The organism is Paenibacillus sp. 1_12 (genome assembly GCF_900114475.1).
GTDB lineage: Bacteria > Bacillota > Bacilli > Paenibacillales > NBRC-103111 > Paenibacillus_S.
Map to the genome: position 1 here is coordinate 291937 of NZ_FOTE01000004.1, position 185912 is coordinate 477848.

At 44.7% G+C, this 185912-nt stretch carries 169 protein-coding genes, 1 tRNA gene, 1 other RNA gene and 1 riboswitch (1 of these 172 running past the window's edge); of the genes, 108 read left to right on the forward strand and 63 right to left on the reverse strand.

Annotated elements, in window-relative coordinates; translation table 11 throughout:
• On the reverse strand, nucleotides 1-538 hold the 5' portion of the coding sequence (locus tag BM210_RS11715) for a hypothetical protein (protein ID WP_091168063.1). 110 nt of this gene lie to the left of the window's left edge; 538 of the gene's 648 nt are visible here — the first part of the coding sequence; the start codon lies at nucleotides 536-538; the stop codon falls past the left edge of the window.
• 5 nt (nucleotides 539-543) lie between these two features.
• Nucleotides 544-1212 carry a helix-turn-helix domain-containing protein gene (locus BM210_RS11720; RefSeq protein WP_091168064.1) on the reverse strand — a complete coding sequence of 223 codons (669 nt, stop codon included), beginning with the start codon at nucleotides 1210-1212 and terminating at the stop codon, nucleotides 544-546.
• Nucleotides 1213-1403: 191 nt separating this feature from the next.
• Here BM210_RS11720 and BM210_RS11725 point away from each other — a divergent pair, with 191 nt between their 5' ends.
• Entirely contained in the window at nucleotides 1404-1841 is a 438-nt protein-coding gene (locus BM210_RS11725; RefSeq protein ID WP_091168067.1) for a hypothetical protein, read from the forward strand.
• Nucleotides 1842-1877: 36 nt separating this feature from the next.
• Here the strand turns inward: BM210_RS11725 and BM210_RS11730 are convergent, their stop codons facing one another.
• Nucleotides 1878-2738: an AraC family transcriptional regulator gene (locus tag BM210_RS11730; RefSeq protein WP_091168068.1), complete on the reverse strand. Its 861-nt coding sequence runs from the start codon at nucleotides 2736-2738 to the stop codon at nucleotides 1878-1880.
• Between the two features lie 76 nt (nucleotides 2739-2814).
• On the opposite strand from BM210_RS11730, the gene BM210_RS11735 reads away from it, so the two are divergent.
• The 7 genes from BM210_RS11735 to BM210_RS11770 all read left to right on the forward strand — a co-directional run bounded on the left by BM210_RS11735 (nucleotide 2815) and on the right by BM210_RS11770 (nucleotide 9651).
• Nucleotides 2815-3246: a disulfide oxidoreductase gene (locus BM210_RS11735; protein WP_091168071.1), complete on the forward strand. Its 432-nt coding sequence runs from the start codon at nucleotides 2815-2817 to the stop codon at nucleotides 3244-3246.
• Between the two features lie 121 nt (nucleotides 3247-3367).
• Nucleotides 3368-4666, forward strand: a complete 1299-nt coding sequence (locus tag BM210_RS11740; protein WP_091168075.1) for an alpha-glucosidase/alpha-galactosidase — start codon at nucleotides 3368-3370, stop codon at nucleotides 4664-4666.
• Nucleotides 4667-5465: 799 nt separating this feature from the next.
• On the forward strand, nucleotides 5466-6542 hold the full coding sequence (locus BM210_RS11750) for a delta-lactam-biosynthetic de-N-acetylase (RefSeq protein WP_256223516.1): 1077 nt from the start codon (nucleotides 5466-5468) through the stop codon (nucleotides 6540-6542).
• 103 nt (nucleotides 6543-6645) lie between these two features.
• Nucleotides 6646-7455, forward strand: coding sequence for a glutamate racemase (gene racE / locus BM210_RS11755; protein ID WP_091168081.1), 810 nt, complete (start codon nucleotides 6646-6648; stop codon nucleotides 7453-7455).
• 59 nt (nucleotides 7456-7514) lie between these two features.
• The gene (locus BM210_RS11760) at nucleotides 7515-8396 is read left to right on the forward strand and encodes a M14 family metallopeptidase (protein ID WP_256223517.1); all 882 of its coding nucleotides are present in this window, start codon (nucleotides 7515-7517) and stop codon (nucleotides 8394-8396) included.
• A 105-nt stretch (nucleotides 8397-8501) separates the two neighbouring features.
• Nucleotides 8502-8738, forward strand: coding sequence for a hypothetical protein (locus BM210_RS11765; RefSeq protein ID WP_091168085.1), 237 nt, complete (start codon nucleotides 8502-8504; stop codon nucleotides 8736-8738).
• 73 nt (nucleotides 8739-8811) lie between these two features.
• The gene (locus tag BM210_RS11770) at nucleotides 8812-9651 is read left to right on the forward strand and encodes an MBL fold metallo-hydrolase (protein ID WP_091168087.1); all 840 of its coding nucleotides are present in this window, start codon (nucleotides 8812-8814) and stop codon (nucleotides 9649-9651) included.
• Between the two features lie 52 nt (nucleotides 9652-9703).
• On the opposite strand, the gene ytvI is transcribed toward BM210_RS11770, so the two are convergent.
• Nucleotides 9704-10783 carry a sporulation integral membrane protein YtvI gene (gene ytvI / locus BM210_RS11775; RefSeq protein WP_091168090.1) on the reverse strand — a complete coding sequence of 360 codons (1080 nt, stop codon included), beginning with the start codon at nucleotides 10781-10783 and terminating at the stop codon, nucleotides 9704-9706.
• A gap of 33 nt (nucleotides 10784-10816) precedes the next feature.
• Nucleotides 10817-11188, reverse strand: coding sequence for a winged helix-turn-helix transcriptional regulator (locus BM210_RS11780; RefSeq protein WP_091168091.1), 372 nt, complete (start codon nucleotides 11186-11188; stop codon nucleotides 10817-10819).
• A gap of 174 nt (nucleotides 11189-11362) precedes the next feature.
• Between BM210_RS11780 and BM210_RS11785 the strand changes: the two genes are divergently transcribed.
• The 24 genes from BM210_RS11785 to BM210_RS11900 all read left to right on the forward strand — a co-directional run bounded on the left by BM210_RS11785 (nucleotide 11363) and on the right by BM210_RS11900 (nucleotide 46698).
• The gene (locus BM210_RS11785) at nucleotides 11363-12235 is read left to right on the forward strand and encodes an NAD-dependent epimerase/dehydratase family protein (protein ID WP_091168094.1); all 873 of its coding nucleotides are present in this window, start codon (nucleotides 11363-11365) and stop codon (nucleotides 12233-12235) included.
• A 182-nt stretch (nucleotides 12236-12417) separates the two neighbouring features.
• Nucleotides 12418-13344: an MsnO8 family LLM class oxidoreductase gene (locus tag BM210_RS11790; RefSeq protein WP_256223554.1), complete on the forward strand. Its 927-nt coding sequence runs from the start codon at nucleotides 12418-12420 to the stop codon at nucleotides 13342-13344.
• A gap of 132 nt (nucleotides 13345-13476) precedes the next feature.
• Nucleotides 13477-15294, forward strand: a complete 1818-nt coding sequence (locus BM210_RS11795) for a sensor histidine kinase (protein WP_091168100.1) — start codon at nucleotides 13477-13479, stop codon at nucleotides 15292-15294.
• Nucleotides 15287-16873, forward strand: a complete 1587-nt coding sequence (locus BM210_RS11800) for a response regulator transcription factor (RefSeq protein ID WP_091168103.1) — start codon at nucleotides 15287-15289, stop codon at nucleotides 16871-16873. The genes BM210_RS11795 and BM210_RS11800 overlap by 8 nt, the downstream gene beginning before the upstream one ends.
• Nucleotides 16874-16955: 82 nt before the next feature.
• Nucleotides 16956-18167: an ABC transporter substrate-binding protein gene (locus BM210_RS11805; protein WP_218184920.1), complete on the forward strand. Its 1212-nt coding sequence runs from the start codon at nucleotides 16956-16958 to the stop codon at nucleotides 18165-18167.
• Nucleotides 18168-18242: 75 nt separating this feature from the next.
• Nucleotides 18243-19343, forward strand: a complete 1101-nt coding sequence (locus tag BM210_RS11810; RefSeq protein ID WP_091168106.1) for an ABC transporter ATP-binding protein — start codon at nucleotides 18243-18245, stop codon at nucleotides 19341-19343.
• Nucleotides 19330-20997, forward strand: coding sequence for an ABC transporter permease (locus BM210_RS11815; RefSeq protein WP_177237773.1), 1668 nt, complete (start codon nucleotides 19330-19332; stop codon nucleotides 20995-20997). Before BM210_RS11810 ends, BM210_RS11815 begins: the two co-directional genes overlap by 14 nt.
• Nucleotides 20998-21122: 125 nt before the next feature.
• A complete protein-coding gene (locus BM210_RS11820; RefSeq protein ID WP_091168110.1) occupies nucleotides 21123-22364 on the forward strand; it encodes an extracellular solute-binding protein in 1242 nt (413 codons plus the stop codon).
• Between the two features lie 64 nt (nucleotides 22365-22428).
• Complete coding sequence (locus BM210_RS11825; RefSeq protein WP_177237774.1) at nucleotides 22429-23286, forward strand: protein phosphatase 2C domain-containing protein; 858 nt, start codon at nucleotides 22429-22431, stop codon at nucleotides 23284-23286.
• A gap of 285 nt (nucleotides 23287-23571) precedes the next feature.
• Nucleotides 23572-24567, forward strand: coding sequence for a glycoside hydrolase family 130 protein (locus BM210_RS11830; protein ID WP_091168114.1), 996 nt, complete (start codon nucleotides 23572-23574; stop codon nucleotides 24565-24567).
• A gap of 130 nt (nucleotides 24568-24697) precedes the next feature.
• On the forward strand, nucleotides 24698-26536 hold the full coding sequence (locus BM210_RS11835; RefSeq protein ID WP_091168115.1) for a cache domain-containing sensor histidine kinase: 1839 nt from the start codon (nucleotides 24698-24700) through the stop codon (nucleotides 26534-26536).
• Nucleotides 26514-28049 (forward strand): response regulator transcription factor, encoded by a 1536-nt coding sequence (locus tag BM210_RS11840; RefSeq protein ID WP_091168118.1) that lies wholly within the window; start codon nucleotides 26514-26516, stop codon nucleotides 28047-28049. Before BM210_RS11835 ends, BM210_RS11840 begins: the two co-directional genes overlap by 23 nt.
• A 241-nt stretch (nucleotides 28050-28290) precedes the next feature.
• On the forward strand, nucleotides 28291-29958 hold the full coding sequence (locus BM210_RS11845; protein WP_091168121.1) for an extracellular solute-binding protein: 1668 nt from the start codon (nucleotides 28291-28293) through the stop codon (nucleotides 29956-29958).
• Between the two features lie 36 nt (nucleotides 29959-29994).
• Nucleotides 29995-30924 carry an ABC transporter permease gene (locus tag BM210_RS11850; RefSeq protein ID WP_091168122.1) on the forward strand — a complete coding sequence of 310 codons (930 nt, stop codon included), beginning with the start codon at nucleotides 29995-29997 and terminating at the stop codon, nucleotides 30922-30924.
• Nucleotides 30925-30939: 15 nt separating this feature from the next.
• Complete coding sequence (locus tag BM210_RS11855; protein WP_218184921.1) at nucleotides 30940-31812, forward strand: carbohydrate ABC transporter permease; 873 nt, start codon at nucleotides 30940-30942, stop codon at nucleotides 31810-31812.
• Between the two features lie 79 nt (nucleotides 31813-31891).
• A complete protein-coding gene (locus BM210_RS11860; RefSeq protein WP_218184922.1) occupies nucleotides 31892-33496 on the forward strand; it encodes an extracellular solute-binding protein in 1605 nt (534 codons plus the stop codon).
• A gap of 101 nt (nucleotides 33497-33597) precedes the next feature.
• Complete coding sequence (locus BM210_RS11865; protein ID WP_091168127.1) at nucleotides 33598-37143, forward strand: carbohydrate-binding domain-containing protein; 3546 nt, start codon at nucleotides 33598-33600, stop codon at nucleotides 37141-37143.
• Between the two features lie 201 nt (nucleotides 37144-37344).
• Entirely contained in the window at nucleotides 37345-38670 is a 1326-nt protein-coding gene (locus tag BM210_RS11870) for an ABC transporter substrate-binding protein (RefSeq protein WP_091168130.1), read from the forward strand.
• 174 nt (nucleotides 38671-38844) lie between these two features.
• Complete coding sequence (locus BM210_RS11875; protein WP_091168132.1) at nucleotides 38845-39783, forward strand: carbohydrate ABC transporter permease; 939 nt, start codon at nucleotides 38845-38847, stop codon at nucleotides 39781-39783.
• Nucleotides 39783-40625: a carbohydrate ABC transporter permease gene (locus BM210_RS11880; protein WP_091168134.1), complete on the forward strand. Its 843-nt coding sequence runs from the start codon at nucleotides 39783-39785 to the stop codon at nucleotides 40623-40625. The genes BM210_RS11875 and BM210_RS11880 overlap by 1 nt, the downstream gene beginning before the upstream one ends.
• 85 nt (nucleotides 40626-40710) lie before the next feature.
• Nucleotides 40711-42480 (forward strand): cache domain-containing sensor histidine kinase, encoded by a 1770-nt coding sequence (locus tag BM210_RS11885; protein WP_091168136.1) that lies wholly within the window; start codon nucleotides 40711-40713, stop codon nucleotides 42478-42480.
• Nucleotides 42477-43970: an ABC transporter substrate-binding protein gene (locus BM210_RS11890; protein ID WP_091168139.1), complete on the forward strand. Its 1494-nt coding sequence runs from the start codon at nucleotides 42477-42479 to the stop codon at nucleotides 43968-43970. Before BM210_RS11885 ends, BM210_RS11890 begins: the two co-directional genes overlap by 4 nt.
• Before the next feature lie 73 nt (nucleotides 43971-44043).
• On the forward strand, nucleotides 44044-45690 hold the full coding sequence (locus BM210_RS11895; RefSeq protein WP_091168140.1) for a response regulator: 1647 nt from the start codon (nucleotides 44044-44046) through the stop codon (nucleotides 45688-45690).
• Between the two features lie 45 nt (nucleotides 45691-45735).
• Nucleotides 45736-46698 carry a helix-turn-helix transcriptional regulator gene (locus BM210_RS11900; RefSeq protein ID WP_091168143.1) on the forward strand — a complete coding sequence of 321 codons (963 nt, stop codon included), beginning with the start codon at nucleotides 45736-45738 and terminating at the stop codon, nucleotides 46696-46698.
• Between the two features lie 9 nt (nucleotides 46699-46707).
• Here BM210_RS11900 and BM210_RS11905 read toward each other — a convergent pair whose 3' ends face one another.
• On the reverse strand, nucleotides 46708-47208 hold the full coding sequence (locus tag BM210_RS11905) for a GNAT family N-acetyltransferase (RefSeq protein WP_091168145.1): 501 nt from the start codon (nucleotides 47206-47208) through the stop codon (nucleotides 46708-46710).
• A 219-nt stretch (nucleotides 47209-47427) separates the two neighbouring features.
• Between BM210_RS11905 and BM210_RS11910 the strand changes: the two genes are divergently transcribed.
• A complete protein-coding gene (locus tag BM210_RS11910; RefSeq protein WP_091168147.1) occupies nucleotides 47428-47943 on the forward strand; it encodes a DinB family protein in 516 nt (171 codons plus the stop codon).
• 34 nt (nucleotides 47944-47977) lie between these two features.
• Here the strand turns inward: BM210_RS11910 and BM210_RS11915 are convergent, their stop codons facing one another.
• The gene (locus BM210_RS11915; protein WP_091168150.1) at nucleotides 47978-48529 is read right to left on the reverse strand and encodes a GNAT family N-acetyltransferase; all 552 of its coding nucleotides are present in this window, start codon (nucleotides 48527-48529) and stop codon (nucleotides 47978-47980) included.
• Nucleotides 48530-48729: 200 nt separating this feature from the next.
• A complete protein-coding gene (cysK, locus tag BM210_RS11920) occupies nucleotides 48730-49659 on the reverse strand; it encodes a cysteine synthase A (protein ID WP_091168152.1) in 930 nt (309 codons plus the stop codon).
• Between the two features lie 259 nt (nucleotides 49660-49918).
• Between cysK and BM210_RS11925 the strand changes: the two genes are divergently transcribed.
• From BM210_RS11925 to BM210_RS11955, 7 genes are all read left to right on the forward strand, one after another.
• Nucleotides 49919-50857, forward strand: coding sequence for an alpha/beta hydrolase (locus tag BM210_RS11925; RefSeq protein ID WP_091168154.1), 939 nt, complete (start codon nucleotides 49919-49921; stop codon nucleotides 50855-50857).
• A gap of 272 nt (nucleotides 50858-51129) precedes the next feature.
• Entirely contained in the window at nucleotides 51130-52458 is a 1329-nt protein-coding gene (locus BM210_RS11930; RefSeq protein WP_091168157.1) for an extracellular solute-binding protein, read from the forward strand.
• 98 nt (nucleotides 52459-52556) lie between these two features.
• On the forward strand, nucleotides 52557-53435 hold the full coding sequence (locus BM210_RS11935; RefSeq protein ID WP_091168159.1) for a carbohydrate ABC transporter permease: 879 nt from the start codon (nucleotides 52557-52559) through the stop codon (nucleotides 53433-53435).
• A 16-nt stretch (nucleotides 53436-53451) separates the two neighbouring features.
• A complete protein-coding gene (locus tag BM210_RS11940) occupies nucleotides 53452-54330 on the forward strand; it encodes a carbohydrate ABC transporter permease (RefSeq protein WP_091168162.1) in 879 nt (292 codons plus the stop codon).
• 61 nt (nucleotides 54331-54391) lie between these two features.
• Nucleotides 54392-56170 (forward strand): sensor histidine kinase, encoded by a 1779-nt coding sequence (locus tag BM210_RS11945; RefSeq protein ID WP_371263459.1) that lies wholly within the window; start codon nucleotides 54392-54394, stop codon nucleotides 56168-56170.
• Nucleotides 56148-57713: a helix-turn-helix domain-containing protein gene (locus tag BM210_RS11950; protein ID WP_091168164.1), complete on the forward strand. Its 1566-nt coding sequence runs from the start codon at nucleotides 56148-56150 to the stop codon at nucleotides 57711-57713. The genes BM210_RS11945 and BM210_RS11950 overlap by 23 nt, the downstream gene beginning before the upstream one ends.
• Before the next feature lie 104 nt (nucleotides 57714-57817).
• Nucleotides 57818-60325, forward strand: a complete 2508-nt coding sequence (locus tag BM210_RS11955) for a beta-mannosidase (RefSeq protein WP_091168167.1) — start codon at nucleotides 57818-57820, stop codon at nucleotides 60323-60325.
• A gap of 212 nt (nucleotides 60326-60537) precedes the next feature.
• On the opposite strand, the gene BM210_RS11960 is transcribed toward BM210_RS11955, so the two are convergent.
• Nucleotides 60538-61699, reverse strand: a protein-coding gene (locus BM210_RS11960) for an IS3 family transposase (RefSeq protein WP_218184923.1) whose coding sequence is annotated in 2 segments (ribosomal slippage) — nucleotides 60538-61417 and nucleotides 61416-61699 — 1164 coding nt in all. Because the reading frame shifts where the segments join, the coding sequence is not laid out codon by codon here.
• Nucleotides 61700-61777: 78 nt separating this feature from the next.
• Nucleotides 61778-62539 (reverse strand): class I SAM-dependent methyltransferase, encoded by a 762-nt coding sequence (locus BM210_RS11965; RefSeq protein ID WP_091168169.1) that lies wholly within the window; start codon nucleotides 62537-62539, stop codon nucleotides 61778-61780.
• Between the two features lie 554 nt (nucleotides 62540-63093).
• On the opposite strand from BM210_RS11965, the gene BM210_RS11970 reads away from it, so the two are divergent.
• Complete coding sequence (locus BM210_RS11970) at nucleotides 63094-63759, forward strand: PIG-L deacetylase family protein (protein ID WP_091168171.1); 666 nt, start codon at nucleotides 63094-63096, stop codon at nucleotides 63757-63759.
• 92 nt (nucleotides 63760-63851) lie between these two features.
• Here the strand turns inward: BM210_RS11970 and murF are convergent, their stop codons facing one another.
• Nucleotides 63852-65189, reverse strand: coding sequence for a UDP-N-acetylmuramoyl-tripeptide--D-alanyl-D-alanine ligase (gene murF, locus BM210_RS11975; RefSeq protein ID WP_256223555.1), 1338 nt, complete (start codon nucleotides 65187-65189; stop codon nucleotides 63852-63854).
• Between the two features lie 228 nt (nucleotides 65190-65417).
• Between murF and BM210_RS11980 the strand changes: the two genes are divergently transcribed.
• The 5 genes from BM210_RS11980 (at nucleotide 65418) to BM210_RS12000 (ending at nucleotide 72244) form a co-directional block, all read left to right on the forward strand.
• A complete protein-coding gene (locus BM210_RS11980) occupies nucleotides 65418-65834 on the forward strand; it encodes a hypothetical protein (RefSeq protein WP_091168174.1) in 417 nt (138 codons plus the stop codon).
• 402 nt (nucleotides 65835-66236) lie between these two features.
• Nucleotides 66237-67196: an ABC transporter permease gene (locus tag BM210_RS11985; RefSeq protein ID WP_371263460.1), complete on the forward strand. Its 960-nt coding sequence runs from the start codon at nucleotides 66237-66239 to the stop codon at nucleotides 67194-67196.
• 12 nt (nucleotides 67197-67208) lie between these two features.
• The gene (locus tag BM210_RS11990; RefSeq protein WP_091168175.1) at nucleotides 67209-68084 is read left to right on the forward strand and encodes a carbohydrate ABC transporter permease; all 876 of its coding nucleotides are present in this window, start codon (nucleotides 67209-67211) and stop codon (nucleotides 68082-68084) included.
• Nucleotides 68085-68120: 36 nt separating this feature from the next.
• Nucleotides 68121-69761, forward strand: coding sequence for an extracellular solute-binding protein (locus BM210_RS11995; RefSeq protein WP_177237775.1), 1641 nt, complete (start codon nucleotides 68121-68123; stop codon nucleotides 69759-69761).
• Nucleotides 69762-70024: 263 nt separating this feature from the next.
• Entirely contained in the window at nucleotides 70025-72244 is a 2220-nt protein-coding gene (locus BM210_RS12000; protein WP_091168179.1) for a helix-turn-helix domain-containing protein, read from the forward strand.
• 156 nt (nucleotides 72245-72400) lie between these two features.
• Here the strand turns inward: BM210_RS12000 and BM210_RS12005 are convergent, their stop codons facing one another.
• Nucleotides 72401-73303, reverse strand: a complete 903-nt coding sequence (locus BM210_RS12005; RefSeq protein ID WP_091168182.1) for a LysR family transcriptional regulator — start codon at nucleotides 73301-73303, stop codon at nucleotides 72401-72403.
• A gap of 152 nt (nucleotides 73304-73455) precedes the next feature.
• Between BM210_RS12005 and thrC the strand changes: the two genes are divergently transcribed.
• From thrC to BM210_RS34765, 6 genes are all read left to right on the forward strand, one after another.
• Nucleotides 73456-74742 (forward strand): threonine synthase, encoded by a 1287-nt coding sequence (gene thrC / locus BM210_RS12010; protein WP_091168185.1) that lies wholly within the window; start codon nucleotides 73456-73458, stop codon nucleotides 74740-74742.
• An 86-nt stretch (nucleotides 74743-74828) separates the two neighbouring features.
• A complete protein-coding gene (locus BM210_RS12015) occupies nucleotides 74829-75131 on the forward strand; it encodes a heme biosynthesis protein HemY (RefSeq protein ID WP_091168187.1) in 303 nt (100 codons plus the stop codon).
• 37 nt (nucleotides 75132-75168) lie between these two features.
• Nucleotides 75169-75390 carry a YuzB family protein gene (locus BM210_RS12020; protein WP_091168189.1) on the forward strand — a complete coding sequence of 74 codons (222 nt, stop codon included), beginning with the start codon at nucleotides 75169-75171 and terminating at the stop codon, nucleotides 75388-75390.
• Between the two features lie 238 nt (nucleotides 75391-75628).
• A complete protein-coding gene (locus BM210_RS12025; protein ID WP_091168191.1) occupies nucleotides 75629-76225 on the forward strand; it encodes a GNAT family N-acetyltransferase in 597 nt (198 codons plus the stop codon).
• 200 nt (nucleotides 76226-76425) lie between these two features.
• Nucleotides 76426-76518, forward strand: a riboswitch (cyclic di-GMP riboswitch).
• A gap of 91 nt (nucleotides 76519-76609) precedes the next feature.
• On the forward strand, nucleotides 76610-76906 hold the full coding sequence (locus tag BM210_RS12030; RefSeq protein WP_091168193.1) for a hypothetical protein: 297 nt from the start codon (nucleotides 76610-76612) through the stop codon (nucleotides 76904-76906).
• Between the two features lie 209 nt (nucleotides 76907-77115).
• On the forward strand, nucleotides 77116-78030 hold the full coding sequence (locus BM210_RS34765; protein ID WP_091168195.1) for an exopolyphosphatase: 915 nt from the start codon (nucleotides 77116-77118) through the stop codon (nucleotides 78028-78030).
• A gap of 109 nt (nucleotides 78031-78139) precedes the next feature.
• Here BM210_RS34765 and BM210_RS12040 read toward each other — a convergent pair whose 3' ends face one another.
• On the reverse strand, nucleotides 78140-79492 hold the full coding sequence (locus BM210_RS12040) for a TrkH family potassium uptake protein (protein WP_371263461.1): 1353 nt from the start codon (nucleotides 79490-79492) through the stop codon (nucleotides 78140-78142).
• Nucleotides 79493-79536: 44 nt separating this feature from the next.
• The gene (locus BM210_RS12045) at nucleotides 79537-80688 is read right to left on the reverse strand and encodes a THUMP domain-containing class I SAM-dependent RNA methyltransferase (protein WP_091168197.1); all 1152 of its coding nucleotides are present in this window, start codon (nucleotides 80686-80688) and stop codon (nucleotides 79537-79539) included.
• 209 nt (nucleotides 80689-80897) lie between these two features.
• Between BM210_RS12045 and BM210_RS12050 the strand changes: the two genes are divergently transcribed.
• Nucleotides 80898-81533, forward strand: coding sequence for an O-methyltransferase (locus BM210_RS12050; protein ID WP_091168199.1), 636 nt, complete (start codon nucleotides 80898-80900; stop codon nucleotides 81531-81533).
• Nucleotides 81534-81772: 239 nt separating this feature from the next.
• Here the strand turns inward: BM210_RS12050 and BM210_RS12055 are convergent, their stop codons facing one another.
• The 6 genes from BM210_RS12055 to BM210_RS12080 all read right to left on the reverse strand — a co-directional run bounded on the left by BM210_RS12055 (nucleotide 81773) and on the right by BM210_RS12080 (nucleotide 88001).
• Nucleotides 81773-83257 carry a stalk domain-containing protein gene (locus tag BM210_RS12055; RefSeq protein ID WP_091168201.1) on the reverse strand — a complete coding sequence of 495 codons (1485 nt, stop codon included), beginning with the start codon at nucleotides 83255-83257 and terminating at the stop codon, nucleotides 81773-81775.
• Between the two features lie 400 nt (nucleotides 83258-83657).
• On the reverse strand, nucleotides 83658-83843 hold the full coding sequence (locus tag BM210_RS12060; protein WP_091168202.1) for a hypothetical protein: 186 nt from the start codon (nucleotides 83841-83843) through the stop codon (nucleotides 83658-83660).
• A gap of 190 nt (nucleotides 83844-84033) precedes the next feature.
• A complete protein-coding gene (locus BM210_RS12065; RefSeq protein ID WP_091168205.1) occupies nucleotides 84034-85257 on the reverse strand; it encodes an MFS transporter in 1224 nt (407 codons plus the stop codon).
• Nucleotides 85258-85381: 124 nt separating this feature from the next.
• Complete coding sequence (locus BM210_RS12070) at nucleotides 85382-86350, reverse strand: ABC transporter ATP-binding protein (RefSeq protein ID WP_091168208.1); 969 nt, start codon at nucleotides 86348-86350, stop codon at nucleotides 85382-85384.
• A gap of 86 nt (nucleotides 86351-86436) precedes the next feature.
• A complete protein-coding gene (locus BM210_RS12075; RefSeq protein WP_091168211.1) occupies nucleotides 86437-87228 on the reverse strand; it encodes an ABC transporter permease in 792 nt (263 codons plus the stop codon).
• Complete coding sequence (locus tag BM210_RS12080) at nucleotides 87225-88001, reverse strand: ABC transporter permease (RefSeq protein WP_091168213.1); 777 nt, start codon at nucleotides 87999-88001, stop codon at nucleotides 87225-87227. The genes BM210_RS12075 and BM210_RS12080 overlap by 4 nt, the downstream gene beginning before the upstream one ends.
• A gap of 282 nt (nucleotides 88002-88283) precedes the next feature.
• Here BM210_RS12080 and BM210_RS12085 point away from each other — a divergent pair, with 282 nt between their 5' ends.
• A complete protein-coding gene (locus BM210_RS12085) occupies nucleotides 88284-89807 on the forward strand; it encodes a CapA family protein (protein ID WP_091168215.1) in 1524 nt (507 codons plus the stop codon).
• Nucleotides 89808-89839: 32 nt separating this feature from the next.
• On the opposite strand, the gene BM210_RS12090 is transcribed toward BM210_RS12085, so the two are convergent.
• Together BM210_RS12090 and BM210_RS12095 are read right to left on the reverse strand one after the other, a co-directional pair.
• Nucleotides 89840-90847, reverse strand: coding sequence for an LLM class flavin-dependent oxidoreductase (locus BM210_RS12090; protein ID WP_091168217.1), 1008 nt, complete (start codon nucleotides 90845-90847; stop codon nucleotides 89840-89842).
• 54 nt (nucleotides 90848-90901) lie between these two features.
• Nucleotides 90902-93085: a family 78 glycoside hydrolase catalytic domain gene (locus BM210_RS12095; RefSeq protein ID WP_091168220.1), complete on the reverse strand. Its 2184-nt coding sequence runs from the start codon at nucleotides 93083-93085 to the stop codon at nucleotides 90902-90904.
• Between the two features lie 326 nt (nucleotides 93086-93411).
• On the opposite strand from BM210_RS12095, the gene BM210_RS12100 reads away from it, so the two are divergent.
• Nucleotides 93412-94308: an AraC family transcriptional regulator gene (locus BM210_RS12100; RefSeq protein WP_177237776.1), complete on the forward strand. Its 897-nt coding sequence runs from the start codon at nucleotides 93412-93414 to the stop codon at nucleotides 94306-94308.
• A 3-nt stretch (nucleotides 94309-94311) separates the two neighbouring features.
• Here the strand turns inward: BM210_RS12100 and BM210_RS12105 are convergent, their stop codons facing one another.
• On the reverse strand, nucleotides 94312-95235 hold the full coding sequence (locus tag BM210_RS12105) for an AEC family transporter (protein WP_091168225.1): 924 nt from the start codon (nucleotides 95233-95235) through the stop codon (nucleotides 94312-94314).
• Between the two features lie 428 nt (nucleotides 95236-95663).
• Between BM210_RS12105 and BM210_RS12110 the strand changes: the two genes are divergently transcribed.
• Complete coding sequence (locus BM210_RS12110) at nucleotides 95664-96293, forward strand: fumarylacetoacetate hydrolase family protein (RefSeq protein WP_091168227.1); 630 nt, start codon at nucleotides 95664-95666, stop codon at nucleotides 96291-96293.
• Between the two features lie 29 nt (nucleotides 96294-96322).
• Here BM210_RS12110 and BM210_RS12115 read toward each other — a convergent pair whose 3' ends face one another.
• Nucleotides 96323-97519: an HD domain-containing phosphohydrolase gene (locus BM210_RS12115; RefSeq protein WP_256223534.1), complete on the reverse strand. Its 1197-nt coding sequence runs from the start codon at nucleotides 97517-97519 to the stop codon at nucleotides 96323-96325.
• Nucleotides 97520-97634: 115 nt separating this feature from the next.
• Here BM210_RS12115 and BM210_RS12120 point away from each other — a divergent pair, with 115 nt between their 5' ends.
• Nucleotides 97635-98489, forward strand: coding sequence for a DUF92 domain-containing protein (locus BM210_RS12120; RefSeq protein WP_091168231.1), 855 nt, complete (start codon nucleotides 97635-97637; stop codon nucleotides 98487-98489).
• A 134-nt stretch (nucleotides 98490-98623) separates the two neighbouring features.
• On the opposite strand, the gene BM210_RS12125 is transcribed toward BM210_RS12120, so the two are convergent.
• The 6 genes from BM210_RS12125 to BM210_RS12150 all read right to left on the reverse strand — a co-directional run bounded on the left by BM210_RS12125 (nucleotide 98624) and on the right by BM210_RS12150 (nucleotide 105471).
• The gene (locus BM210_RS12125) at nucleotides 98624-101179 is read right to left on the reverse strand and encodes a beta-propeller domain-containing protein (protein ID WP_091168234.1); all 2556 of its coding nucleotides are present in this window, start codon (nucleotides 101177-101179) and stop codon (nucleotides 98624-98626) included.
• Between the two features lie 178 nt (nucleotides 101180-101357).
• Nucleotides 101358-101705 (reverse strand): LapA family protein, encoded by a 348-nt coding sequence (locus BM210_RS12130; protein WP_091168236.1) that lies wholly within the window; start codon nucleotides 101703-101705, stop codon nucleotides 101358-101360.
• Nucleotides 101706-101783: 78 nt separating this feature from the next.
• A complete protein-coding gene (pepF, locus tag BM210_RS12135; protein WP_256223536.1) occupies nucleotides 101784-103574 on the reverse strand; it encodes an oligoendopeptidase F in 1791 nt (596 codons plus the stop codon).
• Between the two features lie 368 nt (nucleotides 103575-103942).
• Entirely contained in the window at nucleotides 103943-104122 is a 180-nt protein-coding gene (locus BM210_RS35355; protein ID WP_091168242.1) for a hypothetical protein, read from the reverse strand.
• A gap of 101 nt (nucleotides 104123-104223) precedes the next feature.
• Entirely contained in the window at nucleotides 104224-105021 is a 798-nt protein-coding gene (locus BM210_RS12145; protein ID WP_091168492.1) for a TerC family protein, read from the reverse strand.
• Nucleotides 105022-105279: 258 nt separating this feature from the next.
• Nucleotides 105280-105471, reverse strand: coding sequence for a hypothetical protein (locus tag BM210_RS12150; RefSeq protein ID WP_091168494.1), 192 nt, complete (start codon nucleotides 105469-105471; stop codon nucleotides 105280-105282).
• A gap of 319 nt (nucleotides 105472-105790) precedes the next feature.
• Here BM210_RS12150 and BM210_RS12155 point away from each other — a divergent pair, with 319 nt between their 5' ends.
• The 3 genes from BM210_RS12155 to BM210_RS12165 all read left to right on the forward strand — a co-directional run bounded on the left by BM210_RS12155 (nucleotide 105791) and on the right by BM210_RS12165 (nucleotide 107687).
• A complete protein-coding gene (locus BM210_RS12155) occupies nucleotides 105791-106492 on the forward strand; it encodes a class I SAM-dependent methyltransferase (protein WP_091168244.1) in 702 nt (233 codons plus the stop codon).
• A gap of 109 nt (nucleotides 106493-106601) precedes the next feature.
• The gene (locus tag BM210_RS12160) at nucleotides 106602-106799 is read left to right on the forward strand and encodes a cold shock domain-containing protein (protein ID WP_076229182.1); all 198 of its coding nucleotides are present in this window, start codon (nucleotides 106602-106604) and stop codon (nucleotides 106797-106799) included.
• 147 nt (nucleotides 106800-106946) lie between these two features.
• Nucleotides 106947-107687, forward strand: coding sequence for a YebC/PmpR family DNA-binding transcriptional regulator (locus BM210_RS12165; RefSeq protein WP_256223537.1), 741 nt, complete (start codon nucleotides 106947-106949; stop codon nucleotides 107685-107687).
• Nucleotides 107688-107804: 117 nt separating this feature from the next.
• On the opposite strand, the gene BM210_RS12170 is transcribed toward BM210_RS12165, so the two are convergent.
• The 6 genes from BM210_RS12170 to BM210_RS12195 all read right to left on the reverse strand — a co-directional run bounded on the left by BM210_RS12170 (nucleotide 107805) and on the right by BM210_RS12195 (nucleotide 114579).
• On the reverse strand, nucleotides 107805-108452 hold the full coding sequence (locus BM210_RS12170; RefSeq protein ID WP_091168246.1) for a nitroreductase family protein: 648 nt from the start codon (nucleotides 108450-108452) through the stop codon (nucleotides 107805-107807).
• 140 nt (nucleotides 108453-108592) lie between these two features.
• Entirely contained in the window at nucleotides 108593-109684 is a 1092-nt protein-coding gene (locus BM210_RS12175) for an efflux RND transporter periplasmic adaptor subunit (protein WP_091168249.1), read from the reverse strand.
• A gap of 12 nt (nucleotides 109685-109696) precedes the next feature.
• Nucleotides 109697-111100, reverse strand: coding sequence for an ABC transporter permease (locus BM210_RS12180; protein WP_091168250.1), 1404 nt, complete (start codon nucleotides 111098-111100; stop codon nucleotides 109697-109699).
• Nucleotides 111097-111789: an ABC transporter ATP-binding protein gene (locus BM210_RS12185; RefSeq protein ID WP_091168253.1), complete on the reverse strand. Its 693-nt coding sequence runs from the start codon at nucleotides 111787-111789 to the stop codon at nucleotides 111097-111099. Before BM210_RS12185 ends, BM210_RS12180 begins: the two co-directional genes overlap by 4 nt.
• Before the next feature lie 270 nt (nucleotides 111790-112059).
• Nucleotides 112060-113229 carry an MFS transporter gene (locus tag BM210_RS12190; protein ID WP_256223538.1) on the reverse strand — a complete coding sequence of 390 codons (1170 nt, stop codon included), beginning with the start codon at nucleotides 113227-113229 and terminating at the stop codon, nucleotides 112060-112062.
• A 21-nt stretch (nucleotides 113230-113250) separates the two neighbouring features.
• Complete coding sequence (locus BM210_RS12195; RefSeq protein ID WP_091168258.1) at nucleotides 113251-114579, reverse strand: multi antimicrobial extrusion protein MatE; 1329 nt, start codon at nucleotides 114577-114579, stop codon at nucleotides 113251-113253.
• Between the two features lie 170 nt (nucleotides 114580-114749).
• On the opposite strand from BM210_RS12195, the gene BM210_RS12200 reads away from it, so the two are divergent.
• The 4 genes from BM210_RS12200 to pfkA all read left to right on the forward strand — a co-directional run bounded on the left by BM210_RS12200 (nucleotide 114750) and on the right by pfkA (nucleotide 117855).
• Nucleotides 114750-115067 carry a hypothetical protein gene (locus BM210_RS12200; protein WP_091168260.1) on the forward strand — a complete coding sequence of 106 codons (318 nt, stop codon included), beginning with the start codon at nucleotides 114750-114752 and terminating at the stop codon, nucleotides 115065-115067.
• Nucleotides 115068-115190: 123 nt separating this feature from the next.
• Nucleotides 115191-115787, forward strand: coding sequence for a hypothetical protein (locus BM210_RS12205; protein WP_091168501.1), 597 nt, complete (start codon nucleotides 115191-115193; stop codon nucleotides 115785-115787).
• A gap of 43 nt (nucleotides 115788-115830) precedes the next feature.
• Complete coding sequence (locus tag BM210_RS12210) at nucleotides 115831-116856, forward strand: tetraprenyl-beta-curcumene synthase family protein (protein ID WP_091168498.1); 1026 nt, start codon at nucleotides 115831-115833, stop codon at nucleotides 116854-116856.
• 30 nt (nucleotides 116857-116886) lie between these two features.
• Nucleotides 116887-117855, forward strand: a complete 969-nt coding sequence (pfkA, locus tag BM210_RS12215; protein WP_091168263.1) for a 6-phosphofructokinase — start codon at nucleotides 116887-116889, stop codon at nucleotides 117853-117855.
• Between the two features lie 79 nt (nucleotides 117856-117934).
• Here pfkA and BM210_RS12220 read toward each other — a convergent pair whose 3' ends face one another.
• Nucleotides 117935-118378 carry a peroxiredoxin gene (locus BM210_RS12220; RefSeq protein WP_091168266.1) on the reverse strand — a complete coding sequence of 148 codons (444 nt, stop codon included), beginning with the start codon at nucleotides 118376-118378 and terminating at the stop codon, nucleotides 117935-117937.
• Between the two features lie 202 nt (nucleotides 118379-118580).
• Here BM210_RS12220 and BM210_RS12225 point away from each other — a divergent pair, with 202 nt between their 5' ends.
• Both BM210_RS12225 and BM210_RS12230 read left to right on the forward strand, forming a co-directional pair.
• On the forward strand, nucleotides 118581-119123 hold the full coding sequence (locus tag BM210_RS12225) for an NADPH-dependent FMN reductase (protein WP_091168502.1): 543 nt from the start codon (nucleotides 118581-118583) through the stop codon (nucleotides 119121-119123).
• A 25-nt stretch (nucleotides 119124-119148) separates the two neighbouring features.
• A complete protein-coding gene (locus tag BM210_RS12230; RefSeq protein ID WP_091168268.1) occupies nucleotides 119149-119823 on the forward strand; it encodes a uracil-DNA glycosylase in 675 nt (224 codons plus the stop codon).
• Between the two features lie 290 nt (nucleotides 119824-120113).
• Here BM210_RS12230 and BM210_RS12235 read toward each other — a convergent pair whose 3' ends face one another.
• Both BM210_RS12235 and BM210_RS12240 read right to left on the reverse strand, forming a co-directional pair.
• Nucleotides 120114-120485 (reverse strand): hypothetical protein, encoded by a 372-nt coding sequence (locus tag BM210_RS12235; RefSeq protein ID WP_143101041.1) that lies wholly within the window; start codon nucleotides 120483-120485, stop codon nucleotides 120114-120116.
• A gap of 76 nt (nucleotides 120486-120561) precedes the next feature.
• A complete protein-coding gene (locus BM210_RS12240; RefSeq protein ID WP_091168273.1) occupies nucleotides 120562-121749 on the reverse strand; it encodes a putative glycoside hydrolase in 1188 nt (395 codons plus the stop codon).
• 131 nt (nucleotides 121750-121880) lie between these two features.
• Here BM210_RS12240 and BM210_RS12245 point away from each other — a divergent pair, with 131 nt between their 5' ends.
• Complete coding sequence (locus BM210_RS12245) at nucleotides 121881-123038, forward strand: MFS transporter (RefSeq protein ID WP_091168278.1); 1158 nt, start codon at nucleotides 121881-121883, stop codon at nucleotides 123036-123038.
• A 74-nt stretch (nucleotides 123039-123112) separates the two neighbouring features.
• On the opposite strand, the gene tatA is transcribed toward BM210_RS12245, so the two are convergent.
• The 4 genes from tatA to BM210_RS12265 all read right to left on the reverse strand — a co-directional run bounded on the left by tatA (nucleotide 123113) and on the right by BM210_RS12265 (nucleotide 125299).
• Nucleotides 123113-123337, reverse strand: a complete 225-nt coding sequence (gene tatA, locus BM210_RS12250) for a twin-arginine translocase TatA/TatE family subunit (protein ID WP_091168281.1) — start codon at nucleotides 123335-123337, stop codon at nucleotides 123113-123115.
• Nucleotides 123338-123529: 192 nt separating this feature from the next.
• Nucleotides 123530-123724, reverse strand: coding sequence for a hypothetical protein (locus BM210_RS12255; protein WP_076229199.1), 195 nt, complete (start codon nucleotides 123722-123724; stop codon nucleotides 123530-123532).
• 126 nt (nucleotides 123725-123850) lie between these two features.
• A complete protein-coding gene (locus tag BM210_RS12260) occupies nucleotides 123851-124720 on the reverse strand; it encodes a DUF4247 domain-containing protein (protein WP_091168284.1) in 870 nt (289 codons plus the stop codon).
• Nucleotides 124721-124765: 45 nt separating this feature from the next.
• The gene (locus BM210_RS12265; RefSeq protein WP_091168286.1) at nucleotides 124766-125299 is read right to left on the reverse strand and encodes a DUF4178 domain-containing protein; all 534 of its coding nucleotides are present in this window, start codon (nucleotides 125297-125299) and stop codon (nucleotides 124766-124768) included.
• A 292-nt stretch (nucleotides 125300-125591) separates the two neighbouring features.
• Between BM210_RS12265 and BM210_RS12270 the strand changes: the two genes are divergently transcribed.
• The 4 genes from BM210_RS12270 (at nucleotide 125592) to fsa (ending at nucleotide 129191) form a co-directional block, all read left to right on the forward strand.
• Nucleotides 125592-127214, forward strand: a complete 1623-nt coding sequence (locus BM210_RS12270; protein WP_091168289.1) for a degradosome RNA helicase CshA — start codon at nucleotides 125592-125594, stop codon at nucleotides 127212-127214.
• A 127-nt stretch (nucleotides 127215-127341) separates the two neighbouring features.
• On the forward strand, nucleotides 127342-128202 hold the full coding sequence (locus BM210_RS12275; RefSeq protein ID WP_091168291.1) for a YesL family protein: 861 nt from the start codon (nucleotides 127342-127344) through the stop codon (nucleotides 128200-128202).
• An 85-nt stretch (nucleotides 128203-128287) separates the two neighbouring features.
• A non-coding RNA gene (gene ssrS, locus BM210_RS12280) (6S RNA) lies at nucleotides 128288-128468 on the forward strand.
• A gap of 66 nt (nucleotides 128469-128534) precedes the next feature.
• Nucleotides 128535-129191, forward strand: coding sequence for a fructose-6-phosphate aldolase (gene fsa / locus BM210_RS12285; RefSeq protein ID WP_091168294.1), 657 nt, complete (start codon nucleotides 128535-128537; stop codon nucleotides 129189-129191).
• Nucleotides 129192-129295: 104 nt separating this feature from the next.
• On the opposite strand, the gene xylB is transcribed toward fsa, so the two are convergent.
• Nucleotides 129296-130828 carry a xylulokinase gene (xylB, locus tag BM210_RS12290; protein WP_091168297.1) on the reverse strand — a complete coding sequence of 511 codons (1533 nt, stop codon included), beginning with the start codon at nucleotides 130826-130828 and terminating at the stop codon, nucleotides 129296-129298.
• Nucleotides 130829-131094: 266 nt separating this feature from the next.
• On the opposite strand from xylB, the gene BM210_RS12295 reads away from it, so the two are divergent.
• Nucleotides 131095-131481, forward strand: a complete 387-nt coding sequence (locus BM210_RS12295) for a DUF1499 domain-containing protein (RefSeq protein ID WP_076229203.1) — start codon at nucleotides 131095-131097, stop codon at nucleotides 131479-131481.
• A gap of 126 nt (nucleotides 131482-131607) precedes the next feature.
• Here the strand turns inward: BM210_RS12295 and tpx are convergent, their stop codons facing one another.
• Nucleotides 131608-132126, reverse strand: coding sequence for a thiol peroxidase (gene tpx, locus BM210_RS12300; protein ID WP_091168302.1), 519 nt, complete (start codon nucleotides 132124-132126; stop codon nucleotides 131608-131610).
• A 105-nt stretch (nucleotides 132127-132231) separates the two neighbouring features.
• Between tpx and BM210_RS12305 the strand changes: the two genes are divergently transcribed.
• A complete protein-coding gene (locus BM210_RS12305; RefSeq protein ID WP_091168304.1) occupies nucleotides 132232-133122 on the forward strand; it encodes a glutamate biosynthesis transcriptional regulator GltC in 891 nt (296 codons plus the stop codon).
• A 79-nt stretch (nucleotides 133123-133201) separates the two neighbouring features.
• Here the strand turns inward: BM210_RS12305 and BM210_RS12310 are convergent, their stop codons facing one another.
• Together BM210_RS12310 and BM210_RS12315 are read right to left on the reverse strand one after the other, a co-directional pair.
• Nucleotides 133202-133885 (reverse strand): zinc metallopeptidase, encoded by a 684-nt coding sequence (locus BM210_RS12310; protein ID WP_091168306.1) that lies wholly within the window; start codon nucleotides 133883-133885, stop codon nucleotides 133202-133204.
• Nucleotides 133886-133906: 21 nt separating this feature from the next.
• Nucleotides 133907-134338 (reverse strand): MerR family transcriptional regulator, encoded by a 432-nt coding sequence (locus BM210_RS12315; RefSeq protein WP_091168505.1) that lies wholly within the window; start codon nucleotides 134336-134338, stop codon nucleotides 133907-133909.
• A 438-nt stretch (nucleotides 134339-134776) separates the two neighbouring features.
• Between BM210_RS12315 and BM210_RS12320 the strand changes: the two genes are divergently transcribed.
• The 3 genes from BM210_RS12320 to BM210_RS12330 are packed head-to-tail and all read left to right on the forward strand — an operon-like array spanning nucleotide 134777 to nucleotide 138044.
• Complete coding sequence (locus tag BM210_RS12320; protein ID WP_091168311.1) at nucleotides 134777-136165, forward strand: ammonium transporter; 1389 nt, start codon at nucleotides 134777-134779, stop codon at nucleotides 136163-136165.
• Nucleotides 136166-136220: 55 nt separating this feature from the next.
• The gene (locus BM210_RS12325) at nucleotides 136221-137297 is read left to right on the forward strand and encodes a DUF294 nucleotidyltransferase-like domain-containing protein (RefSeq protein ID WP_091168314.1); all 1077 of its coding nucleotides are present in this window, start codon (nucleotides 136221-136223) and stop codon (nucleotides 137295-137297) included.
• 12 nt (nucleotides 137298-137309) lie between these two features.
• A complete protein-coding gene (locus BM210_RS12330) occupies nucleotides 137310-138044 on the forward strand; it encodes an exonuclease domain-containing protein (RefSeq protein WP_091168317.1) in 735 nt (244 codons plus the stop codon).
• A 61-nt stretch (nucleotides 138045-138105) separates the two neighbouring features.
• On the opposite strand, the gene BM210_RS12335 is transcribed toward BM210_RS12330, so the two are convergent.
• Complete coding sequence (locus tag BM210_RS12335; RefSeq protein ID WP_091168319.1) at nucleotides 138106-138588, reverse strand: M67 family metallopeptidase; 483 nt, start codon at nucleotides 138586-138588, stop codon at nucleotides 138106-138108.
• Nucleotides 138589-138657: 69 nt separating this feature from the next.
• Complete coding sequence (locus BM210_RS12340) at nucleotides 138658-139923, reverse strand: MFS transporter (protein ID WP_091168321.1); 1266 nt, start codon at nucleotides 139921-139923, stop codon at nucleotides 138658-138660.
• Nucleotides 139924-140042: 119 nt separating this feature from the next.
• Here BM210_RS12340 and BM210_RS12345 point away from each other — a divergent pair, with 119 nt between their 5' ends.
• Nucleotides 140043-140600: a TlpA family protein disulfide reductase gene (locus tag BM210_RS12345; protein WP_256223541.1), complete on the forward strand. Its 558-nt coding sequence runs from the start codon at nucleotides 140043-140045 to the stop codon at nucleotides 140598-140600.
• A 42-nt stretch (nucleotides 140601-140642) separates the two neighbouring features.
• Here the strand turns inward: BM210_RS12345 and cimA are convergent, their stop codons facing one another.
• On the reverse strand, nucleotides 140643-142262 hold the full coding sequence (gene cimA / locus BM210_RS12350) for a citramalate synthase (protein ID WP_091168323.1): 1620 nt from the start codon (nucleotides 142260-142262) through the stop codon (nucleotides 140643-140645).
• Between the two features lie 377 nt (nucleotides 142263-142639).
• On the opposite strand from cimA, the gene BM210_RS12360 reads away from it, so the two are divergent.
• From BM210_RS12360 to BM210_RS12395, 8 genes are all read left to right on the forward strand, one after another.
• The gene (locus BM210_RS12360) at nucleotides 142640-143935 is read left to right on the forward strand and encodes a DNA polymerase IV (RefSeq protein WP_091168325.1); all 1296 of its coding nucleotides are present in this window, start codon (nucleotides 142640-142642) and stop codon (nucleotides 143933-143935) included.
• Between the two features lie 2 nt (nucleotides 143936-143937).
• Nucleotides 143938-144432 carry a molybdopterin-guanine dinucleotide biosynthesis protein B gene (mobB, locus tag BM210_RS12365; protein WP_091168328.1) on the forward strand — a complete coding sequence of 165 codons (495 nt, stop codon included), beginning with the start codon at nucleotides 143938-143940 and terminating at the stop codon, nucleotides 144430-144432.
• Between the two features lie 83 nt (nucleotides 144433-144515).
• Entirely contained in the window at nucleotides 144516-144749 is a 234-nt protein-coding gene (locus BM210_RS12370; protein ID WP_076229215.1) for a ferredoxin, read from the forward strand.
• Nucleotides 144750-144898: 149 nt separating this feature from the next.
• Nucleotides 144899-146731 carry a CHASE2 domain-containing protein gene (locus BM210_RS12375; protein WP_091168331.1) on the forward strand — a complete coding sequence of 611 codons (1833 nt, stop codon included), beginning with the start codon at nucleotides 144899-144901 and terminating at the stop codon, nucleotides 146729-146731.
• 117 nt (nucleotides 146732-146848) lie between these two features.
• Entirely contained in the window at nucleotides 146849-149008 is a 2160-nt protein-coding gene (locus BM210_RS12380) for a FecR family protein (RefSeq protein ID WP_091168332.1), read from the forward strand.
• Nucleotides 149009-149033: 25 nt separating this feature from the next.
• Nucleotides 149034-150653 (forward strand): stalk domain-containing protein, encoded by a 1620-nt coding sequence (locus BM210_RS12385; protein ID WP_091168335.1) that lies wholly within the window; start codon nucleotides 149034-149036, stop codon nucleotides 150651-150653.
• Nucleotides 150654-150762: 109 nt separating this feature from the next.
• The gene (locus tag BM210_RS12390; RefSeq protein WP_177237780.1) at nucleotides 150763-151494 is read left to right on the forward strand and encodes an HD-GYP domain-containing protein; all 732 of its coding nucleotides are present in this window, start codon (nucleotides 150763-150765) and stop codon (nucleotides 151492-151494) included.
• Nucleotides 151495-151602: 108 nt separating this feature from the next.
• On the forward strand, nucleotides 151603-153060 hold the full coding sequence (locus tag BM210_RS12395; RefSeq protein ID WP_091168339.1) for a L,D-transpeptidase: 1458 nt from the start codon (nucleotides 151603-151605) through the stop codon (nucleotides 153058-153060).
• A 19-nt stretch (nucleotides 153061-153079) separates the two neighbouring features.
• On the opposite strand, the gene BM210_RS35650 is transcribed toward BM210_RS12395, so the two are convergent.
• Nucleotides 153080-153214: a hypothetical protein gene (locus BM210_RS35650; RefSeq protein WP_256223544.1), complete on the reverse strand. Its 135-nt coding sequence runs from the start codon at nucleotides 153212-153214 to the stop codon at nucleotides 153080-153082.
• 162 nt (nucleotides 153215-153376) lie between these two features.
• On the opposite strand from BM210_RS35650, the gene BM210_RS12400 reads away from it, so the two are divergent.
• Genes BM210_RS12400 through BM210_RS12410 form a run of 3 tightly spaced genes read left to right on the forward strand, consistent with a single transcriptional unit; the run spans nucleotide 153377 to nucleotide 155760 of the window.
• The gene (locus BM210_RS12400) at nucleotides 153377-154480 is read left to right on the forward strand and encodes a quinone-dependent dihydroorotate dehydrogenase (RefSeq protein WP_091168341.1); all 1104 of its coding nucleotides are present in this window, start codon (nucleotides 153377-153379) and stop codon (nucleotides 154478-154480) included.
• 15 nt (nucleotides 154481-154495) lie between these two features.
• Nucleotides 154496-155290 carry a GTP diphosphokinase gene (locus BM210_RS12405; protein WP_091168343.1) on the forward strand — a complete coding sequence of 265 codons (795 nt, stop codon included), beginning with the start codon at nucleotides 154496-154498 and terminating at the stop codon, nucleotides 155288-155290.
• Nucleotides 155291-155319: 29 nt separating this feature from the next.
• Nucleotides 155320-155760: a DUF309 domain-containing protein gene (locus tag BM210_RS12410; protein WP_256223546.1), complete on the forward strand. Its 441-nt coding sequence runs from the start codon at nucleotides 155320-155322 to the stop codon at nucleotides 155758-155760.
• 43 nt (nucleotides 155761-155803) lie between these two features.
• Here BM210_RS12410 and BM210_RS12415 read toward each other — a convergent pair whose 3' ends face one another.
• Entirely contained in the window at nucleotides 155804-156313 is a 510-nt protein-coding gene (locus BM210_RS12415; protein ID WP_091168346.1) for a thioredoxin family protein, read from the reverse strand.
• A gap of 194 nt (nucleotides 156314-156507) precedes the next feature.
• Here BM210_RS12415 and BM210_RS12420 point away from each other — a divergent pair, with 194 nt between their 5' ends.
• The 3 genes from BM210_RS12420 to BM210_RS12430 all read left to right on the forward strand — a co-directional run bounded on the left by BM210_RS12420 (nucleotide 156508) and on the right by BM210_RS12430 (nucleotide 159899).
• Complete coding sequence (locus BM210_RS12420) at nucleotides 156508-158070, forward strand: RsmF rRNA methyltransferase first C-terminal domain-containing protein (RefSeq protein WP_091168347.1); 1563 nt, start codon at nucleotides 156508-156510, stop codon at nucleotides 158068-158070.
• The gene (locus BM210_RS12425) at nucleotides 158071-158814 is read left to right on the forward strand and encodes a pseudouridine synthase (RefSeq protein WP_091168349.1); all 744 of its coding nucleotides are present in this window, start codon (nucleotides 158071-158073) and stop codon (nucleotides 158812-158814) included. It abuts the gene before it with no gap.
• Nucleotides 158815-159128: 314 nt separating this feature from the next.
• A complete protein-coding gene (locus BM210_RS12430; protein ID WP_091168352.1) occupies nucleotides 159129-159899 on the forward strand; it encodes a hypothetical protein in 771 nt (256 codons plus the stop codon).
• Nucleotides 159900-159998: 99 nt separating this feature from the next.
• Here BM210_RS12430 and BM210_RS12435 read toward each other — a convergent pair whose 3' ends face one another.
• Complete coding sequence (locus tag BM210_RS12435) at nucleotides 159999-160391, reverse strand: helix-turn-helix domain-containing protein (RefSeq protein WP_091168354.1); 393 nt, start codon at nucleotides 160389-160391, stop codon at nucleotides 159999-160001.
• Nucleotides 160392-160568: 177 nt separating this feature from the next.
• Here BM210_RS12435 and BM210_RS12440 point away from each other — a divergent pair, with 177 nt between their 5' ends.
• Both BM210_RS12440 and BM210_RS12445 read left to right on the forward strand, forming a co-directional pair.
• Nucleotides 160569-160781, forward strand: coding sequence for a helix-turn-helix domain-containing protein (locus BM210_RS12440; RefSeq protein WP_091168356.1), 213 nt, complete (start codon nucleotides 160569-160571; stop codon nucleotides 160779-160781).
• Between the two features lie 127 nt (nucleotides 160782-160908).
• Nucleotides 160909-161376 (forward strand): hypothetical protein, encoded by a 468-nt coding sequence (locus BM210_RS12445; RefSeq protein WP_091168360.1) that lies wholly within the window; start codon nucleotides 160909-160911, stop codon nucleotides 161374-161376.
• A 66-nt stretch (nucleotides 161377-161442) separates the two neighbouring features.
• On the opposite strand, the gene BM210_RS12450 is transcribed toward BM210_RS12445, so the two are convergent.
• Entirely contained in the window at nucleotides 161443-162612 is a 1170-nt protein-coding gene (locus BM210_RS12450) for a GGDEF domain-containing protein (protein WP_256223547.1), read from the reverse strand.
• A gap of 152 nt (nucleotides 162613-162764) precedes the next feature.
• Here BM210_RS12450 and BM210_RS12455 point away from each other — a divergent pair, with 152 nt between their 5' ends.
• Nucleotides 162765-163895 carry a glycosyltransferase family 4 protein gene (locus BM210_RS12455; RefSeq protein WP_091168362.1) on the forward strand — a complete coding sequence of 377 codons (1131 nt, stop codon included), beginning with the start codon at nucleotides 162765-162767 and terminating at the stop codon, nucleotides 163893-163895.
• Nucleotides 163896-163968: 73 nt separating this feature from the next.
• Here the strand turns inward: BM210_RS12455 and BM210_RS12460 are convergent, their stop codons facing one another.
• The gene (locus BM210_RS12460) at nucleotides 163969-164937 is read right to left on the reverse strand and encodes an EamA family transporter (RefSeq protein ID WP_091168363.1); all 969 of its coding nucleotides are present in this window, start codon (nucleotides 164935-164937) and stop codon (nucleotides 163969-163971) included.
• 106 nt (nucleotides 164938-165043) lie between these two features.
• Between BM210_RS12460 and BM210_RS12465 the strand changes: the two genes are divergently transcribed.
• Nucleotides 165044-165304, forward strand: a complete 261-nt coding sequence (locus BM210_RS12465) for a hypothetical protein (RefSeq protein WP_091168366.1) — start codon at nucleotides 165044-165046, stop codon at nucleotides 165302-165304.
• 381 nt (nucleotides 165305-165685) lie between these two features.
• Here the strand turns inward: BM210_RS12465 and BM210_RS12470 are convergent, their stop codons facing one another.
• On the reverse strand, nucleotides 165686-166732 hold the full coding sequence (locus BM210_RS12470; RefSeq protein WP_091168368.1) for a YkvI family membrane protein: 1047 nt from the start codon (nucleotides 166730-166732) through the stop codon (nucleotides 165686-165688).
• A 182-nt stretch (nucleotides 166733-166914) separates the two neighbouring features.
• Between BM210_RS12470 and BM210_RS12475 the strand changes: the two genes are divergently transcribed.
• Nucleotides 166915-167526 (forward strand): DedA family protein, encoded by a 612-nt coding sequence (locus BM210_RS12475; RefSeq protein ID WP_371263462.1) that lies wholly within the window; start codon nucleotides 166915-166917, stop codon nucleotides 167524-167526.
• Nucleotides 167527-167588: 62 nt separating this feature from the next.
• Here BM210_RS12475 and BM210_RS12480 read toward each other — a convergent pair whose 3' ends face one another.
• Nucleotides 167589-168320 (reverse strand): hypothetical protein, encoded by a 732-nt coding sequence (locus tag BM210_RS12480; protein ID WP_091168515.1) that lies wholly within the window; start codon nucleotides 168318-168320, stop codon nucleotides 167589-167591.
• Between the two features lie 276 nt (nucleotides 168321-168596).
• On the opposite strand from BM210_RS12480, the gene BM210_RS12485 reads away from it, so the two are divergent.
• Together BM210_RS12485 and BM210_RS12490 are read left to right on the forward strand one after the other, a co-directional pair.
• Nucleotides 168597-169169, forward strand: a complete 573-nt coding sequence (locus BM210_RS12485) for a xanthine phosphoribosyltransferase (protein ID WP_091168370.1) — start codon at nucleotides 168597-168599, stop codon at nucleotides 169167-169169.
• Between the two features lie 100 nt (nucleotides 169170-169269).
• Nucleotides 169270-169593, forward strand: coding sequence for a hypothetical protein (locus BM210_RS12490; RefSeq protein ID WP_091168372.1), 324 nt, complete (start codon nucleotides 169270-169272; stop codon nucleotides 169591-169593).
• Nucleotides 169594-169674: 81 nt separating this feature from the next.
• Here the strand turns inward: BM210_RS12490 and BM210_RS12495 are convergent, their stop codons facing one another.
• Nucleotides 169675-169992, reverse strand: coding sequence for a hypothetical protein (locus BM210_RS12495; RefSeq protein ID WP_091168375.1), 318 nt, complete (start codon nucleotides 169990-169992; stop codon nucleotides 169675-169677).
• A gap of 114 nt (nucleotides 169993-170106) precedes the next feature.
• Here BM210_RS12495 and BM210_RS12500 point away from each other — a divergent pair, with 114 nt between their 5' ends.
• On the forward strand, nucleotides 170107-170340 hold the full coding sequence (locus BM210_RS12500; RefSeq protein ID WP_091168378.1) for a hypothetical protein: 234 nt from the start codon (nucleotides 170107-170109) through the stop codon (nucleotides 170338-170340).
• 19 nt (nucleotides 170341-170359) lie between these two features.
• Here BM210_RS12500 and BM210_RS12505 read toward each other — a convergent pair whose 3' ends face one another.
• Nucleotides 170360-170581, reverse strand: a complete 222-nt coding sequence (locus BM210_RS12505) for a hypothetical protein (protein WP_091168380.1) — start codon at nucleotides 170579-170581, stop codon at nucleotides 170360-170362.
• 326 nt (nucleotides 170582-170907) lie between these two features.
• On the opposite strand from BM210_RS12505, the gene BM210_RS12510 reads away from it, so the two are divergent.
• From BM210_RS12510 to BM210_RS12530, 5 genes are all read left to right on the forward strand, one after another.
• A tRNA-Leu gene (locus tag BM210_RS12510) sits at nucleotides 170908-170992 on the forward strand.
• Nucleotides 170993-171293: 301 nt separating this feature from the next.
• On the forward strand, nucleotides 171294-171476 hold the full coding sequence (gene yhfH / locus BM210_RS12515) for a protein YhfH (protein ID WP_091168383.1): 183 nt from the start codon (nucleotides 171294-171296) through the stop codon (nucleotides 171474-171476).
• A 129-nt stretch (nucleotides 171477-171605) separates the two neighbouring features.
• A complete protein-coding gene (locus BM210_RS12520; protein WP_091168385.1) occupies nucleotides 171606-172937 on the forward strand; it encodes a DRTGG domain-containing protein in 1332 nt (443 codons plus the stop codon).
• 207 nt (nucleotides 172938-173144) lie between these two features.
• Entirely contained in the window at nucleotides 173145-174866 is a 1722-nt protein-coding gene (gene argS, locus BM210_RS12525; RefSeq protein ID WP_091168387.1) for an arginine--tRNA ligase, read from the forward strand.
• Nucleotides 174867-174989: 123 nt separating this feature from the next.
• Nucleotides 174990-175187, forward strand: coding sequence for a YqzE family protein (locus BM210_RS12530; protein WP_091168390.1), 198 nt, complete (start codon nucleotides 174990-174992; stop codon nucleotides 175185-175187).
• A 192-nt stretch (nucleotides 175188-175379) separates the two neighbouring features.
• Here BM210_RS12530 and BM210_RS12535 read toward each other — a convergent pair whose 3' ends face one another.
• From BM210_RS12535 to BM210_RS12550, 3 genes are all read right to left on the reverse strand, one after another.
• Nucleotides 175380-176312 (reverse strand): hypothetical protein, encoded by a 933-nt coding sequence (locus BM210_RS12535; RefSeq protein ID WP_143101042.1) that lies wholly within the window; start codon nucleotides 176310-176312, stop codon nucleotides 175380-175382.
• A 160-nt stretch (nucleotides 176313-176472) separates the two neighbouring features.
• A complete protein-coding gene (locus BM210_RS12545; protein ID WP_091168400.1) occupies nucleotides 176473-177615 on the reverse strand; it encodes a YqhG family protein in 1143 nt (380 codons plus the stop codon).
• A complete protein-coding gene (locus BM210_RS12550) occupies nucleotides 177612-179408 on the reverse strand; it encodes a DEAD/DEAH box helicase (RefSeq protein ID WP_091168402.1) in 1797 nt (598 codons plus the stop codon). Before BM210_RS12550 ends, BM210_RS12545 begins: the two co-directional genes overlap by 4 nt.
• Before the next feature lie 166 nt (nucleotides 179409-179574).
• Here BM210_RS12550 and BM210_RS12555 point away from each other — a divergent pair, with 166 nt between their 5' ends.
• Nucleotides 179575-180420: a lipoate--protein ligase family protein gene (locus BM210_RS12555; RefSeq protein ID WP_091168404.1), complete on the forward strand. Its 846-nt coding sequence runs from the start codon at nucleotides 179575-179577 to the stop codon at nucleotides 180418-180420.
• Between the two features lie 114 nt (nucleotides 180421-180534).
• Here the strand turns inward: BM210_RS12555 and dat are convergent, their stop codons facing one another.
• Nucleotides 180535-181368 (reverse strand): D-amino-acid transaminase, encoded by an 834-nt coding sequence (gene dat / locus BM210_RS12560; RefSeq protein WP_091168406.1) that lies wholly within the window; start codon nucleotides 181366-181368, stop codon nucleotides 180535-180537.
• Between the two features lie 314 nt (nucleotides 181369-181682).
• Between dat and BM210_RS12565 the strand changes: the two genes are divergently transcribed.
• From BM210_RS12565 to BM210_RS12575, 3 genes are all read left to right on the forward strand, one after another.
• Complete coding sequence (locus BM210_RS12565) at nucleotides 181683-184364, forward strand: adenosylcobalamin-dependent ribonucleoside-diphosphate reductase (protein WP_091168408.1); 2682 nt, start codon at nucleotides 181683-181685, stop codon at nucleotides 184362-184364.
• A 265-nt stretch (nucleotides 184365-184629) separates the two neighbouring features.
• On the forward strand, nucleotides 184630-185658 hold the full coding sequence (locus BM210_RS12570; RefSeq protein ID WP_091168410.1) for a TniQ family protein: 1029 nt from the start codon (nucleotides 184630-184632) through the stop codon (nucleotides 185656-185658).
• Between the two features lie 15 nt (nucleotides 185659-185673).
• On the forward strand, nucleotides 185674-185912 hold a 239-nt coding region (locus tag BM210_RS12575; protein ID WP_091168414.1), incomplete at its 3' end, for a hypothetical protein.

Here is a 185912-nt window from a genome sequence, read left to right on the forward strand (position 1 = left end):
AGCTAGACAGCATCAGAATGATGAGGGTAAAGAAAAAGGTCAACATCATTCGTTTGTTCTTTTGCAAAAAAGCCGTCGGTCTGATCGTGTGGTTCGGAATAAACGTAAAGCCCAACCGGTATTTGATGACTATGGCACAGATGAACAGGTCAATGAAGATGATCAGAACGGCTATTGCAATATCGCTGCTTTGTAAAGCGACTAAAAAATCGTTCATTTGAAACTTGGCAGACGCAAAATTAAATACAGCTTCAAGGCTGAAATTGATTAAATAAGAGCTTACAGTAATGATAATGGCATAGAACCAATGAATTCTGAATATTAGCCAGTAACACAATATAGCGCTAATAGGCTGTATCGTTGTAATCAAAAATATTTTGTGGTGAATTTGCAGCAGGACTGAAATGTAATCCAGCAGTATGGAAGCAAGGATGATTTGAACCCAATAAGCTCGCAGCTTAAAACGAAACAATACCAAGCCAAGTGCCAGCAAGGATGCCCAACCAAAAAAGAAAAAAACGGCAAAATTTACAATCATCGAAACTAACCTTTGTCACGGACAGGTAAGCTCGACGCCTCTTTGCCGGTTGTTTTGCCAAAAGTGAATTCCAAGCTGGTTTGGTTGTTGTTGGCTATATGCCGTACAATAAGCTCGTGGTATTTGCGCTGGCGGGTTGCGGATATGGTAACTCCAGTTCCTTCGCCTAAAGCATCAAAATATAAGCAGCCATTACGTTCATCGTATTTGCGGATACAGTGAAAATTGACATACATATCGGAATCAATCTTTTTGAAGCCATGCTCCTCCAAGGTATCCAGGAAATCACTGAAATCTCTTAATGAATCAATGCTTTTTTTCAATCTGGTTTGCAGATCTCCATATATAATATCTCTCATTCCGATTTCGATATAGAATACTTGGCTCAGATCAACCTCAATATCAGGACTAGACGTATCAGGCAATAGATCATGTTCTTCGAGATGTCCAGCTTTAATCATCAGCTCCTTGTAAGGAAAGCCGTAAGCGTTGGATAGCTTTTGCAAAGTATCGGGGGATGGCGTTATTTTTTCATTGGTGGAACGGTTTTTTTCTAATTCCAGATCACGTATATACGCATGCGAAAGTCCGCTTTTTTTTGCTGCCTCTCTAAGGGAGATGGAACCTCGCAGACTTTCAAGAAACTTGCCAAAATTAGGGATAGCTTGTCCCATTAAAATCACCTCTTAATCGCTATTGTAAGGGAGCTTGTATAGAAATGAAATAGGTTTGCAAAAAAATCTGGAATGTTGTTTCTAATCTCTGGAAATAGCCAGTAAATTAAAGTAAACCTTGACGTTCTGTAGTATAAATACTACATTTATTACTGGGAAAGCATTACATATAAATGGGGAGGGGACAGCTATTGAGAGACAAGAGCATGAAACGTTGGAGTACATACGAGCCCTTTTTTATTGAATTTAACGGATACAAAATTGCTGATATTGTCGTTACCAGTCACGCCTTGTCCCGATGGTCAGAGCGAGTTAATAGAGATCAAGGTAATTTCGATTACATATGCAACTTTATGTGGGATGTATTGAAAAACAATCGCATACTGCCTTATTACGAAAATGAAAAAGAAGTGTATTTGATTGATGATGATTTGGCTGTAGTATCTGAGTTTATGATCATCCAGGGTCAAACCGATATCATAGGCAATCCTTTGCATAAAATGATTATTGTTACCTTTTTGGGACGTTTGTCGGAAGATATTCAACTTCGGGATTTGAAAGCGTATTATTCATGGCTGCGGCATTCGCGGCGGATGACTTTGGTGAAGAATGGCAGAAAGCGAAAGTGACCGAAAAGGGTTGTCTCTTAGGGGAATGTCTGTTGATTACTCATTGCAATCATAAGGGTTGGTGGTTTGGTCCTGCCGGTATTCAGACGGTGAGCGTCCAAACCATTTTTTAAATTGCTTTGAGAAATACAAGGCATCCCCGAAACCTACAGAAGAAGCGACCTGCTCTACAGTCAACGTGTCCTGCAGCAGCAGTCGTGCGCGTTCCATACGTATTTTTAACAGGAAATTCATGGGGGACATTCCCGTATGCTGCTTGAACATTTTTGATAGATGGGTGCGGTGATACCCAAGGCTTGAAGCCATTTGTTCAATGGAAATCGGCTGATTATGCTGCAGGGTCAGCCAACGGATGGCTTGTTCAATCTGCTGCTGAATTCCTGGTGCCTCCTCCTTCGGAACATTGGTCTCATGATGGGATTGTGCGTATTCGGCAAGGATCAGCCGTAGATAGCCCTGGGATTGCAAATCGCTATTGGGCTGACGCGCTTGAAGCTTGTGATCCAATTGATGAAATAATGCGTTGAGCTTCCGATGCTGCTTGGTGATATTCACAGGACGATGCTGTGAAAGACCGAGCATATGCAAGTATTCGTCAGCCCGATTGCCCTTGAAGCCAATCCAACGATAGCTCCACGGATTGCATTCATCCGATACATAGCTGACCAATTCCCCAGGAAATATAAAAAAGCTGCCGCCACGCTCCAGATGATAGTCCTGCCCCATACACCGAAAGGTTCCTTCACCCGATTCCACATAATGCACCAAATAGTAGTCGAGCACCTGCGGACCGACCTTGTGCAGTGGATTAGTCTGGGCATGCCCGCTAAACAGCACGGATAATTCCCCTTTACTGGGATGCGGATTAAATGAGACATGATGATGGTATGAGCTCAAGTGGAACACCTCGATTGATTTTGATATGATGTAGCGTGTATACCTATATTTCAATGAGAACAAGGAGCGCTGAGTCATGGGCTGGAATCGGTTTATTAAAGAAAATGGACTACATATGTCTTGGATTGTTGCCGTAGTGGCTATGTTGGGAAGCTTGTTTTTTTCAGAGATTCTGAACTACCTGCCCTGCAAGCTGTGCTGGTATCAACGAATATTAATGTACCCATTGGCGATTATACTTGGGATCGCTGCTGTTCGCAAGGACACGAAACAGTTCATCTATGTGCTTCCGTTAAGTATATGGGGAATGGGGATTTCTTTATATCACATCTTGATGCAAAAGACTTCCTGGTTCAAAGAAGCAGCGACTACTTGTGGCCCGGTTCCATGTGATGTTGATTATATCAACTGGCTTGGCTTTATTACAATTCCTGTACTGGCTTTTATGGCTTTTACATTAATTACAATTATCCAACTTGCCCTTTGGTCTGCTGTTCGTAAAGGCTAATAACAAATGCACTACATTTATCCATGTAGAAGTGGTTTGTCTCCATATGCATACCCAGTTTCTTGACGTATAGTTCTAGTTAAGGTTATGAACTTATTCAATGAACTGGGAGGCTGCTACGATGTCAAAGATTACATTTTTAGGTGCAGGCAGTACCGTATTTGCCAAAAACGTGTTGGGTGATTGTATGATGACACCTGCGTTGCAAGGCTTCGAGTTAGCTTTATTCGATATTGATGCACAACGTCTGAAGGACTCCGAGAATATGCTGAACAATCTGAAGCAATCAATTGGAAGCACTTGTCAGGTGAAAGCATATTCGGACCGTAAGGAAGCACTACGCGGAGCCAAGTATGTGGTGAACGCGATTCAGGTTGGCGGTTACGATCCTTGCACGATTACCGACTTTGAAATTCCGAAGAAATATGGTTTGCGTCAAACGATTGCCGATACGCTCGGAATAGGCGGGATATTCCGTAATCTGCGGACACTTCCTGTGATGCTGGACTTTGCCAAGGATATTCAAGAGGTTTGTCCAGATGCCTGGTTCTTGAACTATACGAACCCGATGGCTGTATTGACGAACGGGATGAATACGTATGGCGGCGTGAAAACCGTAGGTTTGTGCCACAGCGTTCAGGCGTGTATGCCGCATTTGTTCAAATCGCTTGAGATCGAAACCGAAGGCGTGCAAACTAAAATCGCCGGAATCAATCATATGGCCTGGCTTTTGGAAGTCACGAAGGACGGCAAGGATCTGTATCCGGAAATTAAACGCCGTGCCAAAGAAAAGCAAAAAGAGCAGCATACGGATATGGTTCGTTATGAGCTGATGTTCCGTTTTGGTTATTATGTAACCGAATCCTCTGAGCATAATGCTGAGTACCATCCTTATTTTATTAAGAAAAATTATCCTGAGCTGATCGAACGCTTTAATATCCCACTCGATGAGTATCCTCGCCGTTGTATCCGTCAAATTGAAAGATGGAAAACGATGCGCGAAGAGCTCGTTAACAACAAAAATCTGGAGCATAATCGTTCCAAAGAGTACGCTTCCTTCATGCTTGAGGCCATGGAAACGAACAATCCTTTTAAAATCGGCGGCAATGTGATGAACACGGGACTTATCACGAATTTACCTCGGGAAGCCTGCGTAGAGGTGCCTTGTATTGTTGATTCAAGCGGTGTAACACCGACTTATGTAGGCGATCTGCCTCCACAGCTGGCTGCCTTGAACCGTACGAACATCAACACCCAGCTGCTGACTTTGGAAGCAGCCATTACTGGCAAAAAAGAGCATATTTATCATGCGGCGATGCTGGACCCGCATACGGCTGCTGAGCTGTCGATAGATGATATCGTAGCGATGTGTGATGATCTGATCGAAGCGCATGGCGATTGGCTGCCGAAATTTGTATAAAAGAGTGAGGTAAAGAAGAACGTGTTCAAAAAGGCAGTCGGCTGCAGAGAAAGGGGATGCCTCCGGTCGCTGTTGAAATCGTGAATTGTGAATTTAGGGTAATGGTATATTCACGATTTCAAAGGCGAACGCTCCGCTCCTACAGCATACCCCTTTCTCTTCCGCTATCCTTTTTGAACACGGATTTAGAGGTGATACGGCCGCTCCGCTGTTATTCACCGCACTTCGGGTGAGGGAAGTAGGAAGAGAAAAGATTAAAAACGAAAAGGACCTTTCGAGTGTAATGAACTCAGAAGGTCCTTTTGGTGTACTAAAGAACAAAAACTTGTTGGAGGAGCAGCTAGTCTGCGACCCAACATCAGCTAACGCAGAAAAATAAAAGCAGCAATCACGACAACAACCAAGCACAAGATCAAAATAATAAGCTTACTCTTTTGTGGCTGGGCTGTACTATCCTTGGCTAAAGCATTTCCTGCGGCATGACTTTCAAAGCTTCCGCAATACTTGCAAGGAAGATGTTCTTCAACGATCTTTTCATTACATTTTGAACAAAATAGCGCCTCCATTTGCATCACTCGCAATCTGATGGGATTTTGTTAAATGACATAGTCTTCTATATGTATGGAACCTCTTTGGATTTAATGAATACTAAGAAATGAATAGTTAAGCATTAACGTATACCTAATTTCGATAGAACTGGGTGTTAATGGGCTGTTTTTAATAACATTTTCTTTATGCCTTACTCTTGGAATGTTATGATGAATGCAAGCGAATAACCTACGAAATGGAGCGAACCTACATGATGACGATAAGAAGCCGGGCAGGATTTGCAGCATTGACGGTAATCCTTTGCGGCACATTGCTTGCAGCTTGCTCAGGGACAAGCGGTTCGAAGGAGGCAGCACAGCAGCAGGCTGAGGCTGTCAAGTCCACACCTTCCGGGACTGAAACAATCAAAGAGAAGCCAGTACCAACCCCGGAATTGTTATCAGCTCCAGTGGAGCTATCACCCATACAGCCGCCAGCTGATCCTGTAGAACCACCTGTACAGCCGCCGTTGAAGCAGCCCAGCAATCCAGTGGCAGCTATTGTGGGCAATGGGGGAGATAGCGGTTACGGAGGAGCCTCTGCCAGTACAACCGTAGCTTCGAATACATATAAACCAAGGCAGCCGATCACGAATGATCGTAAGGATTATTCCTGGTATTATATGAAGCAGCCGAAGGGCAAGGTCCCGAATTTCCCTAATGAAACGAATCAGTACACGGATAACATGAAAGCCCTATGGGTAGGGACCGGGAAAAAGGTATACTTAACGATTGATACGGGCGGTCCGATGGGCGATACAGAGCTGTTAATCAAGTCGCTAAAAGATAATAACGCCAAAGCCAACTTTTTCATTGCTGGATATAATGTGAAAAAAGATCCTGATTTTGTCCGCAGACTGGTTGAGGATGGGCATTTGGTTGCCAACCATACGATGACGCATACGGATATGAATTTACAGACGGACGAGCAGGTCAAGAAGGAAATCCACGATTATGAAAAGCTTTATAAAGAAGTGACAGGCAAGGAAATCCAGCCTTACTTCCGTTTTCCTTACGGTCGCTATAATATGCATTTGTTGAGCATGGTGTCCGATATGGGCTATACCTCAGTATTCTGGTCTACGGCGATGAAAGACTGGGTCCCTCGTGCTAACGGGGCTGAAGATCCATATAATGATATTATGGGAAATCTGCATGATGGCAATATTGTGCTGATTCATCAAGGCTCCCCCGAAAATATTGAAGCATTAGATCGAATTATTAAAGGGATTCGTAAAGCTGGCTATGAGCTTGCCTTATTAACCGATATCCAGCCTCCGAGCAGATAATAGGAGCGGATAGGGTCATCCTTGCGGTACGTTTTGGCTTCCTGCAACATACTTTATTTAGAGGTATGCGGTATATATTCATATACAAAGGAAGCGAATATTTGTGCAGCAAGCGATAGCCATACTGGATTCAGGAGTGGGTGGGCTTACCGTAGCCAGAGAAGTGATGCGACAGCTCCCCAAAGAGCGAATCTGCTATTTTGGTGATACCGCTCGCACACCTTATGGACCCAGATCTTCAGCGGAAGTGATTCAGTTTACACATCAGATTGTCGATTACCTTATGCACTTTAATCCGAAAATGGTCGTAATCGCATGTAATACAGCCACAGCGGTAGCATTGGACGAAATCCGTTCTCGCTTATCGATTCCCGTAGTGGGCGTTATTCATCCCGGTGCCCGTGCTGCTATCAAAAACACGAAAAGCGGTAAGATCGGCGTTATTGGAACCGAAGGCACTATAAAAAGCAAAGCCTACGAGTTGGCGCTGCGGCAAATCTCACCGCATATTCAGGTATCAAGCCAAGCCTGTCCCTTGTTCGTACCTTTAGTGGAAAAGGGATTGTTCGAGGCTGAGCAGACGGCAGTTATTGTAAAAAGCTCACTACAGGAGCTGAGTGCTGTACCGATGGATTGTCTCATTTTGGGCTGCACACACTACCCTTTTTTGATCAAGCCTATCTCGGAAGCAATGGGACCACATGTTGCACTAATCAGCTCCGCAGACGAAACGGCGAGAGAAATCAGCGCGATTTTATATCATAAAGGGATGCTGGCGGCCACAGAGGAAATGCCGATACATCAATTTTTTTGCAGTGGAGATCCATGGATGTTCAAAAAAATAGCACAAATTTGGTTAAATGATCAAATTGGAGTCATCCCCGTCATTTGGCGATCTCCAACTATTCTATGAGACAGCGATTCGGAGGCTATAAGCTTTCGGATCGTTTCTTAATGAGAGGGTGCATAAAGATGAACGAATTTGGTAAGGGTCTTGATTACGCTGGAATGATTATGGACATTCTACTGCTGAAAGATCGCTATCCTTTTCTTGAGGTCGGATCGATTGGACGCAGTGTCGAAGACAGGGACATTCCGGTAATAAGAATCGGTGTCGGTGCCAAGCATATCCATTTTAACGGAGCATTTCATGCGAATGAATGGATTACAACATCGCTTCTCATACGGTTTATTCATGATTATGCACAAGCTTATGCTCATGGAAATTCTGTTCATGGAGTTGATGCCAAGCAACTGTTCGATCGAATCTCATTATGGATCGTGCCGATGGTCAATCCAGATGGAGTGGAGCTTGTCTTAAGCAAGCAGCAGGAGCCGCATCTACAACAGCTATTGGAATGGAATGGTGGTTCTACGGATTTCTCAGGCTGGAAGGCCAATGTACGCGGTGTTGATCTGAACGATCAGTTTCCCGCTAATTGGGAGCTGGAGCGAGCACGCCGACAAGTAGCCAATCCAGCATCCCGGGACTACAGTGGAACCTCTCCCTTATCTGAACCGGAAGCGAGAGCTATGGAGGCATTTACACGAGAGCGGGACTTTTCTTTGGTGATAGCCTTTCATACGCAGGGCGAGGAAATTTACTGGAATTACAATGATTACGAGCCAGTTGAATCAGAATCAATTGCTGAGCGCTTCGCACAAGTAAGTGGTTATCGGGCAGTGAAACTGACAGGCAGTGACGCCGGATACAAAGATTGGTTCATTCAGGAATTTCGTAGGCCGGGCTTTACGGTTGAGGTGGGTGTTGGGAGCAATCCGCTGCCGTACTCACAATTGGGCGATATGTACGGAAAAGCTTCAAAAATTATGGTAGAGGCACTTAATCTGTAGTTGCTGCAACCCCGATTAGGCTGCTGCGTATATGATGTATAGAGGCTGGCAAGCCTACGGTAGTAGAAGCCAGCAGCCTGGATCAAGTCAAAGGGGGACAATACCATGTGGAGACGTTTGCTTTCTTTTCGAAATTGGGGTCATGTATTCCAGAGAATCATTCCACTTCTATTATCCAGTAAAGTACCGCTAGGAGAAAAGCTGCTTTTTGTCATACCCGCTGTCGTATACTGGGTTGCCCCTGATTTGCTGCCTTTCATGCCGGTTGATGATATCGCGGTTTCTTTGCTTCTGATGAATTTCTTCACAAATCGTGTTGAGCGCAAGTACGCTGTGAAGTAGCTTGTGGTGTATAATGAAACAAGCTAGTGTCAGGAGCTAAGCCATTCACAGTCGATTGGGAGGATGCCAAACCATGAATGACAAGATCGTAATTCGTAAAACAGGCAAGCAATTATTAGAGCAAATGGATACAACCGAGGTACCACAGGACGGGATCGCAATATGGCAGCTGGGGCAGGAGAGTCTGGTCGTTAAAAAGTCGGGAGTCATCATCTACTTTGATCCCTACCTGTCTGCTTCGCCCGCGAGATCCTTCGAGCCGCCAATCAAGCCCGAGGAGATTTACAACGCTGATTATGTCATTATTACGCATCATCATTCCGATCACTTGGATCCGTTTACATTAAAAGATCTTGCGGTTCGTTCTCCTCAGGCCAAGTTTATTTGTCCTGCACCTCATATAGTGCGAATGATGGATGCGGGTATTGCCCGTGAACGAATTGTACCCGCTCAAGCGGGCATCAAGTTTGAACTGAATCCAGGCATCAACATTACACCTATTGCTTGTAAGCACGAGAATTACATAACCGATGCTGACGGCAATCATTTCTTTTTGGGGTATGTGATTGATTTTAATGGCCTTGTATTTTACCATGCAGGGGATGCGATTGCAGATCAGGAACTGGAGGATGCGCTCAAGCCGCATCGAATCGAACTCGCATGCATGCCAATCAATGGACATGACTGGCGGCGCCTGCGCAATCATATCTACGGGAATATGACGTTTCGTGAGGCTGCAGATATGGCAGCTGAGATTGGGGCAGAGATGATCGTTCCTATGCATTACGATATGTTCGCCAGTAACACGGAAAACCCGGCTTATTTTGTCGATTACTTGCTGCGTTATTATCCTATGTTAAAATTCAAGATGTTGACTCCGGGTGAGCGGATGCTGTATTTGACAGAGCGCTAAAGAAGCCGAATAAATCAAAAGCCCAGCGATTCATGCTCACTGGGCTTTTGATCTATTCACCCTCAGGCCAACGAATCCACCTTTGCAGATGACCTTGCTCGTACAATGCTTTGATGGTGATAATAAGGATAGGAGAAAGAATCAGACCGGATATACCAAACAATGATAAAGAAATGATCATGAAGGACAGCATCGTAAATGCAGATACGCCAAGCGAGTCTCCAGTGATCTTGGGCTCCATAATTTGTCTTACCATGATGACGACACCAAGCAGAATACACAACCAGATCGCAAGCGTCGTCTGTCCGACAATGAACAAGTATATAATCCAAGGAATGAACAAAGTGGATACGCCAAGCAGTGGCAGCATATCAAATACCGCTGACAGTAAAGCAATAGAAAATGCATTTTCTACGCCAAGCAGCAGAAGTGAAATAAAAATAACGATAAAGGTTAAGCTGATGAGCTTGCACTGAGCCTTCAGGTAACCGATGATTCCGAGCAACACGTTTTCCCGCAAAAAGGTAAATGCGGCTTTAAATGTTTTAGGTGTTTTATCACGAGCCATTCTTTTCCAGGTTTCAATCTCGATGCTTAAAAAATAAGCCAATATGATCGCTATGACGAAATTAACGACAAATGTGGAAAAGCTGGTCAGCATCGAAAACGTGCTGGTGAGTAATTGCCCTGCAAGCTGAGTAGCTTTATCCGTAATCTCGGCAGAGTACTGCGTTATTTTATGTATGATATCATCGGGCAGAGCGTCCAGCCTGTTGCGCAGGAAATCTGTTTTTAGGATCAACTGCTTCTGCATGATAGCTGAGTATTCAGGCAGGCTGGCTTTGAGATTTAGAATTTGACTCGTAAAAATGACGCCGACACCGGCAATGACCCCAAGAATGATGAGAATAAACAATCCAGTTGAAATCGCGGAGGCAATACTTTTACTTAAACCACGTCTATGTAAAAAGCGAGCGAAAGGCTCAATAATCAGGTAAATGACAAAAGCAAGAAAAATCGGAGTGGCTATCTGGTACAAATAGCTGAACAGCAGCATGAACAGATATATCGTTATGAGCAGCAAAGCAATATCAAAAACGGTTTTCCAATATTTTTGGTAAAACGCTATCATCCGGTCACCTCGTCATAAAGGGGAATAGGGGGTCTAAGTCCATTTGGCGGACCAAAGCTTCATTTCTTTCAAGATCTGGTGAAGATCATGGCCTTTGGGTGTGAGTGTGTATTCAACGGTGACAGGCACTGTGGGATAAGCTGTTCTTTCCAGTACGCCTTGCTCCTCAAGATGACGCAGAGTTTCGGTGAGCGATTTAGGACTGACGCCATTAATTTTCTTCTGCAGCACGCCGAAGCGCTTGGTACCGCCGAACAATTCACGCAGAACAAGAAAGGACCATTTGCCACCGATGGCGTCCAGGGTTCTTTCGATTGAGCATTCAATGTACACGGGCTGCTTAGGGATATAGTTGCTTCCAGTTTCTGTGAGTTTATTATTGGTTTCGTTTTCTAAAAGAGACATGTGTACCATCCTTCCTGTTATTAAGGGATTACCTTGAGGTAACTAGGTATATTTCCTGTAATAATATGAATAAAAATTCACTACTTCCCATATTAAAGAACTATGGATAAAATAGCAATAGCAGCCTGGCTTCTATGAAGCTGAATCTGTAAACTATCAAAGGAGTGTCATATAGTGAGTAAAAAAACGATTATTATTACCGGTGGCAGCGGTAAAGCTGGTGTTTGGCTGGTAAAGCATTTTATAGAACAGGGCTATGAGGTCATCAATTTGGACTGGAAACTACCTGAAGAACCTTTATGCCGTACGATTATCATAGATTTGAATGATTTAGGTCAGGTTCATAATGCACTCGCGCCGTTCAGTGGCACAAACCGCAGCCAAGTCGAAGGCATTGTACATTTTGCTGCGATTCCACAGGCTTACACGCATACGAATGATGTATGTTTCCGCAACAACGTGATGAATACGTACAATGTGCTGGAAGCAGCGGCGAACCTGGGCATACAAAAGGTTGTCCTTGCCTCTAGTGAGTCCTCTTATGGTATGGTATTTGCCAGTGAATATTTTGCACCGCAGTATTTGCCTGTGGATGAAGCGCATCCACAGCTTCCTGAGGATAGCTATGGCTTGTCCAAGGTCATCAATGAGGTAACCGCCGAAGCTTTTCATCGCCGTACAGGTATGCAGGTGATTTCGTTCCGCTTGGGCAATATCCTTATCCCTGAAAGTTACGCTACGATTCAAGCACAATTTGCTAATACGGAGAGCAGAAAACGGATTTTGTGGTCATACATTGATGCCCGCGATGTAGCCAGTGCTTGTCGTCTTGCCATAGAAAAGGACGGGCTTGGGGTACAAGCCCTTATATTGGCCGCTGACGATACCTCTTCGGATCGAGATACACAGGAACTGGTAGCTGAACATTTGGCGCAGGTCACGGATATTCGTGTTCCTTTGGAGGGTCGTGTCGGCTTGCTTTCCAATGCCAAAATCAAGCAGGTGCTTGGCTGGGAGCAGCAAATTTATTTTATGGATCAATTGTAATGCGAGAGAATAAGAAATCGGTTTGAAACGCACGGCTGGAAACGAGTTGAATGGGTGATACTGTGAAGGTCATTGCTTCGCATGTAGGAACCGAATGTCAATATGAATATCGCAAAGGGTCTTCCCAATAGGGCGGCCCTTTTGTTTTGATATAATTCGTCATGATAGGAGATGTGGGTAAGATCAAGCTAAGTGTGTTGGATCTTGTTCCTCTAATTGGAGAAGTGAGTGCACAGTTTGCTCTGCAGCAGGCGCTGCTGCTGGCTCAAACCGCTGAACGCTTGGGCTATCATCGGTATTGGGTGGCAGAGCATCACGATATGCCGGGCTTGGCCTGTACGGCACCTGAGGTGCTGCTTGCGCATATTGGTGCCTTGACGAAGCGAATTCGGATTGGATCGGGTGCGCTGCTGCTGCCTCACTATAAGCCGATTAAGGTGGCGGAGAGCTTTCATCTACTGGCAGCCTTGTATCCCGATCGGATAGATTTGGGGATCGGACGGGCACCTGGAGGCTCTGCACATGTGAGCATGGCTTTAAGTAGCAATTTTCTGGAAAATCTTAGATTGATGCCAGATTCGTTAAAAGCATTAATGGAACTCTTAACCCACACCTATCGGATAGAAGGAGAGCCTGTTCTGGCAAGGCCAATTCCCGTACAGGCACCCGAAGTGTGGATGCTCGGTACGAACCATAAAAGTGCCTCCTATGCAGCACAATATGGTACAGGATATGTATTCGGGCAGTTCATGAGCGATAATGATGCGAGTGAGATGCTTTCAGCCTATCGTCAGCAATATGTGCCCTCAGCTCTTTCTAATGGATCGCGTACCCTTGTTGCAGTAGGCGTCATCTGTGCCGAAACCGAGGAAACCGCTAGGCAGCTCGCGCTTCAAGCGGCTAAATCGTTCAAGCTCGCGGATCATCAGGAGGAAGAGCGTGCTGTATCCAAGCGCAAGCTGTTGATGGGTACGCCACAGCACATCAAGTCCGAGCTGGACCAGCTTGGACAATTTTACGGTGTGGATGAGTTTATCATTGTTACCCCTATACTCGACTACGAACAGCGGCTTCGTTCTTTTGAGTTGTTGGCCGAGGCGATGCTTTAAATGAAAAATCATTTTATGAATTGACGCTGTCAAACTCTCCGCATTACAATAGTTACAATTCATGCTCGGGCAGATGTTAACCGGACATTGCTTCGGGCATGATGTGTAATGAGAAATGAGAGAGGGTGCGATATGGCGCAAGTGCTGAACCGGATACAGAATTACCTGCTCGGAACAAGTCTCCAACAGAAGCTGATTCTTCTGATTCTTCCGCTTTCCATTATCCCTTTATCTATCCTGGGAACCTTCTCCTATTATAAATCCTCACAGGTCGTTCAGAAACAAGTGTGCCAAACGATATTGGAAAGCTTGTCCCAAGTCAATTATAGCTTGAACTATTTTGTCAAAGATATCGAGCAGCTCACGATGTACATTTACAGTAACCGAGAAATTCAGGATGTGCTTTCCAAAGACGGTGGGCGAACCTTGGTGGAAAAGCATCAGGACGAGAAACGGATCAACGATATTTTGGACACGTTCCTTGGTTTTAAAAGCTGGAATATTGCGATTTATTTACTTGGCTCCAATGGAGATCGCTATTTTACTGGCAAGCTGTTGCCCAATCAATATGATGATTACAACGTAAATTGGGGCTTGTTTCGCAAGATGCGGCTGGCTGGCGGTAATATCATTTGGGATACGCACTATAGTATGAAAAAGCTGGAGGACTTCGGAATTGTGCTCAGCAGCGGCAGGCTGCTGAAGAAGATCGAGACGAGCCAGCCGCTTGGCTACATGGTTGTCGATATTATGGAGGACGCCCTCGCTGACAAATATAATAAAGCTAAGCTCCAGCCCGGCGGTCAGATGCTGCTGTTGGATCGCAACGGATACGTCATCTCCAGCAGTCCTTCCAAGCATATTGTCGGTACGAAACTGAACGAGCCTTATTTGGAAAATGTGCTTGCGGGAAACAAAGGTTTTTTTGAGCTGGATAGCAAGAAAGTTCCTGCAGCGATGGTCATCTATGACACCTCCGAAATCACCGGATTTAAGCTGGTTAGCGTCGTGCCGGTAGCCGTTCTGACGAAGGAGAGCAGCAGTATCCGCGATCTGACCTATTTTATCGTGATCATGCTCGGAGTTGTCTCGTGCTGGCTCGCATATGTGTTGTCTGTGACGATTACCCATCCGCTTCGAAAGCTGAGGTCCCTGATGTTTATGGTGGAGAACGGCAATATGGAGGTCGCTTTCCCTTCCAGGTACAGAGATGAAGTCGGACAGCTCGGGATCAGCTTCAACAAAATGCTGCAGCGGATCAAGCAGTTGATTGATGAGGTGTATAAAAAGCAGTTGATGGTGCAGGAAGCCGAAATCAAGGCAATTCAAGCCCAGTTTAATCCGCATTTTTTGTATAACGCGCTGGATTCGATTAATTGGATGGCCCGTATTCACAAAATCAATGATATCAGTCAAACGGTAGTCTCGCTTGGCGAACTGCTGCGGTTCAGTATCCGCAAAGGGCAACCCTTTATTCAGGTAAAGGAGGATATGCAGCAAATACGTAATTATTTAGTTATTCAAAAAATGCGTTATGGTGGGAAACTGGAAGCGGAATTAATTATCGATGAAGAAATTGAATCGTTGTTTACGCTAAAGCTGCTTATTCAGCCGCTGGTGGAGAATGCGATTACCCACGGGCTTGAGCTCAGGCCAGGCAAGGGGCATCTTCTGGTTCGGGGCTCGCGAATCGGAGAGCGGGTTCGTCTTGAGGTGAGCGACGATGGAGTAGGCATGTCGCCGGAAACGGTGGAGCTCATCCTGAATGGCAAGTTTGAATCCAATGATGAGCATAATACGGGAATTGGACTCAATAATCTGAAACGTCGTTTGGAGCTTTATTTTCATTCCAACTTTCGTTTTGACATAGAGAGTAAGGCCATGCAGGGAACGAAGGTCATTATTGAAATCCCTGTAATGCGTTCAGCAGGGGAGGATCGTCATGTATAAGGTTGTCATTGTCGAGGATGAGTGGCTGGTTCTGCAAGGATTAAAGCTGACGATTCCATGGGAGGAAATGGGATGCTCGATCATTGGAGAAGCGAGTGATGGAGTCACGGGTCTGGAAGTTTTACAGCAGGATACACCCGATATATTATTAACGGACATTCGGATGCCGGCGATGGACGGGATTCAATTAGCTGAAAAAGCAGCCTTACTGTGGCCAAACATGAAAATAATATTTCTCACAGGATTTGATGATTTTAGCTATGCCCAAAAAGCAGTAAAGCTGGGAGCCGCCGATTTTGTGCTTAAACCAACGAATGTGGATGAATTGATCCGTGTCATCGGGCGCATCACTTCCAAGCTGGATGAGGAGAAGAAGCTGCAATCCTTGCAGGAACGTATGGAACAACGCTACAGCTGGGAGCATCCACTGATTTTGGAGAAAATGCTTTATGATCTGCTGCTGGATTATGCAGGTACGATGGAGAAAGAGTGGCTGTTGGAGTATAGCGATTCATCAGTGATGGAATTCCCGCCCTTTCGAGTATTGCTGCTGCAGCTGGACGGTCTGCTTGTGAGCGGAACGGACAGAGAACTGTTGACTCAGAGAGTTAAAGAGCAAACGGCTATGCTGTCAACGTTGCCTCTGGTGAGAATTCACGAGAACCGTTATGCACTCGTTGCTAACCGCATCATAGCGCGCGCTTCGTTAACTGAAATGCTGGAGCCGTTGACTATACTTCTACCCCATATTGCAGAAAACCATGTGCTGGGTATCAGTTTACCCTGTAACGGTATCGATCTGCTTCCGACGGCTTATCAGCAGGCGATGAGCTCTTTATATCAAACGGTATTTTTCGGTCAGGAGAGGATGATCTGGTTTGAAGATATGGATCGGCAGCAGGACCTGATTCGTGCCAACTCTGCCAGACTGGAGGAACTGATCGATCTCGTCAAATGGGGCAGCCCGTTATCCATCAAGGAAACGACGGAAGCTTGGTACAACCAACTTCTATGTCTGCACACGGATGGATTGGAAGCTAGAAGGCGTTTCTTTGAATACACAGTGACACTGTATTCACTGCTGCTGAGGGATGTGGAGCTTCGCGGCATTGTGCTGGATAGCAGCTTTATGCTTGCTTCGGCAGAACAGGTAGAGGAGTCGCTGGAATTGTCACTGAATCGCCTGAATGCGTCGCTGCTTGATTGGAACCGCAAGTACACCGAGCACTCGGACCCTCATAAGAAAAGCGGTTTTGAGGAAATTGAAGCTTTCATTCAAGCTCATTATGGCGAGGATATCACGTTGCAGAGCATCGCAGAACGTCACCATATGAGTGAGAGCTATTTCAGCCGATTGTTCAAAAAACAGGTAGGCACCAGCTTTCTTGAATATGTAACACATATTCGTATCCGACATGCCAAGGAGCTGCTGACGAATCCAAGATTAAAAATATATGAGGTTTCCGTTCAAGTTGGCTACCAGGATTCCCGTTATTTCAGCCAAATCTTCCGCAAATATACGGGCGATACACCGACTGAGTTCCGCAAGCGGCTCGGAATTGAAAGTTTGCCTTTGTAAAATGCTGAGGGGAAAAAGCAGACTAATATATGCGATTACCGGCGCTTTGGGCCGGTTTTTTTATGTTGGCTGAGGGTATGTTATGGCGGAAGTAAGTATGTTCTATATGGGAACTGGGCAAAAATTTAAACAACTGCGCAATTTCATCACATTGAAAGCACTTACATCTGTGGCTATAGTAAAACTAGAAGTTGAACGCTTTCAATCTAATGGGGGGTCATACAAAACGAGAAAAATGGTAACCAGTATTCTTGCATCATTGCTTTTAGTCGGTACGTTAGCAGGCTGTGGCACGACGGAAACACCAAGCGCCAAACCGGCTGAAGGCGCAGCGCCTCAACCGGCCGCACAGCAGCCAGCTGGCAAAACAGGCGGTAAGCTGACGCTGTATTCACCCAATGCAGCCGAGGTGAACAACCCGATCGTGAAGGAATTTCAGGATCGTACGGGAATTGAAGTGCAGCTGATTGCCGGAGGTACGGGGGATTTGCTGAAACGTGTACAGGCAGAAGCGGCTAATCCACTCGGTGACGTATTTTGGGCAGGTGGCGCCGATTCGCTGGAGGCTTACAAGAAATATTTTGAACCGTACAAAACAAAGGAGTTCGATAATTTATCGCCGCAGTATGTAGATAAAACCAATGTATGGACACCATTTGCAGCATTGCCGATGATCATTATGTACAACAAGGAATTGGTCAAGGCCGGCGAGGAACCTAAAGGCTGGACGGATCTGACTGATCCCAAATGGAAGGGCAAAATTGCATTCGCCGATCCTGCGAAATCCGGTTCATCCTACACGCAGCTCATTACTATGCTTACAGCTAACGGTAAAGACAACGGGTGGGGTTTTATCAAGAAGTTTGTGACTAATCTGGATGGTAAAGTGCTGTCCGGCTCCGGTCTTGTGTACAAAGGTGTAGCGGATAAAGAGTTTGCGCTCGGCGTGACTCTGGAGGAGGCAGCACTGCGGTATGTAGAAGGCGGAGCAAAGGTCGGCATTATTTATCCGGTTGAAGGTACCTCATCCGTACCTGATGGAGCCGCGGTTATCAAAGGCGCCAAAAATATGGAGCAGGCGAAGCAATTTATTGACTTTCTGGTAGGCAAGGATGTACAGGCGCTGATTCAAAAGGAATTCAAACGCCGCTCTGTGCGTAAAGATGCTGAACCAGTGAAGGGAATTGCTGAAGCAAAAGACATCAAGCTTGTCGATTATGATTTCGACTGGGCTGCTACCAAGAAAGATGATAATATTAAGCGTTTTGGAAAAATTGTGACCGGACAGGAATAATGCAATTCAAACAAACAACGGTGCCTTACTTGAATAAGGAGGGCACCTTTTTCTTAATAATGGAGGGTTATGGCTATGCAAAAAATCGTATTCGATCATGTGACCAAATATTTTGGGGATTCTAAGGCGGTCAATGACGCTCATCTGACCATCCAGGAAGGTGAATTTTTTACCCTGCTCGGTCCGAGCGGATGCGGAAAAACGACTCTGCTGCGCACGATTGCCGGTTTTTATCGTCAGGAAGAAGGGGATATTTATTTCGGAGAACGCAAAATCAATGATATTCCTACACATGAGCGAAACATTGGTATGGTATTTCAAAACTACGCTATTTTCCCGCATATGACGGTTTTCGAGAACGTTGCTTATGGGCTGAAGGCGCGTAAAGTAAATAAGAAAGAAACGGAACAGCGTGTTATGGAAGCTTTGGAGATGGTGCAGCTCCAGCATTTGCGTGATCGTGTTCCTTCCGATATGAGCGGCGGTCAGCAGCAGCGGATCGCATTGGCTCGGGCTATTGTTATTCGTCCCGGTTTACTGCTGATGGATGAGCCATTGTCCAATCTGGATGCTAAGTTGCGAATCAAGATGCGATCGGATATCCGTATGCTGCAAAAGGAATTAAATATTACTACGATTTACGTAACCCATGATCAGGAGGAGGCGCTGGCCGTATCTGATCGGATTGCAGTAATGAGTGAAGGCAACATCCAGCAGATCGCCCCGCCTGAAGATATTTACGCTTATCCTGCCAATCAGTTTGTAGCCAATTTTATCGGCACTTCCAATTTTATCGAGGCACATTGTCATGGAGGCATGGATAGCTCAGGGCTAGCGAAGATCGATCTACTCGGCGCCTCGTATCAGCTGCCCTTGTCCAAATCGTATGAAGGTAAGGTAGTCATGTCGCTGCGTCCGGAACGAATCCGATTGGAAACAGAGGGTAATGGAATATCTCTCATTCCAGGAACGATTGAAAATGTCACGTATTTGGGAGAAAAGGTAAGCTATCTTGTTCGCCTTCAGAATGGGCCCGTGATCGACGTACAGGAGCATGCGGTAGAGCCGCACCATTTACGCAAGGTAAAGCAAACCGTTCACGTGAATTTACAGTTGGAAAAGTCCACCATGTTCGACAAAGGCGGCAAGGAGGTAGTTTATCGTGCAACCTACTAAGAGAGGCCGGATATTTTCCTTTAAAAAGTGGGACTTCTGGTCTTGGGTCACCTTGATTGTCTATGTGTTCCTGTTTGCCTTTATTGTATATCCGTTATTTACTTTGCTGTTCAACAGCTTCTACAACGATGAGGGAAGCCTCACACTGGACAATTATGCTAACTTCATCAAGCTAAAATATTTTTATGGAGCATTATGGAACAGTTTGAAGGTGTCTGCCTTTGCCACGTTGTTTTCGATTCTGCTCGGTGTTCCGCTTGCTTATGTGACAGCACGCTATAATGTGAAATGCAAAGGACTTATTCAGATTTTGGTTATTATGTCTCTGCTTTCCCCTCCTTTTATTGGTGCGTACTCTTGGATTCTGATGTTGGGAAACAACGGATTTTTGACCCGTTTTCTGCATGACATCGGCATTCCGTTCTCTTCTGTATATGGGTGGAAGGGAATTGTCTTCGTCTTTACGCTTCAGTTCTATCCGCACATTTATCTGTATGTATCCGGTGCGCTCAAAACGATTGATACTTCACTGGAGGAGGCTGCGGAAAGTCTGGGGCGCTCCAGCTTTCATCGGCTTCGCACGGTTACACTGCCGTTGATTTTTCCAACCTTGTCTGCCGGAGCTTTGATGGTTTTCATGGCATCCTTCGCGGACTTCGGTACTCCGATGCTGCTTGGGCAAGGCTTTAAAGTACTACCTATCCTTGCTTACGAGCAATTTATTAGTGAAATGGGCGGCAATCCAGCAATGGCCAGCACGCTTAGCGTTATCCTGATACTATGCTCAACGAGTATTTTGTTTCTGCAGCGTTTCTTTGTTGCCCGTAAAAACTATACGATGACCGGGATGCGCACGCCGAAGATTCAGACGCTGCGGCCGCTTGCTAAATGGCTGCTAACTGCGGGAGCCTTGCTGGTGGCTTGTGTATCGATCATTCCGCAAGCAACAGTTATTGTGACATCCTTTATTAAAACCAAGGGTCCTGTATTTCATCCAGGGTTCAGCTTAAACAGCTATAAAGAAATATTGTTCCGCGTGCCCAAGGCTATTTTGAATACGTACAGCTTTTCATTGATCTCGATTGTGATTATGGTTGTCATGGGTATGCTGATCGCTTATGTACTCGTTCGTAGAAAATCCAAGCTGACCGCGATGCTGGACGGGTTGATTATGATTCCTTATGTAATGCCGGGTACGGTGCTCGGTATCAGTATGATCATTGCCTTCAATAAGCCACCGGTAGTGCTTACAGGCACGTGGGTTATTCTGGTCATTGCTTATGTGGTGCGCAAGCTGCCCTATACGATTCGTTCGAGCACAGCGATTTTATATCAATTGGATCGCAGTGTGGAGGAGGCTTCCATCAGTCTGGGAGTTCCACCAATGAAAACCTTTTTCAAAACTACAGGCCGTCTGATGGGTCCAGGTGTTTTGTCGGGTGCGATACTAAGCTGGATCACAACTATTAACGAGTTAAGCTCCACCATTGTCCTATACTATGGCTCCACTGCGACGATCTCGGTCACGATATACAGCGAAGTCTTTACAGCTAATTACGGTACGGGTGCTGCGCTTGCTTCCATTCTGTCGATCACCACGTTGATCTCTTTGATCTTGGCGAACAAGCTTAGTAAAAAAGGACTGCAGCTGTAAAAATTACTGCACGCCAACGATTGAAAAAGTCACTCCTGCCAGCTGCCGCGCCATATGGGAAAAGCCATGCTGTAATGTTAATATAGGAAGATCAATATGGCGATGCAGACGGGCTGGGAGGACACATGAAACTAAAGCAATGGACATTATGGGGTATAGCAGCTCTGCTAATATTTACAGTCGGTGCTTTTTACAGCATGAATATGAACCAAAGCAGCGGCGTGAACAGTGAGTCCGATCGCGCTACAGCAATCTCGATCTGGCTGTACAGTGAAGGCTTGGAAGCATATGTGAATGAATTCAAGCAGCTTCATCCCAATATTGATGTAGATGTACGCTACTTTCGTTCAAGCGAGCAGTTATTTACAGAGCTGATGGCTTCGATTTCTGCTAACGCGGCACCGCAATTGGCCGAGCTGCACAGCTATTATGGCATTCCCCAGCTCGTCGATACCAAAGCGGTTATTCCCACCGAACATACTAGGATAGAAGGTGGGAGCCAACTGCATCCGACATTCACCGCTCCCTTTCATTATGAAGGGGTGGATTGGGCTGTTCCGTTCGGCAGCGGATTGCCGTTGATTTATTACCGTCAGGAGCTGCTGAAGCATCCTCAGGAAAGAAGCTTTACGAGCTGGGAACAGATCGTTCAAGCAGCACAGCAGCCTCAATCCGAAAGCTCCGACACTGTCGGCAACGCACACTGGGGTTTGGCGATGGACAATGAACTCCCGTGGTTTATGGATAATCTCTCCTTTACATCTGAATATAATGGTGACAAGAATCCGCTATTTAAACGCAGCCGCTTAGAATCAGCACTGACTTCGTGGAGTGACTGGGTTCATCTTTCGGGGATTCTGAAACCGCTCGTTCATCGCAGAGCCGCTAGTGATTTCATTAATGGAAAAGTAGGCATATTCCTCAGCTCCTCCGAAATGCTGCCTACGGTAGAAAGATATATAGGAGGCAAGTTTCAGTTTGATGCAGGACGTATGCCCATACTTGCTCAGCAGGGAATAGTTCCCGAAATTCACGGTATGGTTCTGTTGCATGCAGCAGCGCCCAAAGTGCAGGCTGCTCAAAGCTTTATGGCGTATCTGCTTCTTGAGCAGACGCAAGCTTCTCTATGGCGCAATAAAGGATTGATTCCATCTCGTTCCGATGTGCTGGTCAAGCTGCAGGAAGAAGAGGCTTGGAGCCAACGGCAAAAGATGATTTTGGATTCAGCCCGGATGCTTGCTGTGAAATCACCTTCAGTAAATGATTATGATCAATGGATGAGCATTCAGGCACTTATAGAACAATTGGAGCAAAATAAGGACGTTAATCTAAATAAGAAGCTAGAGGAGATTTATGGAAGCCATTAAAGAAAATAAAGCCGGATACGTGCCATATATAGATGCAGATGAAATGACAAGGAGGAAGGGAATCATGAAGTTGGAGACGTTATCGCTGCAAGGTACAACGGAATGGAATGAGGATGCACTGATTATTAATGAGCATTTACAGCTATTCGGAGTTTTGGACGGAGCTACCTCCTTGCATCCTTACCGCGGTCCCAATAATGAAACAGGCGGGTATTTGGCCTCGCAGATTATTAAACAATATTTTGAATCCTTGGCAGAGGAGGATGTCAGAGACACCAATTTGAAGCAGCTCGTGATTCAGGCGAATATTCGACTGCGGGATAAAATGGTTGAAGCAGGAATCCAGCTATCCGACAAAGCGGCATTATGGACCAGTGCATTGGCGCTAATTCGGATTACGGACCATTATGTGGATTACGCACAGGTAGGCGACTGTATGATTGCAGCGGCATACAAGGATGATAGGATTCGTACCGTATCTCGTGATCAGGTCGCTCACATTGACCAGCAGTCCAAGTTAATCTGGACAGAGGCAATTGGCCGAGGGGTCTCTAAACGAGAAGAGTTGTGGGAGCTTGTTAAGCCTGTGATTTTGCAAAATAAATCGAAGATGAACACAATGGAGGGCTACTCCATTCTAAGCGGTGAACCGGAGTTAGCTGATTTTATAGAGTATGGCAGGATCAACAGAATCCAATTAAAATCGCTGCTGCTTGTTACGGACGGGTTGTTCCCTCATTCGGAGAGCGGCATAGAGCCTGAGGATATGATTCAGCAGCTGACAACAAGGATTGAAAGTGATACATTGGCTGCTTATGCAGAATGGCTGTTTAATCTGGAGTTCGAAGATAAGGATTGCCAACGTTATCCCCGTTTTAAAATATCCGATGATAAGACGGGAATTTCAATTCGTTTTGAATAAACGTTCAACTGATTATATAGTGACATTGTATTTGCCGCTGCTGCGGGGCACGAAGCTGTGAAGCTTCATATCCCGCAGCAGCTTTTTGCGTATTCGCTTTTAGTCGTTTTTAGTCGTTTTGTCAGGCCACCTAAAAATTGTATCCATTTTTCAAACATTTATAGATGTTGGATAGAAACAGATGTATTACACTGACCATGTGAGGGTTTGAGCCGACAGAAGCTGAATGATGAAAAAAATGAGCGAAAAACGTGAAAATATTGTATATTATGGAGGAAATCGTCTATGTCTATGAGTGGAGTTCTGAAATCCAGTGCATGTATCACGCGTCATCCTGATAATCCAATTTTGACTGCAAGTGATGTGCCTTATAAGCCCGCTCTTGTTTTTAACGCAGGCGTCACTAAGTACGAAGGTCAGTATGTCATGATGTTCCGCAATGATTATGGCGATATCAATAATGAAACTTTGCTTCCTATTAACACTACAAATTTGGGGCTTGCGTACAGCCAAGACGGTATCCATTGGAACGTGCAGGATCAACCCTGCTTTGGAATGGAGAACGAGGAGATTATTAGAACTTACGACCCGCGTCTGACCGTTATTGACGGTCGCTGCTATGTCTGTTTTGCTGTAGATACGAAGCACGGCGTACGTGGGGGTGTAGCCGTTACGGACGATTTCGCGAGCTTCGAGATTCTGAGCTTATCCGCGCCGGATAATCGCAATATGGTGTTATTCCCTGAGCGGATCGACGGTAAATACATACGGCTAGAGCGTCCTTTTCCCGTCTATGGTAAAGGCGGCAAAGACGGCTTTGATATTTGGATTTCCGATTCTCCTGATTTGAAATATTGGGGGAATACGGAATTACTGCTGGGCTTGGAGCGGGTGCCTTTTGCCAATGATAAGCTTGGACCGGCAGCACCTCCGATAAAAACACCCAAAGGCTGGCTGACTATGTTTCATGCTGTAGATATAGATCCTTCTCGTGGCAAAAACGGCTGGGAGTCGTTCTGGAGGAAGCGTTATACAGCGGGTATCATGCTGTTGGATTTGGACAATCCATACAAGATCATCGGTATGAGTCAAAAGCCTTTACTGGCACCAGAGGTAAGCTATGAGACAGAGGGCGGCTTCCGCAACGATGTCATTTTCCCTGGGGGAATGATTTTGGAGGACAATGGTGAGGTCAAAATCTATTATGGAGCGGCAGATACGGTAGAATGTTTGGCAACTGCCCATGTAGACGATTTAATCCAGCTGTGTGTAACCAAGTAACCTAACTTGTATACTTGGATTCATATTCGCATTCCTGCAGGGAGGCTGTGTAGGACAGCAGCTTCTCTGCTTTATTTGTATTTACGTTGGAAAAGCACTTTAGGGCTGCTTGCAGAGGGAGTACATCATAATGAAGCATAGATATGTTCTCCAATACATCAATCAACATTTTAAAGTGAAATTAATACTCGTTCTATCTGTAATTATCATTGTTTGTTCAATGGTTACGGGTTATGTGTCCTATAGGATTTATTTGAATTTGTTTGAGAGCGAAATCAGCAAGCAGTATCTGAATACAAGCAAGCAAACGATTGAGCAGATTGGCTTCAAAATTCAAGATATGTACAGGATTACGGACTTTATTTTTTTCCATCCGCTAGTTGAGCAAATTGTTCAAGGCATGCATGCCGAACCTGCGGAAGGAGAAAGCGTGGAGTATCGCGCGTTCATACTGGAGAGAGAGTTGGCCGACATTTTACTTCCTGTAAAAAATGAAACGCCGCAAATCCGCGCCTTGTATATCGTTGATTTGCAGGGGAGCAACAGCTACTTCAGTCATATGAATCCATCCATGCAGATCGAATTTCCGGAATTTTATAATAGGGTCAAAAGCGGCTTGAAGAGTCAATCCGCCGAGATCGTATGGCAGCGAATGGCCATTCAGGACTCTTCCGCCCCGTCCGGCGAGAAAAGCCATCTGGTAGCCGCTAGACTGCTCAAATCGACCAAACAGCAAATGGTATACGGCATGATTATTATGATTATTGACGAATCGTTTCTATCCAGCCCCCTCGACTCCTTAATGGCAGGCAGGACTACAGGGGCCTATATCTATGATCAATATAACAGGCTTGTGTACAGTAGGGAACCGGAAGGAGGAGCCGGGTTCGTGCCGGATTGGGAGAAGAGAGCGGGAACATTTACCCAACGCACCGACGGCAATGACTATTTATTTGTTAAAAGTGTTTATGAGCCTCGATCCTTCACCCTGGTGAGTGGCATTTCATTGGCTGATATTGAGGCTAAAGGACGAAGCGTTTATCAGGTAGCCTTAATTTCGGGTCTTGTCAGTGTCATACTCATGGCGGTTTGTGTTTCCTTCTTTAGCGGCAGACTGCTTCAGCCGCTGCAAGGATTGGTAGCGGCTATGCAGCAGCTGCGCAAAGGGAATTTACAAGTGAAGCTTGCCAAAACGTCGAATGATGAGTTTGCTTTTCTGGCGGAGAGCTTTAATGCGATGGCAGCCGATATTCAATCCTTGATTCAGGAAGTATATGTAAGCAAGCTGAGCGAGAAGGAGGCTGAATTGAAAGCGCTCCAGGCTCAGCTGAATCCGCACTTTTTATATAATGCGCTGAACTCCATTTATTGGAAAATCATGCTGCTGTATGAGGATGAGGAAACAGCTTCGCTGGTCACTAGCTTGTCGGAGCTGCTCAGATACTCACTTGCACCCGTATCTACACCAAGCACCTTACAGGAGGAGCTGGCGCAAATCCGTAATTATATTACGATTCAGGAAGCAAGGCATGGTGAAAATCTACATGTTAGTATGGAAGCCGAGGACGGGTTAAGCGGCTGCGGAATGCAGAGACTGCTGCTGCAGCCTCTGGTAGAGAATGTGTTTGTTCATGCCTTTCGTGATCAGACGGCTGACAAACGATTATCCATTCGAGCTTTCCGTCAGCATACTGACATGCATATTGAAATTGAAGACAATGGGTGTGGGATGGATGAAGATACGATCCGTCATATTATGGAGGATCGTTCCATCTTTGATCAGCATGGTGAACGGGAGAGCCTGGGCGTCCGCAATGTTACCCGGCGTATTTATCTTGTCCACGGCGAGCCGTACAGGTTGGATATCCGACGGCTTCAGCGAGGAACACTGATGCGGTTAATTTTACCTTGTGAAGCTTATCGGCTCATTAAAGGAGGTGCGGACGATGAATCAACTGCTTTTGGTTGAGGATGAACCTTTATTTAGAAAAGGTCTGGCAAAAATGATTGCCGGTTCCGGAACCAACTGGAACGTCTGCGGCGAAGCGGAGAATGGGCAGGAAGCAGAGAAGATGATAGCTGAACTTGTGCCTGATCTGGTAATCACGGATATTCGGATGCCGTTAATGAACGGCCTTGAGCTGCTAAAGCGTGTGAAAAGCAAATTCCCGGATATTGAGTTTATTATCATAACGGGCTTTCAGGATTTCGAATATGCTCAAACCGCACTTCGTTACGGCGCGCTCGACTTGTTGGTTAAGCCCTGCAGCAAAGTGGATGTTTATGAGGCGCTGGATAAAGTGTATGACCTTGTATTGGAGAAGCAGGCAAGGCTTAGAAAAGAGGAAACGGAGCATCAGCTGCTGCTGGAAAATACGTTAAGGGCGATCTTTCTGAGATCTCCTTATCAGTCGGAAGCGGTGGCTGAGCTGGAGCGGGGTTTGAATGAATGTAAGCTCATTGTGTTTCGAATTATCGACTACTATCCTTCCCATAAGCAATATACGAGGAGAGATGTGCCGTTACTGCAGTTTGCCGTCTTGAATATTATCAGTGAGCTGCTGGACACGTACGGGCTTGCCGGTAAGCTGCTGCTTATCGAATACGGCCGGTATGCCTTGCTGCTGTCTAATACGGCCGAGGAACAGGCTTTTTGTGATGCGGTATGCGAAACAGTCCCAAGGCTGCTCGGCTTATCCGTCTCAACGTATCATGCCGGCTTGGCTCGGAGCCTGACGCAGCTTGCCGATCTCTATGAAGCTGGTATGAAAGGAACGAGTATGTCCGTGCGTACGGACAATGGAATGGAATCGGAAAGCGTATTGCCGATGAATCGGGCGCGTCAGCAGCTGATCAGCGCGCAGATGGTCGCTTTTATCGGTTCCGGTCAAATGGATGCCTTAAAGCAGTATCTGGATCAGTTTATACAAGACGCTCATGGCATGTCTCTGGAAAATGGAAAAATGGAGGCATTATCGCTAAGCTTTGCGCTTCAGGACACGGCCCGTAAACAATTTGAACAGCTGTATGAGCCTCAAATCTTGACGGAACGAATCAGTAAACTGCATAAGTGCGGCAGCACTAACGAGGTAAATGGTTGGATGCAGACGGAGACAGAGCGTTTTTTCAATAACTTTACAACATGGCAGCAAAAATACAGCGAGAATGCCGTATTCAAGGCTGAGCGGTATATGGAGGAGCATTATTCTGAATCCCTTCCCTTACAGCAGGTAGCTTCGCATGTGCATTTGAATGCGTCCTATTTCAGCCATTTGTTCAAGAAAGAAACCGGCCGCAGCTTTATTGATTATTTAATCGAGCTGCGCATGGAGAAAGCAAAGCAACTGCTCTCCAATACGGATATGAAAATTACGGAAATATCGGGCAGGATCGGCTACGATTTACCTAATTATTTCGCCAAGCTGTTCAAACAGGCCACGGGTCTGTCCCCGAAAGATTATCGCAAGCTTTATCAGAGTTGAGTCGACGGTTGGTTCTTGTGAAAAAAACGTTTCATTTGTTTGTTTTCAGACAAATGAAGCGTTTTTTTTGTTGTCAGGATAAAAAGATGATCTAAAAATCGTATCTTTTTCCCCATAAATCGTAGATGTGGCTTCCTAACTATTTCCTTACAATTAGGGTTATGAAACAAACAACAAGTTAAGGAAGGTACGGTGAAATGAAGATGGTATGATAGACATTGTAAAGAATAGGGGGTAAACAATGTCTAATCCAATGAAAAGAATGGTCGTCCCGGTGCTGATTTCAGCAGCGTTGGTCGCTTCCGCAGTTGGCTGTACCGGCCGAACCGACAAGAAAGCTGAGAGTGAGACACCCAAGTCTAATAAGCGGGCCATGATTACGGCAACGATCTATGATCGTGGCAATATTCCTTCCAGTGAGGGCACGATTGAAAACAATAAAATCACGAAATGGATCAACGAATCGGGACCTGTAGATGTCAAGTTCATTGCTGTACCCCGGGCACAGTCAGAGCAAAAGCTGAGCACGTTATTCGCGGGCGGGGGAGCACCCGATCTGATTTTGGAATATGCGCCGCAGATTAAAAATCCATTGATCGACCAAAAGCAGCTGCGTCCGATTAGCGACATGATCGATAAGTACAGCACCGTATACAAAGCGCTTTTGCAAAAATATCCTTCACTGAAGAAAGCGGGAACAGGGGCAGATGGCCAGCTGTACCAGTTTGGACGAATTAATGAAACGATTCCGCAAAGGGGGTTGTTTATCCGTACGGATTGGTTGAAAAAGCTGAACCTGAAAATCCCAAAAACGACAGAGGAGCTTTACCAGACAGCAAAAGCCTTCGCAGAGCAAGATCCCGACGGAAACGGCAAGAAGGATACATACGGTATAGCCATGTCCTACAATTCGGGGAATATTCTGGATGAAATGTTTGGTGTCACTTACCCGGGCTTCATCGTGCAAAATAACGAGCTTATCCATGGCTGGGACCATATTAAAGCGGCAACGGAGTTCAAGAAAAAGCTTTACAGTGAAGGTTTGGTCGATAAGGACTACTTGAACGACAAGAATGGTTCAAAGGCGAAGCAGGATTTTCTGAAAGGTAAAACCGGGATCTACATGGAGCAATTTAATGTTCCGATTGTCTTTTATAACGACTATTATGTGAATTTGAAAAAAAATGTTCCGAATGCTGAAATTACGGTCATTCCGTATCCGGAAACTCCGGTAGGGCAGTTTAATCCTATATTTGTAAATCCGATCCAAATGACAGCTGTTGTCAACGCTCAAGTCAAAGACACGGAAGCGGTGATGAAATATGTTGATTTTGCCGCATCCGAAAAATTCATGAAAACCATGTATTACGGCTTTGAGGGCGTACACAGCAAATCGGAGCCAGGCAAATGTCCGCAGGTGATCAACCTGGATAAATGGAAAACCGAATTTAATTTCGGATCAGGAGATTTTGCTATGCTGGCTTCCCCGACATTAGCAGGCAAATGCTATTTTGGTACGGAAAAGCTTGATGCCCAGAATGAGCTTCAGAATCAGGTGAAAAAGATGTTTGAGGCGAATTCGTCCTTTATTCGTTTTGATCTACCGGTGGCGGGTCCGACGCACGCTGAACAAATGCCTCAGCTGCCGAAGGAGCTTCAGCAGATTTTGACCAATACGACGAAGCATGTCGGTGTCGGCGAAGGCGATATTTGGGTGAAGTCGATTTTGACGCCTGGCTATAGCCCCGAGCAAGCCAAACAGGATGCCATTGCAGCCTGGAACAAAGCCGGGGGCAAGCAGGTCGACGATTGGTACAAAAGCTTTTACGCCAACGATAAGGACAAAATGATTTTAACCCGGGATATCTACGATATTTTCAAAGAACAGCGTGCGCTTCAAAAGAAATAATATCAACGAATTAGATAAACAGGCGGTGGAAAATGAATGGGGACCGTACAGGCCAAAAACACTAAACAAGCTTTACGTTATTTAAACAAGAAAAAATATTTGTATCTACTTTTAGTCCCATGTGTGGTCTATTTTCTAATATTTAATTATTTTCCGATGTATGGTGTCATCATCGCTTTTAAAGATTTTAATTTTGCCAAAGGTATTGTTGGGAGTCCGTGGATCGGGTTAGAAAATTTCAGGTACATGTTCGGGCTGAGTGACTTTTACACGGTTTTTTGGAACTCGCTCTACCTTAGCATGCTGAGGCTGGTATTCGGTTTCCCGTTTCCGATCCTGTTAGCCATACTTTTAAATGAAATGCGAAATCGAACGTACCAGAGGGTTACACAAACGATTATCTACCTGCCCCACTTTATATCCTGGGTTGTCATTGGAGGTATCCTCGTCAATTTCTTGTCCCCTTCCTGGGGTATTGTAAATATTTTCCTCAAGCAAATTGGGATGGAGCCTGTGTTTTTTCTAGCGAATAATGATTATTTCCGACCTTTGGTCATTATTAGCAGTATTTGGAAGGAATCGGGTTGGGAAAGTATTCTTTATCTGGCTGCCATGATGAGTATCAATACGGAGTTATATGAGGCTGCCAGTATCGATGGTGCGAACCGATTGCAGAAAATGCAGTACGTCACGTTGCCCGGTATCAAATCAACAATCGTCATTTTGCTTATTTTGAGACTTGGACAGATCATGGGCAATGGCTTCGAGCAAATCTTTGTGCTCCAAAACCCTTTGAATCTGGGTGTATCCGAGGTATTTGAAACTTATGTGTATCGGGTGGGGTTACTTGGAGGCCGGTTTTCCTTTGGAACCACGGTGGGGTTGTTTACCTCAGTTATCGGGTTAATTTTCCTGCTGGCAAGCAACCAAATTGCAAAATGGCTTAAAGAAGACGGGATATGGTAAAGGGGGACAGATGTAGTGAGTATCCGATCATTGGGAGATAAACTGTTTGACGTTTTTAATTATGCTGTCGTTACTTTGTTCGCTTTGGCTTGTTTATTCCCGTTTTTTTATGTTGCCTCCTTTTCGGTGACACCTTACTCGGAATATTTGCAAAATCCATTAAAGCTCATCCCGAGCCAGATCGAGCTGTCCGCGTATAAACAGATCCTTCAGATGCCGCTAATGTGGACCGGATACAAGAATACGATCATCATCACGGTTGCCGGAGTGGCAATCAACATATTTTTGCTGATCATTTCAGCCTATCCGCTTTCCAAGAAGGATTTAAAGGGCAGGAATGTGATCATGGTATTAATCACATTTACGATGTTTTTCAATGGAGGCTTAATTCCGAATTTTTATCTGATTAAAACATTGGATATTTATAACACGCTCTGGGCGATGATTTTACCTGGTGCACTTGGAGCCTATAACCTCATTTTGATGAAAAACTTTGTCAGCTCTATCCCCGAAAGTCTGGAAGAATCAGCTTTTATTGACGGTGCTAATGAAATCAAGGTGCTGTTTCGGATCATCGTACCCTTGTCCAAGCCGGCAATAGCTACCTTTGTCATTTTTCATGCGGTAACTCAATGGAATACGTTTTTTTCCGCTATTATCTATACGTCGAAAAGAAGCCTTTGGCCGCTTATGCTGATCTTACGTGAAATGGTTGTTGATGATGGAGGCATTACCAAGGATGCAATGGATATGAACAATTCGGGGGTTACCGTCTTTACTATTAAAATGGCGATCATCATTTTTGCAACACTTCCGATTCTGCTCGTCTATCCCTTTTTGCAAAAGTATTTTATGAAGGGCGTACTGGTAGGCTCGATCAAGGGATAATGGCTTCATCCTCCAATCGATTAAGATCTGCAGCATGCTGCAGTTTTAATAAATGTACAATAAAAAGGAGATGTTTGTATTGAAAGGGTCCGTCAAAACGGTAGTAAGTTCCTCTGTGAGCATTGTGCTGCTTTCCTCCATCGTGGTGGCCTGCAGTCCAAATACGGATAAAAAAATGACTGATGCAGCAAGTCCAGCAGCAAGCACAACACCAAGCACAAGCACTGGGACACCAGCCCCAGCCAAGGCAGCACCTGCATCAATCAAAATGTTTAATAGGGTGAATGCAACTGTTGTAATTGAAAAAAATCCGGTCATAGCTGAAGTTGAAAAACTGGCGAATGTAAAATTGGATGTTGAAGCACCTCCTATCAATAACTATGTGGATAAGCTGCAAGTGCTTATGGCCTCAGGAGACTTGCCGGACCTCATATACAACTGGGGTGGCGCAGATGCCAATATGGAAAAATGGGCTCAAAATGGTCTTCTTGCATCTTTGGACGATAAAATTAAAAATTATCCGAATCTAACGAAAAATATTACCAAAGAAATGTGGGATGGGGTCAAATCCGTTAATGATGGAAAAACCTATATCATTCCAAGAACCAATGTAGTCAACCACTGGGGCTATATGATCAACCAGCAATGGCTGAACAAGCTTAATCTCAAAGCTCCAACGACGCTCGATGAATTCACTAATGTGTGCAAAGCCTTTACGAATAACGATCCTGACGGAAACGGAAAGCCGGATACGTATTGCCTAAGCTTTTCTAATCCTACACTTGGCGCCAATTCGATCTGGAATGCTTCTAATTTCCTTGCCTCCGCATTTGATCTTCCCATCGTGAATGGAGCCAAGGATACGGACGGAACGTATAAAATAAGGGAAAAAATGTCGGGCTATATTCCTTTTCTGACCTATCTGAAGCAGCTAAATGATGAGAAGCTGATTGATCCCGAGTTCCTGATTAACAAGATCTATGTGGATCAGGAAAAAATGAATCAGAACCGGGTCGGTATTATCTACGCACATCAATATGCGGTTATGGCCAACCTGGCAAAGGATAAGGAATCAGATGTAAAATACACTTATCAACCTGTATTAAAGGACAGTAAGGGCGTTGCCAACGATTGGGTCACACCTGCCACATGGGGCGGCTGGATGATAGCCAAAAATTCGAAAAATATCGACAGCGTGCTGAAGTTCCTGGATTGGGGCAATACAACAGAAGCCAATACCTTGTTCCAGCTTGGGATCAAAGGTGTGACTTACGACAATTATGATCCAGCTACCAAGAATATAACGCGGACTGCCGATCAGGCTGCGAAGCTTGCTGCAGTGACAAGCACTTACATGACAGTTGCTAACGCCATCGATGGAAACGCTGCCATTATCGAAGGTGCAGATACATTAGACAGACTTAATGCTTACAAGTCGCAGTTGGATGGTGCATTAAAGCAGATGACCGTTATCAATGTTCCTGCCGTAAGGTCTCCCAAAATTCTCAATCTGAACAGCACGATTCCAGATATGGTCAAGAAAAAAGACGATCAGGAGCTGAAGTATATCATGGGCGCGATTACGCTGCAGCAGTTCAAGGACTTCCTTGAGAAGGAATGGAATCCAGCAACAGCCGAAGCTGAAAAAGAATACGTAGACTATATGAATAAGGCAGGTAAATAAACACAGGTAAATACACCAGGAAGTAAAAAGTGTAGAGGTGATATAGGGGATATTCCGTGTATCACCTTTTTACATAAATTGATTAAGGATGGTGATAAATAATGGTAAAAGGTAAGGCTCGCAGTATGGCTCGTGGTATTTTGTGTTTTCTGATTGTACTCAGTATGTTTTTTTCAAGCATTCCGTTTGTCAAAACCGGTGGCATTCAGACAGCGTATGCGGCTAATTCGAGTGTAACCCAGAGCGGAAATGTATGGACGCTTGAAAATGATGTGATGAAGTCGGTCGTATCCTTTGCAAGCGGAAGTATTCAAATGACAAGCTATTACAACAAGGAGGCCAGCAAAGAGTATCTCACTGGAAGTGGAAGCCAATATTTGTTTTATTATAACTACGGCGGAAGCGACCTTTATGCCAATGACGGTGGTTGGACGTTAGGCACCGCAACGATTACGGACATCAGCAAATTCGGCACCAACTGGGGCAAGCTGCTTACGATTCCGGTAACCAGAACCTCTCCGCAAAATGTGACTATTAACCTGAAATTCGAAATTTATAATGGCAAATCCGGTTTGAAGTACAGCAATTCCATTAAAAATAATGCCACTTCCGAGAAGACAATTACGAACTCGGATATCATCTCGCTGAACCTGCCTAATGACGCGCACACGCTTTATTATGTACCGAATATGGCCTGGTACAGCACGTCGGGTTCACTTGCTCCGAATACGGGAAGAAATGCAATAACGGTATATAATTCGGGTGATGGATGGGGCCTTCAGCCGGAAATGAACTGGAAAACGGAAGGAGCTCCGAATCGGCTGCCCTTTGCCAGCATCAACGCGTGGAGCGGTATCACCAATGTCAAAATATCTACGAATACCGAAGCCGTACAACTAGTGTTGTTCCCAAATGAAGAATTTGAGTACATTTCTGTCAACATGACCGTTTTCAAGGGTGATGTTATTGATGGGAAAATGGCTGTAGAAGAGCACTTAAGAAAAAGGTTTAAATATCATGATGTCACCTCCTTATTCACAACGAATGACTGGGACTACATAGGCCAGCGTACGGATGCATTTTTTAGAAATACGGTAGTGCCAAAAGCTGCCCAGGCAGGTTTGGATATGGTAATGATCGACGATTCATGGAATACGACCAGAGATACCACGACAGCGAAGACCAGCTTTACCAGCAATTTGGCAGCACTGACCGATACTATTGTAGGTCAAGGTCTGCGATTCGGATTGTGGTTCAGTATGACTGGTGATGACCACAATAAGGGAAGGGATTTGGCTGATCCTGCCAATATCGAATTCAAGAGAAGCCAAGTTGAGGATATCATGATCCCTCAGTATCATCTATCCCATCAAATGATTGATTTGACCGAATTTTGGCCCAATACGGCGGCGACCTCAACCTCGCATCCAAGCGACAGCATTTATCGTAAAAATGTATTGGTGAGAAACTTTATGAATGATCTGGTTTCACGGCATCCCGACTTTATTGGCAAGCTAACCAGCGAAGTGGATATTTATCCTACGCAAGGTGACCGAAACAACGGGCTGCTGCATATCTCGGATAACGGATTTTTGTCAGCCAATGGCGGGGTCGGCTCAAGTATGAAAATCGGTATGGACAGCTTCGGCTATTTACCGATGAATTCCGTTTATTACGGAGGCAATCCGTCAGGTAAAGTGGAGGACTACTATTCCTATATGATGGCAAGGGTGATCAAGTTCAATACGGACCCTTCAAGCTGGACCAATGCAGGCATGGATTCATTGAAAAAGTTCAACAATTGGAGGAAAAGTCCGAGAATCAAGGCATTGACTGAACAAACGACCAGACCGCTGTATGCGGGTCCGGATTTCGATACTTCGGGCTCCTACGCATGGATGTATGCGACTGAGGATAAAAGCAAAGCGCTGGTCATTGCTACAGCAGCGAATGTAACGGCTGTTCCAGACGATCTGACCCTTAATCTTAGATGGCTCGACAGTAATAAGACTTACCTGGTTGAGGATATCACGATGAACGATAGCGGTGTCAGCTCATACAGTTATAAAGGGAAATTTACAGGCAGCCAGTTAAAATCGCCTGGGCTTCCCGTGAACCTGGCTGACAACACATCCAAGGGCAAGGCGTTCTGGATACAGGAGGATAATTCAACTGCCATGCAGGTGTTGTATGCAGATGAAAAGATTGCATCCTTCACGCAAACTGCAGGTACTTCGAGCCTGACGGTTAATGTTACCGGAACGGCAGGTACAATCGGCAAGGTGGTTGTATTTGACCGGACAGCTAATAAAACCATTACCAGCGACGTTACCATTGGTACAGGTGGAACCGGCAGCGTTACCATCGGTTCCGGCATTTTGCTTGAAGCGGAAAGTTTGACGGCGGCGGTATCGCCAGGATCGAACGTTGCGAATGGAGCTGACACGGCTGCCAGCAATGGTTCACTGAGCTATGGGAATCTGAATGGAGTCGGCGACTGGGTTCAATACACAGCAACCGTGCCAAGCCCAGGGACTTATAATGTAAAGGTTCAGGTTAAGAAGCATCCCAGCCGAGGTACGGCACAGCTGTATATTGACGGTGTAGCACAGGGATCTCCTATAGATGAATATCAGAGCGCTCAAGGATATGTAGAGGTTGATCTTGGCAATATCGCATTTACAACAGCCGGTAGTAAACTATTCAAATTCCAGATCACAGGGAAAAATGCCAGCAGCAGCTCTTACATTTTGGCTACGGATACGATAAGGCTTACCTATAAATCGCCTGATGTGATTTTGCCGCCAGCGGTCCCGGAAGCAGTCAAGTTTGAAGCGGAAAGTCTTACGACAACGGCATCATCAGGAGCAACGCAAACCTATGGAGCGGATTCAGCTGCCAGCAATGGCGGGTTGAACTATGCTAATGCTAACGCCGTAGGAGGCTGGGTACAATATACAGTGAATGTGCCTGCATCGGGTACTTACCGGGTGAGAGTACAGGTCAAAAAACATCCTGACAGGGGGACGGCACAGCTGTATATTGACGGCACTGCTCAAGGATCGCCGATTGATGAATATCAAAGCGCGCAGGGCTATGTTACCGTAGATCTCGGCAATGTGACGTTCGGTTCAGCAGGAAACAAGCAGTTCAAATTTCAGGTGACAGGCAAGAATGCCAGCAGCAGCTCCTATACGCTCGCCACTGATTATATTTCACTTACTAAGGAGCCGCTTAATTATGAGTTTGAGAGTTTAACCACAACCGTTTCTGCAGGAGATACTACGGCAAATGGCAGCGATACCGCAGCCAGCGGTGGTGCATTAAGCTACGGTAACTTTAACGCGGTGGGCGACTGGATGGAGTACACGGTCAATGTTCCAATTGCCGGAACCTACACGTTAAGCGCACGAGTTAAAAAGCATCCCGACCGCGGTACGGCACAATTGTATATTGACGGTATTGTGCAGGGGAATCCAGTTGACCAGTATCAAAGCACACCGGGCTATACGGTAGTTGGGCTTGGCAATGTTACCTTTAGTTCGGCAGGAAACAAGCAATTTAAATTTCAAATCACAGGAAAAGATCCAAGCAGCGGGAATTTTACTTTGGCAAATGATAAATTAATACTTACCAGAGTGAATTGAACGTTTACTTGCTGTAGTAAGAAGTCAAGAACCTTTGTTCCACTTCATGAGGTGGAGCATGGGTTCTTTTTTCTGTGCAATCCGATTCACATCATCCTAATTTCAACCTAAGATCGAAGGATTGCCACCTCGGCAAAATTCCGCATATCCCTTACGATTAAGTGGTCAAGATGATCACCAGATTGAAAGGGGAATATTCGAATGAAATTTACTAAAAAAATGTCTAAAGCAGGGGTAGCGTTACTGCTTGCTGCTTCCATGGCTGCTTGCAGCAGCGGAGCTACTCCGGCTGCGGAACCAGCAAAGGCAGCGGGTGCCGATACGAAGAGCGATGCCAAGACGGACAAACCCGTTGAGCTTACCTTTTGGTCCCTAGGGACGAACGGCTATGAGAAGCTGGCAGAGGAATATAAAACGGTGAAGCCTAACGTCACGATCAAAATTCAAAACACAGCCGATCAAACGGCTCATCACAATAATATGCTGACTGCGCTGTCCGCGAACAAGGGAGCACCGGATATTTTCATGGTCGAGATTGCTTTCCTGGAAAAATTCATGGAGGCGAAGGATAAATTTAATAATCTGAATGATCTGGGAGCCGGCAGCTTGAAAGGAAATTATCTCGACTGGAAATGGAAGCAAGCTTCCTCCACAGACGGTAAATTCCAGCTTGGTTTGCCGACAGACGTAGGCCCGACTGTCGTTTATTATCGTACGGATTTGCTGGAGCAAGCGGGTATCGCAAGCAAGCCGGAGGAGTTTTATAAGGAAATTGCGACTTGGGACAAATTTGCCGAAACGGCAAACAAGTTCAAACAAAAAACAGGCAAAACGTTTGTAGATATGCCGGGATTGCTGTTTAACGGCGTACGCGATCAAGGCAATGAAATCTTCTATAACAATAATGATGAATTCATTGGCGATAAAAACCCGCAAGTCAAAAAAGCTTATGACTTTACGGTAAAAGGAATTAAAGAAGGTTGGGTAGGCAAGAACGTACTCTGGACACCGGAATGGGCAAAAGATACGAATGATGGAGGATTTGCTGTCATGCTTGCACCCGCTTGGATGAGCGGCGTTATTAAAGGAAATGCCAAGGATGCAACGGGCAAATGGATGATTACGCAGATGCCAGAAGGTGCAGGCAACTGGGGCGGTTCATTCCTGAGCATTCCGAAGGAATCGAAAAATGCGAAGGAAGCTTACGAATTTATATCGTGGATGGACAGCAAGGATGGACAGCTCAAATCGTATATCTCGAATGGTTTGATGCCTTCGATTCCAGCAGTTTATGAAGAAGCCAAGTTTAAAGAGCTTAAAGATCCTTTCTACAACAACCAAGCCATTTCTGTTGAGTTTGCCAAAGCTACGAAAAGTGTCAAGCCCATCCGCTACGGCAAGCTGCATGACGCAACAGACAGCATTATCAAAGAAAGCTTAAGCAATGTCCAGCAAAAAGGCGGAGATCCGCAGGCAGAGTGGGATAGCGCGATCAAAAAGATCAAAGAGCTGAATAAACGCAGTTAGTCAACGGAGCGATGAAACGAATATCTGAATGGCGCAGGTTCACCGTTTAGGGTAAACCTGCCGCCCATACAGATAGATCAATATTTATATCAAAATACTAGGGAACAACAGCGATCGGAGCAACACTCTGACCGCATAGCGGTATGTATTCACCGCCCCTTTAGGAGTGATCAAATGAGTATTAATGCAGCCGCATCCACCGCTGCAGTGCCTTCACGTCCTTGGCTCACTGAGCGACGAAGAAGCCGATTGGCGGCTTACCTGTTTATATCACCGTTCTTTTTACTATTTGCCGTATTTGGGATTTATCCGATATTTTTCACTTTTTATTTGTCCATGTACAAATGGAACGGCATGGGGGAAATGAAGTTCGTTGGGCTGAAAAATTTTGAGCTTGTTTTGACGGACCCAACCTTTTGGACCTCAGTGGGCAATACGTTTATTATGGCTGGGCTGGGTACGATTCCACAGCTCATTCTTGCACTCATCTTGGCTGTGGCATTGAATTCAGCCTTTATTAAAGGAACAAAGCTGCTGAGAGCTATTTATTTTTTACCAAATGTGACTTCGATCGTTGCGGTTACGATGATTTTTAGCGCAGCGTTTGCTAATAAAGGCATGGCCAACTATCTGATTTCCTTAATCGATATGGGACCTTACGCTTGGAATATTCAGAACTGGCCGCTCAAGACGGCAATTGCGACGATGGTGATTTGGCGCTGGACCGGCTATAACGCGATTATTTTTCTGGCGGGCCTTCAAAGCATACCCGGAGATTTATATGAAGCTGCACGAATTGATGGGGCCAACCGGCGTCAATTGTTCACACACATTACGATTCCGCTGTTAAAACCGTTTATTTTATTCACCGTTCTGATTTCAACGATAGGCAGCATTCAGCTGTTTACCGAGCCTTATGTATTTTTAAGTCAGGGAGGATCAGGATCGACCCGCTCAGAAGGCATTACGATGGTCATCTATTTGTATACGGAAGCTTTCCGTAATTCGTTCTTTGGCACTGCGGCTGCAACGGCTGTCATATTATTCATGTTCACTGTTATATTTTCACTGTTGAATACATGGCTGTCCAAACGGATGGGAGGGGAAGCATAATGCCGGTAGGGGAAAAACAAAACATCATTTCACGGATTATTATTTATATCCTGCTCGCAGCAGGCGCGTTCGTATCGGCATATCCCTTTTATTGGATGCTGGTTATTTCCACCCGAACGAGAGATGCGGTATATCAAATTCCTCCTGCTATATGGCCAGGACCTGAGCTGGTCGCCAATTTCTCGCATGCACTGGAACGAATTATTTTCTTCCGAGCGCTGTGGAATTCGTTTATTGTATCAGGTGCGACAACGGTTTCCGTGTTGTTCTTTTGTTCGCTGGCCGGCTTTGCTTTTGCCAAATTCGAATTCCCTGGTAAAAAGCTGCTGTTCGTGCTTGTGCTCGGAACGCTGCTTGTTCCCCAACAGCTGAGCGTATTGCCCAATTATATTCTAATGGCAAAGCTGTCGTGGATAGATTCATATAAGGCGATTATTGTGCCCAGCATGGTTTCGGCCTTTGGTATTTTTTGGATGCGTCAATATATTACAGCCAGTGTTCATACAGAGCTTCTGGAAGCGAGCCGGATCGATGGCAGCGGTTATTTCAATACGTATTGGCGGATCGTCCTGCCAATCATCGTGCCTGCTTTGGCGACACTCGGAATTTTCACTTTTTTAAATACGTGGAACGACTTTTTCTGGCCGTTGGTTGTGTTGAAGAATAATGAAAATTTCACGATTCAGATTGCTCTTCAGCAGTTGTTCAGTCGGAATGATTCGATTGATTACGGCATGATCATGTCGGCTACTTTCTTCGCAACACTTCCTTTATTAATCGTATTTGCGTTATTTAGCCGCTGGTTTATTTCGGGTTTAACCTCAGGTGCTGTAAAAAGCTGAATTATTTACAAGCGGCGCAGCAGGATAATCCACCTTCCAGTGAGAATGTGTAAGTACTGTATGCAACAAATCTGGAGGCTTGGTTATGTCGCTGCGCCATAAAATTATGCTGGGCGTTATCTTGCTTGTGTTTATTCCGATTATTCTGATGGGCAGCGTTACCTATAAACTGTTTTCTGGCGCTATTGAAAAGCAAACGGAGGATTTTTACGCTAACAGCCTGCTGGAGACGGACCGCAAAATCCAATATGCGCTGAATGAAATGAATGTAATCTCCGACCTGAGTATTACCCAGCAGGTTATACAGCAATTTTTGAAACGCAAGTATACTGGAGAGCTTCGGGATAGTGAAGGAGCCGACAGTCGTGAATTACTTAGCAAGCTGAATAATCTGCTATTATCCCATCCGAGAATAACGTCTTTGACTTTATATAATCAAAATGAGCTCGTTCACAGCTCTAAAGCGGCCGCGGCCGCTAGCTATGAAATGCTGAAGCAGCAGCCCTGGTATGGGCAGATGAGAGCTTTAAAGGGACGGCCTTTATGGCTCGGTCCTTATGAAAATGCAGCAGCTACCGACCAGCAGCTTACCCATGTACGTACGATTAAGGATTATTATTCGCTGGAGGATATTGGAACCCTCGTGCTAACCGTAAAGACCGATGCGGTCGATCATGTGTTCTGGGAAGCAGGTACGATCAAGGAAGGCGAAATGATGGTTGTGAACCGTCAGGGACTGGTGCTGTTCAGTAAGTCAGGCCAGCATCTGGGGAAGCAAATCTCCTTTCCCTTTTTGCAGTCCAAGGAGGAGCGTCACGCTTATGTGGACACTTATGAAGGGGAACAAACCTTTATCACCTATTATCCTTCACAAATTACGGGCTGGTATTTAGTCGCTCTGACACCACTTAATCAAATGTATGCGGAAACTTCAGGAATCCGTAATCTGGCGCTGGGTTTGCTTGTTTTTGCTCTGTTGAGTGTGATTTTATTTGATGTCCTGTTCATCCGCAAGCTGGTTCATTCGATCATTTCGGTTGTGAAAGCGCTGCGATTGGCAGAGTCAGGCAAATTTACGGTGGTCAAGCTGGGCAGTGAAGTGTACCGGGATGAATCAGGATTACTGGTTCGGGGCTTTAACCGGATGAGCGGTCAAATTCAGGAGTTGATTCGGAGGGTCGAGGTGGAGCAGCAGAGGAAGAAAGAAGCGGAGATGCAGGCACTTGTGGCGCAGATCAATCCGCATTTTATTTACAACTCTCTGGAAACGATCAATTCGATGGCTGTGCTTCAAGGGAATAAGGAAATCAGCAGATTGGTGATTTCGCTCGGAAAGCTGCTGCGGATCAGTATCAGCGAAACCCAGGAACTCGTTCCGATTGCTACCGAGCTTGAGCATGTTAAGCATTACTTGTTTATACAGACGTGCCGCTTTGGCGATAAGCTTAACTATGAAATGGAACTGCCGGAAGCATGGAAAAGGCACTTGACGTTAAAGCTTATCGTCCAGCCTATTGTGGAAAATGCACTGTATCACGGAATAGAGCCGATGCAGGAAAAAGGCATAATTCGAATCCGTGTCATGGAGGTAGGGAACGATCTCGTCGTGGAGGTTGCGGATAACGGACACGGTATTGAACCAAGTAGGTTGGAGGAGCTTTTTGCGGGACGGCAGCAGAGTGCAGACAAGGCCAGGCACCGCGGCGTAGGCATGAAAAATGTGCATGATCGTCTGCGGATTCGTTTTGGTGGCAGCTACGGCATTATGGTCTGCTCGACCAGCGGCGAAGGCACGATTGTACGGATTCGGATGCCGCGAACATTAGCTGACAGCCAGGGAGGTGGGAGCCTATGAACAAGCGGATTTGCAAGTTGTCGGGCAGCTTGCTGACGTTTAGACGGTCTGTCGGTGAATGGTGCAAGGGGCTTAATGTCACGAGGGCTAACAGGCAGTTGGGCATTCCATTTCAGAAGGATACACCTGTTGATAAAGAACGTTTTGGACAGTGGAACCTCTCTCCTGCGACTGGGAGGCTGCGCATTGTCCTCACTGGCTTGTTGGTAAGCATTTTGGTCGTCATAGGCGTGGGGTGTGCCTTGGAATCACAGCCTAAGGCGACAGAAAAGATCAAGCTGAGCTTTCGCCATGTCTGGATACAGGAGCACAACGCGCAGATGTTAAAAATCGTATCTGAGGTGATTAAGCAATTCGAGCTGGATCATCCGAACGTGCGGATTGATTTTGAAGGCTTGGATCAAACGGTTCACCGCGAGCAGCGTTTGAAGAGTGAGATGGTGACCGGCAATATTCCGGATATTTTCGTACTATTCAGCGGCGCCGAAATAGAGCCATACGCACGGGCAGGTCGGCTAATGGATTTGACTGATTTTCTGAAAGAGAATCGTATGGATAACGGCTTTTACGATCTAAGCCTTTGGAGGTTCGGCAGTGGAGTCTACGGTCTTCCCATCGAAGGTTTTGCCGAGCCGGTTTATTATAACAAGCAGTTGTTTGCCGAGTTGGGTCTATCTGTTCCGACAAACTGGGAGCAGCTCGTGCAGGTGATCAACAAGCTGAAGTCAGCGGGGTTGGTTCCCTTTTCACTTGGGAATCAGGAACGTTGGCCGGGGGCGATGCATTATCATTATTTCCTGCAGCGTTTTGCTGGTTCCGCACCGATAGACCAGATTGTGAAAGGGAAAGGGAGTTTCATTAATGCTGATTATGAGCAGGCGACGCAGCGATTTATTGAATTCGCCAAGCTGAATCCGTTCCCGACGTTGTCAGAAACGCGCAGTATTGCTTATGCGGAGAAGCTGTTTTTGGAAGGCAAGGCCGGGATGTTCCTAAACGGCAGTTGGGAGCTTAATTTATTTCAGGGAGAGCAGTCTACGCCGGGGTTCGCTGACAAGGTGGGTGTGTTCAATTTCCCTGTACTATCGGGAACTAAGGAGGCGTCCGTTGGTCTTGCTAGCGGATATACCTTTGGTCTTGGACTATCTGCTAATCTGGAGGGCGAACACCGTAAGGCAGCGCTTGATTTGATTAAAGCGATTTATGCCCCGGATGTGCAGCGGCGAATTGTATATGAGAGCTTCCGGCTGCCTGCCATGAAAATAGCGGTAGATTATGGTCGGACCGGACCGGTATTCAAACAAATTATCGATTTGCTGGAGACTTCGCCTTCTGCCTTTGTTCCGTATGATAATGCGCTGCCACCTGCTTTGCAAGAGCCTTTCTTTCAGGTTGCCGAGCAGCTGATTGCTGGTAATGTGTCGGCGCAGGAAGCGCTGCAAAGGCTGGAAATCCAGCTGCAGCAGTATTATGAGCTTGTTGGCCAATAGCCATTATGAGCATATAGGGTAATCGTCGATATAGAAACAGTAACCTACGTTTGTTAAGAGGAGGTGTTTTCCATTGTCCAGAATCTATAAGGTTATTCTTGTTGACGACGAGCCCATAATCCTCCGCAGCTTGAAAGTGGCTTTGCCTTGGGAGGACATGCAGATGCAAATCGTGGGAGAAGCGTCGAACGGTGAGCAGGGTCTGAAGCTGATTCAAGCCCACAAGCCAGATATTGTGATCAGTGACATTCGTATGCCGGTTATGGATGGGATTTCGATGATGAAGGAGGCCTTGCATCAGCAGTCCTCATTAGTTTTCGTCCTACTAAGTGGATATGGGGAATTTGAATACGCCAGAGAAGCGCTCCGTTATGGCGCCTCGGATTACTTGCTTAAGCCTGTCGATCATGAAGAGCTTGAGGCTGTCATGCGAGAGGCAAGGAAAAGATTGGAGCAGGAGGCTGAGCTCCAATCTGAAAAGGATTATTTGACACGTTCAGCGCAGGCTTTGTCCAGCTTGCTCAGGGAACGGCTGATCAGCAGTATGCTTGAGGGGAATAACAAGCCGTATAATCCGACCTATTGGCTGCAGGGCTGGGATTTGGAGCATCCTTATGTGATGCTTATTGTTGGATTTGATGATACGCTGGAAGTGAATCGCTGGAGCCAGGAGGACCGCAAATTGTGGTTTTTTGCGGTCGGCAACGTGTTGGGCGAATATGGGGGCAAGCGCGGCGCTTTAACGGTATTTCCTTTTCGAAGCGGGGAGTGGGTTTTGCTGCTGCAAAACGGCAATATGGAGGAAGCGGAGCAAACCGCACGCGAAATCATCACGCTAGTGAAAATATGTACGAAGCTTTCGTGCTCGGTCGGGATCAGTAGGCAGCATTCGGGATTGGATGCGTTGTTTGCATGTTATCGCAGCGCACAGCAGGCGCTGTTAGCCCGATTTACCGGAGGACGGGAGCGAGTGTACGCCGATACTGGCGACACCACCACAGCCTCAGCATGGTTGCAGGAAGCGGGAGCAGGTAGTGCTTCTGCTGATCGGTCAGCTTCGGCTGCGCTGCTGTACTGGGAGCAGCGTTTGACGGAAGCTATTGCTGGCTTTGATCGGAGCAGAGTTTCACTGCTGCTGGAAGAGCTGATTAATGAGCTTCGCAATATGGGAAAAGGGCAGGCGGACGCAGCAGCGATGATGATAGAACTCGTTGTTGGGGTCTCTCGGAGGTTGAGCGATTTGAGCGAGGAGCCCTTGACGGCCGTCAAGGAATTAATTTCCCATATTCCACTCTGCGGTACACTGGATGAGTTGGAGCTGCTGCTAAGACATGCTTTGCTGGAATACACAGGACGAACCCTACGGGCGTCCGCTCGTGAGGATGAAGTTCGTACGATCCAGAAAGCCATTGATTATATATCTGGGCGGTTTCATCATGATTTGAGTATAGATGAAGTTTCCGAGTTTATCGGATTGAGCTGCAGTCACTTCTGCGTTCTGTTCAAGAAGGAGAGCGGGGTTACATTTCTCGAATATGTGACCAAGTTGCGGATTGAGCGAGCCTGCTCGATCCTGCGCAATACCGACGTCAAGGTGTACCAGATCGCGCCTTTGGTAGGCTATCAGGATGCCAAATATTTTACACAGGTGTTTCGTAAAATGATTGGCATGACGCCATCCGAATATCGAGCAACGGTTCAGGTGGAAATAGAACATTAAATAAAGCAATGAAGTCTGCTGTCCAGACGAAAGGAATATTGATTCATGTCCAAATCCGATCATATGCTGTCCATATTGTGGATGCTAAAAGCAGGTGAACGAATAACCGCCAGACAACTGGCGGATACATTAGAGATTCATATCCGGACGGTATACCGTTATATCGATGCCTTGTGCGCGAGCGGTGTACCGATTATTGCTGATTCCGGGCATAATGGTGGTTACAGCCTGCTCCACGAATTTAATGAAGCTCCGCTGGTGTTTGATACCCATGAACAAAAAGCCCTGACACAGGCGGCAATGTTCGCGCAGCAGGCAGGGTATCCGTTCGATGATGTTTTAAATCGGGCCATTGCCAAACTCAAGCTGTACACCAATGAGGACCAATTACGAACACTTAGTCGTCACGAAGTGGGTTTTGATGTCATTGGATCGATCTCAGATCCGGCCTTGAAGCCAGTTCTGCAAGAGCTTGAGATGTCGGTTGCCCATGAATATCGACTTCTTATGGACTATCGGACAGGTAACGATACCTCCTCCAAACATCGTCAACTTGACCCCTATGGTCTTGTGAACTGGTTAGGTAAGTGGTATATCATCGGGTATTGCCATCTGCGGTCAGATATTCGCAGCTTTCGAGTAGACCGGATCCTGAATTTATCACGTACAGCAGAAGTATTCAAAAGGCCACCACAGTTCTCGGCAAGCCAATTTTTTCTGAAAAACCTGCTGCCTGACCCCGAACAGAAGGACAAGCTCATTTCCGTGAAAATCCATGGAAAGCCGCAGGCCATTAATGACCTATGTGCACATTGGCTGCTTGGGCATATGCTGGTTGAGCGTACCGACGACCAGGCTCATTTTAAGCTTCATGAACAGGCGATAGTAACACATGCGGCCCACTTTTTAATTCCCTACGGGAAATCGATTCAGGTACTGGAACCCCCGATCCTCAAGGAGAAATTAATGGCGATCGCAGCGGATTTACTGAATTATTATCAAAGCTAGCAAGCTGGATTACGAATTCAACATTTTTTGGAGCACAGCAATATCTAGTTTTCTGTCAAATTTAATGCCAACTTCCTTGAAATAAGCAGCCTGGGTGTACCCATGCTTGTTAAATAGTCCCATGCTGCTGTCATTCTCGATGCAGATCGTTGCTACCAAGCTGTGGAATCCTTCGGAGCGGGCAATGTCTTCAATAAAATGCAGCGCTTTACTGCCGATACCTTGACCTACAAATGCCGGATTCAAATAAATCGTAACCTCACCAGTAATATCATAGGCTTGCTTGTTTTTATGCTGGGTGATGAGCACATAGCCTTTGACAAGCTGATCCTCCAAAATAGCAAAGGAGCGAAAACGGGGGTTGGGGTGTATGACCATAGCTCTCATTTGGTCTAGTGTAAGCAGCTCGGTATTAAAGGAAACGGTCGTATTAGCGACGAAATAATTGTAAATTTCCATAATCTCTCTCAAATGTTCTTCTGCGATAGGAGTGAATAATAATTGCCGCATAATGGGATTCCCTCCGAAATCTAAAATTCACCCCAGGAATTCGAACTTGGAGTGTTATTATTTGGAATCATGATAACTTCACTGACCATAAATGTCAGTCAAGATCGGTTATACTTGTGACAAGAAAGCATTGAAATGGACAGTAGCTGATATGAGGTTACTGCAATTTCAAGTAAGGGACAATGCCTTATTCAAATGATGAGAGAGGGTGCAGGATGAATGAAACATCATGCTATACAATTATACGACTATCATGTTTGGGCGAATGCGAAGCTGATTAATCATTTACAAGAGCTGCCAGGAGAGCTGTATGACAAGGAGGTACAAAGTGTCTTTCCTTCTGTGTCTGTGGTGATGGGTCATATTTATTTGATGGATACGACATGGCTGGGTGTTATGCGAAATGACAGCTTTGAGGAAATCGTTGCCGTCCTTACTCCGCTTAGGGAATCAATCAAGAACAAAAGCCTCTTGGATATGAAAGAGATGTATCTCAATATGACTGAACAATACCGAGCTTTTTTTGCCCGGCAGGAGGATTTGGACAAGCTGATGACCTGTGAGCATCCAACGTACGGCAAGCTGAATGTCCCGATGGTACAATTGGTCCAGCATGTCGTCAATCATGGAACGTATCATCGGGGAAATATAACAGCGATGCTGCGGCAGTTAGGCTTTGAGGGCGTTCCCACGGATTATATTTTTTACTTGTATGCAGCTCAAGCCAATCTATAATGGTCATCATGCAGCTCAGTTTGTGTTGAATTTATCATGTACGCGCATAGGCTCTATTATGAAAATATGAAATATGGTCAAAAAGTGATTCGCCGTCTTTGGGAATCTTACTGTCAGGCTCCGAAATTAGATACAAGGCTTGGTATTTCTCTGGAACCCATATATAGGTGTGAACATAGCTGGTCACAGTAAAGCCGTACTGCTGCCAAAAGTGAAGACGTTGTAAATTGGTTGGATTATCTTCGGACTCAATTTCAATAACGACACCTGTGCTATGCAGCTCGATTTGAGACCACTTGATAATGTAATCCAAAAACAATTTTCCTGTACCTTGACAGCGACTTTTCTCGCGAACTGCCAAATAATCGATGAGCAACCCATCGATCCCTTCCAGCTTCCCAGTTAATGCCATGGCGATGACTTGATTCTGATCGCTGGCGATATGCAGCTGGCATAGCTTTCTCTCGATGGAGCGGCGAATTATCATTTTGGTTTTACTCTTGCTGGGCTCAAAGGCTTGTCTGTAAATAGGGGCTGCCTGCTTCCAAATCTGTTCATCCCAATAATCGATTGTTTGATATTCCATTCGTATTCGACCTCCGACATCTATCATAGCAGAATATACGTATGGAACCAAAATGCACATCGTAGGGAGTAACGAATGAAATCCACATTGGTTTCAGCATTTTGATGGGCTGTCTTGTAGTCTAATCGAAACTAGAAGGCAGCCCATTTCATTGTGACAGCTGAAGACGAATTATGACCCTATCAACCTTCGCACTATGATTACTGAAATAAACTCGTGGATAAATAGCGTTCACCGGAATCGGGAAGTAAGGTTACAATGGTTTTGCCTATATGGTCAGGACGTCTGGCGATCTGGGTAGCGGCATAAACCGCGGCTCCGGAAGAAATTCCAACCACCAGACCTTCCGTTTTTGCCAATAAGCGTGCGGTTTCAAACGCATCGTCACTCTCCACCTTAACGATCTCATCAATAACCGATGGATTATAAATAGAGGGGACGAACCCGGCGCCAAGGCCTTGGAGCTTATGCATACCCCTAGTCCCGCCTGATAGAACAGGGGAATCAAAAGGCTCGACTGCGATGATTTGCACGGATGGTTTTCTTGACTTGAGCACTTCGCCAACACCTGTAATCGTCCCTCCTGTCCCCACTCCACAGACAAAAATATCCACCGAACCCTCTGTATCTCTCCATATTTCCTCTGCAGTTGTAGCACGATGAATTTGTGGATTTGCCGGATTGTCAAATTGCTGAGGCATGAAGGAATCCGGTATTGCAGCTGCCAACTCTGTCGCTTTTCGCATCGCTCCGGGCATACCCTCAGATCCTGGTGTCAACACCAATTCTGCGCCCAGAGCCGTCAAAAGCTTTCTCCGCTCCAGACTGAACGTCTCCGGCAAAGCAATAATCAGCTTGTAGCCTTTGGCGGCCGCTACGAAGGCAAGTGCAATTCCTGCATTGCCACTGGTTGCTTCGATGATTACTGAATTTTTGTTAAGGAGCCCTTGCTCCTCTGCAGTCTGGATCATCGCGTAGCCGATCCGGTCTTTGACACTGCCGGCTGGATTGAGATACTCCAATTTGGAGACAATTCGCGCCTCAAGGTGTTGATGTTTATTGTAATTAGTCAGCTCAAGCAAAGGCGTATTACCGATTAAGTCGGTCAAGCTTTTAGCGATTCGAGCCATAGGTAGATGTCCTTTCTGGAATTAATCCATTTTTTCCACTATGCATAATTGGTTATTATAACATATCATTCGACTTGCCTGTCTGACAAATCAGTTATTTTGATGTAAATCGCGATTTCTTTTTATACGCGAAGCAGGCTTTGTATCTGCCAATAAACTCTTGTTAAAAATGAAAACGCATTGGGCAAATAGAACAATTATCCCTTATAATGAACATAACGGAACAGTATCAACTGAGGCAAGAGCGGAGGCATGTCTTGTGCACACGGAATCATTCACTTTTAAGGATATCGATCAGTTGGATATATTCGTCTATCACTGGAGCTCTGAGGAGCAGCAAGAGCCCCGTGCCATAATTCAAATTGCTCATGGAATGGGGGAGACTGCAGCCCGTTATGAGAGATTCGCGCAATCCTTAGTAGAAGCCGGTTACGAAGTGTATGCCAACGATCATCGGGGACATGGCCTCACAGCAGGACATCCGGATCAGGTTGGAATGACGGGCAGTGAGGGATTCTTAAAAATGACGGACGCCATGGCGCAGCTTACCGATCACATTACAACGAAACATCCGGGTGTGCCTGTTTATTTGTTTGGTCATAGTATGGGCTCGTTTTTGTCACAGCAATATATGTATAGATTCGGTCATCAGGTACAGGGCGTTATCCTTTCAGGTACAAATGGCAAACATTCGCCCGCGCTTCGAGTCGGAATTGTGATTGCTCATATGATGGCTTCACTCAAAGGAAGCGACCACCGCAGTCCGCTGCTTATGCAGCTGTCGCTTGGCAGCTATAACAAGGAATTTAGGCCCAATCGAACAGGCGGCGACTGGCTGAGCCGTGATGAGGCAGAGGTGGACCGATATTTGGCCGACCCGTTTTGCGGGGGGGTATTTACAGCAGGGTTTTTCAGAGATTTCTTCAGAGGACTGGTTGATATTCATCTTCAGAGCAATATGGAGCGCATCCCCAAGCAGCTGCCCATTTTCGTATTTGGCGGTGACCGGGATCCAGTAGGTGGTATGGGCAAGGGAATTCATCAATTGATTGGGATGTATGACAGACTTGGAATCAAACAGGTTACTTGGAAGCTGTATGCTGAAGGCAGGCATGAAATGCTGAATGAAATTAATCGTGAAGAGGTCACAAGCGATGTACTCATGTGGCTTGCGCAGCAATCTTCGATACATGAATAAGATGTAGCGGGCGGTCAACGATAGCACTTATATATGCGATACCGATCATTTGGAAGTGGTTCCTAGTCGCTGTCGAGGGAATGAATTCCAACCTGGCAGGTAATTCTATTCCAATAAAGGGTGAGGCTAATGAGCTTCATCCTTTTTTTCTGATTATTGCGACTGTTGACCAATCTGATATTATTCTACCCCTTTGCTTATGATATTCCCCTTACCGAAAGAGAACGAAGCTTGTAGAATGATCAATAGAACGAGAGGGGAGAATCATACAAATGAAAAAAATAACTAAGATTGCTCTAACAACAATGGTTTCTGCGTCCATGCTTGCCGGATGTGCAGGTGGACAAACAGCTGAAGATAAAGGTGCGGCGGCCGGTGGGGCTAATAAAGAAAAGGTAAAGCTGTCAATTTGGCATAACTGGACAGGCCAGGATGCCAAGGGTATTGCTATGCGTAAAATCCTTGATGATTTCAAAACCCAGCATCCTGAGATCGAGCTTGAAGCAGAAGGTTTGCCGACAGACGGCTTGAAAACTCGTCTACGTACAGTAGCGGCTGCGGATGAAATGCCAGATTTGTTCGTCATGTGGCCAGATGCAATGACCAAGGAATTCGTGAATGGCAAGCTGCTTCAGCCAATCGATGAATTTTTGAACAGCAAGCCGGAATGGAAAAACAATTTCATCCCGAACGCTCTAGATGGTTACACGATTGACAATAAAGTCTACTCTGTCCCGATGAACCTGGCTCTGAGCTCATTTATTTTCTACAATCAAGCTATCTTCGATAAATACAACGTGAAGGTACCGAAAACTTGGGATGAATTGAAAACAGCAATTGACACGTTCAACAAAAACAATGTGATTCCTATGGCATTGGGCAACAAAGCGAACTGGGTCGCTCAATCAACTATTTTCAGTACAATCGGTGATCGTGTAACAGGTACGGAATGGTTCTTGAAGGCTTCCGCTCAAAATGGAGCTAAATTTACCGATCCTGAATTTGTGAAAGCTTTGAGCGTTCTTCAGGATTTGGGCAAATCCAAAGCGTTCCAAGATGGCTTTAATGGTATTGACGAGAACCAAATGATGCAATTGTTCTTCCAAGGTAAAGCTGCCATGTTCATGGATGGCGGTTGGGCAACGGCGAATCTGGTGAACAACGCACCGAAAGAAGTTTTGGATACAACACATATTACGATCCTTCCTGCCATTGATGGCGGAAAAGGCGAAGCGCAATCCACAGCAGGTGTGGTTGGAACTGGTTTAGGTGTAAGCAAGAAGCTTTCTGGAGCTAGAAAAGATGCAGCGATGGAATTATTCTACGCTTTGTCAGGACCAGAAGGACAAAAAGCGACTTTGGGCAGCAGCACATTGGTCAGCTACAAAATTGATGTAGACAAAAGCAAAGCTCATCCATTATTCGTTGAGTTGAGTGAGTTTTCAAAAAATGTAAAAATAAGTCCGGTTTACGATTCCAAATTAAGCTCTGCTGCAGTTGAAGTTATCAATAACGGACTGCAAGAATTATTGATGGGAGCAAGCCCGGAAGCTGTTGCCAAAAAAGTACAGGATGCGCAAGCAGGCGCGCTTGGTAAATAAGTACGTTGTATATGTAAGATATTGGAGCAAATGAACATCGGTACGAATCAGCCCTCCCTTGCGGAGGGCTGATTATTTGGAAAAAGGAAGTGAGAGAGATGAAAACACTGAACATGCGCCGTTTTATCGTAATGGGCTTGCTGCCATCGATATTGATTTATACGTTATTCGTATTTGTGCCTGTGATCTGGTCTGCATATTACGGTTTCTTTGAATGGAAAGGCATTGGCGAAGCCAAATTCATCGGTTTGAAAAACTACGTGGAAGTTATTCACGATACTATATTTTGGCGTGCTTTGAAAAATAATATTATATTTGTGCTTGCCTCTGTTTTTGGTCAGCTGCCGCTCGCATTGATTCTAGCTATTGTGCTGTTCAAAAATAATTTTTTACAGCGGTTTTTACGTTCCGCCGTATTTATGCCGATGGTTATGTCTTCAGTCGTAATCGGGATGATCTGGCAATATATTTATCACCCACAAATCGGTATTCTTAATTTCCTGCTAGACTATTTAGGATTAGGCAGCTTGAAAATGCAGTGGCTTTCTGACAGCAACATAGCCATCTACTCGCTAATTCCTCCGCTTACTTGGAGTTTCGTCGGATTATACTTAATTATATTCATATCGGCTTTGCAAAATATACCGGGAGAAATCCATGACGCAGCACTCATTGACGGAGCAACAGGCCCCCGGAAAATGATTTCCGTTACGCTGCCCATGATTTGGACTACCATTCAGGTCGCCATCGTCCTTTGTATCTCAGGGAGCTTGAAGTCCTTTGACCTCGTCTATGTTATGACCAAAGGTGGACCTGCTCATGCGACAGAGCTGCTGGCAACTTATATGTATAACTCCACCTTTTCTTCCTATCGTTATGGATACGGAAGTGCAATTTCAACCTCGATCATTATTCTGAGTCTGCTCTTTATCGGTACCAGCCAATGGCTGACGAGCAGAAAGTCAAAGAACGCATAGAAAGGAGGGCATTCACATGAATAAAACCATTTCGCCATATTCACAAGCAGCTCCAACCAAGTCCAGATTATCAACGAAAAAATGGAGACAAACCATTTTTTGGACTCTCATGACGGTATATGGTATTTTAACGTTATACCCTTTATTTTGGCTCTTTATCAGCGCCTTCAAAACGAACGCCGAGTTTCTGAACCGTCCTTTCAGCTTGCCTTTATCGTGGCAGTTTGATAACTTTGTCAAAGCTTGGACTACATCCAAAATGGGAACGGCTTTTGTCAATTCGGTAATTGTTTCAGTAGTTTCCTTGGTAATTACGTTATTCATATCTGCCTTAGCTTCTTTTGTATTAGCAAGATTGCAGTTCAGATTTAAAGGTTGGATATTGGCTTTCTTCGTTGTGGGTATGCTGATTCCGATTCACAGCACCTTGGTACCGTTATTTATTTTGATGAAGCAGATATCCTTGTTAAATACTTACTGGGCACTCATTTTGCCTTATACAGCATTTGCCTTGCCTACTGCCATATTTGTACTGGTTGCATATTTGTCTTCAGTCCCAAAGGAAATTGAGGAAGCGGCCTTTATTGATGGAACAGGGCTATGGGGCGTATTTTTGAAAATTATGCTGCCGATTTCAACACCGGCACTTTCGACCGTTACGATACTGAGCTTCCTGCACTCATGGAATGACTTTTCCTTTGCTCTCGTGTTTATTAGCAAATCAGCACTCAAAACTTTGCCTCTGAGTATCGCTACCTTTGCGGACGGGTTCCAAACGGACTATAGTCTGACTCTGGCTGCTATGACGATAGCTGTAGTTCCGACGATTCTAGTATATTTGGTGTTTCAGGAGCAGGTTATGAAAGGTATGACGGCCGGAGCGGTCAAAGGCTAAGGTAGGCTTTATCGGTCTTTGCTCATAGTTAGGATTTTGCAGCAGCAGGAGGGTATGATCAATGCCAGTGTGGCGATGGATGGGAAATTCCTTGGGTCGCAAGCTAACCTTTATTATGCTCGTAACCACACTGATTCCTCTTATGTTACTAGGGGGATTTGCCTATGTCATTTCGTCAAAAATTACGGAGGAAAAAACCGAACAGGCCGGCATTGATACCCTACGTCAAATGGATGGGAATTTGCGTTTTATTATTAAGGACGTGGAGAACATGTCCATTTTTTTGATTGGCCAAAGTAATGTTCAGCAATATATCAACAGCGTGGATGATGATGTAGGGTCCCAGACGCGTATTCGCAGCTTTATGACCAATTTAATCAGCTCGAAGGAATACATCTCCAACGTAGAGATTATTCCTGCTAATTCCAATCCGCCGTTGTCTACAACCAACCTGTATCAATCTGATCTGGACAGTCTTGTCAATGTTCGTGAGGTAACGGGCAAGATGTGGACAACACTTTATCAGGTACAGAACTATGCCGGTAATCAGAGAGTGATCTCGTTTATCCGTCCATTGCGCAGCATTGATGATTATCGGAATCTGGGCTGGCTGACCATTTCACTTGATGAAAAAGTCATTTCTAGATATTGGTCAGAGCCCAAGCTTGGGGATGGCCAAGGGACCGTCGCGCTTCTCAATGAACAAGGGATTGTTCTCTCTGCTACGGATAAAAGCTGGCTTTCTCAATCCTTAAATGAGCTGATGCCCGGCGTGTTGTCCGGGTTAAAGCCGATTTCGTTTGGTGTTTTGAATCATGGTGAAGGCCGTGCCAAGAAGACAATTCTGTATTTCCGAGAACCGTTAGTAGGATGGGTTCTGGTCGGAGTGATTCCGTTTGACCTGTACAGTGCTCAGAACCGATATATTTTGCAGCTTACCGGTGTCGCGGTCGCGCTCTCCATCGTGGCTACAACAGGTCTGATTCTGTTCCTCATTCAACGGATCACCAATCCACTTCGCGTACTGACCCGATTGATAGCTAAGGTCAATCCGGAAGAGCCGCTGCCGCTGTACTCGGTCGCCTCATCCGATGAGATTGGCAAGCTGGCGGAGAGCTACAACATGCTGGGCAAACATATCGAGAAATTGAAGAAGCAAGTGATACGCAACGAAGCGCATAAGAAAGAAGCGGATATGAGGGCGCTTCAGGCCCAGATTAATCCGCATTTTCTGTATAATACCTTATCCTCGATTCATTGGATCGCACTGATGAATGACGAGAAGCGGATAGCGGATATGGTCGGGGCTTTGAGCGATTTCTTACGATTTAGTCTGAATAAAGGCAAGGAATTTTGCCCGGTTCATCAGGAGCTTGCCCATATTAAAAATTATGCGCAGGTCCAATCCATCCGCTATCCGGATAAATTTGATATGGATATCGTGGTTGATCCTGAGCTGCGGGACCGTTATATGCTCAAGCTGCTGCTGCAGCCGCTGGTCGAGAACGCGATGCTTCACGGAATCCAAAAAAAAGAGGGAAAGGGGATGATTTCTGTGTACGTAGAGCAAAAGGCCAATCGAATGAGCTTTCTCGTTCTGGATGACGGAGTGGGGATGACCGAGGAGCAATTGGAGTTAATCCAAAACAACCTGAATCCACCAGATGGGGAGTTATATCCAGATGTAAGCTACGGATTAAGAAACGTCAATGAACGACTGCAGCTTCATTACGGAATGGATGCAGGTCTTGTTATCGAAAGCCGACTGCACGTCGGTACACGTATTTCATTCTCGATCCCGGTTTTGGAGGGGCTGCATGAAAATCATGATCGTCGATGACGAGGTCATCATCAGAACAGGATTAGCTAAAGTCATTAAATGGGATGAGATTGGTATGGAGCTGCTCGAGCCTGCATCTTCTGCTGAGGAAGCACTTGAGCGAATCCCCCTTGAGCGTCCCAATGTGCTGTTGACCGATATTAGGATGACAGGCAAGACAGGGCTTCAGCTTGCGGAAGAGGCGATTCAGATGATCCCGGATCTGGAAGTCATTGTTCTTTCGGGGTATGACGATTTTGCCTATACCCAACAGGCCATCCGTCAAGGTGTGAGCGACTATTTGTTGAAAACGAGCAGACCTGAGGAAATTGTCAAAACGGTTTTGAAAGCGAGACAACGAATTGAAGAAAAATGGGCTGCGCATAGTCAGGATCATTACAAGAACAAGGAAGCGCGTAATCGTACCTTTGAGCGTTGGATCATGAGTGGGGAAGCGGGACCGATCGATCGTCATTTGCTAACCACCTACTTACCTGGGCTGTTCGGTGATAGGGACACACTTGGAAGTGAGCTGCAGGTGTTTATTGTAACGGCGGAAGGCTGGGAGGACTCACCTTCGTCAGCCTCTCTACTTTTATTTGCAGTGGAGAATATGCTGCAGGATTTGTTGAACTGCGAGACACTGCTGGAGAAAAAAAGGGTTATTGCTGCGATACGGTTGGGGGGCGGCAGTGATAACGGGATGCAGCACCTCCGTTTTATTTTTCAAAAAATAGAGAGGCTGCTGAAATGCAAAATGTATGCGGCTTTTGGCACCGCTGTCCAGCAGCCTGAGCATATGCATGAATCGTATACAACGGCTAGTGATGCCTTTAGCTACAAAACTTTAATCAATGAAAGCATTTGGCTGTACGAGGATATTGTCAAACGCAAAGGCGGAAAAACGGTCTGCACACACGATGAGGAGCTGGAGCTGTCTTCTATTTTGCTTGAAGATGATTCGGTTGCCCTGAAGGGCTGGGTACAGCGGTTTATTCAGGTGCAGCTGGAGGATCCGCAGGTGACGCTTCAATCGTTGGAGGCTCTAATTCATTCAGTTGCGATCTCAGCTCACCGTTGGCTGGAGCGAGTTATTGCAGCAACCGGACGCGAGAGTACACTGGACGAGAGCCCGAAGCATTTTCAGCTGAAGCTTAGTGTGACGCCGAAGGATACACTATTTCAATATTTAAATGCTGTGATGAAGCTGTACCACAATCGTCTGGGTGAAGGGCAAGCAACTCATGCGCAGAAGGCAATGGCTTATATTGAAGAGCATTTGGGCAGTGACGTGGGACTGCAGCAGGTTGCCCGGCATGTGCATTTGCATCCGAACCACTTGAGTGAGGTTTTTAAAAAGGAGACAGGGATTACCTTCGGAGATTACGTGACCAAGCAAAAAATACAACGGGCGATGGAAATATTAACGATTTCACCCGCCAAAATTACCGAGGTCGCAGCAGGAGTCGGCTACGAGGACGTCAAATATTTTAGCCAAATCTTCAAAAGATATACAGGCAAAACACCAAGCGAATTTCGTGAGGCATCCCTCCGTAATGATTAGCATCCTAGATGTCCGATGAATAAGTCCCGATGCGCTCGTTCTTCACCGGACTTCTAGATTGGCTCTATAAAAAAATATTAATCGCTGGAAAAGAGGAACTTATCATGGAAATTAAAGGCGTATGGAGAATTCAACATTTTGACGTTGGACAGAAGAGGCCAATGGAGCTGGCTTCGCCTAATCTGGACGATCGTTTTTGGATCACGGCTCAGGTGCCTGGTGACGTGCATTCGGCGTTGATTGAAAGAAATATTATCGATAACCCTTACTTCGGACATAACGATGCCAAGAGCTTATGGATTGAGCAAAAGGAATGGTGGTACCGAACACAGTTCGATTATGTGAAGCAAGAGAACAGCGATGAACGGCATCAATTGGTATTTGAAGGTCTGGATACCTTTGCAACGGTTTATGTGAATGGACATGAGCTCGGTACAACGGAAAATATGCTGATGGCACACACGTTTGATGTCACGAAAATATTGCGTGATGGCAGAAACAGCATTGCGGTCAAGTTCGATCCACTTTATTTGCATAATCGCGACAAGGAACAGTTTGACTGGTCATCCTATACGAAGGAGCGCCCATGGCTTCGTAAAGCGGCAATGAACTTTGGCTGGGATTGGGGTCCAAGGATGGTGACAGTCGGGATCTGGGGCAAGGTACGGCTGGAAAGCCATCGCATGGCGAAGCTGGAAAGCGTTTATGCGCGTACGATATCTGTTGATGAGGGAGAAGCGATCCTTCGTATTGATGCGGAAGTAACGCCTTATGCCAAAGATCAGGATTTGATGTGTGAAGTGAGACTGTTGACCAAGGACGGTCATACGTCAGTATCCGAGCAGTTTGAAATTAATCAAAATAAAGGTTCGGTTGAGCTCGTTGTCCTATCCCCAGAGCTATGGTGGACCCATGATCTGGGCGATCCTTATTTGTATGAGCTTGAGGTTGTATTGATTGCCAATGATGAGCGGGTAGACCGATATCGCAAACCTTTCGGTATACGTACGATTGAGCTGCAGCTCAAGGACGAAGCTGGTCAGCATGCTTTTGCTTTTGTCATCAATGGGGTTAAGCTTTTCGCCAAAGGCTCCAACTGGATCCCTGCGGATAATTTCATCGGTGCCATTCCGGATCAACGTTACCATGATTTGATAGCTTTATCTGTGGATTCGAATATGAACATGCTGCGTGTCTGGGCCGGCGGTATTTATGAAAAAGATGTTTTTTATGAGGAATGTGATCGCCGCGGCGTGCTGGTATGGCAGGATTTTGCTTTTGCTAATGCATTATTTCCCGAATTTAATAAGAACTTTATGGATAATGTACGTCAGGAAATCATGGATAATGTCATAAGGCTTCGTAATCACGCCTCGCTTGCCATCTGGTGCGGTAACAATGAAATCGACTGGCTGTACGATATGAAGTCTGCGGCAGGAGACATTACGAGTCCTTTCTATGGCGAAAAGATTTATCATGAGCTCATTCCTGAGGTGCTGGAGGCGTTGGATGACAACCGTCCTTATTGGCCTTCATCGCCTTATGGCGGGAATGATGCCAATGATCCTGATGTTGGTGATCGGCATAACTGGCAAGTATGGCATGGCTCCGTATATCCGCGTAAATTCGGAGATGTACCGCTGCTTGATTACAGCATCGAAGGTGTTACGTTCAAGAACTACAAGAAGGATTACACGTTATTCAGCAGTGAATTCGGTATGCATGCTTCAGCCAACCGCTACACACTGGAGAAAAATATCCCATCGGGTCAGTTTTATTGGGGCAGCGTTGAAATGGCTTATCGCAACAAAGATACAAATCATCAAAAGGGAATCCTGCTGATGGAAGGTTACACCGGCATTCCACAAAATATCGAGGAATATATGAATTTCTCGATGCTTACACAGGCTGAGGGATTGAAATACGGGATCGAGCATTATCGCCGCAACAAGAAGCGGATTAGCGGCTCGCTCGTTTGGCAGCACAACGACAGCTGGCCGGGTACAAGCTGGTCACTGATCGATTATGAGTTACTGCCTAAGGCATCCTTCTATTATGCAAAGAAATTTTACCATCCGCTGCTGCTATCGGTTGATCATGAGCCTGGACAATCGCTGAATATATGGGTCGTTAATGACCGTGTAGAAACCTATAAGGGACAGGTTCAGGTAACTGTCTACGATTTTAGCGGTAATGTAGTATACAGCACCTTATTGAAAGCCGAAGTACCAAGCAATGGAGCAGTTCAATTGGGAAGTCTCACTGAGGCCGACGTATTGAACGGCAGAGCCGCAGAAGACGTTGTTGTCAAGCTTGCAGCAGTAGGCTTCGAAGCTCCTGACAATTTGCATTATCTGCGTGATCAAAAGGATTTGAACCTACCTGCCACAGCACTCCAGGTTGTAGTTAACGAGGTGGAGCAGACGGTGAAGATTACAGCAGAAGGCTCGCTGGCCCGGATGGTGAAGCTCGATCTGCCGCAGGGCAACGTCCGCTTCAGCGACAATTTCTTCGATCTGCTGCCTGGGGAGCAGGCTACGGTTCACATTAGTGATCCGAGAGGCGACAAGATGATGTTCGATGGGTTGAAAGTATCGGCGATCAACGTTTAAATCGTGGTGTATAGGGATTGCTGCGGGTCGAAATATTTTTGAAAATAGAATAAGTTATGGAAAAAGCCTTACGGAACTTTATTTTCCGTAAGGCCTTTTAACGTCAGAAGCGTTATTATTTTTTACATAGAACTGTAGAAATTGTAATGTACCCCCTTGTCAAGACACCAGAACCGAAAAGTTAAGATAAATTCTCCCTTCCTCCAAATGGGTTATATTACTTTCTTTTGATGGTCGTTTTTAGCCAAGTAAATACTGGCTGGTGTTTGATCGTCGAGGGATTGATGCCCTCGAATCCAGTTATAACGGTGGATATAGGTCTTGGTCATTCTCTTAAGCTCCACGACGCTTTCAGGGCATTCCAAATAGAGCCTCTCCCATTTGTAGCTACGGAAGAAACGTTCCGTTCTGGCATTATCCGTTGCACGCCCTTTGCCATCCATACTGATTTTGATGGTCTCATAGCTCTTGATACAGTCGATATAGTCCTTCGACGTAAACTGGCTTCCTTGATCGCTGTTCATGATCTCCGGTGTTCCGTGTATCTGTACAGCGTCTCTAACCGCTCTGATTACGAAGTCTGACTGCATCGTATTACTGATGGCGTAGCCGACTATGAATCTAGAATACCAATCTATGATGGCTACCAAATAAATGAAGCCTGAGGGAGTTCCACAGTAGGTGATGTCAATCCCCCATACCTGGTTCACATGCGTGATCGGTACACCTCTGAGAAGATAGGGATAGGTTCGTGCCTTTAGATCTCGTTTGCTTAGATTAGGTCCAGGATAGAAAGCAACGATGCCCATTTCTTGCATGTACCGACGAGTACGTTTTCTTCCCATATTAAAACCCAATTTGCCCAATTCGTAGCAAATTCTTCTGCAACCATAGGAAGGCTCAACATAGTGGATACGGTCGATTGCGTTCTTCATATCGATCTCTACTTGATCAGGTCCTGCAGGGGCCTTGCTCTTGTAATAAGCTGTTGATCTAGAAAGCCCCAGCAGGTCACACTGATGCTTGACGGATAGCTTTGAATGGCCGTAATCGATTAAGGTTTTCTTTTCCTCAGTTCCAAGGTCTGCTGTTGTTTTTTTTGAGCCAATTCACATCTACTGTCAGCTGCCCGATTTGATTAATCAGCTCCTCCTTTTCAGCGGCGTGCTCTTGTTTTAATTTCTCGGTTTCCGTGTTCTTCTTATTGAACACTGCGGGCATATTCTCAATAAACTCTGCTTTCCAACGACTGATCAATTGTGGACTCACTTCATACTTCTGAGCAATCTCATTCAAAGTGCTTTCCTCACGAAGCACTTCTAAAACAATCATTGCCTTCTCTTCTGGGTTATAGGACTTTCGCTTATTTTTCATAGTAGTCTTAGTTTATCTTATTTTTCATATTTTGTGTCCAACACTATGGGGCCATTATAAATTCCCAATGCCTTAAAATCAATTTGCCTTATTATTGCTCGCAATGATCATAAAACGTTTCGAATTGGTCATTATTCCTTTTTCGGTTTGATTGTCTTCTGCAAATTTTCGAAGTATATCAAAATCATTATCATATTCCCCGAATTCAGGAATTATCGGAGTATGTTTCAAAAGAAACACCAGATCTTCATACGATTTGTAATATTCTACTACATTAAATTCAGAGGATTGAATATCGATAAAACCAGCTTCTGCTAGCTCTGAGAGGTACTTATCTCTTAAAATTCCTTCAACAACTCCCCATTGCTGTCCTCTTCCAAATGCTCGTTTCAAGTTCAACTTATCGTTATCGCTTACCTGCTGGGTGAAGAATAGGCCATCGTTCACTAATACCTTTGCAACTTCCATCGCATTAAATTCAGAGTGCCTGCATGATACAACATTGAAAAAGCTCTCAGGGAAATCAAGTTGTTCAGCATCCATTTGCAAGAATCGCACATTGGTTCTCTTTGATTTTTGCAAATTTGTTTTGGCCGTCTCAATCATATCAGTTGAATGGTCAATTCCGACTAAAAGTAAAGCATGATCAGCAATGGATAATAAAGCTTCTCCGCCGCCAGTACCAATATCCAGCAAAATATCGGACTTCGTGCATCGTTGAATGACTTCTTTGTAAAAGTCCCACTTTACTCCATCGGATATCGTTTGTATTTGACTGAAATCCCAACCGTTTAATTTTCCAACTTTATCGTAAAAGTTCTTATATTCTGATCTGTTCATGCGTTGGTCTCCACCTTTTATAATGAGGTTATTAAAGCCAAGGATTTAGGTTAAGCTTTGTGCTTTAATATTTTGAATACAGTCCGAAGCCCTTCAAAGCTTAGTTATATGAGACCAAAAGGGCAAATTACCCCCTTGATAGCTGGTACGCGTTTTTTCCAGCCCGGAAACTAATTACTTCGAACGATTCGGAATGACATCCATTTCACCTCATTTGGAAGGATATATCAATTGTAAAATTGATTTTGTCGACAATCAAGCTTTAAATAGATTAATCGTATTTATTTTTGGACAACCCTTGTTTATTTCTTTCCATTAAGAATTTCCCTTGCCTCCAATATCGTTAACTTTTCCAGATTGAGTGCAATCATCTTTGCACTAAAAAATACTCCATGATGTGCGAATGGATTTCTTTTAAATGCTTCGTTTTTCCCAAAACGTCTGTTAATATTGAGGTGTACGCACATAGAAAAGCATGAACCATTTCATACGGAATGATCAAAGGAACCAGGCAAACCAAGCTAATCCAGTGATTAGAGAAGGGATAGATCTAGATGGAATCGTTGCAAAAGGTCGGTTTTATATATGCGCATCCGGATGATGAAACATTTTTGAGTGCTTGTCTGATCCGAGAGCTAGCAGATCGTGGAGAGAAGCCTGTGCTGCTGCTGGCAACCAAAGGAGATGCAGGGAAGAAGAACGGGGCTGTCGGACATCTAACGAATGAGGAGCTTGCGGAGGTAAGAACTCAGGAAATGGAACGTGCCGCGGAAATTCTTGGTCTGGCCGTTGTCGAGCATTTGGGTTATCCGGATGGGAAGCTAAAAGAGATGGAAACCGCACCATTCGTTGATGCGGTGGTTGATTTTATTAATAAGCATGAGCTTAAGGTCGTTGTCAGCTTCCCCGAGGATGGCGGTAACTACCATCCGGATCATGTCGCAATTTCTCAAATTACGACCGCTGCCGTGTTAAGCGGAAGATGTCCCTCTGTGGAGCAGCTTTATTATTATTTTACGGCAAAATTGGCCGAGGATGGATATGAGCCAGCGTTTACGATCGATACTATGCCTCGTTGGGCGATGAAGTCTGAGGCGCTGCGGGCGCATCAATCGCAAATTCTTGCTATTCATCGGCATTTTGGCGATTTGACCGTTTGTCCTGAGCCGCGGAGATACGAATCATTTGTGTTAGCCTATGATCAAGGTGTTCTTTTGTAGCTGTATAATCAGTATCTGTAGATCGTGAAAATATCAAATATCCTGCCATACACAAAAGCTGGTTACGGGTACGGTAGGATATTTGTGATCCGTTAAATAAGCCTCTGTACAATTTCCTCTAGTTTCATGCCTCTTGAACCTTTTACCAATACGATATCGTCCTTCATAAGAACATGTTGAATACAATCAATTAATGGTTCTTTGTTTTCATAATGCTGGACATGACTCGGGGGAAATCGGTTAAACAACTCTTGAGTAATCACTTCACTTAAGGGTCCAATGGTAAACACATAATCGATCTCGTCATAGCGAATACTTTCAGAAATTTTAATGTGGTATTTGATTTCATCAGGTCCCAATTCCAGCATATCTCCTAGTACAAGAATCTTATGCTTATACCCTGATAAGGAAATCAAGGTTTGTATTGCGGCTTCCATGGAAGAAGGACTTGCATTCCAGGCATCATTAATAATGGTATACCCGAATTTTGTCTGAATTCTTTGCATCCTCATTTCGGTCACGACTACTTGAAGTAACCCAGCAGCAATTTTATCAGCAGGTATATGTAATTCAGAAGAGGATGCAATCGCGGCAAGCGCATTAAGCACATTATGATTGCCCAGCATGGGGAGCACGTACTCGTGCTGTGTATTTGTTCGAAAATGCAGCGTAGTATCAGTTACTTTTTGTTCCAAAAGATACAGTTCGTTACCCGCTGCCCCACCGAAGCGAAGCGTGCGTATGGATGTTGGCAAATCCAACTCAGAAAGCGCCTTCGCTAATACAGGATCATCGCCGTTAATTAGCAGTAAACCTTTTTGATGGAGTCCAGCTACAATTTCTAATTTAGCATGCGCAATGGCCTCTTTGGAGCCAAGATTCGCAATATGTGAGACGCCGATCATCGTAATAATCGCAATATCAGGTCGTGCAAGCTCGGATAAAAGCCGAATCTCGCCAGCATGACTCATTCCCATTTCGACGATGGCAACCTCTGTATCCTCTTCCAATTCAAGCAGTGTTAGGGGTAGACCATACTCTCCATTGTAGTTGCCTATCGTTTTTTGTGTTTTATATATGGTTGATGCAATGGCATGGAGCATGTCTTTGGTTGTTGTTTTACCATTGCTTCCGGTAACTCCAATGACCTTGACATCTAATTGATCCCGATACGCCTTTGAAAGATTTTGCAGTGCCTTTAACGTATTTGGAACTTTAATAAGGGGGATCCCCTCTGGAGGATTAGGCTGATCAGCTTGCCATAATGAGGCGACAGCACCTTTATCCATTGCTTCCTGCACATATTGATGACCATTATCCAATCGAATTATCGGTATAAATAGATTACCGGCCCTAATCGTTCTAGTATCGATGGAAACACCAGATATGGATAGCGCATGATGGGCGGAATCAGATTCCAAACCTCCCACCATATTTTCTATTTCATGAAATGTACGTTTTATAATAGTAAATTCCCCTCTCAATAAATTCGCTTCTAAACCTTCATTCGTTGAATATCACAAGACGCGATAATCCCACAAGCAAACTCTCATCGCTTATTCAGTGCACATTCAGAAGGCTTTCAGTTAAGGAAGCTATAATTATACTTATGAAATAGATCGTTTACTTTCACTGAAATGTATAAAGGAGTGCGGAAGATGAGCAATAACAAAATCCATAAGCTCAAGGCAACCCTGTCTGCACAATCACTACTGTTAATCGGGCTGAGTTTATGTGCCATATGGAGTTATTATAACAATAATCTATGGGATGAGACAGGACGGTACTTATCCTCAACATATTCGATACCCATAGCTGTGATGGCTGTTTTATTGTATGGCTTGGGTTCTGCAGCCTATTACAGATTTGTTCGTAAGCCCGCTGAGATTACCGAGGTCAATAAGGTTCTGTTGGTCTGGCTCCTATTAGGTACAGGATTGCTTTTGCAGATCGTAGCAGCTCCATGGTTCGTAGGCCACCCCTTTGACAACCATTTGTTCCACAGCTGGGCAGGTGTTGCCGTGAATAGAGTATCAGGGTTTTACGTGAGCAGCTCGAATGATTATCCATCATAAAAAGTGAATATTTATCGTTGATATAGGATGAATTAACATCATGACCGGAGGGAGGCGCTGCTAAAGCAGACCCTCCTTCCAATCGCTGTTCCAGGGGTTAGAATTCGTTTGCAAAGGCGAACACTTTGTTGTTCCAGAAGGATCCGCTTTCTTCGCTCGGCTGTGTATTGCTTTTGTTCATCTTCTAGCTCTCAGAGGGTACATAAAATGGTACTCTCTTTTTGTTGTGCGCTCCAAAGCAAAAAATGTGTGGTGTGCTAAATAGGTGATTATACGCTCAACGGGGCTTCAGTAAAGATATGTGTGGCATATCGAAAATGGTGAATTGAATAAATAAACCTATTCGGCTAACTTAAAAGCATAGGCTGCAGCCGATTCAACACGATACCCACAGGAAGGAGAGTGGACGTCATCCCAGCACAAGTACAATCAGAACCCATCAGTGTGCGTAACAGCTCAAGGAAATGGGATAAAAAGAGATTCCGTCAAAATGTTCCGATCCTGCTCATGTTTGCGCCGGTTGTCCTTTATTTTCTTATCTTTCGTTATGCACCGATGGCAGGGCTTGTCATAGCCTTCAAAAATTATAACTTTCATGACGGCATCTGGGGAAGCCCTTGGGTAGGACTGGATAACTTCCGACTGCTATTTACTCAACCGAAGATGATTGAGATCATTCGAAATACGTTTGTATTAAGCTTTCTACAGGTTGTTGTCGGATTTCCATTTCCGATTATGCTCGCTATTCTTCTGAATGAAGCCAGAAAGATGTGGTTCAAGCGTATCATTCAAACGGTTGTATATTTACCTCATTTTTTGCATTGGGTGATTATTGGGGGCTTGATTATTCTTATTTTTTCACAGGAAAAAGGGATTGTGAATCATTGGCTTGCACCGATGCTCGGTAGCTCATTCCCATTTCTGTATAATCCTACTTCGTGGATCACGATTTTTGTCGGATCAGGTATTTGGAAAAGCGCTGGTTGGAACGCGATCATTTATTTAGCTGCTTTAGTCTCTATTGATCCTGCTCTTTACGAATCGGCGTCGATGGATGGTGCGGGAAAAATGCGAAAGATATGGCATATTACGCTTCCGTCAATCCGGCCAACCATCATCATTATGTTTATTCTATCTGTTGGTCACGTGATGGAGGTTGGTTTTGACCAAGTGTACGTGCTGCAAAATTCGGTTGTTTCCAACGTGTCCGAGGTCATATCCACATGGAATTTCAAGGTCGGCATCAATGGTGGACGTTTCAGCTTAGCTGCGGCGATGGGCTTTTTTGAATCCTTCGTAGGCTTGTTCCTTGTGATCATGGCCAACCGTGTGGCAAGACGATTCGATCAAGGATTGTGGTAAAGGGGTAATATCGTGAAAGATACTATGGGTGAAAAATGGTTTTACGCGTTTAACTATCTCATTTTGTTTATAATTGGATTAAGCTGTCTGCTGCCATTGGTGCATTTGTTCGCGTTATCACTTAGCGACAATGCGGCTATCGTGTCTGGTATCGTGACACTTTGGCCTATCGGCTGGAATGTGGAATCGTACAATAAGCTTTTCTTCGGTACACGCATCATGAGCGGCTTTCAGAACAGCTTTCTTATCACAATCGTGGGTACAATTTTGAACATGATTTTTACAATTTGTTGTGCCTATCCGTTGTCCAGAAAATTTATGTATGGCCGTAAATTTTTCACGCTGGGGATTATCTTCACGATGCTTTTTAGCGGAGGCTTGATTCCTTCTTATCTGGTCGTCAAATCGCTCGGGTTAATTGATACCTATGGTGCGCTCTGGCTTCCTGCTTTGGTCAGTGTGTACAATATGCTCGTTATGCGTTCATTCTTCATGGGCTTGCCTGAGGAAATAGAGGAGGCGGCGCGGATGGATGGCTGCAGCGAGATGGGACTGCTGATGCGGATTATATTGCCTTTATCCATGCCGGTCATGGCAGCGTTAGTCTTATTTTATGCGGTATCGCATTGGAATTCGTTCTTTAACGTGATGATTTATATTAATTCGACTGCCAAATACAATGTTGCCGTATTGGTTCAGCAAATGATACAAAGCCAAACAGTGCTGCAGGATGTAGCGAATCAATCGCCTGAGGATTTGAATTCGGTTACAGAGGAATCCATTAAAGCGGCCGGTGTATTCGTTATGACAGTACCGATGTTGATTGTGTACCCGTTCTTGCAGAAATATTTTGTAAAAGGGGTATTGATCGGTTCGGTGAAAGGGTAGGCCACAGGTATCAAAAAAATGAGGAGGCAACTATTTATGAACAAAAAATCCATTTATGTCGCTTCGATGATCAGTTTATCGCTTACTACAGCGCTGGCTGGTTGTTCCGAGAGCAAACCATCTGCGGGTACTGCAGCAAACGGGGACGCTTCAAAAGCAAAAAAAACCGTTAGCCTATCCATGTATGATCGTGGTAATATTCCTCCTGAAGTGGGAACGATTGAAAATAACCTGTGGACCAAATGGATACAAGAAAAAACGAACATGAATATTACGTTCTCACCCGTGCCGCGGGGAGAATCCGTGCAAAAATTCAATACGCTGTTTGCATCGGGATCTGCTCCCAACCTGATTCAGGAATATGATGGTGTGTTCCGAAATCAACTGTATAATCAAAAGCAAATAATTCCAATTGATGATATGATCAATAAATACAGCACGGTATATAAGGAGCAATTAACGAAGTTCCCGCTGCTCAAAAAATTGGGTGTGAAGGATGACGGAAAGCTGTATGAGTTCGGCCGAGTGCTCGGTTATGTGCCCTATCATTACGTGCTTGTTCGTGAGGATTGGCTGAAAAAGCTGAATTTGAAGGCACCTGAAACGACTGAGGATTTATTTCAAATCGCCAAAGCATTTGCTAATCAGGACCCGGACGGCAACGGAAAGAAAGATACATATGGCTTGAACTTAAGTACAACGCTGCCCGGAAATGATCTGTGGGTTGATTATATGTTTCAGAACACAACCTGGGTCCTGCAGGATGGGAAGTGGGTTAAGGATTGGGACCGCGTCAAAGCGGCAACCGAATTCAAGAAGAAGCTGTTTGATGAGGGGATCATTGATAAAGACTATTTAACTGATAAAAACGGCAAAAAGGCACAGCAGGATTTTGTTCAAGGTAAAACGGGCATCTATGGCACTGGCGGAGGTATCCGTGGTTTTTACAGCAGTGCTTACGAAACGTTGAAAAAAAATGTGCCTGATGCGAAGCTGATCGCGATTCCGCTGCCGAAAAGTTCATTTGGCCAATTTACACCTCCATTTAATCCACCTGTTCAAATGACTTCGGTCGTCAATACCAGCACGAAGGATCAAGAGGCTGTGATGAAGCTGGTTGATTTCCTGAGCTCACCGGATATGATTAAAGCTTCATATTTTGGCCAGGAGGGTGTACATTATAAGCTTGAGAACGGTAAAGAAACGATCATCAATGCCGATAAAAATAAAAAAGAAGTCGATTGGCTCAGCGATTTGCGGATGATTGGCGGACAATATTTGTATAACGAGTTTGATACGCAAATTAAATCCTTTGATACGAGTAAGCCTGTGGAAAAAGAATTTGTGGATCTGATGAACGAAGTATACAAAATTTATATTAACAAAGAACGGCCACTATCCAACATCACCTTGGGAGGTTATATGCCGCAGCTGCCTTCGGATATGGACTTCATTAATAAAACGTTGAACGACGCGACGAATCCGATTAAAGACTTATACAATAAAGCAATTGTCAGCGGCAGTGGTTATAGCGTTGAACAGGCTGATCAGGAAGCCAAATCGCTGTGGAAAAAATCGGATGGCGATAAGCTGGAGAAATGGTATCAGGATTGGTATGGAAAAAATAAAGATCAATTGGTTACGCAAAAAGATTTGTTTGATATGAATTTCAAATAATCCCCTTAAGAGCCTAATTCAAAAAGTGAGGCCGCTGTACGCTCCTTAGTCTATAGTGGGATTGCCGAGTCACAAGGCTGTCGACAGAATATCTGTTGGCAGCTTCTGTTCGCTTCTTTCTGTTTTCTCCGAAAACGAAGTCTATGCTTACGAAGTAAGTTTTCTCCGAAAACAAAGCTTATGCTTACGTAGTAAGTTTTCTACGAAAACAAAGCTTATGCTCACGAAGTAAGTTTTCTCCGAAAACTTTTAGGAGGCACGCCATGAGGACAAAAAATCCTTGGTTTTTTAAGTTGATCACGACCTACCTGCCAATCCTTTACGTGGTTGTGCTTGCGCTTAGCTTCCTGTTTTTCATGACACTTAGCGATTTGTCCAACAAACAAACCGTGAAGTCGAACGAGGCCTTCACGAAATATGTAACCCAGCGGCTGGACTCCTTACTTGAAAATATAGACCAAATCACCATCACAGAGATCAATACCAATAATGAGCTGCAAAAATATATGTTTCAAAAATATGACGGCGAAAGCCCTTATTTATTGAATAGCACGATCTCCAATCGTTTTAGTAAAATAAAAATGAGTTTTCCTATGATTCATTCGATTTATTTTTACCGGATCTCCGACCAAAGCATATTGAGTCTCGAATCGATGCATACTTTGGATCGTTTTCCTGACCGTGATTTTATTGTTACAGAAATTGAAAAGCCTTTTTCAAGCTACTGGACGAATAAAAGACAATATAAGGAGTTTGAAACTCAAGTCTCGTCGGTTCCCGTACTTTCACTGGTCAAAAAGCTTCCGATGTTCACCAGTCCTTATGGTATTTTAGTAATTAATATCGATATTAATGCGTTTCAAGCCCTTTTGCAGGATATGTCCAAGCAAACTGTCAGCTATGTGAAGCTGTTCGATAAGCAAGAAAATTTGTTGGCTGCCAGTATTGGAGCAGGGGAACGGGACCTGTATTCGCTTCGCTCTAGCGTCTCCGGTCTGGAGGTTCGCAGTGGATTGAAGGATGGTTATGAATACGGACTTTTGTCCGAGTTATATTCGAATTGGATCATTGCTGGGATGATTCTGGTTCTACTGGCGACAATTGGTACCATTTATTTGTCCAAAAGATATGCCAGACCTATTGATGCCAGCGTCAATCGAATTTCGGATTTTTTCAGTAAGCAAAAATTAGATAACACGAGCCGGGAGCTCCTGCATTTTGTTGATTCAGCCGTGGATCAAATCATTGACTATGCAAATCGATATCAGAGTCAAAGCGATACGAATATGTTATACAGAAAAAAACATTTTTTCCATGAGCTATTGGATGGGGATCGGGATATTGATAAGGTTGAATATCGTGAGGAAATGAAGAGCTTCGGTTTGCAGCCGGATGGTGTAGAATTCGCCGTGTTCCTGGTGGAAATCGACCGAATGAGCGATTTTTCACAAAACTATACATACAGAGACCAATATTTATTAAAGTTCGTCATTACGAATGTATGGGATGAGCTGGCTGCCGAGCAGGATTTGAAGGTTTGGAGCGAATGGATGTCTGCGGAAACGTTGGGAGTCATGTTCAGCTCGGAGAGCCGTTACGAAGAGGTTCAGTCGGCGCAAATGATTGAGATTGGAGAGAAGCTGAGGGAGTGGGTGGAGACCAATCTGAAATTCACGGTAACGATCGGCATCGGTACCACGCTTGAGCAGCTGTCAGGCATTCGTAAATCGTATCAGCAGGCAAAAGAAGCACTCCAGCTTAAAACTTCCATTGGGAACAACCGGGTCATCGCCTACAAAGAAACGGTACGCCAAACGGAAGCTGAGCTGTTTGATCTATTAGAGCTTATCAGGTCCATCACACAATTATATAAAAGTGGAAATGAGGATTGGCGGAAGCAATTCGAGTACTTTTTTGCGGTGCTTGGAAAAGGTGGTCATACCTCTAAGGAAATCATCAATTTAATCAATTATATGTGTTTTACCTTCACCAAGGAGCTTTCCGATTTTCCGGCAGAGTATGTGGAGATGTGGAAGCAAACAGCGCTTGGCCCTATGACTGAAGCTCTCCAAATATTTGAAACGGCAGAAGAAATCAAGCAAATCTATTTGTCTGTATTAATTCAGGTGGAGGAGAACTGGAAAGGGATTCGTGAGAGCCGCAACAACCGTCATCTCATTTATCAGGTGAGGCAGTATATTGAGGAGCATTATGCCAATTCAGATATGTCGCTGCAATTATTAAGCGAACAATTTGGGATGAATAAAAGCTATGTAAGCCGCATTTTCAAGGACGAATTTGGTGAGAACTTCGTAGATTATTTGGCTGGAATCCGCATACAACATGCCAAGCAGCTGCTTGACAATACACAGCTCCCGATCCAGGATATTGCTGTCCAAATTGGCTATGTGCATTATTTTACCTTTATTCGTGCCTTTAAAAAATCGATCGGGATATCCCCAAGCGATTATCGAAAAAAATAAGCAAGAATTGTCAATGGAAGAAATTGAAGTAGTTATTGCAAGCCCTGCAGCATGGCACTTCGGAAGGCGCACACAATCAGCTTTTTGCGGAAGCTCGTGATCTACACAGATGGGAGCAAATAAGAAGTTTGGCTTACTGCGCCGATGAAAGTGTGGTTAAGATCCATATTGAATTTCAGTTAATGCATATACATGTTTAAGAAACTGCTCAGACGCAGGGGACAGATCTTCATCAGACCTACGGTAAACGGCGATTGGATTAGGCGCGTAGATATCTTCCACGTAAACTCTGGCTAATGCTTGCTGATGGATATATTCAGCTGCCTCCAGAGCCGATATGAAGGTGGCCCCATAGCCTGAAATAACTGCACGCATTGTTTCGTGCTGGCCATTAAACTGTAAGCCAATCTGTGGGAGTTGAACTTGATGCTGTCGGCAAAGGGCGAATAAGGTTTCACGTGAAGAGCTGCCTTCCTCACGAAGCACGAACGGCTGCTGCAGCATCAAAGCCAGAGATACCGTCATCCCAGCAAGCGGATGTTTGGCCGGAACGACAAACCATAGCTCATCATTCAGAAGCTCCTCGCGAAGCAAGCCTTCCGGGGCTTCTTTGCTGCCTCCAACGAACGCCAAATCTGCCTCATAATGCAGCAGCTCGTTGAACGACGCGCGTGAGTTGGATGTGGTTAATGACATTTCGATTCGCTCGTGCTTGGTCTTGAAAGCTGCCATCCAGGCAGGCAATAAGTGATTGGCAGGGAGATATGTAGCAGCTAATCGCAGCTTACCAAGTGAACCTTCGCGATACGCAGTAATCTGCCTTGTCATTTCAAGCTCTAAAGCAAACAGTCTTGCTGCCTGCGTATAAACGAGCCCTCCAGCTTCAGTTAAAATAACTCCACGCCCATGTGGAGATAACAAAGTGAGGGCAAGCTCCTTCTCCAGATTGCGGATTTGTGCAGTTACGGCTGGCTGACTGATGTGCAGGACCGCGGCAGCTTTAGTCACACTACCGAGAGAAGCAACCTCATAAAAAAGCCTTAATGCATGCAGATTCATTCTTAGGGTAACCTCCGTTTTAATGTATCAATTAAATTGATGTTTTCATCAAAAATAAATATTATATTTATGATTCGTTTTTTTCTATTGTAAGAGATAAGCAGCAGTGCTGCAATGGCTGCCTTTTATCATAGAAGGAGACGGTGAATGCGATGAAATTTGTTTGTTTTGATTGTGAGAGGGCTTATATGCTGCAGGAAAGAAGCAATCCGTTTTTATGTGATTGCGGAGGCTTGCTGGAGGTCAAACATGATTTTCAAAAAGTAGATGTAGTGCGGTTAAAGCTGGAGTTCGATAAAAGATTGACGGAACGCATGTCTTCATGGGCAAGTGGTGTGTGGCGGTATAAAGAATTGATTTATCCGGAAATGCCGGAAGCTTATATAACGAGTAGATATGAAGGGAATACGGGACTGTATCCATCTGAAACCTTGGCCCAATTTGCCGGTGTACGCAAGCTCATGCTGAAGGCGCAGAGCGAGAATCCGAGCGGATCTTTTAAGGATAACGGAATGTCGGTGGCAGTTTCTCATGGCCGGTCGTTGGGTTATACACGATTTACTTGTACATCAACGGGAAATACATCGTCATCACTTGCTATGTATGCTGCATGGGCAGGGTGCTCATCGTATGTATTTCTTCCCAGACATCATATATCCATGAATAAAGTGCTGCAAACTCTCGCTTATGGCGCACAGGTGATATCGTTTGAGGGTACTTACGATGATGGGATCCGTTTTAGTGAGCTCCATAGTGAACAACTTGGCTTATACGTGTGCAATTCGATCAATCCTTTTCGAATCGAAGGCCAGAAGAGTATCGTATTTGAAATTGCCCAACAGCTTCGCTGGCAGATGCCGGATTGGATCGTAGTTCCGGGAGGCGCATTAAGCAATGCAACAGCGTTAGGCAAAGGCTTGCACGAGTTAAAGGAGCTGGGGTTTATTGACAAGCTGCCCCGAGTTGCCGTCGTTCAGGCGGAGGGGGCTAGTCCGTTTCATCAGTTGGTTGCCCAGGGGGATGTCCAGTTGAAGCCTGCATTAAATCCTTATACACGAGCAACGGCAATGAATATCGGGAATCCGCCCAGCTGGAAGAAAGCACTGCACTATGCCATCCTGCATACTGAAGGAGTGACGGTTTCCGTGACTGACGAGGAGATCATGCTGGCCAAAGGTATGATCAACCGAAGCGGTATTGGCTGTGAGCCTGCATCTGCGGCTTCAGTTGCAGGACTGAGAAAGCTTGCTGGCGCAGGTATTATTGACAAGGAATGTACAGTAGTATGCTTGCTTACCGGACATATTTTGAAGGATACGGAGGCGATACAGGAGGTTTACAATGGAGATAGGACCTCTGCTGCACCAACGAATCCAATGTTGCAGACATCGAACCTGACTGTGGAAGAGGTGCGACCCTATATTGCGGATCGGCAATAACTATTAAATAGCTGTACAATGGGTTGATTTCCATGGACGGTTTCTTTACAATAGGGAGAAAAGCATACAGGGAGTGGACAGAGGAAATGAATGTTAAAATTTCACGTAATGCAGCTAAGATCTTACTGGCTGAGCTGGAAAAAGAAGAAGACAAGGATTTGAAGGTTCGTATTTACATTACGCACAGCCATGGTGACCATGCGCATTACGGTATGGGTATGGACAAGCCGACTGACGATGATGTAGTGGTAAGCACCGATAAAGGAATTGATGTGGTTTTGAAGAAGGACGAGCCTTTACTGGATGGAATCCGTATCGATTATTTCTACACGCCGGAGGAAGGCTTCGCAGTCACCAATCCGGGTAAAGGAAATCACGGCGACCACTAAGCTTTGCTTTCATGGGAAACGAGAGGATTTGTAAGTTATGGCGAACGATATTCGCGTCTGTGATAAGTGCAAACATATGAAGATGAAGACGGCCGTATCGAAGCTGCAAAAGCTGGCCCCGGACGCCGACATCAAGATAGCTTGCAAATCTTATTGCGGTCCTTGCTCACGATTTGCTTTTATTTATATAAATGGGCGTTATGTGACTGGGGCTACTGAGGACGAAGCGATTGAAAAAGTTAAGAAATATGTGAAATAGATTAATGCAGCCCTTGCTGTATGATAATTGAAAATTCCGAAAATGGAGTGTCCCAAAAGTCTTTTGCCATCGGCAAAAGACTTTTTTATATTGGACTCCACTCCAATTTTATGGAACAATAATGTTATGTGAAAATTACAAAATCATTTTTGTAGGAATTGGTTCATATTCATAAAATCTGACCGAAAAAAATGGAAAATATTTACAAGATAGAATGTTTATAAGGATGATGATACGCATGAACGATTTTTATCAAAGCCATATTATATTAGAAAATGATATTATCAAGCTAATACCATTTAACGAAAAATACGAAAACGACCTGCGGCAGATCATATTTGATAAGGAAATTACAAAATTTACTGGAAATCATATTGTTAGTGATCAGGATTTAAAGAACTATATAAATAGTACACTAAAAAGCCGAAACGAGAAAATATCTTATCCTTTTATTGTTATTGACAAGGCATCAGGCCAAGTCGCTGGATCAACACGTTTTGGAAACATATTGTTTCATAGTAAGAGACTTGAAATAGGGTGGACTTGGTACGGAGATGCATTTAGAGGTAAGGGTATTAACAAGGCTTCGAAATTTGAGTTATTGAGATACGCTTTTGAAGAAATGGACTTTAACCGTGTTCAATTTAGTGTGGATATAGAAAATATAAGATCACAAAAGGCTGTTCTCCGTATTGGAGCCAAACAAGAAGGAGTCTTTAGAAATAACTACATAAATGCAAAAGGAGATCCGAGAGATGATGTTTATTTTAGCATCATAAAGTCCGAATGGCCTGATATTAAAAGTACAGTATTTAGCGAATTTACTTTTGATTGATTTCTATATCAAATCGTTTTGATTCTTCTAACGAGGAACCTCAATTCAACAATTTCTGTCTAAAAATTTATTTTCTTCGAACATTAAAAATATATTTAGGTAATTTGACCTGTATAATATGACGAATTGGGACCCCAGATTCATTTATTATGACCTTCTTATCTTATATGCTAAAGTTGTCGAATAATAGTAGATCTTACTCTCGATAATAGCAAAGCAAGTGGAAGCTTGTGACGCAAAACTATAGGGGCTTATGGTGCAAGAAGGACGCACACAGCCAGCCAGCTGCCGAAGGACTGTGACGCGCATATTAACTGCGACTCCTGACCGGTTATTGATCAGGAGTCTTTTTGTGTAAAAGATAAGAGAGGTGGATTATCATATATGAAGGTGAATCGGAGTCTGATGACAAGAACCGGATTTTATACCAAGGTTGGCACCGACATGATCGGGATTTATTTGTCGAGTGAAGGCCCCAAGATGTTTATTAACCGTGAGACATTTGATTTGCAGAATCCGTGCTGGGATGTGGAAATGGTCATGGGAAAAACGAATCATCTCATTTCATTCTACTGGTGCGGAGAGGTTAAGCTCTCGGTTCGTTGTGAATTGGAGAATGAATTGTTTGTCAGCTTATATCACTATTTAGGCTGTCGTACAAACGAGCAGCGTCTTGCTTAAGCAGCCTTTTGGTATTAAAGTTGACATCGGTGTGTAGATTTCAAGTGAGAATAGATGGGATATAGAATCATACAAGCATATCTGGGAGCTGAAAAGGCCAAAGGTATGCTTTTTCTGCTTCTAGCTATTGTCTCTATTAGGTCAAATGTTTATAATAATAATATACATAGATTACCATAGTTCAATGGGACTACATAGGAGGAAAGACCATGCGTTTAATTACACGATCCGACTTTGATGGCTTGGTATGTGCAATGCTTTTTAAAAAGCTGGGAATGATCGACGAAATGAAATTCGTTCATCCGAAGGATATGCAGGATGGGCTGGTTGAAGTCAATGAGAATGACATTTTGGCGAACGTCCCTTATGTACCCGGCTGTGGTTTATGGTTTGACCATCATTCCAGTGAGTTGGAGCGTACAGGCCCTGAAATCATATATAAAGGTGAGACCCGTGTGGCGCCAAGCGCTGCCCGTGTTGTATATGATTACTATGGTGGCAAAGAACGTTTTGGTGATATCGATAACATTATGCAAGGTGTGGATAAGGCCGATTCCGCGCAATTTTCGGCAGATGATATTTTGAATCCCTCAGGCTGGGATTTGTTGTCCTTCATCATGGATGCCCGCACCGGATTGGGACGCTACCGAGATTACAGAATCAGTAATTATCAGCTGATGGAGGATTTGGTTGATCACTGTGCAACAATGACGGTAGATGAAATTATGCAGCTGCCGGATGTTGTAGAGCGGACGAAACGTTATTTTGAATTGGACGTTGACTACAAAGCGATGTTAAAGCAGCATACATATGCAGACGGTAACGTGATTGTAACTGATCTGCGCAATGTGGAAACAATTTATCCAGGCAATCGATTTATGGTCTATGCTTTATATCCAGAACAAAATATTTCGATTTGGATTGTCGATGGAAGAAACAAGCAAAACTGTGTGTTTGCCTGCGGTCACAGCATTATCAATCGCACCTCGACAACCGATGTAGGCGCCTTGATGCTTGCGAATGGCGGCGGTGGGCATAAGGCAGCAGGAACGTGCCAAGTCCCTTATGATGATGCAGGCAAGGTGCTTCATGAACTGGTTGAAACGATGAAGCATAACGGATAACGGATGAAGGATAACGGAATTAGGCTTAGCGGTAATCGCAAAAAGAATCAGGTACTGGAGCTGCGCTGTTTTTGCGTTGTTCCATGGGCCTGATTCTTTTTTTGTGTGTCTATCCGATCGTGATTTTGCCTTCGGGGTAATGGAACAGTTCCTTTTTGTTTTTGGGCTGCAGCGCATAGGACAGCGTGACAGGACCTAATCTTCCGGCAAACATCATCAGAATAATAACTATTTTTCCAGTGAAGGTTAAATGCGGGGTCAGCCCCATACTCAGTCCGACGGTTCCGAAAGCAGAGGTAGTTTCAAACAAAATCGTTAAAAAAGGAAAGTCGTGTGTAGCAAGAAGCAGCATGGTCACGATAAAGATGAGCAACAAGGAGAGGAAGGTTACTGTGAGTGCCCGGTGTGTGTACTCTTGAGCCAAACGGTGTCGAAACAGCACGATATCTTCTTTTCGTCGGATCATCGTAAGCATGGCCCCGATCAATATGGCAAAGGTAGTTACCTTAATGCCGCCGCCTGTTGATCCTGGAGCTGCACCGATAAACATCAGGAGCACCATGAAAAACTGGGTGGCTTGCCTCAAGTTCGTAATGTCTACTGTATTCGTTCCTGATGATCTTGTACTGACCGATTGAAAGAAGGAAGCGAGGATTTTATCGAATATAGGTAAAGGACCCAATGTATGTATGTTGGAATATTCAAAAATAAAAATCACAAGAGCACCAAACACGACTAGAAACCCAGAAAAGGACAGTACAATTTTACTATGCAGGGAAAGCTGCCGGGTCTTGGAGTAATCAATTAGCTCAGACATCACGATGAAGCCAATCCCACCCAAAATGACCAAGATCATCGAAACGGTATTGATCACAAAATCGTCGACATAAGGAGTCAGGTTCCTAAATCCGCCAACAAGCTCAAATCCAGCGTTATTAAACAACGACACGGAATGAAACACACCATAGTAAATCGCTTGGCTCCAAGGCATTTCAAAGGACCAACGGATCGCAAAAATGAAAGCAGCTATACCTTCAACAACTAGCGAGTAGACTATGACATTTTTGATGAGCCGGACGATACCTTCTATCGATATTTGATTCAACGATTCTTTCAGGACAAGCCGTTCACGCAAGGAGATTCGTTTTCTGACAACGATAGCGAACCAAGTGGTCATGGTCATGAATCCCAATCCGCCCAGCTGCACCATGACTAGCAGGACGATTTGTCCGAAATGAGTGAAATGGGTTGCCGTATCGACCAGAATCAATCCAGTTACACAGGTGGCCGATGTAGCCATGAATAAAGCGTCAATATAACTGAGCGAACGTCCTTCAATTGACGCAGCAGGCAGCCATAACAAGAACGAGCCCAGGACGATAATGATCGCAAACCCTAAGGCAAGGGTTTGCTGAGGACTTAGCTTGACAGGCTTCCAATGAATACGATTCAGAGCAATCACCTCACGCCAAAGCCCTGATGCTGGACATCAGGGCGATTCTATTCCTAAGATTCCCGACGTGGTCCATACAATCCGCCCGGAGCAAAATATTGAAACAAATGACATTCAATTCGTCCATTATACAGCTTGCGCTTTTTATCAGCAGGTCTGCTCATGAAGTGTTCAACCTGCTTGTTCGGATTTAAAATAAAGCTGGACCACGTAGGCAGATGCAAAGCCATCAAGCCGAAATCGCGAAGAACCTTGTCCACTTCTTTCAGATCTCCTAAGCGTTCCCCATAAGGAGGGTTGGTTATTAAACAGCCATATTCGCCTTGCGGCTTGGCTTTGGCGACCGGAAGTACCTGAAATCTCAGCTCACGTGCGAGTCCTGCTGACTTGGCAGCGGCCAATGCGATCTCAATAGCATCCTTATCGATGTCCGAGCCGATGATCTCGAGGGGGACATCATCTTTAACCAGATCATAAGCTTCATCTCGTGCTTGATCCCATAATGCCGTGGGAATAATGGGCCATGCTTCTGCCGCAAATGAGCGCCGCTGACCCGGTGCAATATTCCAGCCGATCATTGCGGCCTCGATCGGGATGGTTCCAGAGCCGCAGAACGGATCGTACAGCGGCCGATCCACCCGCCAACGGCTGAGCAGTACGATAGCTGCTGCCATCGTTTCTTTTAACGGCGCTTCGGTCGCGATTTTGCGATAGCCGCGCTTATGTAAGCTCGGGCCCGTTGTGTCAAGCGTCAACGTAGCTATATCGTTCAGCAGTGAGACTTCCATCACGAAGCGAGCTCCCGTCTCGGGAAACCATTCAGTATGATAGCGCTGCTTCAGGCTTTCGACAACAGCTTTTTTTACAATACCTTGACAAGCAGGGACGCTGGACAGCTGGGATTTATGAGAGCGTCCTTGCGCTGGGAACTCGGCATCTTCAGGAATCCAGTCTGCCCAAGGCAGCGCTTTGGTGCCCTCGAAAAGCTCATCGAAGGTACGAGCTTCGAACTGGCCCATTTTAACAAGCACGCGATCCGCTGTGCGCAGCCATAAATTGGTGCGGCATATAGCCAGTTCGTCGCCTGTGAAGTTAACCCGGCCATTTTCGACCGTTGTATTTACATAGCCCAGATCGTGAATCTCACGAGCCAGAATAGCCTCCAGCCCCATAGGACAGGTGGCGATTAATTGAATTTCAGACATCTTACACACTCCAGTTGAACTCTTATTGGAAAAGCCATACAATAGTTGATACAGACACCATAGTTACAAGCATATTCAAGGATGAGTGACCGCAATATGAAGGTATGTTTTCTTTGAAATATCAGTCAACTTAACATCCGGTTAAAACATATGCTTCTGATATTATAGGTGATACCGTTGGTTTATACAATATTAGGGGGAATTATAGGATGACACAGCTATCCGATGAGGAATACGTAGAGTCATTATTGACTCGCGACGAGCAATTGGAACATGTAAAGGAAGGGATACGGAGCCGCAGCATGCCGGAAATTTCCATAGCTCCAGGTTATGGCAAGTTATTGACTTTGCTGGTCAAAATGACAGGAGCACAGCGCATTTTGGAGATAGGTGCCTTGGGCGGCTATAGTGGGATTTGTTTGACTCGTGGCTTGGGTGATCAAGGTAAGCTGATTTCGTTGGAGCTTATGCAGGAATATGCTGATGTTGCACAGCAGCATCTGAATGAGGCGGGACTTGGGGATAAGGTAGAGTATCGAGTCGGGGAGGCCCTGCATCATTTACAGCAGCTTGAAGAGGAAGGGCAAAAATTCGACGCTTTTTTCATCGATGCTGATAAAGGGAATTATCCGAATTACCTGGAATGGGCGATCAAGCTGGCTAACACGGGGGCCATTATTATGGGCGACAATGCACTGATGCATGGTCGAGTCATGGATCCGAAGCAGAATGGGAACTCAGTAACCAAGATGCGCCAGTTTAATGAAAGCATGGCGAGTGACCCGCGGCTAGAGGGCGTTGTTTTACCGGCTTATGATGGATTAGCAATTGCTCGTGTACGCTAACCTGACTGCAATATTAGAAAAAGACCATGCAATCGCAGGCCATCATTATTGGCTTATGAGAGCATGATCTTTTTATTTTCACACCAGCTGATCAGAACCAGTCATGGTTTGTTGTAACGATCCAAACCAAGATATTCAGTTTATTATGTAGGGATGCCCCTTACAATTTTCAGTTGTAAAAGGTGCCCCTACATTCTTGAACTGAAATTTGAATATGGACTTCTTAGTAGATAATCGTACTATTTATAAAATAAGCCGTCTTTGAAGTAAAGAAAGCGGGAATACTGGACTCCTCCAATACCCTTGTAATACCATTGTTCAAGATCCCCAATTGTAGTTCTTTTATCAGGGTACCCTGACGATAAAATAACTTGTTCGGCTGTCATACCTTTAGTTACTCTTCCTACACGAAGAGAGTCTTTTATCGATTCAGACCAGTCGTATTCCGCCAACGGATCAATTAAGGAAAAAGTAGCATTGATATTGTTCATGGAATATGAGACCTCAGTAGTTTCATAATGTCCATTGGACACGGTTACCGATCCCCCGTTATATCCAACAATGGATACTTGCTGAAAATTGTGGTAGTAGCCTTGTGATTCTCTCATTTCCTGAGATATATTTTTTATCCATAAGACTGGATTGTTTTTCCAAAATTGTTCGGCATCTGTTTCGAACTTCAGCTTTTTTATACCTTCATCGACGATAGCTTGCTTACCCCAAGAAGCATTTCTTCTGAATTCCCCGGCTGTAATATCAATCCGCTGCTGTTCCCCCCAAACCACTTTCATGTCCATATAATCAGTCAAAAAGACGAGTGGAACATAAATAAATCCATTTACAAGTATGGGTGGATATTCCAATCGGGCAGAGTTAGGTTTCATTGTTGTGTCGAAATAAGTCATCAAGTCGCTATTCGTCCGCAGTAAAATGATTCGAGATGGAGTATTAATTCGAATGATACCGTTAACCACTACAGCAGGTATAGTTAATTTATCGGTTATAGCCCCGAGAGGTAAATAAATAGCATCATTATGAGTAATCGGGGTATTTTCCGACTTCAGATAATTTGAATTTATGAAAATCTTATAGCCTTCTACATCAGCAGGAGCTTCTTCCATCACAGGCAGCTTCGTTACAGGTATACCTTTGCTCCATTGGCCTGAATACCATATTTCACCGCTCATCGAGGTGCCTTTTACAGCTTTGCCATTGCCTTGAGGTAGCCCATTATCTAGCTCACCATCATAGACGAAATATTCTCCATCCAATTCTAAGTAAGGGTAGGAAATGATATGCAGGATCGTATCATTATTCTCTATCGTTATCTGTTTTGTTTGTTGGTTAATTTCGAATTTATAACCAAATGCTTCACTTATTAATCGTATGGGAGCAAATTGTTGTTTATTGATGAGTTTTGTAGGACCCTCCGAGTTTTGGGCGTTGCGATACTGTATAATAGGTGAGTCTGTTTGCATGGATACCTGGTTATCATTTTTAAAAATGTTGACGTTGTCCGTACTTTTAAATGTTTCTACTCTTGCATTAATCTTCTCGGCAAAATCGGTAAGAGGGACTAGCACATTTCCATTGATTTGGATACCGTTATCCATAGTAATAAAAGTTTTTTGTGTATCTGCTGCTAATGCTGGAGCGGCAGAAAGGAGCATTGCACACATTAATATCGCGATCATAATCGGAGACAGCCAATGTTTCTGTTTCATTTAATTTCCCTTCGTAATACGAATTTTTTCGAAAAGTAAAGCCTTGAAAACCGTCTTTATTACGGTTTGATCTCCTTTCATTAGGTAAATATTAGCATAACATACAGTATAACGAAATTATATTAATCCCCCATACATTAGACCAATAGAACATTAATGGAAGCCTTTTCTAATATTCGTCCGTCTATAATTTCCTAAACATGCACCCCCAATACCATCTCCCTAGGGATCTCTGCTGAAAGTGGCCAGTACGATAGACAATATACTAAAAAATATAACCCTCCAATTATTTCCTTTAGGAGGGTTATACCAATAATATTCTTTTTGAATACGTATTAATTGTAACGGTAATCTTGATGTGCATCGTGCTTTTTTGAACAACCTCTACCAGATGATTTATTTATGATGCTTGTTTTAACGGTACGGCCGAATTGCTTGCAGGTTGGGGTGTTTTCCATGGATGGGTTTCATTATTATGGTACACCATTTCATAATTTGTGTTCCTTATCTCGATCACCGAACGATACCAGAGCAACAGCTCAGCACAAACGATTATAAACAGGATTTTTTTAATGTCCAGCTTCATGCAGGGAGAACCTCCTAGTCGCTTGCTTGGGCAAGCGGTTGTTGTAGGTATTGCATAAGGATGAGATGGGCGATTCCGCATCACAGTATACAGTCTGTTTGTAAGTGCACTAAATCTGTTTTATTTAGTAAGGATATGTAGGTGTGAACGGAGTCATGTTAGGTGTTTAATATACCACTCCAGTGCGGCGCTAGCCTTCGCCCTTTTTGTTTGGAAGCACTGGCAGCTGTTGATCACCCAAAGTGCGGCGAACCCACAGCGCGTTGCCGAGCAGCATAATACAGGACATGATGAAAATCCCACGAATGCTAACCCAGCCGGACAAAGCTCCACCAATAATGGGTCCCATCATGTTACCAAGACTGAGCGCGCTGGAATTGAAACCATACGATCGACTTTCCATACCATTAGGTGTGTAGCTGCGAATTAACGTTTGGACCGAGGGCAGCATACCGCCCATAAACACACCAAGCATGAACCTCGCAGCAAATAGCTGCCAAATGTTCGTGACGAATGCTTGTGGAATATAGCAAAGCCCTGCTCCAATCAAGCAAACTGCCAAAATTTTAACGGATCCGATTCGATCACTCCATTTACCAAGCAGTGGAGATGCTATCATATTGGAGAAACCAGTTACCGATCCGACAAGCCCTGCGTAAAAAGCGAGCAGCTCGCCTTTTCCATGCAGATCCTGAACGAAGAGAGGAATTAGCGGCATGGCGGCAAGCATGGAGAACTGAATCACAAAAGTCACTCCATACAGCGCAGGCAGCTGTTTCACCTTCATTAATACGCGGAAGCCTTCGACAATCGTAATATTCGTTTTTTTCTTGGCCTCGGCTAAATCGAATTTTTCTTTGACGAGAAACAGTGCGACCATCGAGGCAGCGAATAACAAAGTACCTGTCACATAAAAAATAGAGCGAAATCCAAGCCATTCCGCCATCAATCCACCGATGAATGGACCGAGAATTGAGCCTGCGACCCCACCGGATTGCAGCATGCCCATAGCGAAGCCGCTTTTTTCGCGGGGTGTATTGGTTGAGATTAAGGCAACCGCTGCAGGCATGAATCCAGAAATGACGCCATTCAGAATGCGAAGCAGCAGCAGCTGTGTCGGATCGTGAGCAAAGCCCATTAATGTCATCACCACGGCCATTCCGAAAGAAGAACGAAGCAGCATGACTTTGCGTCCATACCGATCCGACAAACGCCCCCAGAGCGGCTGGAAAAAAAATGAGGTAACAAAATTCCCCGCAAAAATAAATCCCGACCAAAGTGCAATATGATGAGGATCTGTAACACCCATTTCCTGTATGTATAAGGGTAAAAAGGGGGTAATCATTGTCATTCCGCTCATAACCAAAAACTGCCCAATACAGAGTACAGCTAAATTAATCTTCCAACGTGCCACGGCCGTTCTCCTCTTTTCCTGCTATGTACGTTGAAGTATAACATAATCCGACGCGATTGCTCCAACCCTATGAGCAGCTTAAAGAGATACTCAGACTCGAGTATCTCCTGTATCAAGATGAACATTAATATATTCGGTGAATCACTTCCTCGAAGTCAGGTTCTTCCATATGGACGTCAGCAATGGTGCCCCACTGCTCAATTTGTCGTAATACATCCATGGCTTGTGTACTCCTTCGGTTGCACTGTATAGTGATTTCATTTTCAGTTTGGCCGATAACTAGAAAAGCACCGCTCCATTCCAACGGAACATGTACCCGTTCTGCAAAGCTGATTCTCATTATCGTTGGCAATCCGATTTTCTCTCTCAAACGGTCAATGGTTCCATCATAAGCAAGCTGTCCGTGATTAATGACCATCACCCGCTCACATAGCTGTTCGATATCGTCCATATCATGAGTGGTCAGCAGTACGGTTTTTCCAAAATCCTGATTCATGGCTTTGAGCAGCTTGCGAATCGATTTTTTGGCTACGATATCGAGGCCAATGGTCGGCTCGTCAAGAAACAAAATATCCGGGTTATGCAGCATGGATGCAGCCAGATCAGCACGCATCCGCTGTCCGAGCGATAGCTTACGAACAGGCGTATCGATAAATTCCTTCAGTTGCAGCAGCTCACTTAGTTCAGCCAGCGTACGCTCCTTTTGTATTCGTTCGATGCCATACATCGCAGCCAAAATATCGTAGGAGTCCTTCACAGGCAGATCCCACCATAGCTGGCTGCGCTGTCCGAATACGACACCAAGCTTGCGTACGACCTGTCGTCTTGATTTGTGAGGGCTTTGCCCATTGATTAACACCTCCCCGGAGGAAGGGTGTAGAATACCTGTTAACATTTTGATCGTAGTCGATTTGCCTGCCCCGTTCGGGCCGATATAACCGACAAATTCGCCTCGCTCAATGCTGAAGCTGATGTCGTTGACCGCGATTTTTTCTCGATGGGCACCGCTAATATAAGAACGAAGCCGCTGCCAACGTCCTTCGCCAATCAAAGGGACCCGAAATGATTTGCTTAAACCTAAAACTTCAATCATAGAACAGCTCCTTTACTGGATCGTTTCGAATGTATCTTCACCTTTTAGGCTGCGATTCTCTTGTCTTTCTTATCTTGCATATATGTTTAGCTTCCCGTACTTTGATATTTAGACATACCCAGCTTCCAGAATTGCAGCATAGCGAACAGGAATAGAGCGGCGAACAAACCGATAACCGGAATCAGCCAGAACCCGAATTCGTGGCGAAGCACATATAAGGCAGGCAAATAATTGGCAGCTCCTACAGGAATCACGGTCAATAAAATACCTTGAAGCCATTTTGGATATAAATTCATCGGATACTGAACAGCCGTACGTGCCGCATCCTCGGTTACATTTTGCAAATCGCTGACCCGTGTAATCCAAAAACCGAAGGTGGCAGTGCCAAGCCCGATAGCGAACAAAATGACGGACCCGATCACAATCACAGCTGCTGTTTGTGGAATTGCCCATAGCTCGACCTGACCAGATTGCAGCATCTCGTGAACACAAACACTTAGGATGATAGCGCCTTGAATATATTCGGCCATCATAATTCGAAAGTTTTGAGTCATAAGTGCCAGCAGCAGCGGGATAGGACGGATAAGCAGCTGATCGAGATCGCCGGACACCAAATATTTTTCCAAATGGTGCACATCATTGGCCAATGTTCGGTAAATGGCTTTGGATAACAGGATAGTCCCATACAAGTAACCAACTTCATATAAGCTCCAGCCCTTGATACTGCCGAACTTCCATAAGATGATCGAGATTAGTAAAAACTCCATCGTGTTGATTACAAAAGCAAGCACTGTCGAAAACCAAAAATTAAATTTGTACTGCATTTTGCTTACGATGCTGGCACGAATCAACAGGGTGTACATCCGAAATGTATTCATCCTCCCTGCACCTCCACCTTATGGCGAACGATCGCTGTAGCGGCAAAACAGAGCAAGGTCAAAAATAAAGACCAGATCAAGCTTCCCAGTAGAATCGGCGCACCCTCCATTCCTAAATAAAGCTTGGTTGGCACATACTGCAGATAAGGATAAGGAGTCATTCTCGCTATACTTTGCAGCCATAAGGGCAGCCAATCATTTGGGATCAGAAAGCCGGATAGAACAGAGGAGAGCGAAATATGAACCCAAAACAGCCATTGCGATTCGGTTGTCCATAAGGCAGCTACCCCAATCATATAATTGATGCATATGCTCATATAGGCAGCCAGAACGAGTGCCAGTATCGTCAAAGCCCATGTAGAAGCACTGAGCGGAACCGGCAAGTCGAGTGTCCACACATAGAGTAAATAGATAGGTAACGATTTATAGAGAAGCTGATAGACGATTTGTCCCCATTCTCGGCACATCAGATGATAGAAAAGGTGAACTGGCCGCATGAGATCGAGCGCGATTTGACCTGTACGTACGGATTGATCAATACCAAGCCCTTTGGTCATAAAAACAGTAATCCATAAACAAACCTGATTGAATGCAACATAGTGAATGACCGTATCCAGCGTATAACCGCTTGCTCCGCCTGTAGTCCCTACGCCTTTCCATATGGAGACGTAAATAAGCCCGAAGATCGCACTGGCAACCGTATTGATTGCATGCGAGGCTCGGTACTGCAGGTTGCGGTCATACGCTTTTTTCATTAAAACGACAAAAAGCATACACACCTCCGGTGGTTAAATTGTCGCACCTGCTGGTAACGGCAGCAAGCACATAAAGGATTTCTTGTGATTAAATGGGATCATGCTGAGACACGTGCGTAATGGGTGAGTATAGCTAGTGAAGAAACGTACAGAGGGTTGTTATGTAAGGGCGCCAAGAGGACGGAAAACTATAATAGCAAATTATGGTTAGCTTTGGCAACTGTTTTTTTGTGAGTTTTGATTCATGCTCTATGAATTAAAATTTGGTATACTAGCAAGGTGTTTCTGTTTGCAAACTCAATGAACCCGTTACAGAAGGAGAAGATCGTCATAGAAACTCGAGCTGTCAAACATCGCGATGTCAATAAAATCAAGAGAAATACATGGATAACTCTGGGAATTATAGGATTAATTACGATAGCAGCTTTCAGTTATTTGCTAGTTTGGTTATTTGGCAAAGAGTCCAATAAGGCGCTTCCAGCTGCACCGACAGTAACGGCACCATCTACGGTGCCTCAGGGGAACACACCCAAGAACGAACCTGTAGTGAAGACAGTGCCCAATGCTGCCGGTGAGAACAGTGCCAAAGGCACGGGTACAACGGATAAACCAAGCGATAGCAATGTTATAAACGGGCAGGCACCTGACAGTAAGCCAGCAGCGAATCCAAAAGGCAATGCGGGTCAATCCAGTGTCAAGCTAACGTTTATCGGAGATGTTATGTTTTCTGGAAATGTAGAGCAATTATTAATAAAGAATGGTTGGGATTATCCATATCGGTACATGAAAGAGTATTTGGAAAAAGCAGATATTACGATAGCTAATCTGGAAACACCCATTTCAACTCGGGGAACGGCACAAATCAAGGATTACACCTATCGTTCATCTCCTGAAGCACTTCCAGCACTTAAAGCTTCCGGTGTTGACCTTGTTAATACAGCCAACAATCATATTCTCGATTATGGCTCTGATGCCCTGCTGGATACGATGGATGCATTGGACCAAGTGGATATCAAACGGGTAGGGACGGGACGTAATATTGAGGAAGCCTATAAGCCAGTCATTATGGAACGTAATGGCATCAAGATAGCTTTTCTCGGTTTCAGCCGCAATGCACCGGATGCCGGATGGTACGCAGGCAAGCAGAAACCAGGTGTGGCCGAAACTTATTCCACCAAGCTCCCCTTGGAAGCGATCGCGAATGCTCGTGAGGTAGCTGATCTGGTCGTAGTCATTGCGCATTGGGGTATTGAGCGACAGGATGTTGCAGCGAAGGAGCAGACCGATCTGGCGCATAAATATATTGATGAGGGTGCGGATTTGGTTGTAGCGAGTCATCCTCATGTGCTTCAGGGCTTCGAACAGTATAATGGAAAATGGATTGCGTACAGCTTGGGCAACTTCATCTTCACGACTAATGCGGAGCCGATGACCTGGGAAACGATGGTGCTTGATGCGGAATGTACGAAAGATCGCAAATGCGAATTGCAAATGCTGCCGGTATTAACTAAAGGTGCTCAGCCCGTCCGTATGCCAGAGGCAGAGGGGTTAAAGCTTTTTGAACGGATGTCAAGGATTTCATTTAATGCAGCAGTAAATAAGGATGGTAAAATCAGTGTCGTTCCAGCTAAGAAGCCTGTATCGGATATAGTGGCTCCAGCGAAACCGCCCGCAGTCGATAAACCGGCAGATAAAAAGACAGGAGAGGTAAAGCCTGTGCAGCCTGCTAAGTCATCGACACAGCAGCAGCCTACCCAGAATTCTAAGCCAAATACCACTCCAAGCACGAGTAAACCATCGCAACCTGGAGCGGCTAACCCGTAACCTACATACTTGCTTTGTAATTTACTTATAATCTAACGAAGCATTCCAAATTCTGCCGCAAGAAGCCTATAGGACTTTAAGCGGGCATCGAAATCATGAGTTGGAGTGACAACGAGTAATTCATCGGTTTTATACAGCTCGCTGATTTCCAGCAGCTTGCTCTTGACCTGTTTAGGAGTGCCTACGATGCGCCGCTGGCGGCGTATCCGTATGCGCTCTAAATCTGCTTCTGTGTAAGGATAGTCCATAGCGCTTTCAACGGAAGGAAACGTGTTCAGCTCAAGTCCCAACTCCAATCGCAGGAAAAATAAATCCGTACTGGTTGCCAGAATATTGGCTTCTTCTTCGCTATCTGCACAAATGGCTAGAACAGCGGCAAGGGTCCTCGGACGATCGTTTAAGACGGACGGCTGAAAATGCTCATGATAATATTGCATCGCAGATTCACCTCCGGTGACACCGAAAAACTGGGCAAATGCGTAAGCAGCACCTTGCCGAGCAGCAATCTTGGCGCTCTCATCACTTGAACCCAACAGCCACAGCTCAGGTGCGGTAGGAATGGATGGGGACGCGTGCAGTCTGGCAAACGGATGCTCAGCAGGCATCGTTTGATGCAAATAGCCCGTCAAGTCCCTGACCTGCTGCGGATATTGGTTAATATCGACAAATTTATTTTCCTGAAGTGCTCTTGTAGCGAGCGGCATTCCGCCAGGCGCACGTCCCAGACCGAGATCGATCCGTCCAGGATGAAGAGCTTCAAGCAATCTGAAATTTTCCGCGACCTTATAGGCGCTGTAATGCGGAAGCATAATGCCCCCTGAGCCCAACCGAATTCTTGCAGTTGCAGCAGCAAGGTGTGCGATCAGAATCTCGGGGCTTGAATGAGCGAGTGCTTTAGATGCGTGATGCTCTGATACCCAATAGCGAGAGTAGCCAAGCTTGTCGGCCTCCTGGGCCAGCAGCGTCGTTTCTCTCAATGCATCTGCTGCGGTTTTACCTTCACCGATATGGGATTGATCCAAAATTCCAAGCTTGATCATATTGTTCACCTCTGAGTTAAACTGTAACAGAAAATGTTCAGTTGGTCAAAGTGTCTAATCCCGTCTTATGCTGACACCCTCAGGTAGGGAAAGCTTCGATTGACCATGCTTATGCTCAAAATGAATCGTCCCGGAAGGCACTTCAAACGAAATCTTCAGCCATTCCAGCGTTTCAGGCATGTGAGGATGGAAGCTTACCTCTGTCCACCCCGGTGCAGCAGGTTTAAGTCCAATGATTTCTTCAATTAGGAGTGGAATAGGAGCGCTTGCCCATGGATGACACAAGCTGGTATTCCATTTCAAATCCTTCGACCAAGCTTCGAAGCAGGTGGTTGCACCTTCCTTAACCATATTGCCCCACGAATGCAGATCTTCTGAGCGGATCAAGTCATACACAAGTGCATACTCTCCGGCAGCAGCTAAGGCTTTTAATAAAAAATAGGCCATGTATACGCCGCAGCTCAAACGCTTGCTCTGCAGCAATTCGACTACAGCCTCACGATCCTTTGTCCCGACCAGACCGAATAATAAAGGCAGCGCATTGGCATGCAGGGAAGAATGCTTGGATCCCTCTGCATCAACGAACAGTTTCGTCTGCTCACTCCAGAACACCTGCCGGAACGCCTGCTTGAAGCTTTCCAAATCGTCATGCTCTTCAATCTGAAGAATTTTGCGAATCTGCGCGACGGCCACTCGTGCACTATAATAAAACGCATTGACGACATTATGGCAGCCCTCACTGACGGGTCTTGTCAGAGGAAAGTCATAATCGTCGCGCATGCCTTCTGGCCAATCAACCAAATTCCACTTATCGGCTACATGGGTGAGCAATCCATCCTCCCGCTGAAAAGAGTTAAAATGCCGCAGCATTTCTTCGGCCACCGGATACATTTCACGCAGAAAAGCTTCATCTCCGCTCTGTTTATAATATTCAAGCAGTTGGATCGGCCATTGGAATGAAAAATCAGCAATCTCCTGCATAAAGTGACCCGGAGCTACAGCCATAATACCCGGACATACATGAGAAGACAGTAAGGCAAAATCAACCAGTGATTTCCGGAACAGCCGCAAATCGCCGGAGACATAAGCGTGGGCGTGTGTAATTATTGTATTGTCACCTAGATATTGTCCCTTTTCGCGGGAAGGGCAGTCTACGTAATTTTCCTGAGAGCCGAATTTCAAACCATTTGTACAAATGGTCCAAATCGCGTTAAGCATGGAATCGGACGATTCAAATTGACAAGCTTCCTCATCCAGCGGATAGTGTCTGACAACAGCCGCAAAGCTATCTATATCGATGTGAATACTGGAATCGGCAAGTACTTCCACATATCGAAAAGCTTTGTAGTCATACTGATCAAGCTCATCATGATCGCCTGAAAGCGTCCACAGCTCCTGATAGGTACAGTTGCATCTCATCTCGTAACGAACACGCTCATTGTCGAACAGCTCCTCACCGCAGCGAAGCTCAATTATTTGTCCTTGTCTTCCGTGAGCGCGCATCTTAAACTGACCCGTAAGTTCCCCGCCAAAATCCAGTATATATCCGCCTTCTGCCAGTGGTTTGACTTTCGCAGGTTTGACCGTATAAACAGCAAGCGGAGGAGTAGGCTGCAGCTGCAGCTGGTGATCATCATCCGCATGCACAGAAGCAGGAGTCCAATCCGTTTCCTGATAGGCAAGTTCCTGCCATCCTACAGGCTGAAGGCGATTATCGATATGCTCCAGGTATTGGGTGTTATAGCCGATAATACCGCCGCTAGCGTAAGCTTTGTTTCTCGTTACCATCCAGGTCTCATCGGTTTTAGCTACAAGCCTTCCATCGACGGATACCTCGGCTATTAAGCCTTGACGATAATCCCCACTGTTATAGGAACGACAAATCAAGCCCTGATAGTATACATGAACGGCAATGACATTATTGCCTTTTTGCAAATACGGGGTAATATCGAAACGATTATAATAATAATGGAAATAGTTACCTTGAGCAGGGCCTTGTCCTACAAATTGTCCGTTGATATATACCTTATAATAATCGTCAGCTGTAAGCTCAAGTGCAGCATCTGTGAAATCATCGTCCAGCACCCAAGTTGTTCTCGCCAGCATATGCAGGTTTTTGAGGTCCTCTCGATGATCGGGCAGTTCCTTCGGCTCCATTTCTTTATGAAACAAATCGATCGGCTGCAGACCGATAAAAGCAGCGTCCGTGATCCATTGGGCTTCCCATTGCTTGTTCATAGATAGACTCCTTTGTGCATTCGATTTGTAGAAACTATCCTTCAGTCTCAATCCTATAAGTATAAGGAGATTTGATGAGTATTTCTTGGAATATCGGCCACAAAACCCGGAATATTGACCGCTTGCGGCTCTATTTGGCAAGAGGGGACTTGTTATGCATAAGCGGCTCGTCTACAATAATGAGCGATGCGACTAAATAATCGTGGAGAAGCGTTCGCGTTCGCCTTACAGCTGATAGTCTGCTTAAGCTAACTGGCTTTGTAAGCATGGACACGAAAGGATATTTCGCGGCGCAGCGGAACTTAATCACTGGAGGAGGATCAAACATGCTCTATCCGAAGGAAAAATACTTGGAGAGCGAAGAGTTTCCTTTTGCAGCATTCCCTTATCCAACCTTGCCAGAGAGAGTTATGAATCCGCATACCCATGATTTTATTGAGCTTGTCTATGTGGCGGACGGCTTTGGCGAGCATTTGTATAAGGGGCACTCTTATCCAATTTCCAAAGGGGATATTTTCGTCATACCACCGGATGTGGAGCATGATTATCGAGTCATCGGTAGAGCTCCGCTCAAGGTTTATAATATTTTGTTTATTTCATCGTTCCTTGATGCCGAGCTGCAGGCTTTGTCGAAGGTTTCCTCGTTCATGAATTTTTTTTATGTGGAGCCCTTCCTTAGGCAAAAGGCCGATTTCGAGTCCCATCTCAAATTGTCACTTCCCGAAGCCCAAGAGGTTCAGCTTCGCCTGGAAAGGATCATTGAGGAATTTGACCGAAAGGCGCTGGGCTATCGGATCTCGATTAAAGCACTGCTGATTGAGTTGTTGGTGTGGCTGAGTCGTTGCTACGAAGAGCGGCTGGTACAGCTCTTGTTTCGCCCTGAGCATTCAGCGATTCGTGAGCTTTGTGCGTTTCTGGAGCTGCATTATGCGGAGCCGTTTCAGCTGGAAGAGATTTGTCAGATGTGTGGAATGAGCAAGACCAGCTTTACACATAAATTCAAGCAGGCGATTGGCAAAACATTTACCGAATACCGCAATGAAGTTCGCATTCATGCTTCTTTAAAATGGTTGAGAGAGACGGATGAACCTGTGATTCGTGTAGCGGAGCGGGTAGGTGTTGGTGATGTGAGTTATTATAACAAATTGTTCAAGCAGCAGATCGGAATGCCGCCGAGGGAATTTCGCCAAAAATATCGCAGCGGAAAATCCTCAAGCGGCTAATAATTATTGAATCAAAGCGATCACAAAAGGCAATACGAGGAATGAAGCTAATGTTGTCCACAGGATGCAGCGTGCAACGAACTGAGGGGAAGCGTCAAACTGCTCGGCGAGCATAAAGGCATTAACGGCAGCAGGCATCGAAGCCAAAATGAAAAGCACAGAAAATAAAGTACCGTCAATACCTAGAACGACTAATACGAGCAGCGCCAAAAGCGGAGACAGCAGAAGGCGAATGGAGATACCGGCCCACAGTGCCTTCTGCAGGCCTGGCTTCCATGCTGCAGAACGGGCGTTAATCATCTGGGCGCCTAGGACGGTCAGCACAACAGGGGCGTACGCGGCCGAAAGCATCATGATTCCTTTATCCAATCCTTCAGGAACACCGATGTGAACTGTACGAACGATTACGGCCAATGCTGCTGCATAAATAGAGGGAAGTGTAAGAATGGATTTCATAGCCTGCCTAACAGAAAAGTGGGACCGAGCAGCGAAATAAACACCAATCGTATTCACGATAAAAATTTGTCCAATGACATAAACAGAAGCTTTTTCCAAGCCAAGCTGACCAAACGCCAGCAGCACTAGCGGCAAACCATAGTTGACACTGTTCGTAAACGTGGAGACCATTGTTAAACCGGCACGCTCTGCCGGCGGGAGCTTAAGCACACGTCCGAGTATACTTGCAATTCCCCAGAGCATAAGCAAATTGAGGATACTAAAGGCGACTGTTTTGTAAACATCATCAAACGACAGCTGAGCCTTTGTCAGCGTATCGAAGATCAATGCCGGGCTGAGCACATACAGCGATAGCGCGGATATGGCTTTCGTGTCCAGTCCTCGGTAGCGTCTAAGCAGCATCCCACCGATTACAGGTAATGAAATTGGAAGAAATACTTGATAAATCGTAGAAAAAAACGTTTGCAACATGATGACGGCCCCTTCACATACAGACTGTGCTTCCTACTTTACGCTACAAATAAACAGCTGTCCAAGATATAAAGCCTATAATTGCGATAGGTATTTGTACTTAAGAAACGTATTCTTAATCAAGATTAGGTTGTAGTTCATATATCCATTTGAGTATTGGGGACGTCTGTTCTATAATTTGAGTCATAGGCTATATAAGATGAACCAATTAAACACACAGCCCGAGCGGAGAAAGCAGACCCTTCTGGAGAAACGAAGTGTTCGTCTTTGCAGACGGATTCTTACCCCTATGGGACTAAGAATACAAAGAATCTGGCTGCAACAGCGATTGGAAGAGGGGTCTGCTTTCGCAGCGCCTTTTTGCTGTCATGATGTTTAGTTCATCTTAAATAGTAGATTTTATTAGATAGAAGCAAAGGAAGTGTTGGATCATGGATTTGATTCGCAATATTTATTGTGTTGGACGCAATTATGGCTTGCATGCTGCGGAGCTTGGGAATGACATTCCTGAGGAACCGATGATTTTCATGAAACCGACTCATGCCCTAACTCCAATCCATGGGCAGACGATTGCGCTTCCCGGGGACAGAGGAGAGGTCCATTTCGAAACGGAACTGGTTTTGCATGTCGGACAAGATTATCAAGCTGGTATGACCGTCGACAGTTTGATTGATACGATGGCGCTTGGGATTGATTTTACACTGCGTGACGTCCAATCCGTCATTAAAAAAAAGGGCCAGCCATGGATGCCAGCCAAAGGTTTTTTGAATTCGGCAGCGTTAACGGAACTTCGTCCGTTCATAGGCTTTGAGGGAATAAGACAAACGGAGTTTTCATTGCGGATCAATGACACTGAAGCTCAGCGCGGAAATATCAATGATATGATCTTTAATCTTCAGGTTATCGTCGATTATATCGCCAAACATTATGGTTTGGGTAAAGGGGATATCATCTACACGGGTACACCTGCTGGTGTCGGTGCTGTTCACCCAGGTGACAAGTTCCAGCTGTTGTGGGGCTCAGAGACTTTGGGCGAGTTTACAATTGGATTAACGTAATGGGAGACCAAATAAGGAGGATCGCTCAATTAAGCGATTCCTCCTTTGTCCTTTTCAGCCAAAGCTATATCCGAATACGACTCACGTACCTTTAGTATCTCTGGCAGCTGTGCTATAAACGCATCAACCACCACGGGATCGAAATGTTCGCCACGTTCCTCCTTGAACAAATTGAGAATACGATCCAGCTCCCAGGCTTGCTTGTAAACGCGCTCACTGCCAAGGGCATCGAATACGTCAGCAATAGCTGTGATGCGTCCGTAGATATGAATCTCTTCACCTTGTAAGCCTAATGGATAACCGCGTCCATTCCATTTTTCGTGATGCTGATGTGCGACAATAGCAGCTGTTTTTAATATCCGACGCGTCGAATTTTTCAACAGCCCATACCCGATTTGGGTGTGCGTTTTCATTATGTCGAATTCCTCATTCGTTAGCTTGCCTGGCTTCTTTAATATAGAGTCAGGAATGGCAACCTTGCCGATGTCGTGCATTGGCGAAGCGATTTTTAATAATTCGGCTTCCTCGTGACTAATACCTAATTGTTTAGCTATGATATAAGAATATTCGGCTACCCGCTTGACATGATTGCCGGTTTCCTTTGAACGGCTTTCACCGATCACGCCCATTGTGAAAATAATTTCTTTTTGGGTTTCTTCAATTTCATTGGAGAGCAGGGCGGATTCGAGTGATTTTCCTGCATAGGAGGCAGCCAATGTGAGATGCTCCAAATCCTTTTTGGAAAATTTTTCCTCCACGGTCAGCTTATTAACAGCCTGATAAGCACCCATGATTTCGCCCTCATTATTACGAAACGGAATGACCATCAGCGCTTTGGTACGATAGCCAGTTTTGAGATCCATAGCAATTGCGCCACTTCCCAATACATCCTTGAACTCGGGATTTTCATAGGCATCTTCTATAAAAATGGGTTGTCCCGTTGTAATCGAGTGCCCGACCAGTCCTGCATCTCTGGGAAGTCTGAGCTGGGGAACGCCATGGGCAACGGTGGAATACAATTGATTGTTTTGTTTATCAATAAGCCATACCGTACATCGGTCAGAAACGACCATCTCACGGCCCATGTCGGCCATCAGCATGATCAAGTGATCTAGTCTTCGTTCGTTTGCTATTTTTGCTGCATAATCAAAAATAATCAGAAGCATTTCTTCGGGCTCGAGGTCTTTCTTCATTTTGCGTGTCCCAAATGGATTAGCTTCATTCACTTGAATACCCTCCTTGGGGATATTACGTTTTTCAACTAAGAAAATCATATTATAATGCTATAGTTCTGTAAATATATTTTGTAGAATTTTATCGAATAATGGGGGAAAATAATTAATGATAGACTGGTTGATCGGCTTGATCTGCAGCTCGTTAATAGCAGGCATCGCCTGGCGCAAACAATCTTTATCTGTCTCCGGAGCTGTCGCTGCAGTGATCGTAGGTACTTTGTTGTATGCGCTTGGAGGCTTGCCGTGGTATGGGACGCTGATGGTCTTTTTCCTTACGTCCACCTTGCTTACGAAGTGGAAGCATAAGCGTAAAGCAGCGGTTGAAAGTAATTATGCAAAATCCGGTAGGAGGGATGCTGGACAGGTCGCAGCTAACGGAGGCTTAGGAACACTGCTTTGTTTGGGTAACAGTATATGGCCGCACTCTCTTTGGTGGGCTGCTTTTATAGGTGTTATGGCCGCAGTTAATGCAGATACATGGGCGACAGAAATCGGCGGTTTAAGCCGCTCATTGCCACGCTCCATTGTGAGCGGGCGAAGAGTGCCAGCAGGTACCTCTGGTGGAATAACTGTTGCTGGGCTTGCCGCCTCCTTTTGCGGTGGTTTATTGATTGGTGCTGCGGGCTGGGCTTTTACAAGTACGGGTTGGGGACAGCCTATTGGCGGGTCCTCTGCTGCTTCAATCGCTGTCACCACAACGATGGGCTTTATCGGGCTGCTGTTATTGGGTGCTCTGGGTGGCATGGCAGGTTCCTTGTCGGATTCATGGCTCGGAGCCGTACTGCAGGTAATGTATCGCTGCCCGGTATGCGGTAAGGAAATAGAAATAAACCGTCATTGCAACGATACACAGGCAGTTCGTATTCGTGGGGCTGTCTGGATGACGAATGACGCTGTCAATGTTATAAGCTCCGCAATTGGCGGGGCTGTGAGCATGGGATTCATTTACTTATATCTATGATAGCAGATTTGGAAATAAAGAGATAACTTTCATAAGTCAATGGCAGATGACCCTGAAACCTCAAAAAAAAACCGATCTTCCACCAGCCTATGTATACATTCGGCAGGTGGGAAGATCGGTTTTTTTTTCATTGATCAAGGCAAGGTAATGGACTTTAAGTCATTCATGGAAGTGATGTCGGTTGCTTTTAATATTTGCTCTGAAGATGTATAAAGCGCATCTCCTATATATAGAATCCGCTGGATATTGCGTTGGCCATTGTAAGAGAACTGTCCGGATTTCAAGTAATCATCATTGGTCAAATGGGTTATTTTTCCTTTTAGCTGAAAACCGTTTGCCACATCAATTTGATATACATAAGCACCTTGAAACGTAAAATCGCCGTAGCGTGGTATATTATTCACAGATGCTGTTGGGTTTGTGGTCGATGGTGCATTATTTTTGGTCTCCATTAAAGTGACTGGGAAGGCCAGCAGGTTTTTCTCTTTGGAGAACAGCAGCGCCTTGTGGTTACGCAGCAGTTCAGAATCCGTGCCGCGGTCACCGATGCTCTCCGAGAATAGTTCCTTCGGATTAGCGACATCACTTACATCAAACATCGCCATCTTCATTCCCTGATAATAAGCATTTGTTTGTGTAGATCCATTAGATCCATTATTGGTTGAAACCTCGACCGCATCCTTACCGAAGCCGATCAGATGAGTATCATCATAAGGATGCAGGTAATTGCTGTAGCCCGGTATTTTGAGCTTACCGAGTATTTTCGGTGCCTGCGGCTCCTGCAGATCGATAACAAACAACGGATCGACGGTCTTGAATGTGACCATATAAGCACGATTGCCTGCATAGCGGACAGAATAAATCTGCTCGCCGGGTGCAATATCATTAATTTGTCCTACCACATTCATCGACTCATTCAGGACATACATGTGATTTTTGGAAGTCATTTCATCATCGAGTCCAGCAAATCCGGTCGTCGTGGCAATTCGGAAGCTGCCATTCATTTCATCCATCGCAAACTGGTTGATGACGCGTCCTGGAACCTTGCCGCGGCCCGTATATCGAATGGAGCCTTGATCCATTGCAAATTTGTAAATAACGCTGCTTGTTTCCCCTGCCGTTATCCGTCGTTTTGCTAGAGGCTCGTCATCTGTATTAGTCTGCTCGACCGCAGGTGTATACTCATTAGTCGTAACGAACAGGTTGGATTGTGATGCATACACTTGCTGACCGGAGCCGAGGTAACTGGAAACGTTCAGCTTCTGCTCAGGCTGATCCAGATTGAATCCGCCAATTAACAAATAATTAGGCTGCACTGACTTGGGAAAATAACGAATATCCTCATAGCCAATGCTGATAAAGGCATCCCCAGCAGCAGAATCTCTATACGCAGGTGCTGAGCTTTTTAATGCTTCTGCTTTATTCGTCGATGATATATCACCGCGCAGCAGTGGATAAATATTGAAACCTTTATTAGAGACAAGATACAGCGAGGAGCCAACCTTGCGAGAAGATACATAATTACCATCAAGCTCAACCTCGCGCAGCTTCTTCACCTGTGTGCGGTCACCAAGCTCGTACACAATAGCTTTAGTAGTGCTTCGTGAAAGATTAACACCCGGTAGAGATATGATCTTTATGTTTTCAGTAGGTACAAGTATAGGTACTGGTGAAACGGATAACGGTGGAGCTGCAGCGGAAGATGAAGAAACTGTCGACTGCTGGACAGGTGTGGATACGGACGCTGTTGGGGCAACTTGTTTGTCCACAGGTACAACAGGATCGATATTACGATAAAATGTCGTACCGATGACTACCATATGCTTATCATCGATGTACAGCTCCTTGGCTCTAAAGTTTTTATCTTCAAATGTCAAGGTTTGTGTGACCTTCATTTGGTCAGCAGGGTAAGCGTTAGCAATGATGACACGGTTGCGATTAACCTGATAAATATAAGTACCGTCTGTTTTAATAATATCCGCTTCGTCGACGCCTTCAATCTGAACGTTAGTAGCGGAATAATCTGCTTTTGATTCTGCCGCTGCTGCTTGAGGAGCGGGAGCTGATACAGAAGCACTGCTTGAAGACCGCTCTATAGTATTCGATTGTTCCTGTACCCCAGTAAATACAGGCATAACTGACTTCGTCATCATCGTGTCTGTGGTGCCGTATATGCCGCCGCCACCGGCTGCATAATCTTTAAACAACTCCTGCATTTGGTCAGCGGAGCCGATCGTAGGCAAGCTTTTATCCGCATCTACAATCGCGACAGATTTGTTCAGCCCATCCCAATACACATTAAAATCGAATGATTCACTAAAGAAACGTAAAGGAACGAACAACTTGCCATTTTGCAGGCGCGGCGCTGCTTCCAGATTTACAGGTGTTTCCCCGCGAAAGGCTTGTTTGCTATCTATCGTCAGTTTGATGCTGTGAGTTCCTTTAATGGCTGCGGCAGTTTGTGAGCTCCCGTCCCAATCGATCTGTACACCCAGTGATTCCGATAAATCACGCAAAGGGACCATCAGTGTATTGTCAATTAAAAGAGGCATAGAGCTGAAGGAAACATGACTCCCGTTTACATTTAAGCCGATAGCTGTACCACTTTCTGAAGCTGCAGGTGGTGCGGAGACCCCGAACGAGATAACCGTAGTTGCCAGAAGACACGCCAACACTATTGCTTTTTTCATTTTTTACCTCCTTGTTAATGGTTTCGTTCATGTACTTCCTACAAGCTCTAACGTAACAAAGAGGTAATATGTTCCAGAGATCATCCATTAAATTTTGTGCAAACCAAAAAGCCGTCCCATCGGATGGGAACGGCTTTAACGACCAACATTTAAAATGGCTTTTTAATATGACTCTTGCTTATATTTCCGAAGAAGGTAATTTCCCTAATGATGTATTGGTTGAAGGGAAAGGGGCCGTATCAGTAGGAACTGCTGACGATGATGGAACAGCATGTGCCATTTGTGCCTCATTGAGCTGTTTCTCGAGCTGTTTGATCGTCCGTTTTAATTTGTACTGCTTGCTCATGCCCATCAATCCAAGGATCAAACCGCCGAGCAGAGTAGAGCCGAGAATGATAATAATGAGGGGCAGCTGCATATCTGCAAATATGAGATGTACATTAACCGGTTCCGTATTGATCGCAGCAAAAATGGCCGTCAGTAATCCAAAAAATAAAATACTGATAAATATCCATTGGGTCTTCATGCCAAGCCTTCCTCCTTTAGCGCCAAATAACCGACAAGACTGCGAACATGATGAACGTTAGCAGTCTTGTTGAGTGTACTACTTTGTTAATTGTTCCATTTGCTCCAGGAGCCCTTTGAATACATCCATAGCTTGCTTGATAGGTTCAGGTGTTGACATATCCACACCTGCGCGCTGCAAAATATTGATTGAATAATCGCTGCCGCCGCTTTTCAGGAAACCGAGATAGCGATCGACGGCAGGCTGACCTTCTTCAAGAATTTGTTTGGCAAAGCTGGTTGCCGCGGAGAATCCAGTTGCATACTTATATACATAGAAGCTGTTATAAAAATGTGGAATGCGTGCCCATTCGATTTCGATATCCTGATCCACAACCATATCCTTGCCGTAGTACTTCAGGTTCAGATCGTAATAAATTTTGCTGAGCTCCTGAGGGGTGAGCGCCTCGCCTTGCTCAGCTTGTTCATGGGTGATTTTTTCGAATTCAGCGAACATGGTTTGACGGAATACCGTCGTACGGAATTGATCCATGTAGTAGGTCAACAAATACATTTTTTCTTTGGGATCTGTTGATTTCTTGAGCATGTAATCCATGAGCAGCGCTTCATTCAACGTGGAGGCTACTTCCGCAAGGAAAATTGTATATTGAGCATAGCGATACTCTTGATTTTCATCCGACAAATAGGAATGAATAGCGTGGCCCATCTCGTGAGTAAGGGTAAACATGCTGTTCAAATTATCCTTGTGGTTCAGCAGCACGTAGGGATGTGTACCGTAAGCTCCCCAGCTGTAGGCGCCGTTCCGTTTGCCTTCATTTTCATAAATATCGATCCAGTGCTTGTCAAAACCCTCTTGCAAAATGTTTAAATAATCTTGACCGAGAGGTTTTAGGCTTTCCTTAACCATTCCCTGAGCTTGCTCATAAGTAATATCCATCTTGTATTCATCCACGAGCGGAGCGAACAGATCATACATATGAAGCTCATCGACCTTCAGCAGCTTTTTGCGGAGCTCCATATAACGATGCATTAATGGCAATGATTCATGGATCGTATCGATTAGATTGGTGTACACTTCTTTATTAATGTTGTCTCCATACAAGGAAGCTTCCAGGGCTGAAGGGTATTTACGAACCTTGGAATAAAAAATATCCTTCGAAATATTAGCTGACAGCGTAGCGCCGATCGTATTTTTGTTTTTGGAATACGTCTCGTACATGGTCTTAAATGCATTTTTACGAACTTCCCGGTTCCGGCTTTCAAGGAATTGAATATAGCGTCCTTGCGTCAGCTCGATTTCTTCACCGTGCTCGTTTTTTACTTTGGGGAACTTCAAGTCAGCATTGTTCAGCATACTGAAAATGGTACTCGGTGCTTGTGAGAGGTTGCCTACTTGTGCGAGCAGTGCTTCCTCGGATTTGGAAAGAATATGCTGTTTTTCGCGAATCATTTCGGTCAAGGTACGCTTATAAAAGCTTAGCTCCGGATGACTTACCAGCTTTTGCAGCTCGTCGTCAGATAGACTTAAGATTTCTGGAGAAACAAAGGATAAGGCTTCTCCCGATTCCACGCTGAGCTTCTTGGCTTTATCAGACAATGCTTGATAAGTCGGTTCGGCTGTATCTTCATGATGTTTCATATTCGCGTATACGTAAAGGCGTTCCATATGTACAGAAATGTTGTCTTCCAATTCAAAACACTGCTTGATCGCAGCAGGCTGGTTCAGCTTTCCTTGAAATTGGCTGATTTTTTGTAAAGCTTCTTTAACTTCTTTGTATTCCTTATCCCATGCTTGCTGATTAGGAAAGAGATCTTCCAGCTTCCAACGCTGTTCTACAGGAACATCCGTGCGTTTAACAACTTGACTCATGGGAGCCCTCCTCGATAATTTGGATGGTTTGGTGTTGCCGTCCGCCGTTACGGGGGATGAAATAATCGTACCTGTAAGCAGAATACCTGTCATGACTATGGGGAAAAAACGCATTATGCTCACGCTCCCTGCAATTTTCCCCCTAGTATGACCCGATTGTAAGTTAATTATAAGAGAAACTTGTATCGAAGTAAAACAAGGATGAACGACCGCGCCTTATAAGGTAGTTTCTCTTGCTGATGAACGGAGCCATTTCTAGAAGTAAGTAATGCTCTCATCATAAAGAGAAACTTGTATCGAAGTAAAACAAGGATGAACGGCCGCGCCTTAAAGGTAGTTTCTCTTGCTGATGAACGGTTCACATCACATTACTGTAAAGAGAAGAAACTATACACGATCAAAGTGAAAGCAAAGGCAACCATTACGAGAGCCATGATGGCAAGTGGACGCTTGACGCCGCTCGGTAACGAATCCCTTTTTAATATCAGGATCAAGGCAAAGCAAAATGCAACAATAATAAAAGTAAGGATGGAAGCGGAATTGCTCACCTAAAAAAACACCTCTTCATACGTTGGAATCGCATGCTCCGCTTGTGATAGCGGCTGCTGCTCTCATAAATGGTTCGCCGTGCCAACCCAAATTCCTTGTTTTAGCTGTTCAATTTGATGAGCACCAGCTTGCCGTTTTCGTCACGACTAGCTTTGAAGCTGTCATCCTGAGAAATTCCAGCCTCCATAACTAGTTCCTTTGGTATGGACAGATGGCCGTTCGCATTGATGGAAACCAAAGCTCTCTGCATTTTTTTGAACATTCCTGCTAACAGTACACCACCGGTAATCATAACAAGAACGGTCCATTTCATGACTGGATTGTCGGCAAACCACACGCTTACCAAGGGATCGCCAGTCAACATTTTACCTGCTGTAAAAGCGAGCACGCCTGACCCGATATACATGATCCAAGGGAATTTGTCCATCGAACGGATGAATAAAGTGCTTCCCCAGACTACAATCGGGATGGAGATTAAGAGTCCCAGGACGACCAACAGAAAGTTGCCATGGGAGGCACCAGCTACGGCGATCACATTATCGAATCCCATGACCGCATCAGCAATGACGATGGTTTGAATCGCTGGCCACAGTTTATTTTTCGCTTGGATATCGTGATCTTTTTTATCTGTTAACAGCTTATATGCGATCCACACGAGAACAAGACCACCTATTAATAATAGAGCAGGAAGCTCCAGAAGCCAAACGACAACTAAGGTGGCGACGATACGAATCCCGATTGCTCCAACTGTACCCCAAATAATAGCTTTTTTCTGATGTTCTTTCGGTAAATTCCTCGCGGCCATTCCGATCACAATCGCATTGTCACCTGCAAGCACCAAATCAATAAGAATAATACTAAGTAATGCTGTGAAAAAAGCTGCGTCTAACCATTCCATTCGAATCATCTCCTTATTAGGTTTGGTTACATAAAAAATGACCTCTACCGTAATGGTAAAGGTCATTTCAAACATAAAGACCTTTACCTAATAGGCAAAGGTCTTGCTAACAACGTAATGTTGCCAATAAAGCCGGGGCTCACACCCGTAATGACGACTTTATTGTGACAGCTACTCCCCTTTGGAGGAATTCTTATGTAATTAACTTTATTGTAATAGAAGGACAAGCATGAAGTCAAGCCCTGCTTATTGCTCAGCTTAGATTTCCTTGAAGGCTGTCAGTATGGCTTCCCGTTCTTCCGGTCGATCTGCATATTTTTCTTCGGTGAAACGACTTTCAGCCCAATGCATCATCTCAGGTCTGCTCACAAAGGTATGGCTTTCCTCGCCCCATTGATCAGATATTTCGCGTAAAATTAATGTTTTCCCTTGAACCTCGACAGTCATCATGTTCCATTTATCCGTTTTGTATATGGTGTGCTTCTTAAATCCGTGGTTAGACAAGTCATTTCCCTCACTTCAAATCTTTTTTGTTGCTTTAGTGTATATCATTGCTCACATAATTTCAATTATTCCTTCAATTTTATATGATATGCAAAAATAGATCGATGGTAAGAAGGCAGATATCGTTAAACTCACAAGTTAAATATAATGGTTAAAATGGTATTGTTTGCATCATTGTTCTGTGTTAAAATCTCCTTTAAGCTCACATAGGTGGGCTGTGGCTGTATAGCCAAGCCAAGTTGAGTATAGCTGAGGAGAGATGAGAATGAGTAATCAGAAGTATGAACAAATGGGTGTAGCCATGACGTGCAGGTCGTACGCGGAGTACGAGAGTATGTTTGTGCTTAGGCAGTTATCCTTGCAGGATGGTCCTGTTCTGGATGTTGCTGGAGGCGCGTCGTCTTTCGTCGCAGAAGCAAACGCAAGAGGCATACAGGCACAGGCTGTAGACCCGCTGTACGATATGAACCCCGAATCGATTTATGCCCACGGCTTGCAAGAAATTGCAGTTTCGACTGAGAAGCTGTCACGCCTGGAAAGTAACTTTGACTGGACGTATTACGGTAGTCTGGACAATCATAAGAAACTAAGAGAGCAATCCCTTCAGAAATTTATAGATGATTACCGCTTGCAGGAAGGGAAAGGGCAATATCAATCTGCCCGACTTCCGCAGCTGCCTTTTGATGATGGAGCATTTTCATTAGTGTTGTGCAGCCATTTTTTATTTCTCTATCACGATCAATTCGATTATGATTTTCATCGGAGTGCTGTTGAAGAGCTGCTGCGTGTATGCCGTGTCGGTGGACAGGTACGCATTTACCCGCTTCGTTCGCTGCAATGGGTCGTATATCCTCACTTGGATTTGTTGATAGTAACGCTTGAAAAACAAGGTTTCAATACTAAGCTTGTACTCACTGAGCTTCCATTTATTCCAGGCTCTTCAGAGCTGTTATGCATATCCAAATAAGCTGTAAAGAGGCGCTGGAAACTACTTTACAGATTGATTTCTAACATTTACGATGCTATAATTATCCTATTCGCTCTCGAATGGCGATATTTCTAGGAGGTAGTTTTTGATGACAGGTACAGTTAAATGGTTTAACGCAGAAAAGGGTTACGGATTCCTTCAGGTTGATGGCGGCGAAGACGTATTTGTTCATTTTTCCGCAATTCAAGGCGAAGGCTTTAAAACACTTGATGAAGGCCAATCCGTTGAGTTCGAAATCACTCAAGGCAACCGTGGTCCTCAAGCAGCTAACGTCGTTAAATTATAAGATCCAGGCTTTTCTCAATAGCTAGCAAACCTCAAACAGTTGATGAAAACTTCGGTTTTCTTCAGCTGTTTTTATCATTTTCTTTGACCCATACCCCTGCAAAATGGTAAGATACCTTTGATACTTTTCCATAGGGAGCGCTATATTATGAAATTTAAGTTATTTAAAGACCGCAAAGGTAAAGCAGACCAAGCGAAAAATAATCAGTTTGTACGATTAGGACGGGAAATCTTCGTGGCAGCCCGTGCAGGTGGGCCCAGTCCTGATAGCAATTTTGCCTTGAAGGTAGCCATCGAGAGTGCTCGACGGATTGATATGCCCAAGGACAATATCGAACGTGCCATCAAGAAGGCGACTGGTGATGGTGACAATGTGGAATACGAAGTGATCATGTATGAAGGTTACGGGCCTGGTGGCGTGGCCATCATGGTTAAATGTCTGACTGACAATCGCAACCGCACCGCAGCTGATGTTCGTGCTGTATTTAACAAACGCGGAGGCAACATGGGAGAGTCCGGTTGCGTCTCGTATATGTTTGACGAGAAGGGACTGCTTACGATTGACCGCGAGACGCATCCTTTGGATGAGGACGAGCTGTTGATGCAAGCTTTGGAAGCTGGAGCTGAAGACGTGAAGACAGAGGAAGAAAGCTTCGAGATCATAACGCATCCGCATGAATTTGAAAAGGTGAAAACCGAGCTTGAAAAGCAAGGGCTGACGTTCACCGAGGCATCGGTCAGCTGGACACCGCAAAATACGATCAAGGTGGAAGGCGAGAACGCTGAGAAGCTGATCAAAATGATGGATTCCTTCGATGATCTGGATGATGTACAGGATGTATATTCCAACTACGAAATCGACGAACACGAAATGTCCCGCATCGGTTAACCTTAAGAATAAACAAAAAGGATGTACGGACAAGCTCAACTTGTGAGCTGCTCCGAACATCCTTTTTTAAGGCTCAATAACTTTGTATTCACTGGCTTTGCTTCGTTGGACAGACTCTTAGTCAACAATTCTTAAAATTTCATCAACTTCCTTACGAGGCATCAAGCCTGGTCGATCCATTGGATAGCCCAAGGAAATGACCATATTGATCTGACACTGCGCAGGAATGTCGAGATACGAACGCATCTGCTCGGCAGCAAGCAGGACTGGACCTGTCATCGGACAGGTTGCTAAACCGCGAGCATGAGCAGCAAGCATCAAATTTTGTGCTGCTAGACAGCTGCTCTTAATGCCTTCTTCATCCCACACGGAGTCGTGAACAAGCTCGATTGGATCAAAGATTTTATCGCGAAATTTAGAAGCGTATGGTGTTGCCAAACAGATGATCAATACGGGAGCATCGGCGAACGCGGTAGCGTAAGGGCCAAATGACTTCACCAGCATACGGGCTTCACGGCTCAATCCACGAGTCTCTGCTTCTGCCGCTTTTTTATGCAGCTGATCCCAGGTCATTTGTTCGATTTCTTTAATTTTTGTGCGATTGACAACGGCTATGAATTGCCAAGTTTGCGAATTCGTGTCGCTTGGTGCATAACGCGCACAATCGATCAATTCCTTGATATCCTCAATAGAGACATCCTGCTCCGTGAAACGGCGAATGCTTCTTCGTTCCAATAGTATCGTTTTGAAATCTTCATATTGCATGTACTATTCATCCCCTTAAGCTTACCTGCATTGATTATGACTTGGTACTAAGATCTACCGATGATTATAACGGTTTTCATGCTGGATGACAACCAGGAAGAGAAGTAGGAAGGGGAGTAAGGAGTACTGGATCTATCATTTTATTCCAATATGACGGTATCTCCTTCATTCAGCCCACTCAAAATTTCTGTCTTCTCCGGTGTTTCCAAACCGATTGTGATGTCTTGCCGAACAGGTGCGCCTTGTCCATTATCTTTCATCACATAATATTTATCCTTGTCGCGTTGTATGGCCAGCGTATGGACTAACAAGGTGTTAGGTTTTTTATCTGCATGTATGGTTGCTGTCAGACTGAGATCGGCTATTAGTTGATCATTCGGCTCCAAGGAGATGACAACCTCGAACTGTGCGGCTGCTGTGCTGTTAGAACTGGTGCTGCTCTTGGCAAATTTAGAAAGCTTTTCGACCTTACCCTGCAGTACGGTATTTCTTAAAGCGTCGACCTTGATTTCTGCTGGCATTCCTACTTTTATACGGAATAGATCGTATTCGCCTACGAGGCAGATTAATTGCAGCTTGGTGAGATCGACGATTTTGCCGACACGTTCATTTTCTTTTAGCGACTGCGGCTCCTTAGTGCTTTCGAACAAAAAGATGCCATTCTCTGGTGCAGTAAACAGTGCGGATTTACGCTTTTCCTGTTTTTGTACTAATTGCGTTTGCATATGTTCCAGATTTAGCCGATGGATATCCTCCTGCATTGTTCTGCTCTGGTTTTGTGCATATCTTTGCTTTGCTTCCGTTTCCGATATACCGGCTGTTTGAAGATCCGCTCCATTCAGTGCTTCCTGCTGAAATTGGCTTAAGCGGATATCCATCTCGGTTTTCTTTTGATTGGATTGAATTTGCGCGATTTCATCACTTAGTACGGAATCGTCCAGCTGAAACAAAGGGTCTCCTTTGGAAACTTGCATGCCCTCGTTTACTTTCCAGACCTTAACATCGGCTGAAAATGGCGCGTTGACATAGGTTTCCTTTTGATATGAGGATTTCCCTTTGACTTCTACAGAGCTGACCAAATCCTCGCGGGTTACTTTAAAGGTCAGGCTGGACATGCTTTTTGATGCGTTCTGCTGATTCTGCTTGGGAGTGTGACTCAGAACATACAAGGAAACGGTTATTCCTATAATGAATAATCCGGCTGCTGCGAGCAGCCAAGTTTTCTTTTTCATTCTCAGATTCTCCTAGTCTCGTTTGATTGCGGTTAAGGCATCGGTACGGGATGCTTTGATAGCTGGATAAATACCTGAAAGAACTCCGGTCATGACAGCAAAAAATAAACCGACTGGCAATATCCACGGGCTAATAAATAATATTTCCAGATCGCTCCCGGATTGGGAAGGGGAGAATTGAATAACAGCCAGATTGATGCCCCAAATAACCCAATACGATAATAAAATGCCGCAGGCCCCTCCCAAAAGCCCCAGCATAGCGGATTCTGCAATAAACATATTGCGAATCTGATTGAGGTTAGCTCCCAGCACCTTCATAATACCGATCTGTCTGCGTCGCTGGTGGGTGGACATGGTCATGGCAACAATAATAGATATTGAGGCTACGAACAGGATAAATAAACCGACTCCGCCAAAAATAAATCGCAAAATAACTAACTGTCCCTGCATTTGCTCTTCATAATGAAGGTTGGTTTGGGAAGAAAGCTTCAGTTTTTTGATGCCTTCCTCGATTTCTTTCACATGGGTGCTGTTCGTTACTTTAATTTTGACTTCGTTGAACTCCGGGCTTGGCTGCTGCTCTTGATTGCTTCCATTCGTATTGGAATTACCCGAGCTTGCATTATTGATCGCTTCCTGCAATTTTTTTCCGAGAGATGGGGAGACGAATGCTGTTTTCATATTGCTCGCAGCCTGGTCTGACATGCCTTCCGGCTTCTTCAATATTCCGATCACACGAAGCGGGAATTGAATGTTGGAGGATGTCATACCTCCTGGAACAAAGAGATTAGGTTTCAAAATAACCTGCTTTTGATACAGAGGGTAAGCGATCAAACGCATTTGGCCATTTCTTTCGTAACTTCCTCCATCGCTGTCCGAGTTATTGCGCATGGCTTGCTGATTGGAGCGTGAGAGCTGTTCATCGAAAAGGCCCATCGTTGCTCCATAGCTTAAAATAATCGCGTTTTCTTGATCGGCAGGGCCGCCTTGTTGAAATTCAAAACCAAAGGCGCTCAAAGTATCCAGTTCCGTCGCAAATAGGTTATTGATGTAGCCTGACTTGTGATCAACCTCAAATTGCAGCGAATTCAGTGTTTGATAAGTAGCAATGGCTTTGACATTAGGGAAGGTTCGCATGATATCAATTTTGGACTTGGTTAACTCATAAGCCTTGGTTTCATTAGGATCTCCGCTGCTTGTACCCGATGTAGGGTTTCCTCTATGTATCGTAATTTCATCAGTTTTCATAAATTGGCTCATCTGCACACGGCTGTAATGATTAATGGATTCTCCGAACGAAAGCGCAACGACAATTGAAGCGGAACCGATTGCAATTCCCATCGTACAAAGCGCCGTAACCACGACTCGCCGTTTCAACTGATCCCAAGCTAGCCGCAAATAATCAAATATATTCATTCGTCTTCACCGACCCATGGCTCTCCCTCAACTAAAAATCCGTCGCGCAGCTGGATGACTCTTTGTGTTCGTTTGGCCACTTCCAGCTCGTGAGTTACGATGACAAAGGTGATGGATAAGGTTTCATTTAACTCGATAAGCAAATCGATAATTTCCTTCTCGGTTTTAGTATCCAGATTACCGGTCGGTTCATCTGCAAAAACGATAGCGGGTGAGGTGATTAGTGAACGTGCGATGCTGACTCGCTGCTGCTGTCCGCCAGATAGCTGGGATGGGAACATATCGCCTTTTTCTTCCAACCCTACCTTTGTTAATAAGGCGATTGCTTTCTCCTTGCGGATTTTGGCTTTGATACCTTGAAATATTAAAGGCAGCTCCACATTTTCGCGAACGGTAAGATGGGGGATAAGCTCGTAGGATTGAAAAATAAAGCCGATCTGCGTTCTCCGGAACTCGGCGAGCTTATTTTCCGACATTTTTTCGATAGGATGACCATTAATCAGGATGCTTCCTTGTGTGGGCTTCATTAGACCTGCCATCAGATTGAGCAAGGTGGACTTACCGGAGCCGGAACTTCCAAGCAAAGCGACAATTTCCCCTTTGGTGATTGTAAAATGAATATCGTGAAGAACTGGCGTTTCCTCAGCACCATTATGGAAACGATGTGATAAATTTTCTACTGCAAGCACGTGATTCCTCCTTAAAGCTTCCGTAGGAAGCTAACTTCGTAAGCCTAAGCGTAGAGTTTTGCGCAGCAAAACTGGCTACGTAAGCATCGTCTAAGCTTCCGCAGGAAGCTTACTTCGTAAGCCTAAGCTCAGAGTTTTGCGCAGCAAAACTGGCTACGAAAGCATCGTCTAGGCTTCCGTAGGAAGCTAACTTCGTATGTAGGTACGATAGTAAGACGAACAAATCAGCAATTGTGTTGCAAAAATTGTTGTTTTTTTGAAAAAGCAGCGTTATTCGACATCCCGGGAACGCAGATGCAGCATAAAAAAGCTAGCCATCGCAACTGCAGAAAGACAAGCACCTACACCATACATCACATGAGGGCCCCAATCGCGGAATAACCAACCGCCCAAGGCTCCGCTGAGTAATCCAGCAAGTCCCGACCAAGTTACTGCAAATAGGGCTTGTCCTGTTGCCCGATATTCATCAGGAATAATACGCTGGATATATCGGATAACCGTGAACAAGAAAATGCCGAAGGAAATACTGTGCATGGCTTGAATCGCAATGACCCACAATGGGTTTTCCACCTGACTCATCAAAATGAACCGAATCATATAAACAAAAGAGCTGATGACGAGCAGCGGAAGCTCCTTGTAGCGATGACCATACTTGCTGAGCAGAAAAAATATAGGGACCTCGCTTAACGCGGACACCATCCAAGACCACCCGATAATGGTCTGATCCGCACCCAATTGCTGCAGATACAAAGCTAGAAAACCATCATTAAAGCGGTGGGCTACTGAAGCAATCATTACGATAAGCATGAAGACAAGAAATCGATTGGAGCGAATGACCTTGACCAAATCGGCAAATACGAGCTTTTTATGTGAGGTTCTTCGACCATCGGTCAGACCTGTGGAAATAATTAGTGATAGGCCAATGGTCCCCAAGCATAGATAGATCGTCAAATCGGCACCATATTGCTTCAACACCATGCCGAACACTAGAGAGGCTGCAGCAAAACCGATTGAGCCCCATACCCGTATAGAAGCGTAGCTTTTATTTGAGCCTTGTATCGTCAGCAGCGTCAAGCTATCGCTAAGTGAATTGATCGGGGATTGGAAAAAGAAAAAAACGGCCATGAGCAGCAGTAGCATGCCGAATTGAGTACTTTGAAATACACAGAACGCCATAATCCACTGCCCGATCAGAACCACGATTAATATTTTTTTAACTGTACGATATTTATCACTGATCAAGCCCCAGAACAAATTGGAAAAAATACCGATCATCGGCCCAATCGAATAGAGTAAACCGATCTGTATCGTGGAGTAGCCCAATGATTTGAAGTACAAAGGAAAATAAGAGACGATGACCGCCATGGTCATGTATGTAGAAAAGCTAAAGCTTCGCAGAATGGCGTACCTCGGCTGTTGGTGCGGTAAAGCGTTGTTCAAACCCATCACTCGTTTCTCGACTTAAGTTTTCATATGAAAAGGAGAACGGTCTCCCGATTTTTTAATATTTCGCAGTACAAATCCTATAACGATAGCCTCGGATACCATCCCAAGTGATTGAGCAAAAGCTCCGATCATCCCGTTCATTCCTGGACTTATGGCAATACACAAGGTCAATGCGAGCAGTGTGATGAACACATTTGCCGATTGAGACCAAACCATGACCTTCGTTTCACCACGCAGCATGATCATCCCGTTACCATAATCAAGCCATGGAAAGACCAGCACCATAATCATAAACACTTTCAGTGTATTTAAGCTTGCATGCATCAATCTCTCGTTCACACCCATGACATGCTCCATAAACCACATGCCAAGGGGGGTATAACATAGTATTGTCAATAACAAACAAGGTATAACAGACAAAATCATCGTAAAACGAAAGACAGCCTTGGCATCCTTGTTATAGAAGTTTAGTACAATTTGGTGAATATAAGAAAAGAAGCTCTGCACGAGCTGTGTCAGACCTGCAGCGATCGTAAATGATGCGACAGATAGCTGGAAATCCGATGTTTTACCCATAAAGGAATTGATCGCCGGGCCAATAATGACTGCAATAATGGATGAATACAGCAAGGGCTTATAAAATTGAAAAATTTGCCCTGGGCGCTCAATCGTATGCTCAGCGGCCTTTTGGGGAATTTTTTTCAGCAGCACGCGTCCTTCCAGGATACTCATCAGCGCTTCAACCATCATGCCTGACAAGAAAATAATCGCACCAACCTGCCCGCTGGTTACGCCGTTTGTCTTAATAAAATATAGAGAAACCAAATACATCACGAGCAGCCGCACGACCATGCCTATGGTCAGCCATTTGGTACGCATATTAGTTATAATGACGCCTTGAAATAAGCAGCGCAGACCGGAAAAAATGCTCACAAACATCAACACGCGGTAGACATCAATCATCGGTCCAAGCATATCGTCACCGACGCCGAACAAATAGAAAAAAACCCATTTGCCAATAGGCGTATAGGAGATTAAACCGCCCATGAGGAGGATACTGGAGAATATATATATACTCACGATGGTGACGGCTCTGAATGAGACACGGTCTCTTACGAGAGCAGAGCAGGTTTGTCTTAGTAAGACTGCAGGCCGTTCGGTAATTGCCAAAATACTGAAGGGCAGCGCATAGCTGGCAATAATAATTTCAGGGTGGGCGGATCTTGCAAGCGTACTGTTAATGATCAGATGAGAGATCGTAATCAAACTGGCCGAAATACCAAGCGGGATAAAAAAAGATAATAGCTGTCTAAATGACACATTCGTTTTTAGATCGTCACTCATATAAAATTCTCCTACTTGAAACCATTCTCAAAATCATTCTTCCCAGTATAGCACACTTTACGATAACTCAATGCGAAATTTTGTTTGCAACCTCTGGCAGAAGGAGGGAGGTTCATGGTACATTAGTGTACATAGAAAAATCTATATTGCATGGAAAGGTGTTGTGCCGCATGGCTTGGAGCTTTGTGACCGATGCTCGTCTCGGAATCCCGCTGCCACACTTCGACAAAGATTGGGAAGACTATTCAGAAGAAGAACGTTCGCTTATTTTGCTGCGCTGGGAAGAAATTCGCGGTACAATACCTGATCATATAAAAAGGCTGGAGCAAATCATCATTAAGAAGCAAAATCATCTGAATGTAGAGGATAATTTCAAGCTGTCTTGTCAGCTAAACTCGGAAATAGCCGAATTGGCGGGTACGATTAATGAGTTGAATCTTTGGTTTAGAGTCAATCAGGACGTCGCTCCCTCTGCAGCGCATCATTAAAAAGCGATGAATGGGGTTCATTTTGCAAAATCGGTTTATTTATGGTGGGCATTGCCGATTCTTTATATTATAATGTAGGGTATGGGTTTCGACTGGAATCAAGTTATGGAAGGTGGAACTGATTTGTCGTGGACAGAAGGAATAAGTAGATTGTGGCTTGTGTTAAAAGAACATCGGCCTTCGCTCTATCCTGCGGAGGAATGGGATGATCTGCTGGATATCAGGATTGCGAAGCTGTCGAAGCAAGACACGAACACGGATCAATTAGCTTACGTACATGCCGTTCAGTCGGGTTTGCATTTGTTGAATGAAAGCTTGGACAAGTCACATACGCTCTCGCAGGATATTCACAATACCACAGGGAGCTATTGGCATGGGATCATGCATCGGATGGAGGGAGACTACAGCAACTCCAAATATTGGTTTCATCAGGTAGGAGACCACCCTGTATTCATTCCATTGCATCAACAAATAAAAGAGATTTATCTACAATCCAATGCCGAATCCATTAGCAACGATAACTTGAAAGGGAGGCTGGACAGACTCACTTCGAGTTCGTCATGGGATCCTTATGGTTTTGTTGATCTGGTTCAGCAGCAGGTAACGATTGCAAGAGATGGCAGCGCTGAGCAGCTTCTGCAGCAAATTCAATGGATTGAGATCAAACTTCTGCTGCAATATTCCTATGATAAGAGCGGAGGAACAGCTTTTGAGTTTTGAAGCTGGCCTCTCAATGCCGGTCCCGCGCCATCCCTTGCAGTTGATGCTGCGAATGTATCGTTATGTGCTACCTGAAGTTCAGGAGCAGCTGCGGTATTGGAGGAACAAGGCGGAAGATATGCCAGACCTTGAGTTAAAGAAGCAGGCGCTTGACAGCTTGACAAGCAAACAGTTTCATTGTCAAGGCGGTGCTGTATATGCGACTGCTAATTTACCTATGCGTCATGTATTAATTCCACTGATTGTTGCATTTCAGACGATTAGTGACTATCTGGATAATTTGTGTGATCGCAGCACCTCACTGGACCCTGAGGATTTCCGAATGCTCCATCAATCCATGCTTGATGCGGTTAATCCGGCTCAGCCCCTCCATGATTATTATGCGTTTCGAACGGAGCAGGATGATGGCGGTTATTTAAATGAGCTTGTCAAAACATGCCAGGCAAGTATTCGCATGCTTCCCTCTTATACGATGGTGACTGATGCTGTGCTGGAATGGGTTGGATTATATAGTGATTTACAGGTGTACAAGCATATCCGGCATGATCTTAGGGAGCAGGCACTGGTGGAATGGTGGGAGCAGTATGAGAGCATGCATAAGGACATTAGCTGGAATGAGTTTGCTGCGGCAACAGGTTCCACTTTAGGTGTGTTTATGATGTTTTTGGCTGCCTCAGAATCGTCCTTAACGGTCAGGTTCGTTGACATGATCAAGGAAGTCTATTTTCCTTATATTTGCGGTTTACACATTTTACTTGATTATTTGATTGACCAGCAGGAGGATCAGCTTGGAGGCGATCTCAATTTTTGCAGCTATTATGCGGATATGGAGCAAACCGTAGAACGTATAGCCGCTATTGTTGTTGAGGCAAGGATTAGAACCAAACAGCTGACTAACCCGGCTTTTCATCAAATGATTATAGAAGGACTGCTCGCGCTCTATTTGTCGGATCCGAAGGTAAGTAAACAGAGACAGGTGAAGCATATATCGCGAAAATTAATGAAGAGAAGCCCCTTGACGCGGCTCTTCTTCTTTGCAAACAGTATACTGGTTCGTCGAAGATATTAATTGCACATTTCCTAGGGAGGAAACCATACTATGACAGTAAAAAAAATAGCAGTGCTTACAAGCGGTGGAGATTCACAGGGTATGAATGCGGCGGTTCGTGCGGTCGTGCGCAGCGGACTTTATCATGGATTGGAGGTATATGCAGTCCAACGGGGTTATGCCGGTTTGATCAATGATGATATTCGCCAAATGGATCTTAGAAGCGTGGGAGATATTATTCAACGCGGTGGAACCATACTACAAACGGCTCGATGTAAAGAGTTTATAACACCCGAAGGGCAGCAAATGGGTGCCGATAATCTGAGAAAAAGAGGGATTGACGGTCTTGTTGTCATTGGCGGAGATGGTTCTTATCAAGGTGCAAATAAGCTGAGCAAGCTTGGAATTAAAACGATGGGGCTTCCTGGTACGATTGATAACGATATTCCTTTTACCGATTTCACAATCGGATTTGATACAGCTGTGAGCATCGTCGTGGATGCCATTAATAAACTGCGTGATACGATGAGCTCTCATGAACGTTCTTCAATCGTTGAGGTCATGGGACGTTATTGTGGAGATATTGCTTTGTATGCCGGTCTGGCAAGCGGTGCTGAAACGATACTAGTACCGGAAGTTCCATTTGATATGGATGAAATCGCCGATCGGATGGAAACTAACTTCAAATTGGGCAAGCGGCACAGCATCATTATCGTTGCCGAAGGCGTATGTAAAGGCGAAGATATCGCAAATGAAATTACGAAACGCAAGGATTCGATTGAACCACGTGTAACCGTTCTGGGCCATATTCAACGGGGTGGAGCACCAACGCATAACGACCGTATACTGGCAAGCAATCTTGGAGATTATGCGGTACGGATGCTGATCGAAGGTGAGTCCGGTAAAGGCGTTGGAATCATTAAGGGTGAGCTTACGATTACCGATATCGAAAAAGTGGTTAACACCAAAAAACAGTTCAACATGGAGCTGTACGAGTTGGCCAAGCGCTTGTCTCAATAACCTAAATATTTAACAGGCAGTCCCCTTCTAAGAAGAGGACTGCCTGTTTGTATGATGACGATAAGCCCACAGTAGCTAACTATTGGGCTTGCTGCTGTTCCAGTGCTTCCAATATTTCCTTTGTCGGTCGATTTCCTTTTTTTGCGTATACGATGGTTCCATTCTTGTCGATAACGAACACACAGCGCTGCTGGCCCAGGAGAAATACTTTGCCAACATCATACAAATGCCGAATCAGGTCTCCCTGATCGCTAATTAACGGAAAATCATATAGAAACTTTTGGGAAAATTGCTTGTGATCAGCAAGTGAACCAGGGTTTACTCCCAGCACCAGCGCGTTATACTTGGCATATTCGGCTTTGGAATCACGCACGGCACATAATTGCTTGGTGCAAATCGGTGTCTCATCTTTGGGGTAGAAGATCAGCACGACAGGCTGTTTGCCAAAATAATCGCTCAGATGCATCGGACCTTGTGTGCTCTCAGCATTAAATGACGGTGCTTTTTGTCCAATTGCCAGCATGAAGCTTCATCTCCTTTAAGTAGATCTTCTGTTATTGTAACGACAAATAGAAACGGCATGCAAGTTTTGAGCCATCTTGTAACATTAATTGAATATTAGAAAAAGCGGATGGTAACAAATAAACTCTCTAAAGATTGACTCACTGAGATAACTTAGTATACTAGAATGTATGAAAAAGAATGAGTAAGGGAGTAATCATATGATAAAAATTGCCATCGTTTCTGGAAGTAATCGTCAACATGCAACAACGTTACAATTATGCCGTCATATGGAACAAGTGTTAGAGAATAAAGGTTGTCAGGTTATTTTTCTGGATTTGTACAGCTTACCGTTACCACTGTATTCACCCGATGTAGATTGCCAAGATGCGAACCTTGCCATATTTAGAAACGGTCTGAATGAAGCGAATGGGATCATTTTGGCAACACCTGAATATCACGGGGCCCCCTCAGGTGTGTTGAAAAATGCATTGGATTATACAGGTTTCGCTCAATTTGACGGTAAAGTAGTGCTTTCCGCCAGTTCGACTGGAGGACCTGTTGGGGTAAGCTCCTTGCAGCAGCTGCAGACGATCGTTCGCAATGTGCATGGTATTAACTGCCCAGAATGGGTCTCCATTGGCGGAGAGAACCGGACGTTTACGCCTGAAGGCGAACCGGCTAATCAAAAAACGCGTGAACGTGTTTTACATACACTGCAATACTTTGTGAAAATGGTTGAGACGTTTAGTCCCGTTAAGCAATAGTTCAAGCTAGAGGTGAAAATAGCACATGACGATATTAAGCAATGACTGGGCTCAACAGCTTGCTTTTGAATTCGAGCAGCCCTATTATTTGGAGCTGCGCCAATTCTTAAAGCAGGAATACAGCACACGAACAATTTATCCCCATATGCATGATATTTTTAATGCACTGCACTACACGCCTTATGCAGAGGCCAAAGTCGTAATTCTCGGTCAGGACCCTTATCATGGACCTGGCCAGGCGCACGGACTGAGCTTCTCGGTTAAACCTGGTGTGAGACAGCCGCCCTCCTTGCAAAATATGTTCAAAGAGCTACGAGACGATCTCGGCTGCACGATTCCGAACAACGGATATTTGGTACCATGGGCCGAGCAGGGGGTATTGCTGCTGAATACGGTACTGACCGTACGGGAAGGCGAAGCCAATTCACATAAGGGCAAAGGCTGGGAGCGCTTCACGGATCAAATTATTCGTAAGCTGAACGATCGTGAGCAGCCACTTGTCTTCATCCTTTGGGGCAGTAACGCACAGCAAAAGACTCAGCTCATTACCAATGAGCGTCACCATATACTTCGTTCTGTGCACCCAAGCCCTTTATCTGTACACAGAGGTTTTTATGGAAGCAAGCCTTATTCGCAAGCTAATGCTTTTCTGAAAAGTATGGGTCAGACAGAAATCAATTGGCAGCTGCCGAATTTATAATCTTATTTATGATCCTATCACATAGGGGTTGCCTCGTATCAATGTGGGTGGGATAATTCAAGCAGCCCTCAGATTCTAAAAGGTAGCAACCCCGGAATCCAGACCGTAGTGATAGTTGAAACAGGATAAGTAGGAAGCTGCCCAATAGGATGATTCCGTTCTCAAGGTGATGGAAAAAAATGCAAAACGGCGACCGCCCTCGTTATCAATCCGAGAGTCGATCGCCGTTTTATCTTCTTAATGTTATCTGTCAAAGTCTCGCACATCAACCATAACTATCGCACCCACAGTCAAGCTTGTCCCGAAGGGGCCAAAGCGCCCCGAGAACCCCCAAGCCCAGCATGCCGCTCCAGCCAATCGCACCAATAGTCAAGTGTGTCCCATAGGGACGGAAGCGCCCCGAGAACACCAAAGCCCAGCATCTCACTCCAGCCCATCGCACCAATTGTCAAGCGTGTCCCGTAGGGACGATAAGCGCCCCAAGAACCCCCAAGCCCAGCAACACGTCCCAAGCCCAACGCAACAATAGTCAAGCGTGTCCCGCAGGGACGATAAGCGCCCCGAAAACCCCCAAGCCCAGCAACACACCCCAAGCCCATCGCACCGATAGTCAAGCGTGTCCCGCAGGGACGAAAGCGCCCCGAGAACACAACAGTCCGCATCCCACCAATGGGAGTCCAGAGGGCAGCGCCCTTTGGGGCCCTCCCTATAGGGAGGGTTTGGGAGGGTAATCCCACCTTAGTAGTTCACATTCCCTGTGTACGTATTGACAGCATTCCATAATAAGTATTCTTCCACTCCGTTGTCCTTTAACGCCCTAATCTGCTCATCCAGCTCATGCTTGCCGTATTTCACATACCCCTTCACCCAGGAAGCAGTGAAGTCCTGAATCCATGGTCGGACTATAGGTTTTAAATTCAATGTATCAATCGGTTCCAATTTCTTGATCGTATCCTTCATAGCTCCATTAATCGTTTGGTAAGGCGCAGCATCCGGCACATTGGAGCCATACCATCCAGTACTATAATGACTTGGATAAATCATTGGACTAATGACATCTACATTTTCCGAGATTTTCACAAAATCTTGACCGATGCCTTCTGCAGCAGGAACAGCCGCTGCGTAACCGAAAATATCAACGGACACTCTCACGCCGAGAGGGCTTAACTGTTCCCTGGCATATTTAACGAATTCGGATACCGCATCGATTCTTGAACGATCATCCTTGTCATACTTTAAGATGTCGGCACGTTTTTCAAAACCTTCGGGGAAGCGTACGTAATCAAATTGAATTTCTTTGAAACCTGATTTAGCCGCTTCTTTGGCAATACTAATATTATAATCCCAGACTTCTTTGCTATAAGGGTTAACAAAGCTTTCTTTACCGTTGCTCCAAAGGGTACCATCCGGGTTAACAAATGAAAGCTCGGGCCGTTTCTTGGCTAGTACGGTGTCCTTGAACACTACGATTCTAGCAATTGGATATATTTGATGCTCTTGCAGAGTGCTCATGAGCTTCGGCATATCGGCAATGATTTTTTGTGTGGATTCCAAGGCTTCAAGCTCTGGATTTCCTGTAGGATAAGTAATATAGCCCCAATCGTCTTTGATATCAATGACCATTGAGTTCAGTTCGGTGTCATCCATCAGCTTCAGGAGTGAGTTCATCCGCGCACCTGCAGCACTATGGGCTGTAACATATACGCCTTTTACTTTAGGAGCGTTCTTCTGCGGGTCTACCTTATTCACAGGCCGGAAACGGTCATCAGTCGTGCTTGCATTTGCTGAGGTCTGAGGGGCCGCCTGCTGGACCACCGCATTTTTCGAGTCAAGTGATGCCTGTACGAGCTGATCAAAGCTCACATCAGGATGATCCGCACCGGTCTGACTCATCATCATTAATAATGAAGCTAGCAATAATTCCATAGTTGTCTAATCTCTCCTTGCCAGAATGATATTTTCTATTATAATAGAGAAGCTTGGTGCATCATAGAGAAAAATAACGAATTTTGTTGGATTATGAGCTATAGTGACATATTACCCAAAGGACAGGTGTTATGAACAAACAAATTTGGACACTGCGCGGACTTAACTTAACTTATTATGCAACTTCGGCTGTCCTAATGCCTTTTCTGCCTCTTTATTTTGGTCTAAAAGGCTATTCGTCTTCACAAATTGGTTTGCTGATGATGGTCGGGCCTTTCGTGGCCATATTCGCACAGCCATTATGGGGTTATTTAAGTGATCGTTACAATACACTCAAGTTTATTATATTTGGGTTGTGGGCCTTGACGGTTGCATCAAGTGTAGGTATTTTTCAAACGGACGCGTATGTCTGGGCTTTTGTTTTTATGTTGATGCTTTATTTCTTTATGCTGTCTGCAGTGCCGCTGCTCGACAGTATTACAATCAAAGGCGCTGCACAAAGCGGCAAATCCTATGGATCGGTAAGACTGTGGGGCTCGATTGGCTTTACTGCGGCGGCAGTCATATCCGGATTTATTCTTGAAGCGCTTGGCGGGGTTCAGCACATAGCATGGCTCTATTGGTCTGCTTGGATATTGCCTTTAATTTTGCTGTTGTTTATGAAGGATGACAAAGCCAGCGGTAAAAAGATTTCGCTAAAAGAAGTCGGAAGCATCGTGAACAATCGTCCCTTTCTTTGGTTTTTACTGCTGGTTTTCTTATTAATGGTTCCGCATCGGATGAATGACGGACTTTTTGTCCTATATTTGAAGGATCTTGGGGGAAGCGATTCGATGGCCGGATGGGGCTGGGCCATAGCCGCTATAGGGGAGATACCGGCATTTGCCCTATTGAGCAGATATATGAATCGTTTTCACGAGATGGCGCTGCTTGGTATCGTATCGATCCTGTATACCGTTCGTTGGCTGCTGTACGGCTGGGTTACGGATCCAACCGCGCTGATGTTTATGCAGCTGATGCATTCCTTTACATTCGCTATTTTTTGGATCGTTGCTTTGCAGTATGCAGTTCGATTGGTGCCTGAAGAGATGCGTTCGACCGGACTTGCCCTTTTTTCAGCGGTGTTCTTAGGATTAGCGGGTATTACAGGAGGTTTTGTAGGTGGATATATCAAGGATCTTTGGGGTGGTCAGTGGATGTATTTACTTGGCGCTTGTATGACGGCACTTGCTGCGGTGCTTTTCCTTGGGACTCACGTTCTAACACTGAAAGCAAAAAAAACCAACTGATTTATACAATCAGTTGGTAGTATAGCTCATCGATAAACGGGATTCAACATAGCTTGCAAACGACCAAATCGTAATTATTTGGTCTGCTGATTGCTGGATTCCTGGGTTACCTCATGCAGCTCTTTTTTAGGAGTGGGTGTCGTTTCATCTGAGGAAGACCCGTTTCCGGAAGTTGCCTCTTTGAATTCGCGAAACATTTTTCCGAATCCGCGACCTAATTCAGGCAATTTATTGGGTCCGAACAGCAATAGTGCAACAAGAGCGATTAATATGATATGCCATGGAGATAAAGCTCCCACGTAATACACCTCCGATTTTGTTTAACAACTCTATCTTAACATGTTTTTATTATAGCATAGCAGTCATTTATTACGAAACCATTACAATTTGTGCAAAAGTCTCCAATAGATCACGAAGTCACGTAGAAGCTTACTCGGTATCGAATCTTAAATCTTACATTCAGACTTGATTATCCAAAATAAAGACGCCCCTTAATGGAGAAAGGCGTCTTTTTGTTGTTCAGAAATACTGTGTTGAATGATTTCCATAGCATCTCCCGCTTCCAACGCTTCAATCCCGTTCCTAAGTACAATCTCAAATTCGAGCTCGGACCTTGTCAGGAAAGGATACAACTCGGGAGTCAATCTCATCACGATCGTCGATAACTTCACTGTTTCCACAAGCAACACCCTTCCTCGTCTTATTTGAGAAGATCAGGTTTGACTTACGATGAACAAAGGTAAAGCTGAGGATATGAATGAGATTACTCTTTCATTATAGCATAAGGCGTGCAAATAGAAATGGTTTAATTACTACTTTTTAAAAGAACCCGAGCGTGTGCTAGTACTAGGCTTCGAGCTGCTCGAGGGTTTACTGGTTGAGGTAGAGCCGTCATTTTTCCGTATATTGCTGGATGAGCTGCTGCTTTTAGGTGATGTCGACGGTTTTGTTGTTGTCGAGCTTGATGGCTTGGTTGTAGAAGATGGGCTCGTAAAGCTTCCTTTGCTGTCCGAAACAGACGGTGTTGCAGGTTTGCCTGATTCAGGTGCTGACGGCTTCGAGCTGCCATTGGAAGATGGAGCTGGTGCTGACGGTGCTGGTGTGGTTCCAAAGCTTCCTTTGCGATCCGTCGTCGTTGGTGCAGGCGTAGATTTGGCAGGTTCTTTGGTTTTGGCTGCCGGTTGTTGATATTTGCCATAATCATCATAACGAGGAGTCGTTCTGTAACCTTTGTAATCCGATCCTGATCGGTTCCCATTTAGCCAACTGCTGCCAAGCAATGATTGAAGTACTGATGCCGCTACATATCCTTGAAGAAAGGAGGAGTCGTAGTTTTCCTTGGCATATTCGATACTGTCGATTTCAACTAAAGTGTTATTCTCTTTGTCAGGATCTTTTTGTACATTGATAATTCTACTATTATAAACAAGAAACATTTGATCTAATGATTCCTTGCTCATTTCCTTTGGTTTTTCATTGGCCGCAATCTCGTTAGATACGGTTGGAACATCCTTGCCTTCAACGGAATAAACCTTAGCCGTATTTTTTCCTTGTCCCTGTACATCAACAAGTGAATAATTGTCTTTTACAAAATTGCCCGCATCACTGCAGGCCGCAAGGATTGGAAATATAAGTGTAAAAACGAGAACGATAGCTAACCACGAACCCAGTCTTTTATTCAAAAAGAATCACTCCTCCATACGGTAAGAACCGTATTGTACCGCCTGCTAGCGGTTGCCTTTCATAAATTTGATTTGGCCTACGGGTGTTTTCTCACCTTCCATGGCAACAAATTTGCCATCCTGCCATTGCAGGAAAAAATATTGTCCATCCGGTCCAAAGTATCGCCAGAGCATGACCTCTTCACTGCCTCGGAAATCAGTGCGCCCTTCCGTGCGAACCAGGTCGCTGCGCTGGCTTTCCAGCGTATAAGTGATGCCTCCATTCACCTCAAGTGAGGTTGGAACATCATTCGGACTGTCCAGAGCACCTTCGACAAATTGGCAAATAAAGCTTTCATAAGTTCGGCCTTTCTCGATCAACAAGCAGGAAATCGTGTTACCATTTTGCAAATAATACGCTATTCGATGCGGAGGGAAGCCACGATCAAAATACATCTGCTTACCGGATACAATATACTCCTCAAGGTCAACATTTACAATGTCACCAACCATGGTGTCCTCCACCGGATTGGAAGCCTGCTCAGGCGGTTGTTCCTTTTGACTCCTTAGAATAGAGCTGACTCTCTTCCAAATCGACATGGGCAAATTCTCCTTTATAAAACCTTGAATAAATAACTGTTTTCTAACATTATAACTAATTTATACGAAAAAGGGGTAGTCCAGGTTTCAAACGAGTTATTATTCAAAAGCGTTCTGAAATTTCTGGAATATTTTTAGAGTTTATGGTACAATACTAAAGATATTCTTAAGTACGGCCTTGCGTATGTAATTACGAATGCTTCGGACGCATTTTATAGATACAAAAAAGGATATAGGAGTCGCACTTAAGGGTATATACAAATACAACACCCTAAAAGGAGAATGAAAACATTTGAAAAATTTTAGTGAATTCGGCTTGGACCCAACGGTATTGCGTGCCATTACAGAGATGGGCTTTGAGGAATCGACACCGATTCAAGAGAAAGCTATGCCTATCGCAATGGAAAATCGCGATCTAATCGGTCAAGCGCAAACCGGTACAGGGAAAACGGCAGCATTCGGTATTCCATTAGTGAACAAAATCGACGTTAAGGAAGACAGAATCGTCGCTTTGATTATGTGCCCTACTCGTGAGCTTGCCATTCAGGTAGCAGAAGAAATCGAAAAGCTTGGTAGATTCAAGGGCATTCGTTCTTTGCCAATCTATGGCGGTCAAGATATTGTAAAACAAATTCGCGCTTTGAAAAAAAGACCGCAAATCATTATCGGTACACCTGGACGGTTGCTTGACCACATTAACAGAAAAACTATCAAATTGGATGACGTACAAACGGTTATCCTGGATGAAGCGGACGAAATGCTAGATATGGGTTTCATGGAGGACATTCAGTCCATCCTGAAGCTGGTGCCTTCGGAACGTCAAACGATGTTGTTCTCAGCAACAATGCCTACCAACATCCAAAGACTGGCACAACAATTCCTGCGCAATCCAGAGCACGTATCCGTAATTCCTAAGCAAATGAGCGCACCTTTGATCGACCAATCTTACATTGAATTGCAAGAAAGACAAAAATTCGATACATTGTGTCGTTTGATTGACATGGACTCACCGGAATTGGCAATCATTTTTGGACGTACAAAACGCCGGGTTGATGAACTGGCTGAAGGCTTGCAAAAACGCGGCTATACAGCAGAAGGCTTACATGGTGACTTGTCACAAAATCAACGTGATAACGTAATGCGTAAATTCCGTGACGGAAGTATTGATGTACTGGTAGCAACTGACGTTGCAGCTCGTGGCTTGGACGTTTCGGGTGTTACTCATGTAATCAACTTCGACTTGCCGCAAGATCCTGAAAGCTATGTTCACCGTATTGGTCGTACAGGCCGTGCAGGTAAAGAAGGCGCAGCTTATACCTTCGTTACACCAAGAGAAATCGATCACCTGAACTTTATCGAGAAGCTTACTCGTCAAAAAATCGCCAAAAAGCCAATGCCAAGTATTGCTGAAGCTATCGAAGGCAAGCAAAAAATGACAGCTGAGCGTATTTTGGATCTTTTGGACAAAGACGATCACAATGAATATAAAGGCCTGGCAATTCAATTGTTGGAGCAGCATGATTCCGTTCACCTGTTAGCTGCAGCGTTGAAATTGTTAACTGGCGATAAGAAGGAAGTTAATATTGAATTGACTCCTGAAGAGCCGTTACGTGCCAAGAAGAGAAGACAAGATGTACGCAGCTCCGGACGCAAGCCAAGTGGCAGCTACGGTACGGCAGCAGGCGCACGCAGTGGTGGCAGCGGCAGACCTTATGATCGCTCTTCTGGCTCCAGCAGTGGCGGTTCGAGACCTCCGCGCAGTGGAAGCAGCGGTGGAAGCCGTGACTACTCCTCACGTGAAGGTCGCGATAATCGCGGCAGCAGCAATCGCAATGAAGGTCGTGACTATGGTCGCGATCGTGGTTTTAACCGCACCACTTCTGCTCGTCCCAATGAAGATCTTGTGAAAAACTAATGCTCTTAAGGGTGAAGCTTGCTTTTCGAGCTTCACCTTTTGTTTTGCTACCTTCAAATGCTAAAATAAGCTATAATAAACGATATACGAATTTTAGTTACGCATATGAACGAGGAGGGCGTTTGTTTTGGAATTTAGAGGTATCATGGGAGGGTTTTACCGTATATCGGAATGGATTATGCGGTTGTCCGTTATTAACGTATTATGGGTCATATGTGCGCTTCCCTTTTTTCTGTTAGGACTGCTTTTATTGCAAGCGGAATCGTTGGATCAATTGCTTTCCACTTCGATTCTGATAGCAATTGTATCGCCGTTTACTTTGTTTCCTTCGACAGCTGCTATGTTTGCCGTTGCTCGTAAGTGGTTAACGGGTGAAGAAGACGCACCTTTATTTAAAACCTTTTTTAGGGGCTACAAAGAGAACTTCGTACAGAGTATGCTCGGTGGAATCGTGTATGCTTTAATAGCTGTAATCCTGTATACGAATTTTAATTTTTACGGGAGCCAGACGGGAACCTTTGGCGTTCTGAAGTTTTTAGTGTTGACGCTTACAGCTTTGATAGGAGTTTCGTTTTTTCATTTCTTTTCAATTATTAGCCATTTGCATATGAAATTTTTTCAAGTCCTTAAAAATGCGATATTGATTTCGATTGGACATCCAATTCGTTCTTTGTCGATGATCATTTGTAACGGATTTGTGATCTATATCAGTTTTACGACGTTTACGTTTTTAATTCCTTTTTTTATGGGAAGTTTGATCGCGGTTATTTCATTTTGGCATTTTAATCTCATATTTGGTAAGCTGCAAACTAAGCAGCAGGCCATGGAGGAGAAAGCTGCCGAAGAAGCTGAGGAGGCTGCTCGTAAAGCTAGCGCAGCGTCAGGTGTTGAATCTAATAACACATCTTCACTTGAGCAAGGTGGCCGTTCATTTTCTACGATAGACCTTCACAAAAAAGAATCCGAAGATGAAAGCAAAAACGGATAAACCATAACTACCCTTTCATGGATATAATGAATAGAGGCTCTGAGGTTTACAATCATGCCTGAAAATCATATAATAAGGGTACAAAAAAATCCTGCGATGTTCGTTACGGTTTTAAGTTGTTTTGAACCAATGACTGTTTCTTGGGAGACCTACATTAAACCATAGCTGACATGCCCTCGAAAAGGGATCTCAAAAATGGTTTTGCGGACACCCACCTGCGAGAGCGGGTTTGAAGCGCTAAATCGGACGGCATTTGCGGGTTTTTTTTGCGTCCTAATCATCTATACATAAGGACATTATAACCAGTAGGATAATAAGGAAGGGTGACAAGCTTGAAACTGTTTATCGATACGGCTAATGTAGAAGAAATCCGCAAGGCGCATGATCTTGGAGTTATTGCAGGAGTTACGACCAATCCTTCACTTATTGCGAAGGAAGGCAGAGATTTTTTTGAAACGGTTAAAGAGATTGTTTCGATTGTCGGTAACTTACCGATTAGCGCAGAGGTTATAAGCTTAGAGTCGAAAGAGATGGTTGAACAGGGTCGCAAGCTTGCTGCTTTGGGCGAAGGTATTGTCGTTAAGGTGCCAATGACTGAAGAAGGTCTGAAAGCAACTAAAATATTCAGCCAAGAAGGTATCAAAACCAACGTAACCTTAATATTCAGTTCACCACAAGCTGTCCTGGCGGCACGTGCAGGAGCTACTTATGTATCTCCTTTTATTGGTCGTTTGGATGATATTAACCAAGTGGGAATGAACTTAATTAAAGAAATTAGCCAAATATTCCAGGTTCATAATATTTCCTCGGAAATTATTGCTGCAAGCGTACGTCATGCGGCACATTTTATTGAAGCTGCACAATATGGCTCACATATCGCAACAGTACCTTACAAGGTTATTCAACAAATGACCAAGCATCCTTTAACAGATGTTGGTATTGAACGTTTCTTGGCAGACTGGGAAGGCGCTAAACAAAGCCAATTCTAATAAATGGTGTGAAGATACCGTTACACATAAAAAAGAAGCAGACGTTGTCCGAGCTGCTTCTTTTTTTGCTATTTCAGTCTTCACAGTATAATCGTGTCGTAGGACTACAAGGAAACGAGATCGTTCAGTTGATGCATAGTGTTCTTTAATGTTGGATACAACGTACGATAAACCTCATAATATTTCTCATACTGAGCCTGACGCTGCGGATTTGGATCCACCCGTTCTACAGTTTCAATCCAACGCTCGCAAAGGTCGCTGATATCTTGTTGAAGCACGCCAGAGGCGGCCATGACAGCCGCGCCATATGCAGGGCCATCTGTAGAATTGACTGTAATTACGGGATAACCAAATATATCGGCAATCATTTGTCTCCAAAATAAACTGCGTGCGCCGCCGCCGCTTACCCGCAGCTCTTTGATCTCAATACCGGATGCTTTAATAAGCTCCATAGAGTCTCTTAAACCGAACGTAATGCCTTCGAGTACGGCCCGTGTTAAATGAGCTTTACTATGGCGGAGATTCAATCCTATGAAGCCTCCACGAGCTTTAGGATCAGGATAGGGTGTGCGCTCTCCTGTCAAATAAGGCATAAAGAGCAGTCCCTCACTACCCAAAGGAGCGTTTTCTGCGAGCGCTGTTAAGAACTCATAAACATCGCGTTTCTCTAATTCAGCTTGCTGCAGCTCTTCAAACGCAAATTGGTTTTTCCACCATTGAAAGGAGCCTCCAGCAGCGAGCATAACACCCATTCGGTGCCATTTGCCAGGTACCCCATGGCAAAAGGAGTGAAGCCTGCATGCGGGATCCATCTGATAGGTGTCATCATGAACGAACACAACACCTGATGTGCCCAGAGCTACAGAGGCTATTCCTTCACGCACAACGCCTACGCCAACAGCTCCGCAAGCTTGATCTCCTCCTCCGGCAACAACTGGCGTACCGGTCTTGAGGCCTGTCAGATCGGCAATCTCCGCCAGCAGATAGCCAGCTACTTCATTGCTTTCGAACAAGGGAGGCAGCCACTCCATTGGAATATCGAGACGATTGACAACTTCCTCAGACCATTTGCGCTCAGCGACATCCAGCAATAAGGTACCACTGGCATCAGCCATATCCATTCCAAGTGCTCCTGTCAATTGCAAACGCACATAGTCTTTAGGCAGCAGCAAATGTTTGGTTTGTTCATAGTGCTCAGGCTCGTGATTTCGAAGCCAAATCACTTTAGGTGCAGTGAAGCCGGTAAGAGCCTTATTGCCCGTTAATCGGCCTAATTGCTCTTGACCGCCAACAGCCTGCTCGATAAAGTCGCATTCAGCTGCTGTACGCTGATCGCACCATAATAAGGCTGGGCGAACTACCTGCAGCTTGGAATTAAGGAAAACAGAGCCATGCATTTGGCCTGATAATCCGATACCTGCAACCTCGTCGCCCTCAACAGATGCTTTTTTTAACAAGGCGACGACACTTGTTACGGTTCCTTTCCACCAATCCTCGGGATGCTGCTCAGCCCAACCGGGCTCTGGCTGTAGAAGTGGATATTCTTCGCTATGGCTAGCTTTGACCTTGCCTTGATCATCAACTAAAATACATTTGACGGCTGATGTACCTAAATCAATACCTAGAAAGTAAGTCAATGGATTTCACCTCGAATGGTTATTTGGAACTTTGTTTATTTGATAAACAAATGATTCTAATACTTATATTCGCAATAAATGAATGAAATCCTGCTCCACGAATTACACAAACCGTATATCTGTCATAAAATTGTAAAAAATTTTAATATGAATCACATAGTTTGTCTAAAGTGTGAAATAATACTTTCTCAACCGAACAAACAGTGGTATGATTAAAGATAGTGTTCACAGATTATATTTTGCACTTCTCATGAGGGGGGAAAGCTTTGTTAAAGCGAACCTTAATCGGCCTAATTCGCAGTCACGATGGGACAGGAGAGAAAGCCAAGGATCCGGCATTAAAGACCCGGTATTATAAGCTTTCTATGGATCAAGTTTGGGATGAAGTTACCAATATGTTTAAGAAAATGAATGGGTACAAGCTTCTCCATGAGGTAAGAAATGTAGGGGAAATCGTAGTAGAGAAAAAAACAGTTACAGGTCGTACGCAAGATATTACACTAACCTTATTCGGGATTAACCCACTAAAAACAGCTATCGATATTTATTCGGCCTCTCGAGGTTCGCTCGGGGACCTTGGATCCAATTACCGCACTATCCTCGAAATATACAAACAGCTAGACAAGAGGCTTGCCGCTTATAAAGAGGATTAATTTACATAAGTGTGCAATTTGTTTTACAAGGGTATTTAAAAAGATTTACATAAAAACAGCGGGGGAAGCTTGGCTTCTCCCGCTGTTTTTATGTGATGGAAAGCAAAGGCTTTCCGGTAAATACAATTATACAAGCTTTTTAACAGCTTCGATGGCATTTTCGTAGTTAGGGTGCTCTGTCATCTCGCTTAAGTATTCAACATATTGAACGGTGTCATTCGCATCAAGAACAAAAGTGGATCTCATCAGTAAATGAATTTCTTTGATCAATACGCCGTATGCTAAACCAAAGGAATGATTTTTGTAATCGGAAAGAGTAATGACTTTATCGATACCGGCTGCTCCGCACCAGCGGGCTTGTGCAAAGGGAAGATCAACGCTGATAGTCAAAACGACTACATTATCACCCAATTTTGCTGCTTCTTCATTGAATCGGCGAGTTTGAGCGTCGCAAACGCCTGTGTCAAGAGAAGGAACCACGCTGATTAACTTAACTTTGCCTGCATAGTCAGCCAGTGTTGCTTGCTCCAACAAATTTTTGTTGACAGTGAAATCTGGAGCTTTGTCGCCTACCTTAACTTCGTTGCCAACTAAAGTTATTGGATTGCCTTTGAGGGTTGCTACACCTGTACGCTCTTGTGCCATGTTAATTGGGCCTCCTTATTATCTTATGAGAATGATTGGTATTTCACCAAGTTTTATTATAAACTTTTTAAAAGGAATTTGTCCAATCGAAGGGAGATTAATCGTGTGGAGTTAAGGCAGCTTCAATATTTTGTGAAAGTGGCAAGGAAACAGCATGTCACCCATGCTGCAGAAGAGCTTCACGTTGCACAATCAGCGATTAGCCGACAAATTCACCAGCTTGAGGAAGAATTGGGTGTTCCTTTATTTGTGCGCAAAGGCCGTAATCTTCAGCTCACTTCTGTAGGTAAGCTGTTCCTTGAACGCATCGAAGTGGTCTTGGCAGATATGGAGCGTGCGGTCAGTGAGGTAAGGGAATTTCTGGACCCTGAAGCGGGGGAGATCCGAATCGGCTTCCCACATAGCCTTGGCATTTACTTACTGCCAACAGTAGTTGCTAGTTTTCGTCAGCAACATCCCAATGTTAAGTTCAGGCTGCGCCAGGGAACTTATAATAGTCTTATTCGCGATGTGATGAGGGGAGAGATTGATTTATCTTTTATTTCTCCCTTCCCTGAGAAGCATCTTAATGTAAGCGGCAGATTGCTTCTACAAGAGGAGCTGTATGCTATATTGCCACAAGGACATAAACTTGCGGACAATGATACCATTAAGCTTGAGCAGCTTAAGGAAGAATCGTTTGTTATGTTCAGTGATGAGTATTCACTGCGAAATATTGTGTTAGAAGCTTGTGCAAAAGCGGGATTTGTCCCACGGATCGGTTTTGAGGGCGAAGAAACGGATACGATTCGTGGATTGGTGGCTGCAGGCGTGGGAGTTAGTCTGCTTCCTGAAATGGCCTTAACTGAAATTAGCCAGCTGCAGCCAGCGAAAGTGAGGGTGATTGAACCGCTGGTGACTCGCAGCGTGGGATTAATCCAAAGAACTGGAGATAAGCTACCGCTGGTGGCTGAAATGTTTCAGCATTTTTTATTTGATCATTTTCAAGAGGACTGAAAAAGCTGGACCTTCTGCTCATTTGAGCTTTGGAGGTCCAGCTTTTTTAATGAAATATTAAAGATGCCTTAGGTGCAGATTAATCTCTGCGATTATTGTAAATCATGATGTACTTGAGAAGCTGGAGCAATGAAATCAGTGCAGCGGCTACATAGGTAAGCGCAGCGGCGTTTAATACTTTGGAAACGCCTTTCTTTTCATCATTTCTAATAAAGCCTTGCGAAATCATCAGCTCTTTGGCGCGATTGCTTGCATTGAACTCGACCGGAAGCGTAATGAGCTGAAAGGCGACTGCCGCAGAAAAGAAGATGATGCCAATGCCAAGCAGGAAATTGAATTGCTGAAAAAATAACCCTGCCATGATAAGAAATGGAGCAATGCCGGATGCAAAATTAACAGCCGGAAACATAAAGTGCCGGAATGAAAGCATAGGGTAGCTCAGTTTGTGCTGTATCGCATGACCGACCTCGTGACAAGCGACAGATATCGCTGAGATAGAGGTTTCGCCATACACCGGCTCGGATAACCGGACTACACGGTGGCTTGGGTCATAATGGTCCGTAAGGCTGCCTTCAATCGGCTCAATAGGTATGTCATACAAACCGTTGGCATCCAGCATGCGACGGGCTGCTTCAGCACCTGTGAGTCCTGCAGAGGCATGAACCTGAGACCATTTATTGAAAGTCCCTTTTACTCGGAATTGGGCCCATAAGGAAAGGATAAAAGCAACGATGATCAAATAATCCAAAGGGTGGAAAAACATGCTGTCAGTCCTCCTGTTTCTTTAAGATAACGGACTTTTACCTAGAAGCAAGAGCAAGGCTTCGATGCAAGCCACGGTGTGAGGGGTGAGCACTTTGTTCATTTTTTTCATCTGCGAAGGCTTCATCTTATCTATAATAGGACGAATTTCTTGAACTTCCCGCTGCAGCTGCTGAAGATGAACTTGTATAGAGGTAAGCTTATCCGTTACCAGTTCATTGTGGCTCACCTTGGTCCAGGACAATAAGCTTGCCTTGATTTCTTCCAAAGTATATTTGTCCTTTTTCATGGTTTCAATACGTTTAAGTCGCATTAACGTTTCATCGCTATACAAGCGATAGTTGGTATCGGATCGCGTTTCCGGATCGATCAAGCCTATTTTGGTGTAATAGTCGATTGTTCTGGGGCTGACTTCAGATAAGCGTGCCAGCTCACCGATTTTATACAGTTTCATATCCCCATTCACATCACCCCTAATGAAATTCATTAACAGCAAGCCCTTCTATAAATAATAGGACTTACATTAAAGTATGTAATCATGTAGTGCTTTAGTATGTATGATACCTGAAAGCAAACCATACAGTCAAACGTTATGCTATTTTGATAACGAATAAGTGAATGCACTAATAACCTGACATCATCATAGAAGGAATTATGCAGGTAATTCGCTTTTTGGACAGGCCAATGTCATGTTTTTGAGGTAAACCCTTCAGGAATTTGCTATATCATTCCTATAAAAACGAATCATGTTCAATTCATGTTAGGTTAATTTTCGTTTTTAATGATTTACTCGATAAAACCCTATTGTAAAATCCGGAAAAGCTAGTTATAATGGCAATAAGAGTTTCATTACATGTTATATAAACTAACATTAAAAAAGGAAGTGTCGACCATGTTAAAGAAGTTACTATTCTCCACGGGTGCCATGTCGCTGCTAGTACCAACCCTTGCTTTTGCTGCAGATGATAAAACGCCTGCGCAATTAGCCGCTGCGATTGACTCCGTTTGGGTCATGTTAGGCGCCATTCTGGTAATCTTCATGCAAGCAGGCTTTGCCTTACTGGAAGCAGGCTCAACTCGTATGAAAAATGCGGGCCATGTTGCCGGTAAAACCATTTTAACCTTCGGTCTATGTGCGATTGCTTTCTGGGCGGTAGGGTTCGGTTTAGCTTTCGGCGATGGTAATGCTTTTGTAGGTACTGGCGGATTCTTCCTGGATGGAACGGCCGAGCAAACCGCTGCATCGATTAGTGTATTTGCAGGATCTCCTATTCCAATCAGTATACTGTTCTTATTCCAATTGGCTTTTGCTGGTGTTTCACTCGCCATTGCTTGGGGTGGCTTCGCTGAACGTGGTAAGTTACCTGTTTACTTTATATTCGGGATCTTGTTCACTGTCTTGATTTATCCTGTAGTTGCTCACTGGGTATGGGGTGGCGGTTGGCTTGGAGAGTTGGGTATGCAGGATTTTGCAGGCTCGACTGTCGTACATTTACAAGGCGCTACAGCGGCATTAGTAGCCACTATCCTGCTTAAACCGCGGATTGGCAAATATAATAAAGATAAAACGCCTAATTTGATTCCCGGACATAACCAAGTGTTATCGGTCCTTGGTGTTATTATTCTCTGGATTGGCTGGTTCGGATTTAACGCTGGCTCTACTCTAAGTGCGACTGGCGACGGCTTCTTCGGTTATGTAGCCTTAACGACGAATCTTGCGGCAGCGGCTGGTGCGGTTGCGGCGATGGTGATATCATGGATGTACTTTGGTAAAGCTGACATTCCAAGCATGTTGAACGGTGTACTTGCAGCACTTGTTGCGATCACGGCAGCTTGCGCTTTCGTAACACCTCGTGATGCTATCATCATCGGTGCGATTTCCGGTATTATTACATTTTTTACTGCTCAATGGTTTGAAAAGATGGGTGTAGATGATCCGATTTATGCTTTCTCGGTTCATGGTATTGCGGGGATTTGGGGCACATTGTCCACAGGAATTTTTGCTACACCGGAATTGGCACAATCAGTTGGCGTAGGTGGAGCTGGATTGTTATACGGTGGTGGATTCCATCAACTCGGTATTCAAGCTCTCGGTGTGTTCGGTGCTTTCTTGTTCGTACTCGTACTTTCCTTCATTATCCTTGGTATTCTGAAAGCAACAATAGGCTTGCGAGTTACTGAAGAAGAAGAAATTATTGGTCTGGATCTTTCCGAGCATGGCTCTTACGGATATCCTGAGCAAATGAAAAAAGCGGCTCAAGTAAGTACAACATCTGCATAAAGCAGGGATATACGATTTACTCAATCAAATAACTTGTGGATTGAAGGAGATGCGCATGAAACTTCTCTCATTGGAAATGATTCGAATTGAAATTGAGAACGCTGGTCAAATGGAGCAGCTTCGAAATTTACGGGATCAGCTGCATGAGGAATTCGAGCAGCGTCTCCTTCTTTCTCATACACTGGACTGGAACCGTGAATTGAATCAGGTCCATGATTGGTTGATCCATCAAACGATTGAGCTTGCGCAAGCAGCCATCCATGCTGAGTATGGTGCTTCTCCGGTACCATTCGCATTTGTGCTTTTTGGCAGTGGAGGCAGGCGTGAACAGACATTGTGGAGTGATCAGGACAATGGTTTAATCTATGCAGAACTGGAAGATGAAATAGCCTCGAAGCAGGCAAGTTTGTACTTTAAAATGCTGGCGGAGCGAATTAGCAGCATGCTGATTGAACTAGGTTATCCCCCTTGCTCTGGCGAGGTGATCTGCACGAATAATAAATGGAGAAATACGTGGATCGGTTATCGATCCATGCTTCACGAATGGCTGCTGGACCCGCATTGGGAAAATGTGCGTTACTTGCTTATTTTGGCGGATATGCGCTTTATCTATGGGGATGAGAGTTTGGTTAACAGGCTGATGGATGAGTTGTTCGATTATATGGATAATCATCCGGTCATGCTTGAGCATATGCTTCATAACACGCTTCATCATAAAATTTCACTTGGCTTGTTTGGACAACTGATTAAAGAACGATATGGTGAAGATGCGGGAGGCGTGGATATCAAGTACGGCGCTTATATACCTATTGTAAACGGAGTTCGTTTATTAGCTATAGAGGCCGATATAAATGAAGCTTCAACCGAGCAAAGAATTTTAAAGCTGCAGGATTATGGACTTGTCGAAGAGGAAATAGCGCATGATTGGCTTGAGGCTTTATCGATAGCTCTGAAGCTGCGATCTTTGACGCCATTTCAATTAGAGGGAAATCAGTACACATCCAGAGGGAAGTTAACTGCGGACGGACTAACCAAAGAGCGGATCAACGAATTAAAGCTGTGCTTGCGAATCGGCAAAGATTTGCAAAAATACGTGAGGAAAATGGTGTCCAAAGAGCTGGAAAAAGGGTAGGTGATACTCACTATGAAGGACATGAGGCCAGCAGGCAGGATGTGGCATTTATATAAAATGGGCGGGATCACACCCGCTCTTACTTCGATGTTTGATGTCCAGAGCGCTCAGCAGATGGCTTTCATGCGATCCATGATGAAGGAGCAAAGGAAAAATTCACTCTATGATATCCCGTTGGATACAGTGGAATTGGTTGTGTTTGACCTGGAAACGACTGGGTTTTCACCTTACAACGGTGACGAGATTATCTCTGTTGGCGCAGTGGCTGTTAATGGTGACTCGATTATGGAGGATCAAAGCTTCTACAGTCTGGTCAATCCGAAGCGGACGATTCCTGAACAAGTGATCGAGCTGACAGGAATTACGAATGAAATGGTTGATCAAGCTCCGGATTTGTATCAGGGACTTAGAGCTTTTCTGGAATTTGTTCAGCAGAAGGTGCTGGTTGCGCATGGAACGGGCCATGATAAGCATTTTTTGAACTCGGCATTATGGAAAACCTCGAAGGTGAGTTTGTCACACCGCATGCTGGATACGATGATGATTGGCAGGTGGTTGAATCCAAAGCTGGGCAAATACGATTTGGATACGATGCTGCAAGTATACGGTATTGATATATCGCTCCGCCACCATGCTTTAGAGGATGCGTTAATGACCGCTAAGCTGTGGAGCAGCTACATGATTGAGATCAAATCCAGAGATATCCATTCACTTGGTGATCTGTACACTCATTTAGGCAGCCATTAAACATCTCCCACGGGGCTTTGTGCACACCGGATGGGAGATGTTTTATTGTGTTGTCCGAATATCATAACTCATCATCTATTACAGTTATCGGTACGGGATGGTACTGAGCCCGCATTATGGAAAATTTTGCAGAAGTAAAGTTACTTAAGCTTTGACTCATGTGCGTATATTGATAAGCGGCGATTTCGATGATGGGCTGCTGCAGCGATACGATCCAATGAGAGGGGATATCGTGCCAATATGTTGACAGATCCTCTTCAGATGGAATGGCCGCGGCGCCGGGATGGGAATGAAGAATCCCTACTATGGTCAATGTGTTGTTTGATACAATCGGGATCATATCCTTGGGATGCATGGAAAATTGCGTCTCAGGATTTACGGAAGCATTGGCAACGGGTACGAATGAGGTTATACGGATTTGAGATAAATCTATACACCCCAGTAGAAAGCCGCATGCTTCCAACGGCTTATTGGCTATGCAATAATTTATTATATTTGTTCTGACCGAATTCTTTAGTTGTATGGATGTGATTGATGTGGACATGAGATTTTACATCCTTAGCAGTGACGTATAAATCCCATTATAACCGAATGTATGGCGGTCAGAAACCAGTTAGCTGATCGTGCCTTTTGGCTTAACAAGGAAAAAAACGAATGCAAGAGCGATCAAGCATAGTGAGGTAACGGTTATAAATATGATTCGATGAGAGATATCCATCATCCAGCTGAATAAGGGCGGTCCCATAGCTACACCCAGAAAACGCAAGCTGCTGTAGATTGAGGTGATCATCCCACGCTGCTCTCTCTCGACAGAGCCGGTAATCATGGTGTTCAGACATGGCAGTAGAAGACCGGTGCCCACGCTGCTAAGGGTTAATAATCCGATGAGGATCGTTAAGTTTTTATCATATAGCAGGATACAGGCGCCTAATGAAAGGGTCATCAGGGAAAGTCCGATATTTATCAACCATCGCATGAGAGTACCGTTCTTTTTAATTAACGTTCCTGTAGTATAGGAAGTAATAACTAAGCCGAGCAGCGGAATAGCTAATACGAAGCCTTTTTTTACACCATCAATTAGATAAGGAGGATCCTCGAGTAGATCGGATAAATAAAAGAGCACGCCGAATAAGACGAACAAGGCAAGTGAGCCAGCAAAAAATGAAGTGATGAGCCAGCGTCCCTTTTCATGCAAAATCTGGCCTATGCTTTTTAAATAAGGTTTTAGCTTGGGTGGCTGCTTTTCTTTGGATGGTTCTTTCAGTAAAAAAATAACAGCTAGCAAGGAAAGCAAGCAAAAAACCGGAAAAGCAAAAAATGCTGCATACCAAACGATAAGTGCCAACAATGAGCCAAGAATAGGGCTGACCACCTTGCCAAATCCGTTAGATGCTTCAGTTAAGCCGAGCACCTTGCTTTCTGTAGCCCCTTTGAATAAATCCCCTGCCAAGGCCATGGCAATCGGTGCTGTTCCAGCAGCTCCCAATCCCTGAATCGCTCTTGCGATAATTAGAATGGTGTAAGAGTTCCAAACGGCTCCCAAGCCTGCCAAGACGCCAGCAGCACCATATATAATCAAGGAAGGAATCATAATAGCTTTTCTTGAGAACCGATCCGATAAATATCCAGAGATCGGGATAATTAGGCCCGCCGTTACCGAAAATAAGGAAATAACAAGACTGCTTTGAAATTGGCTAACACCAAGCTTTTCCTGTAAATCGGGTAAGATAGGAACGAGCATAGAGTTACCAAGGACGAGCACTAAAGGGACACTGGAAATGGCTGTAAACTCCGCAAGATGTCCTTGTGAGCCTTGGGAGTCGGGCTTCTTGCTGCTTTCGATAGTAATGCCAAGCTTTCTTTTCTTTGTTTGTTCCATCCGTAAATCTCCCTTTAAGATTTGATACCCATAAAGTGCCCCATTACCCACTAAGTCATTCTTTTGGCGGTTTGGGGTCATAATACAAGCATAAGCTGAATTTGAAAGGGAGTCCTGCAGTGAAACTAATCAAAATTGCCATATTGATTGTCTTGATGTTGGTGGGGGATCTATTGGATTTGGACATACGGAATACCCGCCAATCACTGGCAGCAGCAATCGCTAGACCAGTCGCTGCGAGTAACCAGCTGGCCCCAGCATTTGATTTACAAGGCTTGGACGGTAAGAGCTATCATGTGGGGGGGGTGAGGGATAAACCGCTCATAATCAATTTCTGGGCCTCTTGGTGTGGTCCTTGTCATGAAGAGGCGCCTGATCTAAAGCAGATGTATGAAGTGTATAAGGATGAATTGGATATTTATGCGGTGAACGTGACTAAGGGAGATCGAATGCAAGATGTACAGGGCTTTGTTAAGCAATACGAGCTGCCTTTTCCGGTGCTATTGGATACAAAGGGACTTACAGCAGAACAATATCGGCTTCAGGTTGTGCCGACGAGCTTTCTGTTAAATAAGGAAGGTGTCCTGGTGGATGTTATTCACGTGCTGCCTGCCAAGGCGCTGGAGGCCAAAATTCGGCTGCTGCTCAATAAAGACCAAAATCCGCCAGAGCGATGAACGCATCTGGCGGATTTTTTCTTAAGGAATTTAGATGTAAATTTAATGATTAACAAGACCCAACCGTTCTTTTTGTTCCTCAGCCTGTACTTGGGTTCTAGGTTTACCGATTAACGCGTAGCGAATGCTATCGGCCAGTGCTTGCCAGCTGGCTTCGATTATGTTGGCGGAAACACCAATCGTGCTCCATGTATTATCAAAATCAGAAGATTCGATCAGGACACGAACTTTGCCCGCCGTATTGTCTTTTTCATCCAGAACACGAACTTTGTAGTCGCTTAGATGAATGTTCTCCAAAGCAGGATAATATTGCAGTAAACACTTGCGCAGTGCATTATCCAGGGCATTGACAGGACCGTTGCCCTCTGCTGCATTGTATACGGATTCGCCATTGACCTTCAGCTTCACGATAGCTTCAGTCACAACCGGTTGATTGACGGTCTTTACAACCATAATTTTGAAGGATTCGAGTACGAATATTTCCTCTGAATTCCCATAGGCATCACGAATCAAAAGCTCCAGGGAAGCATCAGCACCTTCGAATTGGTAACCTTGATGCTCCATTTCCTTGATTTGCTCAATGAGCTGACGGGATTCCTGTGTGCTGCTGTTAAAGTCAATTCCAAGTTCCTGCGCTTTGAACACCAGATTGCTTTGACCCGCTAATTCAGATACGAGTACACGCTGTTTGTTTCCAACAAGCTCGGGTGTGATGTGTTCATAGGTGCTGGCATTACGCATAATCGCAGAGACATGAATGCCGCCTTTATGAGCAAAGGCTGCGGAGCCGATATAAGCTTGATTGACAGGCAAGTGCATATTCGCAATTTCACTGACATATTTGGCTACGCTTGTTAGGCTTTCAAGCTGTGAATCGCTGATACAGGAATAGTTCAGCTTTAACTGCAGATTGGGAATGATGGAACACAAATTGGCATTCCCACAGCGTCCCCCGAAGCCGTTGATCGTACCTTGAACCTGTGTTGCACCTGCCATAACAGCAGCAAGGCTGTTGGCCACACCAACTTCACAATCATTATGGGCATGAATACCGATTGGGATTGAAAGGGTCTTCCTGACCTGTGTTACAATTTCCGTGACTTCATGGGGCAGTGACCCGCCATTTGTATCACATAGTACGATCCAGTCAGCTCCTGCTTTTTCTGCCTGCTGGATGGTTTGCAGGGCGTACTCGGTGTTGTTTTTATAACCGTCAAAGAAATGCTCGGCGTCATAGATCACTTCAAGACCTTTACTTTTTAAATAGTGCACAGAGTCATAAATCATCGCTAGATTTTCCTCAAGTGTCGTCTGAATGGCATGATGAACATGGAAGTCCCATGATTTACCGAAAATCGTAGCGACAGGAACGCCGACCTCTAGAATCCGGTTTAAATTCGTATCATCCTCGGCAAGGATACCTTTACGGCGTGTGCTGCCAAATGCAGTGATTTTGGCATTTTTTAATTCCAGCTCATGAACGCGCATAAAAAACTCAATATCTTTGTTGTTGCTGCCAGGCCATCCACCTTCTATATAGTGAACACCGAGCGAGTCCAGTTTACGGGCGATTTTCATCTTGTCTTCGACCGATAAGCTAATCCCTTCACCTTGGGTGCCGTCTCTTAAAGTAGTATCAAAAATTTTCACGAAATTAGCCATAAATAGTCCTCCTGATCCTAGAACGCTTTCACGAAATATAATGTAGTATTATACCACAACAAGGTTCGATAAGGTATTGTTTTCACAAAATAGACGGTTTGGCAGTTGACCTCCTACCCTCGGAAAGGTATGCTTGTGAAAGTTAAGCTTCAAGCTTTTAATCTAAGCTACACTTATTCTTGGAGGTACACGACCTTGTCTACTCAAGCTACCAGAAGACTTCTGCTCGTACCTGAAAGTTCCAAACTCACAACGCTTTGTGCCGTAACGGGCCAGCCTGATTTTGCACCCATTCCATTTACATATATTCCAGGCCCGTCCACTGTAGAATTGAAACAACACGCGCGGCGGTATGCACAAAACAGTTCGCACCGAATATGAAGAAAGCAAATGATGAAGCCTACCCGGCAAAAGGGAGAGTCATTTTGCATATCGATATGAATGCCTTCTATTGCTCGGTACACGAGGCTGTAGACCCTGAGCTTTATCAAAACAAGCCTACAGCGGTTGCCGGAAGTGTAGAGCTTCGTAAAGGTATTGTCGTCACGTGCTCCTATGCTGCTCGAGCGAAGGGCGTCAAAACAGGCATGCAGGTTGGGCAGGCACTTAAGCAATGCCCTGAGCTGCTTTTGATTCGTCCTGATTTTGATTTGTACCGTGATTTTTCCAGAAGGTTCATGAAAATGGCTTATGATTATTCCCCTCTAATTGAGGCAATGTCTATAGATGAGTGCTATATCGATATTACCGGCTCCAAGCAATTTGGAACACCGATAGAGATTGCAGAGCAGCTGCAATCGCGAATTCGCAGGGAATTGCTGCTTCCTTGCTCCATTGGGATTGCACCCAACAAGCTGTTGGCGAAGATGGCCTCGGACATGAAAAAACCCAATGGGATCACAATCCTGCGTAAAAGGGATGTTCCCAAGGTGTTATGGGATAAGCCCTGCAATCATCTTTACGGGATTGGAAGTAAAACTGCGGACAAACTTAAGCTGTTGAATATTCAGACGTTGGGCCAACTGGCCAAGGCTGATGATCATTTGCTGTCAGAGCACTTTGGCATTATGGGAGCCTTACTAAAGAGCGCTGCAAATGGGGAGGATGCTTCGGAGGTTCAATCGGAACGAGAGCAGAGCAAGTCGATTGGACATACAACGACCTTGCCAATTAATCTGACAGATCGAACGGCCATTTTCCGTGTTTTCCTTAATTTGGCTGATCAGGTGGGGCGTCGGTTGCGCAGACAGCAGCTATTGTCTCAAACCATTTCAATCACGATTCGTGATCCGGATATGCGCACGATAACAAGAGCTGCCACACTTTCAACTCCTACCGAAATTCGTGAGGATATTTACAAAGCAGCTTGTAAGCTTTTTGATGAGCACTGGCAGTCTGATAAGCCGATTCGATTGCTGGGGATTACCCTTCAAAACTTACAGGACAAAAAAGCAGCCGCTGTTCAAATGGATTTGTTCGACTACCAAAAGCAGCCGACAAAGGAAAAGCTAGTTCAAACTCTGGATGCCTTGCGTGATAAGTTCGGTGAAAATGCGGTTTTAACTGCCGGGATGCTGGGCGATGACCCTTCTACGCTTATTCGGAATCACAAGCTGAGAGGGACTTCCTTGCAGATGGACCACTTAAAACAGCGGCGTTTCGAGGAGGAGTAGGCATGGCGGCAGTGATTGGCTTCGCAGGTTTTTCCAACAGCGGCAAAACAAGATTGATCTCCCAGCTTGTCCGCTACTTCACGCAATTGAATCTTCGATGCGCTGTAGTGAAGCATGATGCACATGGACATTATACTGAGGCGTCTGGAAAAGACTCATCACAATTTGTAGAGGCTGGTGCAGCAGCGACGGCTATCATTTCCCCACATTCGTTTGTTGTTATTCAAAAAGTGCCCATCACTTTGGAGGGGTTGCTGTCGAGGCTGCAATCAGACGGATTTGATCTCATCTTAATAGAAGGATTCAAAAAGGGGAATCATGATCAAGTGGCGATTTTTCGCGACAAGGAGCAGGCAGGCATTCTTACTGAATTGACACATTTGCCTATAGCAGTTGTAGCTCCAGAGAAGCTTAAAGCATATAGTATTGAAGGAGTTCCTTTTTTTGATTCAGACGATTTAGCTTCCATTGCAGGTTGGATTCAAACGCGTATGTGAGCTTAATTACTTTTTTAATTGAACTTTTGTTTGTTTTATATTATATTTTAGGATGAGCTTACAATTTAGGAGGGAAACTAACAATGGCAAAATATACTTGGGTAGAAAAAGACACCTGTATCGCCTGTGGCGCTTGTGGTGCTACAGCACCGGACATTTATGATTATGATGATGAAGGATTGGCGGAAGTTATTTTCGATAATGATGGAAACAAAGGCGTAACCGAAATTCCAGATGATCTGTATGATGATTTACAGGATGCTCAGGATGGCTGCCCTACTGATTCCATCAAAGTTGCAGATACGCCATTCAACTAATGTTAACTTTTTATTAAAAAAGCCTTTTTCAATAGGGAGATATCCCTTAGAAAAAGGTCTTTTTTTTTTGTGGATTTATGCAAAAATTATGTGTTTAGAGAAAAAAGTATGGTAATATTAGAGCGAATCTTGGGGTGAGGGGGCTAAAAATGAAAAAAGGTGTCAGCAAATCTGCCGTCATAATTATAGGTAATACACTTGTGGTATTCATCTGTCTGGTTTTTCTTGTATTTGGACTATGGAAGGTACTGTCCGATCAAGTGTTCGACATGAATATGAAGCAATCAATGTCTGGGGCTCCACATGAAGATATTCTGGTGATAGGGATCGATACAGCCTCGATAAAAGAAGTAGGTCCATATCCATGGGATCGTAAAGTATACGCACAGTTGATCAGTAGACTTGAAGCGGCTGGTGCCAAAGCGATTGGCTTTGATATTGAGCTGTATACGGAAAGTAATTTTCCTGAAAGCGACAAGCTGCTGGCAGATGAGCTGACCAAACATAAAAATATTATTTTTCCATCCCACGCTGATTTGGAGAATGACTTTGACCGATCCAGCAAGGTGAAGGAAGGCGAGCTCATCATGGCCCGCAAAACGGATCAACCCATCCCGATGATCCAAAAATCGGTCCATAAAGCCCATATTAATGCAAGCTTTGATACGGATGGAGTTATCCGCACAAATTGGCTGCAAATCAACACTCCTGATGGTGTTTTTCCAACGCTGGGTCTGGCATTGGCACAGTTGGCGGGTACTGACGTAACGAAGTATTTGAACCTCCCCGTCCTTCAAAACCGCCCCAAATCAGAAATGCTGATCAAATGGGAAGGAAAAGAATTTAATTTTGAAACGATTCCTTTCGCCAAGGTGCTGAAGGGGGAAATTCCTCCACAAGTATTCAAGGATCGTATTATTCTAGTCGGCTATACAGCACCAGGCTCCGATGAAGGTACCACACCGATTGAACGTCACATGCATCTGGTGTATGCGCATGCTAACATCCTGAATCAAATTTTAAATCAAAAGGTAATTTCGCCTGTCAGCGGTGTAATTACGTTATCGATGGCCGCTTTGATGATATTGCTGTTCGGTTTCCTTACATGGAGACTAAAATCAATTACAAGTATTTTATTAGTGTTTGGCGTATCGTTGGGTCTATTGGCCACACAATACATAGCTTTTACGTATAATGATCAATACCTGGATACGATTGGAGCGGTATTAAGCGGGTTAATCTCCTACATAGGCAACATTGCAATGAAAACTTATTTTGAGACGAAGCAAAAAAATTACATTACTAAGCAATTTGGCCGATATATTTCGCCGGATCTAGTAAAAGAAATTGCAAAAAGTGATTCCGAAATTCAGCTTGGCGGGATTAAAAGGGAATTGTCTTTATTGTTCCTTGATGTTAGCGGATTTACACCATTATCCGAGAAGCTGAAGCCTGAGGAGGTTGTCGACTTCTTGAATATGATGTTCAACCTGATAACCGAGGTGACACTGCAGAACCGTGGGACCATAGACAAGTTTATTGGTGATGCGGCAATGATCTTGTACAATGCACCTTTGGATGTGCCTGATCATGCTTATTATGCAGTCAAAACAGGCTTTGAAATACAGGAAGGGATGGAGCAGATCCGCAGGGATGTTGAAGCCAAGTACGGGGTTACATTAAGTATACGGATCGGGATTAATACCGGAGATGTCGTTGTCGGTAATATCGGTTCTTACCTGCGTGTGGACTACACAGCTATCGGCGACAATGTAAATACAGCTGCGAGAATAGAATCCAATGCGCGTCCCAATAAGGTATGGGTTTCTGAATCAACCTACGACTTAACGAGAAATTATTTTGAATACGAATTCGCTGGCGAGAAGCTGATGAAGGGGAAAAGTACTCCTCTCAAGTTGTATGAAGTTGTAAGTATTACAGGAGCTCCTGTAGTGGGGAAAAAACAGGACAAGGTCTCGTAATGTGTTAAATTTTGCATTGCCAATTGAAGTCTCTCAACTTACAATTGATAGAGAGAATTGATAGAGAGAATCAGAATATTTAAACTTAGTCAGGTAGAAGATGAGAGGAGATTCATTGTGGGATATTGGAATAGGATGAGGATGGGTAGCAGCAAATCATTTTTGTCTTTATTTGTTGCATTCAGTATGGTATTTTCATTGCTGTCTGTCGTGATATCTGAGCCCATTCAGGCCAAGAGCACGAGGACTGCTATAGTAGTTAATATCAAAGGCAATGTAACTGTTAAAAAATCCGGAGGCTCCAAGTCTTACACCGCTTATAACGATATGACTTTAAATCAAGGGGATGTTATTTCAACGGGAGCAAGCTCTTCGGTCGTTGTAAGAATAGCTGACCATGATGATGAAATTACGATTGGGGATAATGCAGAGGTCAGTGTCACTGACTTGGCTAACGAGGGAAATGGCAAGCAATCCAAGATATCTTCCTGGGCCGGATCCATGTGGGTTAAGGTTAAAACGTTGGTTGGCGCTCAGGATGAGTTTGAGGTAGAGACACCAACAGCAACAATGGGGGTAAAGGGAACGCAATTCTTTACTGGCGTTAATCCAGTGACGGGTGAGACCTTTGTCGTGGTTGGAGCTGGTGCTGTTCAGACGACAACAACCACGTACCAACAATCGGATATCAGCAATCCGCAGAATGACAATACGACATTGCTATTGCCTACGCAGCAAATCAATTTAACAGGCCGTGATGAAGTGACGGATGTAGCAACAAAGACGGAGATTATTGATATTTTTCAATTCGTAGAAAGATCCTCTCCTGAATTATTGGAAGCTATCATCAAGAACAAAGCAGAAATCGATAAAGAAAACGCGGAGTTTATTGAAAAGAAAAAAGCTGAAATTGCTGAAAACAATAAAGCGGACACAGGGAATTCCGCATTGACGATCAAAGACATAGAGACATTAAACAAAATCAGCAAAAACCTGGACAACCTCATTGGCAATATTATCAAGGCAGCGTTAGATCAAAAGAAAATCGATCCAAATAAAATGAATCAAATCGTGGCTGAAGCCAATGCCAAATTGAGTGAGACTGACAAGAAAATCGATTTGAACAAAGTTGAGCCCCTTGATCGCACAGCAGGATTGGACTCAGAAAAAGAAAAACAAAAGCAGGCGGAACTTCAGAAACTGAAAGAAGAAAAGGAGCGCAAACTTGCTGAAAAGAAAAAGCTTGAGCAGGAGCAGCTTGATAAAAATAAAGCGATTCTGGATGCGCTAGCCAAAGAGAAGCAGCGTTTAGAGGAAGCTAACAAAAAAACCGAAGAAGCGGCTGCCAAGCAGGCAGAAGCCAACTACATCAATCAGTTGTCAACAGCTGAGCAGGCTGCATTTGAACAGAACAAATCAGCAAATACGCCTACAACGATTCCAACAAACACAACTCCGGGATCAGGTGGAGGATCTAGTGGTGGAACTAGTGGGGGCACCACCAATAATAACAACTCCAATGAAATTCTTTTTCCATTGGCTCCTGCACTAATAAGCCCAACGCAGGTTACATCGACCAACAGTGGCATGGTTCAGTTGAAGCTCAGAGCTGCTCTCACTACTAATATTAATATTTTTAATGGTGCCACCATGCTAGCAAGTTCTCCAGGTCAAGGAGACACAGATGTGGTGTTTAACATTCCTTTATCCAAAGGGGTGTACAATCTGACTGCTCAGACCGAGAGGTTTAACAGATTTAGTCCAGCTGTTCAAATCCCACAGATTACGATAAGCAGTCCTGCTGATATTTTATTAACTCAGGTCGGGGGACCAAGCAATAATGTGATCAATCTTAACCTGACTTTAAATGAATTTGTGGATGCCAGCCAATTTTATGGAGTCGAGGTGCATCTGATTTACAACAATTCTTTGAGTTATAAAGGACCATCAGCTTTAACTGATGTACCAGGTACCGTTTTTGATGGACCCAACATGGCTGAAACGTTAAAAGAGTACCCAGGCTCTACACAAAACGAACTCGTTTATGCAGCTTCACAATTTGAAACGGCCGCAACGACTGGAACCATTAGTAATCTTTCAGTTAACGGCCAGAAAATCTTAGTAACAATTCCATTGGCTGTAAGCTCTGCTGCTTCCAATACGGCTACGATAGATCTGGTTTATGTAAAATTCGTTAATAAAGCAGCAGCAACGGTGTATGAATTGGGATCAGGCTTGCCGAACGCACCCAAGTCTATAAGTGTCACGACCAGATAAGGAAAAATCCAGAAAGGGGAACCCTATGAAAAAAGTAAGCAAAATCGTTGCAACGGCTTTTATAGCATCTTTATTGATGGGCACCTCGACTGTATGGGGCGCTTCATTATCGGTAAATAGCATAAGGGGAAGCAACGAACAAATATTAACCGATGTTACATCCTTGGCTGGGATCGGTGATTTTGGGAATGAGAATGGAGCTGCGGCTTCAACCTCATTCAGGAGCCCTTCAGGCGTTGCTGTCTTGACGGATGGCTCGATCCTTATATCCGATACTCGCAATCATGTCATTCGTAAGCTTAAAGATGGACAGGTCAGTACATTTGCCGGACTAAATCTTCTAAAAGACGCAAAAGGTTTTCCGGTCGGCGGACGTTATGATGGAAAGGTGGACGCTTCGTTTTTCCAAGAGCCGATGGGACTATCCTTAGACAATAAAGGAAACCTGTTTGTCGCAGATGCAGGAAATCATGCGATACGGAAAATTGACAGCTCCGGTAATGTTACTACGATTGCCGGAAACGGAGAAATTGGTATGAAGGATGGATCAGGTAGTACTGCTACTTTTTATCGTCCTTCCGATGTTGTTGCTGCTCCTGATGGAACCTTGTATGTAGCGGATACTCTTAATCATTTGATTCGCAGTATCAGCCCAAGCGGTCAGGTCAAAACTTTGAATGCTTTATCTGGACGTGTGATAGAAGTAACCCCAGGTCAAGTTGTTCAAGCAGGCGATTATTTGGATGGCATACTACAAACGGCCAAGTTCAATGAACCTACAAGCTTGGCCTTGGATAGCAAAGGGAACTTGTTTGTCAGCGATACTGGGAACCAAAGAATTCGCTATATTGACTTCCAACAGAACAAGGTAAGTACGATTGCAGGCAGCAGTGCACTCGATGATAAGGGTACCGTGTATTCCAAAACAGCTCTTTACGCACCAGGCGACTATGCAGATGGCCCAGCCAATCAAGCTTTATTCAATTCTCCACAAGGCATTGCTGTCACTGCAGATGATGGGCTAATTATTGCGGATACGCTGAATCATTCGATTCGTTATTTGGATAAAGGTCAAGTGACTACGATAGCAGGCGCTGCCAGTTTACGCGGTGGCGAGGCTGACGGTGTGGATCGCAGCGCTTCATTCAAAAACCCTGTGGATGTTGCAATCACATCGGAAGGAAATGTCATCGTTGCAGATGCCTATAACAATAAAATTCGAAAAATTAGTGTGTATCAGCTCCCTGCTAATTTGCCAAAGGATTCTAACGTTAAGGTGGTTTATGGATCTCAATGGATTCAATTCGATGTACAGCCGGAAATCGTCAACGGTAGGACGATGGTTCCAATCCGAGCAATAACTGAAGCACTTGGTTATCAGGTTACTTTTAACGATGCTGACCGCAGTGTTCAATTAGCCAAGAATGGTGTTGCCATTGAATTGTACATTGATAAGACAGGCATTAAACGTATTGTGCAAAATAAAGAATCGGCTGTGACCGAAACCGACGTAGCGCCTTACATCAAGGATGATCATACTTATGTGCCGATTCGTTTTTTTGCAGAAGAAATAGGTTTGGATGTTCAGTGGAATGAAGCAGTCCGAACAGCCATTCTAAGAAACAAATCGACGATAGTCCGTTAAAAGCTTCATTCATAAGACCTATTGTGTGCAGGGAAGATGTATTCTTCACTTCACATAGTAGGTTTTTTCGATTATGATGAGAAAAAGCGATTCAGTTGGAGGCAAATACGTGTCCGATATTCAGCAGCTCAAAGACGAACTGGAACAGTTGGAAAAACGTAATCGAGATCTCACCTTATTGCTAGAATCGGCATTTGAACTAAAAAGCGGCTTGACCTCCATGGACCATCCTTTTCCGATCAATGTGATACATTCATTGGTCATAGCCTTGGATTCCAGAGATCCCTATACGTCGGGTCACTCATCAAGAGTAGCTCTCTACTCTTTGTGGATAGCAAGGGAGCTTGGAATAGGTGAAGAAGAATGTAAACATTTTTATCGATCTGCATTGATGCATGATATTGGCAAGATTGGCGTGCCGGACCGCGTATTATTGAAAACGGAACGACTGAATGACGAAGAGTTTCAAAGTATGATTTCTCATACCATAATAGGCGCGCGTATTCTGTCCAACGTAGAGCCTTTGGAACGGATGATCCAAGCGACCGAGGTTGCTAAGTATCATCATGAAAAAATGGATGGAAGCGGGTATCCTGAAGGACTCGTGGGGGAAAGTATCCCTTTTTATGCGCGGATTGTCGCGGTTGCTGATGCATTTGATGCCATGACAACGGATCGTCCATACTCCTTAGGAATCAGCTGTCAGGATGGCGTGGAAGAAATTGTGCGCTGCAAGGGCTCACATTTTGACCCTGTGGTTGTAGAAGCATTTAAAAACGTAATGCAAGTCCGAAATTACTTAAAAGGTGGGGATATCGATTCCCCTTATATATTCGAATAATGATCAAGCACCTCACTCCAATCAAGGAGTAGAGGTGTTTTTTTCAACTCTTTACAAAATGAACAATGGTGCCGATATTACAGTGAGAAGGTTGAAAGAAGGGATTTCATGAAACCAAAGGATCATGAGGAACAGCTGCGGCAATTTTTCAATAATAATACCTTAGACGATCAGATGCTGCTAAAAAAGTATGTGCGCAAGCATCCTACCAATAAAATGGCCTGGTACCTGCTGGGCAGGGAATATGATGGGCAAGGCAAGCGCGGAAAAGCCTTGTACTGTTATGGACAAGCCGGTGAGATTTATGAGGCTTTTGAAAACCAAACGATTAAAGTATCTCTTGAATCACAGGAAGCACTGGAGCAATTGGATCGACGCGGTAAACGAACACGCTGGATGAGTCGTGCGCGGTTGGCAGTCCTGCTGGCGATGGTTGTATTCGGGATCGGGTATCTTCCCGCATTTGCACCTTCCCCTGAGCCACAGATAGCTCTTCCAGCACTACCGAAGGATGTCAGCTTGGCTCAGGTGCAGCAAACGAAGGTATATTACATAGCGGGAGCAAAAACGAAGGAGCGGGTAGGAGCGGCCTTACAGGAGATGTTGATTAAAGAACGTATTAACAGCTATGCGATATTGGCCTCGGGCAAACCGACAGAAGACGGCAAATGGATATCTTGGCTGCAGCCGCCGGATATATTGCTTTCAGTGGAAGGCAAGCAGGATGCTGCTCAACAGCAAATTCAATATCACGATGCAGAAAGCTGCCAATGCCAGCCGACGGAGGCTTCGAAGCCGAAATCAATTTATCAATCGTGGAAGGGGCAGCGTGAGCAGGAAGTCGTGCTTCGCTCGGCTTTAGATGCGTACAGTCGTAAGAATGGAAGACCTCCTGAAAACCTGCAAGCTTTAAATCAGCCGCATCCGCAAAATATTCTTTCAGGCGTTACCCCTTTCATGGAGCAGCTCTATGAGCAGGAGAAAGATCAATTGACAGGCAAGGCTGCTCCTCAGGGAAGTCCATCCGAGACGGGAACGCCATCAACGGGTTTGCCAAGTCAAGGTTCAGGATCCTCTGCAGCTAGTCATGAGCCATCTGCTTCTGGACTTCAGTCGCCCCTTAAGGATCCGCTGCGGATCATTGTGGATAAGACCAACCATAGATTGGCTTTGGTCAGTGGGTCGATTATCGTAAGGAGTTATCCCGTCGGCTTAGGTGCGGATCGTACTCCGGAGGGAACTTTTGAAATAGCGGAGAAAGTAAGAAATCCGAATGGGAAATCAAATGGTGATTTTGGCAGCAGAGGGATGGGGCTTTCCAACCCCTTGTATGCTATTCACGGAACGAATAAACCGAACAGCATCGGCAAGGACGAGTCGTTGGGGTGCGTACGGATGCTGAAGGAAGATATCGAGGAGTTATTCGATATGGCACCACTCGGGACGCCAGTGACAATCGGTAAAGGGCTGCTGCCCTCTGAGATTAAGCGCGGGGAGCCAGCCTTTACACTTCCCCTGATGAGTAATGAAACAAATCCAGGGAAAGTGTATAAATGGCTCGATTAAATATAAATAAAACGCTTTCCTAACGAAGCACAAGTAATACAGCCATGGCAATGATCAGGGCAGCAAATACAGAGCATACTACGATGATCCCTTTTTTGTTGATCGTATCCTGAGGTTTACGTTGTCGTAAATAAGTTGGTTTTTTTCGTTGCATAGGAGTCGCCCTGCCTTTTTCGTGGATTTATGAATATTTTATCATACTGTGGCAGCGAACAAACATGATTTTGTATAACCTCTGCTCTTTATTTTTCTTGCATAAAACGATAAACTGTTCAAAGAGAATAAGTTATCGTTTGTTTAAGGGAGAGACCGTGGAATGTTATACAGAAATATGTTAAAACCGCTGCTTTTTCGAATGGATGCGGAGAAGGCACATCATCTGACAATAGATGGGCTTCATACGGCTTCGGCTTTACCCGGAGTCAAGAGCTTGCTAAAAGGAATGTATGGAGTCAAGCAAACAACAGCATTGGAATCAACGTTATGGGGAATTCATTTTGCCAACCCGATCGGATTGGCAGCAGGGCTCGATAAGAATGCGAAAGCCGTTGACGGGTTTTCTAATCTTGGTTTTGGATTTATGGAAGTTGGCACGGTTACACCAAAGCCACAGGCTGGGAACGAGCTGCCGCGGTTATTCAGACTTCCTGAGGACACCGCGTTAATTAACCGTATGGGGTTTAATAATGTAGGTATTGATGTGATGGCCAAGCATTTGGAGCAGTCTGCCAAACGCACAATCCCCGTCGCGGTTAATATCGGCAAAAATAAACAGACACCGAATGAACATGCAGAAGATGATTATCGTGCTTGCATAACCAGATTGTATGAGTACGGAGATTTTTTTGTAGTGAATATCAGTTCGCCCAATACACCGGATTTGCGCAGCCTTCAGCATGGAGATGATTTGTCTCGATTGCTGGCTGCTGTTCAAGATGAGATGAAGCTTCAGCATCAAAGGCATGGTGGAGCTGCAAAGCCGGTTTTGGTCAAAATAGCACCGGATCTTGCCAAAGATGAAATCACTTATATGGTACAAACGATTGTAGCAAGCGGAGTGTCCGGTATTATTGCTTCCAACACGACCCTGTCAAGAGAGGGCCTGACTCATCGTCATAAAGGAGAAGCTGGTGGACTCAGCGGTAAGCCGTTAACTGGGCGTTCCACACAGCTTATTCATACTTTATACGAACTAACGGAAGGCAAGCTGCCGATTATTGGATCTGGCGGAGTGTTTACAGCTCAGCAAGCGTACGACAAAATATGTGCGGGAGCCAGCCTGGTAGAAATTTACACGGCTTTAATTTATGAGGGACCCTCGCTAGTTAGGCGATTGAATGAGGGCTTGCAACAATTGCTGCATAAGAACGGCTTTGCTAACATTACGGAAGCAGTCGGTTCGGCACATCGGCAACGGTAAAATGGAGGGGTACGGATGGATGGACGCGATTGGAAAAAGTTTCTCATGCCTTATGACCAGGCTGTTGAAGAGCTAAAGGTCAAATTCAAAACATTGCGCGGCGAATTGAAAAGCCGTGATGAATACTCACCCATCGAATTTGTTACAGGAAGAGTCAAGAAAATATCCAGTATTCTAGATAAAGCCAAACGATTGAATGTTCCAATGGAGCAGTTGGAAACAGGGATTGAGGACATTGCCGGCATTCGCATCATGTGCCAATTTGTTGAGGACATTGAACGGCTGGCTAATTTGATTCGTGTAAGGCAGGATATGACGCTGCTGTATGAAAAGGATTATGTGCTGAACAAGAAACCGAGCGGCTATCGTAGTTACCATATGATTTTGGAATATCCGGTTCAAACGGCACTTGGGATGAAAAGGGTGCTGGCTGAGGTTCAGATCAGAACGCTGGCGATGAATTTTTGGGCAACCATTGAACATTCCCTGAACTATAAATATCGCGAGAGTTTGCCGCCAGAAGTGATCAAACGACTCAGTAAAGCTGCGGAGGCTGCGTATTTGCTGGATCAGGAGATGAGCAGCATCCGCGATGAAATTATGGAAGCGCAGCAGTTGTTCGAGGACAATTCCAATACGGTGTCCCGGATACTTAACGGGATTCAGGAGCTGTATTTTTACCATCGGGTTCGTGAGGCCGTTCAGTTTCAGTTTCGCTTTAACGAGCATTGGGAGACGGAAGATATCAGATATTTGAGGGAGCTGTCCATGGAGATCGATGATGCCATCGCTCGTGCCAAAAAAGGATAGTGGCTTCATAAGAAATGAAGGTGCATCGATTGACTGAGAGGCCGGAATATGATCGATTGTACGTGAAGTTCATCTATTACTTTAATGTGGACCGCGATTATTTTGAGTGTCACGAGGTGATGGAGGAACTGTGGCTTGAGGAAGGCAGGGCACCTCTATACCAAGGACTGCTTCAAGTAGCTGTAGGTCTGTATCATCACCGTAATGGGAATGTGAGCGGGGCCATCAAGCTGTTCACAGCGGCAATGGAAAAGCTGGTGGGGCGCCCAGCAGAAGTTATGGGCATTGACTTGGCTCTACTGATTGCAGATAGCCAACGTTATTTGCAGCAGCTGCAACGAATGGCGGATGAGCCGTTTGCTTTTTACGATTTGAACATTCGGGTAATTGATCTGATATTGGTCGAAGCGGTGGAAGCTCTTATTGCCAATCCGCCTTTACCAGGTGTTGATGAGGATGAGCATGGATGAAGTCTATGTAAAAAAATAGAGCAGGAGCTTTCGCTCATCTGCTCTATTTGGCCTTATACTTTTCCAAAAACTGCTTGAATGAATCCGAGCTGTAGCCCTGCTGACCGGTTTCGGCAATGCCGCCAACTATACGCTCCACTTCTTTACCTGCTTTATAATAGATCAGAGTAGGAGTGGATTGAATGTTGTACTTGTTCCAGCCATCTTTGAATTCTTCTAGATTAAACTGCTTGACGTCGATTCCCAATTCCTTGCTCAAAGGGGCAAGAACCGGAGTTGTTCTTTTGCAATGCGGGCAGGTGGAGGCAAAGTAATAAACAAAAAAGTCTTCTTTAGCATCCAGCTTTTTGTTTAACTCAGCAGGTAGGATGATATTTTGATAATTCGGATCCTCAAGCTGCTTGACGGTTTCGGGATTTAATTTGTTGGGTGCCATTCCGTATACATTGTTGGCAAATTTACTATTCTTGGTTTTGTCCGATTGCTGGTTCACGACATATAACCCTGCGAAAAGCACAATAATGATAGATAAATAAATCGCAATCTTTTTCATTCAGGTATAATCCTCTCTACTCGTTAATTCAATCATTATATGATATTTATTTTGATTATCCAAGGATTTCGATAAACGGATCGTGATTTCCTGCTGCTCATAACTGCAAAAATGAATGAATTATGACATTTGTTGCAGCATCCAACTATAAGAAATATAATAGGAACAGTTCATGAACACGGCTGAATTAATCAATGCTACTAAGGAAAGTTGGACAACTATTGTCAGAAAGTGACGGAATACAAAGCAGATTTTTACCAGAGGCGTTTAAGGTTCGAATGAGTGACCTGTTAGGAGAGCAGTATCAGGCATTTATGTCTTCCTATGATAAACCTAGAGTGTACGGGCTGAGGATCAATACCATGAAGTGCAGTAAGGATCAGTTCTTAAAGCTGACGTCATTAGAGCTGAGTCCGATCCCTTGGGCTTCCAGCGGTTTTTATTACGAAGAGGATAGCAGACCAGGTAAACACCCTCACTATCATGCTGGTTTATATTATATTCAGGAGCCCAGTGCCATGGCGCCTGTGGAGCTGCTGGACGTCCAGCCCGGTGAACGGATACTTGACCTATGTGCGGCACCTGGTGGAAAGTCCACACAAATCGCCGCTAAGCTTGCAGGTCAAGGGATGCTGGTGACGAATGATATCCATTCGGATCGTGTGAAGGCGCTGGTCAAAAATATCGAGCTGTCCGGTGTACGGAATGCCGTCGTATTGAATGAGCAGCCGGAGAAGCTTAAGCACAGCTTTGTGCAGTTTTTTGATAAAATATTGATCGATGCGCCATGTTCTGGTGAAGGGATGTTTCGCAAGGAAGCGGATATGGCCAAAGCCTGGGAGTCCGATTGGGTAGAACGTTATGCCGTGATGCAGAGAGAGCTTCTGGACCAAGCGGCTCATATGCTGCGTCCGGGAGGTCGTATGATCTATTCCACCTGCACGTTTTCGCTAGAGGAGAACGAGGCCATGATCGCTGAATTTTTGGATAAGCATCCGGCATTTATTGTGGCTCCTGTAGCGGCTGTGGATGGATTATCCCATGGATATGACACAGATCTATCCGGACAGCTGGATAGCTTCTCAGATCGTGCTAGAGAGGCTGTAAAAGGGACGGTAAGACTGTGGCCGCATCTGCTCGTGGGAGAAGGTCATTTTGTTGCTGTACTGCTGCACAATGGGAGTGCTGATGACTCCGCTCATATAGATATGAATCTCCATTCCGCAGCAGCTCCTTCGATAATAAAGCCGAACAAATCCGCCAAATCGATGAAAAGCAAGCATCTGAATAGCTCACACACGGGAAAGCAGCCTGAAATCGATTTGCAGCTGTTATATAGCTTTATGGCAGAGCATGCTCCGGAAGTAGGGATTTCTCAAATTACGCTGCATGGCGAACATGTATATGCATCTCCGATCGGACTGCCGGATCTAAGCGGCATTCGCATTATTCGTCCCGGATGGTATATAGGCACTTTGAAAAAGCAGCGATTTGAACCCTCACATGCGCTTGCCATGGGACTCAGAAGCGAGGACGTCATACGTACAATTGACCTGGAAGCCACATCTGCTGCTGCATCCCGATATTTGAAGGGAGAGACGTTGGAGGTAGCTGAATCTGCCGTTCGCAGACGTCATGAAAGCACGGCGTTTAAGGGCTATTGTTTAGTTCTTATAGATGGGTTTCCTGTAGGTTGGGGCAAATGGCAGGATGGTATGTTAAAAAATGAATATCCCCCGGGTTGGAGGTTGACTTAGTTGAAGCAAACGATGCGCTTGGAAAAGCTGTTGGCACATGCTGGCCATGGTACACGAAGTGAAATCAAGCGAATGGTAAAGAATGGCCTTATTCGAGTTAATGACCGTCCGATTAAGGATGGAGGAATCCAGGTTCATCCTGAACAGGACCGGATCACGGTAGATGGGCAAGCCGTTCGTTATCGTGAGTTTATTTATCTGATGTTGAATAAGCCGCAAGGCGTCATATCGGCGACAGAGGACAGTCGTGAGCGAACTGTACTAGATCTCCTGGATGAAGCTTATGCCCACTATGAGCTATTTCCTGTTGGGCGTCTGGATAAGGACACAGAGGGATTGCTGCTGCTGACCAATGACGGTAAGCTTGCGCATAATTTACTCTCCCCCCGCAAGCATGTCTCCAAAATGTATTTTGCTGAGGTAGACGGTTTGGTTACAGACAAGGATCAGGAGATTTTCCATAAAGGAGTCACTCTGGATGACGGCTACCTCACGATGCCGGCTGAGCTGAACATTTTGGCCGCTGGTGATCCTGAGCAGGGTCTTGTTGCCAAAATTGAGTTGACGATTCAGGAAGGTAAGTTTCATCAAGTGAAACGGATGTTTGAAGCTGTTGGCAAGAAGGTAGTTTTCCTGAAAAGAATTTCCATGGGAACGCTGCTGCTCGATGAATACCTGGCTCCCGGTGCTTATCGTGAGCTGACTGAGAACGAGCTGACCCAATTACAGCAGGTTCATATTTAAATGGAAAAAGACCAGATGGCTGTGATTCCACAGCTCATTGGTCTTTTTTTTTTGCAATATCAGAAAAGATAAGTCCGGTTCCTAGCTTTTGGAATATTTCAAGACAACGTGATCCACCGTATAAGACGGCGTAGCCGTTTATCCTCGTATAAAGGGTTCATAGTCAGATCGAAATAGCGCGAGCTTACAGCCAACCGGCGCTGAGAATGGACTCTTATCTCTTATGCATATATTTTGGGCTGGATGGGACACGCTAATCATGATGGTTTCTGACATTTGGTGACCACATATAAGTCCATTGGAGGCGAGCTTGGATGACCGATGTTTGGCTTAGAACGGATTTAAAGACGGCGGGTGGAGAAGTAAACGACATTATGTGGAACCATCAATGTATCGGAGTGATGACGCTCGTTTATCGTGAGGCAGACCGGATTACAGGGGCCGTCCAATTGGAGCAAGAGGTACTTCCTGAACATGCAAGGGAGCAGGTGTTTACATTTGTACAAGCACACATAGAGTCCTTAACCTATGCATTAGGTGCACGGACCTGTGAGGTAACCGTGTCGTACAGTGAACTTGATCCACTCCTTTTCGCAAACAAAGACAATAAGAACTGGGTTAACGTTGAAGAAGATTATGATTATGACTACGATTGGATGGAATATGAACGATTTGAGGATGAGAATGCTGATGAACAAAATGAATATGTGATGGGCTTGCAAGAGGAGAACTTTGACCAGGAAGCTGATAGTAGACGACGTTCGGCAGCGTTCTACAGTGAGGCGGAAGGAGAATATACGGTTGTTCGTACCATGGGGAGTGGCGACACTTACATTTTTGAAATATACCAGCAATCACATGGTGGTTTGCCGATCGGTAGAGCAACGATTGATGCAAGCTATAGACAGCTGCAAGGGTTTATTGATTTTCGTGAACCGGGGGATTCCGTGGATCGTGAGTCTATCGCAATGCTGATGATGCAGGAGATGGACAAGGAAAAAGATTTTGAATCGTTCAATCTCATTATGCTGTATCAAAACCAACCGTTTGAAGAACTCAATTACGAAGCTGATTGGGTACATTAGTTCGGCAACTATTTGCTTGGAGAGCAACCAGCCCGGATTAAGGGAATTCGAGCTGGTTTGCTTAAAATACTTGTTAGGGGAGCAAGCTGTGCTCGGACATCAGACTTGGTCTTCTTTCTTTTTGTCTTTCCAGAATAAGACTGTCAACATCCGTTCGATCCATTCCTTATCCTGCTCAGTTAGCTCAATACCATCAAAGCTCAATTCATTATCGCGCAAAAATCTTCGTAGGTTGACACGAGGTTTTACATAATCTTTACTATTACCACTGTCCTGCGATTGCTCAAGGTAGCCCGCGATCTCCATCAAATTGGAGTAGGGAGTATTCAAGCCTTCGGATAGCTTCATCAGTACATCCGGAGAGGGAACCCCGCGATTGCCATTTTCTATTTGCGAAATGTAGGCAGAAGAAACACCGGAACGATCAGCCAACTCGCGAATAGTGAAGCCTTTCAATTTGCGCATATCGCGCAGCTGCTCATAAAAATTCATAAAGGACACCTGCATTTTCATAAGTAAACAATAGTTAATATTGATATGATATCAGTAAACTTCTGTAATTTCAACGTTCACACAAATGTATTCAAAAGTAAATTAAATTTTTCCAAATGTAAAATATAATGATAAAATCGTAAAAAGATGGAAGATAGGGGGAGTGACTGCATAAAGATGAAAAGAATTCGCACCAATACCAATGCTTTTGTGAGAGCCAGAGTATTCAAAGGTATGTCCCAACGAGAGCTGGCCAAGCAGTCGGGACTGAGTCCTTCTTACATCAGTCTTCTGGAACGTTCCGTGAAGTCGGTCGGTCCTGGAACGGCTAAGAAGCTTAGTGAGCTGCTGGAGCAGCCGTTGGACTCGTTATTTATCATTGAACAGTGATTGAATTAGTGACCAAACACGGATGATTCGCATCCCTAAACAAATTGCGTTATAATAGGACGAGGATATTAACATTACCCTCGGGTATAATAATTCCTAATTACTTTGAAATGGGAGGAGATTTTCTTTGCGCCAACTTATAATTTTAGTCGCTGCTTTGACCATCATCCTTTCCGGATGCACGAAAGACACGACACCTGCTGCCAAGCCGGGTGAGGCCGTGACGCCAACCACACCAGTGCCCGCACCGACACCGGCTCCTGAGCCAACTACACCAGCGCCAAGCACAGCGACCCCACCTGCTGCTGGTACTGAAACACCACCAGCTACAACCCCACCAGCGGTACCTGAGGTTCCAAGGCCAGATGGGGCAAAGGAGCAGCCAATTGCAACTCAGGGTCAATTAGAAAAAGTCGATTTTGGAATGACATATGATGAAGTTGGTAAAGCCATGGGTCAAATGGGTAAATTGATTAGCGAATCCAAAGACGAAAATGGTGTTAGCAAAGTAACAACCTATGAGTATAAAACTAAAGAGGGAACCTCTTTGAAAGTAACGTTCCGCAATGGCAAGGTGTCTAGCAAATCCGGATAAGGATCAACCAAACAAACAGGCGAGGATGCATAACCATGCATCCTCGCCTGTTTGTTTGGTTGAATATTAAGCGTAGGCAATAACTTTGTTTTTGCCGGTGGTTTTGGCTTTGTACATGGCTTCATCCGCTTGCTTGATCAGCTCGTCTGCACCTATGCCTTTACTATAACAACTAAAGCCGACACTAACGGTTACAATCGTCTCGGCTTCGACCCGCGCACGAATCTTTTCTGCGATCACTGACGTTTCCGCTGCGTTACCTATTACCATCACAACAATCTCTTCGCCGCCATATCGTCCGCAAATTCCATCGGGCTCGGACACCTCCTTGGCGATTTGAGCCACCTGCTTGAGAACCTGATCCCCCATATGGTGTCCCTTCGTATCATTGAGTTTTTTGAAGTTATCGATATCACTGAAAATGACGGAGATCATAATTTGCTGAGCAAGGTGCTGATTCACACGGTTGTAATAAAATTTGCGATTATAAAGTCCGGTCAATCCATCGCGGATGGATGAATTATAAATCGCCTGCATCATTTCAATAATCCGTTCGAAAATGAACAGAAACAGCACGATATGAAATGCCATGGGAAATAATTGCTCGAGCTTGGTTAGCGCGCCTTGGCTACCGTTAAACAAATACTTGTTCGCCATATAAATCATATGAGCACAAAAATAGAGCGTCAGCATAAGCTGGAACTTGCCATTTTGCCCAATTCGCGGATTAACCAGCATGAAGCTGACAAAAATGATCACGAACATGAATAGTTCCAGACCGAGCGGCTGAAGCTGAGTAATCTGCTCTTGGCTGCCTTCAAGGTTGCCGGGAATATACCAGTAAGTGGAAGAAACAAGTGACATGGTTACGATAACGGCAACAATGATAATTCCGTCCTTGGCCTTGGTTGGATTGTAAAGCTGAAAAATACCGATATTGACCAATAAAAAAGCAAATGCTTTCAAAATGAGTGCAATAAATATCGCGGTCTCACTTGGAGTTGGGTACAATTGAAATTGAATCAGTTGCCCATATTGGGCGATCAGAATGACTAACGACAGCATCATGGACAGATAACCGATTTTTCTGCGATTGACGAGCAGCCTGAAGGAAACAAGCAGGGTCAGCAGCAAGATAACCAAAATAATCGTGTAGGAAATAATAGTTCCTAATGTACCGAGCCATAAATCTGTTAAAGTTAGCGCATTCATTATAGATACAAGCCTCGCATTCATGAAGATATATCCTTTATTATAGAAACATACATTCGTTTTGGTCAACATTCTTCTTTTCACGAATACGCTTGTAGTGGTCATACTTACCTGATACGATATCAAGGATGCAAGCAAAAGTATAAAATTTAGATGAAATACTACGGAGGGCTCTCATGAATATATTACAAGCATTATTTTTTCCGCCGGAGCAGCCAGGTGGTGTATCTTCCATGATTCCTTTTATTCTGGACCGATTTAATAAGCGTGGTTGGGAAATGGAGCTTTTTTCGCTTCCAAAACGGGTACGTGGTAAAGGAATTGAACCGGTGAAATTTGCAACCTTTGATTGGGAAGTTTATGCAGGTAACCCGATTGTGGATAAATATATTCAGACCTATAAGGATTATGTGTGGTGGACGAAGCTAAGGATCACCAAAACCTACGATGTGATTCATGCCCACCATCCTATTGTAGGACTTGTGATGAAGCAGTTGTACCCAGAGACACCGGTCATTATGACCGTCCATTCCAGCTATGAGAAGGAATTAATACTCAATGGAAAAATAGAGCCGAATGGAGTTGAGCATGCCTTCCTGACCGCGATCTACAATGAGCTGGAGGATAGGGTGGACCAACTGCTAACGGTGTCCAATTCTTTCAAGCAGTATTTGGGTGAATACGTACAGGAGCCAGAGCGAATAGGTGTAATACCTAATGGTTTTGATGAAAAGCGGTTTCGTCCGGTACCGCATGAAAACAAAATCCCACAGCTGATCACCGTATGTCGTCTAGTCCCTGCCAAAGGCATTGATATTCTGCTGCTTGCTTGTGCAGAACTTAAAAAAAGCGGTCAGCCCTTTGTGCTGCATCTCATTGGAGATGGTCCCATACGTCCCGAGCTTGAACAGATGGCAATTGAGCTAAATATTTATGAGGAAATTATTTTTTATGGCTATATGCTGCATCCAGAGGACTTTATGCCGTTTTTTGATGTATTCGTACTACCCTCCCGTGCTGAAGCCTTCGGTTCGGTTTTCGCCGAGGCGGCGCTGTGTGGGCTCGCCTTAATTGGAACTGATGTAGGTGGTATCCCTGAGCAAATCAATCACGGGCAAAATGGTCTGCTTGTGCCCGTCAATGATGTACCTGCACTAGCGAATGCCTTGGAAAAAGTGACAGGCGATCCGACCTATCGCTATAACCTGAGCCGTGTCGCATGGGATAAAGCCAAGAATACTTACTCCATGTCACGCGTGGTGCAGCAGTTGAAGAATGTATACAGGAGCTATCGAAAAGAAGGATAATCGCTCATCAACACGACAAAAAGACTGCTATCATAAAGATGATGCAGTTTATTTGTCGTGTTGTCCGCCTCCACTAGCCAGCCAGACGCAGTACGATAATCCCAACCAAAGCAAGTGTGAGGCCGCATGCTTCTAAAGGACTGAAACGTTCTTTTAGACCAAATCTAGCGTATAACAATACGAAGACAACATTCATGGCCATTACTGCTGAAACTAGCCCGGTTACTCCAAGCTTAAATGCGGGCAAAACCAGCATCATGCCGGATACATTAGTCAGACCGATGACGAGGCCCCATAATAAGGTTTTGCGCACGCTCCACAAATTAGGTGCGCTATTCGCTGCGGCTGCTTGTCGGCTGCTTGGGGCTGCAATTGAAGCTGTTTCGGATGCATTCACTTCAGATGCCGCAGCAGCCTCTAGTGCAGCGGCAGACTCGAGCTGCACTAGAGACTGCCTGCGCCTGTTAAGCAACCATGCGATACCGAACAGGAGTGTTCCTGTTACATACATGGCTGTAAGTGTGGGAAAGATTTGTGCGCCTATCAAGGTTGATTGCTTGGAGATTATATCTGTTAATCCAAAACCAAACATGGTGAGAACTCCCCACCCAGCGCCTTTGAGGTTCTTTATTGAAATATCACTGGAATAGCGGATTAATAAAAGACCGAAAACGATAATAACAAAGGATAGAGATTGTCCTAATGTTAGCCGTTCTCCCCATATCAAAAAAGCGGCAATCACGACAACGACGGGTGGCATTCCGGTGAACATAGCCATCAATGATGCTTTGCCAACAGCAAATCCGCGGTACATGGAAGCATTGGAAATAAACGAAAATAGGCCCATAAGAACGCCGATCCAAACTTCGATCGACCATTGTTGTCCCACTACCAGATTAGTGACAAATGCAATGATGGTTCCTGATAAATAAACGCCTAACAGTAGTAAATTACGGTCAATCGGACGCTGCGATGTCCACTGATATAAGATGCCCCTTAAACCAAAGCAGACCGCAGAGGCTGCTGCAAACACAAACCACATCACATAATTCTCCTCGTATGTTTTTTGACCATCCTTTATAAACTGATTGCTTTTTTGGGTGTATATAAATACTATAGTATATAGGAATTCGAACGGGGGCGCAATCTTGGAGCCAAAGCAGCAGAGAGAAAGGGAAATTACTTACCAGGTAGGCTGGAAACGTGGAGTGATTAGTTCAAATAAACCACATGCGGTGGAGCTGGAAGCGGAAATTCCGTGGGTACACCGATTTAATATAACTTTTTTATGGGGTCAAGCAGCCATATACCCGATCGGTGTACTGCAGGTGATATTATGGATATTTCCGATTCTAACTTTTGCTTGCACCTTATGGCTTATACATGTATTATCTATGCAGTCACAGTGATCGAAGATGGAGAGGTGTAACGGTAAAATGAACCAGACTTTGGCCGTGATAGCCGGATTGATTGGGCTATTGGTAACCGGATCTGCGGTTCTGATGGCTTGGCTCACTATGAACCAGCTTCAAGACAAACGAAAGCACGAAACGTCGAATGGAAGACTTCTGGACGGAACCTTTCGGCATTTGCTTCGGTGGACTTTTTTCGATTACGCATTAATTGGCGTATTTACGATTGGTAGCATGTTTCTTTTAGCTGATTTGCTAGCCGTAATTCGCGATGCTCAGAGCTACCCTTTGTACCATTATGGGTATCTGGTTTGTGGCTTTGTGTTTATGATTTTCGGGATGCTGTTTATGGTGCTGAGGCTGTCCCTTGTGCTCTCGTTAGTTCGTATGGAATCTGTGCTTTCTGGGCCAAATCAGCATGAACATCCAGGCAAGACTGAACAGCCCGAAGAGCGGATACAAGGTAGCGAGGAGCGATTTAAACCCAAACTGACTGATTATATAGGTAAATAATAATAAGGAAAGCACAATCCATATGCGTGATATCTGGAGATGCTGTTCGATCTGTCTGGAAATTCCGAATAAATCAGCAATAAACGTAGTGAAAATCTCACCATAGATGATACAAGCAAAAATAAGCTGCCATATCCACCCTATACTGGAAATGAGCTGACCCATCGGAATGTCGAATTGAGCAATCCCAGGCATCTGTGCTGATAATGCGAAGTGTCCAGCCAAAAGCATCAGCCCGATTACTAGTCCTCCTGTTACTCCCCCCCAATATAGCGTTTGACGATCCTGAATTTGGCCACCCAGAGGGACAAGTACTCCCTGTGCCATCGATAGATTAAAAGCAGCGTACAGCAGGGGAGATAAGCCGATTTGACCGATACTGGAGTCAGAGGTAAGGTGAAGCCAGTTGCTAGAGCCGGGCAAGCTCCATGTGTGCCAAACGACCATGCCTATAAAGCACAGCATCATCGGCACTACGACAGAGTTCACGACCATTATGGCCTGCATACCTTTCTGCAAAATCAAAAAGGATAAAATCAAAGTAAAGAATAACCCCCACTGATAAGGCAAATGGAATTGTTCTTCGAACACCGATCCGGCACCCGCTAGCATAACAGAGGAAACGCCCAGCATCGTAACCAGTGTAAACAGATTGATCCATCTGCCGACAGAACGCCCAAATAAGTGTGTATTCATATCCTCGTAGGAACGGGCTTTAAGATCATGAGCAAGCAGCATCAGCTTAATTCCGAGAGCTATGAACAATAAAGTCGATACACAGATACTCAGCGTAGCAGACCACCCATATCTCGTAAAAAATTGCAGGATTTCCTGCCCCGTTGCAAAGCCGGCACCCACTACCGTACCGGCATAAGTAAAACCAACTTGTATGATGCGTCCAAGCTTTCTCATGCTATGGTGTCCACCCTTCATACAGCTTGTTCTATCCAGAACAGTACAAGGTATGAATAACCCGATGATAACATGACATGAATTTGGGGAATTGATGCACTTCTGTTAAAATAGATGATGTCTACTAGATTTTGAATGCCAATTTATTCGTTATACCATATCTTATGCTGGAGCGTGTCCTGGTGCTGGATGAAATCTTACTAATAATTGAAAGTTATGGGTATATCGCTCTATTTGGTTTACTGGCTGTTGGAATTGTAGGTATACCTATTCCTGATGAGATTCTGATGACGACTGTTGGTTCGTTAACGACGATTGATGGTCCGCTTTCTTTTGGGAAATCGCTTTTGGCCAGCTTTGCGGGTACGATGGTTGGCATGATCGTCAGCTATTACTTGGGAAATACGGTAGGTAAGCCCTTTTTGTACAAATACGGAAAATGGGTAAAGTTGACGCCTCAAAGATTGGATCTAGTTGAAAGCTGGTTTAAAAAGTACGGTCTGTGGACGGTGGTGTTCGGTTATTATATACCGGGTATACGCCATTTTACCTGCTATTGGGCAGGAGTAAGCGGTGTGAAAATATGGAGGTATCTGCTGTTTGCAGGATGCGGAGCACTCATATGGTGTCTGACATTTTTGACCTTGGGGCATTTTATTGGAGTGAACGCACCGAAAATTATGGGAGTCGTTCATCATTATCTGGGGATCACCGGTATTATTATTGCAGTCGTAGCAGTTTTGGGGCTCATTATTTATTGGCGAATCCGTAAATCAAAATCGCTGACCAAGTAACATATAAAAAAAGCCTAGACCGGAGAATCCAGTTTAGGCTCTTTTTGCTATATTTCTTTATGCTATTCCTGAATAGTGAATAATTTAATCGAGTTTATTTTATCTGTTTTTGGATCAACATCAAGCTTAAGAACGGCACCCGTTGATTTGTAGGTTAAGACATAGCTTGTATTGGTGTCGGGTTTGCCTAAGGCATCGTAAACCTGGCTTGTTGATTGTCCAAGCTTGAGTCCGTTCAATCCCGGGTTGATTTCGGCGCTGCGAATATCGATGAAAATTAACTGATTCTTTTTGTTGAATCCTACCAGAAAGTCCTTGTAGTCATAAACGGTTATCGGATCACTGTCTTCATCCATTACAAATTGCTCCGGTGGCTTGCCGTAACGAGTAGTAACTGCATCCTTTGAGCTATTCAAGGTTAATCCGAGCAACGTTGGCTTTGCCTGATTATAAGGGTCACGAATATCAATTTTGGGTTTTGCAGGTGTAGGTTTGACTTCGGCAACCGGAGGCTCGGACTTACCCACAGGATCTACACTTGCCAACGATACCTTGTCACTAGCGTTGGCCGCCGCTGTAGGGGGTAACGTTGGTGCTGCAGGTTCAGTAGTATACGCAGGTACTGATAGAGAAGCTGAAGGCTCTGTTAGTGTTAAAGGCTGCTGCGTCATATCCTGAACTCGGGGTTGGTGCTGTTGCATCGATTCGGTTGTCGGATAGGTGCAGCCTGATAGTAGTAGGACGAGGACGATAGAAGCTGGCGACAAGGTATGTAAGTTGGATTTAATTGTCATCTGCATCCTGCCTTCCATTGAATTGTAAAACCAAATGAATGTTAAAACCAATACTAATCATACTCCGTACAGGGAGTCTGCACAAAGCGTAAGTTTGACCAATTTAAGACATTTTGGAAAAAAACTATGATTTTGTGGCACTCTATACTTATCTGACGTATTACCCCCACAGAAAGTTTCGAAACATATAAAAAAGATTATTAAAGTTGGACTTGAAACGTGGAATGTCATTATGATAAGTTAACGAGTAAGGATTTTTCAGATGGAGGATATAAGATGGAATTATTAAAGCAGCGTATACGTGAGGTTGGCATTGTACTCTCCAATGATGTGATTAAATTGGATGCCATATTGAATCATGCCGTGGATCCAGTACTGACAACGGCGATGGGCAAGGAATTTGCCGAGATTTTTGCTGGGGAGGGTATAACGAAAATATTGACGATAGAATCGTCAGGGATTCCTATTGCTTTCGCGACAGCACAGATTTTGAATGTTCCTATGGTTTTTGCCCGTCGCAAAAAACCGGTTAGCTCAGACACTACCGAAATTTACAGTGAGCGTGTTCCATCCTTCACTAAAGGCTTCGTAACCGATATCATGGTTGCCCGTGAGTTTTTAACTGCCGAGGATCGTATCGTGTTGATCGATGATTTTATAGCGAATGGAGATGCCGCGAGAGGCTTGATCCGCATTATTCGCAGATCCGGCGCACATTTGGTCGGGGTGGGTATCGCAGTTGAGAAAACATTCCAGGCTGGTGGACGTACGATTAGGGAATCAGGAATCAGAGTCGAATCGCTGGTAAGAATTTCTTCAATGGAGGATGGAAATATTATTTTTGATTAATTGAAGTGTTGAGATGAATAATTTTCAAAGCTGGAAAGCCTTCCATCTGAACGCATTTTCATTTATAATACTATTATGCATAAGAGAGGAGGCATTTGCTATGGGGAATGAAATTCCAAACGATTTTTTCATGACCAAGTTAAGCGAAGCGAAAATTCACTTTGAACGTGCCCTCGATTGTAAACATACAGAATTCGATGATCTGTATCCCTATATGATTGAACATCCTCAATTTTTTTGGTACAAAAGATATGTTGCATGGTCCGAGCTGTTGACCATCGTGAAATTGTGCAATGAGCTTGGGGTAGAGTGGCAGCAGCATTTTTCTGAGCAGCAGGTTGATTACATCAGCAAGCGCGTGATGTCAAGCAAAGTATTGGATTATTGGTTTGAAACCAATGATTCTAAGGAACATGTTAGTTAATCGTACCCGGGTACGAACCATAGTAAGAAAACCTATTCTCCTTGGTGGGAATAGGTTTTTTGTTGTATGAACCGCGTGTGGCTATTGAAGTGGCAAAATATTCATTTTCCTGATATGAGCCTTAGTTTCATCTGTACCTAGTTCATACAGCTTGCTGTAGATTTGCCCAAGATAATAATCTGCGGCGTCATTTTCTTTATCATGATGGTATAATCGGGTAGGGATATGCGCCCTAAAAAAAGTTGTCTCTTGTGCGTCCTCGGATTCTTCGAACAACTCCTGCAGCTGATCGATTTCCTCTTCGGATGCCAATATCTCAAAATCAAAATTACCGATAGTTTCTTGCGGCTCTAAAATCTCGCTGGAGCCTACGGTCACATAGTAGTTTTTTTTATCCAAGTTAAAATTCTCCTTTGATGGGTTCGTGTATGCATGTCCTGTTTATTGTGTGCTCGGATTGGTGTATTCTATACTTAGTGGTCGATGCAAGTATGCAAGGGAGGAGTACAAATCATGATTAGTGAAGAGCAACTGGATCAATACCGAATAGATGGAACAAAGCTTCGCGTGGTTAGGGATGCTGATCCCAAGAATGATGTCCGGGGGATCGTAGTCGCCTGGGATGATGATACAGTGGCTATCCGTAAGCAGAATCGTAATATCGTAAAGCTAAACCGCAAATATCATTATCAGCCTTACACGGAAGAGCGCTATAGTAAATGGCTTGAGAATCCATTGTCTGAGTAATGGTTGAAACGGGCATTCTTTAATTCTTGAAGGCGCCCATAATAAACAGCACACCTAAAGCAGCTAGCATGCCGATGAAAATGAGCAAGATTCCACCAATGAATGCAAAAGCGCCAGGTATCAATAAGCTGACTATCAAGGTAATACCGATCACCCATAGTAAACTGTGAAACGACATACGGATAAAACCCCATATAAACAAAGCGGCAGTAATACCGATCATCAACTGAAGCAGCACCATTCTCATTTCCCCCTTCTTGACTATTATATGGAGCCTATATGCAAACATGATGGCTGTGTCATACGAATTTAATCGTTTGCATAGGATACATCATCGTTGTACGGGATAGGGTCCAATGAGATCTATTTGGAAATAGGAGGTGGGGGATGTCAGACAATGGATCTGCTTTAAAAGGGACTATATTCGGACTACTGTTTACGCTCCCCATTTGGATTTTTGTCGGATGGTTAGTGTGGGTTTGGTGCAAATAATAGAGATTACAAAAAAAATAAAAACAACGTTGACATCAGTAATATATCGTGATATATTATCTCTTGTCGCTACAAGCGGTCATGGCGGAATTGGCAGACGCGCACGGTTCAGGTCCGTGTGGGCTAACCCCCCGTGGAGGTTCGAGTCCTCTTGACCGCATCATATTTTTGAAAAAACCTTCGATTCATTTCGGAGGTTTTTTTTGTTTTTCAACATGCTGTGTTTTACTAGATTTAGACGGAGCACGATGAGGTAGTTAACGCAGAATAGTATCCTATATTTTAAAAACGCAGACAGACGAATGAATACATTCGGACTGCCTTTTATTATTGTTATACAACAAAAATAAATAGATAAAACAGTATTGTACAGTTTGGATTTTTGTTATACAATAATAAAATAAAATATCATCTGTATTAATACAATGTGGGGTTTGAATTTGTTTAAGGGAGATGCGATTATGCTGGTTAATTCACATGATTTTTATGAATCACTTCCGGATAAATGCTGCTCAAAATGCGGAGAGAAACTGGAAGAACTCGCTGACTGCTACTACACCGTATGTTATGTGTGCACGGAAACAACCTTTTATCCGTTATCGCCCGTATTCTTAACACTTCATTACCCTTCTGTGAAAGAATAAAAAGCGATACTTACAAATGAATGATTGAATAGCAGTTCCTTATCCGAATGTGGGATGGAGCTGTTTTTTTGTGTTGTTGTAGTATAAAATAAAAACAGAGTGATACAGTGGTAATATGAGGTGAAAAGCATGAACGAGGATAATCAGGAATTGCTGACCAAACATCAACAAATTGTTCAATATATAGAAGAATTAAGTGTGGGAACGCGTATTTCTGTCAGAAAAGTTGCGCAATCGCTTGAAGTGAGCGAAGGAACCGCATATCGGGCGATTAAAGAAGCAGAGAATATCGGAATTGTCAGCACGAAGGATCGGATCGGCACGGTTCGCGTAGAGAAAAAGGAGTATCATCAGATCGACAAACTGACTTTTGCCGAGGTTGTGAATATGGTCGATGGAGACGTGATTGGTGGAGCCGAGGGACTTCATAAATCTTTAAATAAATTTGTCATTGGAGCGATGCAGCTCGAAGCCATGAAACGCTATATCGACCCTGATAATTTGTTAATTGTCGGCAACCGGACTCAAGCTCATTTGTATGCGTTGGGGCAGGGGGCAGGTGTTCTGATCACAGGTGGATTCCATCCTTTGGATGAAGCCAAAGAGTTGGCAGACGAGTTGGAGCTTCCTATCATCGTAACCAGCTACGATACATTTACTGTCGCTACGATGATCAACCGGGCCATAGACGATAGGATGATTAAAAAGAAAATTATGCTGGTTCAGGATATTCTCAGAACAGATGCACCTGTCCACGTTCTTCATGCCAAAGACAAGGTTTCGGATGTTCAGTTGCTTATAGAAGAATCGGGGCATACCCGTTTCCCTGTAGTCGATGAACAATATAGACCCATCGGTATGATTACGACTAGAGATGTATGGGGAGCGGAGCCGGAGCAAACGGTGGACCAATTTATGACCAAAAATCCACTAACGATTGAGCTGCAAGCCTCTGTTGCATACGTTAGCCATACGATGGTATGGGAAGGAATTGAACTGCTTCCGGTGGTCGGAAAAGACCGCAAAATGATTGGTGTCATTAGTCGTAAAGATGTGTTAAAGGCACTTCAGTTTGCACAGACGCAGCCGCAAAACGGAGAAACCTTCGAAGATCAGCTTTGGTCCAGTGTTCAGAAAATGCGTGACAAAACCGGAAAGTTGTTTTATCGTCGGACGATATCGGCACAAATGACCAATCATGTCGGTATGGTATCGGAAGGTTTAATGACAACTTTGATGAGTCAAGCTGCAATGCGTATAGTAAAAGAAGAGAAGAGGGGCAATCTGATATTGGATAGCTCATCTAATTTTTTTCTCCTGCCTATCCCTATCGATAGCGTGATCGATCTGGTACCTAACATTATTGAGCTTAGCCGTAGGTATTGCAAAATAGAAGTGGAAATCTACTGTGATGGATCCCGTATGGCGAAATCAATGTTCACCGCTCGGTTGGTTGATTAAAAATTAGAGTGACTTTGCGTCTGGTTATAGGGTTTGCGAAATTATGCTGCTTGACTCGATTTTTGCTGATGGCTATAATGTTACATAGACAATTAACGGTATTTTGGGACTGAAGTTTGACAAGCACCCCGTCCCGGGGTGCTTTATTGTATACAAGGCAGACTCATCGTTAGACAAGCAGTTGTTGTAGAGAGGGGCATTTCATTCATGAATTACAAGCAGTTGTTAGCAGCACAATTAGGGCCACAGTTAGAGGGCGTAGATGAAGCGACGATCGTTGAACTGATCGAATACCCACCGAATCCCCAAATGGGAGATTTGTCGATGCCTTGCTTTAAATTCAGCAAGCTGCTGCGCAGAGCGCCGCAAGCGATAGCTGAGGAGCTGGCAGCAAGCTGGAAGGAGCATCCTGCCGTTCAGCGGGTAGAAGCTGTTGCAGGGTACTTCAATGTTTTCTTGCAGCCTGGGCATTTGGCATCAAGTGTCATTGGCGAGATTCTCGAGCAGCAAGAACGCTATGGCTCGCAAAACATGGGACAAGGCCGCAATATCGTGATCGATTTTTCTTCGCCTAACATTGCAAAGACATTTCATATTGGACATTTGCGTTCAACAATGATTGGTAATGCGATTTATAAAATTCATGAATTTCTTGGCTATAATTGTGTCGGTGTCAATCATTTGGGTGATTGGGGCACACAGTTCGGCAAGCTGATTGTGGCGTATAAGCTATGGGGAGATCAAGCGACTGTCGAAACAGATGGGATCGGGGAGCTGCAGCGTTTATACATTAAATTTCACGATGAAGCAGAGCGCAATCCGGAGCTCGATAATGAAGCTCGTCTATGTTTTGTTCGACTGGAGCAAGGTGACGAGGAAGCCACTAAGCTATGGAAATGGTTTGTGGAAATCAGTCTTAAGGAATTTGAAAAAATGTACGAGCTGCTCGGTGTAAAGTTTGATTCATACGCGGGCGAAAGCTTTTATAATGATAAAATGGCGGCTATTGTTGAAGAACTGAAAGCCAAGAAGCTGCTGGAAGAGGATGACGGCGCGCAGCTGGTACGTTTGGACGACTACAATATGCCGCCAGCCCTGATGATTAAAAAAGACGGAGGCACGCTTTATCATACTCGTGATGTGACCGCAGCTGTGTATCGTGAGGCAACCTACGATTTTGAGAAGTGTATCTATGTTACAGATGCAGGGCAAAGTCTTCACTTCCAACAGCTGTTCAAGGTCATTGAGCTGATGGGATATGATTGGCATAATCGTCTTGTGCATGTACCTTTCGGAAAAGTTAGTCTCGAGGGTGCGAAGCTGTCTACACGTAAAGGCAACGTGATTCGTCTGGAGGAGCTTCTGACCCAGGCTATCGAAAAAACGAGTGAAATTATTGAACAGAAAAACCCGAATTTGGATAATAAAGCTGAGATAGCTCAGGAAGTTGGCGTAGGGGCTATTATTTTCAGCGATTTAAGCAATAACCGGATTAAGGATATCGTCTTCTCATGGGAGGACGCATTGAATTTTGAGGGCGAGACTGGACCATACGTCCAGTATACGCATGCCAGAGCTAGCAGTGTGCTGCGTAAAGCAGGGGAGAGGGTAGCTGGTGAGGAATTTCCAGTGAAGCTGGATGATCAGGGTGCGGAGCTGCTGAACAACGCTGCTGAGCAAAATCTGCTTAAACAGCTTTATGTGTTCAAGGAACGTCTGGAGCAATCGGCGCAGAAGCTGGAGCCTTCGGTTGTCAGCCGTTATTTGGTTGATTTGGCACAGAGCTTTAATCGCTTCTATCATGAGAGTCCAATTCTGATCGAGGATGCGGCGCTACGACAAGCAAGATTGGCATTGGTTAGATGCACACAAATTACGATTTCCAACGGATTGAGCTTAATTGGTCTAAAAGCACCTGAAAAAATGTAGCATCCTTATGGGAGTCGTGTGATTTCGCAGTATGCTGTTAGGATAGGTCCAGAGACTCCATTGGCGATTAGGTTTGTAAACCTATAAACACGGTTACACTTGAAAGACGGGGGTGACCGAGGTTTGGCTCAGGGAGAAGAATGGGTCACATATGTTACAGAGAAGCTGTTGGATTATGTGGAAACCCCAAGGAAAATTCGCAAGCAGACAAGAGCAATTCACCGGAAGGTACGTGAGCCTTGGCCGTATCGTTGGTTTGGAATGGTACCTTATGCAATAGGTATGTGGCTTAAAGAGCTGCTTAACAAGAAAAGTATCTAATCGGAAGCCTACAGGGCGAAGATATATTCGAGTCTTATAGATTGCTTTTCTTGAAATATCAGAACATCCTGCTTCGCTGAAAACTTATTAATTCTGATATTATAAAAATGAAAAGCTTCTTGTCACCTTGTTCGACTTATGAAGTCGTACAGAGTGGATAGGAAGCTTTTCTATATGGAGGAAGAGAACAACCTAAGGGGAATTTCGAAAAAGATGTCCATAATGAGAGAGGGTCGAATAGGGAATAGCCCGTTGTCCATTCTGTTCTAGCAGGAGAAAGGCTTCGTCATTGGACCATTGATGGAAACCGATGACTGCGGCTACAAAGCGCAATTTGGCTTCGTAAAGTTCTGCCGTGAAGGTAAGCCTGTGCTGCTGTTGAAGCTCGTCCTGAAGCTCAGCCCATCCTGTGAAGCTGGCTGGCACACCTTGTATCCAAGGTAGCTTTTCGTAGGGGTCAAAGGAGGGAATTGCCAGTCTCTGCTTCAATGTATGCACGGACAGTAAGGAATTATTAGCCGTATTTGCAAGATCGGAATCGTTTGGAGGTTGGGTAATGTTATCAAGGGGTAAGGACTCTCCAGTTCCTGCATCAAGGTAATAACGAGTACCACCGGATTCTACGATCCAGAGGGCGTATAAAGGATTTACGTACCAAGGTTGCACGGTAAAGGAGCTATGTATAAGTTCGAGCTGTACCAGCGAGCGGTACAGGGTTTGCAGACTGAACAGCGGCTTCCCGCCGCTGCCGTATTCCGTAAGCTGATATTTGTTCGGATTACCCGGATCGGCAGCGTGAATTACCATATAACCAACATCACGACCTTCTGATTGGACGAGAACAATCCAGCCGTGTGTTCCGGGTCCAAGTGAGTATCCTGACCAGGTGGCCTGCTTCCATGCAGTATAGCCAGGCTCGCCCGCGAGCTGCTTTATCCATTGCTGGACAGCCTCCATAAAGGAAGGTGCCTGTAATATATTATTGGCATCAGGAGGAATAAGCATGGCAGCAGGTACGGGCGCAGTCTGGGCAGCTAGCGGCAGTGCGGCGGAAGAGAGCGGCGATGGGAGTGTCAGGCTTGTCCATAGTAGTAACGAAATGACCCATAGTTTTGCTTTATACATAAACTCACCTGCTTTCTTAATGTACTTCATGTCATTCAACAAGTCGCGTTACATGTGGTATGCATCTATTGTACTGAATATGCGTTAATTATTTTGTTACAACCTGTATCTCAAATAAACAAAGTTTGTTTCCTATTTTGCTGTCACATAGCACAATACGTCATCTGCTGTGCAAGCCCACGGCTTGTAAATGAAAAAGACCGCAGTTGATGACGGATATCATAATGCGCGGCCGATACTGCCATTCGATTTCCTGTCTCCGGTTGGTGTACTGCTGTTCAATATCCGACTTGTGCTCCAGCTCTGTGTTCTCGATTAAAGGTTTGTAATAGCCGTTGATCCGGTCTATTTCCTCCTGCAGGCGAATTCCTGCTTCTTCTGCCCATCGATGATCATACCCTCGCAGCAGCTGTTCCAGGTGCTGCTCCAGGTACAGAACAGCGCGTGCCAATGTAATGGTATCGGGATTCAGAAATACCTGTGCAGGTAAACGAGGTGTCAGCTGCTTAGTTAGGAGTAGCTCTTGAAATTGTCCGCGAATTTCCCCTGTACCCAAATGGATGCCGAGTGAATGGATTTCGCTACGTTTCATATCGCAGGCTAAATCCACCTTGAAATTGACTTGCAGCCAGTTCTCATAAGCGGAGGTATTCCGTAATTTGGGTTGATCGGGAATGTATTGCTCATACAGGTGAACAAATTTCCCTTTATTGCGGACGACCTCAAAAAGCTGCTGCAAACGGCGGCTTCCGAATGTAACCTCATCCTTAGGGATCCGAGCGGTAATTTGAGTGGGCACAAAGCCAAAGTATCGCCCAAGTATGCTGTCCGGCTGGGTCGGCGGTGCCTGAGAGGCTGTGGATGTTGCTGCTGCACCGAAAGGCGCGTATGCTGAAGAGCGCCCTGATGATGTAGTGGGAGACACTGATCCAGGTTGTACAGCAGAGCCATTCGGACCGGGTGATGATGGATTAAGTCTCGCAGCAGCGCTTGCAGCAGGGACGGATACGCCACCAGAGGTTACGTATCCGGGAGCGGCTTGCGGTGGCATGTTCCCGCCTGCTTGGGCAGGCTGGGTTATTTCCTTATGCGCCTCGGGATCAAAGATAAAGGTGCATGTCATCGTTTCGGGTACAATTCCAGTACGCTCGACAAAGCTCCAGTAATAAGGGCGGAAGGTGAGCTCCTTATCGGCCGAAGGAGAAAGTTTGGCAGTAACGTAAGCCGGATGTTTTTCGATAATATCGCATTTTTCGGCGTGCAGGAAACGCATGACGAACCTTTCAATCTGCTCGGGTTTCATGGGAGCACCTCCGTTTCATGTGTGATCGGTTGTCCTAATGCATCCAGAATCATGGTGAGAGGGACTGCATCCTGCTCCTGCTGGAGAGCTTCATTACGAATCGATGAGATGGACTGTCCCAGCTCATCGATGTTACGGCGAATCTCCTCCTCGCTGCGAGAGGTGAGAATCATTTTGGCCAAATGTGTTTCCAATGATTGGGTTTTGTCGAAGCGTTCCAATATCGTGTCCAGCTCTCCAATTACGAGCTCGAACATATTTATTTTTTCATGAAGCAGGGACAAAATGTATTGCTCTATGGTTCCTTCTGTAGCCAAATTGTAAATATGCACATCGTGAGTTTGCCCAAGGCGATGCACACGACCGATTCGCTGCTCAACCCGCATCGGATTCCAAGGCAAGTCGAAGTTGATCATGTTATGGCAAAATTGCAGATTGATCCCTTCACCGCCAGCCTCCGTAGCGACAAGGACTTGTGCCCGATTGCGAAACAGATCCATCATCCAATCCTTTTTGCCGCGGTTCATACCGCCTCTGTAAGGTACAACGGAGAAACCATGCTCCTTCAAATACTGCATCAAATATTCCTGTGAAGCGCGGTACTCAGTGAAAATAATGACCTTATCGTCGATCTCCTTGAGAAGCTCGATAACGGCCTCCGCTTTCGTATTTGCCTTAATACTGCGGATCAGCTCAATCAGCTCCCAAATCCGGGGGCGTACGGGGGAATCCTCAGGAGTTTTTTTGAACATATTCACCAGAGTAAGGAATACGGCATCGCGGCTACTGCATACTTCTCTTTGAAGCGTTACTAGCGAAAGAGCGCTGCTGAAGTCACCTCCGGAGTCCTCGAACCTGCCCTTCACAAATGCAGTCACGCCTTCGTAAAGAGCTTGCTCCTGCGGTGACAGCTTTAAAGTCAGGTTCCGGACAATACGCTTCGTGAAATGAATATTGCCGTCACTGCGTCGATTGCGGATCATCACTTTGGATAGCTCGTGCTGCAGCTGATCTTCATTTTTGGGAATGCGTTTGTCGACTACGTAATTACTCTGAAAGCTGCTTTGGCCGCCAAGCTGACCTGGCTTCAGCAGGGTGATAAGATTATAAAGCTCCTTGAGATCATTTTGTACGGGAGTTGCGGTAAGCAGCAGACAATATTTTTTGCGAAGCTCGGTAACGAACTGATAATTCGTCGTCTTTTTGTTTTTTAATTTGTGAGCTTCGTCGATAATAAGCATATCGTATTCAAGGCCAAGCACGATGTCTCGATGCGGGTCTCGTTTGGCAGTATCCATCGATGCGACTACAATGTCGGCCTGCTCCCACATATAGGCTTTTTTGTGGGCAACCGCTGGGATGGCAAATTTCTGGTTCAGCTCACGAACCCATTGCAGCACCAGAGAGGCTGGAACAAGAATAAGCACTTTTTTGACGAGGCCCCTGATGATATATTCTTTTAATATAAGTCCGGCTTCGATCGTTTTGCCCAATCCGACCTCATCGGCAAGAATCGCTCGGCCGCGCATTTCGGTCAGCACTTTTTTGGCAGTGTCGATCTGATGGTTCATTGGAGTCACATTCTGAATATGCACAAGACACTGCAGCTCGTCAAAGCTTGAAATCAGGCTGGCCTGCTCGGCTTCATAAGCAAGCTGGTACAGTGTCCAATCATCCCATGGACCGTTGTGCATTGCTTTCGTGTGCAGTTCTTCAAACCAGTCACGTCCAAAATGCAGCTGGACATGGTCGTTAAAGGGACGTATATATTCATTAGGGCCGGATGGTTGCACGGATAGTGTCTCCTTTCATGCCTCTCGCTCGGAAAGATGCTTAGTAGCAGGCTAGCATAGGCTAGTATTACGTAGTAGTATGGACGAAAAGAAGCACTTTCATAACTACTTCCGATGCATTATGATAGTGGATAGCAGTTATTACAAATCAAAAGGAGGCAGGAAGATGACTAAACAATGGCGTTTTCTTTCATCAGGAAGGCAGCATCCTGCTTATAATATGGCAGTAGATGAAGCGATATTGACGGCTCATAGTGAAGGCAAGGTGCCGCCGACGGTGCGATTTTATGGTTGGAACCCCGCTACACTATCAATAGGTTATTTTCAAAAGGCGGCAGAAGAAATCAATTTTGAGCAATTAAGACAAGAGGGCTTGGGATTTGTTCGGCGTCCGACGGGAGGCCGTGCCGTGCTGCATGATCAGGAGCTGACCTACAGTATCATTGTGGCAGAGGATTATCCAGGAATACCAAGGAGTGTGACTGAGGCCTATCGCGTATTAAGTGAGGGGCTTGTGCTTGGTTTTCGCAAGCTGGGGCTGGATGCCGAAATGGTGCAGTTGGCAAGTGAAGAGGATAAACGGAAGTATGAGTCGATGGGCTCGGCCGCTTGTTTTGATTCTCCCTCCTGGTACGAGCTTGTTGTTGAGGGGCGGAAAATCGCCGGCAGCGCGCAAACGAGGCAAAAGCAGGTGGTTCTGCAGCACGGCTCTATTTTGCTGGATATGGATGTGGATCAGTTGTTTCGTGTGCTATTATTTAAAAACGAACGTTTGCAGGAACGGCTGCGGCAGCAATTTGTACATAAAGCAGTAGCGATTAATGACCTGTGTCGGGATCTGGGAAGAGCAACGGTAGCTCTGCCAGAGGTTGAAGAAGCATTTCGAATTGGTCTTGCCGAAGGACTGAATGTGGAGCTGGTGGAAGAGGGGTTGACAGATTACGAGCAAGCATTGGCCGAGCAGCTAATGGCTGACAAATATGCTAATGAAACATGGAACCTCCGGAGATAAGATTCTTCGGAGGTTTTTTTGTATATCTATGCCGAGTATGGATAAGCTGTTTATCCAGTAAAGGCTTGTTTGAGTATGTGAATTTCAGGGTAACGTTTAGAATCGATAAAATTCCTATGTCAGGCCAATATGCTTTCTGAAAGCCTGCTGCAGCTGACGCGTTACCGGTCCAGGCAAGCCTTGAGCAATAGGAGCATTATCTACAGATATAATAGGGGTGACTTCTACAGTCGTGCCGGTTATAAAAGCTTCCTCAGCAAGCTGTAATTCATCTAAAGAAAATGGAGCCTCATGTACTACCAGTTGTAGCTGTCGGGCCAGCTTAAGAACCACATTGCGGGTAATTCCGTGCAAGATCAGGTTATTCGCTGGATGGGTCCATAACTCTCCATTTTTAATGAGCATGAAGTTGGATGCACTACATTCCGTTATGATACCATTTCGATGCCAAATCACTTCATCAGCTCCATGGTCCAATGCATTCTGCTTGGCCATCACATTGGGCAGTAAATTGAGTGTCTTCAAATCACAGCGAAGCCAGCGAATATCATCAGCAGTAACTGCGGTTATCCCTTGCTCCATCTTTTGTGTGGGACGCTGCATTTCAGTTGTGAAAGCCATCAGGACAGGTTCGACTTGTCCAGGAAAAGGATGCGAGCGCTGAGCGCTGCCCCGTGTTATTTGTATGTAGACGGTACCTTCTTGCAGATGGTTAAGACCAATGAGCTCGATCAACTTTTCATGAAGCTCCTTGGTGCTGTATGGCAAAGGGATACGGACATCTGCTGCGCTTTTTTCCAGTCTACGGTAATGGCCTTCCGCTTCAAACAATTGTCCGTTATATACGCGGAACACCTCATAGATTCCATCTCCAAAGTAGTACCCGCGATCATCCGGCGAAATGGCTACCTCTTCTTTTGCGACAAAACGCTGCTGATATAAGTACATAATTAATGCCTCCTTACGAATGGGAACATATGTTTGTAAATATGGATGAAATATGGTAAATTGATAGTAGCTTTTGATGATGCTGTATAACCAGATTTATCCCTATGAATAGGGTATCAAGGAGATAGCCAGAAGTCAACGAATGAGAAACTTCGATAGAAAGAGATAAATAAAGCAAAAGCAGCCGCTTCTTGTCCAAACTGCTTTATTTGATCCTCACCCTATTAGAAAAACTACATATAGTGAATTATAATGATTCATACATACTACATATTGTGTTTTATCTTATCTGAAAATCTCAGGAGGTTGTTACTTTGAATAAAATTGAAAGCTCGAAACTCAATGGATTAAGTGAAAAAATTTTTTTGGACCGCTACGCATTGAAAAATGCAGATACAAGTCTGACTCAAGTCGGGGATACCGTACTGGTTCTCACCAAGGACGATCCCAAATTTCCGGCGAAGGAAGTCGGAGAAGTCATGAGCAGGAATGGGAGCCAGGTAAAGGTTAAGCTTCGTAATGGTGAAGTTGTAGATTCATCAGTAGAAAAGCTTACCTTAACCGTTGAGAAAACGCCGGAGCAAATGTGGGACCGTCTAGCAACGGCAATGGCTTCTGTAGAAGCAACACCCGAGAAAAGGACAGAATGGACGGAGAAATTCAGAGCTTTATTAAACGATTGGAAGCTTGTACCTGGCGGACGGATTGCTGCCGGTGCAGATGCAAGCGATGAGCTTACCTTGTTTAATTGCTATGTCATACCTTCTCCCCATGACAGTCGAGGCGGCATTATGACTACCTTATCGGAGATGACGGAAATTATGGCACGAGGCGGCGGTGTAGGCATTAACCTGTCTTCATTGCGTCCACGGCGTGCAATTGTCAGAGGTGTCAACGGTTCTTCGAGCGGTGCCGTCTCCTGGGGAGGATTATTTAGCTATGCTACCGGCCTCATTGAGCAAGGGGGCAGTCGTCGGGGTGCATTAATGCTGATGATGAATGATTGGCATCCGGATGTCGTCGATTTTATTACGGTGAAACAGACGATGGGTCAGATTACAAATGCCAATCTATCCGTTTGCGTCAGCAATGGTTTTATGAAGGCAGTGAAGGAAGATCTTGATTGGCAATTGGTTTACCCTGATACGAAGGATCCTGATTACGATACCGTCTGGAATGGTGATCTGGATAAATGGAAAAAGCTCGGTAAGAAGGTACATGTGCAGCGTACGGTCAAAGCGCGTGAAATATGGCATACGATCATGGAATCCGCCTGGAAATCGGCAGAGCCAGGTGTAGTTTTTATGGAGTATTACAATCAGATGTCTAACAGCTGGTATTTTAATCCGATTATTTGTACTAATCCATGCGGTGAACAGGGGCTGCCTGCCTGGGGTGTTTGCAATTTGTCAGCGATCAACCTTTCCAAGTTTTATGATGAGCAGAAGCAGGATGTTGACTGGGCTGATTTAGGCAGAGTCGTGCGTCATTCCACACGATTCCTCGACAATGTGATCGATAAGACGCCTTATCATTTTGAGGAAAACCGAATCAATCAGCAGGGGGAGCGTCGTGTAGGACTGGGAACGATGGGGTTGGCTGAATTGATGATTAAGCTGCAAATTCGTTATGGAAGCCCGGAATCCTTGCTGTTTCTAGATCAGCTGTATGGCTTTATGGCTAAGGAAGCTTATTTGGCTTCAGCTGATATTGCTGCGGAAAAAGGCAGCTTCCAGCATTTTGAGGCCGAACCCTTTCTGCAAAGCGGGTTCATGAAGACGATGACTAGCGTTTATCCCGAAGTGGGTGCGGCGATTCAACAAAAAGGTATGCGTAATGTTACCGTCATTACGCAGGCTCCAACAGGCAGTACAGGTACAATGGTGGGCACTTCGACGGGAATCGAACCCTATTTTGCATTTGAATACTACAGACAAAGCCGATTAGGTTTTGACAAGCAATTTGTACCGATAGCGCAGGATTGGAAGGATGCACACTCTGAAGAGGAGCTTCCGGATTATTTTGTAACATCCATGGATTTGTCAGCGGAGGATCACATCAGAGTCCAGGCTGCGATTCAGAAGTGGGTGGACAGCTCGATTTCCAAAACGGCAAACTGCCCAGCTGATTTCACGCTTGAAGAAACGAAACGCCTTTACGAGCTGGCCTTTGATCTGGGCTGCAAGGGTGTCACGATATATCGTGATGGAAGTCGTGATGTCCAGGTGCTTTCTACAGATAAGAAGGAAGTGAGTGAGTTAGATAAAACCGACCTGGTAGTGAAGGAAGCGGAAGGAGTCTACAAGGCTCAGGAAGTAAAGCTTTCTCAGGGAGAACAAACAAAGCTAGCACAAGAAAAGCCGGAACAAGCAGTATCGCAAGAGAGAGACAGAGCAGTTGGGGGTTCTATCGAGGTTGAGATATCAAAGTCAGCAGAGGCATCGGCCATAAGCAGCGGAATTGTGGATAAACAGTATAAAAGCCGTCCTCAAGTGCTGCGCGGCGCAACCTATAAGTTCAACACTCCATTCGGAATGGCTTACATTACCATTAATGAGATGAACGGATCACCGAGCGAGGTGTTTCTGAATGTTGGTAAGGCGGGGTCTGACGTATTCGCGATGTCCGAGGCTCTTGGACGAGTCTGCTCGCTGTTCTTACGATATGGTGATCATGGAAATAAAGTGCAGTTGTTAACCAAGCATCTGAAGGGTATTGGCGGATCAGGTGCAATCGGATTTGGTCCGAATCGAGTGGAGTCTATTGCCGATGCTGTAGCTCAGGCGTTGGAAATGCACGTTATAGCCTCCAATAATGAAGCGGATGCTTATGTGACTGCAACGCAAGAGGTTATTACGGAGACGACTGCACAGTATGCAGTCAATCGGAACTCGGCTATCTCGCTGGATCTATGTCCATCATGCGGCTCAGCCTCACTCATTAATAGCGAGGGCTGCAAAAATTGCAGCAACTGCGGATATGGCAGATGTAATTGATTCAGGTAGTCATCTGCGACTGTTAAACCCCCCCCATGTGTTATTTTTCATAAATAACTGTAAATGTTTCATATTTTATTGTAGTTTTTGTTTCAAAAAAAGAATATACACAAAAATGAATAATTATACACTAAATAAATTGAGCTCAGAACTTGAATGTTCTGGGCTTATTTATTTAGTCAATGAAATTAATTTGAGTGCAATTAGGGCTTAACAGTACCTTGTTTTGGTAATAAACAAATGAATATGAGATGGGGGTGAAAACATGCAATACTGTGAGGAAAATAGATTTTTTGTTAAACGGGTTGAACCCAATGAAGGTGAAAGTCTACGCGGATTAATTTTAAGAGTGTCTGAGTTGAATAAATGTGAACCTGACTCTAAAATTGTTTATCGTCGGTCAGGATTACAGAAGTACAATCAATTTAATAACATTCTTATCCCACATATAGAGTTAGATTTGAGGAAACTGAGTCTATTGATGAGACTTGATCAAGTTAATTTGAATAATATGGTATTAATAAACCAACTTGGCCAAATTAAATTCTCTGATGAGAAGATAAGATTTCATTTATGGAGAAATGCTACTTGTGCTACAAAACAAAGATTCTGTCCATTATGTTTTAAGGAACATGGTTTTCATAAAAGCATATGGGAAGTTTCGTTGTATACAGTTTGTCATGAACATGGGTGCTTAATGGTTGATTTTTGCAATGGCTATGGAGGGAGGATAAATCCATATAGACAAAGGCTGATGTCATGTAAATGTGGATTCAATTTCACGAAATCTGAGGTTGTGAAATCAAGTTCTGTATTTTCTGAGTACTTCGCAAGAAGGTTTCACTATAGAGAGAGAAGCAATTCTGATTTTAGCATCATAGATCAGTTAGAAATTTTCCAATTAATTTATTTAATGATAATTTCAACTAAATGGATAAATGGATCACAATACGCCTTTATTCAAGAGAAATTAGATTATTATTTGTTAAATTATTGGAAGGATGATTACGAAAAAGAAGTAGGAATCAATAACTTAAGCTATAAAAAAATATCAACAAAAATTTATGCAATGACAATTAGAGATAAAAATGAAATTCCTAAGAATGGAATATCCAAAAAGGAAGTTTCTGAATTGTTAGGGGTAGGTCTTGATCAAGTTGATTTTTTAAGAGAGAAACATATTATTAAACCAATCTCTGGACCTACTATCAATGGCGGTCAACTCTGGTTGTTTCTTTTTAGCCCCCTAGAAGCTTTGGACAGTACACCCCTTAATCAAATACAATATGAATAGACGGAGGGGAACGTTATGAAACGAGTACAATATGATCTTAATTTCAAGATGGATATCGTTCGAAAAGGGAAAGAAATCGGGAACTTTACAGCTATAGCCCGACAGCACGAATTGGATCCCAAGATGGTGTTGCGGTGGGCAAGAGAGTTGAACCGTAAAGATGTAGATCAACTGGATGGAGCCAGCAAAAGACAGGCTGCTTTTATCCCTACAGCTGAAGATTTCAAGCAGTTGGAACATGAGAATGAAAAATT

What these genes read in the sequence shown, in the direction of transcription:
- BM210_RS11720 (WP_091168064.1), bottom strand. Translation starts at nt 1,212, where the DNA reads ATGGGACAAGCTATCCCTAATTTTGGCAAGTTTCTTGAAAGTCTGCGA.
- BM210_RS11735 (WP_091168071.1), top strand. Translation starts at nt 2,815, where the DNA reads ATGGGCTGGAATCGGTTTATTAAAGAAAATGGACTACATATGTCTTGG.
- BM210_RS11740 (WP_091168075.1), top strand. Translation starts at nt 3,368, where the DNA reads ATGTCAAAGATTACATTTTTAGGTGCAGGCAGTACCGTATTTGCCAAA.
- BM210_RS11750 (WP_256223516.1), top strand. Translation starts at nt 5,466, where the DNA reads ATGATGACGATAAGAAGCCGGGCAGGATTTGCAGCATTGACGGTAATC.
- BM210_RS11760 (WP_256223517.1), top strand. Translation starts at nt 7,515, where the DNA reads ATGAACGAATTTGGTAAGGGTCTTGATTACGCTGGAATGATTATGGAC.
- BM210_RS11765 (WP_091168085.1), top strand. Translation starts at nt 8,502, where the DNA reads ATGTGGAGACGTTTGCTTTCTTTTCGAAATTGGGGTCATGTATTCCAG.
- BM210_RS11770 (WP_091168087.1), top strand. Translation starts at nt 8,812, where the DNA reads ATGAATGACAAGATCGTAATTCGTAAAACAGGCAAGCAATTATTAGAG.
- ytvI (WP_091168090.1), bottom strand. Translation starts at nt 10,783, where the DNA reads ATGATAGCGTTTTACCAAAAATATTGGAAAACCGTTTTTGATATTGCT.
- BM210_RS11780 (WP_091168091.1), bottom strand. Translation starts at nt 11,188, where the DNA reads ATGTCTCTTTTAGAAAACGAAACCAATAATAAACTCACAGAAACTGGA.
- BM210_RS11795 (WP_091168100.1), top strand. Translation starts at nt 13,477, where the DNA reads ATGGCGCAAGTGCTGAACCGGATACAGAATTACCTGCTCGGAACAAGT.
- BM210_RS11800 (WP_091168103.1), top strand. Translation starts at nt 15,287, where the DNA reads ATGTATAAGGTTGTCATTGTCGAGGATGAGTGGCTGGTTCTGCAAGGA.
- BM210_RS11805 (WP_218184920.1), top strand. Translation starts at nt 16,956, where the DNA reads ATGGCGGAAGTAAGTATGTTCTATATGGGAACTGGGCAAAAATTTAAA.
- BM210_RS11810 (WP_091168106.1), top strand. Translation starts at nt 18,243, where the DNA reads ATGCAAAAAATCGTATTCGATCATGTGACCAAATATTTTGGGGATTCT.
- BM210_RS11820 (WP_091168110.1), top strand. Translation starts at nt 21,123, where the DNA reads ATGAAACTAAAGCAATGGACATTATGGGGTATAGCAGCTCTGCTAATA.
- BM210_RS11825 (WP_177237774.1), top strand. Translation starts at nt 22,429, where the DNA reads ATGAAGTTGGAGACGTTATCGCTGCAAGGTACAACGGAATGGAATGAG.
- BM210_RS11830 (WP_091168114.1), top strand. Translation starts at nt 23,572, where the DNA reads ATGTCTATGAGTGGAGTTCTGAAATCCAGTGCATGTATCACGCGTCAT.
- BM210_RS11835 (WP_091168115.1), top strand. Translation starts at nt 24,698, where the DNA reads ATGAAGCATAGATATGTTCTCCAATACATCAATCAACATTTTAAAGTG.
- BM210_RS11840 (WP_091168118.1), top strand. Translation starts at nt 26,514, where the DNA reads ATGAATCAACTGCTTTTGGTTGAGGATGAACCTTTATTTAGAAAAGGT.
- BM210_RS11845 (WP_091168121.1), top strand. Translation starts at nt 28,291, where the DNA reads ATGTCTAATCCAATGAAAAGAATGGTCGTCCCGGTGCTGATTTCAGCA.
- BM210_RS11850 (WP_091168122.1), top strand. Translation starts at nt 29,995, where the DNA reads ATGGGGACCGTACAGGCCAAAAACACTAAACAAGCTTTACGTTATTTA.
- BM210_RS11865 (WP_091168127.1), top strand. Translation starts at nt 33,598, where the DNA reads ATGGTAAAAGGTAAGGCTCGCAGTATGGCTCGTGGTATTTTGTGTTTT.
- BM210_RS11870 (WP_091168130.1), top strand. Translation starts at nt 37,345, where the DNA reads ATGAAATTTACTAAAAAAATGTCTAAAGCAGGGGTAGCGTTACTGCTT.
- BM210_RS11875 (WP_091168132.1), top strand. Translation starts at nt 38,845, where the DNA reads ATGAGTATTAATGCAGCCGCATCCACCGCTGCAGTGCCTTCACGTCCT.
- BM210_RS11880 (WP_091168134.1), top strand. Translation starts at nt 39,783, where the DNA reads ATGCCGGTAGGGGAAAAACAAAACATCATTTCACGGATTATTATTTAT.
- BM210_RS11885 (WP_091168136.1), top strand. Translation starts at nt 40,711, where the DNA reads ATGTCGCTGCGCCATAAAATTATGCTGGGCGTTATCTTGCTTGTGTTT.
- BM210_RS11890 (WP_091168139.1), top strand. Translation starts at nt 42,477, where the DNA reads ATGAACAAGCGGATTTGCAAGTTGTCGGGCAGCTTGCTGACGTTTAGA.
- BM210_RS11900 (WP_091168143.1), top strand. Translation starts at nt 45,736, where the DNA reads ATGTCCAAATCCGATCATATGCTGTCCATATTGTGGATGCTAAAAGCA.
- BM210_RS11905 (WP_091168145.1), bottom strand. Translation starts at nt 47,208, where the DNA reads ATGCGGCAATTATTATTCACTCCTATCGCAGAAGAACATTTGAGAGAG.
- BM210_RS11910 (WP_091168147.1), top strand. Translation starts at nt 47,428, where the DNA reads ATGAAACATCATGCTATACAATTATACGACTATCATGTTTGGGCGAAT.
- BM210_RS11915 (WP_091168150.1), bottom strand. Translation starts at nt 48,529, where the DNA reads ATGGAATATCAAACAATCGATTATTGGGATGAACAGATTTGGAAGCAG.
- cysK (WP_091168152.1), bottom strand. Translation starts at nt 49,659, where the DNA reads ATGGCTCGAATCGCTAAAAGCTTGACCGACTTAATCGGTAATACGCCT.
- BM210_RS11930 (WP_091168157.1), top strand. Translation starts at nt 51,130, where the DNA reads ATGAAAAAAATAACTAAGATTGCTCTAACAACAATGGTTTCTGCGTCC.
- BM210_RS11935 (WP_091168159.1), top strand. Translation starts at nt 52,557, where the DNA reads ATGAAAACACTGAACATGCGCCGTTTTATCGTAATGGGCTTGCTGCCA.
- BM210_RS11940 (WP_091168162.1), top strand. Translation starts at nt 53,452, where the DNA reads ATGAATAAAACCATTTCGCCATATTCACAAGCAGCTCCAACCAAGTCC.
- BM210_RS11945 (WP_371263459.1), top strand. Translation starts at nt 54,392, where the DNA reads ATGCCAGTGTGGCGATGGATGGGAAATTCCTTGGGTCGCAAGCTAACC.
- BM210_RS11950 (WP_091168164.1), top strand. Translation starts at nt 56,148, where the DNA reads ATGAAAATCATGATCGTCGATGACGAGGTCATCATCAGAACAGGATTA.
- BM210_RS11955 (WP_091168167.1), top strand. Translation starts at nt 57,818, where the DNA reads ATGGAAATTAAAGGCGTATGGAGAATTCAACATTTTGACGTTGGACAG.
- BM210_RS11965 (WP_091168169.1), bottom strand. Translation starts at nt 62,539, where the DNA reads ATGAACAGATCAGAATATAAGAACTTTTACGATAAAGTTGGAAAATTA.
- BM210_RS11970 (WP_091168171.1), top strand. Translation starts at nt 63,094, where the DNA reads ATGGAATCGTTGCAAAAGGTCGGTTTTATATATGCGCATCCGGATGAT.
- BM210_RS11980 (WP_091168174.1), top strand. Translation starts at nt 65,418, where the DNA reads ATGAGCAATAACAAAATCCATAAGCTCAAGGCAACCCTGTCTGCACAA.
- BM210_RS11995 (WP_177237775.1), top strand. Translation starts at nt 68,121, where the DNA reads ATGAACAAAAAATCCATTTATGTCGCTTCGATGATCAGTTTATCGCTT.
- BM210_RS12000 (WP_091168179.1), top strand. Translation starts at nt 70,025, where the DNA reads ATGAGGACAAAAAATCCTTGGTTTTTTAAGTTGATCACGACCTACCTG.
- BM210_RS12005 (WP_091168182.1), bottom strand. Translation starts at nt 73,303, where the DNA reads ATGAATCTGCATGCATTAAGGCTTTTTTATGAGGTTGCTTCTCTCGGT.
- thrC (WP_091168185.1), top strand. Translation starts at nt 73,456, where the DNA reads ATGAAATTTGTTTGTTTTGATTGTGAGAGGGCTTATATGCTGCAGGAA.
- BM210_RS12015 (WP_091168187.1), top strand. Translation starts at nt 74,829, where the DNA reads ATGAATGTTAAAATTTCACGTAATGCAGCTAAGATCTTACTGGCTGAG.
- BM210_RS12020 (WP_091168189.1), top strand. Translation starts at nt 75,169, where the DNA reads ATGGCGAACGATATTCGCGTCTGTGATAAGTGCAAACATATGAAGATG.
- BM210_RS12025 (WP_091168191.1), top strand. Translation starts at nt 75,629, where the DNA reads ATGAACGATTTTTATCAAAGCCATATTATATTAGAAAATGATATTATC.
- BM210_RS12030 (WP_091168193.1), top strand. Translation starts at nt 76,610, where the DNA reads ATGAAGGTGAATCGGAGTCTGATGACAAGAACCGGATTTTATACCAAG.
- BM210_RS34765 (WP_091168195.1), top strand. Translation starts at nt 77,116, where the DNA reads ATGCGTTTAATTACACGATCCGACTTTGATGGCTTGGTATGTGCAATG.
- BM210_RS12045 (WP_091168197.1), bottom strand. Translation starts at nt 80,688, where the DNA reads ATGTCTGAAATTCAATTAATCGCCACCTGTCCTATGGGGCTGGAGGCT.
- BM210_RS12050 (WP_091168199.1), top strand. Translation starts at nt 80,898, where the DNA reads ATGACACAGCTATCCGATGAGGAATACGTAGAGTCATTATTGACTCGC.
- BM210_RS12055 (WP_091168201.1), bottom strand. Translation starts at nt 83,257, where the DNA reads ATGAAACAGAAACATTGGCTGTCTCCGATTATGATCGCGATATTAATG.
- BM210_RS12060 (WP_091168202.1), bottom strand. Translation starts at nt 83,843, where the DNA reads ATGAAGCTGGACATTAAAAAAATCCTGTTTATAATCGTTTGTGCTGAG.
- BM210_RS12070 (WP_091168208.1), bottom strand. Translation starts at nt 86,350, where the DNA reads ATGATTGAAGTTTTAGGTTTAAGCAAATCATTTCGGGTCCCTTTGATT.
- BM210_RS12075 (WP_091168211.1), bottom strand. Translation starts at nt 87,228, where the DNA reads ATGAATACATTTCGGATGTACACCCTGTTGATTCGTGCCAGCATCGTA.
- BM210_RS12080 (WP_091168213.1), bottom strand. Translation starts at nt 88,001, where the DNA reads ATGCTTTTTGTCGTTTTAATGAAAAAAGCGTATGACCGCAACCTGCAG.
- BM210_RS12085 (WP_091168215.1), top strand. Translation starts at nt 88,284, where the DNA reads ATGAACCCGTTACAGAAGGAGAAGATCGTCATAGAAACTCGAGCTGTC.
- BM210_RS12090 (WP_091168217.1), bottom strand. Translation starts at nt 90,847, where the DNA reads ATGATCAAGCTTGGAATTTTGGATCAATCCCATATCGGTGAAGGTAAA.
- BM210_RS12095 (WP_091168220.1), bottom strand. Translation starts at nt 93,085, where the DNA reads ATGAACAAGCAATGGGAAGCCCAATGGATCACGGACGCTGCTTTTATC.
- BM210_RS12100 (WP_177237776.1), top strand. Translation starts at nt 93,412, where the DNA reads ATGCTCTATCCGAAGGAAAAATACTTGGAGAGCGAAGAGTTTCCTTTT.
- BM210_RS12105 (WP_091168225.1), bottom strand. Translation starts at nt 95,235, where the DNA reads ATGTTGCAAACGTTTTTTTCTACGATTTATCAAGTATTTCTTCCAATT.
- BM210_RS12120 (WP_091168231.1), top strand. Translation starts at nt 97,635, where the DNA reads ATGATAGACTGGTTGATCGGCTTGATCTGCAGCTCGTTAATAGCAGGC.
- BM210_RS12125 (WP_091168234.1), bottom strand. Translation starts at nt 101,179, where the DNA reads ATGAAAAAAGCAATAGTGTTGGCGTGTCTTCTGGCAACTACGGTTATC.
- BM210_RS12130 (WP_091168236.1), bottom strand. Translation starts at nt 101,705, where the DNA reads ATGAAGACCCAATGGATATTTATCAGTATTTTATTTTTTGGATTACTG.
- pepF (WP_256223536.1), bottom strand. Translation starts at nt 103,574, where the DNA reads ATGAGTCAAGTTGTTAAACGCACGGATGTTCCTGTAGAACAGCGTTGG.
- BM210_RS12145 (WP_091168492.1), bottom strand. Translation starts at nt 105,021, where the DNA reads ATGGAATGGTTAGACGCAGCTTTTTTCACAGCATTACTTAGTATTATT.
- BM210_RS12150 (WP_091168494.1), bottom strand. Translation starts at nt 105,471, where the DNA reads ATGATGACTGTCGAGGTTCAAGGGAAAACATTAATTTTACGCGAAATA.
- BM210_RS12155 (WP_091168244.1), top strand. Translation starts at nt 105,791, where the DNA reads ATGAGTAATCAGAAGTATGAACAAATGGGTGTAGCCATGACGTGCAGG.
- BM210_RS12160 (WP_076229182.1), top strand. Translation starts at nt 106,602, where the DNA reads ATGACAGGTACAGTTAAATGGTTTAACGCAGAAAAGGGTTACGGATTC.
- BM210_RS12165 (WP_256223537.1), top strand. Translation starts at nt 106,947, where the DNA reads ATGAAATTTAAGTTATTTAAAGACCGCAAAGGTAAAGCAGACCAAGCG.
- BM210_RS12170 (WP_091168246.1), bottom strand. Translation starts at nt 108,452, where the DNA reads ATGCAATATGAAGATTTCAAAACGATACTATTGGAACGAAGAAGCATT.
- BM210_RS12175 (WP_091168249.1), bottom strand. Translation starts at nt 109,684, where the DNA reads ATGAAAAAGAAAACTTGGCTGCTCGCAGCAGCCGGATTATTCATTATA.
- BM210_RS12180 (WP_091168250.1), bottom strand. Translation starts at nt 111,100, where the DNA reads ATGAATATATTTGATTATTTGCGGCTAGCTTGGGATCAGTTGAAACGG.
- BM210_RS12195 (WP_091168258.1), bottom strand. Translation starts at nt 114,579, where the DNA reads ATGAGTGACGATCTAAAAACGAATGTGTCATTTAGACAGCTATTATCT.
- BM210_RS12200 (WP_091168260.1), top strand. Translation starts at nt 114,750, where the DNA reads ATGGCTTGGAGCTTTGTGACCGATGCTCGTCTCGGAATCCCGCTGCCA.
- BM210_RS12210 (WP_091168498.1), top strand. Translation starts at nt 115,831, where the DNA reads ATGCTGCGAATGTATCGTTATGTGCTACCTGAAGTTCAGGAGCAGCTG.
- pfkA (WP_091168263.1), top strand. Translation starts at nt 116,887, where the DNA reads ATGACAGTAAAAAAAATAGCAGTGCTTACAAGCGGTGGAGATTCACAG.
- BM210_RS12220 (WP_091168266.1), bottom strand. Translation starts at nt 118,378, where the DNA reads ATGCTGGCAATTGGACAAAAAGCACCGTCATTTAATGCTGAGAGCACA.
- BM210_RS12230 (WP_091168268.1), top strand. Translation starts at nt 119,149, where the DNA reads ATGACGATATTAAGCAATGACTGGGCTCAACAGCTTGCTTTTGAATTC.
- BM210_RS12235 (WP_143101041.1), bottom strand. Translation starts at nt 120,485, where the DNA reads ATGCGGACTGTTGTGTTCTCGGGGCGCTTTCGTCCCTGCGGGACACGC.
- BM210_RS12240 (WP_091168273.1), bottom strand. Translation starts at nt 121,749, where the DNA reads ATGGAATTATTGCTAGCTTCATTATTAATGATGATGAGTCAGACCGGT.
- BM210_RS12245 (WP_091168278.1), top strand. Translation starts at nt 121,881, where the DNA reads ATGAACAAACAAATTTGGACACTGCGCGGACTTAACTTAACTTATTAT.
- BM210_RS12265 (WP_091168286.1), bottom strand. Translation starts at nt 125,299, where the DNA reads ATGTCGATTTGGAAGAGAGTCAGCTCTATTCTAAGGAGTCAAAAGGAA.
- tpx (WP_091168302.1), bottom strand. Translation starts at nt 132,126, where the DNA reads ATGGCACAAGAGCGTACAGGTGTAGCAACCCTCAAAGGCAATCCAATA.
- BM210_RS12310 (WP_091168306.1), bottom strand. Translation starts at nt 133,885, where the DNA reads ATGTTTTTCCACCCTTTGGATTATTTGATCATCGTTGCTTTTATCCTT.
- BM210_RS12315 (WP_091168505.1), bottom strand. Translation starts at nt 134,338, where the DNA reads ATGAAACTGTATAAAATCGGTGAGCTGGCACGCTTATCTGAAGTCAGC.
- BM210_RS12320 (WP_091168311.1), top strand. Translation starts at nt 134,777, where the DNA reads ATGTTAAAGAAGTTACTATTCTCCACGGGTGCCATGTCGCTGCTAGTA.
- BM210_RS12325 (WP_091168314.1), top strand. Translation starts at nt 136,221, where the DNA reads ATGAAACTTCTCTCATTGGAAATGATTCGAATTGAAATTGAGAACGCT.
- BM210_RS12330 (WP_091168317.1), top strand. Translation starts at nt 137,310, where the DNA reads ATGAAGGACATGAGGCCAGCAGGCAGGATGTGGCATTTATATAAAATG.
- BM210_RS12335 (WP_091168319.1), bottom strand. Translation starts at nt 138,588, where the DNA reads ATGTCCACATCAATCACATCCATACAACTAAAGAATTCGGTCAGAACA.
- BM210_RS12340 (WP_091168321.1), bottom strand. Translation starts at nt 139,923, where the DNA reads ATGGAACAAACAAAGAAAAGAAAGCTTGGCATTACTATCGAAAGCAGC.
- cimA (WP_091168323.1), bottom strand. Translation starts at nt 142,262, where the DNA reads ATGGCTAATTTCGTGAAAATTTTTGATACTACTTTAAGAGACGGCACC.
- BM210_RS12360 (WP_091168325.1), top strand. Translation starts at nt 142,640, where the DNA reads ATGAAGAAAGCAAATGATGAAGCCTACCCGGCAAAAGGGAGAGTCATT.
- mobB (WP_091168328.1), top strand. Translation starts at nt 143,938, where the DNA reads ATGGCGGCAGTGATTGGCTTCGCAGGTTTTTCCAACAGCGGCAAAACA.
- BM210_RS12370 (WP_076229215.1), top strand. Translation starts at nt 144,516, where the DNA reads ATGGCAAAATATACTTGGGTAGAAAAAGACACCTGTATCGCCTGTGGC.
- BM210_RS12375 (WP_091168331.1), top strand. Translation starts at nt 144,899, where the DNA reads ATGAAAAAAGGTGTCAGCAAATCTGCCGTCATAATTATAGGTAATACA.
- BM210_RS12385 (WP_091168335.1), top strand. Translation starts at nt 149,034, where the DNA reads ATGAAAAAAGTAAGCAAAATCGTTGCAACGGCTTTTATAGCATCTTTA.
- BM210_RS12395 (WP_091168339.1), top strand. Translation starts at nt 151,603, where the DNA reads ATGAAACCAAAGGATCATGAGGAACAGCTGCGGCAATTTTTCAATAAT.
- BM210_RS35650 (WP_256223544.1), bottom strand. Translation starts at nt 153,214, where the DNA reads ATGCAACGAAAAAAACCAACTTATTTACGACAACGTAAACCTCAGGAT.
- BM210_RS12400 (WP_091168341.1), top strand. Translation starts at nt 153,377, where the DNA reads ATGTTATACAGAAATATGTTAAAACCGCTGCTTTTTCGAATGGATGCG.
- BM210_RS12405 (WP_091168343.1), top strand. Translation starts at nt 154,496, where the DNA reads ATGGATGGACGCGATTGGAAAAAGTTTCTCATGCCTTATGACCAGGCT.
- BM210_RS12415 (WP_091168346.1), bottom strand. Translation starts at nt 156,313, where the DNA reads ATGAAAAAGATTGCGATTTATTTATCTATCATTATTGTGCTTTTCGCA.
- BM210_RS12420 (WP_091168347.1), top strand. Translation starts at nt 156,508, where the DNA reads ATGCTACTAAGGAAAGTTGGACAACTATTGTCAGAAAGTGACGGAATA.
- BM210_RS12430 (WP_091168352.1), top strand. Translation starts at nt 159,129, where the DNA reads ATGACCGATGTTTGGCTTAGAACGGATTTAAAGACGGCGGGTGGAGAA.
- BM210_RS12435 (WP_091168354.1), bottom strand. Translation starts at nt 160,391, where the DNA reads ATGAATTTTTATGAGCAGCTGCGCGATATGCGCAAATTGAAAGGCTTC.
- BM210_RS12440 (WP_091168356.1), top strand. Translation starts at nt 160,569, where the DNA reads ATGAAAAGAATTCGCACCAATACCAATGCTTTTGTGAGAGCCAGAGTA.
- BM210_RS12450 (WP_256223547.1), bottom strand. Translation starts at nt 162,612, where the DNA reads ATGAATGCGAGGCTTGTATCTATAATGAATGCGCTAACTTTAACAGAT.
- BM210_RS12455 (WP_091168362.1), top strand. Translation starts at nt 162,765, where the DNA reads ATGAATATATTACAAGCATTATTTTTTCCGCCGGAGCAGCCAGGTGGT.
- BM210_RS12460 (WP_091168363.1), bottom strand. Translation starts at nt 164,937, where the DNA reads ATGTGGTTTGTGTTTGCAGCAGCCTCTGCGGTCTGCTTTGGTTTAAGG.
- BM210_RS12470 (WP_091168368.1), bottom strand. Translation starts at nt 166,732, where the DNA reads ATGAGAAAGCTTGGACGCATCATACAAGTTGGTTTTACTTATGCCGGT.
- BM210_RS12480 (WP_091168515.1), bottom strand. Translation starts at nt 168,320, where the DNA reads ATGACAATTAAATCCAACTTACATACCTTGTCGCCAGCTTCTATCGTC.
- BM210_RS12485 (WP_091168370.1), top strand. Translation starts at nt 168,597, where the DNA reads ATGGAATTATTAAAGCAGCGTATACGTGAGGTTGGCATTGTACTCTCC.
- BM210_RS12490 (WP_091168372.1), top strand. Translation starts at nt 169,270, where the DNA reads ATGGGGAATGAAATTCCAAACGATTTTTTCATGACCAAGTTAAGCGAA.
- BM210_RS12500 (WP_091168378.1), top strand. Translation starts at nt 170,107, where the DNA reads ATGATTAGTGAAGAGCAACTGGATCAATACCGAATAGATGGAACAAAG.
- BM210_RS12505 (WP_091168380.1), bottom strand. Translation starts at nt 170,581, where the DNA reads ATGGTGCTGCTTCAGTTGATGATCGGTATTACTGCCGCTTTGTTTATA.
- yhfH (WP_091168383.1), top strand. Translation starts at nt 171,294, where the DNA reads ATGCTGGTTAATTCACATGATTTTTATGAATCACTTCCGGATAAATGC.
- BM210_RS12520 (WP_091168385.1), top strand. Translation starts at nt 171,606, where the DNA reads ATGAACGAGGATAATCAGGAATTGCTGACCAAACATCAACAAATTGTT.
- argS (WP_091168387.1), top strand. Translation starts at nt 173,145, where the DNA reads ATGAATTACAAGCAGTTGTTAGCAGCACAATTAGGGCCACAGTTAGAG.
- BM210_RS12535 (WP_143101042.1), bottom strand. Translation starts at nt 176,312, where the DNA reads ATGTATAAAGCAAAACTATGGGTCATTTCGTTACTACTATGGACAAGC.
- BM210_RS12545 (WP_091168400.1), bottom strand. Translation starts at nt 177,615, where the DNA reads ATGAAACCCGAGCAGATTGAAAGGTTCGTCATGCGTTTCCTGCACGCC.
- BM210_RS12555 (WP_091168404.1), top strand. Translation starts at nt 179,575, where the DNA reads ATGACTAAACAATGGCGTTTTCTTTCATCAGGAAGGCAGCATCCTGCT.
- dat (WP_091168406.1), bottom strand. Translation starts at nt 181,368, where the DNA reads ATGTACTTATATCAGCAGCGTTTTGTCGCAAAAGAAGAGGTAGCCATT.
- BM210_RS12570 (WP_091168410.1), top strand. Translation starts at nt 184,630, where the DNA reads ATGCAATACTGTGAGGAAAATAGATTTTTTGTTAAACGGGTTGAACCC.